We start from the raw sequence: 230,686 nt of genomic DNA, 5'->3' as shown, positions 1-230,686 counted from the left end.
AAATTATATCTACGAAACTCAATATTTTAATCATCAAAGTTAAGAAAATAGACTCTACCTTTGTTATTTCCTTCATAAGTTAAATTCATTGAGTGAAATAACCTTGTTGCGACTGGGCTTGAATCTAGTTGCAAAAAATCTCTCGCTTCTTGATTGGTAATCGCCGGACCATTCAGGAGGACATAGTCCTTTAAAGCTGCAATGTGGGCATCTTTTGATTTTTGCTGGCAAGATGGACAAATCCAGCTTCCATGGATTTTTTTCATCAGCAGGAATGAGCAGTTTGGACAATAAACACCTTTTAGAAGTTCCTTTTCGGAGATGTTGAATTGTTTAAAAATATTTGGATCAAATTCGGTGTGTTTTTTGAGTAGTAGACGGGAGAGTTTACGGAGATCTTTTTCTGATATTGCCTCATTTGGATAGCGTTTTTCGAAGGTATTTATTCTTGTTTGAAGATTTTCACTGTGAATGACCTTTTGAGAAATAGCTGGATGGTTGGAAGTGGATTTCAGTATCGTTCGAGGATTTGAAATAACGACAAGCGACTCGATGGGGATGTTCGGGAATTTGTGGTCTTTCAACCAATTTTTCAATTGTGATTGATGCCTTTCCGCTTGTAAAATTGGATTTTCAAACGCATTTTCTTTTTCATTAAGAATACGAATGAGTTGATCAAAATTTGTATCAAACAATAAGGTCCCAGACAAATTTTTAACCTCAAGTATCAAAAAGAAATCTGGAGAAAGGATAAGGATGTCTATCTGGAAATAATTTTTACCATTAAAAAGCCTGAGATCATGGAAAATGAAGTATTTTTGTTCAGAAATAAAATTTAAATAATAGCCTAAATCCCTTTCACCATAGTATCCGGCTTTCTGCCTAGCTAACTTATCCTTTATATCTAAATATTTTGGATGTTGAATGGGTAATCTTTTTAATACCGCTTCTAATTTCTTAATATGTATCGGTATTTCAAGTTTTTTTACAATCAAATCATCATCTCCTTTTACAACATATTTCAAGATAGTTGGGGAAAATTCCTTCATTTTAAAACCGTCCCCTTCCAATTTGAAAGGGGACGTTCTCTATTTTTTATCCCGCATTAACAGGCAGTAAAACCCCCACCTCAAGGTAATAAGTGTAAACGAACATTCCTAGGTGGGGGATAACTGCCCGTAAAAGCCCGATTGGTTCAACTAACAATCAGTGGGAGATGAAGCAGACAAAAGCGCGACGTCCTGTCGCATTGTCTGCACTAGTACTTCCTGTACGTCGGAAAAGCCCCACTGATTGAAGTTTCACTTTATACGCCAGCTATTTTCTTCATCACGACTCCCATACGATCCATTGCTTGCTCAATTTTCTCATAGCTTGTTGAATAAGCCATACGGATATAGCCTTCACCGTGATTTCCGAATGCTGAACCTGGAACGCATGCAATTTGTGCTTCTCTTAATAGAATGGTCGCAAGCTCCTTAGATGGAATGCCAAGCTCTTTAAAGGAAGGAAACGCGTAAAAAGCTCCTTTTGGAACAACGCAGTTTACACCAGGAATTTCGTTCAAGCGGCGAACAAGAAGCTTTCTTCTTTCGTCAAAGGCTTTAACCATTTCCTCAACCGGTGCTTGAGTTCCACGATAAGCAGCCGTGCCACCGAATTGAGCGAACGAAGTTGCACTTGATGTGTTATATTGATGCATTTTTAAAATGGGCTGGATTAACGCTGCGGGACCAGCCGCATAGCCTAATCTCCATCCGTCCATTGCATAAGCTTTGGCGAAACCATTGATTGTGATCGTTCTTTCAAACATGCCTGGCAAAGTAGCGATGCTTATATGCTTTTCTCCATCGTAGATTAGCTTTTCATAAATTTCATCGGCTACAACTAGTAAGTCATGCTTAATCGCAATGTCTGCCAATTCCTTTAAATATGACTCAGGTAAAACCGCACCCGTCGGATTATGAGGAGTATTGATCAAAATCATTTTCGTTTTTTCAGTAATGCGGTCGCTCACATCATTGGGATTTAAAATAAATTCATTTTCCTCTAATAAAGGAACAGAAACAGCGATCCCGCCTGCGAGCTCTACAATGTATTGATACTCAAGCCATGCTGGATCTGGAATGAGCACTTCATCTCCAGGATTAATAAAAGCAAAAATAAGATTAAAGATGGCTTCCTTACAGCCGACGGAAACGACGACTTCCTTTAAAGGATCAACAATGATGCCATTATCACGCTTTAATTTCTCTGCTATTGCTTCTCTAAATTCGAGGGTTCCGCTATTGGATGTATAATGAACATGCCCTTCCTGCAAAGCGGCATTTGCTGCATCTTTAATATGCTGCGGAGTGTCAAAATCTGGACGACCAATTTCCATATGAGTAATGTTAATGCCGCTTTTTTCCATTGCTGCGGCCTCTTCGAATATTTCACGTATGCTGGAAAAAGGGATTTTGGATAAGCGATTTGAAATAGAAAAATTCATTTTTATAATCTCCTTTTGGCTATAGATCTTATCTTTTAGGTATATTTTTGATTAAAATATTGGGTTTCGTAGATATAATTTGAAAATCGCAGATAAAGTTAAATATTTCCTTTGGCTATAACTCTAAATGGTGGTTCCATATTTTATCTTCATTATTTTTTAGATGTTCAAGTGTACGGATTCTTGCTTCTTCAGGATTTTTTGCTTTTAAAGCTTGTAAAATACGATTGTGCTCTTCATGGCTTTCTTTAAAGTATCGATCAGAGATTTGTTTTGATTGCTTCTTTGTAATTTTCATTGCCTCAAGAAAATAAGGGGATATAAAATCGAATATTTTCTCGTACATGCTATTGCAAGACGCTAGAATGATTAAATAATGGAAACGGTAATCTTCTTCAATACCCATTTTTCCGTTCTTATTTGCTTCAATCAATTCTAAATGAGCAGCTTCGATAGCTTGCAGCTGCTCCTCACTTGCTCTCTCTGCTGCAAGTGCTGCGGCCTCTACTTCAACTCCTCTTCTAAACTCAAGAATTTCGTTTAACGATTTTTTTTCTAGTATTAATTTATTTGTCATTTGATCGACAAGAGTGGCTCCAGTCATTTCTTTTAAAATGCTGCCGACACCCGGTTTTTTCTCGATAATCCCTCTTGCGGCAAGGACACTTAATGCTTCTCTTACAGCGGTTTTACTCACCTGAAACTGTTCGATTAATTCGTTCTCAGATGGAAGCTTTTCCCCTGGTTTAATATTTTCGTTTTGAATATAGGAAATAATCTGTGAGACAATTTCCTCATAAAGGCTTTTCCTTTTAATTGATTCAAACGCCATTTCATCTTCCCCCTTTTTTTAAAGGGCCACTATTCTATATAAATTGATGACATCCTTTAATGCTGCGGCCGCCGCTCCTCTTGGGTGAGATGCGCCTCCAGTTGCGCAAACGGCCCCCATTTCGATCGTTTCAAAAACGACACCCTTATTTGTTCCATTGACATAAGCCAAAGGATGCTCGCTCTCAAGCTCGTATGGTTTTACTTCTACGATCACTTTCTCTGCTTCTTTATAGGCACTAGCCAGAAGTTTTAACTTACGGCCATTTTGTTTAGCCACCTGAATTTCTTCTTTTGTGACTTGTTCAATCCCTTTGATTTTAACATCGTCAATTAATAAGCCACTACCGAAAAATCCGTTAGCGAGAAGGAGAATTTTACAAGCAGTGTCAAATCCTTGCACATCTAAAGCAGGGTTTGCTTCAGCAATTCCTTTTTCCTGAGCAATCTTTAGCGCCTCTTCAAAGGATAAGTTATTCTCGCTCATGCTAGCTAAAATGAAATTGGAGGTTCCATTTAAAATGCCTTCGATACGGGTAATCGTGCAGCCTGCTAAACTGTATTCTCCGATATCAAGCGTTGGCAGGGCTGCCGCGGTTGCTCCGCTGTATTTTAGTCGGCTGCCATGCTTGGCTGCTTGTGTCTTGATTTTATCGAATGCCATGACAAGCGCTCCTTTTGAAACAGAGACAATATCCATTCCAGTCGTCATAGCTTTCTGAATATAGCCAAGTGCTGGTTCCCCTGTTTCTATATTTGTCGGGGTGCATTCGATAAGGACATCTCCTTGAAAAATTGGTTCGGTAAAAGGAAGCTGGAAACATTCCGAATATCTCGAAAGTGCTTCCGAACCCGTTCCGAAATCGATCAAGCTTAAGAGCTGGATTCCTTTTTCATCGTAAATCATCCCTTTACTGCCTACAATTCCAGTTACAACTAGTTCAAAGCCGTATTTTTCTTTTATCAATGCTCCGTTGCTAGCGATCAGTTTCATTAGTTCTTTTGCAACGGTGCCATACCCGGTTAATATGATTTTCTTCTGCATAGAAATCCCCTTTGTTATGCTATACTTAATGTATTTAGAATCACGGAGGTAACCAAATGAAACAAAATGAACTATCCCCTGTTAAACGGGAACCAAGAACCTTTGAGCAAGCGGCTGCACAAATTGTTAGCTATATTCATGAAGAAAATCTGCCTTCTGGTGCTAAAATTCCTTCTGAAAGAAAGCTTTGCGAACTGCTTGAAATTAGCCGCTCATCAGTCAGAGAAGGCTTAAGAGTGCTTGAGTTCTTAGGTTACTTGGACTCTCGTCAAGGTGGAGGCACATTTGTTTCACAATCTCCCCCTTTTCTCATCCCAATACAACTCCTAAACGTTCCGCTTGACGAGCAAAAACAGATTTATTATTACGATGTATTTCTTATGTGCTCTGAAAAAATCATTTTATCTGCCATGAGTAAGCAAGCAGAGGAATACATGGCTGATGATACTTGGGATAGCTTTTGCCATTGGGTTGATAATCTTCAGCGATCCTTAGACAATCCTTATTATGGAACGCTATGGAAAAGCACTGCTCAATTATTAAAGGACAATCGATTTTTTGAGCTGCATTCTTGTGATGCGACGATGTTACAGAATTTGCAGCATGCTTATAAAAACCAAAATAAAGTAGAAATCATTGAGATTTTTGAAAAATTAGAAGATACTACTCTTCTTTAAAACTGCAATCTAGATTGTAGTTTTTTTGGTGAAAGAGGTCGCTTCTGATTTGAAAAAGATCACTTTCCTTGTGAAAGCGCCCATTTTCAGATTGAAAACGTTTATTCTCAGATTAAAATCAGCTATTTTCATTCAGATACGACTACGATTAATTTATAAAACTATACTAACTAGTCACTCTTCATATGTAATGGTAATAATATGGTCTGACCAATTTATTTACTTCTAATCATAATGTACACTATTTTGAATTTATTTCAAAACATTAAGTTAGATTTGCTGACAATGTTTTTTTTGGAAAATAAGAAGCTTTTATAACTATCTTATTTGTACTTGTGTTTGAATGAGTCTACAATTCTGGGTATAGCGCTCTTTTTCAAGGTGAAAGCAACCGCTTCTCTTATAAAAAAGCGGTTGCTTTTAACATATTACACTGCAAAGATACTATCTAGGAAGGCAACGAGTCTTGGTTGATCTTTGCTGTAGAATATTTCTTCAGGCTTTCCTTCTTTGACGATTTTTCCTTTATCCATAAAGATGACTCTGTCAGATACTTTTTCTGCAAATTTCATTTCGTGTGTAACCACAATCATCGTCATGCCACCCTCTGCTAGCTCAGTCATTAGTTTCAATACTTCTCCGACCAATTCTGGGTCAAGAGCAGAGGTAGCCTCGTCAAACAGCATGACGCTTGGGTTCATAGCTAAAGCTCTTGCAATGGCAATCCGCTGTTGCTGTCCCCCAGACAAATCGCTGGGATGATGATTAATTTTATCTGCCAAACCTACTTTTTCCAGGAGATTTTTCGCAAGCTCAATTGCTGCTTCCTTTTGCATTTTTTGTACTTTTACTGGACCTTCAATGATGTTTTCTAAAACGGTTTTATGTGTCCAGAGGTTGAAATGCTGAAACACCATTCCAACCTTCGAACGATAGGGACTGATTTTTTTTCGTGATGACAAAGTCAGCTTTCCTTCTTTATTCGCTTTATACTGAACAGATTTTCCCTCCAACCGCACTTCTCCACTATCGGGAACCTCTAAAAAATTGATACAGCGTAAAAGGGTACTTTTTCCTGATCCACTTGGTCCAATAATTGAAACGACCTCACCTTTTTTAATCGATAAATCAATATGATCTAGGACAAGGAGATGGCCAAAAGACTTTCGTAGTCCTTTAACTTCTAAGACATTCACCTTTATTCCCCCTCTCTCATTATCTATTATTTTGCGCAATATTAAGCTTCTTCTCTGACCAAGCTTGCAGCAGCATAAGCAGCGATGTCATGAATAAGTACAGAACGGCTGCAAAACCCAGTGTTTCTACTGGCGAGTATGTGCTTGCATATAAATTTTTTGCGTTCATCATTAAGTCTGGTACTGTAATAACCGACACTTGGGCTGTTTGCTTTAAAAAGCTTGTTGCGTTGCTAATATAAGGCGGGATAATGATGCGAATAACTTGTGGAATTCTAATTCTCACCATCACCTGAAAAGGTGTTAATCCTATCGCTTCTGCTGCTTCAATTTGTCCCTTCTTCACCGCAAGCATCCCAGAGCGGATATACTCTGCTTTATAAGCTGCTACATTTAAAGTTAAAGCTATTAATGCCGCTTGTATGGCTGAAAATTTAATATCAAATGGTGCTGCATAATAGAAAAGAAAAAGCAAAATTAATAACGGGATTCCTCTAAAAATCCAAATATAGATAAACGAAATGCTTGATAAAAATTTATTGTACGACATTCTCATTAAACAGAGAAAGTAGCCAAGAACTGTACCCAAAATAAGTGAAACAATCGTGATTAATAAAGTTACGGCTGCTCCTTTTATCAATAGGGGAAATCCATTGATGATAATACTAGTATCCAATTAGAGCTCCTCCCTTCTTATTTGCTTACTTCTTTGAATCGCTGAAAGTCATACCAAAATATTTTTGTGCTAATTTATCGTAAGTTCCGTCTTCTTTAAGCTCTTTAATCGCTTTATTTAAAGCCTCTACGAGCTCAGGGCTGTCCTTTTTAATCGCAATGGAAATGACGCTTGCCTCGCCTTGATCTAGCGGTTTTCCTGAAATTTCAATTTTATCTCCATCTGGAGAATTTAAAATATACGATCCTGCTGCTGCTTCTCCCATTACAACCACGTCAATTCTTTCATTCATTAAATCCGCAATGCTTTCATTAGGACCAGGATAAGTTTTCATTTCCTTGTATCCACCAATGCTCTCCACTAGCTTTTCCCAGTTAGAACCAGCGTTTACACCTACTGTAAGACCTTTAATATCCTCTGGACCTGCTAAACTTTTCGTACCTTTTTTCACAAGTGCTACTGCGCCGTCCATTGCGTATGCATCAGAGAAATCAACTGATTTTTTTCTTTCATCGTTAATGTGAACACTCGACATAACAACATCAAATCGACCTTTTGATAAGCCTGGGATTAATCCTGTAAACTCTCCCGTTTCAAACTTCGCTTTTACACCTAGCTTTTTAGCAATGGCATTTGCCCATTCAATATCATAGCCTGTTAACTTATTCTGATCATCTAAGTAAGTAAATGGACGATAATCGCCTGTTGTCCCAATAATTAATTCGCCTCTATCTTTTACTTCATCAAGTGCTGTTGCTGGTTTTTTATCTTCTGCTTTTTCAGTTTGTCCACATGCTGATAGTAACAATATAAAAGTAATCATCATGATGATGGATATAAATTTATTTTTACTTCGTTTTAACATAATTAACACCTCATCTATTTTATTTTTTCAAATTGTATAGCATATTGATTAGCAAGGCTGCAAACGGTATGCAGCATGACATTGATTCCTTTTTCAATCTCTTCCCAGCTCGTGTATTCGTCTGGATGATGACTAATGCCATGATGACTTTGGACAAAAATCATCCCTGTTTCGGTAAGGTGACTCATTGAGTTCGCATCATGATTCGCTCCGCTTAACATGTATCGATAAGAAAGTCCAAGCATTTCACAAGCTTTTTCAATATCGGTCTGTATCCTTTTTTCCATGATATTTGGTTTTTTCTCAACAATGGTGGATGTTTCTGTTTGCTTGATATTCTTTTTGATCCATTCTGTTATTTCTCGCTCGACATCCTTCATTTTTCCCCATTCACTGCCTCGAACCTCGACGAGCAATTCTGCTTCTCCCGGCACCACATTCGCCATATTTGGAAAAATAGATATTTCACCAACTGTCGCTACGATATCTTCTCCGCGGCTTTTCGCTATTTCATTTACCGCTTGAATTACTTGCGCCGCTTGTACTAATGCATCATTTCGCAAATTCATAGGTGTTGTTCCAGAGTGACTCGCTCGTCCAATAATTTTAACTTGAAAGCGAATCATCCCCGCAATAGAAGTAACAATCCCAATGCTCTGGTTATTTTTTTCAAGTACCTCTCCTTGCTCAATATGCAATTCAAGATAACAAAGAAAATCACTCTTGCTTCTTCTAGCCTCTAAAAGACTGCTTGAATCAAATCCGAATTCCTTTAGCTTATCTTCATATTCAAGTGATGGCTCAATTATCCCCGCCATTGCTCTGCTTCCAAAGGTTCCGCCAAGCGGATTCGCTTCTTCTCCAGTAAAACAAATTAATTCGATCGGAATGGGCAGCTCGATGCTTTGTTCAACTAGGGTTTCAATAATTTCTAAACCGGCAATAACTCCTAATGCCCCATCGTAAAGCCCGCCTTCAATGACCGTATCAAGATGAGAGCCAAATGCAAGGGCTGGACCTTCATCTGGTCCAAACCTTGCGATGACATTTTTAGCTGCATCAAGCTTTACTGGCACATTCAATGCTTGCAGGCGATTCATCAGCCATTCTTTTGCGGTCATTTCTTCTCTGGAGTAAGCTGCTCGTGTGTATCCTTTTGATCCACTGTTGATTTTTTTTAACTCTGCAAAATGATGCGTTACTCTCTCCAACTGGATGCTTAATGCACTCATGCAAAAGATCTCTCCTCTGTTCTAAATTGCTCTGCCCACACCGTTACATCATTTTGTTCATCGATAAGCAAGGTTGATTTGATTAAACCTTTCACTAATTCCTTATTCTGTAAAATCATTGTATACTTTTTTGTTAAATCTCGAATGGACAATGGCTCCTTAAAGCTTCCAGATGCATCCCTAACTTCTTCTGCATACACGCTTCCATCTCTTAATTGAATCGTGACTTTGGCTGCTCTTTCTTCCGGGAGTGCTTGTGTCATTTCCTTACTCTCTACAAGACTGACTCTCTCTGCCAATGCGAGAACCTCTTCGTTTGTTAGAGCGTCGATAGAAAAGCTATCGAACAAATCTTTATCTAATAGGATGCAAGCCGTTAGGTATGGAATTGAGAATTTTGCCGCCAGCTTGTTTTTTGGCTTTGGATCGGTTAATCTTGCGGCAAGCTGATATGTTTCAACCGTCACTTTATCAATTTTATCTGCATCAACCTTTGCCTTCCTTAACAATCCATATAATGCATCGATCGTTGAGTGTGTAAATCGGCAAGATGGATAGTATTTAAAAAAGCTCTTATCGATTAATGGTGGGTTCCACAGATCCTTCTCAAATAAGGAAGGGTCAACTTTGTTTGATATGAGAGAGCCCCATAAATGCTCGACAACATGTGGACTGCTTTCAAATCCGCTGCTTTGCAAAGCCGAGACTTGATAAGCGATCTGTGAGGAGATCCCAGTATACAAGTTTCGCACCGTTTTTCCTGTAGCCGCTGCTTCCCATGAGGTAGCAAGAGGGAGAGCTGCTGCAAGAAGAATGGATTCGATTAGATCCTCTTTCGATTTCTTTTGCAGTAAGCCTGTTGCTACCGTTCCGCCTATCGTTCCCCATGTGCCATGAGGATGCATATCGTCATTCATATTGCACGCATAAGCGAAACGAGTTGCTACTTCATACCCGAGAATAAAAGCTCGAATAAGTTCCTTCCCTGTTGCATTTTCTTCTATAGCTGCAAGATAAGCAGGTGCAAAAATATGTGCAGCTGGGTGGCCTTTGGCAAATTGATTTCCTTCATCAATTTCATTTGATACGATGGAAGCACCATGAATGAGTAAACTATCAGAAGGTGATGTATACCTATCTGTTCCAATAATTGGGATGCTGTAACATTCGCTTTTCTCTTTGCTTCCTGCATTATTTAAATAATTTACAATTTCAATTGAGTTCATTCCATCCCAGGCAGCCACCGTAGTATCTAAAAGGATCCATTTTGTTCTCTCAATCGTTTTTGCAGAAAAATCCTCCCACTGCTTGTCTAGAATGATCGTTAGTGATTTTAAAAACTTATTTAAAGACAACTTCGCTTTCCTCCTTCGATGCGGAGCCAGCAACAAATTTTCCAAATCCAGGTTCTACCGTTACAGCGTCTCCATCATACACTGTGCTTCCTCTAACAATCGTTTGGACAATTTTCCCTTTCCCTTTTTGGCCATGGAACGGAGAAAGCTTGGCAGTCGACTGGAATGCGTCTTCATTAATTTTGAATTCTTTCTTTGGATCAATAATCGTAAAATCCGCGTCAAAGCCTTCTTTTATTTTTCCTTTATTCGGAATTTGGAATACTTCCGCTGGATGCGTAGACATTAGCTTAGCAAATTGCACTGGTGTTAGCTTCCCTTTTGCGACGGTGCTGTTAAACATAAGCGGGACCATAATTTCAACACCTGGCATTCCAGAGGTTGCTAAGAAAATATTGTCATTTCCTCTTTCTTTTGTTTCTCTTGGCCAAGGTGCGTGGTCGGATGTGATCATTTCAATTTTTTCTGCATAAATTTGCTCCCATAGCCCTTCTCTTTCCTCTGGCTTTCTTAAAGGAGGGTTATTCTTTGCCTTCGGACCAAATTTCTCAAGATCATTTACATCCAATAGTAAGTATGGGTAGCAGGTTTCCGATGTAACCTTTACCCCAAAGCTTTTGAACATTTCTATTAACTGTATCGTACGTGGATGGCTAACGTGTACGATATGCAGCTTTGCACCAGTCCAATAAGCAAATTCAAGTAATTTTAATACAGCACTTGTTTCTGTGACTGGCGGTCTTGTTTCCATATGTGCAGCTGGATACACTTTATTTTCTTTTTGATAATCCTCGATCATTTGATTGATGATATCATCATTTTCTGAATGAAATGCTCCTAGAAGACCTGTTTCCTTTAATTCTTCCATTGCTTTGATGATTTCTGGATCCGGAATTCTCGGGAAGCGATGCTCATCTGTTTCAAAGGTAGACATTTTAAAAGCCATTGCACCTGCTTCTGCAAGGGGCTTGATTTGATCCGTTCCATTTCTCTTTGAAATTGTTGCCCAAAGTCCAATATCAACGACTGCTTCTTTTTCAAGCTTGCTTACTTTTTCTTTAAAAATGTCAGTATTATTTATTGGATTTGGAACATCGTATGGCATATCTAAAAAGGTTGTCACACCGCCAACAGCGGCCGCTCGGCTCGTTGGAATAAATCCTTCCTGTGTGTTGCTATAGCAATGGACATGAACATCAATCATACCAGGAAAAATATATTGATCTGAGAAATCTAAAACTTCTTTTCCTACTAATCTCGGTTGATCTATATTAATCTCAACAATTTTCCCATTGTTAATACCAATTTCTCCAAATGTGACTTCATTCTCTAAAACCAACTGCCCTTGAATAACTTTATCATATTGTTTACTCATTTTTACATATCCTTCCTTTTTAGAGGTACTGTTCAATTTTTTTAGCTGCCTCTTTTATTTTTTCGATAAAAAAGAACTTATCTTGCTGCAGCATTCTTTCTCTAGGACCCGCAATACTTAATGAAGCAATGATTTTTCCATTAAAATCGTGAATCGGTGTGCCGTAAGTTACGACACCCTCATCAATTTCTCCATCTGAAAATGCATATCCATTCTGCCGAATCCATTCCAAATTTTCGATCAGTTCACCTTTTTCACTTAGTGTGTTAGGCTGAAATTTTTGTACTAATCCTTTTTCAAACAAGGTATCAATAAACTTCTCATTCATTGCGGCTAGCAACACTTTTGAAGAAGCACCACAATGAAGCGGCATGATCCCGCCTTGTTCAGAGGACACTTTTATTGGATGAAGAGAAGGAATAGTATCAAGACAAACAGCATGGTAATTGGAGCGTACAGATAAAATAATCGTCTCTGTCGTCTCCTCCATCAGCTTTTCCATTTCCGGTCTTGCCACGATCATCAAACTATTATCACTTCGAACAATCTTTGCCATTTTCAAAAACTTATAGCCAAGCCGGTATTGCCCATCCTGTACTTCCAACATATAGTCCTTTTCCTTTAACACACGTAAATGTCTATATACGGAGCTTTGAGGCTGATTTAATTTTTCCGCAATTTCTGAAACCGTTAATGAACGCGTCTCAAAATCAAATAAATCTAAAATCGCTAATGTTTTTTCAGCACTCATTTCATTCCTCCTATTCTATTATCAAATATTGATAATTGATTATCAGTTACTAATTATTAATAACAATATAAATGACAAATTTCATCTTGTCCTCAAACTTGTCAGATTATTTAACATTGTTTTTATAAAATTATTAATTATCTAAAAGTTTAAGAGCGGTTTTAAAGGAGATTGAGCTATAGAAGGAAACTGGACTTCTTATGTGGTTCAGTAGTAGGACGGCATCGATTGAAATCGCTATCTTTTTTCTTGAATAGGCCTGGCCTACATTTCGAGTGAAAACTCCCATACTTGGATTGAATGCGCTCACTTTTGATCCGAATCGGGCCATTTCTCGGTTTCAGCACTCTTTTCTACTTGAGAACACTTATATCGATATTGGAAGTGCACAACCACTTTGAAATGAACCAATCTCATTTTAAATTAAAAAACCATCCTTCTACTTAATGAGAAGGATGGTTCCTGTTTGGTTAGTCAACAATAAATAATTTCGCTCCTGTTTTCGTTGAGGATCGATGAGGCTCAGCATCATCTGCTACTTGATAGCTCATGCCAGGTTTTAATAAAAAGGTTCTCCCGTCACTTAGTTCAGTCTCTAATTCTCCTTCTAAAACTAACAAGACATGTCCTCGGCTACACCAATGATCAGCAAGATATCCAGGCGTGTACTCGACCATGCGTACTCGGATATTGCCCATTTCTAATGTTCTCCACAAAGCTTTACCTGTTTCGCCTTTGTGCTCAGTCTCTTCAACAGAACTCCAATCAAGCGTATTGAATGGTACATCAAGTATCTTCATTGTCTATGCTCCCCTTTTTTTATAAGGCTGTTTTCGTATCGATTGTTACTTTTAAACGCGCAGCCTGCATACACTTCGCTTTCCGTAGGCGAGCGAGCACGCTCCTGCGGGGTCTCGCATTCCCACAGGAGTCTACGTGTATGCAGGCTGCTAAGAAACACTTTTCCAAATGTTTTTTATGTCAGAAGCAACAAACTTTGAGAAAACAGCCTTTTATAAAAATAGCAGTCCCTTTGATCAGAACCGCTACTTTCTATATAATTCTATTTTTGTAAGGCTTTCACCTTTGCTCTTTTCAATGTAAAGCCTTTCTCGTAGTAAAGATTGATCAAATGGCCATGTGATGCCGCAAGTATTTGTTGAAACAGCATACAAACAACGACTGGCAAAGCTACCTGTGGTGGGAAAAAGCTCACGGCAATAACTGCGCCAGCACTAATATTTCTCATTCCACCTGTAAAGACGAGTGCAACAATATCTTCTTTATTGCGCTTGTTGATAGCACCTAGTACCCAAATGAACAGATAACCACAAATGGCAATGAAAAGCATCGTTAACGTAATTTGAAAAAACTTAAGATCAATTTTGTTCAAGTAAGGAGCGATAACCGAGCTATTAATAATAACACAAATAGGAAGTCCCAACTTTGCGAATGGTGCTACATTTCTACTAAGCTTTTGTATGCTGGTTGGTTTACCAAACTGATTTAACGACATACCTGCTAAAGAAGGGATGACAACCATCCATAGGAGACCTTTCATGATATCCAATGTCGGCATTTCAATTGATTGACCTACAAGTAGCTCCATACTGAGTGGAGTTACGATAGGAGATAATAGTGTATCAATAAGGATGATTGATAGAGTAAGAGGGATATTTCCTTTGTACATCGTTACCCAAATCATACTTGTGATTCCTGTTGGGATAACAGCTGCAAGAATTAGCCCTGTAATTGTATGTGGATCGTTGCTGAAAAAAGCAAGTCCAATTCCTCTAGCCCATAGTGGCATGATTATATGAAGAACCGTTAATGCCAGTAAAATTGGCAAAGGGTTCGTAACGGTATGTTGAAAAGATTTAAAATTAGAGTTTAAGCTTCCGGAAAATGACATAAAAGCAAAAACCCAAGGTACTAAAAATACTAAAGAATGTAAATAAGTAGATGCCAGCACTCCAATTACTACACTAACCGGGGTAATAAATGGCATCCATTTGCCAAGAAATTTGTTCATATTTTGCAGCATTTATAAGACTCCATTCATTTCTATAATTTAGTCGTGTTTCCATTAGGTGAAATTTATCTTAAGCGTGACGCTAATAGTTTTACAGTATTCCTCCTTTTTCTACATTAGTTGCTAAATATACCGAACTACTTCAAATACCAATAGGTGTTAATATGGTCAGACCAGTTTTATATAATTATGAACCAACAAAACTACAATACTCCTTTTTTTCTATTTTGCATATACTTTATTGAGATTTTTCACAGTATTTTTAATTTTTCAGAAAGATTTTTTAAGTTGTGTGAAATTTGTATGAGATAGTTGTTTTTTCGTGAAAACGGCTATTTTTTAATTGAAATCGCCGACATTTAGTTTGAAAATGGCTACTCCTCATATAAATGAAAAGCAGCCTGTCCATTTTTTAATCAATCGAAAGAAAATAAATTCTCCTTCTTCCCTCCCCTTTATAGGGTATCTTCATCGCATGCAATACCTTTGCTGCTACCGAAGTTGATGGCAGCAGCAAGAAGCTTCTCAACTTTTGATTCGTAATTTCTGAACCGAAAAGAAGGTAATAATCCTTTAATGCATCTAAATGGGCATCTTTTGAAGTATGCCGACAAGCTAGACAACGCCATTTTCCATGTTCTCTTTTCATTGGAATGGATGAACAGTTCGGACATATTACACCTTTTTGAAGATGATTTTGAGAGATAGCATACTTCTGAAGTAGTTTTGGAAATTGTGGAGTATGTTTTTTGAGCAGTTGACGGGTTAGTTGAGTAAGCTCTCCTTCTGACATTATTTCAGTTTGATAGTTTTCGTGAAATAAATGTAATTTACCATGTAGGCTTGCACTGTGGATGACTTTTTTAGAAATCTCTTCGGGGTTGGAAGTGGTTTTTATTATGGTTTGAGGCTTTGCGATGACGACGAATGTTTCGATGGGTACTTGCGGAAGTTGATGGGTATGAAGCCATTTAATTAGCTGTAATTTTTGCCTTTCTACTTGAGAAATAGGATCAAGATAAGCTTTTTCTTCTTCATCCTTCACACGATAAAATTGTTGAAAAATCGGATCAAAAACTATGGTTCCTGACATATTTTTCACTTCAAGAATTAGTGCGAAATTTCGTGAAAGAATAAGGGCGTCTATCTGAAAAAAGTGATTTCCATCATTAAGTCTTAAATCATAAAAAATTTTATACTTTTCCTGTGAAAATAATTCCAATTGGAACGCTACTTCCTTTTCCCCCCTATAGCCTGCTCTTCTAATCGCTAAATCTTCCTCTATTTTTGATTGATTAGGATGTCCAGACAAAAGCCGTTTATTAATTGCCTCTAAAATTTGAAGATGAATAGAGGGTTTTAAGTCTTTAACAATCAATTTATCAACTCCTTCTTATTGAATACATTATTTATTTCTCTATTTATCGAACGTTTTCCTGCATTCATGAATTCTTATTTATTCGGAACCTCATTTTGAGTATTTCGGAACTCACTTTTTGTTTAAACTAGATCAGTTTCGAAAGTTTCAGAGCCTATCTACGAAAAGGTTATATTTCGTCTTGGTCGGAGCTGGATTCCGATTAGTTCGGAACACACATTATTGTAGATGGACCGATTTTGTTTTGTTTTGGACAGATTATTTTCGGTTTTGGACCGATTTCTTCCAAGTTTGGACAGATTCCCTCTTATTGTAGACGCTTTCAACCGCAAAGTAGGCGCTTTCACAATTAAGTACTACTTTTAACCTGAATGTAGACGCTTTCACATTAAAAAGGATTATGAATCAAACAACGACATACAAAAAACGGCCCACACGCGGGCCGCTTCATTATTGATTTTCAAATATATTCTTCACTTTTTTCACGACAAATGAGGAGCCGCCTCTGTCTTGGACGCCTTCGATCATCATGGCGATGAGAAGGTCCGGTTGGTCGACTTTGTAGGCGACGAAGGAGCCGTTTTCTTTACCTTTTTCTCCTTGTTTCACTTTGAGTTCAGCGGTTCCTGTTTTGCCGGCGAGCTTGATGCCGTTGATTCTGCCGGAGTGGGCAGTTCCGCTAGGGTCTTCAATGACTTGAACGAGATCGTTGTTAATTAATTGTGCTTGTTCTTCAGATAACAAATTCGGTTTCCATACCTCTTCTTTAGGTTGGTCCATTAAGAGGGTAGGTTTAATCATATTTCCTTTATTGACAAAGGTTGTGTAGGCATCTGCTAAATGCAGAATGCTCATTTCGATCTGACCTTGTCCATAGCCTGAATCAGCTAGGTGGATGTCGCTATCTAGTGCACCAGTTTGAGAGGCTTCAACCGGATACGGATAGTTCATTTCTTCTCCAAAGCCAAATTTTTTCAGTCCGTCAGAAAATTTATCTTTTCCAATGTCTAGTGCAGTTTGAGCAAAGTAAATATTATCTGAAAAGACGAGTGCTTTTTCTAAATTAACAGGACCGTTTGAACTATGGACCCTCGTAACGAAATAGCCACCCCATGATTTGTCCTTTTGCCATTTTAAACCTGAAATATTTTTCCCGCTATTAGGGTCAAGCACTCCATCCAATAATCCTACCGACGCGACGATTGGCTTCATAACTGAGCCAGGTGCGAAGGTCATTTTGAAACGATTTAAAAAAGGATCATTTGGATTGTTCTTGATTTCTTCTTGTTGTTTGTCAGATAAACCAAGAATAACTTGATTTGGATCATAAGAAGGACTGCTTACGAGAGCGAGTGTTTCCCCTGTCGTTGGGTTCATAGCTGCCGCAGTTCCTGCTTCTCCTGTCAATTGCTCATACATACTTCTTTGCAGATCCGCATCGATCGTTAATTCAATATTTTCTCCATTTTGTACTTTTTTCTCTGCAACAACTGACTTTGTGCCATCTTCCTTTTGAATCACAATTTGTACGCCGCTTTGACCTCTTAATCGCTCCTCAAAAACTTGCTCAAGGCCTCTTTTTCCAATGAGATCAGCACTTGTATAGCCTTTTCCTTTTTGTTTTTCGAGCTCTTCAGCAGTGATGGATCCGACATAGCCGATTACATGACCCGTTGCCTCTCCATATGGATAAATACGTGCTCCTGCGTCCTTCTTTTGCACGCCAGGCAATGGAACCGCTGCTTGTAAAACTTCCTGATTTTCCTTTGAAACTTTTTTAAGTGGTACAAAATATTCAGGCTTTACCCAACTTGCATTTAATTTGTTATTAATTTGCTCTGGGCTTATTTCCAAGATTCCAGCAAGCTGCTGTACCACTTGATCCTTTGCATCCCCCATATCCTTTGGTACAATCCCAATTTCATTGACAAATCCATTTATTGCAAGCGGATTTCCGTTTCGATCAATAATCTCGCCACGCTCAGCAGGTTGAGAAATCAAACGAACTTTATCCTTATCTTGCAGGTTCGGAAAAATAAAGGCAGTATTCCAATTTAAATACCAATTCTCTTTCTTATCGCGTTCCTCTTTAACTAAGGACGCTTTATGGTCAAACTGAATTTCACCAGCAATGCTATTCATTTTTGCGGTAAACGGAAGATCTATTTTCTCTTTATCCTTTTGATCTTCTTTTTTTTGATCTGTTTTTGTTAACTGAACATCAAGTTGTCCAATTTCCAGGTCTGTATAAAGCTTTTCATAACGACTGACAAAATCTTCTTTCGAAATATTTTTTTTCGTACTTGTTGATAAATATCCATACATTTTTTCAAATTTCTGTTCGTTCCATAACTTAATATATTGAGAGAACCGTTCTTCTGGCGTTGGCTCATCATTATTACAGCCTGTTAATACGATTAACAGCAGCATTATTAGAAATAAGACTCTTTTCATCGTGATCACTCTCCCTTCGCTCCATTTTACCATTTTTCTTTCGATTAACCCAAAAAATTCCCAATAACATTCACATTTTGTCGGTTTTTATATAGAGGAGTACACTTCCCGAAGTTGGAATATATATCCTTATAATTGAAAGGAGGAAATATACTTGAGATCGTTCGCCAAACTACTATTCATTGTCATTCTGTCTTCTGCTTTATTCAGCAGTGCGAGTACATACGAAATTGCGGACCTACCACCACAGCACAGTTTAAAACCCATAACCAGTTTACCATCTCAACATATTATTAGATCATACTTTCAACTTAAAGCGTAATTTGTAGCATTTTTTGAAAAAAAAAGACCGCTTCCTCAATAGAAGCGGCAAAAAAATGGAGATTGAAAAAGGTACTGTCAAAATCAGAAATACAATAGGGAAAAGGATTGGAGCCCATTCAAAGCTCCCATAAAGAATCAGTTAGAGAGAAGCTCCCACACTGACTATTCCTTATGAATATAGGTTTATTAAAACATATTTGTGAGTTTAATGTATTCGTGATAAGAGCTGATTTACGGTTGTTTTCGTGTGAAAATCTACGCTTTTTATCCTTTTTTTCGATAAAATATAATTATAAGAATATTTTTTAGGATGTGATGTCTTGGATGTTTTAGCCATTGGTGAGAAAATAAGGGAACTAAGAAAAGAAATGGGCTATTCTCAAAAGGAATTAGCAAAAGATATTTGTACACAAGCTCAAATTAGTAAGATTGAACAAGGCATTACATACCCTTTGGCCTCGACTTTATATCACATTTCTCAACGCTTAGGAGTAGATGTTAACTATTTCTTTGATATCGGTACAACTCCTCGATTAGATTATGTACAGGAAGTAACAAGACAATTAAAATATGAACGTCGAAAATCTAGGTATGATCAAATCAAGCAGATTGTTGAAACGGAAGAAAAGAATCCGCTGTTTTCTACTAATAAGAAGCATATGCAGCTTTTACTTTGGCATAAGGGGATCTATATTTACCATGTTCATCACGATTTCAAACGTGCTGTCGAACATCTTGACCAAGCCATTTTGTTAACCTTTAATAAAGTTTGGTCAGAACGTGAGATCGAAATTTCATTGAGCAAAGGTATTTTTCATTATGAAGAGAATTTAGTGAAAGAGGCGCTCTCTATATTTTTAGCAGCCGAGAAACATTTAGGAAATGTAATTTATTTACAGGATGATACAATTAAGGCAAGACTCCTTTACGATATTGCGAAAGCCTTATCGAAGCTTGGACAATATGATCAATCGATGGACTATTGTCAAAAAGCGATTGATTGGGCGATTGAAAAGGATAATCTTTATTTATTCGGCGAGCTGTATTATCATATTGGCTACAATTACGAGCTTAAGCATGATTTTGTCCTAGCAAAAAGATATATGGAAAAATCATTGCTATTTTTCGACTTATTAAAGGATGATCGCTATATTTCTTTTATTAAAACAAAAATTTCAAAATGGCTATAGATTTCGTGTCACATTCTGTTGAATACTAGTATGATTCACTATTTTTATATGTTAAAATAGGTTCATATATTAGTAAATTAAGGAAGTGACATAAGTTAATGAAGAAGCAAGTAGCTACCATTGCAACCGCTGCCTTCTTATCTACTACGATATCGACAACGGTTTCAGCGAATACATATGTAGTAAAAAAAGGCGATACACTTTCTGCCATTGCCAAACAGCATAATACAACAGTTCAAAATTTAAAAACGCTTAATCAATTAACTTCCGATCTTATTTATATTAATCAAACATTAACGATTTCGGCTCAAGCTTCGAACTCTCCTAATATCCAACCGGTCGTGTCTACTCCTGCTCAACCAAGCAAGTATACTGTTGTAAGCGGAGATTCACTGATAAAAATTGCAAACAAGCATGGCATTTCTTTAGCTGAGCTAAAATCTTGGAACAATATAGAGTCCACACTTATTTATCCTGGCCAAGTGTTTATCGTGTCTAAGTCTGATGCACCGGCTCCAAGTCCTGCACCTACACCAGCGCCTGTACCTATTCCAACACCGGTTATTTCTCCGGCACCTGGAAATGAAGGAAGCATCTACACGATTAAAAGCGGCGATACTCTAGGAGCAATTGGACATCAATATGGACTATCTGTTGCTGATTTAAAAAGCTTAAACAATTTAACGTCTGATCTTATTTTTCCAGGACAAAAGCTAAAAGTAAGCTTCGCCCAGCAGACGACTGCACCAAGCACTCCAACTCCTGTTCCTGTCAATAACCCGCAGACGGCAGCTCCAGTAGGCAATTTTGTAAGTCAGATTGTCAATATTGCCAAGAGTCTGAACGGAGTCCCTTATGCATGGGGCGGTTCATCCGTTAGTGGATTTGATTGCAGCGGCTTTATTTATTATGTGTTTAACAAGGCAGGGAAATCGATGAATCGATTATCGGCTGAAGGCTATTACGATCGCTCTTATTATATTGATTCTCCTCAGGTAGGAGATCTTGTATTCTTTGAAAATACATACAAACAAGGAATTTCTCATCTAGGGATTTATGTAGGAAACAATGAATTTATCCATGCTGACTCTAGCGGAGTCCGCATTACAAACCTAGACAACCCTTACTACAAACAGCATTTTGAAAGCTTTAAACGGTTTTACTAAGACCTTCTTTTAAAAACAAGACAAAAATCATTGCGATTTTGTCTTGTTTTTATAGGTAGATTATTCTGCTATATTTAAGCTCTCTATATCCGTTACTTCTTCTTTTATCAATTTTTCAAGTTTTCTAGCCAAGTCATCGAGCTGGCTAAATTCAGTAAGTAGATAAAAATGAGAATGTATATGGTCAGGTAGCTCTAATTTGTTATCTACATGAACTTCAATGCCGACAACACCTCTTTTATCATGGAGGAAAAATCTCATGGATAAATAATGTGTTTCGTTTTCTTTCACATCACCTGTAATCCAAGTAAATTCATTTTTTCCAAATTGATTTACAAAGGTGACAAGCCCTTGCCGAAGTTCCTCTAACAGGTGATTATCTAAATAAAAATCAATGCTCACACTACCATTCTTTGCAATCAATTTAAGGTTTACTTCAAAAAAATCAATATCCGTCCAAATTTTTTTTAATCGAAAGCTAGTTTCAGCCAATGAAAACACCTCAACTTGCGTTAATATATACTGTTAAAAATAGTACATTCCCATTACTTTATCTACCTACCTTTAACCTTAAACTTCTAAACTTTTGTTTTTTATCCGAAAATAGCTTAAACATATAATAGATCCATACACCTATTATGCCGCTAAAAGTATTCAAAATAACGTCATCTATATCCGTCGAACGAGCGGTCAAACCAATTGTTGTTTCAATGAATTGGATAAGTTCGATAAGGACTGAAACAGAACACATTACGATGATCAGCTTTATTGGATTTCTTATTATACCGAGAAACATTAGCGCAAAAGCAAAAGGTGTCATTAATAAGGCATTTCCTAATATTTGAATAACCGTAACGGGCGTAAAGGTATGTAGATTCCAGAAAAAAGTATCTGAAATGGTTTTAAAAGGAATTAAGTTTAGGTTATAAAATTGGATCGCTGGGTGACTAACCAAGTATTCAGTATGTAGATAATAAGATAACGGGACATAGGTTACAAGATGGTGCAATATGAAAAGATACACATGAAATGAAAACAGAACGACTAATTTATACAATGTGTTCACTTCAGATTTTTTGATGAAATATATAACGATTGCTGTAATAATAGCTCCGTTGAAACAAAACTCCATCAATTTTAAATATACTGCTTCGCTTTCTTTTATGATCGTAACTGATCCGATCAGAACATAAAAAAGCGGGATCAGTAGAGAGAACCATTTCATATTTTTTGGCATGAAAACAAACAACCTTTCCTTTATAAAGACATTCAATATATAGACAGTCCTTTTAAAGGAAAGGTTTCATATTGTTTACACCTATTTTATCAAAAATGGATCGAAAAGGATTTTGCAGGTAATTTGATCCCTTTTACAAAAACAAATTATGATTTTAGCTTTAAAAGATTTTCCTTAAGAACATTTTTTCTAAATAAAGCTGCCCCTAATAATAAAAAAGGAGGAATATACCAACAGTTAAAGCATAAGACACCCAGTTTTTGTCGTTTCAAATTCATACATATAGATAACATCTGTCATTAAAGGGTAGTTACAAGAATAAAAAGCGATACCCTTTGTTTAAGTATCGCAGCTGTTCGTTTAGTTTTATTTATAATGAAAGAAATCAAAATATTCGCTTATAGTTTTGCTTTTAATCGTCCTAACTTGATTGATGAAAAGCTTTCATTGCCACATCTAGTGCTGATGCAGCTCTTGGCCATCCAACGTAAAAACTAAGATGTGTGATGGCTTCAATTAATTCTTCTTCCGTCAAGCCGTTATCCTTGGCGAGATTTAAATGATAATTTAACTGATTCAGATTTTCGCTAGACACTAATGCAGATACAGTGATTAAACTACGGTCTCTTAGTGATAGATTTTCCCTTCTCCATACATCACCAAAAAGTACATCTTCCGAATACTTTACAAATGCAGGTGCTAACTCCCTTAATTCTTTCCCTATACTAGGTTTAATAAGTTTGTGCATGTTTATTCCGCCTTTCTTATTTATAAGATCATCTGGGCATATCCTTGACCAAAAGACCAATCTTCTAGTTCTGTTTCTAATAGAACGATAAAAATATTTTCTTTGGCGACTTTACAATTCAAAAACAACTTATCGTTAAGTTTCTTATATAGTGATTGTTTTTGTTCTCTCGTTCTTCCTGATCCACACGTAATTTGGATATAAAGGAGCTGCTCTGTTCGATTTTTATCAAGAAGATAATTTTTGTCGAAATAAAATTCTTCTTTTTTATGGGAGTGAAAAACCTGAAAATAATCTTTTTTTGGAACATCGAATTCCTCAATAAGGGCATCCAATATGTTTTTACTTATTAAATGTAACTTTTTCTCATTATACTGTTCCTCTTTATAGCTTACTCTGACAAATGGCATTTTTATCTCACTCCAATCCTTTTGTTACTCACATTTTACACCTCGAAAATACATCTGTATAATTGAATTATTTAAATATTATTTTCAAAAATATGAATGGAGATATTTGTAAAATGGACTTGAAGGAATTAAGAACCTTTCAAACAATCCTAAAAGAGGGGACTTTTGCGAAAGCTGCCAAAAATTTAAATTATGCGCAGTCGACCATAACGAATCAGATTCAAAGATTAGAAAATGAAATGGGGTTTAAATTATTTGAAAGAGGTTGGGAAGCGAAGCTAACCCCATCTGGGAAGATATTTGCAAAAGAAATTGATTCTCTTATTAAACATTGGGAATTTGTACTAGATCAATCTAAAGCATTACAAAAAGAAGAGGTTGGAGTATTAAATATAGGGGTAATCGAAACGATTGCTACTTCTATCTTACCGACTATTCTTTCCGAATTTCGAGCAATGAAACCAAATGTATCATGCAATTTTATTGTCGGCAATACAGATTCTCTTAGTAAGTTTTTACGTAATAACACCATTGATTTTGCAATTGGTGGAAAACCATACAAACAAGACATTTTTTCTTTTGAAAAACTCTATGAAGAAGAAATATCATTTATCATCTCAAAGCAATTTGAGTTTCTTACAAACGATATAACCTCGTTGAACGACTTATATAAACAGCCTCTTTTTATAGGCGGTGAAAATTGTTTATATCATATGAGGGTAGAAGAAGAACTTGCACAAATTGCAACAAAACCTTTCTGCTACACAGTAAGTCAGCTTTTATCGATCCCATCTTATGTGCATCAGTTCCCTTCAGTGGGAGTAGTACTATCCTCTTTAAAACTTCCAAATGATGTTGTTAATGTACCTATAAAAATGAGTGATCCTTTTATCCCAATTGGAATCATACAAAATAGAGATAACAAATTTTCATCAAGTACAAAGCAATTATTTTTGGAGATTACTAGGCAAGAATTTTTAAAATAAGCTATTTTTTTCAGCTATCATTTTTTTCGATCATATGTATCTATTTTATTCATTTTACATGATCTTCCTATTTCCCTACACTAAAAGTTAGGAGGTGGGGATGTAACATGATGAAGCAAGACGTTTTAAGCAGCCCTGCTGGTTCTTACAAATGGGTGATATTGATCATTGCGACGATTTCGCAAACCTTTGCTTCATTTGTGATGTATGGGGTTGGACCATTAGCTTCTTTATGGCAGCAGATGCACCACTTGTCACAATTTCAAACAGGTTTGCTTGTATCAGCTGTTAATATTGGACCGATCTTTTCGATGCTGGTTTTTGGAAACTTGATGGATCAATATGGAGAGCGATGGATTGTTGGGCTTGGTTCTATCCTGCTAGGGGCGAGTATGTTTCTTGTCTATACCGTCACCCATTATGCTTTTCTACTTATTATTTTAATATTTGTCGGCATATGGTATGGTCCTGCACAGCCTGGTGGAAGTAAGGCAATTGTAAAATGGTTTCCTTCTCGCCAAAGGGGACTTGCGATGGGCATTCGTCAGACAGGTATACCGTTTGGGGGAGCTTTAGCCTCCATGAGCCTCCCTCTTATCTTCAGTGAATACGGATTTTCCTCTGTTATCTTTTTACAAGCATTCGTCGCTGTCATTGGAGGGTTCATTTTTATCCTTTTTTATCGAGATGAGCATTCTTTAAGTGAAAAAGGAAAAAAAGCTACACTTTTTGTTAAATTAAAAACTGTTCAAGGAAATCATTCTCTTTATCCTGTTTTTTTCATTGGAATCACAATGGTTTCGTTACAGCTAGTTATTGTAGCCCATCTTATGAGCTACCTTTCATACGAGGTACATATTACCTTAAATCGTGCTGGGGTTTTGCTAAGTACTTCTTTAATAGGCGGAATGGTTGGAAGAATTCTGTTAGCATGGGTTAGTGATAAGCTGTTTAAAGGGAATCGTGCTACGCCCCTGCAAATTACGATTTGGATGACTGTATTCGTTGTATTATGTATGAGTTTTTTCCTCTCTTACATGCCTTTTTGGCTACTTACTGTTTCTTGTTTTTGGCTCGGTTTTTTAGGAATCGGGTGGTATAGTTTATTTATTGTCTTAGTTTCCGAGAAATCTGATCCACGCTTTATCGGATTGACTGTTAGCTTAGCATTAACGTTAAACCAGTTTGCGATCGTGCTTGCACCTGCTATTTTTGGAATTCTGGTCGATACCTTTCATAGTTATGCCATTGCCTTTAGTGCGTTGGCTATAATTATTGCATTCGGCGGAGTATGGTTTTGGATAAATGAGCAGCGTAAAGTGCTATCTTAAGTTTATCGGCGAAATTTAGCGTTTTATCGGCGAAATCTTGGGGTTTATCGGCGAAATATTTAATTTATCGGCGAATTTGAACATTTTTTCGGCGAAAATCAAAATTTATCGGCGAAACCCCATTTTTGCATACTTCTTAAAAAGTAAGAAAGTATTTTCTAGTCTTTAATTCCCCCTCGTATTGAAGGTTCATTGAATGAAAGATTCTTTTTACAACTGAACCTGATGCTACCTGCAAAAAATCTCGCGCGTCTTTGTTAGTTATCGAAGAGGAAATTAGGAAGCAATAGTCCTTTAATGCTGGGATATGAGCATTATTTGATGTGTGCTGACAAACCGGACAAAGCCATTTCCCATGGATTTTCTTCATTGGGAGAGAGGAGCATTTTGGGCAATGTACACCTTTTAGTAGTTCCTTTTCTGAAATGTTGTATTGTTGAAGTATATTTGGATCATTCGGGGTATGTTTTTTCATTAATAGACGGGTGAGTTTACGGATTTCTTTATCAGTTAGTACTTCATTTGGATAGCGATTTTCAAAGGTACTTATTCTTGTTTGAAGATTTTCACTGTGAATAACTTTCTGAGAAATAGCTGGATGATTTGAAGTAGCTTTAAGGATCGTGCGAGGATTTTGAATGACAACAAGCGCCTCGATAGGAACACTCGGTATCTTGTGAGTAATCAACCAATCTTTCAATTGTCGTTGATGTTGTTTCACTTGCAATATCGGATTCTTAAATCTCTCATCTTTCTCATTAATCGTTCGAATAAGCTGATCAAAATTGGAATCAAATAATAGAATACCAGATATATTTTTTACCTCAAGAATTAAAATAAACCGTGGAGAAAGGATTTGAATATCCATCTGAAAAAAATTCTTGCCATTGAAAAGCCTGAGATCATGGAAAATAAAGTATTTTTCATCAGGTAGAAAATTCAAATAATAGCCCAAATCCTTTTCTCCATTGTAACCGGCTATCTGCCTTGCTAAATGATCTTTTACAACTTGATAGTTTAGATGTTGTTCAGGTAATCTTTTCAACAAAGTTTCCAGCTTTTTCACGTGTAAAGGTATTTCTAGCTTTTTTACAATCAATTTATCATCTCCTTCTACAAGAAAATTCGCCATTGTTCTGAATTTTTCCTGCATAGCATCTATTGTTAACTAAATTACAAGACTTTTCCCATGGGGAATAAGAACTGCAATGTCTGGATAAGGGGTACACGGTCAAGGACGTACATCCATATAAATACCATCTTCTTTCATAATTCAAAATATCTTTTAAAAAAAATGACGCGAAATATACATTTTAATTGCGTTATTGATATGGATAGTTGACTACTCCCACTGTTAACAAAATAAAAAAGGGCTACAGCAAATACCCTGATCTTTACATTCTGAACTTTTTCAAAAAAAGAGGCCACTCTTTTGAGTGCCCCCATTTACTCTCAGTTTATTCTTTCAATTTAAGTTCTATAAATATTTTCACATTCTTTAGCTGTTGGCTGATAAAAACAGTGAGCTTTAAAACGTCCTACGTGCGGCTGATTATACCACGTAGGAGGACAAGCGCCCGGCGGTTTAAAATACCATAAACTAAACTTTGCCGGCCAGAGTCTCTCCCCTTTAACAACTCGCCGAGCTAACCGCCTTTCACTTTCTCTTGCTCCTTGATAGAAATACCCTTTTATAGTTGCTTCAAATGCATGCGGTTGAAAAACCATTTGCCGAACGGAACGGAGCCCTTTAAAATCACTACAATTAGCTCGGATTCGGTTAATACCTACATTCCCAACCATCAACATACCCTGTAATCCTTCTCCTTCAGCCTCAGCCCGAAGCAACCTTGCTAAGAGATCAATATCAGCTTGATTATGAGCTACAACTGCCATGACTTCACCCCCATTGTATATATCTTTCTATAATATTGCTGTAAGGCTATGGTCATGACAATAAAAAAATTGGACAAATAAAATAATTTTTCAAAGTAAATTTCTTTTTAGTAAATTAACTGAAAAAGTCCATTATTTTTGAAAAAATCACGTTAAAAAATCTTTTTTCGGCATATTCAAAATCTTCTTTGTGCAATTTTCTGTTTAATTTAAATTTATTGTTCTTTTAAAGGATCGATTAGTCAGGAGCTAAAAAGATAAGGTTGATTTCCCCTCTGCTTCTCTTGTTTTACCATTTAACAAACGCTTTATTTTCTGTTCTGTTTCTCCCTCTTGGCTAGGCTGGTAGATCGTTAATTTTAGTTCAGGTGCATCGTATACCTGAAGAGTAATATGGTCCATGACCATTTCGCCGACTAAAGGATGCACAATTGTTTTTTTGCCAAAAGGGGTGCCAAAAACTTCATGTTTTGGCCACCATGTGCGAAACTCTTGGCTTCTTTCAGTAAGTTCCTGAATCATTTCTTTAAACCACTCATCTCCGATAAAACGTGTATAGGCTAAACGAAATTGAGCGATTAAACGCTGCGCATGATCTTCCCAGTTAAGAAATAGTTCTCGATATTCTTTTGATGTAAAGCAGCGCCAGACTGCATTAACATCTCGCACATCCATTTTGCTAAAATCCCCAAAAACCGCTGAAGCTGCTTTATTCCAGTTTACGATGTTCAGTTTTTCATCTGTTACATAGGTAGGACAGAATTCTAGCTGACGCAATAATTGATTTACAGCGCTATTTACACTTTTAACGAGCGGTTTTCCCGCCTTTGATATGAATGGCTGATTCGCTAATAAAAATAGATGCTCTTTTTCTTCTTCCTTTAACCTGAAAACACGCGATAACGACTCCAATACATCTGACGATACTTGAATATCACGCCCCTGCTCCAACCATGTATACCACGTGATTCCGATCCCTGCTAATTGAGCGACCTCTTCTCGGCGCAGTCCTTTTGTTTTCCTGCGTGGTCCAATCGGCAACCCAAAATCTTGAGGGGATAAACGCGACCGTCTTGTTTTTAAGAAATCACCTAGTTCTTTTCTTCTTTCTTTGTCACCTAACATTGTAATCCTTCCTTCTATAAGTGGTATTTTTACTACTAGTATTCATACACTCCTATTCCTATTATAACTCTTCATCTATTCTTGTAGATAAAGGAGGTAAAAATGTGCTTACAAAAAAATTGGTGCTCGTTATGGCTGTAGTATGCGGTTTTACAGTTGCGAACGTGTATTTAAATCAGACACTTTTAGTTAGTATGGCAAATACTTTTATGTTTCTGAAGCAAGCATAGGAATTGTCGCTACGTTAACTCAGGTTGGTTATGCTTTCGGAAATCTTTTTTTAGTACCATTAGGGGATATTTTTGAACGAAGAAGATTGATCCTAAGCTTATTATCAATTGTATCAATCCTTTTAGCATCTGCTGCTTTGTCCATGAACATTACTTGGCTGATTGCCGCAAACTTACTTCTTGGATTTGTAACCATTGTTCCTCAAATTATTGTTCCGCTTGCCGCTCATTTAGCTTTAGAGAGTAATAGAGGAAAAGTGTTAGGAAATGTAGCGGTTGGCTTAGTGTGTGGGATTTTTGGAGCGAGATTCATAAGTGGTTTTGTTGATTCTCATTTCGGTTGGCGATTTATGTATTGGGTTTCTTTTGCAGGCACCATCATCGTGATCGTTTTAATTGCTATGTATCTTCCAAAAATCAAAGGAAATCATTCATTATCGTATAAAAAACTACTTGTCTCGTTAGGACCTCTATTTATGAAGGAAAAAGTTTTACAAAAAGCTTGTCTTAGTCAAGGAATGATGTTTGGAGCATTTAGTGTATTTTGGACCACCCTTATTTTTTTATTAAGCAGCCCTTCCTATTCATATGGAAGTAAAATGGCAGGTTTAATCGGCTTAGTGGGAATAGCTGGCGCGTTTGCCGCACCGATCATTGGCAGAATCATTGATCAAAAAGGGGCTGCATTTGCTAATGCATTATGTATGTCACTATCTCTTATCGCTTTTCTCATTTTAGTATTGTTAGGATATTGGTTACCAGGGTTAATGATTGGCTCCTTATTCGTTACTGTTGGAACACAGGCAAATCAAGTTGCTTGTCAGGCTAGTATTTTTCAGCTTTCTCCTGAAAAGAGAAGCAGATTAAATGGGTTATACATGGTATCTACATTCCTAGGAGGAGCTTTAGGATCATACTTAGGTGTACTTGCTTGGAGCAAATGGCATTGGTACGGTGTATGTTCAGTCGGGATCCTCATGATTGGTATTGCTTTTAGCTCCTTAATTAGTTTGTCTAAACAAAAAAGATTCGTAGAGAAAGGAAGTAATGTGTAATGAATAATGAAAATTATTATAAAGGCTTAGAAGTGCTAGCAAAAATTGATCCGGATAATTATGAAAATATAGTTGAATCCTTAAAACATTCCATATCTCCTGATTTAGGAACATTAGCAGTAGAATTTAATTACGGCCAAATCTTTTCTAGACCAGGATTAGATTTAAAATCTCGCCTTCTAGCAACCGTTGCTGGTTTAACTGCTATAGGCAATACAGAGCAATTAAAGTTTTATATTAACGGAGCGCTAAATGTTGGATGGACTGAAGAAGAAATTGTGGAAGCAATGATGCAAATGATCATTTATGCAGGCTTTCCAGTTGCATTAAATACCATTTTAACAGTAGCTACAGAGGTTTTTACTGCCCGTCGAAGTCAGGTAAGGGAAGAAAAAGGGTAAAATGGATTTTGGATTCTCAGCAGCAATTGAGCCGCTTATTCTAAAGCGGCTTGTAATTATTTGTGTTATTAAAATGGATAGGTAAGTGTTTAAAGTTATCTTTACATTCTGACCTTTTTCCCCAAAAAAAGAAAGCCATTCATATGAGTGCCCCATTTACTCTCAGTTTATTTTTTCTATTTACATTCTATAAATACCTTCACATTCTTTGGCTGTTGGCTGATAAAAACAGTGAAGTTTAAAGCGTCCTACGTGCGGCTGATTATACCACGTAGGAGGACAAGCGCCGGGCGGTTTAAAATACCATAAACTAAATTTTGCCGGCCAGAGTCTCTCCCCTTTAATAACTCGCCGAGCTAATCGTCTTTCACTTTCCCTTGCTCCTTGATAGAAATACCCTTTTGTAGTTGCTTCAAATGCATGCGGTTGGAAAACCATTTGCCGAACGGAACGGAGCCCTTTAAAATCACTACAATTAGCTCGGATTCGGTTAATACCTACATTCCCAACCATCAACATACCCTGTAATCCTTCTCCTTCAGCCTCAGCCCTAAGCAACCTTGCCAAGAGATCAATATCAGCTTGAGTATGAGCTACAGCCATGACTTCACCCTCCCATTGTATATATCTTTCTATAATATTGCTGTTAGGCTATGGTCATGACAATAAAATACTTGGACAAAGGAAACAATTTTTTAAAGTAAAATTCTTTTAAGTACAGCATGTTATATTTATTTTTTAACAGGCGAAAAGACCTATCCTCAATGAGAGGGTGAGTTGAATCGCCTTTATTTAGAGAGATTAAATAAGATGCAAATAATCCAAAATATTTTTCCCAATTAGAAATAGAGTCACAACAATAAACAATATTCTTACATATGATACTCCTTGTTTAATAGCAAAGTTTGACCCCACTAAAGCGCCTAGTATCATTGCGATTCCCATTGGAATTCCATATGAAAAATTGACCATATCAAAATATAAAAACATAATGAGTGCCGCAATATTACTACCAAAATTCAAAACCTTTGCATTGCCCGCTGATTGGATAAAATCAAAGCCAATAATGAGAAAAGAAAATAACAAAAAAGAACCTGTCCCCGCTCCAAAAAACCCATCGTAAAATCCAATCGTAAATACCACTACTGCAAAGATGATTCCCCTCTGCAGATTCATCCCTTTGTACTTAGCATCTTTTCCCCAATCCTTTTTTACGATCGTGTAAATGGCTACTGCGATTAGTAATACTAAGACTAATGGTTTTAACACCCCTGAGGAAACATGTCTTACAACATAAGCACCCAATAAGGAACCAATAACCGTTAATGGAAATAGCTTAGAAACGAGTGAAAAATTTACTTTTCCTGATTTTATAAATGATATCGTGCTGGTTAAAGAGCCCATTGAGCCAGCGAGCTTATTCGTAGCAATGGCTGTTGAGGGCGGCAATCCTAAAAACAGCAGGGCTGGAAAAGAAATAAGTCCTCCTCCCCCTACTACTGAATCGATAAATGCAGCCAAAAAACCTGCTAGTACTAAAAATCCTAATGTGTAAAGATTGAGATCTTCCATATGTACCCCTCCATTATAGTAACCCCTATAGTAGTAACTATAATGATGGTAACAAATAAATACACTTTTGCCTATCATTTTTTTGAAAATAAAGGAATTAATTTAGTGCATTTACCTCAAGAATATTTACTTGCTGTCTATTCAACGTTACTATTGTTTTAATAAATGATTAGAAGCAGGAAGGTTACGATGGATAAAATTTTACAAAAAATACAGTTGCTTGGATTTAACCAATATGAAGCAAAAGCATATGTTGCGTTAGTCTATTTAGGGACGTCAAGCGCATACCAAGTAAGCAAACAATCAGGGATTCCCCGAGCACGAATTTATGAAGTGCTGCAAGGATTAGAGGAAAAAGGGGTGGTTTTGAAGGAGGAAGTAAACGAAGCTGTCCTTTATTCTCCTTTGCCAGTTGATGTTTTTTTAGAATCAATTAAACGAAATTGGAATGAAACCTACACATTTGTAAAAAAAGAACTAACACAGCTTGAGAAGAAGGAGCCTAAGGCAGATCCTCGTGTGACAACCATTAAAGGGGAAGATAATCTTCTTTCCTTCTGTCGAATTTTAATTCGCCGGGCACAGCACAGAATCATATTATCTATGTGGGATTCGATGTACGAACGGCTTAAAGAGGACTTAGAAGAAAAACAAAAAACCTGCACCATTAAAGGAATTGTTTTTCAAGTTGAGGATCCATTACCTGAATTGATCGTTCATCGCCAAACCAAATATGTAGAAAGTGTAGGTGAAGAGAAGTGGTTTATCATTTCAATTGATGGAAAAGAATTGATTTATGGTCATCCCTTAGAGCAAAAAGGAAATGCCTTTTACACCGATGATGCTGTTCACGTATCGTTATTGGAGGATTTTATTTGGCATGACGTCCTAATCAATCGTTTGATTAAAAAAGGGAAGGACCTTTTACAGGATGGCCAATTAGAACCTTGGATTGCTAAGGAAAGGAAGAAGTTTTTTAAATTATAATCTGAACGTTAGTACAAATAGAAAGAGCCTGTTTTTTATTCGTTCCGAACAGGCTTTTTCATTAAGCTTTATGGCCAGGAAATATGAATTTCCGGTTCCATATTGATTTCTTTTGGCAACTGGGATGAGGCCTTAGGCACTTTTCGCGGCTCATATTTGATTGCTTCAGAGGAGTAAAGTGTAACCACCATACTTCCTCTACCCCCTCTAGCCCGAATCAAGATCGGTTGGTTAAATTTGTTTTGAAAGCAAAAGTCAGGTCCATACCAGCTTACCGTAGCATCCCGTCCAGGTGGGACATAAGGAACGCGCCTGCTATGGGAATAGCGCTGCACGATTCGTAAGCCCGCACGATCTACAGCATTATATAATGTTGATGACACTTGACAAATCCCTCCGCCAACTCCTTCAGAAAATTCCCCTCTAACAATAATAGGAGCTCGCTTATATCCTTTATCCAATGTCCGCATCCCTACAACTTGGTTAAATGAAAAAGTTTCATTTGGGAAAACAACGTGATTGTCAATTGCTTTTGCAGCAAGTGAGATATTGTGCGAACGACTTTTATTGTTAGCATTAAAATACGTCACGTACTGACCAATCTGTTGTACGCGAATGTAAGCAAGCAACTCACTGTCAACTTTCGGGTAAATATCCATTTCAGGTACTTCTACCTTAGAAGATCCATTCCCAAAGAAATAGGTATAAAACTTCTCCTTAAATCTCTCTCTATTAAGTCTGTAGCCTACCTGTTCTGGGACAATGCTTCCCTGTTCGTTAATCACGGCATTTATAGGAGCCCGGTAAATTTTCTGATCAAGTTTGTCGATGAAGTGTTGATATTTTTTTTCATCAATCATTGGCGTACTTGGTATGGGTACTGTAAAGTTTTCACGGTTCACTATCGCAATCGTCTGCCCTTGTTGTGTGACCGTTAAGCTGTCCGGATGCTCAACGGGTTGAGCCAATAATAACAAGAGACCAGCCATCCATATTTGTATCATTAATTGGTATACCTCCCAACAATAGTATGAACAGGAGTATTCCCTTTAATGTACTTCTTCCAACAACACTTTTTAACAAAGTCATTTAAAAATAGGATAATTTACCAGACTACCTTGTAGAGCATAATACAATGTGGTAACATAGTAGTCAAAGGGGAGATCTTATGAACATGTCAGAATGGAATTCCCAAGTTCGCCGGGGAATTTTAGAATTTTGTATTTTGCTGCTGATCAGCAAGAAGCCGCGTTACGGATACGAGTTAGTGACATTGCTGGACAAATGGGAGCCCTTTGCGATAACGGAGGGAACATTATATCCCCTTTTACGCAGGCTGCTCAAAGAAAAGTACATCGAATCCTACTGGAAAGAATCCGAATCAGGGCCGCCGCGCAAATACTACAGCTTAACTGCTGCCGGACATCACTTGTTAGAGATGATGTCTCTAGAGTGGGATAAAGTTACCTCTGCAGTAAATAAAATCCAATTTTACAAAGGAGAGGAAAGTTTATGAGCCCGAATGGGAAATTGTATTTGGATATGTTCTATCAACATTTAAGAAAATTACCAGAGGATGAACGACTGGACGCAGTTCGGGAAATTGAAAGTCATATCGAGGAAGGAGTGCGTAACGGTCAACAGGAGGATGTAATTTTAACGAAACTGGGAGATCCACGAAAACTAGCGAAAGCATATCGAAGCGAATTTATCATGCAGCGAAGCTCTACTCGTTCTGTCAGAAACGTATTCGCTATGATTGGTTTTTATTGTTCAACAGGATTGCTAAGCGTTATTGTCGTTCCAATTTTGGCAACTCTTGCGTACGGCTTCGGTTTTTGCGCAGCCCTTATATTTATTGCAGGTATTATTCGTACATTTGGGGTTACATGGATCCAAATGAACATTGGCCCCAATTTATCCGTCCCACTAGAGTGGAGCATGGTTTACGCTCTAGTTGTAGGCGGAATCATCGGAGGTATCGCTTATTTTAGTTGGAAGTATCTTCGAGTTTATTTGAATTTCCTCGCGGCCAGTTACCGTAAAGTATTACCAGTGAATAAGCAGTAATAAAAACTAAGTCCAAACTTATCGCCATTACAACCAAAACAATAAAAAACCATTTTTCATTTTAAAAATGTTTCTATAAATCATTGACCCGTCAGTCAATTAAGCATAGAATGATATTGACTACCGAGTCAATATCATTCTATGCTTATGGAGGGATTTCCAATGAATGTGGTCGAGTTGCATGGATTAACGAAGGCATATAAGAAAAATCGAGGGATTGAGGACATTACTTTTTCGATCCAACAAGGAGAAGTGTTTGGTTTTATTGGTCCAAACGGTGCTGGAAAGAGCACGACGATTCGAACGCTCCTTCATTTTATTCACCCTACTGGGGGGAGCGCCAAGATTTTTGGCAAGGATATTATTCAGCATTCAAAGGACATTCGGCAAAATGTCGGTTATTTGCCATCTGAAATTCATTATTATGATGATATGAAGGTGATTGATTTATTAAAATACTCTGCTCGATTTCATAAAAATTTTAATCAAAATCGGATGAAGAAATTAGCAGATAGGCTTGATTTAGATTTAGGCAGAAAAATTGAAGATCTTTCATTTGGAAATCGGAAAAAAGTAGGCATTGTTCAAGCGCTTTTGCACGAACCAAAGCTGCTGATTTTGGATGAACCGACTGGCGGGCTTGATCCTCTCATGCAAAACACCTTTTTCGAGCTTCTTTCAGAGGAAAGAGATAAAGGAGCGACGATCTTTTTCTCCTCACACATTTTAAGCGAGGTGCAAAAAATGTGTGACAGGGTTGCGATCATTAAGGAAGGCCGATTGGTTACCGTTGAAAAAGTGGAACAGCTTATCCGCAATAAAGTCAAAACGATTAAGCTTCTTTTCGACCAAGTACCTGGAATCGAATTTTCTATACCAGGCGTAATTCAAAAAAGCACCCACGGGAATGAAGTTACCCTCCTTTATAATGGTGATTTAAAAGTGTTGCTTGCAAAATTACAGGAATTAACGTTAAAGGATTTACTCATTGAAGAACCAAGCTTGGAGGAAGTCTTCATGCATTATTATGAAAAAAGCGGGGTGACGCAGGGATGATTTTTCAAAGAGAATGGAAACGAAATTTGAAGTCGCTCATTATTTGGAGCTTAGTACTCGCTGGTTTAATTATTTGGCTCTTAAGTATTTTCCCTCAATTTGCGAAGGAACAAGCGAATATGCAGCAGCTGTTGAAGGCTTATCCTGAATCGATGCGAAACGCATTTGGGATGAATCAGCTTGATTTTGGTACACTGATCGGCTTTTACGGAGTAGAGATCCATATGATGACGACCCTGCTTGGCAGCATTTATGCCGCACTTCTCGGCTCCAATATTGTTGCAAAGGAAGAAAGTGAAAAAACGATTGAGTTTTTATTATCAAAGCCCGTTTCAAGAACCAGCATCATTTTGCAAAAATATCTCGCTGTGATCATGAATGTGTTTTTGATCAATGCTATTTCCGTACTTGCTAGTGTGATCGGCTTTCAGTTTGGAGAAAGCCCGAACATTCCTTGGAACACGTATTTCTTGTTAGCTCTTGGAACCTTTTTACTTCATTTAACCTTTGCTTCTCTGTCTTTCTTGCTCTCAAGCATCATGCGGAAGACAAAAAATACGCTTTCGATCTCGCTTGGAATCGTATTAGTTACTTATTTTTTTAATATCATGGCTGGTATTTCAAAGAATTTAGAAAACCTCAAATATGTGAGTCCCTTTAAATATGTAGACGCTGCAACGATCGTTCCGGATAAAGCACTCGATCCGCTTTACGTCGGGATCATGATTTTTGTTATAATTATTAGTATCGCATTTTCCTTTATGATCTATCGCAGAAAGGATATTACCGTTTAAAGAGGTGTATAATTTGTATCAAGCGTTTGAAAAGCTCACGCAGGAAAAAAAGGATTTGATTATCAAGGTTGCCATCGAGGAATTTTCCCAAAATGGCTTCGAAAAAGCATCCACAGATACGATTGCGAAAAGAGCTGGAATCTCAAAGGGCAGTCTTTTTCATTATTTTAAAAGCAAGAAAAATTTGTTTGTCTACTTAGCCGAGCATGTCATGAACATGTTAATAGATACGATTATGGATGTGCTCCGCCACATGCAGGCCGATGATTTTTTCGAGCATATTATTGATATTACACTCATGAAACAGCGTATCGCCTATCAATATTCCTCTGAAACCCAGTTTCTTTTGAACGCACTTATGCATCCGCCTGTTGCAGTGAAGCCGGAAATGGAAACCATCCTGGCCAAGCAGTGGGAAACGTATCAGCAAAATTTCATGTATAAATATGTGTATCAAAAGGAGCTTCTTGATCATGAACGCTTGCGACCAGACGTAAATGAAGATACAGTTGTTGAAATGACAAGACTGCTTGTTGAGAATATTTCGAATAAATATCAAATGATGTACAGAGACCAAAATGTGAATCTGTTTGAATATCAGGATCAGATATTGAAGGAGCTGCAGGATTATTTTTCAATTATAAAGAACGGGATTTATCGGTGAAGGGACTTGGGGTTCAAGCCCTTTTTTTATCCTATAATAATAGATAAAAAACAGATTTCTAGTCTACTGGGATCGATCATGCTATGATGACGCTAATTCTATTATTCGAAGGAGTAATAATCATGACGCAAACTTTTGATGCACTCGTTGTTAATAAACAAGAAGAACAATTTTTTGTTGAAGTTCAGAAGTTAACCCTTCAGGATTTACCTGAGAGTGAAGTCCTAATCCGTGTTCACTATTCTGGAGTGAACTATAAAGATAGTCTCGCCGTCATTCCTAATGGCAATATTGTTAAGACGTATCCATTTGTACCTGGGGTTGATTTAGCAGGAGTTGTGGTTTCGTCAAGTGATCCACGCTTTCAAGAGGGGCAAGAGGTGATTGCGACTAGCTATGAGATCGGTGTTTCTCATTTTGGTGGATTTAGTGAGTTTGCTCGTATCCCAGCGGATTGGATTGTTCCTCTTCCAAAAGGGCTTTCGTTAAAGGAGTCCATGATCATTGGAACAGCAGGTTTTACTGCCGCATTGTCCGTTCAACGACTAGAAGAGCATCATGTTTCTCCTAAAAAAGGAAAGGTGCTTGTCACAGGTGCAACAGGCGGCGTTGGAAGCTTTGCAGTCTACATCCTTTCTGCTTTAGGCTATCAGGTCGAAGCAAGCACAGGTAAAGAATCTGAACACGAATATTTAAAAAAACTCGGAGCAACGACCATTGTTTCACGCGACGAGGTATATGATGGAAAAATAAAAGCATTAGGCAAGCAAAAATGGGCAGCTGCTATTGATCCAGTTGGCGGAGAACAACTTGCTGCTATCTTAAGTCAAATACAGTACGGAGGTTCCTTGGCTACAAGTGGGTTAACAGGTGGGACGAAGGTGCCAACCACCATCTTTCCATTCATCCTTCGAGGTGTAAACTTACTCGGAATTGATTCTGTCTATTGCCCAAAGGAAACACGTTTGAACATATGGAATCGTCTAGCAACTGACTTCAAGCCAGCAAACCTAGATGAGCTTATTCAACAAGAAGTCACTCTTGACCAGCTACCTGATGTGCTGCCTACCTTATTAAAAGGACAAGCACGAGGTAGAATACTTGTAAAATTGTTTTAATATGTACATCTTTCCTAAAGGAGGAATTCCCCCTTTAGGAAAGATGGTGATTTATCCAACTTTCAGTTCAATCATATCAATGATTGATTCATCCTTTACTAGTATAAAGTCAGTATGAATATAATTTGTACCAAACAAATTTCGCAGATCTTCATATTTTAAATGCGTTGCTTTTACTAAAACATCATCTTCTTTATAAACATAAATCGAAAAATAGGTTTGTAAAAATCCCAAAAAAACATCCACACTTATACCAAGTTTCTCAATATATTCACTATTAAATTCAATGAATCCTAGTAAGGATTTACTATTTTCAAATAAGTTTGTCATTCCTTGTAAAACAAATGGTTCATATCCCTCTACATCAACTTTAAACAGTACAGCTTCGGAGATCCTTTCTCTACTAAATAAAGTATCTATTTTTATAGATTTGATTGGGACCTTTTCAATTAAGTTATGAGAAGGGATGTAGGTAGCAGAAGATGTGCCTGACCAATGTTTATCTATAAAAAAAATCTTTTCTTCATCGTCCTTATCAGAAGCAATCGCGTTAATGATTGTGATTTGTGATTTATTCGGATGAACATCTTTCGAGCGGTTTATGTATTTAAGCAAATGGCTGTTTGCTTCAATACCATAAATTTTTGTATTTACAGGGTATGTGGCAGAAAAGATACACTCTCCATAATTAACCCCAACATCAATAACCAGATCTGGCTTAAATTCATTAACGGCCTTCGACCAAAAATGTGTCAGCCTTTTTTGAGTAATCCCGTTGCTAATTAGCAAAGCTCTTCCACGGTTTTCTTCGGAATCTACATAAAGGGTATTGAAACTAGGCAGCATGACTTTGTCTGGTAACTTTTTAATATTTAAAGTCTTGTACTTAAGCAATATTCCTAAATCAATTAAAAATTTCCATGTTTTCGGGTAATTTTCCCATATTCTCATTAGGAAAGGTTTTCGAATAGCAGCTTTGATCTTCAAGTAGCGCCCTCCTATAAATCAATCATCTTCTTTAGAGTATAAAATTATCAGAAAAAAATGAAAATCCTTTTTAGAGGTTCTTAATAGAAACTTTACAATTCATCCAAACTTCACACTAACGACACCCCGATTATATCTTCTAGAGAGTGCGTCTGTGCTTTAGGACCCCAAAGAATAGTACGATAAATACAATTCCATACAGAAAAATCCAGCCAAATTGCCAATAGTAGAAATCAGGTATCGATTTCATGTTATCTTTTGAACTCATCATTTCTAAAGAGAAGCGAATAGGCGGTAAAATCCAGATTAGCCCTTTTAAGAGCAAACTTTTAAACGTAGAAAGTGCTACAGAAAAAACGAGGATACTCATCACTCCCCACCATGTATTTCTCTTATTTTTCACTACGTCTCTAGTGAAGAGGGCCGATAAGGCGATGGATAAAATAGATAGACTAAAATGAGACATAAACCCAAGAATTATATGCAGTGGACGAGTCTCGCCGCCAAACATATCAAAAACAACTGGATAAGCTACTGACACGGCGCTTAGAAAAAGACCAATTAAGACACAAATAAGAAATAGAGCAAGGTGATAATCCTTTGAACTTTTGGCATGAAATAAGGTAATCTGTTTTAACCCCTCATCTTCAGCATGAAATACCGTTACGGTAAACCATCCCATGACGAAAAAGAGAACGACAGATGTATAGGAGTAGCTGTCTAATATTGGATTCGGCTCAAACGTATAGTTCACGATAAGAGATATAATAAAAATAGAAAGAGGGGGAACATATCGGTAAGACCTTAAGTAATTAATTGATTGATAGATCAATAAGCCTTTCATTTTCTTTTCCTTTCATTTAGAAGTAGTTATCGAACTCATGTATCCTATTTAATTGCCTGATCGAAGCCCCTTTTTGTAAAAGTTCAATTAATATTTTGTCTGTATGTTCTCGTTTTACAATGACCTCAACCTCATTAACCTCGTTATTCAAACGAATTTCCTGTTGAATTTTGATAAAGGGAAGTAATTCTATGAATGATTTCTGTATAGAAATTTCGAAAACAAGTCTATTATTTTTAGTTCCAAGTATGGAATCTTCTTGAACTACTTGATGATCTTTAATGAATAGAATACTTTCAACTAGATTTTCTAGTAATTTCGTTTCATGACAAGTTAAAACAATGCTTAGCCCTCTTTCTTTTAACAGCAAAAGAATTTCTTCTAGGTCTCTTTGTGCCTTAGGATCAAGTCCAGACAAAGGCTCATCTAATATTAGAAGATCAGTGTCTTCAAGCATCGCTTGCATAATGGCAACCTTCTGTTTCATTCCTTTAGAAAAATTTGCAATTCTAGTATGACGATCATCATGCAAATGAAAGGTTTCTAGCAGGTCACCCACTCTCTGACGCAATTGTTTCTTATCCATTCCCCTAATATTACCCATATGAGTAAGATATTCTTCCGGAGTAAACGGGATTTCCACGGGAGTAACTTCTGGAACATACCCAATTTTTAACTGCTGTATATAGTTGTGAATTTGACCACCATCCGGTTTTACAAGACCCCCAATTATTTTTAGTAGAGTACTTTTTCCAGAGCCGTTCTTACCAACAAGCGCTACAATTTGATTAGCACAAATTGAAAAAGATGTTTTTTCTAAAACCTTTTTGTCATGATAAGATTTGGTAATATCCTTCAATTCCATAATCGTTTTCAAGTTTACACATCTCACTTTTAGTTATTAAGTTTGTAAATAAAAGATATAATTACTAAAAATTGTAACATGATTTTTAAGTACTTACTCCTAATTCACCATTAATAACTTAAAAATTTCATATTTCTTTATCGTTTTGATTTATAGCGTGTTAATCTAAGGAAGCCGTTCGTTAATTGTATAACTATAAAAGACTGCATCCAATACTAGATGCAGCTTCATCATTATTTATGAATTTTTAGTGTACTCATCTCATATCCTTCCGCCAAAACAGGTATATTAAATTGCGCTTTTTGAGGTGAAGCTTTCACTAAAAATACGGTCCCTTCATTATTATTCACCTCGATACGATCTACGATATATCCTTTTTCGGTGTAAATATACCATTTCTTATCGTGTTGTAATATGGTTGTTTCATTTGGCTTTTGCTTTGCTTGTTCCCATTGCTCTTTTAAATCATATGGTATTTTTGCATTAATATCTCCACTTGTTATTCCAGGTGCTAGAACCTTTTGCTGTAAAAAACCTTTTATTTCTAGTTTAGGAGTAAACAATTCAGTATGAACAGGTACATTTACTTCCAAACTCAAAGGATGTAAATAGTCCACAATCTCTCCATTCGAATCATAGGTTTCATACTTCACTAATATCCCTGAATCTTTATCCACCCAAAACCGAAAAGATTGAAACCTATGCTTATTCACATTTCCTTTTAGCACGACTGTATTATGGTCTAAAAGCTCTTCATTTTGTTTTTCGATTTCCCATGTGTTTAAATCTCTCGTATAATTCGATGCAATTTCATAAGGAAACAAGGAGCTTTGTGCGACGCCAATAGGCGGGCGCTCACGATAGTTTGTTACAGGAATTCCTTCTTGATCTATCGAAAAAGCATCTTCAATTTGTAATGTACTAGAACGTTTTTCTTCGACATATTGATATTTGATATAACTACGGGTTTCATGGTCAACACCCCACAAATATCCTTTTCCATAGTAAATAAATTCATCGACACTCTTTCCGTTCTCTTCAGTTGATACTTTACTGTAGCCACCAGGTTTATGATTTAAACTCAGTTCATAATCGACAATCAGTCTGCTTCCGCTTGTTACATATTCAAATTTTCCTTTAGCCGTATCAAAATAATCAACTGAATTAATCATCTTTGTTAATATCTCTTTTTTTGTCATATCCTTTGTATATTCTTCCTGCTTCGGTGGTGTATAAATGGTACTGGATTTAAGCTTCTCTTGGGTTTCAGTTGATTGTTGATCTGTTTTTCCATTAAATAAGCCCGCTTCGATGCTTAAGTAAGAGGCGATTCCCAAAAACATGATGGTTGCAATGGCTGCACTCAGTATTGGTCTAAAACCCTTCTTAATCGGAGCTTCCTTTTGATATAAAGATCGCAATACATGTTGTTTGTGCTTTTCTTCAAATCGAATGTCATTCAAGACGGTTTCATTCATTTTATTTTTTAAATCATTTAATTTATTCACCATAAGTCCCACCTTCTTCTAAAGCTTTTTTTAATTTCATCCGTCCTCGATGCAAACGGGTCTTGATCGTATTTATATTCACCTTCAATAAATCCGAGATTTCTTCAATTTTGAATGATTCATAGTAATAGAGAATGATGGCCTCTCTTTCTTTCAATGGCAAATCCAGTACTTTTTGTGAAATAAATTCATTCTCATTTTCATGACTAGCTTGGACTTTTTTAAATGGGAGATATTCCGTGAAAACTAAGTTTTTGTAAGCCCAGCTTTTCCTTACATCCTTACATCGATTCACCGTAATTCGGATGAGCCAAGTTTTATAGGAAGAGCCTTTTCGAAAATTATCTAAATGTTGAAAAGCCTTTAAAAATACATCTTGGGCAACATCCTCCGCTAGCTGCTTATTTTTCAAAAATGTATAGGCTATTTGAATAATATCGTTCCCATACTCCTCCATCAGCCACCTTAATATTTCTTCGTGATTCATTTCATCACAAATTTCCTCTGTAAAAACACGCGCTTTTTCAATCATTTATTCCCCACCAATCTCGGAACTTTAGTAATTAGACGACTCATCGTAAAAATAGGTTCGCTTTTATAATAAAAGGTTAAATATGGTATTCTACCAATATCCTACTATGATTTGAGGTTTTATGGATGTATAGACGAAATCGATTTGCCTATGGGACCATGATTATGATTGTTATGATTTTAGGCTTATCCTCTAGAAAACTATCGTTCGTTATCCCTGATTTTTTAGATCTTTATTTGGGGGATGTATTGTGGGCGCTGATGATATTCTTTATGATTGCTTTCTTTTTGCCGACCATAAAAACAAAGTTGGTTGCGATTATCGCAGTCTTATTTTGCTTTTTTATAGAAGGAAGCCAATTGTACCATGCTGAATGGATCGACAAGATTAGACATACGACATTAGGCGGATTGGTGCTTGGATATGGATTTTTATGGAGTGATCTCGTTTCGTATGTAATAGGCATTGGAATTGGAGTCATAATCGAGTTTGTACGAGGGAAAATTCGAGATAAGGATATATGATGAAATAAAATAGAAAAGCTCCTCTCTTTTCAACATCAACCTCCATCATTTTCTCCCTCTTTTTTATTCATAATTTTTAAAATTTTAGAATATTTTAAAAAATATTTTGTTTCTTAACGTCATTTTTTGTATCTTTTTGTAGGTTGTTCATAGAATAAATCTCATACCTTTACATAAATTTAACAGATTAAACAGGACTTCAGTAAATGTGTTAAAATTTATATTCACTGTATTAAAATCTAGGGGGATGAATAATGGAGAGTTTTGTATCTAGTTTAAATGGTATTTTGTGGAGCACACCTGTCATTTATATAGTGTTAGGTGTAGGGTTAATCTTTTCTATCTTATCTCGTTTTTTGCAAATTAGGCACATTAAAGAAATGATTACACTTATGTTTAAAGGGAAAAGCTCTGAAGCAGGTGTTTCTTCTTTCCAGGCTCTTTCTATCGCATTATCTGGCCGTGTAGGAACGGGGAATATTGCTGGAGTGGCTACAGCCATCGCATTCGGTGGTCCTGGAGCAGTATTTTGGATGTGGTTTATGGCTTTTATTGGTGCATCAACAGCTTTTATTGAATCTACACTTGCACAAATTTATAAAGTGAAGCACGAAGGTCAATATCGAGGCGGTCCAGCTTATTATATTGAAAAAGGGATCGGTTCAAAATGGTTTGCGATCCTCTTTGCTTTCGCAGCACTTATTGCTATGGCTATTCTAATGCCTGGCGTTCAATCGAATTCCATTGCTACTGGAATTGAAAATGCTTTTGGAACACCTAAATATTTAACAGGTATTGTAATCATTCTTTTGTTAGGATTTATTATTTTCGGTGGGATTAAGCGTATCGCAAATGCTGCTTCACTTATCGTTCCATTTATGGCATTAGGCTATATTTTATTATCGATTGTGATTGTTGCCATGAATATTTCTGAACTGCCAGCTGTCATTTCCCTTATTTTTAAAAGTGCCTTTAACTTAGAAGCTGCTTTTAGCGGGATGATGGGGATGGCAATCGCTTGGGGTGTAAAACGTGGTATTTATTCAAACGAAGCTGGACAAGGTACAGGCCCTCATCCAGCAGCAGCAGCAGAGGTATCACATCCTGTTAAACAAGGCTTAGTACAAGCTTTTTCCGTTTATATCGATACGTTATTTGTTTGTTCCGCTACAGCGTTTATGATTTTGTTTACTGGCATGTACAATACACAAGCTCCTGATGGCACTTTTCTAATGAATAACCTAAAAGGTGTAGAAGCGGGTCCTGGCTTTACTCAAGCAGCAATCGACCAGGTCCTTCCAGGATTCGGAGCGGGCTTTGTGGCAATTGCTTTGTTCTTCTTTGCTTTTACAACGATTATGGCGTACTACTATATCGCAGAGACAAATTTATCTTATTTAGTTCGTAAAAACAATAATATTCCAATGATGCTATTAAAATTAGTTCTTTTAGCCTCGACTTTCTACGGAGCGATTAAAACGGCTAATTTAGCTTGGGCTCTAGGAGATGCGGGGTTAGGAATCATGGTTTGGTTAAACATGATTGCCATTATTATTCTAGCGAAACCAGCTCTCGTTGCCTTAAAAGACTATGAAGAACAGAAAATGCAAGGAATTGATCCTGTCTTTGACCCTAAGGCATTAGGAATTAAAAATGCTGATTTTTGGGAAAAAGAATATGTAAAAGATGAAGAAAATGCTTCATAATACTTTTCGAGACAATGGAGGTTAGATTTAATTCTAACCTCTATAAAACCTTTTATTTTTTATATCCTAAAAAAATCCTTTCCATTAACACTATCTGCATAGTAAACTAATGTCATAAATGGACGCAATTTTCTGAAAAGATGAACAATTTTCTTTTTCCAAGGGGGAATTAAAGGTGAATACAACAGAAAAACAACTATTCTCAGAGTATAGCGTTTCATCCTTCTATGATGAGATGTTTTCACCCAATAATGAAGTAAGAAAGCACTACGAACAGGTCCATCGCCAGTTACAGGATATGGGCTCTGAGGAATTGATCAAACGGCAGCAATCCACTGAAGCGCAGATGGTGAAGCAAGGAATCACCTTCACGTTATATCATGAACAGCATGCCGACCCCCTTGAACGTACGATCCCTTTTGATACCATTCCGCGTATTTTGACAGCGGAAGAATGGAGCTTCCTTGAAAAAGGATTAAAACAGAGAGTATCGGCATTGAATCGATTTATTTACGACATTTATCATGAGCAAAATATCATACATGACAAGATTATCCCTAGGAAGCTGATTGTCACCAACTGTTACTTCCGTCCAGAAATGATGAATGTCCAAGTACCAGAAAATACGTATATTACGTTATCTGGAATTGATTTAATACGAGATGACAATGGAGAGTTCTATGTTTTAGAAGACAATTTACGTACTCCTTCTGGCATCTCCTATTTATACAAGAATCGCCAGCTCATGAGCCAATGTTTACCAGAGTTATTGTTTCATAACCAAGTTCGCTACATGGATCATGGCTTGAATGACCTTTTATCTGGTCTAAGAAGCATGGCACAAAGTGGCAAGAGCGAGCCGAAAGTCGTGTTATTGACACCAGGTCGATATAATTCAGCATATTATGAGCATTGTTTCCTTGCACAAGAGATGGGAATTGAACTTGTAGAAGGCAAGGATCTTGTCGTGATCGATCATAAAGTGTATATGAAGAGCTTTCATGGTCTAGAACAGGTAGATGTCATTTATCGTAGATTGGATGACGACTATTTAGATCCTCTTGCTTTCCTGCCAGATTCCCTGTTAGGAGTCACAGGTCTTATGAATGCTTATCGAGCAGGAAATGTGACGATTACCAATGCCCCTGGTACAGGTGTGGCAGATGATAAAGCCATCTACGCCTATGTACCAGATATGATTCGCTACTATTTAAATGAGGAACCAATTTTAAAAAATGTTCCTACCTATATTCTCTCTCGTGAGGATGAACGAGAATATGTTTTGAATCATTTATCTGAGCTTGTCGTAAAAGAAACTTCACTTTCAGGCGGATATGGGATGCTAATCGGACCTCAAGCAACGGAAGAAGAGATTGCTTTGTTTGCTGAAAATATTAAGCAGGACCCAAATCGATACATTGCTCAACCAACGATTAAGCTTTCAACAGCTCCTTCACTTATTGGAGATAAAATCAAGCCACGTCACATCGACTTGCGTGCGTTTGTGATCGCTGGAAAAGAAATCAGTGTCGTTCCTGGAGGATTAACAAGGGTCGCTTTGAAAGAAGGCTCCTTAGTCGTAAACTCTTCTCAAGGCGGCGGCAGCAAGGATACTTGGGTTCTTGATTGATCGTATTTCACTTGATATTTGATAGAAGAAAGGTAGGAATATTCAATGCTTAATCGTGCTGCTGAACAATTATTTTGGATCGGTCGTTACATGGAAAGAATTCAAAACCATACTCGTTTAATTCAAGTTGGCTATCATATGCGCCATGAGTTAAATAGAAGCACTGCCCAATCCGATTTTGCTTGGGAAAGGCTTTTAGAAAGCTTTAATTGCCAAAAGGATTTTTACCAGGATTATGCTGAAGCAAATGAAAAAACAGTGCTTCATTATATTACCTTTGACTCATTAAATATCAATTCGATTTATTCTTGTATCAAACACGCTAGAACGAACGCTCATGCAGTAAGAGATAAGCTTCCGAGCGAATCTTGGGAGACCTTAAATGCACTCTACCTTTGGATGCAGGAAAAAGATATTGGTGATGTGTTAATGGAAACTCCTTACTTATTTTTTCAAAAATTGAAGGAATGGATTGCTTTATTTAATAACAGTCTGGAGTGCTCCATGCTCCGTCAAAGTGAATGGCACGTGCTGCAAATGGGAATTTCGATCGAACGTTCTGAAAATATGGTCCGTATGCTCAGATCCATTCATCAAGAGTTTCTTTATGATTCAACGTTTGTGCACAGTCATGATCAATATCACAAAATGTGTGCCTTTTTAAAATCCTTGAATGCCTATGAAGGGTTCCGGACAATATGTGCTAATGACATGCAAATTGGAAAAATTGTTGAGTTTTTAATGGGCTGTGATTTGTTCCCGAGGTCGTATTATACTTCATTGATCACGTTGGAAACGCATTTAAAGGCGTTGCAGCAGTTATTGCCTTATACTTCTTTATATTACAAAGCAGCTGGGAAGCTTGAAAAATTAATTTCTCACGTTACTTACTTGGAATGGAGTCACTTATCTATGGATTCTTTACAAGAGATGCTCAATGATTTGCTCTTGTCTTCGAATGAAATAGGTGCTCTTATTACAAGAGCATTTTCACAAGAGGAGATGGTAAGAGTATGAAAATACAAATTTCCCATATGACTCGCTATCGTTATGAAGCACCGGTTTTCAATAGTGTAAATGAAGTGCGCTTAACACCACGCACGAACGATCGCCAATCGTGTCATCATCATTCAGTCTTCATTAATCCGACAGTGCCTTTGTTTACGTACGAGGACTATTTCGGCAACCGAGTATATAGCTTTTCCATTGCTGATCCGCATGATGAAATTGTCATCAAAACACACTCGATTGTTGCTACTTATGATGAGAAGATCGAGGAGGTCCAACAATATCCGCTGGAAGAGGAACTAAGAATCCTCTCGAGTGAACAATATCAAAACGACTTTGCTGAATATTTGACAAACACAGCCTATACATTTCTAACTCCAGATATCAAAGCATTCACAGAGGATACACAAAATAGTCCAGATGTTACGAGTGTGTATCAAATTATCGAAAACATCTCTGGGGCTATCTATACACAATTTAAGTATGATCCTGAAGCAACCGATGTACACACCACTGTCGCTGACACGTTCAAGCTGAAACGAGGAGTATGCCAGGATTTTGCCCACTTGATGATTTCCATGTGTAAGAGTCTTGGCATCCCAGCTCGTTATGTGAGCGGCTATCACTTTGTCGGTGATCTCCAAGGTGGACACGCTGACTTTGAACAAGCCTCCCACGCTTGGGTAGAAGCACAAGTCCCTGGAATTGGCTGGTTAGGCTTTGACCCCACCAACAACGGCAAAGTCAACTGGCGCTATGTAAAAATCGGTCACGGACGCGACTACAAGGATATCGTCCCAATTAAAGGAAGCTACCGCGGCGTCGCCAACCAAACTCTTGAAATAGCTGTCGACGTACAAAAACTTGAAAATTAACAAGGAGAACCGGGTTGGGTGCCCGGTTCTTCATTATATATAATTTTGTAACTGGCCCAATTGTTCACGCCTCATCACAAGTAGCTTCTTAAAATTTTATTCATCCTACTTTCCGCATACTCATCCATGTGCTTCCTTTTTTTACTGTCATAAAAAGAATGGTAAGAACCGCAATAATGGTAAGTGCAACGACCGATGAACGCAGCAGCAAAAGACTGAATAATAAGCTTAATGAAACGGCGATTCCTTTCATGAGCGGACGTTTAAATAGTTTAATGGCCGCGAAGATGCCAATTAATGCGTTTGCGATGAAAAAGGCATTCGCTAAAGCGACCAATTTTTCAACTGTAACTATATGAAGCAGCACGAGTGTTGCAACGGTTAAATGGATCATGATCAGGAGGATAATTCCAGCAACCGGTGCTCCGTTCCGTGATTTTCTTGTTAGGAAATGAAGTGCCGAAACGGTTTGTGCAAGGGACGCGATCAAGCGTGATACTCCTCCAGCGATCATCAAATAAGTCGTTAAGCAAAGTCCGACTGCTACAATAGTTAATAAACCAATAGATAATCCTCCAAACAACGGGTACAAAACGCCCGTTAATTTGATCGAAAATTGGGCACCTGAAAAATCCGTCCACTGTACAGCTCCAGCAATGAGTAAATTAACAATCGTGATGACAAAGGCACTTATGAAAATGGCCTTTCGAATCGTCTGTTTCGGATTTTTCACTTCAGCTGAGTAGTTCCCAATGATTTCCCATCCAACAATGATCCAAAACAGAAGCAATAAGCTATGTCCAAACGACGGTGCATGGAACGCCTGTGATACTAATTCAGTTCGATGATGGAACAGCAAGGAAAATGCGCTTCCACTCGTTAAAATCAAAACTGCGAGTGACGAAATAACAAGTGATAGATTTCCGAGAAAGCTTAACCGAAAAAGCAAGGTCAGCCCACTCAAGATTAGAAGGACAATAGCTATCCACTCCGCTTTAATCGCAGAATCAAATAACCAAGTCGTCAAATATTCAGCCGCTGTCATCATAACAGCGATAGGTCCCATAAATGCTGCAATCATTAAAAAGATCGAAGAAAGATTTTTCATTCGTTGTCCAAATGCCTGCTCAATCGCATTTCCTATCCCAGCTTCTCCTGGAAACATTAACGTTAATTCCCCACAAAGATACGCAAAAAACAAGCCTATTATCGACATTATTAACCATGCGAAAATCGCATAATCTCCTGAAGTATCATAGATAATGGATGGCAATAATATAATTCCTGACCCTAGAAGTGGCCCAATAATTAAGCCGCTTAACGTAAGCGAGCCGATTTTTCTTTGATTCATATCTCTTCCTCTTTTCAAAATAGTGATGGTTATAAGAAAAGCTCTAGCGCCCTTGTTCAACCCTAGAGTCTTGCTTCTAACCCTTGTAAACAAATACGCGTATTTTTAACAGATATTACTTAATTCCTATTGTATTCGCTGCTTTATGTTCAGTAAAATAGATATGTATGATAGATGATATCGGATATTACGATAATTGGAGGGAATGGAGATGGAAATTCGGCATTTGCAAACGTTCAAATCGATTGTAGAGGCAGGAGGTTTTGCCAAAGCTGCCCTTCAGCTAGGCTATGCTCAATCTACGATCACTGCTCATATTCAAGCCTTGGAATTTGATCTAGAAGGTCCGTTATTTGATCGTCTTGGGAAAAGCATTGCTTTAACAGAGCTCGGCAAGTCCTTTCTCCCGTATGCAAATGAAATGCTGCGTTTGCATAAAGGAGCAAAAGAGCTGCATCAGTCTTCCATTACGAAAAAAGGGAAGATCACGATCGGAGCATCAGAGTCTTTAACCGTATATCGTTTACCGATGATCATTCAGTCTTATAAAGAGAGATATCCTGACGTGCATTTATCCGTTCGCGTTGGGACATGTGATGAGCTTCAGCATTTAGTTGAAATAGGAGATTTGGATATCGCACTGCTGCTCAATTTAGATTTTAAAAAGCATCCAGCGCTTGAAATGGAAAAAATGATTGATGAACATATGAGCATTATTTTTTCACCGAATCAACTTCAGCCAAATTCGGTTCTTTATTCAGAAAGAACGTGCCCGTATCGCTCGTTAATGGATAAATTTATAGCGGAGCAGCAAATGTCACCAACGTCCTTTCATGAATTTTGGAGCATCGAAGCCATTAAGCAGTGTGTCCAATGTGGTTTAGGCATGGCACTCGTTCCGGAAATAACGATTCAGAATGAATTGAGAGAAGGAAAACTTGCAGCTAAACGACTAAATGAAAAGCATGGTAAGGTCGCAACCTTTCTTTTTTACCATAAAAGCAGATGGGTCTCTCCTATCGTTCACTATTTTATCGAAGAAGCTAAACGATACTTCGAAGTCGAAAAGCAGAAAACAATCACCGATAAAATAGGATAACAAGTAACAAATATTAAACTGCGTACTTCGACACTTTTTTCCCATTTACTTTTTTTAAAAAAAAGATAACATAGATTTAAAGGCAAACTTGTTGAAAATCAAGGACGCAAAGCTATAGGGGTCTCTGTCTAATGATAAGCGCAAGTACCAATGTTCTAATCCGAAATGATGGAAGACGATATTTTCGGAAAACTTGATGTCGCAAAAGTTTGACTAGACTTGCCGGCTGTGTGCTCAAGCTAGACATCAGCCTTACATCAAAACTAGACAAGACCAGCCAGCTGCCATCAAATCATAAAGGAGAGTTTTGATGTCTAAATCACCATGGCTCACACCAGAGCAAGCAAGAGAAAAGAAAGAATTGAAAAAAAAGCTCATCTATATATCTTTTTTTGTTGGAATTATATTTTTTAGTGCCTTATTTACGATACTAGGACACCAATTATAATGAGCTAACGAAGACCCTGTTTGATGGGGTCTTTTCACATTTATGAATGGATTCGAAAAAAATCTACCATTTTCTTCTATATTTAGTTTGGTATCTTTATTGGTTTTTCTTCATATAACCTTACCAATGTTAATATACTGTATCGAGTCTTACATATAAGGAGGGAGTACCTTTATGGTCAGAAGAGATGGTACAAAAACACAGACACATGTTCATGAATTTTTAGGCAGTACCAAATTGGCAGAAGAAGACGAAGAGCGGTATAATCATCGTTTCGCAGGGGTTACAGGTGAAGCGATTCCAAGGGGAAGAAGTCATTTCCATGAAATAGAGACTAATACCGACTTTTTTGATCACCATCATGAGGTCGTGATAAGAACAGGCCCTGCTATCCCTGTTGGTAATGGTAAACATGTACACTTTGTGGAAGGTATGACTACTGTAGATGATGAACATGACCATGATTTTGAATTCGCCACTTTAATTGATAAGCCTCTTATATAAAGTCAATCGAGTAGGTAGAGAGAATAACTACTCCCAACCTTGGAATAGCTAAAAGTACAAATCACCTTTTTTCGGGTGATTTTTGTGTGTAGAAGTAAACGTCGATCCAACTCCTTAGAGGGTACCTGTCACCTTTGTTTAAAGGAATAGATTCGAAAAAACTCGACCATTTTGTTAAAGGTAGTCTGTGCTGATTTATCATTATAATTTGGTGAGTATGGATCACTAAATCCGTGCTTCCCTTGAAATTGGTATACTTCAAGATTCTTTTTCTTTAATGTTGGAATAAATTCTTTGAGATCAAAAGATTTCTCTTCCTGTGGAAAAAATAGCATGATCGGGCATTGCGGTGATAATTCTGCATAATTCCTAATCCGTGAACCGTAGTAGCCAACGATCCCATCTATCCATTTCTCCTCACTGCACAACCATGCAATCGTTGCTCCTACACTATATCCAACAATGAATATTTTGTTATATGTATCCTTCAGTTCTAAGATCAAATTTTTTATTTTTTTCGAAGCCATCCTAAACCCTACGTTTCCCATAAAATTTTGATAAGCCTCTTCTTCCTGGGCATATTCAAAATGAATTTCCCTTTCAAGTAAATTTGGACATACAACATCAAAACCTGACTTTGATAAAGATTGATAAATATCCTTCATATGCTGGTTTATTCCATAAATTTCGTGAATGACAATAATAACTGTGTCAGATTTTTTATGTATTTTTATCATTCTATCCCTCTTATATTTTTTCTCTTATTATACAATTAATGTTAATGCTATTTTATTTTTTAAGGCTGTTTTCGTATAGATTGTTGCTTTTAAACGCGTATCCTGCATACACTTCGCTTTCCGTGGGCGAGCGTCAAGCCTCCTCGTCGCATACGCTCCTGCGGGGTCTCGCCTTTCTCGCATTCCCACAGGAGTCTACGTGTATGCAGGCTGCTCCGAAACGTTTCTCCCAATATTTCATGTCAAAAGCAACAAACTTTGAGAAAACAGCCTTTTTTATAGAAGAAAGTGCAAACCAACACCTGTTTCAAAGGGTAGGCATATAAATAGGTACTGTCAAAATCAAATAATTGAGTTCCACCCTAACTAAGCTAAATTCCATATGTTTTATAACCAAAAATAGGATATAATACTATCTATTACAAAATCACGCTATTAAGGGAGTTATAGATTGTGAGAATAAGCTATACGAGGAATGCTGAAACACTTACCACTCTATGTAAAACTGTCCACCAATTACACTCAGCCTTAACTAAGGAGCTTTTATGATCGAGTTTGTCATTCGTAAATTAGGAACAAGTGAAAAAGCTCCGTTCCACCTATTACTATTAGCTGATCCGTCCAAAAAGCATGTGGAAGCTTATTTGAAAAGAAGTCAAAGCTACGTAGCTGATATGAATAATACGATAGTTGGTATATATGTATTGCTTCCAACGAGACCTGAAACCGTAGAAATTATCAATGTAGCAGTAGCAGAAAAACAACAGGGAAATGGAATAGGAAAATCGTTAGTGAAGCATGCTATCAAAACTGCGAAATTAAAAGGCTATAAAAAGATTGAAATTGGCACAGGCAACTCGAGCATCAGCCAGCTTGCTCTCTATCAAAAATGCGGCTTCCGTATCACTGGTGTTGATAAAGACTACTTCACTCGCCATTACACGAATGCGATCATCGAAAACGGCATCCATTGCAGAGACATGATTCGTTTGGCATTGGATTTGGTTTAATACTAGCAGTCATCCACGATTCGCGGATGCTTTTATTTTATGTACACGCTTTCATATTGATTGCAGATGGTTTAAACTAAAATGTATAACTTTCACTTGATTTCGATCGCCACTTAACGAACAAAGATTAATGAAATTTCATCTCATAAATGATAAGATCAAATATATAAGTTCATAATAAAAGTACGTACTTTTTAGTAACATAGGCACTATAAAGTTCCTATAGATTTTCGGAATAAAGCATTATAAGATTTTATATATGGAGGTCGGTTGCAAATGAAAAAATACAATATTTCTGTCGAAGCCACTCTTGAGGTAATCGGAGGAAAATGGAAATGTGTAATTCTTTGTCATTTAACCCATGGCAAAAAGCGGACGAGTGAATTAAAGAGGCTGATGCCTAACATTACACAAAAAATGCTTACCCAGCAGCTGCGTGAACTTGAGGATGATGGAGTAATTAATCGCATTATTTATAATCAAGTTCCTCCAAAGGTCGAATATGAGCTCAGTGAATATGGATGGAGCTTAAGCACTATTCTCGATTCTCTATGCGCTTGGGGAGAACAGCATATTACAAGAGTATATGGTGATAAATTCTCCGTTTTAGAAGAAAATGTTTTGAATGAGAAGCTGAAAAAAACGGAAGAAAAAGTTGGCGATTATTTAGAATTAGAGATCAATTGACACTCCCATCCTGAAATAGTGTCAGTAGGATTCTTGAATGACTTATCTTTCAAGACGAAGAATTTAAATATAAGGTAGCAGAGAAAAACCAATTTTTCTCCGCTGCCTTTTTTATATTATTGGAAATTGCAAAGTAATCTTTGTACCTATATTTACCGTTGATTCCACATAAATCTCACCGTGATGGAGCTGAGAAATCGCTTTGGCAATGCTCATACCAAGACCCGCCCCTTCTGTTTGTTCATTTGTATTTGTCCCGCGATAATAGCGATCAAATAGTTTAGCTCTCGTTTCTTCATCCATGCCGACACCGTTATCGGAAATAATGATTTTGACATACTCTTCTTCGGTTTTTGTCCGTATGTCAATATGAGTATTTGGCGGGTTATGCTTGATGGCATTGAATAATAAATTATCCAGCATACGCTCAAACCATCTTTGATCCGCTTCAATAAATGCTGCTGCAGGGTCTTGTTCAAAAGAAAACGTCACATTTTCAATCATGCGGTCATTCACAAACTTTAAAACGATGCGTTGAACGAGCTTATGAACGTTTACTTTTTCAACATTTAGCGCTAGTGCATTGTTCTTCAACTTAAAAGCTAGTGAAAAATCTTCCACTAATCCAAGCATGTATTCCCCTTTTTGGCGAATGGTTCCCCCTATTTCTTTTAGCTCTATCTCGGACCATTCATATTGACCGCTTTCAAGCAGATGGCCGTATCCTTGTATGGTAGAAAGCGGTGTACGCAAATCATGTGATATCCCCGTCATCCATTCTTCACGTGTTTTCTCTAATTGCTTACGTTCTGTTTCGGCACGGCTTAGTCGCTCCGCCATATCATAAAAGGCGTTGATGACTTCAGCATACAATCGATACTGGAACCGCACTTTCCCACTTTTCTTACGGAAAATTTTCTTGCGTTCTTTTTCCGTTAGAACTTCAGAATATTTTCCCCTCCCCATTCGCTCAAGCCAGCTTGTAAAAAAAAGCAGGGGACCACCGTAGCGAAAGGCATTCCAAACGGAAAAAAGAATCGTGATGAGCAATATGGTTGCCGCAACGATTATAGTTCCAACAAAAAATTTTTTGATAGTAGATTCTTCGGTCAAATCGCCATGCTTATTTGGTGTGTGCATGATCCATGAATAGTTCGTTTTCGTGTCATGATATACCGTTGCAGAAGTATAATTTTTTCCATGCTCCATTTTTCGAGAAATCACATCGAGCGGTTTATAATTTTCCTTTTCTTTTTCTCGACCAAATGACTCAATTAGTTTTCCATCTTGATCGATGATTTGAAGAGAAGCCTTTTTATTTTGTAATGCTGTTAAAAGGTTTGGCACATCTTCTTTTTTCACTAGTCCATTTGCACTATATTCCTTAAATAATGTATACAATTGTTGTTGCAAGCCATTTTTATATCCAAGAATATAGTAAGTTGGCTCAACCATAAAACTCTCATATTGAGATTCGACACTATAATCTAAATATTGTTTCGTTTCTTCCATTTGCAGCAATTCAGCCACATTATATTTTTTAGGCAGCTCTTTTGGTGTATTCACTGCACCTATGACTTTCCCCTGTTCATTGACAACTTGAAACCACATATTCTCTTCACGTAACTTTTTCTCTAGTCCTCTAGATATGGTGGCTTTTCCATTTTCAACGGTTGTGTCAGTGGCTAAAAAATCAAGAGCCCCTGATGTAAAGTCTCGATCCATGTCATATTTAACAATATTTAGAATCAAAACAAAAAGTAATACGACTAAAATAATAAAAATCGATATAAACATAGCGATAAATTGAAGTGAAAAATGAACAGTCAATCGGCGTTTGATTGATTTCATGCTTTTTCACCTTGAACGAATTTATAGCCAAGTCCGCGCACCGTGATTAAATAACGGGGATCGCTTGGATTTTGTTCAATGCGTTCTCGTATTCGTCTAATATGTACAGTCACTGTATTCTCATCAACAAATTGATTCATTCCCCATACTGCTTCTAACAATTGGGATTTAGATAATACCATGTTCATATTTTTACAAAAATGGAGTAAAAGGAGAAATACCTGTGCTGGACATGGAACAGCTTGCCCATCGACGATCAATTCGCCAGCATCTTCATCGACGATAAAACGATCAAATTCATAGCGCTTAGGTGATTTGACTTCTTTTATTACCGGAATAATACCCTGGCTTCTCCTAAAATACGCTTTAATTCTAGCGGCAATTTCAAGTGGATTAAAGGGCTTCGTTACATAGTCATCCCCGCCGATCGCAAAGCCTGTTAAAACATCTAAATCTGATACCTTTGCTGTTAAAAAAAGTATATAAGCGTTTGAAATTTCTCTTATTTTTGGACAAATATCAAAACCGCTTTGATCAGGCAGCATCACATCCAAAATAATTATATCGATCGAATGCTTATTTAAAACATGGAGAGCGTCATTCGCATTATGAGCTATATATATATGTTGGTAACCTTCTTTTCTAAGTACCGTTTCGATCATTTTCACAATCGCTACTTCATCATCTACTAGTAAAATTGTTTCAGTATTCAATATGTTCACCTCGATATTCATCCTATCATAGGAACATTACGAAAAGATTAACAAAATTGGAAATCGTTTATGTAATGATAATATTGAGGTTATGTGCATGAAAGGAAGCTATTATACACTGAAGCTATCTAAAAGGTAAGGAGAATGAAGTAAGATGATAAAACACACAGGACGTGTTGTCGTTATAGATAGTATGCGAGGGTTTAGCTTAGTTGGTATTTTATTAGCAAATATGCTGATTTTCCAATACGGTATCTGGGGGAAGGATACGATTGAATTTTTTTCATTATCAGCTCCAGATACAGCTGCTTATTTATTTTTAAAAATTGTTGTGGAAGGAAGCTTTATGCCCATTTTCACCTTTTTATTCGGCTACTCGATGATAAAAATGAAAGAAAGCTTAGAACGAAAGAATTTAAAGGTAAAACGATATTTTATTCGCAGGTTTTTACTACTATTTACTCTAGGTATTTTACATGGAACCTTTTTATGGGAAGGGGATATATTAACTTTTTATGGAATGATGGGATTCTTTTTATTAATCTTTCTAAATAGAAAACTTAAAACGGTGATGATTTGGACGGTTCTTTTTTTACTAATCTCAACACTAGCTGGGTACGGAGCTGCCAGTGAAGGTATGGAAGGATTTATAAACAAGCAAACATTACTAAATTATGTGAAAGATAGCGTGCAAACTTATGGAAGCGGGACGTACGAGCAAGTTAAAGATTTTCGAAATAATGCGGATCCTTTAGAGTTACCAGAGTACATGTTTCTCGTTTTCTTTCTGTTATCTCCTCTTGCAACAGCAGCTTTATTTTTACTTGGGATGTACGCGGCGAAAAAAAATTGGTTTTATGAACTAAGAAAAGAAAAACAGCTTTATCGAACAACCGCGATCATTCTTATCCCACTGAGCTTATTGCTAAAAAGCAGTTATTATCTCTTTCCCAACGCAGGATGGGCTGGTTCAGCGCATATGTTAGGAGCAAATTTGCTGTCAGTTGGCTATATTTTTGGATTTGCATGGCTCTTTACAAACTTCAAAAGAACAATCCTAATGAAAGCATTTGAATGTGTAGGAAAACTATCGCTAAGTAATTATTTACTGCAAACCGTTATTTGTACAACTATTTTCTATGGCTACGGCTTTGGCTATTTTGGTAAATTAGGCGTGATTCCAGGGATTGCATTATGTCTAGGGATTTATGGATTACAGCTGGCTGGAAGCTATGTTTATTTAAAATATTTTACTTATGGACCAGTTGAAAAAGTATTGCGAATGTGGACAAATTTTTCATGGAGTGGAAAAGCGAAAATTAAAGTGGCGTTGCCTGTTGAAGCCAAAAATACATCTGCGAGTTAAACGATAAACAAAGCCATTTGTTTGTTAAAAGTGAGGTTAAGTAAATGGAAAAATTAAAACAGAATGATTTCACAGATTCATGGTGGTTTATATTATTATTAATCGTTTTTATTCCCTTACTTTATGTAATTAAAATGTAAGCTTTCATTTTATAACGCTTCACTTAACAAGTGTCACTCTTTTTATGATCCCTTCAAAAAATGCTATACTTAGCCTTGGAGGTGTTTGGGATGCGTTTAGAAAATAAAAAGGTTATTGCGCTTGTTAGTCCTGATTTTGAGGATTTGGAGCTTTGGTATCCAGTGCTGCGTCTTCAGGAGGAAGGGGCAACGGTTCATTTAGTTGGAGAAAAAGCTAACGAAACATATATTGGAAAATATGGAGTGCCCGCTGTATCCGACTATGCTTTCTCAGATATACAAGTATCTGAATATGATGCGATTCTCGTACCTGGAGGCTGGGCGCCAGATAAATTGCGCCGCTATCCTGAAGTTTTGGACATGGTTCGTTATATTCATGAGCATAAAAAACCTATTGGACAAATTTGTCATGCTGGCTGGGTGCTTATTTCAGCCAAAATTCTTCAAGGTGTCAATGTAACGAGTACACCTGGCATTAGAGATGACATGGAAAATGCGGGCGCTATTTGGCATAATAAGCCTGTTGTAGTTGACGGCCACATCATTTCAAGCCGCCGTCCACCCGATCTTCCACCGTACGCAAAGGCTTTTGCGGATGTATTGGCGGAACGATAAAGAATGTAAAGCGAGCGTGGGGATCCATGCTCGCCTTTAATTAATAAGCGAATCAACTAGATGATCTAGCATTTTTTCTGTTTGTTCCAATCCACTGCTGATTTCTGCATATTTTTTTCTTTTATTCATCATTACTATTTTTCGTTCTTCAATCATCCGCCTTACTTCTTTCGGACTTGGTCCTCCACAAATAGAACGCCTTTGGACAAAAATCCTAGGATCAGTGATACTTTCCCATTCATCTTTGGATAATTGTATTCCATGATCCGATAAAATTTCGTTAATTTCTTCCAATGGCCATTCATATAGCTCTCTATTTTTTACTAGTGATTGTTTTGAAATTTTAGAGGCTATATGGTGAGACTGTCTAAAAGATAAGCCATGTTCACGAGTTAATACATCAGCCATTTCTGTAATGGTAATTAAATGCTTTCGTGCATCATTGGCAATATGCTCTACATTCACTTTCATCGTTCTGATCACAGCATACATAAGCTTCAACACTCGAGTACCTTTTTGATAGCTTTTATAAATATGTGGCTGCAAGTCATCTTCTGTATCAACAATATCTCCATATGGAGTATTATGCAGCATATGAATAACTGCCATTGCTTCTCCTACAGAACTACTAGCCAGTGCCCTGGAATGTTCAATGGACACAGGGTTCCTCTTTTGTGGCATGATACTTGAAATTTGTACGTATGGATCTGCAACAACTAGTAATCCAACCTCATGAGTTGAGAATCGAAGAAACTCTTGAATCCAACGACCCATATTTACCATTAAACTAACAATGGCTTGTGCACTCTCTAATAAATAATCTCCTGTTGCAATCGCATCATAAGAATTTTCAATAAGTCCATTGAAGCCTAATAATTCAGCAACACGCGAGCGATTAATTGGGAATCCTGTTGTCGTTATAGCAACTGCTCCTAATGGTGATTGGTTAACGGTATAAAAAGCATTCCATAACCGTTCTTGATCTCGTTGTAAATTATCAAAAATGGCCATTAAATAATGACCTAACGTGGTTGGCTGGGCCGGCTGGGTATGAGTATGAGCTGGCATAATCGTTTCAATATGATTTTCAGCTTGTTCAATTAATGCGTCACTTAAATCATTCACATAGTTAATAATAGTCAATATATGTTTTCTAATGATAACTCTATACATTCCCTCACCCATGTCATTACGACTACGGGCAATGTGCATCTTCCCTGCCATTTCATGCCCGACCATTTCACCTAATTTCGCTTCCACTAAAAAAAACAGATCTTCGTAATTTGGGTCATAGGTCAATTCATTCTTATTTAATTTTGTTAATCCAATTACTCCCTCTAGGATCTTTCTTGCTTCTTTTTCTTCCAAGATTCCTTGTTCAAGCAACATGATTACATGCGATTTATGTAAAGAAAACATCGCATCAAATAAAAAATCTCTTTGATCATAAAAAATAGGTTTTAATAGTTCTTGTTTAAATGTTTTTCCTGGAAAGGTCTCTCCTTCATCCTTAACAAACAAATCTTTATCAATCACTTAAACCAGACTCCTTATTATTGGCTAATAAATAATATATGTTCGTTAAGCATACCTTGTTTGCTTATTGGAAAAATCTAATACTATTATTCTACATCTTTTGCCTTCAACCCTTTTTGAATTAGATAACATGTCCAGAGCTTAATGTGATGAAATCATAAAAACATGCACCTCAATGACCCTTTTTTCGCACAACATCAAAAAAGCTGCTTCATTAAACTATAGACACACCTCCCGAATATAAAAATATATTCAAGTCGTACATCTATAGCTTAAGAAGAGCTTTCTTCAATTGCTTTTATATTGTTTTTTTATATAACAAGACAGATTTTTTTCAATCTCCACTCAATTCCACTTATCTATTCTGCTGGAAATAATGCTGTGGATAAATATCTTTCTCCTGTGTCAGGAAGTAAAACGACAATCGTTTTGCCTGCATTTTCAGGTCTCTTAGCAATTTGAACCGCTGCAAATGCTGCTGCTCCAGAGGAAATGCCTACTACAAGCCCTTCACTTCTTGCTAGCAACCTAGCTGCTTCAAAGGCTTCTTCATCTTTTACTGTAAAAATTTCGTCAACTACAGAACGATTGAAATTATCTGGCACAAAGCCAGGTCCAATCCCTTGAATTTTATGAGGGGCCTTTGTTCCACCAGAAAGTACAGGTGAGCTAAAAGGTTCTACCGCAATGATTTGAACAGAGCTTTTTCTCTCTTTTAAAACTTCTCCTACTCCACTAATGGTACCTCCCGTACCAACCCCACCTACAAAAATGTCTACCTCTCCATCTGTATCCTTCCAAATTTCTTCCGCTGTAGTTTTTTTATGTATTTCTGGATTGGCTGGATTTTTAAATTGCTGAGGTATATACGAATTTGGAGTCTTCGCAGCAAGTTCTTCAGCTTTTTTGATCGCACCAGGCATACCGTCTACAGCAGGTGTAAGAACGAGCTCTGCTCCTAATGCAATTAGAAGTTTTCTTCGCTCAATGCTAAAGCTCTCTGGAAGGGTAATAATGAGTTTGTATCCTAATGCTGCAGCTGCAAAAGCTAGAGCTACACCCGTATTTCCACTTGTAGGTTCAATAATCACTGAGTCCTTATTGATAAGTCCCTTGCTCTCTGCATCTTTTATCAGGGCAAATCCAATTCTATCTTTCACACTGCCAGCAGGGTTGAAGTACTCTAGTTTGGCTACGATTTTTGCTCCCACTTTGTTTTCTTCATTAAAGCTGACTAGCTCTAGCAATGGAGTGTTACCAATCAATTGTGTTAGATTCGTTGCGATATTTGTTACTTTATTAGTCATTTTTGTTCCTCCATTCATATTTTTAATTCCTATTTAATTTATCGGTTAAATCAACATTACTACTCTTTGGAATAAAATACAAGTATCATTTTTTAAAAATTAAATCTATTTTTTAAAGAGAAAGGATTGACTTATTGATTTTGCAGGTGTATATTAATCTCAATTTATCAAATGAAATCGATCAACTAAATATCTTATCAAGAGAGGTGGAGGGACTGGCCCTATGACACTTCGGCAACAGACTTTTCGATAAAGAACTGTGCCAAATCCAGCAGGTTCAAACCTGAAAGATAAGAGAAAACATGTACTAGTCAGTCTTTTCTCTTATTTTGAGGAAAGTTTTTTTATGATCATTAAACTAAGTTATCCGATCGGGAAGATGAAATAAAGCCACTGTATACGCTTAAAATGAAACGATATCATTCTATATTTTAGGGGGAAAATGAAAATGGAAAATGCAGCGAAACAACGTAATAGCTTAATTAATAAACTAATTCGTTTAGGCATTGATCAAGAGGATGGTCATTTATATGAATTAACGTTAGCAGAATTAGAAAAAGAATATAGAAAATCGGTTTGTAGAGTACATCCCCATAGTGGATTCGGCTCTATCAATTGGAGGAAAGGATAATTTTTTCTGGTTATCAAGACCAGTTGGTTACAACATTCTATTACCATGTGAAGAAGCTGAAACAGGCTGAAACGCCACAGCTTCTTCGCTTCCATCTCGCACGTAAACTTTGTTCTTTTAGATCGCTTTTTCCGTTTCAGCATCAAAAAAATGAGCATGATTCATATGAAAAGATAAGGAAATGGTTTGACCTGCTTTCACTTTAATATCTTCTTTTACTCTTGCGATTAACGATTGCTCTCCTTTTTTCACATATAAATTCAGCTCTGGGCCCATATTTTCTACCACTTCGATCATTACTTTAAAATGAATGGCCGTTGGGTCTTGGTTCGAGCTTAAATCGATATTTTCAGGCCGAATGCCTAGAATAACTTTCTTACCAATACCATATCCTTTTTTTAATTCTTGGCTTTTTTCTTCTGGAATCATGAATGTAAAGCCATCACTTATGAATTTAATGTGCCCGTTGATTTCTTCAATTGTGCCATCAATAAAATTCATACTTGGAGCTCCGATAAATCCAGCTACATACTTATTAGCAGGTGAATGATAAATGTCATATGGAGTTGCGACTTGCTGTATTTCTCCATCCTTCATTACCACAATTCGATCTCCCATTGTCATAGCTTCAGTTTGATCATGGGTAACATAAACAATGGTTGCTTCTAATTTTTTATGCAGCTTGATGATTTCCGTTCTCATTGAAGTTCGTAATTTTGCATCCAAATTTGATAATGGCTCGTCCATTAAAAAGACTTTTGGATTTCTAACAATCGACCTCCCAAGGGCAACTCGTTGTCTTTGACCACCTGACAGTGCCTTAGGCTTACGGTTAAGGAGATGTTCGATTTCCAAAATTCTGGCCACTTCTGTTACCCTTTGATGAATCTCATTTTTCGGTAATTTTCTTAATTTCAATCCAAATGACATGTTTTGGTATACATTCATATGAGGATAAAGGGCATAGTTTTGAAAGACCATGGCAATATCCCGATCCTTAGGGGAAACATGATTGATCAGCTTATCGCCTAAGAACAACTCCCCCTCTGAAATTTCTTCAAGCCCAGCAATCATTCGTAAAGTAGTCGATTTTCCACACCCTGAAGGGCCAACTAAGACAATAAACTCTTTATCTTTTACCTCTAAATGAAAATCCTTTACGGTCAAATCCTCTCCATAACTTTTCTTTATATGATTAAAGGTAAGTGATGCCAAAATAAATTCCCCTCTCTGTGGCTATTAAAAAAATTCGGACGCTTGTCATTCTTGTGTTTTCTTTGGGATATAATCTATTCATTTTTGATCTATTTAACATCTAATAATCTTAAAATCTATGATTTCTTCACCATAATTCTGGATTCCCAGAGGAAACTGCCACCGCCCCTGCTTCTCGGGCCAAAAACATTTCTTCCTTCGTTTTAAATAAGCCACCTGAAATGACTGGGATATTTGTTTGCTTGGTCAGCTCCTTGATCACTCTCGGAATCAAACCTGGCATCGCCTCAACTGCATCCGGGGAACTAGTATGGATACTTTTTACCCCGGAAGCTAACGCATGACTATCGATTAAAAAAAGCCTTTGAACAGTCATCAAGTCGTATTTCTTTGCATTTTGAATCACGTTTCCTCTTGTACTGATAATGCCATCAGGCTTGATCACATCTGAAACGAATTTCATTCCTGTAGAATCTGGATTTAGCCCTTTAATGAAATCGACATGTGAAAAAACTTTTTTGCCTGCATCATGAATTTTATTAACAACCTTTGCCATTGTTAATAGATCACCATTCATCAAAAATAATATTTGGACTTTCTCGTTTGAAATAGCTTTGAACAAGCCGTCCTCGTTATGTATAGAGGCAATCGTGCCGCTGTTTTGAAACACTCTTATCAGATCCCTTCCATCCATTATTTTCAGATGTTTTAGCTACCAAACTATGACAAATAGTCCATTCAGTCATCTATTAACTGAAGCCATTTCACGTCTCGTTTTCTAGATTTGACATTCCATTCTTTTCAAAGCGTGTTCTAATGTAGGCAATTCATATTTCGGCCTGATCTGTTTATTTATTCCATTAGCAAAGGATTGAACACCCGTTTTAACAAGCAGAGTATCCATATTTAGCTCTGCCCCTATTTTAATATCAGTCAACAAAGAATCACCGACAAATAAACTATCCTTAACATCATATTGAAGATGCTCCCTAATGATATGCTGCATCCAAATAGTCGGTTTTCCAACAAAAGTGCAGCATTTTCCACTTGTGAGCTCTAGACAGGAAATAATGGCGCCACTATCAGGCTTTCTGCCTCCATCTATAGGGCAAAATAAATCTGCATTCATTCCAAGTAATTCTCCACCTTGATCTAAAGCCTTCAATCCAATGACAAGATCTTGATACGTTAAAGTATCATGCATTCCAACCAACACGTGTGAGATAGGACTTAATTGATCCCATTCCGTCGGCAGAAAGCAATCAATATTATTTTTTATTAATTCTTTTACAATTAAGGGATCGGTCATCGATAAAATAGCACCGTCTCTATTCGATTTTTGTTCTAAATAATAAAGCAAACCATCTATTGGCGTTAAGATTTCCTCTTCATTCACTTTGATCCCCAATCTCTTTAGTTTGCCCCTTATTTCGGTTTTGTTTAAAAGCGGTGAATTTGTAACAAGTAAAATTTGTTTTTCTTGAGATCTTAATCTTGTGATTAATTCAATCGCACCTGGAAGTACTTTCATTCCTTCTATTAAAGTGCCATCGATATCTAGTACATAGGCTTGATAATCCATTTCTGCCTCCTGTAAAAGGTACTTTGAATTGCACTTCTTAACTTAATATATAGCATTCTCCCTTTTTCAGGAAAAAAAGCTAGGCAAACGATAATCCGAAGTTAAGATTATTAGATAATAAAGGTGATGGCTGACAAGTGCTTTGTAATTGATAGTGTTTGTTTGAAAGGGAAGACTTCTGAAAGGCATGCATGGCTTCAAGTACATGAAAAGCCCTTTCTCCGTTAGCTCTAAAAGGAGTGCCGTATAATATTGAGGACGCCATGTCAGCTACTCCAATCCCTCTGCTATTTTCCACACTCCCAGAAATTAATGGTATTTCACTCCAATTCTCCTCTCCCTTTTTACGCAGCCATACAGGTCCCTCAAATCTATTAGGATCAGGGACTCCAAGTGTCCCTTCTGTTCCATAAACTTCAATAAATGGCAGTCTTGTAGCTACAACGTCAAAGCTTGTAATCATCGTAGCAATGGCACCATTCTCAAAATCTAGTGTTCCTGCAAGATGGGTTGGGGTCTTTACATTTATCTTCTTCCCTTTTTTTTCACCGACTTGTATTATTCGTTCATTAAATGAGGTATTAACAGAAGCCGCCACACGTTTTATAGGTCCTAAAAGCTGTGTTAATACGGTTAAATAATAGGGCCCCATATCAAACAACGGCCCTCCCCCAACTTGATAAAAAAATTCAGGATTAGGGTGCCATTGTTCAGGACCTGCTTTCATCATAAAAGCAGTTGCCGCAACAGGTTCTCCAATTTCTCCATTTTGTAAAAGCCATTGACAGGTCTGGATTCCTGCACCTAAAAAAGTATCTGGCGCAGCACCAACTAATAGTCCTTTTTCTCTAGCTGTGTCCACTATTCTTTTCCCATCTTCAAGTAAGACTGCTAACGGTTTTTCCGTATAAACGTGCTTGCCGCTATTCAGTGCACATAAGCAGACTTCAGCATGGACACTAGGCGGGGTTAGATTGACTACCAAATCAATCCTTGAATCAGATAATAGTTTCTCAACAGAAAACACATTTGGAATATTGTATTTATCCGCTTTCTCCTTCGCTAGCTCCATGTTAAGATCCGCACACGTAACCATTTCCAGATGGTCAAACTTCGCACAATTTTCAAGGTAAATATCACTAATATTGCCGCAGCCAACCACGCCTACTCGAACCCTTTTCATCTAGTAAACTTCCTCTCACACATGATTTAAGATTATTAAATTAAGATGAATTTCTCTTTTAAATACTTCATACTCATAGCAATGCTTTCAATAGGTGAACGTTTTGTTTGATCTTGTTCAACAATCAACCATTCTATATTCGAATGATTTCCTTCGTTTAAAACACCCTCAAGATTCACTCCCCCAGTACCTAATTCAGCAAAAAACTTTTCCCCATCGACCGTCATATCCTTAAGATGGATAAGAGGTGTTCGGTTTTGATACCTCTTTAACCATTCAACAGGATCCTCTCCTGCCTTTGTTAGCCAATAAATGTCCAATTCTGCTTTTACCCACTCAGGATTGGTTTCTTTAAGCAGTAATTCAAGTGGTTTTTCCCCGTTATCTAGCTCTATTAATTCAAAATCATGATTATGGTAAGACAACGTGATCCCTTCTTCGGCACATTTTCTGCCTATATCATTTAATACCTTAATCAATTCATAATAATCTTGTTTACTTCTTCTTTCAGAAGGTAAAAATGGACAGACAATATGTTTATTTTCTAGTACATGCTGATCATCAATCACATTTGATAATTCATTTTCTAATAATGTAAGTTTAATGTGATTTGAAGCAGTCTGTAATCCGAGAGCATCTATTGTGCTTTTCAATTCTTTCGTTGTCAGTCCCCAATAACCAGCAAATTCAACTCCTTGAAATCCCATTTTCGCCACCATTTCTAGTGTACCAACAAAGTCTTTTTCGCTTTCATGTCGTAGTGTATACATCTGTAAACCTACTTGAGTGTCAGCCATTTTCATTCTCCTTTTATGTAAAAGTTATTTTTAAATGGAAGGATCCTGAGTAAACTCAATACTGTATTACTTAATACCCGTCATATTAAACCCTTTGACAATGTATTTTTGAAAGATCGAAAAGATGATTAAGATTGGGACAACCATATAGGTTGCGCCAGCCATTTGCAAGGCAAAGCCAGTGGAATATTGACCTTTTAAGAGTGACAAGCCAACGGACAACGTGTAGAGTGCATCATCATTTGCGATAATTAATGGCCATAAGAAGCTGTTCCAGGAACCAATAAAGGTAAAGATAATTTGCACAGCCAAAATTGGCTTTGACAATGGTAAAACCACTTTGAAGAAAATATAAAGTTCCCCTGCACCATCGAGTCGTGCTGCTTCAATTAAGTCATTCGGTATCGTTGTCATGAACTGTCGGATTAAAAAAAGGCTGAACGCCGAAACAAGCCCAGGTAAAATAATGCCAGCCAAAGTGTTCGTTAATCCCATTTCATTTACTATTAGATAGGTAGGGATCATCGTCACCTGGTCGGGAATCATTAAGGTAGAAAGCACAATGATAAACAACGCTTCCTTTCCACGAAACTGATACTTAGCAAACCCGTAACCGGCCAATGTATTCAATACCAATCCAATCATGGAGAAAAAAACAATGATTAACGTATTAATCAAATAAACATCAAAGTCCAGCTTTTGAAACAAATCTATGTAATGCTGAAAAGTAAACTTATGAGGAAACAGAGTCGGCGGAATATTAAGTGCTTCTTTTTCTGTTTTAAACGAACTGAGGATCATCCAAATAAATGGAATTGATACGAGTACGCCGCCTACTATTAGGATGAGTGTGACGAACTGCTTTTCCCATATATTTTTTGTTTTCACAATATCACCTCACATGGATTGATCTGAATTTCTAAATCTAAATTGAATAAGTGTCACAACGATGATCAATACGAACAGTACTAAAGACGCTGCAGCCGCATAACCAAATTTACTGAATTCGAAACCTTCCTGATAAATAAACAGTGCCGTGGAAAGTGTACCATTCAACGGACCACCACCCGTCATGACAAATGGTTCTCCAAAGAACTGCAGCCAGCCGATCAGCTTCGTAACCGTAACGAAAAAAATCGCATAACGCAAAGATGGAAGCGTGATGTACCATAACTGCTGCCAATGATTAGCCCCATCTATTTCTGCTGCTTCATAGTACATTTTTGGAATAGCTTGCAGAGCAGCAAGGAAAATAATCATGTCAACCCCTATGCCCTTCCAAATTGCCAACAAAAGGAGTGATAATTTTGCTATCAGTGGGTGCTCAAGCCACGGTACTGCATCAATATGAACCAAGGCAAGCAAACGATTGAATAGTCCGTAATTCTGATTGTATAAATAGCTCCAGATAACCGACACGGCGACAATATTTGTGATTGAGGGCATATAATAAACTGCTCGAAATACAGAAAATAAAGCATTCGTTGTGTAATTCAACAGCAAGGCAATGGCAAGTGAAATAATAATGACCATTGGTACACCAATTACCACATAAAATAAAGTGTTTACTATCGATTGTAGAAAAACCTTATCGGTTAACAAATCTCGAAAGTTTTCCAGTCCGATAAACTTTACTTTTGACCAGTTGGCTAGACCAGCCAGATCCATATCCGTAAAACTAATCCCAAGTGAAACGAAAATGGGAATAATAGAAAAAACAATGAGTAGTAGAACAGACGGACCAATAAAGAAAAATGGCACCATCCTATGTTTAATTTTGTACATTTCCATCCTCCTAAAACACTAGCAAATGAAGCAGAGTGCAAGTACAATCCGCTTGCACTCTCAGAAATTAATCCGTTTTACCTAGCTGCGGTTATTTAGAAAGAATGTCCTTAACTTCTGTTTGGTAGTTTGTTAAAGCTTTATCGATATCTTCTCCACCACGATTAATCTGTTCTAATGTTTTTAGCAACTCTTTGGACATATTTTCATATTCCGGAATCATTGGAAATGCTTTTGTCATTTCAATTTGTTTACCAAATGTCTTCAAAATCGGATCTTCAGCCAAAACAGGATCATCCCAAGCACTTTTAACAGGCGGCAAGGTGAAGGAAGCTTTATACCATTCCACTTGAGTTTTTGGATCGGCCATATAGTTGATAAATTCAAGTGATTCTTTCACTTGGTCCGTGTTATTGAATACAGCTAAATGTGAACCACCGGCGATAGAATTGCTTGTTTCACCCTTTGGCATCACCTTCACATCCCATTTACCTTTAATATCAGGTGCCTGCTCTTGAATGGTTTTAACCATGTAAGGTCCGCTAATAAACATCGGTTTCGTGCCATCGTTAAATGCTTGAACAGTTTCCTTACCTGCTTCTAGCTGAGCCATACCTTCTTTAAAGAAACGGTTGTATAGTTCAATCGCCTTTTTAAATTTAGGGTCTTTGAAATTATCAGCACCCTTTTTAATGTCATAGTTCCAACCTTGCTCCCAAGCGAACATCATTGGGATATGGCTGCTTTTTTGGTCAATGTCGATTCCATAAAATCCTTGCCCGCTTTTTGCTAATTTACTTGCAGCATTAACTGTGTCATCCCAAGTTTCGGGTCCTTTTGGAAAACCAACACTCGCTAATAAATCGGTGCGGTAAAATAAAACACGCGTATCGATTATATATGGAATAGCTAAAATTTTGTCTTTATACTTAGTCGTAGAAGTTGAGCTTTCAAAAAAATTATCTTGTTTAAGATTCGGGTAGTCTTTTATTTTGTCTGTTAAATCTAAAAATGTACCTGCTTCTGCCAATTCCGGAACCCACGTATTACCAATCTGCAAAACATCTGGACCTTTTCCAGAAGCTACTGCCGTAAGCAGTTTATCATGAGCATCCCCCCAAGGAATGGCTAGCACGTCCACTTCAGTACCATGTTCCTTCTCATAACCTTTTAAAAACTCTTTAAATCTTTGTCCTTCTGCACCCATAACCCACACTTGAAGAGGTTCTTTTGATTCTTTTGATTCAGCTGTACTGCTTGATTTTGATGAACATGCTCCTAGAACTAGGGAACAGCTAAGCATGATCGTTGCCATAATACCTAATTTTTTATTTCTCATATAAATACTCATCCCTTCCTATAATTAGTTACTTTCTTACACTGTTTTAGATCTTCTTGCATTAATATTGATAGAAGAGTTGAACAAAGCGCTCCAATTCATTTGTCGTACCTAATACAGACGGATAGCGCTGGACCTGTTTCATTTCCTCTTCTGTATCCACTGGCCAAATGATTAGTTGGATTCCTCTTTTTTCACATTCAATAACATACTTGTCACTTAAACAGTCTATTTTTATAGCTAAGTATTTTGCCTTTACTTCTTCAATTAATTGAAAAATAGATGGTGTTTCTACAGCTATAATCGGTCCCAATTCAATTTCGTCAGAAAGTTGCCGCATTTTCGCAATGGACGCAAAGTTAAATGAAATGACATATACTTGATTGACCATATCCAATTTTTTTATAGTTTGTAGGACGGCTTCTTCTAGACCGAAATAACCTTGACCGTCTTGCTTTAGCTCAATTGAGACAATGGCTTGATCCTTTAAAAGAGTTAGTGCTTCTTCCAGTGTTGGAATTCTTTCGCCGCCTTTGACAGTAAAACTTTTCAACTCTGCCATCGTAAAATCTTGAACAAAGCCTTTTCCATTCGTCATTCGATCGATCGTACGATCATGCATAACCACTGGAATCCCATCTTTACTTAAATGAACATCTAACTCGACAATACTAAATCCAAGTTCATAAGCTGCCTGGAACGAAGATAACGTGTTTTCAGGATACTTTACTGGATAACCTCTATGAGCAATGGCCTTTACACGCATTACTGGATCTCTCCTATCTAAATCGGCATTTTTGGTCTCAAATATAACGCTGTTCTATATTTGAAAAACTTCCGTTTTTTAGGTGTTTTTCATCTAATCAGCATGCACCTCCGCTTTTTTTCACAACAAAAAAGCCACTCCATTAAGCCATAGACATGCCTCTCCCGTACATATAAAAAATACATACGTTTCGTACATCTATAAGCTTAAGAAGGGCTTTCTCCTATGTACTCCTGCCCAAACAGAAGCAAAACTTATTCAATTTCTTTACAGTTATGATTCTATCTCTTTATTATTGAGTGATTATTAATTCAGTATTAATCCTTTGTAAAAACTGGCAAATTTTATGAGAAAAATGTTTCACAAACTCGACCCTTTCGAAATCAATTTTCTGCCATCCCATCTCCACCGATCCTCCGTAAGATTAACACCGCCAAGCCACCAGACTATTCCCACACATTCAAATCGATCAAGCTTGCCATCTAATATATTTAAGCCGCTTTCGCTTCATCAATCTGTTCAACGGTATAAGCTTACAATCCTCCTGGTAAAGCAGGATAAGCTGTTCAGATGTTAGTTGTCCTAATCCATGAAAGCATTCAATTCCTTCGTATCGATCAATACTTACCATGTGAAGCCTTGAAAATCCTTTTTCAGAAAGAACAGTTAGCAAAAAGATAAGCATGGTTTGATCGTTTCGGTCATGCTCAAACCAAAGGGCAGATTGGGTGAATAAAGCCCAAAATGGAGAATCTTTTGATGATCAGCGTGGTGCATGGAATCGAAAGAATTTTTCAAGCTTTTACAAATCAAACCTTAATTAGTTTAAACAAAATGGAGCCAAAATCTCCTTGATTCTCTAATCCAACTTTTGTATCGAAGTGTTCATTGGTTAAACGAAATCCTGCATTCATCAATTCGTCCCCATAATAGGTGCCAGAAAAGCCTTCAATTTTGTATTCAAAACTTGGGTTCAATCCAGTAAGCTTGAAATGTTGAAAGCCTGGATTTGGAACGGCAAGCACTTGGAAATAGGCTGCGATTGCTGTTTTTTGATCTTTTGAAACAACAATCCAACAGGTAATATTTCCATCGTCTTCAAATGGACTTTTAATTCGATAAAAGGATCCGAATTGAAACAGTTCTCTATTTTCCTTGTAAAAATGAATTTGCTTCTTTATTTCTTCTTTTTCCGTATTGGTTAATTTTGTTAGATCGAGCTCATATCCGAATACCCCAAAGTAGGCAGCATTTGCTCTTGTTTTTAGCGGTGTGATTCTCTTCACTTGATGATTCGGAACCACTGATACATGTGCACCCATAGAAGATAATGGGTATACAAAAGACGTTCCATATTGAATCTTCAATCTTTCTATTGCATCCGTGTTGTCACTCGTCCATGTTTGAGGTGCATATTGTAAGAGCGCTGGATCAAATCTTGCCCCTCCGCTTGCACAGGATTCAAATAGAATGTGTGGAAATCGATTCGTAAGCCGGTCATATAAATTGTATACACCCAATATATATCGATGTGCTACCTCCTGCTGTCTTTCAATTGCAAGTGTGGCTGAACCGATTTCTGTCATAAAGCGATTCATATCCCATTTCACATAGGAGATCGGTGCTTCATCTAACATATTTGCCATGACTTTATAGATAAAATTGACTACTTCTTCTCTTGAAAAATCAAGAACAAACTGATATCTTCCATGAGAAAGATGACGGTTTGGTACATGGATTAACCAATCTGAATGCTTCTTGTAGAGCTGAGATTCCTTTGAAATCATTTCTGGTTCAAACCAAAGACCAAACATGAGACCGATTTCCGTTATTTTTTTTGCTAAACCACTTATACCGTTTGGTAGCTTTTCTTCATTCACAAACCAATCACCTAGAGAAGATGTTGCATCATTTCTTTTCCCAAACCATCCGTCATCTAGTACAAAAAGCTCAACACCTAGCTCTTTTGATGCTTTTGCCAGCTCCATGATTTTGTCTTCGTTAAAATGAAAATAAGTTGCTTCCCAATTATTCATTAATATTGGTCTTTCTTTATCACGCCAATGTCCTCTTGCTAATCTTGTTCGATATAGTTGATGATAAGCTTGGCTCATTCCATTCAAACCTTGATCCGAATACACCATGACGACTTCTGGGGTTTGAAAGCTTTCATTGCCTTTTATGCACCAAGAAAAATCGAAAGGATGAATACCCATTATGACTCTTGCAACATCAAACTGGTCCACTTCTACTTGGGCGAGAAAGTTTCCGCTATAGACTAAGCTAAACCCAAATACCTCCCCTTGAAACTCTGTTGTGTGCTTTCTTTTTAATGCCAAAAAGGGATTTTGCTGCGAGCTGCTTGCTCCTCTTGTACTTGTAATACTCTGAATGCCACTTTCTAACGGGCGAATTTTCACATGTCGTTCTCTGGCCCAAGAACCAGACAAGTGAATCATCTCAAATTTTGAATCAGGAAAATCGACACTTATACTCATTGCTCGTGTCAAACGCAAATTTTGTCTTCCTTCGTTTGTGAAGGTGGCTGATCGGGTAATAATGTTGAAGTCTTCATATACGGTATAAAGCAACTGAATTTCCACTTCTAATAAATCATCATAAAGGAAAATAGCCAGACTGGTTGCTTCATGGTCATGTTCAACATAAGTGCTAGGCAGCCCCTCGAGAGACAGTTTTCCTTTAAAAATTTGATGTCCCTTATATTGAAAATCTGTTATTCTACTTCCATCTTCTTGTAAAATTTGATAGGCTGGCTCCCTGAAATCTGTCGTACCATAGGAAGGGTATTCCTGTTTAATTAGGTCAAGTGAAAATTCACGATTTCCTTCGAATACTGATGCAACAGCTCCTCTCGTTTTGATCTTCCCTAAATGAGCGAAAGACTCCCTGTGCTTAATTTTTCTTCCATAATATAAATGTCCAAGTTGATTATTTGGAAGGATATAAAAAATATAGCTAACTTCTGCACCTTGCAAATGAAATTCATTTGTCTTTTTATTAAAATAAATAGGCAAATTATTTCTCTCCTTTATCCTAGTTGTTTTTTCAAAACGAAATGATCCCATAGATAACGTTCATTTAGCAGAGTTCTTTTTCATTTAGAATTGGATTAGCAAAGGAAAGGGATGCCACCTTCATTAATATAAGGCTCATGACACTTCCAAATAAAATTGGGATTAAACCTGGGATATAGCGAAAAATGAGTAATACAGTTAGAAAACCAGCAATCATAAAAAAGGTTTGAATTGGACGGGCAATAGAGAGTATAAGGGCATATTTAAAATACTCAACAGTTTTCAAGTCATAATGAACAAAAATCGGAAATAGATACAAAGCAACAACGAAATAGATAAATAATAAAGTAAAGATAAAAAATACCATCATATGCACGAAAAAATGGGGAGATGATTGAAAAAAACGCAAGTCAACATATAAAAATAAGCCAATGCTAATCATTATCAACCCAATCAAATTGGCCTGAACAAAATCTTGCTTATACTGTTGCCAAAATGTTTTAAATACGGGAACCTCCATATCCTGCAAGATCCATTTGCGGATAATCGCAAACATCGCTGTTGTCGCAGGAAAGAACCCAAAAACAAATAAGCCCATCATCATAAATATGATCCACAATAGATTTACATACACCAATTTCATAAGCCAATCGCATAATTGATATATTTTTCCGCTAACTCCGCTCAATTTCTTTCTCCTTTCCATTTTCATTCCTTTTTCTAGCCCTAAAAGAAAGAAAGGCGGAATCGGCAAAACTCAGGTCCTTTTCCGCCTGGGGTGACAGGCACAGATGTATCTTTACACTTATTATTGTTTCATATAGCGATCATAAGCCGCTTTTTCGATATCCATGTATTCTTTAACACCCATATTTTCAACTTGTTTCACATATTTATCCCATTCATCGAAAGAAGCATCACCTGTGATAAACTTGGCTTCCATCTCAGAAACAAATGTTTCAAGATCGGCTCCTTGAGCTTGTTTGAAAACCATTTCTTCTTCTGTAAAGTTAAATGCATTCCAAATTTCATCCACATTCTTTTCAGCTTTTTCCCCAACTTCTAGTGAATTAGGCAAGGATTCCGAGCCTTTAAAATAGCTTTGTTGGACATGTCCGGGGTAGCTTCCACCAATCCATGTTACGTATTTTGTTAATGCTTGGTCTTGCGTCAAACCTTGAGGATTTTTTGTAATTTCCTCTGTAAACTGCATTTGACCATCTGATGATTTTGTATAGGACTTTCCTTCTTCACCCATGAAGTAGAATTTAGCTCCTTCTTCACTAAAGAAGTGGTCCATCCATCTAATCGTTGCTTCGGGATGCTTATTAGCACTTGTAATAGCAAATGCACCGACCCAAACCATTGGTGTTTTAACATGAGAATAGATGTGATCTCCATGAGGACCTTTTAACGCGCCTAATCCTACATATTTGTCACTTTTCATTTGAGCAAGGGGGTTAGGTATGACGGCAGATCCAATCATTCCTTCCATGCCTTTTGAATATATTTGAGTTTCTTGTTGGGTAAAAATTTCTGGATCAAGAAGACCTTCTTGGTAAAGCTTATGAACATATTCAAGCATTTCTTTATATTTTTCATCCGTACGGATAAAGCGGAGCTTATTCGTTTTTGGATCAAGATCTGCAAATTTATGTCCCAACCCTTTATTCCCCAATCCCCATGCGCCTTTTATTGAGTCTAATAGCTCATTAATTCCGGCACTGCTATAAGGAATTTCATCGTTCTTGCCGTTTCCATTTAAATCTGTTTCTTTTACAGCTTTTAAATATTTGTATAACTCATCAGTCGTTTTTGGTTCCTTCATTCCTAACTTATCAAGCCATTCTTTATTCACCCACAGCGGCTTTCCGATTAACATCGATAAGAATTCTGGATCATAAAAGGATGGAAAAGAATAGATATTGCCATCTGGCATCGTTAAACCTCTTTTTAAATCTGGGTATTTTTCCATTAATTTTTTCAAATTTGGGGCATATTGATCAATATAATCATTTAGACTAATAAACACACCTTGCTTCCCATATTTTACAAGATCAGCAGAAGGAATCCTTGCAGAATAAAAAGCATCTGGCAAATCGTTACTTGCTAGTACGAGATTTCTTTTTTCTGTTAATGTTTCAAATGGAACAAGCTCAAACTTTACGTTCATATTTGTTTTTTCTGCATACGTTTTCCATACATATGTTTCTTCAAAATTACTGCTGTTATCTGGGGCTTTCCCAGTTAAAAAAGTTAAATTAATCGGCTCATTAACAATTGGAAATCCTTTTTCGTTTACATCTTTTTCTTTCGAGGCTGTACTCGTTTTTTCATCCTTGCTGCTGTTTTGACATGCAGTCAAAAACATCATTGTTAAGACTAAAAGTAGTGCTAACCATTTTCTTATTTGCATGTTTTTCACTCCTATTATAGTAAAAATATTTTTTCCTTCTTCCTGAACTAGCCTTTGAGGGCGCCAATCATAACACCCTTTACAAAATACTTTTGTAAAAAGGGATATAAAATTAACATCGGTAAGCTTGCGATAATGACCACAGCATACTTTAACCCTTCGACTTTCATCATAAAATCGGAAATGGAAGAATCACTATAGTTGGCCATGCCAGCCATATCTTCCTGAATCAGCATTTCCCTCAAAAATAATTGAAGGGGGAATTTATCTCGATCAGTTAAATAAATAAGTGCTTCAAAGAAGCCATTCCAATGGCTTACACCATAGAATAAAATCATGACTGCAATTATAGGTTTAGATAGCGGCAACAAAATATAAAGCAAGTATTGAATATTTGAGCAACCATCCAATTCAGCAGACTCTTTAAGCTCCTCAGGAATACTTTGAAAAAAAGTACGCATTACAATGACGTTATAAACGGATACGGCTCCCGGAATTACAACTGCCCAAACTGTATTTAACATGCCTAAATTTTTCACTAATAAATAGCTAGGAATCATCCCTCCACTAAAAAACATCGTAAACACGATAAAGAACATAATCATATTTCTTCCGTAAAAATCTTTTCTCGATAGTGGATAAGCGATCATAATGGTCAATATAATATTAATAGCTGTTCCAAATACCGTATAAAAAACGGTATTACGATAACCAATCATCATTTCATGATTTTGAAATACTTTCGCATAGGATGAAAAAGTAAATTCTTTTGGAAAGAGCCAAATTTCCCCTCTCGCTATTAGTGTTGGATTACTTAACGATGCGCTTAAGACGTAGATGAGCGGGTACACAATGATAAGTGCAACCATGATCAACGACATATAAACAATAACAGTAAATATTCGATCTCCCTTGCTTTCCTTAATCATGCAATCCCCCTCGTTACCAAATACTTGAAGAACTCATTCTTTTAGCAAAAAAATTTACTAACAATAAAATACAGAAATTAATAACTGATTCAAATAAACCGATCGCCGTTGAGTAATCGTATTGTGCTCCTAAAATCCCAGCTCGATAAATATGAGTAGCAATGACATCCGAGGCTTCCATATTCAATTGATTTTGCATTAGAAATACTTTCTCAAATCCTACCCCTAATGTATGTCCACATTGAAGGATTAGTAGAATGATAATGGTGGGCAGGATTCCTGGTAAATTCACATGCAAAATTCTTTGAAATCTACTAGCACCGTCTATCTTCGCTGCATCGTGTAGCTGTGGATCAATAGTGGACAATGCAGCTAAATAAATAATGGAACTCCACCCCATTTGCTGCCATATACCAGAAAACACATAAATAGACTTAAACCAAGCTGGCTCTGTCATAAAATGGATTGGTTTCCCTCCAAAAAGTATAAGGAGCTGATTTATTAATCCATTGGTCGGGGAGAAAAAAAGGTACAGCATTCCAACCAAAACAATCACTGATAAAAAATGTGGGGCATACGTAATCGTTTGAACAAAGCCTTTAAACTTTTTATTCCTTAATTCATTAATAAAAAGTGCTAGAATAATCGGAATCGGAAAGCCAATAACTAATTCATAAATACCGATCCCAATCGTGTTTTTGATTAAACGCCAAAAATAGTGGCTGTTAAAAAATCTTTCAAAGTGCTCAAATCCTACCCATGGACTTCCAAATATTCCTTTGACTGCAATAAATTCCTTAAATGCAAGCTGGGCTCCATACATTGGGATATATTTAAATACAATGAAATAGAGGAGTACAGGCAAAATTAACAAATAGAGTCCATAGTTTTTTTGAATGGATCTTCTCCATTTCGATCTTTTCTTTTTCTTTTGTCTATTCATCTTTTGATGGATTTCTGGAGTTGAGTCTACTTGAATATTAACCTGATCCAACGTATATCACCCTCCCTCCATTAATATTGATAGAAAAACTGAGCAAAGCGCTCCAATTCATTTGTGGCACTTAATATAGACTGATAGCGCTGAACCTGTTAAACAAAGCCCATCCGTCATTCGATCGATCGTACGATCATGCATATTCACTGGAATCCCATCTTTACTTAAATGAACATCCAACTCGACAATACCAAATCCAAGTTCTTTAGCTGCCTGGAACGAAGATAATGTATTTTCAGGATACTTTACTGGATAATCTCTATGAACAATGGCCTTTACACGCATTACGGGATCTCTCCCATTTAAATCGGTATTTTGGGTCTCAAATATAGCGCTGTTCTATATTTAGGTGTTTTTAATCAGCATGCACCTCCGCTTTTTTTCACAACAAAAAAGCCACTTCATTAAGCTATAAACATGACTCTACCGTACATATAAAAAATACATACGTTTCGTACATCTATAAGCTTAAGAAGGGCTTTCTCCTATGTACTCCTGCCCAAACAGAAGCAAAAATTATTCAGTTTCTTTACAGTTATGATTCTATCTCTTTATTATTGAGTGATTATTAATTCAGTATTAAGTCTACGTAAAAACTGGAAAATTTTATAAGGAAATTTTATCGAAAAATCGATCAACTCAAAATCAATTGAATGCCATCCCATCTCCACCGATCCTCTGTAAGATGAACACCGCCAAGCCACCAGTCCATTCCTATACATTCAAATCGATCAAGTTTACTGTCTAATAAGTCAATGCCGTTTTGAGTAATCGTTAAAACAGCCGCAGGATCCGGCGAAGTAAAGCTTGGCAATGGTACATTGCTTGTTAGAAGCGGATTCTGACGTTGCATAAGTCCATTTAATATAGCTGCATAATGCAAATCGCTAAGTCCATCTAAGATTCTTTTTTTTGAGAGACTAGAAAACAGATCGACGAACGAAAGGCTTGTTTCTTTTAGCATGGATAGGGTTAAGTTCTCCACTTCATTTAAACCCGTTTTCAAAGAAGGAAAATAACTCAAATGGGATTGTAAAGCTTGTTTTAGAAAGGGCAAATTACACGACGATTGTTTCACCCATTTTTCCAAGTCAAGAGGATTAGAGGAGCAATAAGCTTTCCAAGCCGCTTTTGCTTCATCAATTTGCTCAACGGAAATAGATTTGCAATCCTCATTGTAAAGCTGGATAAGCTGCTCTGACGTTAGCTGACTCATTCCATGAAAATATTTAATTCCTTCATATCGATCAATACTTACCATGTGAAGCTTTGAAAATCCTTTTTCTGAAAGAACTGTTAATAAATAAATAAGCATCGTTTGATCGTATCGGTCATGTTCAAACCAAAGGCTTATCTCCTCATCCCTGGATAAATCATCGATTTGTTGATTCTGCTCTCTACATGTATGTATAAAAAGAGAAGCTGGTACACCTACTGTTTCTTCAAAATAAGCCGCACGTCTTGTTATACATTCTTGCTCCGACCATTGAGCTTTAAGTGGCCCAAAATCGTACATCTCATGCCAAACGATAATGGGGTCATTCAAGCGTTTTAGCTTTTTTCCAACAATATCGCCATTCACAATATGAATCAATCTCGCACCATCCTTTTTATAATAATAAATAAATCATATCTTTAAGCAATATAAAACCAAAAGCTGATTTTTTATACAATTACTTAATTTTTCTTTACAATCAGTCTCTTTTTACGATGATTCCATATGCTATAATAAACAGAGAGACTTCATTTCATGAGAAATTAATTGCACCTACTGTTTTTCACAGAAAACAAGTTTGATCACAATTCAATACTGTCACCATTTTTTTGCGTGCCAGTAATAGAAGGACGGTGACCTCTTATCAAAAATCGAGAAAAAAGGCAAAAAAAGAAACGGAATACCTTAAAGGATTACTTAAAAAATAAGCTGAAAAATTTAGAGCCTAAACCTGGTAAAGCACCTGTATCAAATAGTAAACATTCGGCATAATGGCTATATGGCCCTCGGATTGAATCCGAGGGTCTTTTTTATATTGAATACAATAAAAATCTCCTAAATAACAGATACTAACTAAATCAGATATTAAAATTAAAGGAGATCAAAGATGAAGGTATTAGCCATTTTCATTCTTTTTCTCATATTAACAACCATGTTAAGTATTGTCATGGATCTGTTATTAGGGATAAAGCTTACTCATGCTTTGTTTCATTTATTAAACCCATTTTGGGTAATGGAAACAGGTGAATATGTGATGCTCTATGGGTTATTATTATTCGTAATCGTTCAACAAATTGTACTTTCAAGAAAAGAAAAAACGAAAAAATAGAATGATTTAGTTTTGCTTCCCTTTGCTTCTTAAACGACTGCGAATGTATGCCACAATTAACATAAGCAAGGGAATGATGATATGCAGCGGGATAAAAAGATAATTAGGGACAATTTTCTGCCCTTCTTCAATATGCTCTGAAAACTCAGAAGCGATTGCCATCGAAAGAAAGGTGACAATAACTCCGAATGGAAAAAGGATACGTTGATAATTTTTTAATTGAAACAGGTCCGCAGCACCGATTGCAGCTCCATATATATAGATGGCTATTTTAAAAAACATCGTAATCAACATCGTTACTACAACAATGGAATCAAGACGTTGAATAAACTCGAAAAGATTGACAGTTCCAATCGTTGAAAGCAAAGGAAAAGTTGATTTCTCCACTTTTTCATCACCTAGTACGGCTATATTTAAAGCAGAAGTAAAACTTACGATTAGCCCACTAGAAATTAGAGCCGAGAGCCAGACTTTTTTCACTAAGTCACTTTTATTTAAATAAGGGAGCAGCATCGTAAAGATCATCATCTCTGAAAAAGGGAAAAAGGTCGTCAAAGGGAAGGCTGTTTTTAAAATTGGTTTCCATCCATTTTCAAGAAAGGGCAGCAAATTTTCAAAATTGATATTCCCTGATACAAAAACTAAAAAATTACCCACTACCCCTAAAATAATGAGAATGAGAAAAAATACTTCTGCCGTTCTCCCTAATACCTCTATTCCTAAATAAAGAACATAGCAAATGGCTACTATTATAAGAATATTTATGGCCAACAATGGGGTTTTTTGCATGGTCGAAGAAAGTAGCAAATCACCAAAGTCACGTAAATTACGAGCTGAAAGGTATAAAAAATAGACAACATACAATAAACCTATGATCCACCCTAAGTACTGACCAAATATTTTTCGTGTATAGGCAGTAAGAGGAAGATTTGGATATCGCCTAAACAAAAAATAGTAAATAAAAAAAAGAATGATTCCACCACATAACCCCAACAGTATCGCAAGCCAGGCATCTTTTTTTGCTTGACTGCCAAGACTTACGACAATAGCAGTTCCCATTTCAAATAAAAACATGAGGGCAAATAATTGAGTGACGCTGATTTTAGCTTTCTCCATGGGTAATCCCCCCTCATTCCGAAATTTGTTACGATATGGGATTTATCATTTTCTCTTTCACTCTTTTAATTCCAAGCATCTTTACTATTTAAAGTGTTTACGGATCTTTGCAACTAACAGCATACACAACGGAAGGATGATCAAAAAGTTACAATGAAGGTAATATGGCACAATATTTAGACCTTCTTCGATATGTTCTGAAAAATTGGATGCAATAATCATAGATAAAAAAAGAATGATGATTCCAATTGGGAAAACAATCTGCTGATGTTCTTTTAGCTTGAACAATTCGACGATGGCTATCAAGGCACAATAAAAGAAAATAGAAGTCTTAAAAAACATAGTAATCAAAAAGGCAAAAACAACCATCGCATCAAGTCTTTGTATAAAATCGAAAAGATTGACTTTCCCAATTGTTGAAAGTAAGGGAAAAGTAGATCTCTCTACTTCCTCTACTCCAAGAACAGCAATATTTAAACTAATCGTATAGCTTAATAATAGCCCGCTTGAAAGCAAAGCAAACAACCAAACTTTTTTTACCAGCTCCTGTTTGTTTAAATATGGAATAATCATGGAGAAAGCAAACATTTCTCCAAAAGGGAAAAGAGTTGTGGCTGGATACGCTGTCTTTAAGATGGGCTTCCATCCATTTTCAAGAAATGGTCCCAAGTTATGCATGTCAACATTACCAGATAAGTAAACAAAAAGATTACCGATAATAATAAAAAAAATTAATATCATCGTCAGTAGCTCTCCTGTTCTCCCTATTACCTCCACACCTAGATAGATTACGTAACATATAGCCACAATCATCAACATGTTAAGCACCAATAATGGCGTTTTTGGCATGCTCGATGATAGGAGTAAATCTCCAAAGTCACGCAAATTTCGTGCAGATGAGTATAACCAATATACGATGTATAACAATCCAATCACCCATCCTAAATATTTTCCAAATATTTTACTTACATAATGAATAAATGGAAGGGTAGGATAATGGCGGTATAAGGAATAATAAACGAAAAATAAGGCCACCCCGCCAAGCATGCCTAAAAGCACTGCCACCCATGCGTCTTTTTTTGCTCCAATTCCTAAGCTCACAACTAGCGCGCTTCCCATTTCAAATAAAAACATCATGACAAAGAGCTGTATGGCGCTTATTTTCGCTTTTTCCAATATTTTCCGACCCCCTTTCATATGACGGCTGACACTTATAAGGACAAATGATTTTAAAAAAAGATGTAAGCTATTATTCTTTAAAAAGCTTATTGCGCGTTTTCAATTAAATGGGAAATTCTTCAAACGCAACAAGCATATTGAACCTAATTTACCTAGAATATGTTTTTGTTCGCAGGCCCGATCTTCTAATAAATCCTTTAACGGTTACGTTCACTTTAGTCTCAGGAAAAATTTCATCATTCCATCTTTTTTCAATCTTCTTCCATAATTTCGGATCCTCACGGTTGACATATTCACCAAAACGAAAAATATCGCTTTTTTGTTTTTTTGCAGCTTCTAAGGCCATAAAAACTTCTTCTTTTATTTCTTTCTCTAGCTTTTTTTCAAGCTTTTCAAATGTTTCGTGTTTGCTGAGATCAATCGGACATTGAACCTCCGTAATATGCCCTTCTGCACGGACCCTTAAATCAATAACAGGCTTATTATTTTTTATTTTCACCTTAATTTTTGATTTGGAGCGCATCATATCAATGGCCACTCCTTTTTTCTTCTTATCACAACTTAAATCCACAACAGTCTTCGTCATTTCATTATTAATCCATGTCACACCACGTGCCGTATCTTCATCTAACCATTTTTTAAGTTTTCCATTTTTAAAAATGGCGATTCCTTTTATTTCTAAATTCGTTTTCGCTGCTATTTGTTGGATGTTCGTCAGGCGATTCCCTTTTTCTGGGTCCCCATTAATTTGTACTCCTGCTAAATTTGCCACGTTGTTTCCTAATTGCTTAATAACTTGATCCGCGCGGGTACTGGCACTGGCGTATTCTCCCCAAACCTTTTTTGTCGTTTCCAGTGCTCCAACAAGTTTTTCAGTTGGTACTTTTTCTAAAGGCGTTGTAACTTGAAGCAGCTGTTTGGCTGTATTGTCTCTAACCACTAGTACTGGAAAAAGAGTTCTAAATTGCGCATCACGTTCAATCATATCAAACAACTCTTCTATTCCTTTCTTTCTTGCTATTTCCTCTCCAATTACCATAAGACGGACATGAGGATAAAAAAGCTCATGTGGAGATTTGGAGGAAATTTTCCGAAGAGCTTCTGCAATTGTACTCCCCGTATTTGAAAAGGTGGTAACGGGAGATCGTTGTAAAACATCAGGTGTTCCTGCGGCTCCAGCTAATTGAGATTCATTTAATATTTGAACCGTGACCCTATAACGGTTTTCTACATTGTCTCCACCTTCATCAATCCCAATTGCGCTTACTAGATCAAGATCTTGTAGTTCTGCTCGATCCCAACAACCAGACAACAATATCGAAGCTATTATAATTAGGCTTAGGATAAATAATTTATGTTTCATCAGAATCCCTCTTTGTTACGTTCCCTTCCATCGTTGATGTTCTAGGTGAAGGTCCAAGATTATGCGTATTGCCTGACCTCTTAACGTTCTTTTGGCTAATTAATCGGGGACGTTTAGATAAAAAAGGCTTTGGAAAGCGAATAATGGAATCCTTCCAATCAGAAATAATGAATGGGGCATATGGAGTTAAGTAAGGAATACCAAAGGATCGAAGGCTGCACGTATGTGCGACTAGCACAATAACCCCCAGTCCAATGCCATAAATGCCAAAGGAAGCTGCTAAAATCATCATCATAAACCGAAGTAAACGTGTCGCATCCATCATAGAATAGTGGGGGATTGTAAAGCTGGCAATGGCTGTCCCTGCTACAACAATAACCATGGCGCTTGAAACAATTCCAGCTGCAACCGCTGCTTCCCCCAACACGAGTGCACCCACAATAGAGACTGCCTGACCAACGGTACGAGGCATGCGTACACCCGCTTCCCTTAATATCTCGAATGTAAATTCCATTAACAACGCCTCAATAAAAACCGGAAAAGGGATTCCCTGTCTCTGAGCAGTCAAGCTAACGAGTAACGGAGTAGGGATTAATTCCGGATGAAAGGAAATAAAAGCAATAAAAAGAGATGGCCCTAAAAGAGTAATCAAAAATGCACACATTCTTAGAAGCCGCAAAAAACTAGCTACATTCCAATGTAAATAATAATCTTCAGTGGCTTGAAAATATTGATTCCATGTAGATGGAAAAATTAAACAATCTGGTGTTCCGTCAACAAAAATAGCAACACGCCCTTCTAATATATTTCCACTAACAGAATCCGGCCGTTCCGTTGTAAAAATCATCGGCCATGGTGTCCATATATCATCATTAATCCATTCTTCTATCGTATTTGCCCCTGCTACTTCATCCACTTCTATTTTCCCTAGGCGTTCATTAACCTCGTTCAGAAGCTTCTCATTAACAAGCCCTTCTATGTACATAATAGCCACATCTGTTTGAGTGATCTTCCCTAGCTTTTTCTTTTTTATCCATAGATTTGGGCTCTTAATTCTGCGACGGACCATCGATGTATTCGTAATTAAAGCCTCAACAAAACCCTCTTTAGAGCCTCTTACAGAAGGCTCTGTCGTAGGCTCTGTAATATTTCGGAGCTCTCCTCCTTGAGCCGAGCAGCCGATGATCTGATTTGATCCATCTACTAAAAGAAGGGTCTGCCCGCTTACGAGTGATTGCAGCATCTTTTTCCAATTGTTTAAATCTTCTACTTCTCCAATCGCCAATATTTTTTCTTTGATATATGTATAAATTTGTTTTGAAGATTGAAGCTTGTCACTTTCATTTTCACTATTGTTACTCATAAGCCTTTCAATAATAAAGCTTCCTTGTATATCTTTATCTGCTAAGCCGTTAATGAATATGATCGCAAGCTTTTGCTGGGAAGGTGCTCCCATCTTGAATTCTCGGACTACCACATCCCCGCTATTCCCTAACGCCTCTTTTATGTTTTTAATATTTTCATCAAGACTTTGGCTGATTTCCTGATTGCTTGAAGGAAGCTGCTGTTGCTGATACGATGGCTTTTGATTCTTTTTTTTGATTTTTTTCGCTAATTTTTTCAATATAGGATTCATTGTCTTCAACACTCCAACATTAAAAGATGCTCGATGTGTTACTTGTTTGTTTAGATTATCTTGTCTCCTTTCCATTTTTTTATACGTATAAAGTCTTGATTGTTCAATTTTGGAACGGTGAAATGAATTCGATATAATTAAGAAAAGCCCAAGCGCCCTTGCTCATCGACGTAAAATGCTGGACTGAATCGAGTAAGATATAGGAGAGTCGAAGGACGTTAGTCGTTCGTTCTCGACTTATCGTAGATGAGGTGAGGGAAGCACTTCTAGTCGATAGGGTACTAGAGCTAGACACTCGTCGAAGTACAAATAATTTTTCTTACTTTTAAGAAAGCGCAATGCCCTTTTCAGCCCCAACATTATAAAGCACTCACTTTTTTGAAATACCTGAAAAGGATTATCTCTTAACAACATAGAATGAAAGGTATAGGGGGAATAGAGATGAAGCCAAAAATTGAAGATGTAGCAAAATTGGCAGGCGTATCACCAACTACTGTATCGCGTGTGTTAAACAACCGGGGCTACATTAGCAAGGAAACAAGAGAAAATGTTCATAAAGCGATGAATGAACTGAATTATTTTCCAAACGATGTTGCTCGTTCCTTATTTAATAAGCGTACGAATTTGATCGGATTAATATTTCCTACGACAAGTAATCCTTTTTTTGGCGAGCTTATTTTTCATATTGAAAATATATGTGCTTTATTGGGGTATAGAGTGTTGCTGTGCAACAGCTTAAATCAAATTGAAAAAGAAGAAAAATATTTAGAGATGCTAATGCGGAACCAAGTGGATGGAATAATAGTCGGCACACATAATCAAGGGATCCTCGATTATCATAAGCAAAATTTGCCTGTTGTTGCTATTGATCGATATTTATCTGAAACGGTTCCGATCGTAAGCAGTGATAATTATGCCGGAGGAAAAATAGCTACCGAATTACTCCTTTCAAAAGGTTGTCAGTCTATCATTCTTATAGACGGGTCGATTGAACTGGAAACACCGGCCAAATTAAGAAGGAAAGCATATGAAGATGTGATGAAAAAATACGGGAAAGCTCCGATTACATTTGAAGTGCGTGAAACCTTTAATCATCGAAGCCAACAAGAAGTGATGAACCAAATCCTCGATGAATACCCGGACTTGGATGGGGTGTTCGCTAGTAATGATTTATTTGCGGCAACGTTTATCACAGAAGCTAAAAAAAGGGAAAAGAAAATTCCAAGTGATATTAAAGTAATAGGCTATGATGGAACAGAAACATGCCAAATCATGATGCCAGAATTGACGACCATTCAACAACCAATCGAGCAAATTGCTAAAACAGCTACCGACATCCTTATAAAAGAAATAGAAGGTGAATTTACACAATTTCCTCGAGAAACTCGCCTTCCTATTAGATTAATAGAAGGAAGTACTACTTAGGATTATCATTTATTTGCGATTTGAAGAGAGATATTTGCGATTTCACATATTTATTAGCAAAACCTCAATAATGGATGGATATAGAAAAATCCATCCATTTATTTTTTACCTTCATATGTCAAACGGTTGACATATGAAAGCGGTTGACATATACTACTAGGTGAAAGCGCTTTTAATAAAGGATAATCTTTTAAGCCGACACCCTTAGAGTCTACCGAATAAACGGTAAGAACTTCAAGAAAAGCACAGGGAAGTAATTCTCACTTTTGAAAGCGATTACCTACAGAGTGTGATTCCCTGTCCGAAGCCTTATCTAACAAATAAAGGAGCCATTATCATGACAAGTTCAAAAAAGATGTATTGGAAGCTAAGTGCTTATTTTTTCTTCTTCTTTTTCACATGGTCTGCTAGTTTTTCTTTATTTTCTATTTGGTTAGGTCAAGAGATTAAATTAAGTGGAGCTGCCACTGGTATAATCTTTTCTGTAAACGCTATCTTCGCTTTAATTATGCAACCCATATATGGCTATATTTCTGATAAAATTGGTTTAAAGAAGAATATTTTATTTACGATCAGTTTATTACTACTCTTTGTTGGTCCGTTCTTTATTTATATTTACGGACCACTGCTACAGTACAATGTTATTGTAGGAGCGATTGTTGGGGGGATTTATTTAGGAATTACCTTTTTATCAGGAGTTGGTGCGATTGAATCCTATATAGAAAAAATCAGTCGCAAATATAATTTTGAATATGGAAAATCAAGAATGTGGGGTTCGCTCGGGTGGGCAGCCGCTACCTTCTTTGCCGGACAATTGTTTAATATCAATCCACATATTAACTTTTGGATCGCCTCTGTCTCAGCTGTCATCTTAGTATCTATTATTCTATCTATTAAGATCGAAATGACGAATCAAGAGATTGAAAGAGCTGAATCGATCCGCATAATGGATGTCAGAAACCTTTTCCTTTTAAAAGATTTTTGGTTTTTCATCGTCTATGTGCTTGGAGTATCTTGTGTTTATGGTGTGTATGATCAGCAATTTCCAATTTATTATGCCTCCTTGTTTCCAACAGAAGCATTAGGAAATCAAACATTTGGCTATTTAAACTCCTTTCAAGTATTTTTAGAGGCAGGTATGATGTTTGTTGCTCCTTTTATTGTAAATAAAATTGGAGCAAAGAAAGCGTTGCTTGTTGCAGGATATTTAATGGCCTTTAGGATTATTGGTTCAGGTATGGTAGCAGGACCCGTCGGCATTTCAGCGATGAAGCTTATACATGCACTAGAATTGCCGATTATGCTCATTGCCATTTTCAAATATTTAGCAGCCAATTTTGACACAAGACTTTCTTCTATATTATACCTTGTTGGATTCCAATTTGCCTCACAGGTAGGAACATCAATTCTCTCACCAGTTGCAGGTATTTTGTATGATGATATAGGCTTCCGCCATTCTTATTTAATCATGGGCGCCTTCGTATTCATTTTCACCTTTGCTTCAACCTTTACTTTGATTAATGGCAATAAAAGAACTACCTCAGTGCAAAAGGTATCCGTTGCACACAAAATGATATAGGGGGGAATGTAACATGTTTACGTTAAACAAAATTCAGCAAGCAGAAAAGCATTTAGAAGAAGCAAGCAAACAAATGAACCTTCGTTACCGATTAGGCTATCACATTATGCCACCAGCAAATTGGCTGAATGATCCGAATGGCTTGGTTCAGTTTAATGGAGAATTCCATGCTTTTTACCAACACCATCCTTATGATGAAAATTGGGGACCGATGCATTGGGGTCATGTAAAGAGCAAAGACCTTGTTCATTGGGAGCATTGTCCAGTTGCCCTCGCTCCTGGAGATGATTGTGATAAGGATGGGTGTTTTTCAGGAAGTGCTGTAGATAACAACGGAGAGCTTACTCTTATTTATACTGGACATCATGTGCTCGACAAAGAAAAAGATATTATCTATCAAAATCAAAATATCGCGGTTAGTACGGATGGAATTCATTTTGAAAAAGCCGGTGAGAATCCAGTCATTGCTAATGCACCTTCTGATAGCTCTATGCATTTTCGTGACCCAAAAGTATGGAAGCACGAGGATCATTGGTATATGGTGGTCGGAAATTCAACAATGGATAAAGTCGGCAGAGTTATTCTGTACAGGTCTCTTAACTTACGCAGCTGGGAATATATTGGCGTACTTGCGCAAAGTGATGGAACGGTAGGATATATGTGGGAATGTCCAGATTTCTTTGAATTGGATGGAAAGTCCGTTTTACTTTTCTCACCTCAAGGAATGGAGCCTGAAGGAGATTCCTATCAAAATCTATTCCAAACAGGTTCCTTAATCGGGGATTATGATTACGAAACAAACACATTTGCACATGGTTCCTTTACTGAATTAGATCATGGTCATGACTTTTATGCTGTCCAAACTTTATTGGATGATAAAGGGCGCCGCATTGCTATTGGCTGGATGGACATGTGGGAATCAAATATGCCTACAAAAGCGGATGGCTGGAGTGGAGCATTAACCATTCCGCGTGTATTAACATTGGGAGCCAACCAAGAATTATTAATGAATCCAGTCGAGGAGCTCAAATTATTGCGCCAAGCTGAACATATTGAATGCACAAATGAGATTATTAGTGGAAGTTATTTAGTAGAAACGAAAGAAGAGCTTCTTGAAATAAAAGCTGTCTTTAACTTAGAAAACTCTGATTCGGAAACCGTTGGGTTGAAAATTCGTGGAATTAATCAAGAAGAAACAATCATAAGCTACGATATCAAAAAGCAAACATTAACATTAGATTGTTCCAATAGCGGAAAAAAAGAAGATGGAATTCGTCGTACAGCACTGAATGCAAATGAACAGCTCCACCTTCACATCTTTCTCGATCGTTCTTCCATTGAAGTGTTTGCAAATGAAGGCCAAAAAACAATGACAAGCCGAATTTATCCGACTGAAGAAAGACTAGGCATTGAGCTTTTTTCTAATAATGGAGAAGTCCTTGTTCAAGATTTTACTTATTGGGAGCTTAAAGATATTTGGAAGTAATTAAGAAAAGCGCAAGCGCCCGTTTAGCGACGTAAGACTGGATCGGAGTTCCGAAAACCTATGCTTTTTTATACTTTTAAAAATAGGGCACTCTTTTGGAGGTGCTCTATTTTTTATGATGATTTTTATAATATAGACATATATTGGACAAAAATATCCATTTGTTAAAAATTTTTCACTACCTTAAAAGGGCAAGTTCATGTTAAAATAAAAAATGTGAATGCGAGGTATGTATAATATCGTTAAATTATGTAAACGTTTAACACCAATATTCTTTAAGGCAATATTTTTTCATACTAATGAAAACGTTTAATTCTTTTTGATATCGATTACATATGATAAGCATCAGGGTGAATTTTTCATAAGAAAGTAGGTTATTCAAAAAATGGACATACTATTAGGAATCCTTCCTTCTTTATCTTGGGGAAGTATGATTTTAGTTAGCATGAAAATGGGTGGAGGTCCTTACAATCAAACATTAGGGACGGTTTTCGGAGCATTAATACTATCATTTGTTCAATTTCTTATTGTTAAACCTGAGTTGACTCCTACTCTTATTATTGTTGGAATTGTATCTGGACTTTTTTGGTCTATCGGCCAAAGTAATCAATTTAAAAGTGTTCCTTATCTCGGTGTATCTAAATCAATGCCCATATCAACAGGAATGCAATTAGTTTCAACTGCTCTTTTTGGAGTCATTGTTTTTAAAGAATGGAGTACTTTGCAAACGTTTTTATTAGGTTCAATTGCCATTCTTTGTATTCTAGTCGGTGTTTTTCTAACGACTTTAGATGGAAAACACCAAGAAGCAGCCAATCCTGGACATTTTAAAAAAGGAGTCGTCACTTTAGCAATCTCAAGTTGTGGCTTTTTAATTTATGTCGTCGTTGCAAGAATTTTCCATATTGATGGGTGGACTGCTTTATTTCCACAAGCGATCGGAATGTTGATTGGTGGATTAATCATTACGTATAAGCACAAACCTTTTAATAAATATATGGTAAGAAATATCCTTCCTGGATTAATATGGGCGGCTGGAAATTTATTTCTATTTATGTCCCAATCACGTTTAGGGGTTGCAACGAGCTTTTCTTTATCACAAATGGGGATTATCATTTCAATCTTCGGCAGTATCATTTTCTTAGGTGAAAAGAAAACGAAACGCCAGTTAGTATATGCAACGGCTGCTAGTATATTAATTATTTCAGGCGGCATATTTATCGGAATTGCTAATTCTTAATCTTCTTATGCATTGTCATTCTATGCTCATTTATGTAATATTGTTCCAATAAATAGATAAAAAACCCTTGTGAAGTCAAATTCACAAGGGTTTTTTGGTTTTACAACATTACTTAGCTAAAAATCCTTTTCCTATTAAGATCGCTATTTGTTTTTTCGATAAGGATTTGACTGTTTTTTTATCCCATTGTTTAATCTTTAATTTTGTAAAAAACGGATGATCATCTTTCACTGAGATTGGCATTGTATGAACAATTTTTTCATCTTGTTTTACGCCTTTGGATACTTGCTGCACTTTTTTCAGTGTCATTCCTGTTTCAATCTTTCTTTTCTCCACCTTACCGCTTTTTAAAACATAAACGAGATGGTTCTTATTTTCCTTTTTCATACTTTCTGCTGGAATCGTTATCGCATCATCCACTTCATTCGTAATGATTTTGATTCCAAGATGTGTTCCTTGAACGAGATTATCCCGTTGATCCTCTAACAGTACTGTAAATGGATACTTACTTTCCTTTTTGACGTTTGGTTTTTGAACGGGAGTTTTCGAAACCTGCTCTATCGTTCCTTTTATTTGTTTGTTATTTTCATAGGTTACGAGAACATTCATTCCTTCCACAATCTTCGGTCTATTATACTCGCTTAATGTCCCCTCTAGCTTTTGTTCTTTGGATACAATTGTAATAACAGGATTATTCAAATCCTCTTTCATCTCTTGAACGATTCCAGACAATTCACTTTCAACTGCCAGATTGGATAAATCTTCATCTGCACCACTCAATAACTCTTCATATTTTGCTATTTTTGCTTCTATTTTTTCTTTTTGCTGTTCTTTTTCATAAATATCTTGTTCAATTGATACACTTAAAACCTTGCTAGACGAATCTGATGGAGTGCTTTGTGTTAGGATGGAAGATACATCTTCGCTATCTTCATCCTCGCTCAAATAAGATGAAAGGTCTTCTTCTGAATAGCTATCTGATTCGATTGTTGACTGAAGTTCGTATAAACGATCAATATTGGTTTCCATACTCGTTAACTCTTGTTCTAGCTCTGATAGATCTGCTTGCAGCTGTTTTTGTCTTTGTTCAATACTTGCAGCAGAATACTCAAATAATGGTGTGCCTTCATCCACCTCTTCCCCTTTTTGCACAAGAAAGTCTTTAAAGGCACCATTTTTTGAATCAAAATAAATGCTTTGCTTTTCTGCAGGTATTGCAACAGCCGTTGTAGGAAAAGTTTCTAACAACCGTTGCTGTTTTACCGATGTCCAACTCTTTATATAAAAGGATTGCTTGATCTTATTATTTTCTTTTATGAATAAAAAAAGATTAACGCCTAAAAATAACAAGATTACTAGACTAATTGCAATGTTTTTCCATTTCATCTACTTCTCCCCCTTATAGCAATTTTTCCAGCTGTAATAGATGGAAGAAGGTGATGACGAATATAAAAAAAAGGTTCACTAATATAACCAATAACACTGTGAGCTTTGAATTTCTATCTGACATAGCTTGTATATATTTGTACTGAATCACCATCATCCATATTTTGAATAGCGTAATCTGAGCGAGAAGCTCATGCAAAAATTCGTTTTTTGTTATAATTTGTGCGATGATTCCAAATGAAAATGGAGATGATATGTCCGGCAAACCGAGCAATAGGCTTATCGGTATTTGTGATAATTTTTCGAGAAGCAGGATCAGCAAAACAAAAAGCTGAATGACGACCATTTTTCTCCATTCTATATCGGTGAATACCCAATAGAATAATGCCGGTATGTATATACTCATTACTGACACAATCAATCCCCATAAAACTTGACCAGCAGCAAAAAGTATTTTATGTGCTTCAAACTCTTTTAGTGTGATAGAATCTAGCTCCTTTGATAAGAGCTCATTATTTATTCCAAAATAAGCACTAATTCCGTGAATTAGACCACTTAATAAAAGGAGGACGATAAATTTTTTCCAAAAACCACTCATCATCTCTGCTTTTCGTAATTGATAAGAAGAACTGTAAGGCTTAAAAAGCCCTTTTAACAGCTGAACTTGATAACTCATCCTAAAATCCTCCAATAGAACACAATTTCATCTCTCTATTTTACCGCAAATGCACAAAGTGTGACAGGCATGAGCTGATTTTGTCGATAATTTCCTGCTTTACTACTACCTATGCCTATTACAGATCAAAATAGTTACTCTTTTTACTTGCTGCTATCATCCTATTCCAAAAAAAGTGGTAGAGGAGACAGCTACAAGCTATAATAAAAGGAATGAGGTTTTTTGAAAAAAGAAGGTAATAAATTTTTGAATAGATAGGTTAGCGCTAGCTGCCAGCCGGAGGGATGTTTTCGTGATTGTGATCCCAGAAAGATATTGGGAGTCTTTAGAGTTTGTAAGTAACTCATTGAAGGAGCATTTGCAGCCTGATCAAACAAAGGATGCAAGCTTGGTTCAAAAAGGGCTTCTGTTGTATCAGCAAGGACTCGTTTCTCAAGTAAAATTTGGAGATGATCTCGTTACTGCTACAGTTCAGGACGTTACACCAGTGAAGGTATCATTGGATTTAAATTTTATTAATATGAGTGAATGCACCTGCCCAGCAGAAGGCTTTTGCCGGCATATGCTTGCTGTATTTTTTTATCTGCTCTCTTCTCAAAGAGGAAGTGTAGCTTCTTGGCTCGAAGGCTTTCGAGAACCACAAAAAGAAAAGCAAGCTGCTAGGGCATTAGGGATTCAAAAAGCAAAGGATTTATTGAAAACATCAGGTCGATTGCAGCATTCTTATGAAGCCTGGACGGACGATTTCAATCAGAGCTTTGATAAAATCATGACGGGTCACGGTGAGCCTAAGCCTCATCTAATCCCAGAGCTCTTTCGTATTTATGGAAGAAAAATTAAAGCAAATGAACCACTTAAGAAGGAATGGAAGCTGCTTTATTTACTAATCGCAAGTATATTCTCCTTTCAAAAACTTGCAGAACTAAGCATTCAATGCAGGCATGAAGAAAAAACCATTAACCATTATTACCGTCATCTATTTCAAGGACTAGCCGATGATATTAGCGATATTTTAGATCGTCTTACTGTTCACTCTCTTCCATTCGCCTTTGATCAATTTATTGATCAATTAAAAAAGGATTCCACTCATTTGCTATTGCTGGATTCGAAAATTGGGTTCGAGTGCATTGAAGTGTACCGAATATTATGGACACAGTTATTTAATCGGAATGAGTGGCGTGAAGAAGAGCTAAAAAAACTTGAAATGCTTTCGGAAAAAAGCTTGTCTGTTCAAATTGGAAAGACCCACCTACATTTCTTGCTTCAAGAGGATCGAGCAGCATTAAAACTAATTCAAACAACCGATGAAAACATGGCTGCTTTTCTTTTATACTGGTTAAATCAATTATCCTCCCATAAGGATTGGAAACGAATGGAACTTTATATTCAAGTATTCATCCAATCTTTAAAGGGTTTTTTGGCAAAGCAGCAACATTATGATTCAAGTCTTGATTTTACAAATTTAGCTTTGAAAACGATCGCTCCTTACTGTCATGAAAGAAAACGGTTGGACTTGTTTGAAAAAGCTCTTGTACAAACATTGCCTTATAGCTATGGAGAATACGAATATTTTCTTTTTAATCAAGGTATTTTTGATAAATGGTTAGAGCTTCAGACCTATATTGGCTTAGACATGGAGATGCTGCCGAACGATCGAATTAAGCATCTGCAAAATGAAGATCCCGAAATTTTGCTTCCACTATACCATCAATCTATACAAGAGCATATTAATATGAAGAATCGCGAACATTACCGTACCGCTGTAAAAGAAATGAAAAAGCTTCGTACCTTATATAAAAAATTAAAACGGCAAACAGATTGGGATCAATATATTAAAACGCTTATAGATCGTACAAAGCGCCTTCGCGCCTTTCATGAGGAATGCAAAAGAGGTAAGATCATTAAAGAAGAATAGAAAAGTGGCCGATTAAGGACGTACTAGTGCCTTATGTCTTCATCGGCACTAGTACGTCCTGTACGTCGGAGCTAGGCAATTAGAAAACCAATAACGAAGCAAGGAACAAATCTTGATTTGCGCAGTTTTTCACTGTACTTGGAGGTAAGCTTATTCATGCTTAAAAGTAGATATTTAAAAATACATGTGACAAACGTCGAACAAAATCAATATTTAATCATGGTTAAAAGAAACGATGATCACATTTTACCGCCAGATGAATGGAAATACCTCTTTTTTAATCGGCATGATGAAAGTTATTTTGGCACTATGCTTGAAACGAAAATTGTGAATGGCCTTGAAGGTGTGTTGATCGATGGCTGGCAGCTTGTCACCCTTTTTGGAAAAGAGAGATTTAACCGATTGATCGATTGGGATTGGGATGAAACCTCACAAATTTGTTTAGCGTCTGCTCATACGGTCCTTGACTCCATGCATCGCCATGAATGGGTCCCTGATTTTGCTTCTTGGGAAAATAATGAATTCCAGTGGACTTTGCCAGAACGAGTGATGAATGAATTCAATGCTGACTTTTGGGAGGAAAATCTTCAAACAAATAGCGGGAGCATAACAAATAAACAATTCGTACAAGAATGGTTCAATCATTCTGTCGAATCTTATATGAATCAAGATGAAGAAATGAAAAATAGATTTGGAGATAAGCTTGCTTCCTTAAAAAAACAAGAATTGCCTTCCAAAACACTAGCTTCCTTTTTTGACGAAGACAGTTGGCTTGAATGGATTGGATTAAAGGAGAACTCAACTCCTTTTACATTAGGCATTAAATTAGAGGAGCCTCCTGATATCGATCAGCCTTGGAGCTTAGAACTTTTCTTACGTGACAAAAATAAGCCTGATCGTTTAATTGATCATCAGGATACAGCGAGTTTTCCTTCTAAATGGCGAAGCTTTGAGCATAAAATTGACCTTGAACAGGAAAAATGGATTCAGCTATTTCCGTGGTTAAAGGGAAAAAAGGGCATTGCGAATCAACTAACAGAAGAAGAAGCATGGATCTTTTTAACCGAGGCAAGTGAAACACTATTGGCATTAGGTGTTGATATTCTTCTTCCATCCTGGTGGCAGGCGATGAAAAGTGCCAGCTTAAAAATGAAAGCTCGTGTAAAAAGCAGCAACAGTCACCGACGCTCGTTTGTCGGTCTTCAGGCAATGCTTGAATATGATTGGCGCTTTTCCATGAATGGAGTCGATCTATCAGAGGAAGAGTTCAAAAAAATGGTTGAAGAAAAAAGGCGCCTCATTCAAATTCGCGGTCGATGGATCAAGCTCGATCCTGCCTTTATCCATCAGATCCAACAATTAATGATAAAAGCGGAAAAAGAAGGCTTACATGTTCGAGACATTATCGAACAAGAGCTAATCGCTGCAGAAAATGATGAGTCAGACGCTATTGAAAACCCTAGAGCTTTTGCCAAAATTCAAATTGAATTAAATCGACAATGGAAGCAAATGATTCACAAGCTTAAAAAGGTGAATGAGCTCCCTTTAGAAACCGTTTCAACTAGCTTTCAAGGTGAGCTCAGGCCATATCAACAGCTTGGAATGAGCTGGCTCTTATTTTTACGAAATTATCGATTTGGAGCCTGCTTAGCGGATGATATGGGACTTGGAAAAACCATTCAGCTTATATCTTATCTTTTAAAGGTTAAGGAGCAGGAAAATGCTGGACCTGCTTTAATTATTTGTCCGACTTCTGTTCTTGGGAACTGGCAAAAGGAAGTGGAGCGGTTTGCACCTAATTTAACCGTGTATCTTCATTACGGAGCAAATCGATTGAAGGAAGATGCCTTTGCTGAGCAGGTTGCTAACTCTGATATCGTATTAACCTCCTATGGCCTGACACATTTAGATCTTGAAGATATGGAAAAAATAACCTGGAGTACAGTCGCAATCGATGAAGCACAAAATATTAAGAATGCTCATACAAAGCAATCCCGTGCGGTTCGTAAGTTGAAAGGGCTTCATCATATCGCGTTAACAGGAACTCCAATGGAAAATCGACTGACTGAATTATGGTCCATTTTTGATTTTACGAATCATGGTTATTTAGGAAGCCTTGGTCAATTCCAAAGACGATTTGTCCTTCCAATCGAGAAAGAGGATGAAAAAGAGCAAATTCAGAAGCTACAGACGTTAATCCGACCATTTTTGTTAAGAAGAACGAAAAAGGATGAAGATGTCTCATTAAACCTGCCGGACAAACTTGAGCAAAAGGAATACTGCCCACTAACTGCTGAACAAGCATCCTTATATGAGCAAGTCGTGCGCGATACGTTTGACTCAATTGAAAAGCTAACCACTTTTGAGCGAAAAGGACTTGTTCTGCAAATGCTAAGCAGGTTAAAGCAGCTATGCAACCATCCCTCTCTTTACTTAAAGGAAGAGAAGCCGACACATTTACTCACTCGTTCCACTAAGCTTGAAAAATTAAATGAGCTTTTGAAAGCTGTTCTTGAACAAAAAGAGAGCTGCTTAATTTTTACTCAATACATTGAGATGGGGCAAATGATTCAAAAAATGGCGAAAGATCAATTTAATATACAAGTACCCTTTCTAAATGGAAGCGTTCCGAAGCAGGAACGAGATCGAATGATTCATCGCTTTCAAAATCAAGAATTCCCTATTTTCCTCTTATCCTTAAAAGCTGGAGGAACTGGCTTGAATTTAACAGCCGCAAATCACGTCATTCATTATGACCGTTGGTGGAATCCTGCTGTGGAAAACCAAGCAACGGACCGTGCCTATCGAATCGGGCAAAAGCGATTCGTTCATGTTCATAAGCTCATTTGTACAGGGACCCTAGAGGAAAAAATCGATGCCATGCTAGAAAAAAAGCAATCTCTCAATGACCAAATTATCCAAAGTGAAAACTGGATTACCAAGCTTTCTACAGATGAGCTCCGCGATCTGGTTCATCTTTTTTAAATATCAGCCTTCTCCATTGCTATGTGGAGAAGGCTGATGGCTTTTTAATTTATTGTTGAACTTTCTCCTAACCATTTCAATGATCATAAGCAATAAGGGAATACCGATCACAAATGGCGGAAAGATATACTTTAATGCAAATCTTCCTTGCTCTAAATGCAATTGAAGATTTTTTGCAATTAATAGGGAAACGATCAAAATTAGAATACCAATAGGAATAAAAAGCTTATTCTTATTTACTTTGAATATATCACTAGCCCCAATGACTGCTGCATAAGAAAAAATGGAAATCTTAAAAAAATCATTGATAATTAAGCTTATAACAACAAATGCATCCAAACGCTGGACAATCTCTCCAATTTCAATCTTCTCCATCATATCCAAAAAAGGAAAAACGGTTTGTTCCATATTATTTATTCCAAGTACTGCTATTTCGAGTAACACGATAAAAGCTAAAGCTACTCCGCTTAATATGATGGCAAATACCCCTACTTTTAAGCCATACTTTACTTGATTTAAATAAGGAAGAATCATCGTAAAGCAGATCATTTCACCAAAAGGAAACATCGCAGTTTGCGTTAGAACACTAGAAAAGACAGGCTCCCACCCCTCCTCGAGAACTGGTTGTACATTTTCAAAATGGACTACATCTGATAAAAATAAAAAAGCAATCGATACTACACCAGTAAATAAAAAAAGCAAAAAATAGATTTCTCCTATACGTGATAACACTTCAATTCCTAAAAACAAAGCGTAGCAAACAACCATCATCATAATCAAGCTAAGAACAAAAATCGGTGTATCCCCATATGAAAGCAGTAATAATTCAACCCCATCTCTTAAATCACGCGCTGCACCATAGATGAAGAAAAAAATATATAATAAGCAAATTACAAAACCGAAATACTTCCCTATTATCCTTTTAACATAACCGGTTAATAACAATTTCGGATAGCAATGATTAAGGTATGCATAAACTGAAAAAATAAGAATCCCACCAATCATAGCAATCAAAATAGATAGCCATGCATCTTGTTTGGCATCTATACCTAATGGAATCATCATCGCTGTACCTAATTCAAACAGGACGATTAAACTAAATAATTGAAAAGTGGTTATTTTTCCTTTTTCCATTTTATTTGTAATTCCTTTCAACCTTGACATTTTGAACATTCTTTCCCCTCTACTTCAATAAATCAAATAAAAAATCACTAAACGGCTTAAATACAAATGCAATCCAATCCAAAGGGTTCGGAATTTTTGCATCCAATGCCTCTGCGATGCTCAATCCTATTCCAAAGAGGAGTAAGATAGAAAATACCCAAAGTTCCTTTTTGAAACCTTTTTTCAAAAGAGTAGGAACTTCGATAAGTACAATGACAATTGCTGCGACAAATATCCCTAATATAGCCCACATTTGAATTGGCTCCTTTTATATTTGTGAATTATTATTTTGCTATTTTTCGAATAGCCATTACAACTAGCAACAGGAAAGGAAAAAACAATCCGAACATTAACGTATAAGATGGCCATATTTTTGAACTAAAAATATAAAAATACACGACATTTGGGAGTGATAAATGTGTAAAAGCAATTAAAATAAATCCGATAGGAAAGGCTAACACTTGGTAATTCTTTAGTTCTAACCATTGCGCTGTCCCTAAAAGAGTTCCATAAAAGCATATGACTAATTTAAAAAAAATTGAAAGTAACCATATCCCGGCCAGAATGATTTCAATGCGTGTTAAAAATTTACCAATGTCTATTTTTTTTGCTAGAGCAAATGTTGTAAACAAATTTCTTGAAGTCATATCCGCACCGAGAACAGAAATCGCTAGAAATGTAATTAAAGGTGTAATTATTCCCCCAATTAGCGTACCCCAAAATAGTGCTTTCCCTGCTGCTTTTTTTTGATTAACAAAGGGGGCTAACATCAAAAAAACGGGCAGCTGCAAATAAAGAATACTCATATAATGATAATTCGCCTTTAAGATGGTCTTTATATTTGCCTCCATAATTGGCTGAATGTTAGCCCATTGCATTTGGGGAGATAAGGTAATATACAAAATAAATAACCCCAGCATGATAAAAGGAAAAAAAACTTCTGCTGAGCGTGTGAAAGTTTCAAGTCCAAGCCTTGTGCCCATGATGACAATAGCCATAAAAAGGATAAATATAGCTTCTATTGGGGTTTCCGGCATTATGGCTGTCGCCATAAAATTACCAACTTGAAATAACAAAAATGGACAAATCATAAAAAAATAGCTTATGTATAGAATCGAAACGAATTTACCTATCCATCTCCCCAGCACTTTTTCACAAATCTGTATGAGTGTTAATCCTGGAAAGAGTTTTCCTAATAAGATATAGAAGCCGACTAATAATAAACCTGCTCCGCTTCCTACTAAGCTGGCAATCCAAGCATCTTGTTTTGCTATAGAAGCTAAGGAACCTGGAGCCAGTAAAATCGTTGTACCAATATTGAATAGGATCACAAGAATCAGTAATTGACGAGATGAGATTTTCCCATTTTCCAGCATTCTGTTTCACCTATCTTTCCTATTTTTACTAGGTTTATAAAACACATTAAACAGTCGCCTCCTTTTAAAACAGAGACGACAGAATAGCCATGTCATGTATAAGGGTAATAGGCAAATATGATTTTTCGCTATTAGAAAAGCTCATATTAGGGACGAAAATAGGCATACTGTCGTATTATCTGCGCATCTTTATGTTTTATTTTCCCTCTAGGAAAGATTCACCTACTGTACCTATTCGTCTAATTTTCACATCTATTTTCATGTTTACTGGTACATCCACAAAAATCTCATCCCAATTGCCTTTTACCTTTTTCCAATATTGCGGATCAGCACGATGGATCGCTTCGCCAAATCCAAAAATATCGACCCCATATTCTTCTTGAGCTTTGTTTATAGTCTGCTTGAGCATAGATTTTATTTTTTGTTCCGATTTTTTTTCTAAATTAGCTATGGTCTTTTCATCCATTAGTTTCATCCTACATTCTACAGATCCTACATTTGCCTCTATGTCCAATTTCACATAAATTTTTGGGGTGCCTTTTATAACTTTTCCCTTCAAATCCGTCTTTGAACGTATAACTTCAAATGTTATCTTTCCGTCATTACACGGCAAAAATCCGACTGTACTTTTTACATTATCTATAAGATAATTATATCCTTTGCTTTCTATTTCATTTAGCCAACCAATAAGCTGATCGTTTTTAAAAACACCAATTCCTGAATATTGCAATTGAGAAGGAGTACCAATCTCCTCCACATTTTTCGGACTTTCACCTACTTTCTGCTCTCCTTTCACTCGAAGGCCTGTCAGAATAGGTTGTTTCCCTTTATTTACTAGGTCATTTATAAGCATATCTAATGTAACACCTGTAGTGGGCGCCCAATTTCTTTGGGACGTTTCTAGAGATGAAAAAAGTTTATTTGCAGGTATTTTTTCTAATGGAGTTAAAATTTTTAGCACCTTACCTGCACTTGTCCCTCTTGCTACAACAATAAAAAAATCTGTTCGATGCTCATGATCACGCGATAAGTAATCAAGGATTCCATTTATCCCCTCTTTCGCTAATTCTTCGCCAATGACAACCATACGAAGATGACTCGCATAGATTTTCCGAGGGCTAATCGTTGTGATTTTTCTTCTTGCTTCAAATATTGTATTCGCTTTCATTTGATAAGTAATAACGGGTGCTCGATTTCCTCCTCTCTCTCTTGCAGCCACTTCTCCCGGATCGACCACTTGTGAAGTAACTAAATATTGATTTCCTACTTTATCTACCCCCATTGCGATTTCAATCGCCAAATCATTTAATTCTCTTCGATTCCAACAGCCAGTGTTGAAAATCATTAAAACAACTAACATTCCTAGGATGGTCCATTTTCTTTTCATCATTGATCCCCTTCATTTTCCATTTCCCTATCTTTATTAGGATCTGGTTTTAATAATGAGGGTTCTTGCTGACGCTTCAGATTTTTTTGACTAATTAAGCGAGGACGTGTGAGCAGCCCCCATCTAGGAAAACGAAAAAGCGTATCCTTTTGGTCAGAGATTATAAATGGAGCAAATGGGCTCATATAAGGAATACCAAAGGACCGCAAGCTGCATAAATGAAGAACAAGAGCAATTAACCCAACGGTTATACCAAATAATCCGAAGGAAGCAGCTAACCCCATTAAAATAAAGCGTAATATTCTAACAGAAATCGCCATATTAAAGGAAGGAAAAGCAAAGCTGGCAATGGCTGTGATAGCTACAACGATTACCATTGCAGCTGAAATGATTCCTGCTTCTACTGCCGCTTGTCCAATAACTAACGCTCCAACAATGGATACTGCTTGACCAACCGTTCTCGGCATGCGAACACCGGCTTCTCGCAATATTTCAAAGGTCACTTCCATTATCATTGCTTCTATAAAAGCAGGAAAAGGCACCCCCTCTCTTTGCGCAGCTAAACTAATTAAAAGCTGATTTGGAATCATCTCTTGATGAAAAGTTGTAATCGCAACATACAAAGAAGGGCCTAGTAAGGCAATAAAAAAGCATAAATATCGAAGGAAACGAATAAGTGTTCCGAAATCAGCTCGCTGATAGTAATCTTCTGCTGATTGATAGAATTGCGAAAAAATGACAGGTGCAATAAGGACAAATGGTGTACCATCAACTATAATGGCAACACGACCTTCCAGTAGACTAGCTGCTACCACATCTGGTCGTTCAGTATTGTATATTGTAGGAAATAGAGTAAAAGTTTTGTCCTGAATCATTTCCTCTATATAACTGCTTTCCAAAATCCCATCAGTATCAATTCGATTTAACCGGGAATGTACTTCCTCCACTATTTTGTCGTTTACAATCCCTTTAATATACATAATTGCTATATCAGTTTTCGTGACTTTTCCGATTTTTTTGCTTTCCAACCATAGATGAGGATCTTTAATTTTCCGACGAATTAACGCGGTATTCATTCGTAAGGACTCAGTGAATGCTTCCCTTGGTCCTCTAATCACCGTTTGATCAGCAGGTTCGCTTACCCCTCTGTTTTCCCATTCCCTCATTCCAATAGAAAAACATTGCGAATAACCATCGAGTAACAGAATAGCATTCCCAGATAAAAGGGAATAAAAAAGCTCATCAAAGTCCGTTACATCTTGAATATCTCCTGCTGTTAGCACAATATCCTTTATAAGATGTATAGGATCCTTCTTAGAAGAGGCCTCTTGATCCAACTCCGTTTCTCGTATATCCACCATCAGTGATTCTAGGATAAAATGTTGAATGGACTTTGTGTCTGTCAATCCATCCGTATAGACAATTCCTGCTTTGATTTGTCCATCTTTTCCAATCCGAATCTCTCGAATAATAATATCTTTACTGTTTCCAAGCATTTCTTTGATATGTTGAATATTTTCCTTCAAACTATTATTAAGAGGATTTTCTATATTTGAATCCTTAGATTGCTGGCTTTGTTTTGATTTAGATATAGATTCCTGTTTTTTCTTTTTAAAAAAATCCAATGGATTCACCTCTTAATTTATTCTACTGTTACTATTTTCTACCTATAAAAGCACATTTATGTATCAAAGCTTCTAATTCGAAAAAACTACGCCCAGCTAAATAAGCAAAAAAAACCGGCACAAACGGCCGGATAAATTGGAGAAATTTAGAGGAGGTTAATTGATTTTTTATAATGAAAGATTAAATATAGGGGCACATAAGTTTAGTAGTCCATTTGTTAAGAAGTCATTTGAGTCTTACTAAGGAAGAATAGGGGGATGCGAATTAGTTCACTGCTGTAAAGAACCATTTTGAATAGCTGGATGAGCTTGTATAAGGGAGCTGGTTAACAGATGTTCAATTTGTCATACTCTCGTATGTAAGTTGATCCATTTTTCATTTGTCTTTCCTTGCATGCGAATAATTGTCTCCATTAGACTTTCAATATGAGAGGATTGTGGCAAAGAAAACTCTCTCCTTTCAAATGAATTCATTTTGGTCTTCCATTGGTTTTGAATCTAAAAACTTAACCAATTCAGCAACTACCTCTGTGACATATACTCTTTTTCCATCTTGATTGTTATAGTTTCTCGTTTGAATTCTGCCTGTAATGCCAATTAATGATCCCTTCCGGCAATATTGCACCGTATTTTCCGCTGTTTTTTTCCATAACGTACATTGAACAAAATCAGCATCGAAATCGCCATTTTGATTTCGATAATTACGATTGACTGCAACCGTTACATTTGTCACGTACGTCCCATCTGGTGTGACCTTTAAATCAGGATTCCTTGTAAGCCTCCCGACTAAAGTGACTTGATTGATCATTTATGCTCTCCTTTCTCTTTAATACCCTTATCTTACAAAGATGATACGTTCATGTAAAATGAAGGGAATGCTATTTTGAAGGGAAAATGAAAGGGAAAATATCATTTTCTATATATAAAAATGATATTTTTCCCTTTATTTTTGTAGGCTTCTTTCTTTAATACACCTTTTTTTATAAATATAAAGATTTTTTATCAACTAGGTTTTCGTGATTGAAAATGCTATAATTTTGATCAATGAAAGCTGTGATTGGAGGTACTTAAATGAAAACTTTTAAGTTAATTACGCTTCAAATCGTCGAGGATGAGCAATTAGTGGATGTAGAGCTTATAGATGGGTTAATTATTAATAAAGAGGACGATCAAGGTAGATGGTTAATTGAAGCCTATACGGATAAGGGTAATTGTGACTATTTTCAAAAAGCTATGAAAGAAAATCATCTGCTAACCGTGCAGGCAGTCATTACAAAAAAAGAAAATACGCCAGCTGCCTTTAAAACCCAGGTTCGGTCTATCAATCCATTTGATAAACATGTGAGCATTTTGCTTGAGGGTCCTTTAGTAAGATCGCGAAATAATTATGCTCAACTACTGCTTAAAGAGCTAATTCAAAAAGGAGTCTCTGGCGAGGATCTAATTGTTCAGTTTAATGAATTAATGAAACAAAAGCCTTCATTTAAAGCTATTAATTAAGAAAAAAGTGCAGGTATCTTAAGAAGCAGGACAGGTGCTGAGCCCCTGTCCTTTGCTTTATTGATCTAGGTTGTCTTTATCATTTCTGTCAACTCTATCTTCGATAACGTCTTCTTGTGGTGTATTTTGATCTTCCACAACATCGCCATTCATACCATTATTGGTATCATTTGCATCGTTTAGATCAGTATCATTCACATTATCATCTACACGATCCTCGACATCATTTTCTGGAGGAGGCTCCTGGTCGTTTACATTACAGCCTGCTACCATGACTGCTGCTAATACTGATCCACTAATTAATGCTAACAGCTTTTTCTTCATAAATTGTGTAGCTCCTTTCTAAATATATTTATCTCATTTTGACCACTACTTTATCGGTCTTCTGTTATCTTGTCCAATTCTCATCACAACTTGCATATTTTTTTCAATTTCTAGTGATCTCTAGATTTACGCAAAAAAAGAGCCCTTCAATGAAGTGGCTCCTTTTACTCTAGTGCTTTTACGCCTTTCTTATTGTCTAGCTACAGTACCTAGCCGCTCGGATCATAAGCCACAATACTACAAAAATCAGGATTTTCTGCGTATTGCGTCTTATGTCTGTCGCGGCTGATCAAGGCACTTCCGACGTAGAGGATGTACGAGTGCCGATTTGCCATAGGACGTGGCGCCCTTAATCGGCCGCTGTTCTTATTTCGCACCTAAGGCAAACATAATTTCAACTTCGCAGACGATTTCTCCATCTACTGTTGCTGTACCTTTCCCTTTTCCAATCGATCCTCTCACACGTGTCATTTCTACTTCAAGACGGAGTTGATCTCCAGGTACAACCTGTTTTTTAAATCGACAATTATCAATTCCTGTAAAAAATGCTAGACGTCCTTTATTTTCTTCTTTTTTCAGCATAGCTACAGCTCCAACTTGCGCAAGAGCTTCAACAATTAAAACGCCCGGCATAACAGGATAATCAGGAAAATGACCGTTAAAGAATTCTTCATTTGCGGTCACATTTTTAATACCTACTGCCTTTTGTCCTTCCACTACCTCTAAAATACGATCGACAAGTAAAAAAGGGTATCGATGTGGAATGATTTCTTTAATTTGTTTAATATCTAACATTGTTATTGACTCCCCTTCGTAATCAAAATAAATACCTACTATGTACGTTCAAAAAGGAAGGGATTCATACCCTTCCTGCATTTATTCTTTATCAACGAGATCGATGATATGTGTCCAAGTGGATTTATGAAAGACATCAGACGGCTTACCTTGTCCTATCACCCCATAGCCAATTACAGCTCCAGCTATAGTACTTAGGAAAATCAGTATTAAAACAATTATAACCCGAAGCCATATTGGAATCAGACGAACCCGAATACGCCGTTTTGATTGAACGTCCTTTTTGCCTTTCATATTTTGTTCTTGTTTATGCTGTTCCCTTGTTTTTTTGATTGCTTCTTGGTTATGAATGTTTACTGACATAAATAAATTCCCCTTTAACGAATCCCATTTACTAGACCCATCATTTGATCGGCTAGTGTTACGGATCTTGTTTGAAACTGATAGGCACGCTCGGTACTTATTAAATCTGTCAATTCCTTTGATAAATCCACATTTGATTGCTCTAATGATTTTTGCTCAATAGAAATTTCATTACGTAACGGACCATTTAGCTCAGTGAAAATATCGGCCGTCGTTACATTTATTTCAGGCATATTCTCAGGTAGACTGTAAAGATTTTCACCTTTTTGTTCTAGAAACTGTGGTCTTTTGACATATGTAACACCTAAATTAAAGTTTTGCTCAGTATTATTATCAAGAACCACTGTTAAACGTCCGTTTGACGAGATCGTATATTCCTTAGCTGATCGTGCATTTATCGTAATAGGTTGATTATTTTCATCTAATATGGGATAACCTTTACTTGTGACTAGCAAAGCTTCATTTTCTGAAATCAGAGATAAGGAAAAAGCGCCGTCACGTGTATATTGAATCTGTGAATTTTCACCTTGCTGTACCAATACACGGTACATCTGACCCTGTTTTGTAAAAGCTGTATCAAGACTTCGATCCGTATTTTTTATCGCCGCTTGAGAAAAAATCAACTGTGTTTGAGACAATTTTGCACCAGTACCCTGCCGAATTCCATTTGGTGTGAATCTGTTTACCTCTTTGCTTTGATGCCTTTGATTATTTACTTGTTGAAAAAGGAGATCCGAAAAAGTTGCATCTCTTTTTTTATACCCAGTTGTATCGACATTGGCAATATTTTGACTAATAGTATCGATTTGCTTTTGCATCTGGGATAAGGTATTAGTTGCTGTGATCATTGTTCTATTCATATCTCTTCCCCTTTTTCGGGATCATTTTTTAACAATTTGTTTCTCTATAGTTTACCGATTTCATTGACTGCTTTTTCCATACTTCGGTCATATGCTTGCAATACTTTTTGATTAGCTTCAAAAGCGCGGTATGAAGTCATCATATCTGTCATCGTTCTAGAAGTATCCACATTGGAGCCTTCTAAAAATCCTTGCTGAAGCTTAAACTGAACGCCCTGTGCATTAAAAGCATTAGCTAGCTGATTCCCATTTTCTGTTCGAAAGAGGCCGTCCCCTTCTTTAATTAAAGCATACGGATTATTCGTATAACCTATACCTAATCTTGCTGTTTCTCCACCAACTCCGATTACTATACCTTGGTCATTCACAGCAAATTGATCACTTGAAAGCCGAATCTGATTCCCTTGATCATCTAAGACATATAAACCGCTTGCTGTCGTTAAAAACCCTTGTGCATCTATTGTAAAATCACCATTTCGTGTATAAAGAAGCTCCCCTGACGGATGTTGAATGGTGAAAAATACAGATCCTTTTTCATTGTTATTGTTTAATGGCATATTCACATCGACTAAAGCCAAATCCGTTTTCTGCTCAGTTTCCCTTAAATCGCCTTGCATAAAGAGAGGAATGGTTTCCTGCAAGTACACCCCTGTATGAAGAGGACCAATCGTTTCTCCTACCGTTGTATTCAACTGACCTTCAACTGGAACTTTCGTTTTGTCGATTCTTTTTAATAGCATTTCAGGAAAGGCTCTTAAAACCGTTTGATCTGCTTTATATCCTGGTGTGTTAACATTCGCCATATTATTCGAAAGCATTTCCGTTCTTCTTTGCTGAGCAAGCATTCCAGAGGCAGCCGTATAAAATCCTCTAAACATAACTCCACCTCAATTTTTTGTTGAGTTTTATTCCATACTATATACTTCTATTATAAAAAAAAATCCTCGAATAAACATTATATTTTTGAAGAAAAACGTCTAGGTTTGTATCATTATGTTTTTCATGTAAAAATAACCTGCATGATATATGCTTATCACACAGGTTATGTCCGCTTAATTAGTATCATAATATGATGCTATATAGATCTGATCATCATCCAAATTTTCTTTTAGGCAGCTTATCAATGTTATCAAGCATGATACCTGTTCCTATTGCAACACAGTCCATAGGATTTTCAGCTACAAGAACAGGAACCTTCAATTCTTCTGCAAGAAGCATATCAATGCCATGAAGCAGAGCACCGCCTCCTGTTAATATCACACCACGGTCAATGATATCAGCAGATAATTCTGGTGGAGTACGCTCAAGAACGCTTTTTGCTGCATGAACAATAACATACACAGATTCTCGTAATGCTTGTTCAATCTCCTGAGAATATACCGTAATCGTTCTCGGTAGACCAGAGACCATATCGCGTCCGCGAATTTCCATGGATTCATTGCGTGAGTTAGGGAAAACCGTACCAATATTGATTTTAATATTTTCCGCCGTCCGTTCACCTATTAATAGCTTATATTCTCTTTTAATATAGTTTAGAATTTCAGTATCAAACTTATCCCCTGCCATTTTTATGGAAGAAGATGTAACGATATCCCCCATTGATAAAACGGCTACATCCGTCGTACCACCACCAATATCTACAACCATATTGCCGCTCGGCTGAAAAATATCCATGCCTGCTCCAATTGCCGCGACCTTTGGCTCTTCTTCTAAATATATTTTTTTACCGCCGCTTTTTTCAGCTGCTTCTTTAATCGCCTTTTGTTCAACGCTTGTAATATTGGTTGGGCAGCAAATTAAAATACGAAGCTTTGATAGCATTCCTTTTACACTGAGCTTATTGATAAAATGTCTAAGCATCGCTTCTGTTACGTCAAAATCAGCGATAACACCATCTTTGAGCGGACGAATAGCCACGATATTTCCTGGCGTACGTCCAACCATTTTACGAGCTTCTTCTCCTACTGCTAGAACTCTGTTTGTATTTTTATCTAAAGCTACCACCGATGGTTCATTTAATACAATCCCGCGACCTTTAACATGAATTAATACATTAGCCGTTCCTAAGTCAATCCCAATATCCCTAGCAAACATTCTCTTATTCTTCCTCCTTGAACTATTGGTCAGATGCTTCCTCTTGCATCTTTAGAGCTTATTCTTATTTTTTATTCTCATTATGTTTTATAGGATTAATTCCTAATATGTACGCATGGACAAAGCTCCTGCAATTGTTAATATAAGGTTCCTTTCTAAAACACAATTTAATGAAACTTCATATCTCTTAATTTTTTTTTCAAAGGATCCATTTTTTTATATTGATCCTTAATAAGGATAACAGTTCCATTTTTTTCTATTTAAGTAGTTCTTTATGCATTCTTCTAAGAAGCAAGTCCTATCTATCCTAATTGTATATTTTAACACATTTAAAGTAAAATAAATGATTGCATGTAAAAATTTAACCGTTTTTTCTACAAAATTTTTAAATACAAATAGGCGATCTTAAAGCATCACGCCAGGTGCTTTTGCCGCCTACTCGTATTTATTCTGATAAATATAATTTTTTTTAAGGTAGACTGGTGTCTAGTTTCATCGCTGATCAAAGCGCCTCCGACGTACAGGATGTACGAGTGCCGATGAAGACATAAGGACGTGGCGTTTTTAATCGGCCGCTTTTCTTATTGCACTGTTTCTTCTTCTAGTTCTTCTTTTTGATATTTAAGCTTTGTGGCTTCTCCTCCACGTAAATGTCGAATGGATTTATGATAATCGAGTATTTCTTTTACCTCATTTGCAAGATCCGGATTAATTTCAGGAAGCCTTTCGGTTAAGTCTTTATGGACTGTACTTTTGGATACGCCAAACTCCTTCGCTATCACGCGAACTGTTTTCCTCGTCTCCACGATATACTTTCCAATCTTGATAGTTCTCTCTTTGATGTAATCGTGCACACCACTCGCCCTCCCTAAGTTGGATGTGAGAAGTGTGAAATGAGACTCGCTTCGGTTTTTGAAATACTTCATTCCGCATTCGATTGTTTTTATGCGGCAGAAAGCCTCAGCCTTCTGAGCTTACAAAGAATAATCAAGTCCTCAACTAAATATGTGTTATCTTCAAAACGATTCCTCACCTCAAACACTCTCTTTGCAGGTTTGTAACAGTTTATTAGCTTGGATGAGGATATATGCACAAAAAACTTAATAGGGACAAGGAATCCTTCAATTTTATGTAGCTTTTTTATTCATTAGCTACTTTTTTCAAATAGAAATTAGTCATAAAAAAAAGGATACCCAAAAAGTGTCGAGTATCCATTTACTTTTCCACATATTGTCTAGCTTCAGGCGCCTAGCCCTTGTGAAAAATAACCCTTTGTCTCAAAAAGCAAAAAGCGCTTTTGAAGCCAAATGAACATTTTTCTTCAGGGCTTATCAAGGCGCTTCCGCTTTTCTTTTTATCCATTAGTGTTTTCTGTTTCAGATGTGTTATTGCTGTTATCTGAAGGAACACTATGCTCATCTAAGTTTGTATTTGAGTCAGTGCTATTATCTTCTTTTTCGACAGCTTTATCATCTGTTGTGCTGTTGTTATTAGATTTGTTTTCTTCAACAGCATCATTTCCTTGAGATTTTCCACTGTCATCAGCCACTTTATTTTCCTTTGTTACATCAGCCTCTTGTAAAGAACTTAAAGGCTTGTTAAAGTACTCAAGTGGGTTTACTGGTACATCACCTTTGCGAATTTCAAAGTGTACATGGACGCCAGCTTCCTCATTAAACAAGCTTTTTCCAGCCGTAGCAAGAGCTTGTCCTTTTTTGACTTCGTCGCCAACCTTCACTTGAATGTCCTTCACAGATTGATAAATTGTGACAACATCCTTGCCATGATCAATTTCAATAACATTTCCAAGTACAGAATCCTCACGGACGTCTGTTACTGTTCCGCTAAGTGCAGCAACTACCTCAAAATCTTTCTCATCTTTATTGGAAATATCTACTCCAGTATTTGGATGATAAGCGTTATTAAAAAATACAAGTGCTGCTTCTTGATCCTTTTTATCGCTATCATTGTCATAGAATTGCTTTTTATAGACAACTGTATCAGGATTATCGACAGGCATTGTAATTTCCTCTAACGATTTGTTTACCTCAACTGCAGGTTCATTGTACGGTTTGCCTGGAATATCTGTTGCCTTATAATCGTATTCACCAGAATCCAAAGCATTTTTTGTACTATTTTGATACCATAGACCACCTGTAATAATGATTGCTGCACTTGCAAGATAAATAGCTGGGAATGTCCAACGCTTTTTAAATAAGCGCTTAATGCTGGAATCGTGAGAAGATCGTTTCTTTTCTTCCTCTCTCATTTATCATCACCTCAGCAATCATTCTGAACACATCTAGTCAATTATATACATGATGAAAAAAATTTTTTTACTCTTATTTTTCGACAATCTCAATAAAAATATACAAAAAAGAGACATCAAATTAATGTATTAATGTCTCTAAACGAAAGAGTAACGAATTTCTTTATTTTTTTGCTACAACCTTTGATAAAAGAGAGTCAGACTGTGATACTTCGATCCCTTTATAATAATACTTGACAATATCTTCATATTTGTTTCCTTCCTTGGCCATTCCATTCGCTCCATATTGACTCATTCCAACTCCATGACCATAGCCTTTTGTGGTAATAATGATTTGATTACCTGTTTGTTTCCAATCAAAATCGGTTGATTTGAGTGCTAATTTTTCCCTTATATCCTTACCGCTTATTTCTTTTCCATTTATATTGACGATCGCAACTCTTTTTCCTGCAGTTCTAGATACTACTTTTCCAATCGTTCCCTCATCTGTAAGTTTTACTCCTAATTTCTGCTCAAATTCCGTTTTAGGAATCACTTTCTGTCCTTCGAATTTTGGAGATTTTTTATCCCATGGGCTTTCTACACTCGTTAAGTACGGCAATCCATGTGTCCAAATAGCATCAGAGTTTTCTGTATAGCCATTACTCGTTGAAAAAAAGGTAGCATCGATCGGAGCACCCTCGTAGGTTAATATTTTCCCTGCTGTCGTCTTCACTGCTGTCTCAATTTTGTCCATCTTCCATTTATAATCCGTTCCCCATTGTCTTCGTAATTCGTCTTTATTTTTGTAAACCTGATAAGCAGTCGTATCTAATACCATAGCCCCTTCAGGAAGTCCCAGCTTACTTTCCGATAGCATCTGCTTTACAATGTATGTTCTTGCAGTCAGAGCCTGTGCCTTTAGAGCCTCTTCTTCAAATTCAGCTGGCATTTCTGCAGCCACTACACCTGCTACATATTCTTCAAGTGGTACTTTTTCAAGATCCTTTTTTCCTGTTCGATAGACAACTACATCTACAGAAGGTCCTGGACTTGCTTCAGTTGTTTTTATTGGACTCTCACTAGCTTCCCCAAGCCGGCCATTTACTTTCTCCATAAAGGGGATGACTAGAAGAGAAGGAATGATTAGCGTTACGACAAAAAGGATAGCACCTAGTACCATAAAAGGTTTCCATTTCATGACGAGACCCTCCATATTCCTGAAATAAAGAGGCATTCATTTGCCTCTTCTCCTTTCATTCATATGGTTTTGGACAAGCAATTATGACCATGGATTATAAGGAAAAAGCATTGTAAAAAGGATAAAAAACATCTTCTAAAGTTATAACTTATCCATATAATGAAGTAATAAGAAAAGTGGAAGCGACTTGATCATCGACGTACAAACTGGAGGGCCTTCGCCTTAGCCGATTAGGTTTTTACGGGCAGTTTTTTATCCACTGAATAATTTTTTAGGTTATATCTTACTGCCCGTTAAAACGTGATTAAGGAAACACGATGAGCGACAGCGAATCGATGTTGACTTATCGTAGGGAGAAGACCTGAAGTTTGATAGTCGATAGGCGCTGGAGCTAGACACCAGTCTACCTTCAAAAATTTTATATACTTATCTTTTTACGAAAAAGACCGCAAATCAACTGTTATTGCTGATTGCGGTCTGGTATAAACCATATATTATGCATTTAAATCTGATACGAATGTTTTTGGAATAGAAGTAATTTCTTCTAGTTCGTTTACTCTTTCAATATCGGCACCAATTGAAGCTAATTTTTGATGAAAATTGACATAACCGCGGTCAAGATGCTTCAGCTCTGTTACCCGCGTCATTCCTTCCGCTACTAAACCAGATAGAATAAGTGCTGCTGCTGCTCTTAAATCGGTTGCAGCTACCTCTGCTCCTTGAAGATTAGATGGACCGTTTATTACAACAGAACGCCCTTCAATTTTAATATCACCATTCATACGGCGAAATTCTTCAACGTGCATAAAACGATTTTCAAATACCGTTTCCGTAATCATACTTGTGCCTTGCGCACGAAACAATAATGACATCATTTGTGACTGCATATCAGTTGGAAACCCAGGATGAGGCATTGTCTTTATATCAACTGCTTTTAAAATATCCGGACCTATAACACGAATTCCGTCATTTTCCTCTATAAACTGAACGCCCATTTCCTCCATTTTTGCAATTAAAGAAGTTAAATGTTCTGGAACAGCTCCCTGCACAAGAACATTTCCTCCTGTAATTGCAGCAGCGACCATGAACGTACCTGCTTCAATACGATCAGGAATGATATTATGTTCAGCACCGAATAATTGATCTACACCTTCTATACGAATAGAACCCGTGCCTGCTCCTCTGACCTTCGCTCCCATCTTATTTAAAAAGTTAGCTAAATCAACGATTTCTGGTTCTTTTGCTGCATTTTCAATGACTGTTGTTCCTTGAGCAAGTGTTGCAGCCATCATAATATTTTCAGTCGCACCTACACTAGGGAAATCTAAATAAATTTTTGCTCCCTGCAAACGATCTGCAACCGTTGCTTCGATAAAACCGTTCCCAACCTTCACTTCAGCACCCATTGCTTCAAATCCTTTTAAATGCTGATCAATTGGTCTTGATCCAATCGCACATCCTCCAGGCAGGGCAACACGTGCACGACCGTTCCTTGCCAATAAGGACCCCATAACAAGTACAGAAGCACGCATTTTACGAACATATTCAAACGGCGCTTCCACTTTTAACTCTCTTGATGCATCCACAATCACATGATTATTTGAAAACTCTACGTCGGCGTTTAAAAAGCGTAATACTTCATTGATCGTAAATACATCGGAGAGAGCTGGCACATCATGAATTACGCTTTTTCCGTCACTAGCTAATAATGTTGCGGCGATAACAGGTAATACAGCGTTCTTTGCACCTTCAACTTTTACAGTACCACTTAACCTTTTTCCGCCGCGGACGATGATTTTTTCCAAAATGTATTCCCCTCCGCGTCCAATTTCTCTATATTAATATTCAATCGTTATGATTGGTGTGCCAGCTACAATGGTAGTCTTAGCGCCCAATCCTTGCTTCCTAATTCCTAGTTGTAAGTTCATTGTTTTTCCTTTTGTTTCTATATTTTCAGCAAATTTTCTTGAATAAGCTGAAGTTGAAACAAAAGAATTTTCCTTTAAAGCTTCTATCTCATTTGCATCAAAAACATCAAGTAAATGCTTGGCATAATAAGGCAAAGCAACATTAATCTTATCATTAATTTCGCCTTTAATACAAGAGAAAATTGTTGTATCCTCTCGAAAAATAGCGTCTGCTTTTCGTTGGAATTCTTGTAATAAAAACTGTTCAGACTCCTTCTCCCAACCACTTCCGTTTACTTCATATATTATATACGATTCGGTAGTATTTGTTGTGTGAGCAGAAAGAATTAGAATGCTTTCATTTATTTTCTGGCTTGTTTTTAAAATCGCTTTTATTTTCGTTTTGTTTTCATCTGACTCGGTACTCCATTTTGCATTTGGGAAGCTTCGTCTCAGTTGATTTACATATGCTTCAATATTTGTTTGATTGTCCAATTTTTCTCTAGAATATAAAGACCATTCTTGTATGAAAATATTCTCGTTATGAAAAACCTCAGCTAAAGCCAGCAGGTCAAGCTCCTCTTCAGCTCCCGTCGGTTTATTTCCTACATTAAATAAAACAAAACAAATAATGAGTATCGTTGTTAAAAATCTATATTTCACCATAAACTCCTCCCCTTACTACCATTGTTTCCAAGGTACAAGGGAGCATACTTGGGAATTGTCGTCACTTTTTGACAAGTCAGATAAGAAAATACGTGTTGTATTATTGCCTTATTTTCTAATGCTATAAACCCTTGAGAAGATCATTTATCAAAGATTACATTCAAAGTGAATAATACACGGTTATGTGTATTCTCATGATCGATGGATAACCACGTATCCCTTCTTTCAACTTTTTATGTACAGCCTTTAGACATGCGGTTCACACAACAAAATGAATTGTACAGAAAATATTTCTTAAATGGAACATGTACGAAGACCTATCTTTTAAAAAATTAGAAATTTTACAAGAAGATTTTTAACTCTTTCGAAATACAAATTAGCTTTAAATTAACAGAACCTTTTTTTATACCTATGCTTGTACAATATATTGCAAAATAAGAGGCAGCTGTTGTGACCAAAGCAAATAATTCAGGAAAAAATTACTAACAGTTGATCCGATCGAAATCGTTAATAGTATATATAAAACTCTAGCTTGTAAAACCCGATTTGCGCGTATAAGCTTTTCAAAATTCAATGCTTGCAAAGCCCACCAGGTAAGCGCAATAAAACAAAGATGTGAAACAATACTAACTAACGCTTGCTGACCAAATCCTGATATCATCCCATTGCTCCTCCTTCAACCAATGCCCTGCCTTTCATTTTAACATTTTGATCTTCATTTTGATATGATTTACTTCTATATATTAGACGTTATTTATTTCATAGAAGTTTCATGCAATGCACTCTAAATATTTTCGAAAAAATAAGAGTGTTTATGAGGGTAATATTATTTATTTTATCAAAAGAATTCGTAAAAAAGGGACATGTAAATGTTGAGCATTTACATGTCCCTTTTTTTCTTGCACTTTTGTAGTTAGTATTTTTTTTCGGTAACTGAAATTCGGTTAATTGCACGTTGAAGCGCAAGTTCAGCACGTTTGAAGTCTATGTTTTCAAGCTTTTGTGCATGAATACGTTCTTCAGCACGTTCTTTCGCACGATTTGCACGCTCAACATCAATTTCCTCTGCTGTTTCAGCCGCTTGAGCTAAAATCGTTACTTGCTCTGGACGAACCTCTAAAAATCCGCCACTTACAGCAATAAACTCATAATTTCCACCTTTTTTTAAACGGACGGCTCCAATTTGTAACGGTGCAACAAGTGGGATATGCCCAGCCAAAATCCCAAGCTCACCGCTCTGAGCCTTTGTAATGACCATATCCACATCTGATTCATACACCGGGCCATCGGGAGTAACAACACTGACTTTGATCGTCTTCATTTTTTACCCTCCTGGTCCTAAATTAGACCTCTACACCCATACTTTTTGCTTTTTCAACAACTTCTTCAATTTTACCAACAAGACGGAAAGCATCTTCAGGTAAACTATCATGCTTACCATCAAGAATTTCTTTAAAGCCTTTAACTGTTTCTTTTACAGGTACGTATGATCCCGCTTGTCCTGTAAATTGCTCAGCTACGTGGAAGTTTTGAGATAAGAAGAATTGAATACGGCGCGCACGGTGAACAATTTGCTTATCTTCCTCAGAAAGCTCATCCATCCCTAGGATCGCGATAATATCCTGTAACTCTTTATATCTTTGAAGCGTTGATTGAACTTGACGTGCTACTTCGTAATGCTCTTCTCCAACAATTTCAGGTGATAGTGCACGAGAAGTTGAAGCAAGAGGATTCACTGCAGGGTAAATACCCATTTCAGATAGCTTACGTTCAAGGTTCGTAGTTGCATCTAAGTGAGCAAATGTTGTTGCTGGAGCCGGGTCAGTATAGTCATCGGCTGGTACATAAATCGCTTGGATGGATGTAACAGAACCAACATTTGTTGAAGTAATACGTTCTTGTAGTCTACCCATTTCTGTAGCAAGTGTCGGCTGATATCCAACCGCTGAAGGCATACGTCCTAATAACGCTGATACCTCTGAACCTGCTTGTGTGAAACGGAAAATATTATCGATAAAGAACAACACGTCTTGTCCTTGTTCATCACGGAAATACTCAGCCATTGTCAATCCAGTAAGGGCCACGCGCATACGAGCGCCAGGCGGCTCATTCATCTGACCAAAAACCATGGCAGTATTCTTAATAACACCAGAGTCTGTCATCTCATGGAAAAGGTCATTTCCTTCACGAGTACGTTCTCCAACACCCGCGAATACGGAAATCCCACCGTGCTCCTGAGCGATGTTATTGATTAGCTCCTGAATTAAAACGGTTTTACCTACTCCGGCACCACCAAATAGACCGATTTTACCACCTTTTATATAAGGAGCTAGAAGATCTACAACTTTAATTCCTGTTTCAAGAATTTCTACTTCTGTAGAAAGCTGTTCAAACTTTGGTGCTTCTCTATGGATTGAGTCACGACGAGCTTCTGCTGAAACTTCAGTATTTAAATCAATCGTTTCACCAAGAACATTGAACACACGACCTAATGTTACATCTCCAACTGGAACAGAAATCGGTGCTCCAGTATCTAATACTGCTATCCCACGTGTTACACCATCAGTTGAAGCCATCGCAATTGTACGAACTGTATCATCACCTAAATGAAGGGCAACTTCAAGCGTTAAGTCGATGTTCACGTTAGATTCTTCATTTGCTTTTTGAACAATTTTCAATGCGTTATAGATCTCTGGTAGCTGGCCGCTTTCGAACTTAACGTCTACTACCGGACCCATAATCTGAAGAACTCGTCCTTTGTTCATCATTTTCCCTCCTAACGTTCAATGAACGATCTGTAAAAAATCATTTCTCAATAAACCGTTTTTTGCATGTATATGTTTTTTTCGCAAAAATTTATTCTAAGGCTGCTGCACCAGCAACAATTTCCGTTAATTCTTGCGTAATAGCCGCTTGTCGGGCACGGTTATAGCTAAGACTTAATGAACTAATTAGCTCATTCGCATTATCCGTTGCATTCTTCATGGCCGTCATCCTTGCAGCATGCTCACTTGCTTTACTATCTAAAAGTGCACCATAAATTAAGCTTTCAGCATATTGTGGCAGGAGAACTTCTAATATTTCTTCCGCTGATGGTTCAAACTCATATGCTGTTAGCTTAGTTGAGGCTGCGCTAATATCCGTTAATGGAAGGAGCTTTTTCTCTGTTACATCGTACTGAATAGCACTCACATAATGGTTGTAATATAAATAAATCTCATCAAAGGTACCATCTGCAAACATATCTACTGTTTTGCTTGTAATATCCTTTATTTCAACGAAATCAGGTAAATCAGCAACGCCGACACTATCAAGGATGACGTTTATATCACGCTTTACAAAAAAGTCACGGCCAATTCGGCCGATTGCAATGACAGCATATTCATCTTTTGATTGATGTCGCTCTGTAATGGTACGGTACACTTGACGTAAAACATTGCTATTGAAGGCTCCTGCTAAACCACGTTCAGCTGTAATGACGACATACCCTGTTTTTTTAACAGGACGCGCCGTTAGCATGGGATGACCAATTCCTTTGCTTCCTATTGCGATCGAGGAAGTAACTTCTTGGATTTTCTCCATATATGGAACAAACGATCTTGCATTTAGCTCAGCACGACTCATTTTGGCAGCCGATACCATTTGCATTGCTTTTGTGATTTGACTTGATTTCTTTGTTGAATTAATACGTGCTTTTATATCGCGTAATGATGCCACAGGTTCTCACCATCCTTTCAAAGAATGTCAAGCAAAAGGCAAGCGCCTAGACCTTGTGAAAAATAACCCTTCTCCTCTAAAAGCAAAAGAACGCTTTTTGAGTCAGATGAACATTTTTCTTCAGCGCTGTTCAAGGCGCTTCCGCTTTTCTTCATTGTCCAGCTCCGGCGCCTAGCCGCTCGGATCATAAGAAACAATACTCCAAAAATCAGGATTTTCTGCGTATTGCGTCTTATGTCTGTCGCGGCTGTTCAAGGCGCTTCCGCTTTTCTTTTTTATTCAGAGATTGCAAAGATTTTTTTGAATTCGTTGATCGCAGAAGCTAAGTCTTCGTCAGCTGGAAGTTCTTTTGTTGTGACGATTTGATCTAAAAGTTCCTTACGGTTATGGTCTAACCATGTTAAGTATTCAGATTCGAATCGCTGGATGTCATGAACTGGAATATCGTCTAAGAAACCTCTTGTTAATGCGTAAAGAATAGCTACTTGTTTTTCAACCTTTAACGGTTTGTTTAGATCTTGCTTCAACACTTCAACAGTACGAGCACCACGATTTAATTTCGCCTGTGTAGCTTTATCGAGATCAGAACCAAATTGAGCAAAAGCTTCCAGCTCACGGTAAGAAGCAAGGTCAAGACGTAACGTCCCAGCTACCTTTTTCATTGCTTTAATTTGTGCAGAACCACCAACACGGGATACAGAAAGCCCTGCATTAATCGCTGGACGAACACCCGAGAAGAATAAATCAGATTGTAAGAAGATCTGTCCATCTGTAATAGAGATTACGTTAGTTGGAATATAAGCTGAAACGTCCCCAGCTTGTGTTTCAATGAATGGAAGTGCAGTAATAGAACCTCCACCTTTTGCATCACTAAGCTTTGCAGCACGCTCAAGTAAGCGAGAATGCAAGTAGAATACATCCCCTGGATAAGCTTCACGACCTGGAGGACGACGTAATAATAATGACAACTCACGGTATGCAGAAGCTTGTTTTGTTAAATCATCATACACAACAAGGACATGCTTTCCGTTATACATAAACTCTTCACCCATTGTTACACCAGCATAAGGTGCTAGATATAATAATGGTGCCGGCTGAGATGCAGACGCTGTCACAACAATTGAATATTCTAAAGCACCGTGCTTACGTAGCGTTTCAACTGCGTTACGTACAGTAGATTCTTTTTGTCCAATTGCCACATAAATACAAATCATGTCTTGATCTTTTTGATTCAAAATCGTATCAATCGCAACAGATGTTTTTCCCGTTTGACGGTCCCCAATGATTAGCTCACGTTGACCGCGACCAATTGGTACTAGAGCGTCAATCGCTTTAATACCTGTTTGCAACGGCTCATGTACAGATTTACGATCCATAACACCCGGTGCTAAAAATTCAATTGGACGAGTTTTACTCGTTTGAATCGGTCCCATTCCGTCAACTGGTTGTCCTAGTGGGTTAACAACACGACCTATTAGTTCTTCTCCAACTGGAACTTCCATGATGCGTCCAGTACGGCGCACCTCATCGCCTTCACGAATTTCTGTGAAAGGTCCCAAAATGATAATCCCGACGTTATTTTCTTCCAGGTTTTGCGCTAAACCCATAACGCCGTTTGAAAATTCAACAAGTTCCCCAGACATAACATGGTCTAGACCATGAGCACGAGCGATACCATCACCCACTTGGATAACTGTACCTACATCACTCACTTGAACTTCCGACTGATAATTTTCAATTTGTTTCTTTATCAGCGCACTGATTTCTTCAGCTTTGATGCTCATAAGTTTCACCCCTATCTATGAATCTTAGCCTAATAATTGTTTTTCTAATCGATCTAGCTTCCCTTTTAAGCTGCCATCAAAAATTCGGTTTCCAATACGAAGCTTAATGCCGCCTAATAAATTGGAGTCAACGATATTTTCAATATGTAGCGATTTTTTACCAACCTTCGCAGCAAAAACAGTGGATAAAGCTTCACGTTCTTCTTCTTTTAAAGGTCTAACAGAATATACGATGGCATCTGCAATTCCTTTTTCATCATTCGACATTTGAATATATTGATCCACTACATCGACAATAAATTCCTCACGATGTCGGTCAATAAGGATCATTAACGTATTGATTACGTAAGCATTCGCAGATGAAAAAGCTGCTTTTACAATGTCCTTCTTTTGGGCAATTGAAAGCTTCGGAGATTTTAATACTGCTTGTAAATCAGTATTGTAAATCACGACTTCTTTCACTGTACGAAGCTCTTCTTCTATTTGATTAAGAAGCTGGTTTTCTTTTGCAAGCTGAAAAAGAGCCAATGCATAACGCTTAGCAATGCCTGAGTCCATCATCGGCCTTCTCCTGCCTCTAGAATATAATCTTTAATCAATTTTTCCTGATCATCTGAATTTATATTTTTTTCAATAACCTTTGTTGCAATTAATACAGATAAAGAAGCAACTTGTTCACGAATAGCTGCAACAGCTTTTTCTTTTTGTTGTTCAATTTCAAGCGTAGCTGTATTTTTGATGCGCTCTGCTTCTGAACGTGCAACCTTAATAATTTCTTCGCGCTGTACTTCCCCTTGCTTCTTAGCATTTTCAATCAAGGTTTGAGCCTCTGTTCGTGCTTCTTTTAACAGCTTTTGTTGCTCTGCTAAAACCCCTTTAGCTTCAAGACGGCTTTTTTCAGCTGCAGCAATTTCTCCTGCGATATGCTCTTCGCGCTCTTTCATAATGCCCATTAGGGGAGCCCATGCTAATTTTTTCAATACTGCTAAAAGAATAATAAACATAAGGAGCTGGAAAATAATATCCCCGCCATTAAAACTACTGTGAGATGCTGCTTCCGCTGCACCTAAAACGAGATTACTTGCTAACACCCTCGCTTCACTCCCTTCAAGAGTCTATCTATAAAAAACGAGTTGATTTTCAAAATTGTAAAACTATAAACGAATGGCGAAGGTTCAAATCGAATAACTTCGCCAATGAATGATTTAATTATCGTCCAAGAACCATGAACGCAATTACAACTCCAATGATCGGTAATGCTTCAACTAACGCAACCCCGATAAACATTGTTGTTTGAAGTAATCCACGAGCTTCTGGCTGACGTGCAATTCCTTCTACTGTACGACCTACGATTAAACCGTTACCAATACCTGCACCTACTGCTGCTAAACCAATTGCGATTGCCGCTGCTATAAGATTCATGATAATGTTCCTCCTTAAGATTGTATGAAAAATAATATTTATTTTTATTGCTCATTAATTGAAAATGAACAGTTATATATTAATGGTCATGACTCACCTTGTGTGCCATATATACCATTGTTAACATCGTAAAGATAAATGCCTGGATAGCGCCAACAAAGATTGAGAAGCCTTGCCATACTAACATTAAAGGGGCAGCAGCAATATGACCAACTACTCCAGTTGCTAAGCTTCCTGCTAAAAGAGTTAGAAGCAGTTCTCCAGCAAAGATATTCCCATAAAGACGTAAACCAAGCGTTAAGGTATTTGCAAACTCTTCAATAATTTTCAAAGGAAATAAGAAAGGCATTGGGCTAATGAAGCCTCTTCCATATTCTTTCGCTCCTTTAAGCTTGATCCCATAAAAATGTGTAAGACCAACAATCATTACTGCCAATGTCAGTGTGATAGTTGGATCAGCGGTTGGAGATTTCCACCATAATTGATCGTTTATCACGATTGAAAAAGGGAGTCCAAGCATATTGGATACAAAAATATACATAATCAACGTAATCCCAAGTATGTGGAATCTTCCGCCATCCTTCCAATCCATTGTGCTATTAATGATGTTTCGGACAAAATCCATAATCCATTCAAAAAAGTTTTGCATTCCGGTTGGATGTAAAGCTAAACGGCGTGTTGAAACAAGTGCAATAATAAAAACAATAGCACTAGCGATGGTAATCATCAAAATATTAGCCAAATTAAAATTAAGACCTAAAAACTCAACTATAGGAGCTCCATGGTTCATCAAATTTCACCTCTTTTCTCCTTTTATTTATGTAGACGTAAAGTTTGTAGAAAATAATCTATCATAATGACAATATAAGATGTCATTAATCCCAAGACAACGCTAATTATATGAATATTTTGTGGATATTCCATGGCAATCATCACAGCGATAACTGCTACCGCCATTCTCGATAGCATCCCAAACGAACGGACTTTTTTCCCCTTTTTTACAGCTTGATCGAAATGCTCAGTTCTTCTAACTAAAAGCCATAAATTAATGAGACTAAAAGCGGTGCCAAGAATAAGACCTAAAAAAACTGGTTTATAGGGCGTAACCCCCCAGCCAATTGCGTATAAAGACATCAACAAAAGGATATTTTTGCGTTGTCTTACATAAATCTGTTTAAATTCTGGCATATTTCATTATTCTCCTGAAAAAAAGTGTCGAATCAATCTTAACATAGCATAGATCCCTGTTGCTAATCCAAGAAAAAGGCCTAAAATTAAAAACAATGGATCGCTTCCAACGACTTTATCAAGCCATCTCCCTAAAAAAATTCCTACTAAGATTGAGCCTACTAATTGTGATAATATAGCAGACATTAAAGCCATTGCTTGAAACGGATGACGGTCTTTTTGAGGCATTGCAACACATCCTCTCTTTCGCCTGAAAAGAAAAGAAATAACTATATTTTCACTATGTTTAAGTTATAAATTAAGTCGCACAAAATAACCGTTGAAAACCTTACCAATTATTATCCTTTGTAAGCATACAATAGGGGCCTGTCAATGTCAATTAGTAAAAATATAAATACTCCCTTTGAAAACGTTCAACTTTTATGAATTCACAAATATTTCAAATTATCATTAATGAACGCCATTTTGTTCCTTTTTTTCTTCTTCTCCAAGTAAGAAATAATCTTCTATCATTTCTTCTTTCCCTGCTTTTACAGCAAAAATTTTCACTAAATATAGACCTTCTTTCGGAAGATGCTCTGTACCGATTTCCTTCTGAAGCATTCCTTTCCCTATATTTTTTTTCCAATCTAAAAACTGAATAAAACGGAGGCTGTTTGGATCAAACAAGGCAATACCAAAGCTATCTGCTCCTCCCGGTAAATAGACCTCATAGCGATAGGTTCCTGGTTTATCACCTGCACCGAGCTCAAATCCCATGACTCTAGGATAATCAGGTTCCTCCAACACATATAAATAAGGAATATTCAATGATCGACCTCCAGTTAGAATGGTAAAGTGTCCTTCGTAAAGCTTAGATTTAGAAAGGGAAGGTTCAATCGATATTTTTACTTTAATCCTCTTTTTTTCCTTCGGTTGAAGCGAAAAAGAAATCGGCATCGTCCAGGTGATCCCTTTTTCTTTTTTCGGAACCGGAAATGAAATCTGTTCAGTTTGCGATCCTGTATTTTCTATTGTGAGTATTGCTTCATGCTCATGAAAACGTTCAGAACGTGCAAATTTCCCAAATTGAACGGAACCAGGGAATACAAGAATTTGCTTTTTAACCGCTTCCGTTATTTGAATTCTTCCAGCTCCTTGCTCATATGCTTTATAAAATTGATTCTTTCGATTCATAAGCTGCTTTGCTGAATTCATAAGAGCCGCTTTAATTTGCTCTGGTCTCCAATCAGGATGCGCCTGCTTAATAAGTGCACATGCACCCGCAACATGTGGAGCAGCCATGCTCGTCCCCTGTAAGGACAAGTATCCGCCTGGAACTGTGCTATTAATCGCAACACCAGGAGCCACTACATCTGGTTTAATTTGCCACGTTGAAGTAACTGGACCTCTTGAACTAAAATCAGCCATAAAATCCATTTCCTCTCTAAGCTCACTTCTTACAAACACATTTCCTTTTTTTACAGCTTTAAGAAGCTTTTCCCCATCCTTTTTCATCATTGATAAAACTGGGATAGGTAACGCGTCGGTTACATTTCCAAAGAAGGCTCCGCTCGTATTGTTGTAAATAAGCACGGCTAACGCTCCAGCTTGATAAGCGTTTTTCGCTTTTTCTGTAAAAGAAATGCCGCCTCTTTTTAATAGAACAACCTTTCCATTCACCTCTTTCAAATCCTCTTTTCTTCCTAAATAACCATCTGTCAGCAAATTTGGCCGCACCTCAGCCCAAATAATTGAACCTTGCATTGGTTCGAGCCGAATCGGATATTTCATTCCTGTGACGGTTAAATAAGGGATTTTCAGTGGTGGTGTCGAGGCACCAACGGATATAGCCTTATCCGCTGTTCCTGGTGAGCCAACTGTCCAAACCTTTGGTCCAGAATTCCCAGAAGAAGTGACAGCGGTAATTCCGTAATCGACGGCTTTATTTAAGGCAAGACTTATCGGCAAATCAGGCCCATTTACATCACTTCCTAGTGATAGATTAAGTATATCAACATGATCTTTCATGGCTTGATCAATGGCAGCAATTACCTGCTCTGTCGTTCCAGAACCACCAGGTCCAAGCGCTCGATACGCCACAATGGTTGCTTCCGGAGCAACACCCTTTATTTTTCCATTTGCAGCAATTACTCCTGCAACATGAGTCCCATGGATCGTGTCTAGAATACCCGTTTGCTTTGTTTCCATTGGATCCTGATCTCCATCAACTAAATCTAACCCACCGCCGTAATTATTTCTTAGGTCAGGATGTGTGTAATCAACCCCTGTATCAATTACACCAACCGTTACCCCTTTGCCCGTTAAACGGTGTGCTTGTTGATCGTATATTCCCCTTATTTCTTCTCCTCCAATGAGCTTGATATTTTCTTGCTGAAGCATATTCGTTTGGAAATAAGATCTTTGATTCGTTAAGGTATAGCTCTTAACCGGAGATACCATTAATATTTCACGATCTTTTGAAAATCTCTCTAAGCTTTCAACTGTGCCTTTTACAGAAAAACCGGTAACTGCGTGATGAAAAACGTATCTTCTTTTTAACGGAGGATAATTTAATAGAAGCTGATCAATTTCTTTTTCTGTCTTTTTTTGTTTTGTGATGACAATGGCAACTTTCTCACTATTTGGATGTTCTAGTGGAATAGGAGGATGATCAAGTTGTTTGGCGGAGACATTTGATGTACAAAGGAAAAAAATACTGATCAAAATACAAAAGGTGAGTTTTTTCATCTATTTATACCCTTCCATATAAAATTGCTGCACATTTCGCTTTTCTTCAGAGCTGACCAAGGCGCTTACGACGTACAGGATGTACTAGTGCCGATGTTGCCACAGGACGTGGCGTCATTAATCGGCCGCTTTTCTTTTTGTCTAGCTCCAGCGCCTAGCCCTTGTGAAAAATAACCCAGTGTCTCTAAAAAGTAAAAATCGCTTTTTGATCCATTGGAACATTTTTCTTCAGGGCTGATCAAGGCGCTTACGCTTTTCTTTTTTATCGTTTTCTTTTGTTTGAAAGAGTATACATATTGAATAGAAAAAAGGGACATAAGCAACTTGCTAAACAAGATGCTTACGTCCCTTTTCAAAACGAAGAGGATATTATTTTGTTCCGAACAATCGATCTCCAGCATCACCAAGACCTGGGACGATATAGCCTTTTTCGTTTAGCTTTTCATCAAGCGCCGCAATGTAAATATCTACATCTGGATGAGCTTCTCTCAATGCTCCTACACCTTCAGGAGCTGCAATTAAACACATAAATTTAATGCTTTTGGCACCTCGTTTTTTCAAGGCATGGATCGCTTCTACAGCTGAACCACCTGTCGCAAGCATTGGGTCAACGACAATAAAATCTCTCTCTTCTATATCACTTGGAAGCTTTACATAATATTCAATTGGTTTTAACGTAGATGGATCACGATATAACCCAATATGTCCTACTTTCGCTGCTGGTATTAGCTTCAAAATTCCGTCTACCATCCCTATACCTGCACGCAAAATCGGAATGAGACCAATTTTTTTCCCGGAAAGCACCTTTGATTTCGTTCGACGAACCGGTGTTTCGATCTCAATATCTTCAAGCGGCATATCGCGCGTAATTTCAAAAGCCATTAACGTAGCCACTTCGTCTACCAATTCTCTGAAATCCTTTGTTCCAGTATTTTTATCTCTTATGTATGTAAGCTTGTGTTGGATAAGCGGGTGATCAAATACATATACCTTTGCCATTTTAAGATTCGCTCCTTTTCTTTTATATGCAGCTGTATCTTTTAAATTACACTTCTATTAATTCTACAGAAATTAGCGGATGAGGGCAACAAAGATTGTTCGGAAATGATCATTTTCTATTTAAAACAGAAAAAAAGAGCCTACCTCTTTAGCTTCAATGGTTTGGCTCTTTCATTCGACATTACATTTTAATACTCTTTATATAAAACAAACTTGCTTGTTAATTCTTCTACACGTTTTTTCGCTTCTTCAAGCTTTTCTGCATTATCATGGTTTTTAAGTGTAAATCCGATAATAGATGCAATTTCATCCATATCTTCTAATCCAAAGCCGCGTGAAGTTACCGCAGCTGTACCGATGCGGATACCACTTGTTACAAATGGGCTTTGTGGATCGTAAGGGATTGTATTTTTATTTACAGTAATTCCTACTTCATCAAGAACATGTTCAGCTACTTTCCCAGTAAGGTTAATCGGTTGTAAATCTACTAAAAGCAAGTGATTGTCTGTTCCACCTGATACTAGGTTTAAACCTTCTTTTTTCAATCCTTCTGCTAGTCTTTGCGCATTCGCAATAATATTTTGTCCGTATTCTTTAAAGCTGTCTTGAAGAGCTTCTCCGAATGATACAGCTTTTGCTGCAATAACATGCATTAAAGGACCACCTTGAATCCCAGGGAAAATAGACTTATCAATTTTTTTGCCAAACTCTTCTTTACAAATAATCATTCCACCACGTGGACCACGAAGTGTTTTATGAGTAGTTGTTGTCACAAAATCAGCATATGGAACTGGGTTTGGATGCAATCCTGTAGCAACAAGTCCTGCAATATGAGCCATATCAACCATTAAGTAAGCTCCCACTTCATCTGCAATTTCACGGAAACGTTTGAAATCAATTTGGCGTGGATATGCACTTGCACCAGCAACGATTAATTTTGGTTTATTCTCACGAGCTTTTTGTAAAACATCCTCATAATCAATGTATTGAGTCTCTTTATCTACTCCATACTCAATAAAGTTGTATAGAACACCACTGAAGTTAACTGGGCTTCCATGAGTTAAGTGACCACCATGAGATAAATTCATTCCAAGTACTGTGTCACCTGGCTCTAGTATAGTGAAATATACAGCCATGTTTGCTTGTGCCCCTGAGTGAGGCTGAACATTTACATATTCTCCACCAAAGATTTGCTTAGCACGCTCTCTTGCAAGATCTTCGACAATATCTACGTATTCACAACCACCATAATAACGTCTGCCTGGATAACCTTCTGCATATTTATTCGTTAAAACAGAACCTTGAGCTTCCATAACCGCTTCGCTAACGAAGTTTTCAGATGCGATTAATTCAATTTTAGATCTTTGACGACCAAGTTCAAGATTAATGGCTTTTAAAACCTGCTCGTCCTGCTGTGCAAGATGCTTCATGTGAATATATCCTCCCTTTATTCCCTACTCTTGTATTTTGTCAACATGTTCATACAATATTCAAAAATCCTATTACATTCTAACATGTTTGTATTTTAAAAAGAAAGATAAAAAATACGAATCATTTAAGTTTTTATAGTATTAATGTTCGTAATTGACGAAGATCAATATTCCAATATTTAAAAAACCCTTGCTATTCACAAGGGATTCTTACTGACAAGATTTATTATCCAGATTTTTTTCATATACCGCTCTAGGACCGCCAATTAATTTCGGACGTGCTTTTGCTAAAGTAACATGCGCATCTCCTAAAGTTTTCAAGCTAGTACGTACGGGTACTGCTACATGCTTCAAATGCATTCCAATAAACGTATCTCCTATATCTATACCTGCATCCGCTTTAATAAATTCGACCATAACGGGATTTTCAAAATGTTCATATGCGAAGGTGGCCATCGCTCCTCCAGCATGTTGAATAGGCACAACAGATACTTCTTCATAGCCTTTTGCTTCAGCCGTTTTTCTTTCTACAACAAGCGCTCGATTTAAATGCTCGCAGCACTGATAAGCTAGGGAAACACCAGTCTGATTTTGAAATTCCTTAAATTGGTTATAAATAAGCTCTGCAACAGAGGTTGTCCCATTTGTCCCAATTTTCTTGCCTATAACCTCACTTGTGCTGCAGCCAATAACAAAAAGGTGTTGATCATTCAATTGAACCTGCTCTTGAAACTCTGTTAAGATCGTTTTTAACTCGTACGTCAAAGCCTTCATATCATCGTTCATAATAGCACAGCCTTTCAATTAGACAAATCTTGATTTGTTATTCATTAGCTGTTACATAAATTGTTTTCATAAACTTTAATTTTATCTAAACGTTGCTCATGTCTTCCACCTGCAAAACTAGTTGAAAGCCATGTTTGCGCGATTTCACGAGCTAAGCCTGGTCCAATCACTCGTTCACCCATTGCAATCATATTGCTATCATTGTGCTCACGTGTTAATTTAGCACTGTAAACATCATGAACAAGTGCACAGCGAATCCCTTTTACTTTATTAGCCGCGATACTCATTCCGATCCCCGTTCCACAAATGAGAATTCCTCGTTCAAACTCTCCAGCTGCAACTTTTTCTGCTACCGGCAATGCAAAATCCGGGTAATCTACGGATGCAGTGCACTCACATCCAAAATCTTCATATTCGATACCCATATCATCCATAAGGTTCATAATTTCTTTACGGATGACCATACCACCATGATCTGATGCAATTGCTACCTTCAAGGTCTATACCTCCAGCTAATACTTACTTTTTTATTCAAAATCATACTATTTTCACTTAGTTGATGGTCAGGAATCAGGCACTTTCGATTTCCTTAGAATAAAGATTTTCTGTACGCTTTCTTTATTCAAGACAGTTTATCATTAGGTACCTTGTCGCCTTTTACATCAACATTCATTTTGACACAAACTATTCAAAATTTAAAGAAGCATTCTACAAAAATTCTTGTAGCTATCACCCATTATAGAGTTCCATTTTTTGCGTGATTAATTTAATCATTTCATTAAGTTCGTTATAGGTTTCCCGATACATTTCTACTGTCCCTCCAAACGGGTCAGATACATTTCCATTTTTATTGTTAAAAGCAAATTCTTTTATTGTAAAAACCTTCTCAATTGAGCTAGGGAACTGATTCATCAACATATACTTATGACTTGTCGTCATCGTAAAAATATAATCTGCCCAATCAACAAGCTCCTTTGTCAAAAACGACGAGCTATGGTCATGCTTTATTCCTTGTTCCTCAAGAACAACCCTAGCTTGGTACGACGCTTTACTTCCATCCACTGCAGACACTCCAGCGGACTTCACTTCCATACCTTCAATTTTCATATTTTTAAGAATGGCCTCCGCCATTGGACTTCTACATGTGTTTCCAGTACAAACAAATAAAATACGGGTCATTTCCATTCCTCCCTTTAGATTTATTATAATCCAAATGGCTAAATCACAATAGAAATAAGAAAAGCAGAAGCACCTTGATCAGCACTGAAGAAAAATGTTCTAATGGCTCAAAAAGTGTTTTTTGCTTTTAGAGACATTAGGTTATTTTTCACAAGGGCTAGGCGCTGGAGCTAGACACAACGAAAAGCGGAAGTGCCTTGATCAGCACTGAAGAAAAATGTTCTAATGACTCAAAAAGTGTTTTTTGCTTTTAGAGACATTAGGTTATTTTTCACAAGGGCTAGGCGCTGGAGCTAGACACCAGTCTACCTTCAAAAAGTTATTCTTTCTTAATCTATAGGAAAATATCAGAAATAGCCCGTTCATCTTATCGATATCATTTCTGGTTCCATAAAAAAAACACCATATTTAGGTGTTCACAATAATAGCTTAACCCCAAAAACAAGTAAGATACTCCCTCCAATGGCTTCACTATAGGAGCCTAACCACTTCTGAACATTTTGTCCAAGAAGCAAGCCAAACCAGGTTAACAGCGTTGCACCAATGCAAAAGCTCGTTAATACGATAATCGTTTTAGCACCGTAGATTCCAAGTGTCAAACCAACTGAAAAACTATCCAAACTGACACTTAACGCAAAAACAAGCAGTCCTAAACCTACAGGAGTAATGAGACTATCATTATCTTGGCGAAAGCTCGACCATATCATTTGGATTCCAAGTAATACTAGCAATCCTCCTCCAATATATGCTGCGATGGAGCCAAATTGTTCAGATAAATATCTGCCTGTCATCATCCCTAATAGAGGCATCCAAACATGGAATAAACCAATTGTAACTCCTATTGTAAAAATTCGTCTTGGACGAAGCTTATACATCCCCATTCCCAAGCCGATGGAAAATGCATCCATCCCTAGTGCGAATGTCATTAGAATGAGTGTAACTAATTCTCCTATCATGTTTGACATTTCGTCGCCCCCTTGGACTTGCTAATTCAGCATATGCACGTCCAAAGGAGTTTAGACTTTCAATAGAGCGAATTTCAAAAAGAAGGAAATCAGTCATTCTTTTTGAAGTAATGCAGTCGGAATTTTAAAACAGGTTGTGTCGCCATCTAATACCGCTTAAAGTCTTCACCTGCTCTATGAGATGACTTTATGCCCAGCAGCTTTTAACAGTCGATTCATAATCGCCTGCCCTACTCCTTCACTCGGAAACATTTCACTATAAATGACCTCTACCCCAGAGTGGTTAAAGCTGCGAAGCGCCTCATAAAGCGTGCTTGCTACGGACTCAAGATTTGATCTATGCCCGCAAGCATACACAAAATCTGCTTCATAAGCATTTTTGTTTTCCTCTGTTGTTAATACCCCTACTTTTATGCCTTCCGTACGTGTTCTGGTTACAAGCTTTTGAATGGTGTTTTTGTCACCTGTTACTAAGTAAAGCGGGGCATTCGGGGCATAATGTGTATATTTCATTCCTGGTGCTTTCGGGGCATGCTTTTCATCCAGCAGGGCCTGATCTTCTTTTACAAAGCCAATGAATTCTTCAAGTTTTTCTTTTGTCACCCCACCTGGACGTAGAATGACCGGGATCTCTTCCGTACAATCAATGACTGTTGATTCTACTCCAACCCCCGTCGGACCGCCATCTACAATCCCTGCTATTTTGCCATTTAGATCCTCCTTTACATGCAGTGCTTGTGTAGGACTAGGTTTACCTGAACTATTGGCACTAGGAGCGGCAATAGGCAAACCTGCGTTCTTTAAAATGGCTAAGGCAACAGGATGATCAGGCATCCTTACTGCAACTGTGGATAAACCCGCTGTTGCTTTGTCCGAGAGCAATCCTGCCTTTTTCTTAAAGATAATCGTTAATGGCCCCGGCCAAAAAGCATCCATTAATTGGCGCGCTTTATGTGGTATCTCCTCTACAAACTGATGAAGCTGTTTCTGTTCAGCTATATGAATAATTAATGGGTTATCACTCGGTCTTCCTTTAGCTTGAAAAATTTTCGTGACCGCCGTATCATCAAGCGCATTACCTCCTAGTCCGTAAACCGTTTCCGTTGGGAATGCAACGACTTCATTCTTATTTAATAGATCAGCAGCTTCTAAGATTTGTGGATAACTATCAAGATTATCCACATTATTATCCACTGACCAAAAAAAAGTTTTCATTTTTTTCACCTTCAGCAAAATAGTATGACATTCCCTTCATTATGCCTATTTTAAAAGCTCATTGCAATTTTTATTTCTAAAAAAAAATTAAGAAATGGGTATAACTCATGTTTTATCCACAAATTGTGTATAAATAACCTTGTTTTGTGGGTAACTCTGTGGATATACCTAGAAAACTATCTTGCTTTTTATAGTTATCCACAAAAAAAATAGACAAAATTCCTCTTCTTTTTCATACACCAGAATTTATATCTGAAGTTAGATTACTGTCTAGCTCCGACGTACAGGACGTACTGGTGCCGATGTTGCCACAGGACGTGGCGTACTTAATCGGCCAGCACCCTATCGACTAGAAGTACTTCCCTCACCTCGTCTACGATAAGTCAACATCGACGCTTGCGCTCTTCGTGTTTCCGATATCTCACTCGATCCATTCCAGCACTTTACGTCGATGCCCAAGGGCGCTTGCGCTTTTCTTATTTTTTCCACATTTATTAAGCCTAGTTAGCGATTTTATCCCAAATATCCTTCACAAAAAACCTTACTTCCACCTTATCTTCAGTGTCTTGAACGTAAAGCTGCTTTTGACTAGATGCTTTCTCGCTGTTTTTCGTTTGATTCTGCTCCTCTTTGGAATGGTCACTGCTTTTATTCACAAGTTTTTCTTCCTCTACCTGTTTATGATTGTTCGCTGACGATTCTTTTGTATTTGAATTTGTACGATTATTATTTATGGCTTTAATTGCCGCTTTCTCCACTTCAGATTGGTTGTCTTTCTCATCCATTACCTTTTTTATGTTTTGTACCGCTTCGTCTACATCATCCTCGTGTTTAATAGAATCATTGTTTTCCGTAGTTTCTATTTTCCTTCCATCATTTGTTTTTTGACTTTCTGAAGCTCCTTTTTCCTCAAAGCCTTCACCTACAGCTACTCCATTTGAAAAGTCTAAAAAACATAATGGAGGGTAAAGAACACACCACCAATTGGCCCCTTTTCCATTTCCAAGAGTGATCAAAACCGCTTCATATTGACCAGAAGGATAAAGAAATTGACCGTAAAGCTTTGTAGGAAAATTAACCTTTCCATACTCTACCTTCACATTTTGGTCTAGTTTTTCTTCCCTCATAATTCTTTCTGCAATTTTATTAATTTCTGGAAGTTTATGTTTAATCACACGTCTAGATTCTTTAATCGAGGTTAAATCCTTCACCCAGCCTGTAATCTCTTTATTTACTTCATCCCTAATTCGTCTTTTTACTGCTTGATCCTCTTCTTTGTCACTATTCGCTAAAATACGCAATCGGATCGCTTCATTTGGAATAACCACTTCATTCTTCGCTGTTACTTCATTCTTCGGAATATATAAACTGAATATTGTACCTATTATTAGAGTAAGTAAATAAATGATTGCCATATGTTTAATCCTCATTTTTCTGCACCGCCCCTTCATAAAAACATTGTGGACAGAAAAATAAATTCTTAAACTATTAAATTATTTTTTTCAAATACAAGAACAGCCGCGACAGACATAAGACGCAATCCGCAGGAAATCCTGATTGACTTTCGGATTGTGGCTTATGATCCGAGCGGTTAGGCGCGCTGGCCGATAAGAACACCACATCCGCATGTCTTCATCGGCACTAGTACGTCCTGTACGTCGGAGCTGGACGTCAATATATTTCTATCGTAAATATCCACAACAAAACATTCTATCACTCCCTAAAAACAAAAACTCATCCAAGAAACCGATAATGCCTGTTCCCCAAATGAGTTATCTTCTTATTTTTTTCTAAATCTACTATTTATTTAATGCCATGGTAGATTCAACTTGATAGTTTTTTTTATTGCCTTTAGGTAAAGAAATTTGATTTTTGTAAGAGGCAATTAAAAAGCTTGTAACAGCGATCGAAAGAATAGATAGTAAGCCTTTGGTGATTCCTACTAAATAAAAGCTGATCAATACGACAATGAAATCAAAAAGAAAGTTTACGTAGCCTGGATTAAATCCGAATCTTTTTTGTAGAAAAAGGGTTAGAATTTGGGCTCCTCCAAGAGAAGATCCATTTTTAAAAAGAAAAATAACACCTATTCCTATTAATGACCCTCCCAAAATAGAACTGAGCCAAATGGAAATAGAAAACGCAGGAAGAAAATGATCGATGCTTGTCAAAAGGGTTAAGGTTGAAATGGAACAAATGGTTGCAAGGGTAAATTTCATACCCATTCTAAAAAAGGAAAAAACATAGAAAGGAATATTAATGATGAAGAAAACGAGATCAAAAGGCAAACGACTAAGATAGGCAAGACTTAAAGCTAGACCAGCTGTTCCTCCAGTAACGAGATGCCCGTGCCTTAGGAAAAGAATTCCGCTCGCAGTTAATAAACAGCCAAATAAAATAAATAATATTTTTTTCACTCTCACGACCACCTCATTCACATGAAATTGACGTTCAATCGTTCTATTATTAATCATAAAAGATTATCGTCTGTATTTAAATACCAATTTGAAGGTTTTACACATAAAAAAGATTCAAATCGAATCTTTTTATTCAAAACACAATGATAAATGCACACAAAAAGCCAGCTATGCTTTTTTAACAGCATAACTGGCTGAAAATAATCTTAAAACCCGATTTCTGCAAAAACCATACGATCCTTGCCATTTATGTCATGGACAATATCCATTTTCGCATGCGGAAAGGCTTGTTTTAATAAAGCTTCGACCTCTTCACTTTGTCCTGCTCCCACTTCAAAGCCAATCAATCCTTTTTCCTTCAATACACGAGGAAGGTCTAAACATAGCTGTCGATACATATCTAAACCATCTGCTCCAGCAAATAGAGCCCGATGAGGTTCATGCTCTGTAACGACATTCGACATTTTTTCTTTGTCACCAATTGGAATATATGGAGGGTTTGAGATAACAATATCAAGCTTTTTTCCTATTTCTAAAAACGGTTGCAGTAAATCGCCTCTTACAAACTGAATATCCGCATCAAGCTTTTTCGAATTCTCCTCTGCTACCATCAGTGATCGTTCAGAGATGTCAGTTGCGATAACGGTTAAGGTTGGTTTCTCTAATTTTAACGTAATCGCAATCGCTCCACTACCCGTTCCGATATCAGCAAGCTCTAAGGAAGCGTTAGATTCATAAAGACGGTTAATTCGCTCAATTGTACCAAGTACAAGCTCCTCTGTTTCTGGCCTAGGAATTAATACTTCATGATTGACGTTGAATTCTCTACCATAAAACTCTTCAAACCCGATCATATATTGAATCGGCTGACCAGCACCATGTAAGGTAACCTGTTCCTTAAATAGTTCAAGCTCGTTTACGGATAGATCATCTCTTAGTTGAGCCAAAAGCTGAGACCTGCTTATATTTAAAATATGACGAAGTAAAATTTCTCCCGCATTTTCATCCCGATCATGTTTTTTTAAAAAAGAAGAAGCCCATTGGAGGGCTTCATATATTTTCAATGAATTACACATTTGAAGCGGCTTCTAGCTTTCTAGATTGCTCTTCCATAATTAAGGCATCGACCACTTCATCTAATTTCCCTTGAAGAATTTGATCGAGCTTTTGAATGGTCAAACCAATACGATGATCAGTGACACGATTCTGCGGGAAGTTATACGTACGAATTCGTTCCGAGCGATCACCGGTTCCGACTGCTGATTTACGCTGCTGATCATACTCAGCTTGAGCTTCTTGCTGAAATTTGTCATATACGCGAGCACGTAGAACCTTCATTGCTTTTTCCTTATTTTTAATTTGCGATTTTTCATCCTGGCAAGAAACCACTGTTCCAGTAGGTAAATGCGTTAAACGAACAGCAGACATCGTTGTATTAACACTTTGTCCACCAGGACCACTTGATGCAAATGTATCAACACGAATATCCTTCTCATGGATTTCAATCTCCACTTCCTCTGCTTCTGGCAAGCAGGCTACAGTGGCTGTTGATGTGTGAATACGACCGCCGGATTCTGTCTCTGGAACACGCTGAACACGGTGAGCACCGTTTTCAAATTTCATCTTTGAATATGCTCCGCTTCCGTTGATCATAAAGATAATTTCTTTATAACCACCAACGCCTGTAGAGCTTGCTTCAATGACCTCTGTTTTCCAGCCCTGCGCTTCCGCAAAACGACTATACATACGATAAAGATCACCTGCGAATAAAGCTGCCTCATCTCCACCAGCCGCACCACGAATTTCCATTATTACGTTTTTGTCGTCATTAGGGTCCTTCGGTATTAATAATATTTTCAGGCGGCCTTCTAGCTCTTCCATACGTCCAGATAGCTCTGATAGTTCTTCCTTCACCATCTCACGCATTTCCGTATCAAGCTTATCCTCAAGCATCACTTTTGCATCTTGAAATTGTTCGCGAACCTCTTTATATTCTCGAAAGGCTTCAACCGTTTCTTGTATGTCAGATTGCTCCTTCGAAAATTCACGTAATTTCTTTGGATCATTTACAATATCAGGATCGCTTAACAGCTCATTCAGCCGCTCATAACGATCTTCAACTGCTTGAAGTCGATCAAACATAACTATTTCACCTCATTTTCATTCCATAAGAAAAGCGAAAACGCTGCTTTTCTGCACTAAATTTCTTTTACTTAAAAAAGAGCTAGACAATAAGCTAGCTTCTAAGTCGTTTCTTTTTATAAAAGGAGAGCCCCTTTACTTATATTATTTTCATTATAGTATAGCCCATTCTTACAGTCAAAGCTCCTCAATATGAGGTATTTCCTATCGCTATTGCCAAGCAATAGACTTTATCCTAGAGTTTTAGAGGATGTTTGTTCATCGCTTATTGGATTCGGGGATTTTGGTACCTCATGATGATGACGACATCTTGCCTCATAAGCTTCAGATGCTCCTACTAAAATAATAGGATCATCGTAGCAGGCAGGCTGTCCATTTATCAATCGTTGCGTACGACTAGCTGGAGATCCGCACACAGAACAAACAGCTTGAAGCTTTGTCACTAATTCAGCAATCGCCATTAATGCAGGCATTTCACCAAACGGTTCTCCTCGAAAATCTTGATCAAGTCCAGCTGCAATAATTCGATATCCACTATCAGCCAGGTGCTGAATAACGGTGACTATTTCTTTATCAAAAAATTGCACCTCATCGATTGCAATGACCTCTATATCAGGATTGATATGATTAAAAATATCCGTTGAGCATGTAATTGGCAAAGCGGTGACAGCGGCTCCGTTATGTGATACAACCTCTTCCTTACTGTATCGATTATCTATTTGAGGCTTAAAAACAACAACTTCTTGCTTTGCAAATTGAGTTCTGCGTACACGTCGAATGAGCTCCTCTGATTTACCAGAGAACATGCTTCCGCATATGACCTCAACCCATCCATGATGCTTCATCACATACATGACACTTCGCCCCTTTCACACAGTATATTCCAATTAATTTCATTTTCATCTATTAAAATAAAATAAAAAAACAGGCAAGTTGAAAAGCATCTTGCCTGTTTTTAAACGTTTATGATTACTTAAGGCCGTATTTTTTGTTGAATCGGTCAACACGTCCGCCAGCTTCAGCGAATTTTTGACGACCAGTATAGAATGGATGGCATTCAGAACAAGTTTCAACACGGATTTCATTTTTAACAGATCCAGTTAAAAACTCATTACCACAAGCACAAGTCACCTTAATTTCTTTATAGTTAGGATGAATTCCTGCTTTCATTCTTTTCAGCTCCTTCCGCCCTGAATCATTCGAAACAGAGTAAGATGCAACAGTTTCCACTGCTTTATTCAAAACACACTGTACTCATTATAGCAAGGACATCTTCGCTTTGCAACAGATGTTTCTTAATTATCTATTATTCTGCTCGTTTGCTCCTTGCCAATGCTGTTTTCATCTCTTCACCTAGTTGAGAAAAGAATTCTTCATTTGATTTCGTTTGTTTAAGCTTTCGCATAAATTTCTCAACAAAATCGGGAGCATCTGACATTGATTTCCGGATGGCCCATAATTTATCTAAGCGATCCTTCGGAATAAGAAGCTCTTCTTTTCGAGTTCCAGAACGGCGAATATCAATAGCTGGAAAAATTCTTCTTTCTGCAAGGGTACGATCAAGATGAAGCTCCATGTTTCCAGTTCCTTTAAATTCTTCATAAATTACATCGTCCATCCGAGAGCCCGTATCAACTAAAGCCGTTGCTAAAATTGTTAAGCTTCCGCCTTCTTCAATGTTTCTAGCAGCTCCAAAGAAGCGCTTTGGTCGATGGAAAGCTGCCGGATCAATCCCTCCAGATAAGGTTCTTCCACTTGGAGGAATCACTAGGTTATACGCTCTAGCTAACCTTGTAATACTATCCATTAAGATGATTACGTCTTTTTTATGCTCAACTAAACGCATCGCTCTTTCCAAAACTAATTCTGCGACTTTTATATGATTTTCCGGGACTTCATCAAAGGTTGAGCTGACTACATCACCCGCAACAGAGCGTTCAATATCTGTTACTTCTTCAGGGCGTTCGTCAATTAATAAAACAATAAGCTCAGCGTCTGGATGATTCGTTGTGATACTGTTCGCAATTTCTTTTAATAACATTGTTTTACCAGCCTTTGGAGGTGCGACAATTAGTCCGCGCTGACCAAATCCAACTGGGGCTAGTACATCCATAATTCTAGTGGAAAGATGCTTTGGAGTCGTTTCAAGCTTCATTTGACGATTTGGATATAAAGGAGTTAGTGCTGGAAAATGAACTCTTTCTTTTGCCGTCTCTGGATCTTCCCCATTAACCGCTTCCACTTGTAATAATCCAAAATAACGTTCATTTTCTTTTGGCGGTCGAACCTTACCAGAAACCTTATCCCCATTCCGAAGGTCAAAACGGCGAATTTGTGAAGCTGAAATATATATATCTTCTGAGCTAGGAGAATAATTGATCGGTCTTAAAAATCCAAAGCCTTCAGATTGAATTATTTCAAGGACACCTTCCATGAAGAAATATCCTTCTAACTCTGCTCGAGCTTTTAAAATAGCAAAAATTAATTCTTTTTTCGTTAATTTACTATAGTATGAAACCTTATACTCCCGAGCATGCTCATAAAGCTCTTTTAATTTCATATTTTCTAAACTAGAAATATTTAATCCCATTTTTACACCACTCTTTTTATTTTTCAGTTATTTCCTTTACATACAAATACTCGCAATGTTTTTGCTCGTTAGGAAAGATGATCTTGTTTTTGAGGCTTCATGAAGTGAAGAGAAAGAATATTTTACGGCAGAGTTAATTAAAAGTGAGATTGTACAAACGAAGGCATTGTCTATTCGCCATTTTATGTAATGTCAGGCAGATTTACAGATCGTGTACAGCATCCTTTATCTTATAAGAAAAAATAAACACTTTGTCCGACCCTGTCATGAAATAGAAGGTTCTTTACCTTCAATTCCTGAGGGACTAGACGTTGTCAAATGTAGAGCGCCACATCCTCATGTCTTCATCGGCACTAGTACATTCCAGAAAATTATCTTTCTTTTCTTATGAAACAAACGACACCCTATATTTTGTAAAAACTCTTCTGTAAAACAAGTTGGTTATTTTTCAAAAAACAATTTCTATTTTACTCCTATCTATTAAGCTTTATCAACTAGTTTTTTCTAGATGTTCAGCTCCAGGTGCCATCGACTCGAGTTCAAAAGCCAAACTGGCAGTAAAGGTAAAGAACACCTTCCTTATTAGTTCGTCTTTTGCTTGTCGCCGATAAACAGGAATCTTGCACTTTTCTTATCATTTAGATGGACAAATGTTAAATGAAGGAAGGAACCATGCTGAGGAGACTTAGCAGCTTTGTATACGTTACCAAATACTCTGTTTGATTGAAAGACTCTCTTAATCAAACTTTTAGAGAGTCTTTCCAAAAAACAGATAAAGATAAAGAGATTGTCCCATTCGTTTGAGCGATCTTCTTTACCTATCGTCTACCTCATTGATTTTGAAAACAAATAGAAATTTTTATATGGTTTTCTCTTTTCTTTCCTTGCTATAAATTGTATCTTATTTCAGTGAATAATGTAAGGGTTTCCAACAAAAATCTATTACTTTATTACAAGGTTCGGTTTCTTTTTCAGGCATGCCGCCCATCAACAAATCGAACAGTTCCTGATTTTGCTCTCATAACGAGCGATTGAGTCGAACCATAAGAACCTCCTATCGCATATCAAACTTCAGTCCTTTTCCCTACGATAAGTCAACATCGATTCGCTATCGCTCATCGTGTATCCTTTATCACGTTTTAACGGTCAGTAAGATATGACCTAAAAAAATGTACAGTGGATAAAAAACTGCCCGTAAAAACCTGATCGGCTCAGGCTAACCATCAGGATAGAACACTCTGATGGAAGGTTCACCTTATCTCAGTCGAAGTCTCTCCAGTTTGTACGTCGATGATCAAGGCGCTTGCGCTTTTGTTCATTACCTGAATTTGTTTACGCGTTTTTTAGTTGTTCTAATTCATCTCTTGATAAATCTTCTCGCCAAACGGTTGCCCCCAAGCCAGTTAATTTTTCAACTAGATGGCTGTAGCCTCTATCAATGTGCTCGAGACCTGTTATTTCAGTAATCCCTTCGGCCATCAAACCTGCAATGACAAGTGCTGCACCAGCTCTTAGATCACTTGCTTTCACTTTAGCTCCTTGCAGTTTAACTGGACCATTAACAATCGCCGACCTCCCTTCAACTTTAATATTAGCATTCATTCTTCGTAATTCATCTATATGTTTAAATCGCGCTCCGTATATGGTATCTGTGACCATGCTTGTCCCAGCTGCCTTTGTTAAAAGAGAGGTAAAAGGCTGTTGGAGATCTGTTGGAAAGCCGGGATAAACGAGTGTCTTAATATCGACAGATTTCATAACGGGATTAGACGCAATAAATATTTGATCATCACTTGTTTCCACTTGAATTCCCATCTCACGAAGCTTAGCCGTTAAAGATTCAAGATGCTGAGGAATAACATTATCAATGAGTACCCCGTCTCCTATTGCTGCACTAAGAATCATATACGTACCTGCTTCAATTCGATCTGGAATAATCGTATGTCGGCAGCCATGAAGCTGATCTACGCCATCAATACGAATCACATCTGTACCTGCACCTTTTATTTTGGCTCCCATATTAGTAAGCAACGTGGCCACATCAATAATTTCTGGTTCTTTCGCTGCATTTTCAATGACGGTTCTACCCTTTGCTCTTACGGCCGCAAGCATAATATTAATGGTAGCACCTACACTTACAACGTCTAAATAAATACGGGCTCCTCTTAACTCATCTGCTCTTAAATAGATCGCACCTTGCTCATTTGAGACTCGTGCGCCTAGTGCTTCAAAACCTTTAATATGTTGGTCTATTGGACGAGGACCCAAATGACAACCACCAGGTAATCCAATCACAGCTTTTTTAAAGCGCCCAAGCATAGCTCCCATTAAATAATAGGATGCTCTTAATTTCTTCACTTTCCCATTTGGCATAGGCATAGAAATCATGGATGATGGATCAACTGTCATATCATGGTTTGAGAAATGAACGGATCCTCCAATTTCTTCAAGCAAATCTTTTAAAATTTCAACATCCGAGATATCTGGCAAACCTTCAATTGTGACAGGGGAATCGGCCAAAATGGTTGCTGGAATCAAGGCAACTGCACTATTTTTTGCACCACTTATACGAACAGTTCCCTTTAGTGGATAGCCACCTGCAATCATAATTTTTTCCATTACTAACTCCCTTCTTAGCCGCCGAAGTATCAAGTGCAAAGAGGATATATCATTGCAAAGATAAGAATCAGGATAGGGCTTAATCTTTATTTTAATGTCAGAAAAAATCGCTCTGTAAATATATTTAACATAAAACTGGGGATGTTTACCACCAAATGACGATGGATTCCGACAATATCTTCATAATATAGTTTACACAAAAATCTAAACTTCATGTATGGAAAAGAAAAAAAATGCAAAAAAGTAGAATATTTTTGTTTTCCTATTATTCCAAAACCTGCAATATTGGTTTTATTAAGAATTAGAAAGAACAAATTTTTAAAATATGACAGATACTTAGTGAGAAAAGCGTTTGATACTGATGGTTTTACCGTATTTTTTACCATTAAGAACAATTACGGTACTTTAATATGGAGGATATTGTTTCAACAGAATTTTCGACGAATTTTTCATTCCCTTAAAATGAATGGAAACCGCCTTATATATTAAGACGGTTTCCTTTTCTTTTTATAGATTACTTAAAAACTTAAGCTTTGCCGTTAGAACCGAATTCACGAATTTTGCCGATTACAGTAGCTTTAATCGCATCACGAGCTGGTCCTAAGTATTTACGTGGATCGTACTCTTCAGGTTTTGCAGCTAACACTTCACGAACCGTTTTTGCAGATGCAATTTGGTTTTCAGTGTTTACGTTGATTTTCGCTGTACCTAAAGAAACAGATTTTTGAATATCTTTTGTAGGGATTCCAGTTCCTCCATGAAGAACTAATGGAAGGCCAGTTGCAGCACCAATTTCTTCCATTTCTTTAAAACCTAAGTTCGGCTCACCTTTGTAAGGTCCATGAACAGAACCTAACGCTGGAGCTAAACAGTCAATATTAGTACGTTCTACTAGAGCTTTACACTCTTCAGGATCTGCATAGATAACGCCTTCAGCAACAACATCATCTTCTTGTCCACCAACAGTTCCAAGTTCTGCTTCAACTGAAACACCTTTTGAATGTGCATACTCAACTACTTTAGAAGTAGTTTCTACGTTCTCTTCGAAAGGATGGTGAGAAGCGTCGATCATTACAGAAGTGAAACCAGCATCAATTGCTTCTTTACATTTATCAAAACTAGAACCATGGTCTAAATGAATAGCAACTGGAACAGTTACTTTGTAATCAACTAGTAATCCTTCTACCATTTTTACTACTGTTGTGAAGCCACCCATGTAACGTGCAGCACCTTCAGAAACACCAAGAATTACTGGTGAATTTTCTTCTTGTGCAGCTTGAAGAATTGCTTGAGTAAACTCAAGATTATTTAAATTAAATTGACCAACTGCGTAGCCTTCTGATTTTGCTTTTTTAAGCATCTCAGTCATAGAAACTAATGGCATTTTTCTTCCTCCTTATGCAAGAATCGCTTTCATTTCTCAAGGTTCTCTATTAAAATTCCCTCTAACAGGTATGATTATGTACCTATATCTCCCCAATCCACGAAAACAACCCTCTTTTGAATTCACTTGTATCATACCAAAATGAGAAGAGAATTGCCATTGTTCAGACAAGATTTTATAAACTTTCATAATTTGGCTATAAAGAAAGCGTTGTCATTCCAGGACAAAAACTGCAGCTTAGAGTGAATTTGCTGCAGTTATATATTTTCTAACAGCTGCCCTTATCTCATCGATATCAAATGGCTTCGCAAAATGTGTGATGGCTCCTAAATTCTTAGCCTCCTGAATCATATCTAACTCCCCATATGCGGTCATAATGATCACCTGAAGGTTTTTATCTTTTACTTTCATTCGCTTTAAAATTTCAATTCCATCCATTCCTGGGATTTTCATATCAAGGAGCATAAGATCCGGAGAGTGCTCTTCTACAATTTGTAGAGCTTGTAAACCATTGGCAGCCTGAAATGTTTCATACCCTTCTTTTTGAAGAACTTCATTTAATAGTATTCTGATTCCGAATTGATCATCAACAATTAATATTTTCCCTTGCACATAAAACACTCCTTTTATTCATTATGTCACTTGGACTTTTTTGTATGTCTATCAGAGGAAATATATGCAAATATTTTCCTAAATAATGCTTTCTATTTTACTTAGTAAAATTCCTTCTTTTTTTTAAAAATACGATTCGACAATTTTACCATTTCTGATCAAATCGATATACTAAAAAGGAAATCTATTTAATTTAGGAGGAAGCCTTCATTGTTAAAAATGTTTTCAACTCAATTAACAGGACTATTTAATAGGGTTTTAAATAAAAACGAGTATGGTTTTGAAGATGGCGCCCGGCTTTTGGCACAAGCTTCTATTAGTTCTAGTACAATCTATTTATTTGCTTCAAAGGAAACGTATGGGGTAATTAGTGAAGCATTACATAGCTTGGAGCCTCTCAAACATGCGAAGGAATGGAACGAAGAGCTCCATTTTGATGAAATAACCGAAGGAGATCGATTTCTTCTCCTTTCACGATATTCCACAGATACAGAAGTTGTTGAGCTCGCGAAAAAATTATGTAAGCATAACATTCCATTTGTCGGGATTTCAACGACACTTGATTCCGATGTAGAAGATTTATCTAAACTTGCTGATGTTCATATTGAATTAGGCTTAACAAAAGGACTATTACCAGATGAAGAAGGAAATCGATTCGGGTATCCCGCTTCCTTAGCAGCATTATTTGCCTACTATGGCCTTCGATTCACAATGGAAGAAATTTTAGAAGAATATTAGAAAAGCGGAAGCGCCTTGATCATCGACGTACAAACTAGAGGGGCTTCGACTGAGATAAGGTGAACCTTCCATCAGGGTGTTCTTCCCTGATGGTTAGCCTGAGCCGATCAGGTTTTTACGGGCAGTTTTTTATCCACTGTACATTTTTTAGGTCATATCTTACTGACCGTTAAAACGTGATAAAGGATACACGATGAGCGACAGCGAATCGATGTTGACTTATCGTAGGGAGAAGGCCTGAAGTTTGATAGTCGATAGGCGCTGAAGCTAGAAACCAGTCTACCTTTAAGAAACTTACTTACCTTTTAAAAAAAGATTCGGCTTAAATGGCCGAATCTTTTTTTAAAAATTATTTTTCACTTAGTTCGATTGAAGCTCCAACAAATTCACGGAACAATGGTTGAGGTCTTGTCGGTCTTGAAATAAACTCAGGATGGAACTGACAAGCGACAAACCAAGGATGGTCCTTAAGTTCAATTATTTCAACAAGACGGCCATCTGGACTTGTACCTGAGAAGATAAATCCTTCATTTTCCATTTGTTGTCGATATTCATTATTAAATTCATAACGATGACGATGACGCTCATAAACCACTTCATCTTTATATGCATCAAACGTTTTCGTATCTTCTTTCAACTTACATGGAAATAGACCTAAGCGCAATGTACCGCCCAAATCTTCAATATCCTTTTGTTCTGGAAGCAAATCAATAATTGGATAAGTCGTTTCTGAATTAAATTCGGAAGAATGCGCATCTTTCCAATTAAGAACATTTCTTGCGAATTCTACAGAAGCAAGCTGCATGCCTAGGCATATTCCAAAGAAAGGCTTTTTCTCTTCACGCGCATATTGTATCGCTTGAATTTTCCCTTCAATTCCACGATCTCCAAATCCGCCTGGAACAAGAATTCCATCTACATCTCCTAATAATTCAGCAACATTTTCCTTTGATACATTTTCTGAATTAATCCATTTTACTTCAACGTCCGCATCAAAATAATAACCTGCATGCTTTAATGATTCTACAACTGAAATGTAGGCATCTTGCAGCTCAACATACTTACCAACAAGTGCAATTTTTGTTTTCTTAGATAAATGACATACCTTGTCAAGTAATTGGTACCATTCTGTCATATCTGCTTCACGACAATTAAGCTTTAAATGCTCACATGTGATTTGATCTAGGCCTTGTTCCTGTAAAGCGATCGGAATAGAGTATAAAGTATCCGCGTCTCGACACTCTATGACTGCTTTTGTATCAATATCACAGAAAAGAGCAATTTTATCCTTCATATCTTGAGAGATTGGCATTTCAGTACGGACTACAATGACATTTGGCTGAATTCCTAAACTGCGAAGTTCTTTAACACTATGCTGAGTCGGCTTTGTTTTCATTTCACCTGCTGCTTTAATATAAGGCACAAGTGTACAATGAATGTACATAACATTTTCACGGCCAATATCGCTTTTAATTTGACGAATAGCTTCTAGGAATGGCAATGATTCAATATCTCCTACCGTTCCTCCAATCTCTGTTATAACCACATCTGCATTCGTTTCTTTTCCAGCGCGAAAAACTCTGTCTTTAATTTCGTTTGTAATATGCGGAATAACCTGAACGGTACCACCTAGATAATCTCCACGGCGTTCTTTCTTTAATACAGTAGAGTAAATTTTCCCAGTCGTAACATTGCTATATTTTGATAGGTTAATATCAATAAAGCGTTCATAGTGACCTAAGTCTAAATCTGTTTCAGCCCCATCATCAGTTACAAATACTTCTCCATGCTGATACGGACTCATTGTTCCTGGATCTAAGTTAATGTATGGATCAAATTTTTGAATCGTTACACTTACACCGCGATTTTTAAGTAAGCGACCTAATGATGCTGCTGTAATTCCTTTTCCTAGTGATGATACAACACCACCAGTTACAAAAATATATTTTGTCATTCTAATGTTCCCCCTTATCAACAGTTTGTGCATATTTGCCTTTATTTAAGACTTAAAATAAGTTTATTTTTTTGAGGGGATTGAAACGATCATTTGTATTTTAAAAAACTAAAATGCCTTAACAGACCTAAATGATAGATCAAATAGGTTAACTATTCGAGGCAATTTTTTAGTCTTATTAAATGTTGCTTGCTTTTTATGATAAGGAACAATGCTGGTAGAAAAGCGGATCCACCGACCATTTTTTAAGCTTCCTTTCAAAAAAATAAAAAACGCTCCCACTTACTTAAAAGTAAGGGAGCGCTGTTAGCGTTCATGAATCGTTCCTTTTTAGGAGCCCAAAAATGATTTTACAAGTACGAGCTATAAAAGTCAAGATGATTATTGATCCTTCTCTTCATCATCGTTTAATTCGTCAAAATCCTCTTCTTCATCTAGATCGTCTTCCTCATCGATTTCAAATTCTTCATCAATCACATCTTCTTCGATTTCATCATCTGTATCATCTAAATCGTCTTCTAAGACATCATCCACTTCTATATCGCTTTCATCCTCAAGATCTTCTTCATCCTCGTTATCGTCAAATTCGTCAAGGTCATCAAAGTCTTCTTCAAGATCATAGTCTTCTTCTTCAAGATCTTTCTTCTTGCCTTTTTTCCTCTTAGGTTTAGAGATAGCAACGACCTCTTCTTCAATCTGATCAATTGGATACCATACACGTAAACCCCAAGTGTTTTCACCTAAAGCAAGAAAACGCCCATCCAAGTTTAGATCAGTATAAAATTGTGATATTTTAGCACGAACTTCTTCCTCAGAAAGACCAAGAATTTTTGTCAATTCATCTAATATTTCTTTAAAAGGAATCCCCTGCTTTTTGCTTTCTAGTAATTCAAATGCTAATTCAATTAAAGACATTTCCTGCAATTCTGTTTGTGAGTATTGTTCTAAACTCAATTCTCGCACTTCCCTTCTCTATGTAACACTCCCATCGGAGTGAATAAATCCAATAACATCTTCCTGTAAACACATATTCTTCATTATAAACAAATTCTAGGTGTTTATGCTAGTTCAATCTGTTGATTCATCTACTTTTATTCATCTTTTAGAACGTTTTGTACATTTTTCATTTCATCCTTTATTAGATAAGAAGATGGTTTTAATTCCCAAAATAAAAAAATATAAAGAAAGGATCAAAAAAGGTACTGCTCCGAGCTGATTCTTGTATAAATAAATCGTTACAATCAATGTTGCTACTATACCCATGAAAATAGAAATTCTTTTCAATCTTTTCACATCCTCTGTCATTCTAATGAGGGAAATATACATTTTTTGTGATTTCACTTTATCATTTGATTGTGAAGATTTAGCACAATACATGTAAATTCCAAGTTCATTTTTTAGAAGACATGTCCTCATAACTAATATATGTTCGTCCAAATAAGGTTAGAATGATGCGAAGGCGGATGGAAGATGGAAAAGTAAGCGATTTCATTTAATTTTTGTTTAATTTAAATAAAATGAAGTACTTCTTAAACTTTAAGAGCATAATAGGAAAAGGTATCCTTTCGATGATGGATACCTTTCAGTTATGCTACATTTTTTCTGGAGCTGAAACGCCAATTAGTGTAAGGGCATTTCTAAGCGTTATTTGAACTGCTTTAATTAAGCAAAGTCGTGCTTTCGTTTTTTCAACATTATCTAAATCAAGTACTTTTTCAGCATTATAAAAGCTGTGGAAAGTAGAAGCTAAATCAAAAATATAGTTGGTAATTCGATGCGGCATTCTTTTTAAAGCCGCTTCTGCAACAGCTTGGGGGAACTCGCCAAGCTTTTTCAATAAATCCAGTTCTTTTTCAGATTGAATCAACGTAAAGTTGCTATTTGGGTCAAAGGTAAAGCCTTGCTCTTCCCCTTGTCTTAAAATACTTGAGATACGTGCGTGTGCATATTGTGCATAGAATACTGGATTTTCATTAGATTGGGAAACAGCTAAATCTAAATCAAAGTCTAGATGTGTATCTCCGCTTCTCATTGCAAAGAAATAACGAGTTGCATCTAATCCTACCTCTTCAACAAGATCACGCATCGTCACAGCTTTTCCTGTCCTTTTGCTCATTTTCATCTTTTCTCCGTTTTTATAAAGATGAACGAGTTGAATAATTTCAACCTCAAGAGCTTCTTTATCATAGCCTAATGCTTGGATAGCAGCTTTCATTCTTGGAATATATCCATGATGGTCTGCACCCCAAATATTGATCAGCTTCTCAAAACCTCGTTCCAGCTTATCTTTGTGATATGCGATATCTGGTGTTAAGTAAGTAAAGGATCCATCCTGTTTTTTGAGTACACGGTCTTTATCATCGCCAAATTCAGTTGAATGAAACCAGGTTGCCCCATCCTTTTCATAAATATGCCCTTTTTCTTTTAACGTTTCGAGGGCCGTTTCAATTTTGCCATTATGATAAAGAGACGTTTCAGAATACCATACATCAAAGGAGACACGGAAATCCTCGAGATCCTTTTTTAGTTTAGCCATTTCATATTTCAAGCCATATTCACGGAAAAAGTCAAAACGAACTTGTTCATCCTTTTGAACATATTGATCGCCATATTCTTCTGCAAGCTTTTTACCAATTCCAACAATATCTGCACCATGATAGCCATCCTGTGGCATCTCTTTGTCCAAACCTAATGCTTGAAAATAACGAGCTTCTACGGATAAAGCTAAATTATTGATTTGATTCCCCGCATCATTAATATAATACTCACGTGATACATCGTAGCCAGCCTTAGCTAGTATATTACAAAGAGAGTCACCTACGGCAGCCCCTCGAGCATGTCCTAAATGAAGATCTCCAGTTGGATTGGCAGATACAAATTCCACTTGCAGCTTTTCATTGTTTCCAACTTTTGTTTCCCCATATGCATCTCCTGCTGTTAGAATAGCAGGAATTAATTCCGTTAAATAGCTGTTATCCATATAAAAATTAATAAATCCTGGGCCAGCAATTTCAACCTTTTCTATTGAAGCCTTTGTCCGATCAAAATTTGCAATCAATTCCTCTGCAATAATCCTCGGGGCTTTTTTAGCTAGTCTTGTTAATTGCATAGCCATATTTGTCGAATAATCGCCATGTGTTTTATCTTTTGGCAGTTCTAAAATGACTTCTGGCAATTGCTCTTCTGTCACAAGATTTGCTTTCAACACAGCGTCTTTTATTTCTGATTTAAGCTTTTGTTGAACCTGTTCAACGATGTTCATTCTTTTCCTCCTCAAACGTAATTTTCATCTGATAAATCCCCGATAGAGATCCATTCATGTATAATTCGTATAATATTTCCATTAATCCTATATTGGTAGAAGTTTGGAATTGGGATTGCAATTTTCTAGTGAATGTATTCAATTGTAAAGTTCCATAGGGAGATTCATAGATGCCATTAAGTTTTTGATTAAGCTTAAAGGAAAGCTTCATTTTTACAGCACCGTTTCTTATGATAACCCCTTCTGCTTGCGACATTTTCACTGTTGTTTTAATAACTCCCTCTTCCATAACCTCATCATATTGAAGATAAACAGCGCTTCCTTTTTGATAATATCGACCGAATGTGGTAAATTCATAAGTTTCTTTTTCTAATCCATTTTGGATATCCGTCTTCACATGGACCTTCACCGGTATTTGTTCCGCACGTCGATTCGACAACGTCACACATCCTTTTTCATTAATAAAAAAGTATAAACTTTTTGAGGTTATACTGATGTTTAGCTTCAGGTGCTTACGCTTTTCTTTTTATAACTACTTCTTATAACTTTATAAGTATAAATTCTTTATATGGGAAGTGCAAGATGATGAGTATTTTCTTAATCCACAAGGCTGTTTTCGTATAGATTGTTGCTTTTAAACGCGCAGCCTGCATACACTTCGCTTTCCGTGGGAGAGCGTCAAGCCTCCTCGTCGCATACGCTCCTGCAAGGCCTCGCCTTTCTCGCATTCCCACAGGAGTCTACGTGTATGCAGGCTGCTCCGAAACGTTTCTCCTAATGTTTTTTATGTCAAAATCAACAAATTTTGAGAAAACAGCCATCCACAAAAAATGGAGACGACCGTCTCCGTTTTAAATTAAGTCCTTTACAAATTTCGGCAGCACAAAAGCTGCATTGTGAAGCTCTTTTGTATAATATTTCGTTTCGATATTGTGGAATCGTTCTTCACTAACCTCTAGTGGGTCATATTTTTTCGAACCTATTGTAAAAGCCCACATGCCGCTTGGATAGGTTGGAATGTTTGCTGTATATAATCTCGTTATCGGGAAAATTCCCTTAACATCCTTTTGTACCTGACGAATTAAATCCGCTTTGAACCAAGGATTATCAGATTGAGCAACAAAAAGACCATCTTCCTTCAATGCCTTTGATATTCCGGCATAAAAGCCTTTTGTAAATAAATGAACAGCTGGACCTACAGGCTCTGTAGAGTCAACCATAATGACATCATATTCATTTTCACTTTCAGCAATGTGCATAAAGCCATCGCCTACTTTCACTTCCACACGCTCATCCTCAAGCATCCCTGCAATTTCAGGCAAGTACTTTTTCGAATACTCGATCACTTTACCATCAATATCAACAAGCGTCGCTTTCTTCACACTTGGATGCTTTAATACTTCACGAATAACTCCACCATCTCCACCACCCACAACTAATATATTTTCTGGATTAGGGTGGGTAAATAAAGGCACGTGAGCAACCATTTCATGGTAAACGAATTCATCTTTTACAGAAGTCATTACCATATCATCTAGTAAAAGCATATTCCCCCATTCTTCTGTTTCTACCATATCAAGCTTTTGAAATTCTGTTTTTTCCGTATGTAAAGTTCGCTTAATTTTCATTGTAATCCCAAAGTTTTCAGTTTGCTTTTCTGTAAACCAAATACTCAATATGCATTCCTCCTTGTTTATCATTCCATAATCCTCTATAAATAGTGAGGAACTGTCATTATAATAATAGAACTTTCTTATTTCTCTTATAAAATCAGTGCTGTATAAGCTGCTGTTTATGCAGAATAAAACTACTCTTTTATCGTACCCAAAATATTAAATGTAAACACGAACAAAGTCTAGATGAATCTAGCAAAAAACCAAGAAAAATTTCTTTAAAATCAATTATCACTGTTTAAAACCCTCTCGTTTTTCCAATACTGAAATTATACTTTTGGACATGGGAGGGGAACTTTGTGGAATTAATGACCGATCCGAGATTTAAAAACGCAATAAAATATGTACGGGCCTTCCTATTCGTGAGTTTAATAGGTATGTCCCTCGTGCTCATACTATTTATCAGCGTTCTCATCTATGCCAAAGTTCAAGGACCTCCTCCTTTAGCAGTCCCACAATCAACCCTTTTCTACTCTGATGATGGGACCATAATCGGAGAAAGTCATACTGGTGAAAAACGATACTGGATGTCGCTTGAGAAAATGAGTCCTTCGATTATTGATGCTACGATTTCGATTGAAGATAAAAGCTTCTATGAGCATCATGGATTTGATTATAAAAGAATTGCAGGAGCTGTTATAGCAGATATTAAAGCAATGGCAAAGGTACAAGGGGCTAGTACGATCAGCCAGCAATTTGCAAGGAACGTATTTCTTGAGCATGAAAAAACGTGGAAGCGAAAGCTGTTAGAAGCCTATTACACGTTGCGCCTAGAAATGAATTACTCAAAAAGAGAGATATTAGAAGGTTATCTAAATACCATTTATTATGGAAATGGTGCTTATGGAGTACAAGCCGCAAGCCAATATTATTTTGGCAAGGACGCAACGGAGCTATCACTTGCCGAAGCATCCATGCTTGCAGGAATTCCAAAAGGGCCAAACATTTATTCTCCTCTTCAATCTCTTGAAAAAGCAAAAATAAGACAGAGCATTATCTTAAACTCAATGCAAAAGGATGGCTACATTACAAAAGCAGATGCAAAGAAAGCCTTAAACGAAAAGCTTATTTTTATTGGAAAATATCCACATGCAAGAGTCGAGATTGCTCCTTACTTTCAAGATGCCGTAAAGTATACTTTGAAAACGAAGCTCGGTCTTGATGAACGTTTAATTACTTTAGGCGGTCTAAAGGTCTATACGACCTTAAACATACCCCAACAGAAAATTGCAGAAAAAACCGTTGCCAATACCGTTTCAAAGGATTCAGATATACAGGTTGGACTTGTTTCCATGAATCCTAAAAATGGTGAAGTGAAGGCCATGATTGGAGGCACCAATTACGAAGAAAGCTCCTTTAACCGAGCCGTGCAAGCTGTTCGCCAGCCAGGCTCCACTATTAAGCCATTGCTTTATTATGCTGCCTTAGAGCAAGGCTTCACGCCTGCCACCTTAATGAGAAGCGAGCTTACAACTTTTCGTTTTGATGACGGCCATGCAAATTATACTCCGCATAACTTTAATAATCATTATGCGAATGGAGAAATAACGATGGCTCAAGCGCTCGCTCTTTCCGATAATATTTATGCGGTGAAAACACATTTATTTTTAGGAGAAGAAACGCTTGTCAATTCGATTAAACGGTTTGGTATTACAACCAAAATGGCTCAGGTTCCATCTCTTGCGTTAGGAACATCAGGAGTAAGAGTTATTGAAATGGCTAATGCCTATAGTATGTTTGCTAATGGAGGGAAAAAAGTTTCACCTGTTCTTATTAAACGAGTGGAAAATAGCAAAGGTGAAGTCATTTACGAGCAACAATCGGAAGATGAAGAAGTTTTAAAACCAAATCTTGCTTTTGTAATGACACAAATGATGACCGGGATGTTTGATAAAAAGTTAAACGGGTACACAAGTGTAACGGGAAGCACTCTTATGAATCAAATGTCGAGAGCCTATGCTGGGAAATCAGGAACGACTGAATCTGATAGCTGGATGATTGGATTCACCCCTCAGCTCGTTACATCTGTTTGGACTGGCTTTGATCAAGGAAAGCCGATTGATCTCGTAGCTGAAAAAAGCTATGCGAAAAACATATGGATTCACTTTATGGAAGACGCCCTAAAAAAAGAGCCGAAAAAAAAATTTAAAGCTCCAAAGGGAGTTGTAGGGGTAAAAATAAATCCAGCCAATGGAAAAATTGCTACGAAAAACTGTCCTGTTTCACGACTTACCTATTTCGCTTCAGGTACAGAGCCAACTGAATACTGTACGGAGCACCTTTTCCATGAAAAGCAACCTCCAAAAGAAAAGAGCCAGAAGAACCGTAAACACGATTCGCATAAAACTTGGTACAAAAAAATACTTGAATGGTCTTAGTCAGATATAAAAACCCATTTTCTTTTATCGAGGAATGAAAAGAAAATGGGGTTTTTATTGTTAGCATTCATTTTTTACGTATTCAAACGTATCTTATGTTACTTTTGCATAACTCTTTTCTTTAGCCTGCCAACCATTCCAATCTCCATTGCGTTTTTCTGCACGCCCACTGTGAAAAAGAAAAATAATACGAGCGTTATACATAATGCAATTATAAATGGACCCGAGCTATTAAATAAAAATATCCAGCCTGCAAGGAGCGGTCCAATACTTCGGCCCAAGCTATCCATGGACTGTTGAAATCCCATTACCAAACCTTGTCCGATTGAATCTTTTTTAGCTAATAAGGTAAGAAGAGAAGGTCTAGACAAGGCTTGGCCCATTCCGACCAATATACAGCCTAAAAAAATCATCCATAAAGAAAAAGCCATTCCAACACATGAATAGCCTGCTGCTTCAATAAGCAGACCCGTTTTTGCAATTCCTTCTTCTTTATATTTTTCATAAATATGCTTCATGATAAATAATTGAATCACGACAGCAGCCATTGATTGGATACTAAAGGCTAAGCCGGTTTGGCTTGCTTTTGAACCGAAATTCTCCATCATGTAGTATCCAAGCATGGAAAATAAACTGGAGGCAGCGATTGCTAAACCAAAAGTAATGATTAACAGCTCTCGATAGCCAGACTTGCTTACGATTTTTAAAGAACTAAAAAAGGATGGCGTTTTTTTGGGTTGATTTTTCTGAACGGGTTCCTTTAAATAGATCCAGGCTAAAGGGACGGCTAGAAGGCTAAACATGCCTGCGACGATAAAGGGAACTTCTATTCCAAAAGGGGAAAAAACAGCACCTACAACAGGACCACAAAGAAATCCAAGAGCATTGGCAGCAGCCATTTTTGCTAAGGCGGCGCTTCTTTCCTTCTTATCGAAGGAGTCAATAACGATCGCATACGCTGCTGGTTGAGTACCTGAGGATAAAATTGCTCCAATAATCCGAATAATAAGAAGATGCAAGTAGCTTTTTGCAAAAATTAACAGGAGAAAGGCCAGACCAAAACCAAATAGTCCGAATAATAAAACAGGTTTCCTTCCAATACGGTCAATCATTCTCCCCCAAAAAGGCACAATTAAAAATTGAGCAAATGCCCAACCTGTAATTAAACTCCCCATTTGAAAGGAGCTCAGTCCAATACTTCTTGCTAAATACGGCAAAGCAGGCAAAACCACCCCATAACCTGTCATCGATAAAAACATAATACAAGCTAATAAAACAAAGGACTTTCTAGACATTGATGAGCATTCCTTCCAATTATATAAAGTGAACTTCCATCAACGATTGCAATAACCATATGATGGAAGTTGATCGATTACTTCGCTAAATCATCTTTCAACTGCTGTGAGGCTCGATCCCACATGCCTTTATCATGATTTTTCAAAAAGGCAGCTAAAATTCCTTTCGACTTATCATCCATATGGTCAACGATGATTTTTCGCTTCAAGGATTTATCCATTTTGTTAACATGCTCAGGAAGAGATTTATATCCTCTTCGTATATCTCTGTCCACTGTCATTTCACAGGCCGTAACCCCTGCATAAAAGGGACCTTCCTGCTTCCGATCAATCGTTACCCAAACGAGCCAATATGGCTTCCCATTTGGTACATCATCTTTATTTGGAAGAAACTTGATTCCTTTTTCCACAGTGCTTCTTGCATGCATAGCTCCAATGTCCACCACAGCCTCACCCGCTTCGACATCAATGATCACTGGTGATACATTTTCTAGGCTCAAGCTTCCAACACCATAGCCTCCATGACCGTCTGTTGGGTCATTTTTAATAATATTAAAGCCAAGCTTTTTCTTTTTTTCTTCCAATTTATAATCCTCCCTATTCATTTCGATTAATTTTTTTCACAAAAGCCTACAACAATAATTGGGAAAAAAACTGACTTAATCCATCTGCAATAAATGGAATAACCGTTTGAAAGATAGGCTGTATCGTATATTGATCCAGCGGTGTGATCACAAGAATAAGAAAAATAACGACCCCGTATGTTTCATATTGAGTAAGCTTTGGTCTTATCCTTTCAGGTGCTAAATCTTCGACTATGCGATAACCATCTAAAGGCGGCAATGGCAATAAATTAAACACAAACAAAACTAAATTTAATTGAATAAATATGTTTAAAAAAGTCTGTACAAATGGCATATTGAGCCCTATATTTAAGCTAGCCAAAAGATACAATATGAAAAACCCTATGATAGCCAACAATAAATTGCTGACAGGGCCGGCCACCGAAACAAGTATGCCTGCTATTCTAGGATTTTTAAAGTAAAAGCGATTGACAGGAACTGGGCGAGCCCATCCGAACCCGGCAATTAATAAAAGGATCGTACCAAAAGGATCCAGATGCTGGATCGGATTAAGCGTTAACCGTCCTTGCTTTTTCGCGGTAGAATCCCCGAACAGATACGCTACATATGCATGAGCAAATTCATGAACCGTAAACGCCACAATAAGTGTAATCACGACGAATGGAAGCAGCTCCAATGGAAATGCCAAAAATCTTTCTAAAAATGAAAAAGGCGAATTTTGATCCAATTTCTTAAAAACTCCTTTATACTAAATTTCTTATACTACACAATTAAGTAAAGTATACATGATTCTTATTAAAAGTGAAAAAGAACTAGCTGATTGCCTGAATGAATCCTGCTTTCTTTTGCGAAAGTTACAAGAATCGTACAATCAAGCTGTTGCTATTGAACAAATTCAAAAAGTGTGAAAAAATATGAAAAATACATAGCCAATAAAAAATGGAGGAATCATCATGCCATACGTAACAGTAAAAATGCTTGAAGGACGTTCCGAAGAACAAAAAAAGAACTTAGCTGAAAAAGTAACTGAAGCAGTAAGTGAAACAACTGGAGCCCCAAAAGAAAAAATCGTCGTGTTCATTGAAGAAATGTCCAAAAACCATTATGCTGTAGGCGGAAAAAGACTAAGCGACGAATAAGAAATGCGGAATTTTGTGTATGTCTTAGTCTTTATCAGCGAAAATTTTGTTTTATCGGCGAAATTCTCATATTTATCGGCGATATTTTGAATTTATCGGCGAATTTCTCATATTTATCAGCGATATTTTAAATTTATCGGCGAAACCTTTAAATAAAGCAGAAAATAATGCCTTTGAAAAAAAGCTAAACGCCTATTGGTGTTTAGCTTTTTCTTGTAAACGTTCAATATATTGATAAGCCGCTTCGACTTCTTCATCTGTATAACGCTGCTTGCTTTTTAACGTAAAGACCTTTTCCTTTACTTCTTCTTTCGGCAAATTATCAAAAAAGAGAACCGTTGAAACAAGCTCAAGGAATCTAGCATTTTGACCATTCATATCAGTCAAACATGCTGGCAATTGTGGCATCGGAACGGCATTTAACTCTAAAAATTCTCTACCATTATCCGTTAATGTGTAGCGATATTGAAAATAGCCGCCCTTTTTCTCTTTCACTTCATTCAAAAAGCCCATATTACTAAGCTCTTCTACCCGTAAGGTCAGTTCCTCTGAATAAGGACCGTAAAAATGAAATTGAAATTTCTCTTGAAATGGAAAATCCATTTTTTTTGCGATAAAAATCATTTTTTGAAGCTTTTTTCTTCCAATAATTTCACCAGAAGCTGCAATAGCATGCATTAATTTTGCGTGATCTTTTAACAAACCCAGTCATCTCCTACTTCAAATATTCCGATCATTCTATATCCAACAGCTTTCGTATCTTTTCTTTAATCTCTCGATTTATCGAGTCATCCTTGAGAAAATCAGCTGGGTAATAAAGCTTATGATCCGTTCTTCTTTTACCCGAAATCGCATCGACAATTTCCGACTCTCGTGACAATTCTCTTATATCATTATTCTTCATTAATAGATGAATTGGGAGGCGCTCTTCTTCCTCACCAGGACGATAAAAATCATACGGAAGATCAGAAGAAGAATCGACCACTAAATAATACTCTGGATCCATTCCTGCTTGTTCAAAAAGATGAGTGAGCTTTGCCAGCGTTTTATATTCCTTTGCTGGATCAACTTCGACATATTTAAATAAATTCCGATTCATAAAACGACAGCAAAGATCCCTTAAAATAGGGTCCGTTTCCTCCTGCCACATTTGAAAATAATAGAGAATAATCGATTCATCTAATTTCACATAATCTTCTAAAGTAACTTTTTCTTCAAATAATGAGTAAAAATGAATGGGATGAGATTTAAAGGCATACGATTGTTGATGCAAGTGCTTGGCTCTATGTAGAATTTGTGTAAGTATGACTTCAGCACTACGTGTAACAGGATGAAAGTAAACCTGCCAATACATTTGATAACGGCTCATGATGTAATCCTCTACAGCATGCATGCCACTTTGTTTAATGACGACTTGATCTTCTCTTGGACGCATAACTCGCAAGATTCTTTCCATATCGAAATGCCCATAGCTGACACCCGTAAAATACGCATCCCTTTGCAAATAATCCATACGATCTGCATCAATTTGGCTTGATATGAGACTCACAACAAGCTTATTTTTATACGTTTTAGCAATGACTTCTGCTACTTTCTTCGGAAAATCTTGTCCCACCTTTTGCAGAACTTGATTTACCTCTGTTTGACCTAAAATAATTTCTTGAGTAAAATTCTCATGGTCTAGATCAAATACTTTTTCAAAGGAGTGCGAAAAAGGACCATGTCCTAAATCATGGAGCAGGGCTGCACAAAGAGACAATAAGCGCTCATCCTTGTCCCATTCTGATCTTCCGTCAAAAACATCGTCTATAATCCTTCTAATAATTTCATATACTCCGAGAGAATGGTTAAACCGACTGTGTTCGGCTCCATGAAAAGTTAAATAGGTGGTTCCGAGCTGTTTGATTCTTCGTAAGCGCTGGAATTCCTTTGTTCCGATTAAATCCCAAATCACACGATCACGCACGTGGATGTAGCGGTGAACAGGATCTTTAAATACTTTTTCTTCAGCTAGTTTTTCCAACGCATACGTCATAGCTACCCTTCTTCCTTTTTCTCTTCCTTCTATTATATCGGTTTTTTTTCTGTAAAAAAGATCCATAGAAAAAATAAAAATAAAAATCACCTTATCGTTGTCGTGAAAGGTGATCTTATTTTTTCAGTTTTTTTTGTATTTTATCCATTAATTCTTCTTCCGATAAAGCAGCAACTGGCCGATTATTAACAAAAGCAAAAGTCTTTTTTCTACCTGGGCCGCAATAAGATTGACACCCAATCTCTATTTTTGCTTCTGGATCTATTTTCTTTAAAAGAGGGATTAATGTTTTAAGATTAACGGCTTGACAGTCGTCGCAAACTCGAAATTCGGTTGCCATTCCATGCCCATCCCTTTCTATTTATATCATAAACATAACATGATAATTATTTTCTAACACTAAAGGGTATTCTACAATTTCTCTCTTCTCAATGCAAGCTGTAAAATTGAAAAAAGCACAAGAAGCTTGGGGCTGATCGATAAAATTTGTCACGCTTTATGTTTTCATGTCACTAGTACATTGCCCACTTACCTTCACAGATATCTATTTTGATCTTATAAAAAAATCTACTATCCTTTTAATCCATTTGAATAATGTTTATCAAAATTGGACAACATGAAAATATCATGATGATTTACATCAATAAAATGATAGGGAGTTGAGTATATGAAAGTGCGCCAAGATGCTTGGACAGACGAGGATGATTTTTTATTAGCGGAAACCGTCTTAAGACATGTTAGAGAAGGAAGCACACAGTTAAATGCTTTTGAGGAGGTTGGTGATAAACTGAATCGAACCTCAGCAGCATGTGGATTTCGTTGGAATGCAGTAGTAAGACACAACTATGAAAAAGCTCTACAGTTAGCGAAAAAACAACGAAAACAAAGAAATAGAATGCTTGGGAAGGAACAAGGAGGAAAGAAAAAACTCTTATATTCTCCACCTGTAGCATCAGTGGAAAATTTAGATGTTTTCACACCATCTCTACAAGCGGAAACAGAAGGTTTTCATGTTGAATTTGCCGAAGAGGAAGAAATAAAACTTCCGCTATCCTACTCGGATCCTTCCGGTATAAATCTCGATATGGTTATCTCCTATTTACAAAGTCTAGGTCATTCCTATCTACAAGTAGAAGGATTAAAAAACGAGAATGAAAGATTAAAACGTGAGCTAAACGAGGTTTCAAATCGCAATAAGGTATTAGAAGATAAGCTCGCACATCTAGAAACAAATTCTGAAACCATTCAAGAGGATTATGAGACTATCATGAAAATTATGAACCGTGCCAGAAAGCTTGTTTTACTAGAAGAAGAGGAACGACCATCAACCAAATTTAAAATGGACCGAAACGGAAATTTAGAAAAGGTCGCAGAATAAAAAAAGCGAAAACATAAAAAAATTGGATCCATATCAAAAAAGGGCGGCCCAAAGCATGGGAACCACCCTTTTTTATGGCTGCATATTCAAATAGCTTCTAGTACTTTTTCGTTTCTTTCAACAACCCGTTGATAGTAAGCTTCAAATAACGGCAGTTCTTCTTCATTTAGTTGCCCAGCAAATAAATAGTTCGTTTGTTTTTGTAATGCTTGTAATAATCGAAGCATCACATCTTGCATCATTAGCTCTGTATGAAGTAATTCAGATAAGGATGCCATAACTCCAGGCTTAATGATGGGGTAATCGAATTTTGTACTTACTTCTTTTTTTCCAATGTCATAAAACTCTTTTATTAGACCTGCTCTTTTTTCACCGCTTCCATTTACACAAAGATAGATTTGCACTGCCACCCCTTTTCGTAAACGGCGTTGTGAAATACCGGCAAATTTTTTCCCATTTATGCTAAGATCATAGCTTCCCGGACAATAAGATCCAACAATTTCTTTCGCTTCTATCTCCTTATGAAAATCAGAAAACATAAGCTTGATTAACTTCCACATTGCATCATAACCACGATTGATGTCAATTCCTCGCTCATTTTCGGGTAATATTAGTGATAGATTAAGAACACCTTCATCTAACACTACCGCCAAACCTCCTGAATTTCGTACGATCACTTGATATCCTTTTTTTTCTAGATTCTTAATTCCTTCTCTTAAAAAAGGAAGCTTCGTATCTTGAATTCCTAATACAATGGTATCTCGGTGAACCCAAGACCTAGCAGTGGGAGGCACAAGCTTGGACCCTACTGAAGTACAGAGGGTATCGTCCATTCCAAAGGAATAAAGAGCGTTTACATGTATACCTGTAACCGATTGATCGATTACTCGCCATTGTTCTTGACATAATAAATCTAAGGTCTCGCTCATTTGGTACTCCTTTTGCATAAAAATCTCTTGATATTATACCATTTTAGCTAAAAAAAGAGGACCCAACTTGCTTAGCAGCTGTTATGGATCACTCTTTTTTTGCTTCTATTTATTTTAGTGATTGTGCAGCTGTAATAAGCGCCAACTTATACACATCTTCTTCGTTGCAGCCTCTCGAGAGGTCATTTACTGGCTTGTTTAAGCCTTGTAAAATAGGACCCACTGCTTCAAAATTACCAAGACGCTGAGCAATTTTATAGCCGATATTTCCCGCTTCTAGACTTGGGAAAATAAATACATTCGCATCTCCTTGAAGAGTTGAATCAGGTGCTTTTTGCTTCGCTACAGATGGAACAAACGCAGCATCAAATTGGAATTCTCCATCTATCACGAGCGACGGTTCACGTAATTTAGCTTCTTTAACCGCTTCCTCTACTTTTTCGGTTTCAGGAGATTTAGCTGAGCCTTTTGTTGAAAAGCTGAGCATCGCAACACGTGGTTTGATACTAAACATATCCGCTGTTTTCGAACTTTCAATCGCTATTTCTGCTAAATCCTTACTGTCAGGTGCAATATTGATCGCACAATCTGCAAAGACATATTTTTCGTCCTCTCGAACCATGATAAAGACACCAGAGGTTTTTGAGACGCCTTCTTTTGTCTTAATAATTTGTAAGGCTGGGCGAACGGTATCAGCTGTTGAATGAATAGCTCCGCTCACAAGTCCATCTGCTTTATTAGTATAGACGAGCATCGTCCCAAAATAATTTTCATCTAATAAAATTTTACGCGCTTGTTCCTCTGTCGCTTTTCCTTTTCTTCTTTCCACAAACTTTGCAATTAGTGTATCCATTTCAGGATAATCATTCGGATTCACAATTTCTGCAGACTCTAATGAGATGTTTAATTCGCTTGCTTTCTTATGTATGTCATTTGGATTCCCGATAATAACTGGGATTAAAATATTCTCATTCCCTAAACGTGCAGCAGCCTTTAATATTCGCTCATCTGACCCTTCTGGAAAAACAATCTTAATCTTTTTTCCACTTACCTTTTCCTTTAATCCAATAAATAAATCGCTCATAAATTTCCTCCTTTGATATTTTCACTATAAGGTAACGAACTATTATTGTATGTCTTATGATGATCATCCATTAAAACTACTTACAATTACATTCTTTTTTAGAAACACATGCTACATGATTCCCTATTTTTTGCGCTGTATTCCTTCACTCCTATTTTATCAACAAGTTTGTCATCCTTCCAAGTTTTATTCACACGTTGCATGGCTAAACTATGATATAGTTGTGTTGGGTTTATAAGTACATATATAGGAGTGATTTAATTGAGTGAAGCAGCAAAAACGCTAGAAGGCTGGTATTCTCTGCATGATTTCCGTTCAATGGATTGGACAGCATGGAAACGACTATCAAGCGATGAGCGTCAGGCAGCCATTCATGAATTTTTAGCGCTGATTGAAAAGTGGAACCACACACAAAATCAAAAAGAAGGCAGCCATGCTTTATATACAATCGTTGGGCAGAAAGCCGATTTAATGTTCATGCTTTTACGTCCAACACTTGAAGAGCTAAACGACCTTGAAAATGAGTTTAACAAAACGACGCTAGCTGAATATATGATACCGGTTCATTCCTATGTATCTGTGGTTGAGCTGAGCAACTATCTTCCATCCAACCAAGATCCATATCAAAATCCAGAAATTTTAGCGAGGTTATATCCAATTTTACCAAAAGCGAATCATGTATGCTTTTATCCAATGGATAAACGACGCCAAGGTGAAGATAATTGGTACATGCTTCCGATGGAAGAACGACGCAGTTTAATGAGAAGCCATGGTATGATCGGAAGAAAATATGCAGGTTTAGTCAAACAAGTGATTACAGGATCAGTTGGATTTGATGATTATGAATGGGGAGTAACCCTTTTTGCCGATGATGCTTTGCAGTTTAAAAAGCTTGTTTATGAAATGCGTTTTGATGAAGTAAGTGCACGGTATGGTGAATTTGGCGCTTTTTATGTAGGAAATCTTCTACAAGAAGAACAAATTAGTCCATTTTTAGCTTTATAATAACGACATAGAGGACGATCCCAATACGTTTGGATCGTCCTCTTTTTCTGCTCTCAAAAGTCATATTCAAATTGCCTCCTTCATAAAAATGGAATAGTGAGTATGTTCATTTCTATTTACAATTACGATCTATCGTTATTAAGGAGGAAAACAAATTGAGTCAATCAAATTATAAACCAGCTGTAGATTACTATAGTACCTATCCTTATTACTACGGTTATCAGCCTTATTATGGAGTGGATGCCAGGCAAGCTCCTACTTATGGAACTCAGCCTGGATACCCTCAACCGACGCCTGCTGCTCCTGCAGCCCCAGGTGCTCCAGGTGCTCCAGCTGCCCCTGCTGCAGCTCCAGAAATACCAGGAATGCTTCCGCTTGAGCAGTCCTATGTTGAGAACATTTTAAGATTAAATAAAGGAAAGCTTGCTACTGTATATTGCACCTTTGAAAATAATCCAGAATGGAACGCAAAAATATTCAAAGGAATCATCGAAGCGGCCGGAAGAGATCATTTAATATTGAGCGATCCTCAAACAGGCATGCGTTATTTAATTCTGATGGTCTACTTAAATTATGTTACGTTTGAAGAGGAAATCGAATATGAGTACCCATTTGGTTCAGCACCTGGAATGGCTTCATATTCTCCGAGGTAAAAAGAAAAGCGGAAGCGCCTTGATCAGCCCTGAAGAAAAATGTTCTCATGAATCAAAAAGTGTTTTTTACTTTTAGAGGCATGAGGTTATTTTTCACAAGGGCTAGGCGCTGGAGCTAGACAATTAGAAAAGCGGGCGATTAAAAACGCCACGTCCTGTGGCAACATCGGCACTAGTATCCTGTACGTCGGAAGCGCCTTAAAATGTTTATTTGACGCTAACTGAATAAGAATTTTATGAGGGATATCTACGAAACTGGGAACAATATCTGCGAAAATTTATTTTTATCGGTAAAATCCTCATCTGCACACTAAAAAATGGAACGAGGCAAACTGCCTTCGTTCCATTTTTTATAATCCTTTCATAGCTGCAATAATCAGTAAAATCCATGCTGCTAAAAAAGAAAGTCCTCCTAATGGGGTGATCGCCCCTAGTATTCCAATTTTCGTTAAGCTTAATACGTAAAGGCTTCCTGAAAATAATATAATTCCAATGAGCATAAGCCATCCGGACCAAGTCAATAAACTACTCGCAGGCAGTTTCCCAAGAAGCACACCAATAATGAGCAAACCGGTAGCATGAAACATTTGATACGTGACACCCGTTTTCCAAATATCGATATACTTTTGTTCTAGCTTTCCCTCTAAACCATGAGCACCAAAAGCCCCTAACGCTACGGATAAAAAGGCATTGATTGCTCCTATGATAATGAACGTTTTCATTTACTCTCTCCCCTTTGAACTAGAAATCTAATAAGGAGTCACCATTTACACCCTTTTCAATTTCTATTTTCTTTGGCTGCAGCATCTGAGAAGTCGCAGCAGGATTCGGAACAGCACTCGAGGTCGTCCATTCACTAGCTTTTTCAATTAAAACAGCCTGATCTTCAAGAATAAGTTCACATAGAGACTTAATTGTATGCACTCTCTCACGAATCACATTTTCTGAGTGACTGTTCTTTGCCTCAGCTACTTGTTCTTCTATTTTTAAAAGAAGCTTTTGAATCGAAATATTCATTGTTTCACCTCTTTTCAGGAAAAGCGCAAGCGCCTTGATCAGCCCCGCATGATTGGCTAAATATTTTCTATTTGCCAATCGATCTCCTTTTCCCCCCATTTGTTTAACTGAGCATTTACTTTCGAAAACGGCTTGCTTCCAAAAAATCCTCGATAAGCAGATAGAGGGCTCGGATGAGGAGAGGTGATAATGCAATGTTTACGTTGATCAATGAGCTTTCTTTTTTCTCCTGCAGGACGTCCCCATAATAGAAAAATGACCGGCTTTTCTCTTTCATTGATTTTTTCAATGACTTTGTCGGTAAACATTTCCCAGCCAGCACCTTGGTGAGAATGGGCTTGGCCTCTACGAACAGTAAGGACGGTGTTTAATAGAAGCACACCTTGCTTTGCCCATTTAATAAGGCTGCCATTATTTGGAACATTAAAGCCAAGATCATCATGCAGCTCTTTAAAAATGTTACGTAAAGAAGGGGGTAAATCAACACCTGGTTGAACAGAAAAGCTTAATCCATGCGCTTGACCTGGTCCATGGTAAGGATCCTGCCCTAATATGACCACCTTAACATCCTGATAGGACGTATAATGAATCGCATTAAAAATATCGTAAGCATCTGGATATATGGTTTGTTCCGTATATTCTTTCTTCAAAAACTCTCTTAATCCAAGATAATAGTCCTTCTTAAATTCTTCCCCTAAAACCGTGCTCCAATCATTATGGAGTATCTCCCTCATGATGAATTCCTCTTTCTTCGTATAATCAGAAATTTATAGCTGAAGTTAGATTACTGTCTAGCTCTAGCGCCTAGCCTCTCGAGGTCAAAAGCCGCTTCTAAATTGAAGGCAAAAAACCCCTTCTATTCAAAAGCATCTTTTGCTTGTCGGGGCTGACCAAGGCACCTCCGCTTTTCTTATCTTAGCCTAGTATTTTCTGATAAATTGATTTTGCTTGTGTTAAATCCTTTGTTCCGTGAATTAAGGCTCGTCCATCGTTAAAAATGACAAGTCGTTGTTGATCTATTTTAGCTGATATTAAAAAAGGATTTCCCTTTACTTCAAAGCCCAGCTGCTTCAGCTGACCTGATAAATCCTCTAGCCTAACAGACAACGTTTTGGGCGGGCGTATTTGGACAGTCTCCCTTCCACATAGTACCGTAGACTTTGTTCGGTTCTCAATATCCAAATAAGGGTAGGTGCGATGACTGCCGCATGATAAGCAATTTGGATCCTTTGCTCGTGATACTTTCATGCTAGTATATTGGTTCTGCCATAAATCAAAGCTAACAAAGGATGTACGAATGGCGTCGTAATCTTCAGCTAAAATTTTCAAGGCTTCAGCCCCTTGATGGGCCACCACCATTTGAACGGCTGGTGCAATAATCCCCCCGGTATCACATGTCATCCCTTGAATGGGAATAGCTTTCAATAAGCAATGGAGGCATGGGGTTTTGCCTGGAATGATGGTAAAGCTCATTCCATAGCTTCCGACACATGCCCCATAGATCCAAGGGATACCTTGTTTTTGAGATAGATCATTGATTGCCATTCTCGTTTCGAAATTATCCGTTCCATCCAAAATCAGGTCGACATCTTTAGCAAGCTCTTCTAAATTTTCCAGAGAAGCATCCCCGACGATTGCTTTTATATGAACATCCGAATTAATTGTTTTTAACCGCTTTTCAGCCGCTATTGCTTTCGGCAGCTGCTCCTTTGCATCCTGCTCCGAATATAGCTGCTGCCTTTGCAAATTGCTCTCTTCCACATAATCCCGATCGACAATCGTCAGCTTTCCAACTCCCGATCTCACTAGCATCTCAGCACTTCCTGACCCGAGAGCTCCTGCTCCAATAATGAGCACATGTTTTTCTCGAAGCTTCTGCTGCCCTTGTGGGCCGATGGGAGCAAATAACTCCTGCCTTGAATAACGCTCAGACACGATGTCACCTCTATTTTTTATTTTGGCTGTTTTCGTATAGATTTTTGCTTTTAAACGCGCAGCCTGCATACACTTCGCTTTCCGTGGGCGAGCGTCAAGCCTCCTCGTCGCATACGCTCCTGTGGGGTCTTGCCTTTCTCGCATTCCCACAGGAGTCTACGTGTATGCAGGCCGCTCCGAAACGTTTCTCCCAATGTTTTTCTGTCAAAAGCAACAAACTTTGAGAAAACGGCCTTTATTTTTACTAACATGACGAAAGGGAAATCAACCGCCACTTACTGGAGGAATAAACGCAATTTCATCACTCTCTTGAATCACATCTTGATCCATGGCAAATTCCTCATTAATAGCGGTCATCGCTGAATTAAGCTGAATAGAAGGATAGGTTTCAATCAAAATCTTTTTTACTTCCGAAACGGTTTTACCTTGTACATCCATCACTAGCTTTTCTTCTCCGACAGTTTCCTTTAAATGGGCGAAAAATAAGATCTTATTCATGCAAATCCTCCTCTTTTGGTTTCCCCTTTGGATAAGCTACGGTTTCAAGCTGATTGCCGATCCATTCCTCTCCGTCCTCCCAATGTTCTTTTTTCCATATAGGGACGATTTCTTTAATACGTTCAATCGCATATCGGTTCGCTTCATAAGCGTCGGCACGATGTGAGGTGGATACGGCGATCACTACAGCTACATCCGTAATTTCAAGCTTCCCCACTCTATGCGTAATGGCGACCTCAGCTCCTGACCAACGTTCCTTTATTTCTTTACCGATTTCTTCAAGCTTATGAACTGCCATTGATTCATAAGCTTCATAAACAAGAAATAATGTTTTCTTCCCCTTTGTAAGTTCGCGGACTGTACCGATAAAAGTGGTAATGGCACCCGCATTGCGCTGAACGACCTTATCGATCACTGTTTGAATTTGGATCGGTTCCTTTGATATGGTAAAATTCATTGCTTCACCTCATTTACGACATTCTAGCATAATCGAAGCATGTGTTAAACCGGTTAGGACTGCTCATCGTCAGAGCTTATCTATCGACAAAGCATTTTGATAATCAGTTGGATTGTTCATATTAAAAAAGTATTTTTCGATCCGTTGAATTCCCAACCTTTCAAGCTCTGTTTCCGTCACTAGTTTATGCTGAATTTTCTGCAGCAGCTGCTTCATACTTCGCTTATTCTCTTTTACAACTTCCTCTATAACACTTAGTATATCCTTTCTGTAAGCAGCAAATAAAGGATGAGTGTACTCGTTTATTTGAGGTACAGCGGCTTGTACATGATCGAGCTGAAGCAATAAATATTTTCCAATTTCAGCAGATGGAAAAGGCATATCACAAGCAACAATCAGATTTCGACTGGTTGGCGACTCTCGCAGCCCTGCATGAATGCCTCCGAGCGGTCCTATTTCTGACCAAGTATCCTTAATCAAAGGAAGCTGCAAAAAACGATACTCCTCTGGTTGGTTTGTCACAATCACAACATGTTCTGATAAGCTCGAAAGCTCTTCAATAATGCTTTCAATAACGGTCATACCATTTCTTAATTCCAAAAGAGCTTTATTCTTCCCCATCCTGCTCGATTTTCCACCCGCTAAAATGATGACTGATCCAATCAAAAGTCATTCCCCTTCCAACCCTTTGCCTATATACATTGAACTTATCATATTTTTAGGTGTTAATAAAAGGAGATTATTTGTCCAAATTTTGAGAATTTTAAAAGAAAAGTAGAAGTAAATATTCTTCATTTATTGTGAAAGCGGCATCTTTCTTTTCGAAACCGCCTACATACTGATTGAAAGCGGCTACTTTATGTAAATAAGTAAACTTGTATTATGAAAACGGCTACCTTTTCCTTGAAATCGGATACATATCATTTGTAATCGCCTTCATTTAATTTGAAAACTGCTGTACCCAAGTTGGAACTTCATACCGACCTGATAACTACAAAAAAACATCCTCCAAATGGAAGATGCTAAATTTCTTTTCTTTGAAAATACACAAGTCCAGATAGAAAAAATAAAAGGAAGCCGCCAATAATCACGATAAAAAGCGTTTCAGAAGATACATTAAAATTCATGATACCCTCTCCTCCGCTACTTGGGGTCATCGCAAGAAAAGGCTGTGCCCAAGGGTAAAATGGAGCGTATTTTTCTGAATTTACAATCAGTATATTTGGCAGGGTAAAAATCACATTCACTGCGAGCGGCGCGGCAAAGCTTGACCAAGCAACGGAAACATACAATTGCAGTGCAGCAAGAGGCATGCAGGCAATCCACCCTCCAATTAGACCTTTTAATATCATCTCCCATGGAATATCTCCGCTATAATGTCTAACATGGCCGACCAACATTAAACCAAGCAAAAATAAGATTTGAGTAATCGCTAATAATCCAAATACGATCAATAGTTTAACGATATAAACATTCCTTCTTGAAACAGGCAAGGCGAGCAGCTGCTTCCACCCTCCGCCTATATGCTCAAATCTGCAAACAAAGGCAGAAAAAACACCTGTTAATAATGGTAAAAAAAGGACCGCATGAACTAAGGTCATGATGGCATACGCGTAACTCCAATCTTCCTGATCCCCAAATGCAATCGTTAATGATGCAAGTATGGGACTGATAAATATTAATAACCAAATTGTTGATTTTTTCATTTTTAAAAATTCAGAACGAAAGATCTTGACCATCTATTTTACATCCTTTCTAACAAAGTCCATTAAACCGAGCAAATAAACAGCCAAACCTGTTACAAGTCCTGCTATTACAGAATAGATTGGACCACCCCAGTCATTAATAAGCGTTGGCCATTTATATGGCATCCAGTCAGGCATTACTGTTGAATAAAGTGACAATACAGTTCCTACTATTCCAATCGTTAAAGAAATGGCTTGGTTTTTCATGATAATGGAAAGCCAAATTTGCAAAGCAATAAAAGGCATGATCGCTAAAAATGGATAGTAAGATATTTTTAACAATAGAATGATTGGAAAGTCAGTTCCAAATTTTAATGCAATCCCTAAAATGATTGTTCCCAACAGAAGCAAAGTAGAAGAAGCAAACAATAATAGGGCAGCTAAAGAAAACTTTCCTGTGAAAATCATCTTTTTTGAAATAGGTAATGCAATCAGCTGCTTCCATGCATTGGTTTGATGCTCTATATTCGCAATCATAGATGCCACAATCGTTAATCCGAGCATTAATGCAGGCATAGCCATAGCTTGAACGTTTTCAAGAAGCCCCTTCCATAAGTCATCTTTATAAAACTGCGTTAAATAATCGTATCGTATTCCAAAGTTGAGTGCTTCCAAACCAATAACGCCAAATGGACCAAAAAAGACAAGAAACCAGATCATTTTTTTACGGATTTTAATCAAATCAGAAACTAAAATACGTCCCATTACAAGCTGTTCTCCTCTCCAACGAAATCAAGGAAAATGTCCTCTAATGATTTTTTCTCTTCCTCTACACGGTAAATCGAGATTTGATGTTGAACCAATTTTTCAATAATTGAAGCAATCACTTGATTCTCAACCGTATTAAACATCAATTGATCATCCATTCGTTCTGCTTGAATCCCTTTTGACAATAGCATTCTCCATGCTTCTTCAGGGTCATTGACAGTGATGCTGATTTTTTCCTTTGATTGATGTCTTAGCTTTTCAATCGAATCTTGAAATATCAGCTGACCCTTCGAAATAATTCCGACATCCGTTGCCATTTGATCGATTTCAGAAAGCAAATGACTGGAAACAACAATTGTCATCCCATATTCCTTTGGCATGCTTTTGATCAATTCTCGAATTTCTAAAATTCCTGATGGGTCGAGTCCATTGGTCGGCTCATCTAAAATCAATAGCTCAGGGTTGCCTAATAGAGCAGCGGCAATCCCTAAGCGCTGCTTCATCCCTAAAGAAAATCCTTTGACAGGACGTTTCGCTTCCTTCGTTAAACGAACAATTGAAAGTACTTCCTCAATCCTTGATTTCGGAGCATTTAATAGCACTCGGATAGCTTCTAAATTTTCATAAGCCGTTAAATGCCCATAATAGGAAGGATATTCGACTAAAGAACCTACCTTTTTTAATACAGAAAGCTTTTCCTTTTTCATATCCTTGCCAAAAATATGAATCGAACCCTTTGTCGGCTTCGCAAGTCCAAGAAGCATACGAATCGTCGTTGTTTTCCCCGCTCCGTTTGGACCTAAAAAACCATAAATTTCTCCTTTTTTAATTTTCAAATTAACGTTTTCCACCGCTTTTCTTAATCCAAATGACTTCGTTAACTGATTTGTTTCAATAATATATTCACTCATTTCCTTCACCTCGTTTTCAATATTAAAAGATAAAGGTTAAATGTAAGGGTAAAGGAAGTTTAAATTTGGGTTAAATTAAGAAAAGCGGAAGTGCCTTTCAGCCCTGAAGAAAAATGTTCTCATGACTCAAAAAGTGTTTTTTACTTTTTAGAGGCATGAGAACATTTTTCACAAGGGGTAGGCGCTGGAGCTGGACAGTAATCTAACTTCAGATATAAATTCTAAAAATCATAAAAAAGAACCGAAACAAGTCGGTTCTCAATCTTCTCCCTTTGAAATTTGTATAGTTGTTCCGGACTCACTCGTCTTAATTTCCCAATCGAGTTTCATTTCCTTGATCATAAGAGCGGCAATGGTAAGCCCGATCCCTGCTCCTTTATCTTTAGATGCTTGGTTCATCCCAGGACCTCGATCTTTGATGGTGAGGGTCTTCCCATCTTCAATTAAGTAGACAGCGATATATTTTCCTTCCTTGGCATGGCGAGCGATATTTTGAAAAAAATTATCGAGGATTCGATTCATCCATTGAGGATCAATATGCCAAACATAGGATTTGTCTGGAATCCCCAGTTCTATTTCAAACCCCAGATTTTCATAGACTGGATACCAAGCAGCAAACGATGCTCGAATAAAACGGACGATATCTGTTTTTTCTGGATGAAATGGATATTTACGTGCTGATAATAGTGTATAGGAGAGGAGATTTTCGATAAGCTCCCCAAGGTAATGAATTTTTTTATCGATTAATTCTAATGATTCTGCCCCTTTTGAACTTATAGGCTCTTTTTTTAAACTAAAGGCATGGCTTCTTATAGTGGTTAGCGGCGTCCTTAAATCATGAGAAAGGTTAGCGATCAGCTGCCTTCTTAAGTTTTCTTCTTCTTTTTCTCTCTTTCTGCTTGTTTCTAATTGATGAATCATCTCATTAAAGGACTTTTCTAGTTGACCAATTTCATCCTTTTTCCCAACTGATATCGGTAACGGAATCCCATTATCTGCTGGAATCGCCATAGCCTTTATTAATGAAATAAGCCTTTTTCGAATTCTATAGAAAAACAGCCAAGAAATAAACATAAATAACGTTAACATGATCAACACGACTATCATATATCCATACGACCAATATTTTTCTTGAATTATTTTCCCCGTGCTTATCATGAATGAACGTGGCACTTGAAAAACGATAAAGCCTTCTGTTTTCTCCTCATCAATAAAAGCAACCGTGGTAAAAGGATCTGCGCCATAGCTTTTTTTCATAAATTCAACTGTGTAGGAGGTATTCCACTTTTGTGGGATATCAATATCTTTTGGAAGCTTCAGTTTCGTTATGCCTTCTTTATCCACCCAGAACATGTTTGCTTTGCTGTATTTCTTATGGAGCTGATTTAGTTTTTGACTAACCTCGTCATCAGATGCACCCGCTAAGCCTTTAGCTTCCTTATGCCACATTTCCTCTAAATCTTCTCCATTGTTATAAATATTTGGATTTTCTTTAAAAATGGTTTCAACTGGCATAAAAAATAAGAACGATATTAATGGAAAGGTAAAAGGGAGCAATAAAAGAGCACAAATAATAATAAGCAAATATTTGTATAGTAATGATTTTTGAAACTTCATTGCCTCACCCTGTAGCCAATTCCTCTAATCGTTTCAACAATGGCTGGCGATCCTGGATTTACTTCTATTTTTTCTCTTAAATGGCGAATGTGAACCATTAACGATTTATCGCCCTCGATATAAGACTCTCCCCATACGGCTTCGTAAATTTGTTCTTTTGTTAAAATTTGATTCGGATGACGAAGAAGGTACATAAAGATTTGGTGCTGTTTGCCGGTTAAAATAATTTCTTCTCCTGTTCGTTTATCTGTCATTCGATTTTCATTCATATATACATGAATATGTCCTAGCATGATTTCATTCGACAGAATATGAGTAAACCTTCTTAGTAATACTTCAATCCGTGCTGCGAGCTCATCTGGATGAAAAGGCTTTATGACATAATCATCCGCAAATTCTAATCCTTGCAGCTTGTCATCAACAGCTGTTCTGGCAGACAGCATTAAGATTGGCACCTCTGGGGATTCTTTTTTCAACCGTTGTCCAATTGTAAATCCATCTAAACCAGGAAGCATCACATCTAATATCACTAAATGTGATTCACGAATGTCAGCAAGTGCTTTTTCCCCCGATTTGTGCCAAACCACTTCGTATCCCCTTTGCTCCAGATCCTCTTTTACCCAACTGCCGATTTCAAGATCATCTTCTATATACAAAATTCGTTTCATTTTTATCACCTTCTTCCATCATAGGGAAAAATGTTCTTTTTTGGAAGATGAAAATTCAGATTCATTGAAAGAACTTCTTTTATTGATATAATCAATTTATAGAAGAAAAAATTGATTGTTTTTTTCAAGGAGGAGCTTCAAAGTGAAAAAAGTTTTAACCATTGCAGGTTCTGATACAAGTGGAGGCGCTGGCATCCAGGCAGATTTAAAAACGTTTCAAGAGCTCGGTGTTTATGGAATGACAGCTTTAACAACCATTGTGACAATGGATCCAAAGGAGCATTGGCACCACAATGTCTTTCCTATCGAGCTTAACACGTTAAAAGCTCAGCTCGAAACGATTTTATCCGTTGGGGTTGATGCAATGAAAACGGGGATGCTTGGTTCGGTTGAAATCATTGAGCTTGCCGTTAAAACGATCGTCGATAATCACATAGACACAGTGGTTATAGATCCAGTTATGGTATGTAAAGGAGAAGATGAAGTCCTTCACCCAGAAACAGCTGATGCTTTGAGAGAGCTGCTTGTTCCTCATGCAACTGTAGTAACCCCAAACCTTTTTGAGGCAGGACAACTTGCAAAAACAGGTGCTATTACAACGGTTGATGAAATGAAACAAGCGGCTGTAAATATACACAAGCTAGGGGCGAAATTTGTCATGATCAAGGGTGGAAGCAAGCTGCAGCATGAAAAAGCAGTTGATCTTCTTTATGATGGAGAAGAGTTCACGCTTTTTGAAAGCGAGCTAATTGATACAACTTATACGCATGGGGCCGGCTGTACATTCTCTGCAGCTATTACAGCTGAGCTTGCAAAAGGGAAATCTGTCATTGAGGCTGTTGAAATAGCAAAAGAATTTATTACAGGGGCGATCAAACATGGATTTAAATTAAATGAGCACGTTGGTCCGACCATGCATGGTGCTTATAGAACGTTTGGAGCCAACCGATTAGTTACAATAAAATAAGAGAAAGAGCAGACAAGATTTCGCATACATTGTTTTACAGCTGGCCAAATACAATAGGCCGCTTCTTTTTTGTTCTTTTCTTTTTTTTTCGTTTTCTAGTAAGATGAATATATCTTTTTAATTGCATATCAAGAAATACCGCATAATATGTGGAAAGGGGGAAAATAGATGGAATTAGTGAATGTGGAAAATGTACAAAAAAAGCTGGATCAGCTTGCTAATAAAGATGTGTATATCCACCTTGAAACGACAAATGGCGCTTATGCTGCGCATAAGGATGAGTCTTTTTTCTCTTCAGGCGCTTATATTCGAAATGCGTTGGTTCGCTATGAATATGGAAAAATCACTGGAAATGGACCTTTTCGCGTTGGACTGAAAATGGAGATAGGCTGGATCTATGCAGAAGGCATTACACATTTTGAGGTGGACGAGTTCGACCGACTGCTTTTAGCAGGACATGATTATGAAGGAAAGCTTGCTGTTGCGCTTCAAATTAGCCCAACGCCATTTAATATATAAGTATTAGAAAGGGGAAATGGTATGGAAAAGGAAAAACAGCTATTGGTCATTTTTCCTCATCCTGATGATGAGGCGTTCGGTGTTTCTGGTACAATTGCCTTTCACGTTGAGAAAGGAACCCCTGTTACTTACGCCTGCTTAACACTTGGCGAAATGGGCCGCAATCTGGGAAACCCACCATTCGCAACGAGAGAGTCACTGCCTAATATTCGAAAAAAAGAACTTCAGGATGCGGCGGCTGCTTTAGGAATAAACGATTTAAGAATGCTTGGATACCGTGATAAAACGATTGAATTTATTGACGAAGAGGTTCTTATTAATCATTTCTCTTCTCTTATAGATGAACTGCAGCCATCTTTAGTCATCACATTTTATCCAGGATATGCGGTCCATCCCGACCACGATGCTTGCGGTGCAGCGGTAGTTAAGGCTGTGAAACGAATTCCAAAGGAGGATCGGCCAAAGCTTCACTGCGTTGCTTTTTCCAACAACTGCGTGGAGGCATTAGGTGAACCTGATATTATCAATGACATTGCTCCTTATGCTCAAAAGAAATTTGCAGCGATCAGTGCTCATCGTTCACAAACACAATTAATGATCCCTGATTTAGACGAAAAGTTACAAAGTGAAGAACCGAGTGTACTTGCTAGATTCTATACTGAGCGTTTTTGGACCTATAACTTAGATTGAAAAGAGCCGGTATGGCTCTTTTCCTACTTTTCAAGCGCTTCCTTCACATATTGAAGATGGTTCCCATCTTCTTTTCTAATGATATTAACAATAAACGGTTTTGTTAACTTCATGAATAAGCCCGTTGTATGAATATTTGCTTCAAATTCGACATGCGTCCCTTCCTCTACTTCATGAAATTGATAATAGTATGTAACTTCTAATCCGTTTACTTCACTGCTGGCTGTATAAGATTGATTCTCTTCAAATTGTGTATACTCAATCTCTGCTTTTGCCTTCTTTCCACGGATACTTCTCGTCTCCAAATATTTCGTTCCAGCACCGATTGGTCCTTCTGTTATCTTTTCAACTTCAACAACATTTACCATGACTTCAGTAGCATTCTCCATGTCTACCATGTATTGAAATACTTCTTGTAACGGTTTTTTTATAATAATGCTTGATCGAAAATCAGCCATTGAACACCTCTCCATTTTTGTTTGACCCATAGAGAAAAGAACATTTCCCCTATTATCTACTAAAGGTCCTAGTTTTCATAGATTCTATCAAATAGTATAGCGGAAATCCTTTTTTCATAAAATGTCGAAAAATATTCTTTGTTAATGAGTGATTACTCACTTTACATCTTTTAGACTTTTCATTATGATCATAATATGAGTGATTACTCACTCCTAAAACGAAAGGAGTATTTAGATGGAAACTCAACAACCTATTGTTTTTATTGACAATGTTTCAAAGTCTTTTGGCGATCAGCAAGTTTTGACAAACATTCAGTTAGCTATTCAAGAAGGTGAAATCTTTGGCCTCCTTGGACCTTCAGGTGCAGGAAAAACAACTCTTGTGAAGCAAATGATTGGTCTTGATCTTCCTTCATCTGGTGAAATTTATCTTTATGATCAAAAAATGCCTTCCTTACAGTTGATTGAAGAAATTGGCTATATGGCACAATCAGATGCTCTTTATGGAGAACTGACGGCTAAGGAAAACTTAGAATTTTTCGCTTCTCTATACGGACTTAAAGGCGCGCAAAGAAAGAAGCGCATTTATGAGGTCATGGAGATTGTCCAATTAACTGAACATCTTCAAAAGCTTGTTCACAATTATTCTGGCGGAATGAAAAGAAGACTTTCTTTAGCCATCGCATTGCTGCATAAACCAAAGCTACTAATTTTGGATGAACCGACTGTAGGGATTGATCCTGTATTAAGAAAAAATATATGGACTTCCTTTTATGAATTAAAAAAACAAGGATCAACCATCATTGTTACCACTCATGTTATGGATGAAGCTGAAAAGTGTGATCGCCTCGGGATGATTCGCGATGGAAAATTAATTGCGACCGGCACACCAAAAGAGCTGATCGCAAAGACCAAGTCAGCAACTATTGAAGAAGCATTCTTAGTTTATGGAGGTGCTAATGATGAGAATTAGTGCTTTAGTGATTAGAATTTTACGCCAGTTTTTCCGAGATAAACGAACAATGGGGTTAATGATCTTTGCTCCTATATTAGTTTTAACGATGTTAAACCTTGTCTTTAATGGCGATGACTATATTCCAAATGTTGGATTTGTTGATGTACCTGATGCTGTATATAACCAACTGCAATTAGAAGATGCAAAGGTTACAACATATAAAAATCTAGATACAGCTAAAGATGATTTGTCCGATAAAGTATTAGACGGTTATATTGTTTTTGATAATGCTTCTCCAAAAATTGTCTTAGAAGGCAGCGATCCGAGTGTTAATGGAGAAACCATTCAATGGATTCAAAAGGCTTTAGCTCCTCTTCAACAAAATCTAGCTCCTATTAAATTAGATATTCAATACTTGCATGGCTCCAGCGATATGGGACAGTTTGATTATTTCGGACCTGTTCTACTTGGATTTTTTGTTTTCTTTTTCGTCTTTTTAATAGCTGGGGTTTCTTTTCTTAGGGAACGAACGACTGGTACATTAGAACGTTTATTATCAAGCCCTTTAAGAAGATGGGAAATTGTTATTGGCTATATTATCGGGTTTGGGATTTTTACAATGTTTCAGGCAGCCATTATTGCCTCCTATGCGATTTATGTATTAAATATGCTGATGGAAGGCTCCTTCTGGTATGTGCTATTGATTACGTTAATGCTGTCCCTTACTGCTTTAACACTCGGCATTTTACTATCAGCTTTTGCGAATAATGAGCTGCAAATGATCCAGTTTATTCCGATTGTGGTTGTCCCGCAAATTTTCTTTTCTGGCTTATTCAATCTTGATACCATTTCTGAATATTTAAGCTGGATTGGGCCCTTAACCCCGCTTTATTATGCAGCTGATGCTCTTCGAAATGTTATGGTTAGGGGATATGGCTGGGGGGAAATTTATGTCGACATAATAGTCTTACTAGGGTTTTCTCTATTGTTTATGTGCTTGAATATCTTTGCTTTAAGAAAATACCGGAAGCTTTGATATAATAACGGAAATGACATAATTGAAGGAGTTTGAGATGTCTGAGCAAGATTCTTACCTTGAAGAGCTGTTTAATCAAAATAGAGATTTTACGGAGAAGCAAAAAAAGATCATGATGGCTGCCATCGAATCTTTTTCTGAGAAAGGCTACGCAGCCACATCAACAAGTGAAATAGCTAAAAAAGCTGGGGTAGCGGAAGGAACGATTTTCCGTCATTATAAAACGAAGAAAGATCTATTAATATCCATTGTCGCACCAATGCTTAGCCACTTTATCGCACCATTTGTCATCCGAGACCTAAACAAAGTACTTGATCATCAATACGGTCAGTTTGAAGATTTTTTAAGAGCGATGATTGAGAACCGCCGAGCTTTTTTAAAGCACAATATGTCCTTATTTAGAATATTAATCCAAGAAATTCCTTTTCATCCTGAATTGAAGGAGCAGTTTAAAGAACACATTGCCTTAAAAGTATTTGAGCGCTTAACTAATATCGTTAATTATTATCAAGAGAAAGGGCAAATTATAGAAATGCCAGCATTCAGTGCAATTCGAATGACCTTTTCAGCGGTTTTTGGTTATTTTATTGCTCGTTTTATCCTTCTCCCTGAAGCCGACTGGGACGATGAAGCTGAAATTGAGAGAACGATTCAATTTATTTTATATGGTTTGTCACCAAGAAAATAATATAGTTTCAAACAAGGGGGCTTCTAATCATTGAGATCCCCCTTGCACTTATTAATCAGTCGCTACCAGAGCACTTTTAAGGGAGATTTGATACAACTTATCATCTTTAGGATCCGGGTTACCACGGCCATCTGTATTGTTGCTAATGAAGTAGAGTCTGTCTCCATCAATGTATACATCACGAATGCGCCCCAACCCTGTAACGATTTTCTCTGATGACTTTTGCTTAAGATCAAATTCGATAATGCTGGTTCCTCTTAAGGCAGCTACATAAAGCTTCCCCTCTTTATAGGCCATGCCAGAAGGGGCCCAGGTTTCGTTATCTCCAGAGTGAAAAAGGGGACTTTCCATTCCGACTTTCGTTTCATTTCCTTGAATAACAAGCCATCCATAATTTTTTCCCGCTTCTATCAAATTGATTTCATCATGAGCTGATTGACCGTGCTCGCTTTCGTAAAGGGTCCCCTCTTCAGTCCACGTTAAGCCTTGAGGGTTCCGATGTCCGTAACTAAATACGTAAGATTTTGGAAATGGATTATCGGAAGGCACCGAGCCATCCAAATTCATTCGTAATATTTTTCCACCTAGAGACTCTGTATCTTGAGCGATCTCTCGAATCGTAGCATCACCCGTGCTGGCATAGAGCTTGCCGTCTGTTCCAATTTTTAATCTTCCTCCATGATGAAATGCTCCGCTTGGAATTCGATCGACTAAAGTCCTTTTTTCCTTCCATGTGTCGTTCTCTAAAGTAAGGATAACAATACGGTTAAATTGTCCTCCTTCCGATTCATAGGTGTAATAAGCATACGCTTCATTTGTATCTAGAAATTCCGGGGAAAGGACAAAGCCTAATAATCCTGCCTCTGCTGCATTTGAGAGAGGCTTGTCTAATAATACCTTTTGACGTACTGTCTGCCCGTTCTCTATTTTTACGATGCTTCCTACCCTTTCACTTACAAAAATCGTTTCTCCTATTTTATCGATCGACCAAGGAATCTTAAGCTGATCTGCTATGACCTCATATTTGTTAGCTAAAGTCTCTGTGTGATGATTATCTTGTATATTTTCCTTTTGTCCCTCTCGACCGACTGTACATCCAGTTAAAAAGACAAAACTAATTATTACAATGGATAAACATCTTTTCATCTTTTGGCCTCCAGGTTTTGAGATCTTATTCTGCTTAAGTTTCTCAAGGATGTTTTCTCTATTTTTTTATTAGTATTTCATCTTGCAGAACTTTCATGATAGCCTTGCCTACACCGCTTTCTTCATTGGTTTCCGTGACAAAATGGCATTGTTTTTTTATCTCGTCTGGTGCATTACCCATAGCAACCGCTCTTCCCACTCTAATAAACATCGAAAGATCATTATAATTATCTCCAATTGCCATCACATCCGATAAAGCAATCCCTTTTCCTTTCACAAAAGCTTCCAAAGCGACTCCTTTCTGAGCTTTTTCACTTGTTAATTCTAAATTTTCTTCTCCTGAAGCACTAATAACTAGCCCTTCAATTTTTTCTAGCTTCCTTTTTGCAAGAGAAAGTTTCTCTAAGTCAAAAGAAAAAGCCAATAATTTGTAAATTTTGTATTCATCCTTATCAAATAACACTTCATAGCTATCTACTTTGTGAACTTGACCTTTATGAAATCGTTCTTCTGCCGCTTCTCTTATTTTATCTATATCTTTTTCTTGCCTTATATTCACAAGAATATCCATAATGATTGCTATCCCTTTTTCTACATCTACTGTAAAAGTTCCTCTATTTGTATATACTTCAAAATAAACATCATTTTGGAATAAAGCTTGAGCAGCTTGCCTTGCGATCGATTTTTCAAGTGGATTATCATCCACAATCTCATGTGACATCGATCTGATTTCCGCTCCATTTACACAAATGATCGGGCATTGAATGCCAGCCTCTTTTAAGACAAAGCTCGCCTCCTCGTACGATCGCCCTGTTGCAACAACCACTTCGATTCCTTCTTTTTGTGCTTTCTTTATAGCCATTTCATTTTCCTGTGTTATTTCTTCTGTTGGGGTTAATAGAGTTCCATCCATATCAATTGCAATACATTTGATCATAATTTCACCTTCTATTTTTTATTGGACTCCCTTTTTGCATTTTACCATGAGCTTCCTACGATTTTATATATTTACTCCCCTCTCTTATGCTAAGTTTTGGTAAAGATTGTTTCTCGATGAATTCCTTAACAGACTGTGGGTTTGTTTTGGAATACTCTCTTAATGCCCAGCCAATCGCTTTTTGGATAAAAAATTCCTTACTGTCTGTATTTTGAATCATATAGCGATAAAGGAGTTCTTCATTTGTTTTCACTTTATATTTTAGCTGAAAAATAATAGAGGCTCTTTGAAGCCATAGTTGATCTCCATAAGCCCAATCATTAATCGCTTCAGAAATAACCTCTGGATATTTTGCTCCAATGGTCCCTACCGCATTCGATGCAATCCCATCTACCGTATCCCACCACGATTTTGTTAAAATAAGCTTTTCCATAAAAGGCAAATCACTTGGACGTAACTTTTTTAAATATTTCCCTATGTAATCAAGTGCTGTGTACTGGTACTCCCTTTCTGGCTCATTCCAAAGTGCCCAAACAAAATCTTGCTGAAAATCGCTTTTTAAAATCCCGCTTTCTTGGAAAAATTGCTTAACAAACTGACTTCTTTCTGTCTTTTTAATACCTAAAAAAGGAAAGTGATTTTTCATATAATTTTGCATCGGAATGGCTTTTTCTTCATTTCGATGCGGTTCGAAGATTTCTTTTAATAGCTCGACAGGATTCATATTTTTTCTCCTTATCTTTTTTTTGTATTATATTTCAAATGGAAAACATGTACCCGTTTAGCAGCTTGAAGAATGGGTATTTATTATGAGCTTTCTTGGCAAAATGCATTAATTTATGTTAATTATTGACTATATATGAATAAAAATATAAAATATTCATATGTTCATATTAGGGGGAGTTTTTTGATGAGAGGCTTTACAGAGCAAGAAAAAGCAACGATTCACTTACAGCTGCTTGAAAAAGGAAGAGAACTTTTCTCGAGCCTTGGCTTAAAGAAAACAAGTATAAAAGATTTGACAGAAGGTGTCGGAATTGCACAAGGATCGTTTTATTTATTTTTTCAATCGAAAGAAGAGCTGTATTTTCGAATTTTAGAAGCGGAGGAAGAAGCAATTAAAGAAAGTCTCCTTAATTATCTGTCTGCTTCCATGACTGTAGAAGATATAAAAGTCTTCTTAATCAAAGGAATTCAATTAATTAAAGAAAACAGCTTAATTCAAAGGCTTTATTTTGAGGGCGAATACGAAAAAATGGTTCGCAAGCTTCCAAAAGAGATAGTCGAAGCCCATATTCAACAGGATAACGATCTTCTTGAACCGCTTTTGGAGCATTGGGGCATTCAAAAAAAAGAAAATCGTTTAGTCATTAGCGGGGCCATCAGAGCCTACTTTACCATGTCCATCCATGAGAAAGAAATTGGGAAAGAGCAATACAATCAAGTTCTGGAATTTATGGCAGAGGCGATTGCTGTTCAACTGATTAAGGAAAAGGAGTTGGAAAAATGATTGATGTTCAAAGTCTTACTTACACATACCCCCATCATAAGGATAGAACAATTAAAGGGATTGGTTTTTCAATTAAAAAAGGAGAGATTTTTGGATTTTTAGGTCCCTCTGGTGCAGGTAAAAGCACCACACAAAAAATATTAATCGGTTTATTAAAGGGTTATTCTGGATCAGTAAAGGTTTTAGGAGAAGAAATTCGTACAACGAACAGTGAGTTCTATGAAAAAATAGGTGTTGCCTTTGAATTCCCGAATTTTTATAGTAAATTTACTGCTTTGGAAAATCTTAAGCACTTTCAGCGATTTTACTCCGTTGAAACGATAGATCCACTTGAACTATTAAGTTCAGTTGGTTTAGAAAAGGATGCAAATACAAAGGTTGGTTCTTTTTCAAAAGGGATGAAAATGAGGTTGAATTTTATCAGAGCTTTTATGAACAAGCCAGAGGTTATTTTCCTTGATGAACCTACGTCTGGACTTGATCCTGTAAACGCTCGATTGATGAAGGAAAAGATTCTGCAATTAAAATCGGATGGAAAAACAATCATCATTACCACTCACCATATGATGCTTGCTCAAGAAATTTGTGACCGAGTCGCCTTTATCGTCGATGGTCAAATTAGCTTAATTGACTCCCCTAAAAAACTTATGCTTCAAAAAAGCAAGAAATCAGTCAAAATTGAATACGAAAAAGAAGGAGCGATAAGAACATCCGAATTTTTATTAAATGAGTTAAAAACAAATCGATCTTTTCAAGATATTCTTCAAAATGAGTATATTTTGAGCATTCATACAGAAGAAGCGTCATTAGAGGATATTTTTATTGAAATAACCGGAAGGAGCTTATCATGAGATTGACAGCAGCCTTACAAGCAGATATTCGTTTTCAATTTCGTTATTTTTTATACTATGCCTATATTATTATCAGCTTTCTATACATTCTCCTTTTGCATTGGATACCTAATCATCTAACAGAAAAAACAGCGATGTTTCTTTTATTTTCTGATTGCTCATTCCTTGGCGCTTTTTTCATCGGAGGCATCGTTCTTCTTGAAAAAGAACAAGGCATTTATGATCATTTGTTTATAACACCTATGAAACTTAATGAATTTATTTGGGCGAAGGTGTTCTCCCTTGGGGTTTTATCGTTAGCTTCTAGTCTATTTATTTTTCTCTTATCCTTTGGACTGTCTATGAAAATGATTCCTTTACTTATCGGTATTGCTTTTAATTCTATTTTTGCCAGCCTGCTTGGACTTATTTTTGCGGCACGAGTAAAATCAATTAATCAATATTTAATGATCTCCCCTTTATTTGTAACGATATTTTTCTTGCCGATATTAAGCTCTTTACACTTATTCCACTCGCCACTCTTTTACTTACTGCCAAGCCAAGCTGGTTTATTGCTTATGGAAGGAGCTTTCACTTCTTTGTCTAAACTTGAGTGGCTCTATGCCATTGGGACTTTGTTATTGTATATCGGAATCGCATATAAGCTCGCTTCTCATTCTTTTTATAAACATATCATTTTAAAAATCGGGGGATAAGGAAAGTGAAAAAATTAACCTCACTCATGCTATTTGATTTGAAATACATTTGGAAGGATTTTTTGCTTATCGTTGCTGTTTTCGCACCACTTCTTATGGCGATCATTTTTCGCTTTGGGATCCCGCTTATCATTGATTTATTGGAAGGGCGTATAAATATCGAACTTGAAAAATATACAGAGCTTCTTTCGATCGTCTTGCTGATGACCGTACCTGTAATGATAGGGATGTTTGCCGCTTTTATCATCCTTGATGAAAAGGATGAACACATTATACCCTTCCTTGCAGTTACGCCTCTTTCGAAAAAAGGCTATCTTTTTTACCGATTAAGTGCACCTGTCTTCATCAGCACGGTTCTTTCTTTCGTAGCTCTTTTTATTGCCGGCTACAGAAACTTCATTCAGCCTTCAACCTTGCCTGTGATAGTTCTTGTTGGAATAGAAGCTCCACTTGTTGCATTATTTATTGCTGGTTTCGCCAAAAATAAGGTAGAAGGCTTAGCCGTTGCAAAAGTCGCCAGTATTTTATTGCTAGTTCCACTTTCTTTTTACTTGATTTCAGATGGATGGAAGTATATTGGAGGAATCCTGCCGCCATTTTGGATTGCAGCAAGCTATCATTTTGCCTTACACTCTTCGATTCTTCTATTTGTGCTTCACTTTTTCATCGCTTTAGTGATGCATATTGGAGGAGTTGTCCTTTTGTACAGAAAATTTGTTCTTAGTCATTAGAAATATGCTGGAAACAGTTTTTTTCGAGGAATGAAGGAGGGTATCGGCGAATCCTTAAAAAAAGTATCCACCAAAAAATCAGTGGATACTCTAAAACTCAGTCAGTTATAAGCTTTTCCAGTGCTTGATTTGCTAGTAGTGCAAAGAATTCTGCACTTGGGAGCAAAGCTTCATCACCTACTGTAAATTTTGGATGATGAAGCGGGTATGGCTGTGCTGTACCAATATTGACGAAGGTTCCTGGAATCTGCTGTTGATAGAATGAAAAATCTTCTCCTCCAGCTGATGGTTCAAGTTCAACAACATCAAAGCCAAATGTTTTGGCAGCATCAACCGTATATGAGGTCCAGGCTTCATCGTTTACAACGGATGCTGGTCCAGGATGCCACTTTAGTTCAGCCTTTGCACCAAAAGCAGCAGCTACTCCTTGAATAATAGTCTCTATTTTTTGGGGGATATTCTCACGAATGTCTGCATCAAATGTACGGACTGTACCTTCTAAGTAAGCTGTAGCTGGAATGACGTTCCATGTGCTTCCGCTATGGATTTGTGTGACGCTGACAACAGCACTTTGCCTAGAGTCAATATTTCGGCTAACAATAGATTGTAAGGCAGTTAATATATGACCAGCAACTAGTATAGTGTCCACGCCACTATCAGGATGAGCTGCATGTGTCCCTACGCCTTCAACATTAATTTCAAAGCGATCCACACCTGCCGTTGACACCCCAGCTCTTGTACCTAATTGGCCTAACTTTAGCCAAGGATTATTATGCAGCCCGAATATCGCTTGAACGTCTTCAAGAGCGCCAGACGCGACCACTTCTTTTGCACCATGGCCTGTTTCTTCAGCAGGCTGGAATATAATCCGAACAGTCCCTTTTAGTTCATTTTCCTTTTGCTTTAGCAAATAAGCAGCTCCTAACATGGCAGTTGTGTGATAGTCATGTCCACATGCGTGCATTTTCCCATCGAATTTTGATTTATAGGATAAATCCGTTTCTTCATGAATCGGAAGTGCATCAATGTCGCCGCGAATCGCTACAACCGGCCCTGTTTTATCCCCATTTACTTCAGCAACTAAACCAGTTTTTAAAGGTAGATCAAGTACTTTAATTCCTGCATTTGTTAACCACACTTTTAATTTCTTCGTCGTTTCGAACTCTTCATTTGACAACTCCGGCTCTTGATGAAGATTATGACGAACCTCAATTAAATGCTCTTTCAACTGTTCCAGACTGCTTGTTAATATACTTTGTGACATTTCTTAATCACTCCTTATTTATAAACATATTATGTTTTAAATAATTCTATCATTTTTCTCCACCTAATATAAAAATCCCACCTTCGCAACATTGCGAGGTGGGTATAAAATATTTAGAATTTCCCAATCTAGCTTCTACTATTTTGGTTACCTTCCAACCACTGCTCCATCACTTCTAGGATCCACTCCACCATGTAAAAAGCCTTGGTCATCAATTAAAATCGCATTCGCATGACCCATAATGCCATCAATTTCTGCCACTCGATTTACGACATGGCCCGCTTTTGCCAGTTGATCTGTTACTTCAACTGGTACACGGCTTTCTATTTTTAATTCCTGCGTAGGATTCCCCCATGTTCTTCCCCAAACAAATCTCGGATCACTAATCGCTTGCTGCGGATTCATGCCATAATCTAGCATCCTTGTAATCATAACCGTTTGCGTTTGCGGCTGACCTTCTCCGCCCTGTGTACCGTATAAAACATGCGGCTTTCCGTCTTTGAAAGCCATCGCCGGCATCAACGTATGGAAGGTTCTTTTTCGTGGTTCTAAGCAATTGACGTTTGTTGGATCAAGCGAAAAGAAAGAGCCTCTATTTTGCATAATGACTCCTGTATTCCCCGCAACAATTCCTGACCCAAATTCAAAATAAAGACTTTGAATAAAGGAAACCGCATTCCCTTCTTCGTCCACTACCGCTGCATGCGCTGTATCACTTCCAACGGATTGCGTTGAAATATCCTTTGCAGCCTGAAAACTAATCCCTTCTGCCATTTCTACAGCATAGGATTTACTGATCAATTTATCGATTGGAATGGTATGAAAATCTGGATCCGTTAAAAATTGATTACGATCTTGGAAGCTTCTTTTCAATGATTCTACTAATAAATGATAGTATTCATACGACCCATGAGGGATTGAAGCCAAATCAAAGTTTTCCAATATATTCAAAGCCATCAATCCGGTAAAACCTTGTGAATTAGGCGGAACCTGGTACATCTTATATCCTCGGTACGTAGTTGATAAAGGTTCAGACCAGTTGCCTTTATGGTCAGCAAAATCCTCTTTTGTCAATAACCCACCCTTCTCTTGCAGGCTTGACACAATTAGATCAGCTAATTCACCTTTGTAAAACTCATCTCTGCCTTTTAATGCAAGCGTCTTTAAGGTATTCGCTAAATTTTCTTGAACAAATTTTTCATCCTTCTTTAGCACTTGATTATTTGGCAGGAAAACGGCTCTAGTATCAGCGTCTTCACGTAATAAATCCGCGCATTTTACTGTATTTTCATGCTGATCGTTTGAAAAAGGAAAACCTGATTGCGCATATTCAATCGCAGGCTCTAATACTTCCGCTAATGTTAATTTCCCGTGTTTTTTCAAGACAGCGTCCCAGCTATCCACCATTCCAGGAACAGTAATGACACTTTCAATCCCACGGAAAGGAATTGAATCGCGCCCTTGATAATGATCACGGTTTACTTTTGAACCTGTTCGGCCGCTCCCATTATAAGCTTGTACCTCTTGATCCTTCGTATTATAGGTTAACCAAAAGGAGTCTCCTCCTAACCCGGTCATATGAGGATACACAACTGCAAGACAAGCACTAACAGCCACAGCTGCATCAAAGGCATTTCCTCCTCTTTCTAAAATCGTATTTCCAGCTGCAGAAGCTAAATAATGAGGGCTGACTACCATTGATTTTGTCCCAACAATTGCTTTATTCATACCCATTCCCCTTTTTGTATAAATCTATTAGTCTAACAATAAAATTTTTCACTTCAATAATTTCTAGTATTTTTAATTATTATAACAATTAATTTCAACTTTGAAATTATTTTTTTTCGTTTTTTTATAAGAAGTTTTTACCTTTCGTAAAAAATTAGTCTTTTTTTTATTCATAAAGGATGGTAATATAATTTATAGATTACGAAACGAAATCAAAAAGAATTGGAGTTGAAGCTGATATGGCATCCAATTACAGTATTCCAGACTTATCAATTGATGAGATTGATAAAAAGATTCTTTCTATTCTTCATGAAAACAGCCGTATATCGTATACAGAAATCGGGAAGCAATTAGATTTGTCTCGTGTTGCTATCCAGATACGAATTAATAATCTAATTGAACAAGGTGTTATAGAAAAATTTACAACTGTCATTAATCCTACAAAAGTTGGCATCCATGTATCGGCCTTTTTCAACGTAGAGGTTGACCCTCAATATTTAGAACATGTAGCAGAGCAATTAGCAGGTGATCCAGCTGTTACGAGCCTTTACTTAATGACTGGCCCAAGCAAGCTTCACATGCATGGAATTTTTACAGACAACCAAGAAATGGAAAAGTTTTTAACAAAAAAGATCTACCCACTTCAAGGTGTTGTCAGTGTTGACTGTCAAATGTTAATCAAACGTTATAAGAGTCGAATGGGAATGAAATTGTAACAAGAAAAGCGCAAGCGACTTGATCATCGACGTACAAACTGGAGGGGCTTCGACTGAGATAAAGGAAACACGATGAGCGACAGCGAATCGATGTTGACTTATCGTAGGGAGAAGATCTGAAGTTTGATAGTCGATAGTCGCTGGAGCTAGACACCAGTCTACTTACAAAAAGTAGTACTTTCTTATTTTTTATAGAAAATTACAAGTTTCATAAATGATTAGTTTCGTAGAATTATTATGATTTTAACGGTAAAAATGTTAGGAGGAAAAAAGTTGAAAGCGACATATAAAGAATTAATTATCGCCATGGGTCGTACAGGGATCTTGGGTTTCGGAGGAGGTCCATCCGTTATTCCGTTAATCCGATATGAGGCTGTTACACGTTTCAAATGGATCAATGACGAAGAATTTGGAGAAATTTTAGCCATTGCCAATGCTTTACCAGGTCCAATTGCCACAAAAATGGCTGCATACTTAGGTTATCGAGATAAAGGGACCCTTGGAGCTATTGTTAGTGTTCTTGCACATATCTTGCCAAGCTGTATTGCTATGGTATTCCTGTTAACTCTTGTGAACGTACTTAGTTATTCTACAGTGGTAAAAGGAATGATTGAAGCTGTTATGCCGGTTATTGCTGTTATGCTTGGGTTAATGGCTTATGAATTTGCTGCAAAAGCAGTGAAAGGATTGGGCAAATGGCTAGGTTGCATCCTATTTGTTATTTGCTTTATCCTTCTGCAAACTATTTCAGTTCATCCTGCTATTGTCATTGTTTTATTCTTAGCATATGGAGCTTTCCACTTTAAGCTAAAGAACCGATTAAAGAGTAATTCAAACAAAGATAAAGGAGTGTCTGCATAATGGTTTCGGTTTATCTCTTTTTAGGCTTCTTTATTTCTAATCTTCTAGGTTATGGTGGAGGACCTGCCTCTATTCCATTAATGTACGAAGAAATTGTTACTCATTACCATTGGTTAACAAATTCAGATTTCTCAAAAATGCTTGCCTTAGGAAATGCACTTCCAGGTCCGATTGCAACAAAAATCGCTGCGTATGTTGGTTATGACATTTTAGGTTGGTGGGGATTTTTCATTGCCTTATTTGCGACAGTTTTCCCATCAGCAATCGCTCTTATCGTACTACTTAAAATCATCCAACGTCATCGCCAATCTTTAGTGGTAAAAGGAATGACTTTATTAGTTCAACCTGTTGTTGCTATTATGATGCTCCTTCTAACTTGGGGCTTAGTCAAGGATTCTTTCGGTTCACTTGGAATCATCCAATCCGTCGTGATCGGCTTGATTACACTCGTTGCACTAACAAAATTCAAACTTCATCCTGCTTTTATGATTGTAGCTGCGTTTATTTACGGAGGATTTATTATCCCTTATTTTAGCTAATAAATTGTTTTAGTGTAAAAACTATCATTTTAAAACCCACGGTGATAAAGAGATTTCACCGTGGGTTTTTATCTGTATTAGCCTTTAACAGGACGATGATTTAAAAAGTTTCGATACGCAAATCCTTTTACCTCTTCTTCTTTATAATGCTTTAAAAGTTCATTAATGAGACTTTGCGATTGAGAGGCGTCTGCTAAATCTTGAACAACAGAAGGGATTCCATCAAAATCCGAGCCTAAGCAAATGTGGTGAACGCCACCTAAGCTGCAAAAATGATCAATATGTTTCATTAAGTCGGATATCGTTGCTCCTCCATCATTTTTAATAAAATCGGGGCAATAGACAACACCAATGAATCCTTCTTTTTCGAATAAAGCTTGAGCTTGTTGATCCGTCAGATTTCTTCGGTGATTACAGATCGTCTTTGAATTAGAATGGCTCGCTATAGGGAAATCTGCCAATTCCATTACATCCCAAAACCCTTTTTCACTTAGGTGGGAAACATCTGTAAAGACAAGATGATCATTGTTTAATTGGACAACTTCCTTCCCTAACTCGGTCAGTCCAGCACCTCTTAGTTCACCTACCCCATCTGCACAAAGATTTGCCTGATTCCATGTAAGCCCCAGTGACTTTACACCTAATTGATATAGTGTCCTTAATTTGTTGATATCATTTCCGAAAACATCAGCTCCTTCTAATGTAAGAATAGCTCCGATTTCTCCTTTATTTAATTGATCAATCTCTTCCCAGAAACTAATCTTTTTCATAGCAGGATTTTTAGCGAGAACTTCTGTATGAAAAAGGCTGATCTGATCTAAAGCTACATTGAATTTCTCATCCGACTTGACCTCAGGATCCACAAAGACAGCAAATAGCTGTATATATACTTCCCCTGTTATTAGTTTCTTAAGATTTGTTTGCAGTTCTTCAGAATCAGCGAATCTTAGCTTTTGATTTTGATGCAAACGATATAAAGCATCACAATGCGCGTCTATAATTTTCATGAATCCACACTCCTTATGTAAGTTTATGTATTTTTCTCCCTGTATATAAGTTAACTGTAAAAGCTCAATTGGTGAAATAAGACTTTTCTTTGGACTTCAGCCCTTAGAAAAGTCAATCAGGCTCTACGTGACTAACAATCAGTTAGGGATGCTGTCATTTTAAACGATAAACGTTAGAAAAAAGGAGAATGATTTCATCTTTTTTTCTCTGCTTCTAAATGTACAAAATTCAAAACAAAAGAGCCAGAACTCAGCACATTCAGGCATAAGTGTTCTGGCTCCTTATTCATACCATTTTGAAAAATCTTTTTTAAGAACATAAATTTTCCATCTTATTTTTTTATATTAACATCATAAAATAGCGGATAACCTTGTGAATCGAATTTTAATCCTTGTACAGATTGCGTTGTCGCTACTATATTAGGATAAACATAGATTGGAATAATAGCTGCTTGATCTATTAATTTCTTCTGTATATTTTTATAAAGATTCTCGCGCTTTTGAGGATCACTTTCCTCATATGCTTGATCTATCCAGCTGTCAATTTCCTGATCGTTTAAACGACCAATATTTGATCCGCCTTTATCAGGCTCTTTACCAGAATGGAAAAATTTATTGATAACATCTGGATCACCAGAAACAATGCTATTCCCAAAGATGTTATAAGCGTTTTAATTTTTAGTTAATACAAAAGCTTCAGCGGATGTTTTTATCTCAACATTTACACCGATTTTTTTTAGCTGCTGCTTTACCATCAAGTCAATATCATGTCTTTTTTCACGGTTTACAGCATGATCTAACAAATTGGAATGTAAGCTCTTGTCCATCTTTTTGCCGGTAGCCGTTATTTCCTATTTTCCAACCGAGTTCATCTAATAGTTGATTTGCCTTTTTAGGATTATAGAAGTCTTTGTTTTCTAAACTCTTATCATATCCGAGAATTCCTGGTGTGACAGCAGACCAAGCTCTTTCGTATACACCAAGATATAATGTTTTAACAATATTATTCACATCAATCCCTGCTTGTAAAGCTTGTCTTGCTTTCAACTGATCCCAAGGAGCTTGTGTTTGATTAATAAAGAATACAAATGGCATGCCTGTTGTTTTATGCTCAATTAATTTTAAGTTATTGCTATTTTTGATCGAAATAACATTTTGAGAAGGAACGGTTTCAGCTGCATCAACCTGCCCACTTTCAACGCTGCCAATCCGGGTAGCTTCCTCGGGTGTAATCTTAAATACTAGTTTATCAACATAGCCTGGACCTTTATTATCAGCAATAGGCGGTCCCCATTTATAGTCCTCGTTTCGCTCTAAAACAATTTGATCATTTTCAGCCCATTCGACAAATTTGTATGGGCCTGATCCTACTGGATTTGTTGAAAATTGATCCCCTAATTTTTTCGCCGATGTTGGTGATACAATCGCTAAGTTACTTTGACTTACATTATTTAAAAATGGAGCTGACGGTTTTGACAAATTAATTTTAACTGTGTACTCATCAAGTACTTCTGCGGATACATAGTTTAATATCGCAGCATGCGAATTTGCCCCAGCTTTTGTTTTAGGATCAAGGATACGATCAAAAGTAAATTTTACAGCTTCTGCATTAAATTTTGTTCCATCCTGAAATGTAACATCCTTTCTTAGCGTAAAAGTATAGGATTTCCTATCATCTGAAACCTCCCACTTTGTTGCTAACCAGGGCTTAAATTGACCTGATTCCGTTTTATAAATTAGATTATCATAAATATTGCGATTAACACGGGTAGAAACAGCCAGCCCACTTACCTGTGGATCTAATGCATCAGGGTTTGTTGCAAGGGCAAACGTAAAGGTTCCCCCGCGAACGGGTTTGGATTCTGATGGTTTTGCTTGTGAAGACGCACTGCTTTTCTCATTCGAACTCGAGCATGCAGATAATATAAATAGAAGACCCACTAACAAAGCTAGTACGACTTGAATTAGTGTTCGTTTTTTCATTTTCATCATCCCTTCAATTGCTACATAATCATTTAAAGATAATGACAAGCTGCGTAATGACCAGGTGCGATTTGATTTAATTCAGGTTCCTCTTGAGCACAACGCTCAGTAGCCAGTGGACACCTCGTACGAAATCTGCATCCCGTTGGTGGATTTGCCGGTGAGGGAATTTCCCCATTTATCGTTGTTTTCATTCTGTTTTTTAGTGGATCTGGTTCTAAATTAGATTCAATAAGTGCTTGAGTATAAGGATGTGCTGGATAAGAAAATAGTTCATTCGCTGGTGCAATTTCCATCAGCTTGCCTAAATACATGACACCGACTCGATCTGATATGTATCGAACCGTACTAAGACCATGTCCAATAAACAAAAAGGTTAAATTCATTGATTGTTGAAGGTCTTTTATTAAATTAATGATCTGAGCTTGGATGGAAACATCTAGTGCTGACACAGGTTCATCTGCTACGATAAATGACGGATGAAGAGCAATAGCTCTGGCAATGCCAATGCGCTGTCTTTGACCACCAGAAAATTCATGGGGATAACGATTCATCCATTCTTTTTTCAATCCCACTTTAATCATGAGTTCCTGAACATGTTCATAAACCAGCTTCTTCTCTATTTTGCGGTGTGCAATGAGTGGCTCTGCAATAATATCCTTGATTTTCCAACGCGGGTTAATAGACCCGTGTGGATCTTGAAATATCATCTGCATCTCCTGTCTTGTCTTCCGTAAACCCGCTCTATTCATATTGTGCAACTCTTCTTTTTGAAGCTTAACTGTTCCAGATGTAGCTTTTTCTAGTTGAAGCAGCACTCTCCCTAGAGTTGATTTGCCACTTCCAGATTCTCCAATAAGTCCAAAAACTTCCCCTTTATTGATTGAAAATGTAACGTCATCAACAGCCTTTATTGAGTGATTTCCAAACCCTCTCGTCAAAGGATAATATTTTTTTAAATGTTTAACTTCCATGAGAACTTCTTCTTTTGGTGCTGTAACGGGCAAATTTTCAGCTTCATTTACAATCAGATTGTCATCTGGTTTAAGCCAATCGGAGCGTTTTACTAATTCCTCTGCAAATATACATGCCGTTAAACGACCATTCACTTTTTGCAGGGATGGATTCTTCTTTTTACACTCATCTGTTGCAAAAGGACATCGCGGATGAAAAGAACAGCCTCCAGGCAAATCGGACAAATTGGGAATTGAGCCTGAAATGGAGTACAAATTTTTCTCTTTCGGGCTGTCTAGTTTTGTAACAGAATGCAGCAGCCCTCGTGTATAAGGATGATGCGGTTTTGTAAATATTTCATGAACCGCTGCTTCCTCAACGATATCCCCTGCATACATCACAATGATCCGATCCGCAATATTTGCTGCAACACCCATATCATGAGTCACAAGCAGGAGCGACATATTAAACTCTTCTTTTATTTCATTTAACAATTCAATGATTTATGACTGAATGGTCACATCTAGCGCTGTTGTCGGTTCATCGGCAATTAATAGTTTAGGTTCACACGCAAGAGCCATCGCAATCATTGCCCGTTGCAGCATTCCTCCAGATAATTCATTCGGGTATTGATTCATTCGAAATTCAGGATCCGAAATACCTACTCTTTTTAATAAATATATCGCTTTCTGTTTGGCTTCTTTTTTGGATATATGTTGGTGTTGCCTTATGAATTCAATGATTTGCGATCCAATTGTAAATAATGGGTCAAAAGCTGCCATTGGCTCTTGAAAAACCATTGCTATCTCTTTTCCTCTAATCGTTTGCATCTTTTTTTGCGGCAATTGCACTAAATCTTCTCCGTGGAAATGAATCTTACCGTTTGTAATGAATCCATTTTCATAATCCATTAACCGCATGATCGTTTTTGCTGTAACCGTTTTTCCACTACCGGATTCTCCCACCAAACAGACTGTTTCCTTTGGATGGATATGAAAAGAGAGATTAGATATAGCAGTAAGCATTGTTTTTTTAGTTTTTATATTTACCGTTAAATCGGTTACCTCTAATAATGTGTTCAATGTCCCCCCTCCTTTTATTTACTTTTCTTTGGATCAAAGTAGTCTCGCAATCGGTCACCTAACACATTGATTGACAAGACGAATAGCGTGATCGCAAGACCAGGGAATGTTGCAATCCACCAAGCAACTGTTAAATAGCCTCTTCCTTGTGATAAAAACGTGCCCCAATCGGGATTTTCCTTTAAAGCACTCAAGCCTAAAAAACTAAGACCTGCTCCTGTTAATATTGAAGTTCCTAAACCGACCGTTGCCATTACTAATATAGGCGACCAAGCATTCGGCAAAATATGCTTAAAAAAAATGAAAAAATGAGATGACCCGATGGATCGTGAAGCGGTCACAAACCCTCGATTCTTAAGAGAAACCATCTGCCCTCTCATCACCCTTGCATACCCGGGCAATGCAGCGATAGACACCGCAATAATGGTATTCACTAAATTCGGACCTAAAGCGGCTACCAGCGCTAAAGCAAGTAAAATACTTGGAATCGTCATTAAAATTTCAATGATTCTCATAACAATAGAGTCTACGATTCCACCCACATAACCTGCGATCCCTCCAATTAAACAACCAACAATCCCTGCTAACAAAACAGAAGCATAGCCAATAAGCAGTGAGTAACGAGTACCATGTACGACGACACTAAATACATCACGGCCAAAATAATCTGAACCAAACCAATGACGGCCACTCGGAGGCTGCAGCACTTGATTGCTTAACATTTGTGTTGGCGAATAAGGTGCGATCCACTGTGGAAACAAGGCACAAATGTTAAGGAACATAATGACCAAAGCCGAAATAGTAATAAAAAAAAAGCCTAAATTAAATCTTTTAAACTTTATACTTCGAAAAAAGGGCATTCTTTTTATGTGAGTTTGACGTTTAAAAATAACCTCATTTCTCAAATTTTCGCCCCTCCTTGTTGAACTCGTCTAATTCGGGGATCAATAAACGTATAAGAAATATCAATCATAAGATTCATCAATACATAGATAAGAGCTGTAAAAAAAACAACACCTTGAATAACGGGTAAATCTTTTGCTACAATAGCATCCGCTACGAGTCTTCCAATGCCTTGCCTTGAAAATACCGATTCTGTTATAACAGCACCTCCCAATAGTTCGCCAATAATGACACCGATCATCGTAATCGCTGGTATAAGTGCATTTCGTAATGCATGACGATACATGACGAACCGCTCTGGCAATCCTTTGGAACGTAAAGTCAAAATAAACGGTTCGTTTATAACCTCTAGCGTACTATTGCGAACCATTCTGATGATGTATCCAGCACCATATAAGCCTAACGTAATAGCAGGCAAAACGAGCGTTTTCCATCCATTAGAGCCCATGGATGGAAACCATTTTAAATGTACAGAAAAAATCAGAATCAATAAGATTCCTGACCAAAATGTCGGCATTGATGTACCAATCAAACTAAGTATTCTAGCCAAATGATCAAAAAGGGTATTATGGTGAATAGCTGACAATACACCTATGAAAATACCGATTAACAAAGCAATCCCCGCACTCGATAAGGTTAATTGGATCGTAGCCGGCAACTGAGTTAAAATTTTATCGATGACAGGTTCATGAGAAATAATGGATTGGCCAAAATCTCCATGAATTAAATTCGTTAGATAGTTCATAAATTGAGTATGAAAAGGCAAATCTAACCCCAACTCTTGCCTTAGCATTTTAGCAGCTTCAGGCGAAGCATCATTGCCTGCCATCATTTGATCCACTGCATCTCCCGGCAAAAAATAATTCATAGAAAAGACAATAAATAAAGAGCCGAAAATGACAATAAACGTTGAAGCCACACGTTGACTGATTTGTTTCATTTCAAACTTTGCCCTTCAGTCATGCGTGGTGGCAAAGCAGGGTCATGATCCATTAGTTGGTCCACAACATCACCTGGTAATTCATAATGTAGAGAAACTGAACCAAAATAAGCGCTATTCGATCCTATATAAGAAAAGATACGAAAAAGAATTCTCTTCATACCCATCCACCGCCTTATCATTCATATTTACTTTCTTTCTGGTATTTTACTGTACCGATTAATCGGAACCGGTAAACCTAAGTTACCTCTTAATGTGTCATGATCATAGGCTTCTGGATAAATCCCGCGCTCTTGTAAAATAGGAACTACTTGTTCAACAAAATCGGTTAAATCATTAGGAAGAAGAGTGTGAATGATAAAGCCATCTGCAGCTTCTTCCTCCAGCCATTCTTGAATCAGGTTTGCAATATGTTCAGGTGTACCTAAAAAATTACTTCTTGGAACTGCTACCTGATGTGCTACTTCTCTTAACGTCAAATTGTTTTCTTTTGCTAGTCTCTTAATTTCATCTGTTGTGCTTTGGAATGCTTCTTTTCCAACATCACCGATATCAGGAAACGGTTCATCAAGCGGAAATTTGCTGAAATCAAAGTGATCAAAGAATCTTCCTAAATATTTAAGTGCATGTTCAATCGGTACGAGACTGGTAAAATCGTGATATTTACGCTCTGCTTCTTCAATCGTACGTCCAATAATTGGAGTAATCCCTGGAAAAATCTTCACACTTTCAGCTGATCTTCTCTTTTGAATCGCCTGTTGCTTAATGTCTTTGTAGAACTCCTTGGCTTTCGTAATATCGCTTTGATTCGTAAAGACCGCATCCGCTGAATCTGCCGCAAATGCCCTGCCCCTTTCAGAAGAACCTGCTTGGAAAACCACAGGATGTCCTTGTTTTGAGCGGGCAATATTTAATGGTCCTTTTACTGAAAAATGCTTTCCAGAATAATTCAATTCATGCAGTTTATCGGGATCAAAAAATACACCTGTTTGCTCATCTCGGATGAAGGCATCATCTTCCCAAGAATCCCATAGTCCTCGAACAATGTCTAAATGCTCCTCTGCAATTTCATAGCGGAGTGAATGAGATGGAAGACCACTTTTACTGAAATTTGCAGCGGCTCCACCAAGTGGTGTCGTAACCACATTCCAGCCTGCTCTTCCGCCGCTAATATGATCAAGGGAGAGAAATTGCCTTGCTACAGTGAATGGTTCACTGTACGTTGAAGAAACAGTTCCGACTAAACCAATATTTTTTGTCGCTGCACCTAAAGCCGATAATATGGTAATCGGTTCAAATCGGTTAAGAAAATGCGGCAGCGATTCTTTATTAATGTGAACACCATCTGCAATAAAAACAAAGCTAAATAATCCTTTTTCCGCTGTCTTTGCTTGATTGATATAAAAATCCAAATTAACACTAGCATCGGAAGGGATATCCGGATGTCTCCAACCGTCTGTCGACCCACCAACACCATGAATAATCAACCCAAATTTTACATGTTTCTTTTGAACCATCGAAATCCCCTCCGTAAAGTATTCTTATAAGTTTAGTCGGTTTTTGCTTAAAAGCAATCCTTTTTTTAGATTCATAGCATGATCTGAACTTACACGAGAGCCTTCTTCAAAAAATCAATTCCAACTTGTACGACTGCTTCATATTGATTGTCTTGTCTTTCTATTTCAACCACCGGAACATAACGGACGCCATATTTTGCCTCCAGCACATCTCTTAATCCATCATTTTCAGTTACATCAATGGTTTTAAAAGGTATATGCCGCTCATTTAAATATGATTTTACTTCATTGCAGTAATGGCATCCTTGTTTACTCCACACAACCACGTTTTTATTAAATCCCATTTTAATCACTCCATTTTATTATTGATTTTGTATTGTTGTATGCTCTGAAACCGCTTCTTTTAATAAGAAGTAAGATTTTAATTTTTTATGAAAATCTTCGATTGGTGTTAACGCAATCACTTCAGAAATATCATAGACATTAACTAGTCTTTCTAAGTTCTCTCGAACAGTTTCTTTCGTGCCAGCAATGATCCCTGCCTTTTGAACTTTAATTTCGTAGGGTTCGTTAATCTTTTTAATAAATTCGTTTACTTGTTCAAGAGTTCCTACATTAACTGATTTCCCACTAGCCAGTAATATTTTAAAGACTTCTCTTGATTTAATATTCTCTTCCGCTTCTTCCGTACTGTCAGCAACTACGATAACAGCAGCAAGTATGAACGTAGCGCTCGAACCTTCTGGAAGGTTCTTACGAAATGCCTCTCTTGCAGCATTCAAAGCATCCTCTTCTCCGTTAATGAAATAGGCAAACACGAAAGAAATACCTAGCTTAGCAGCTTTGATCGCACTTTCTACACTGCCGCCAAGAAGAAACACATCAGGCGCTATTGATGGAACTGGAAAAGCTTTCAGTTCAGCGTAAGGTTCATCCTCCTGAAAGTGATTATGTAGAAAACGAGTTAATACTTCCAGTTTTTCATAAAAGGGCTGCTGATTTTCAACCTTATCCTGCTGGAGAGCACTGGTGGACAATTGAAAACCACCAGGCGCTTTTCCAACGCCGAGGTTCACTCTGCCTGGTTCTAGAGAAGACAAAACATGAAAAACTTCTGCCACTTTATACGGGCTATAATGCTGGAGCATAACCCCTCCGGAACCAATTTTAATCGTTGATGTTTTCGCTAACAAATATCCAATCAATGCTTCTGGAGCAGATCCTGCCAGTGTCCCTGTATTGTGATGCTCAGCCACCCAAAAACGATGATACCCCAGTTTCTCTACTTCTTGAGCCAATTTTACTGTTTTTGCTAATGCTTGCTCGCCTGATTCATTTTCAGCGACTGGACTTTGATCAAGAACACTAATAGACACAACCAATTTGCTTCAACTCCTTTCTATTTTGTACTTTGCATTTTTTATCTAATTTTCGGAAATTGATTTTCTACGAATCTCCTGATCAATTATTCTTTCACAGGTTGCTGAATCTGACTTAATACTTCGTCAAAAGTGTTTATTAATCTCTCCTTTACCGCTTCTTCTAGTTCAAAACGATTCCCTTCTAGCTTCGTAATTTGTGTATCAACTGTATACACGCCTTTTAAAGTATTTGTTGCACCTAATGCGGATAGAACAGGCTTTAGGGCGTAATCAATCACCAATAAGTGACCAAAAGACCCACCAAGAACTAATGGGACAATGATTTTATTGCTTAGACCATTTTGAGGAAGCAAATCAAGATATGTTTTTAAAATCCCTGTAATAGAGGCTTTATAAACCGGTGTTGCAATTACAATAACTTCACTTTCTTCTACGATTTGATTAATTTCCTTAATCTTATCGTTGTTGTAGTCAGCAGTTATTAACGCTTCGCTTGGTAATTGATGAATTTGAATCACCTCTGAATCAATTCCATGTTCTCCTAAATAATTTGTGCTAAAATCGATCAAACCTGTTAGCCGGGAATAAACGGAATTACCCCCCGCTAAAAATGCCACTTTTGTCATTAGCAAACCTCTCCTTATTTTTCTTTTTATTCCGATAGGATTAATAAAGTATGTTTAGTATAAGGGATTACGACTATAATGTATATTTTGTATTTATGAAGTGATACTTTAATAATCCTGAATGTACTAAATATATCTGTATCGTATTCAGCTGTAGTACACTTACCACTTCAAATCTCATAAAGATCGTTTGAAGAGTTCTAATTTATAAATCAAGCCGAAAGCATTTTACTAAAATATCATGATTTTGAAACTCTTTCGTCTTCTCTCGTTTGAAACCTAACCATTCATATAGTTGTATAGCCTTATACATCTTATCACTCGAATGCAAATACAAATTGACAGCTCCTTGAGCTTTTGCATAGCCTATGCCAGCCTTTATTAATTCTTGCGCTACTCCGCGCCCTCTTGCTTGAGGCAGTACAGCAAGCAAACGAATGATAGGTGAAAAGATTTGCAGTTCTGGACGCCCATATGCATTTTCAGATGATTGAAAAAGCTGCAATGTACCAAGGATATCCTCTCCGTTTTTTGCAACTAAAATCTTATCTACAAGTGGATTATCTACAGAATGATAAATATTTTTCAAATACTCTTTCCATACCAAAGGATTTGTATATTCATGCTCATATTGTTTATAGCTCTCAATTAAAACACTTCGAACCGTTTCTTTTTCATCTTCTTTCATTTCATCAACAAATATACTTTGAAACATGATCTACAATCCCTCCTTGTGGTTTTGACAATTACTGAATGTTATTTATGATGGCTCGAGGTTTTTTATTCCATATTGAACTTGGGATCTCTCGTCTTAGTATTGGGGCAACCTCAGTGGCGAATCGCTCGATTTGCTCTAGCTGCTCTGCTTCAGTTAATCCATCTACACTAATGCTTAATACTTGATTTCCAAAGGCAGCATGATAGTTTAGTATCTTCTCAATTACCCGTTCTGCACTGCCAACTAAAACAGGGCCATTCTCGATGTTGTCTTCAAGACTCTTAAAAGGCGATTGATTATGCTTCGCAGCATCCGTACTATGAAATGCATCATAATATGGGCGAAAACGCTTGATCGCCTCCTCCGTTGTATCCGCCAAATACAAGCCGCCCGCACCAGAACCGACGACTGCGTCCTTTGGATCATGACCATAATAGACCCACCGTTCGCGGTAGTGATCAATCAAGGCTTTGTACTTAGCCTGAGGATGAAAGGTATTGGATGAGAATATTGGGTCTCCGTATTTTGCAGCAAGCTCAACAGAGAGCACGCTTGATGCACTTCCATGCCATACTGGAATAGACTGCTGAAAGGGTCTGGGCTGAGTCGTTATATTATTCAGTGCAGGACGATAACGCCCCTGCCAGGTGACATTTTCCTCTGTCCACAATCGCTTTAGAAGGTCATATCTCTCCGCAAGGGATTCCCATTGCTCCTCTTCAGTAATACCAAAAAGAGGATAGTGGCGCGGATCGTTGCCTTTACCGATGATTAATTCTAGCCGCCCGCCTGAAAGATGATCTAGGGTGGCATAATCCTCAGCCACACGCACTGGATCTAATACGCTAAGAACAGTAACGGTGGTTAACAGACGTATTTTCGAAGTTCTAGCAGCAATGGCGGTGAGGATGACATGCGGGGAGGAAGATAAGAATGGTTCACCATGTCTCTCTCCAACTCCGAATGCATCAAAGCCATGTATTTCAGCTAGCACTGCCTGTTTTAATATATTTTGAAATTTTTGCTGTGTCGTCAGCTTTTCCCCAGTTACAGCATTTGGGAGATTCTGCATTAGGCTAAATAAAGCAAATTTCATCTGACGTAAACCCCCGATTCCCTTTTATGTGAAAAAGATGAGATTTTCACCTAAATACACATATATTTTTTTTATTGCAAAAATGCCTCAACCGAATTAAACTATTAAATATTCCTTGTAAACAGGTATGTTTAATCAGTTATAGTCATTATAATTTATGGAAACGCTTCTGTATAATTAAAAAATATAAACTGACAGATTAATATTTTTGAATTCGAATTGGGAGGAGAGAAGAATGTTGGAGTTAAGAACAATCAAAACATTTCATACGATTATCAAATTCGGAAGCTTTCAAAAAGCAGCTGAAGAGCTTAGTTACTCACAGCCTACTGTAACCATGCATATTAAGCAGTTAGAATCTGATCTCGGCATCAAATTACTTGAAAGAGGAAAAACATTAAAAATGACGGAAGCTGGAAGAGTTTTTTATGAGCGGGCCAATACACTTCTAGCCGAGTATTCTTTCTTAGACCATACAATCTTAGATTTAAAAAAGGGAGAAGCAGGATTAATACGTGTTGGTGTATCCGAACCAACAGCTAGCTTAGTTTTCCCAACGATTTTATCTGACTTTTTAGCGTTATACCCAAAAGTTACAACCGATGTAATCGTAGCTGATGCCAACACATTAAATACAAAACTCCTGCACGATCAGATCGATTTTGCAGTATGTGGTGCCCCAGAAGTTACACTAGAGACATATTTCCAACCTCTGTTTATGGATAAATTCTATTTGTTAGTCCCTGACAACCACCCTTTAGCAGATCGAAATCAAGTTGAACTATCAGAGTTAAAAAATGAACGCTTTATCTTCACTCCTGAAAATTGCCCGATTCGTATAAAAATTGAGCAAGCACTATTAAAGGAAATAGGCAGCAACTATAGACGAATGGAAGTCTCTAGCAGCATGTCACATAAATATTATGTTAAATCGGGTATCGGAGTATCTATTTTCACAAAGACTGCCCATTCAGTACCATTTAGCGGAACAAAAGCAATTCCAATTTCAAACTTGGAGATTTCTCCTCCTATTGGCTTATTAACAAAAGAACGAAGTGCACCGTTAAGTATGGCTGCTGAACGTCTAATCTTAAATACTGTCCAGAGGTTAAAAGAGATGGAGCATAGTTAATAAAAAAGGAAAACACCGCTCTTATTTGAACGATGTTTTCCTTTTATAATGGTTCTGGAATGAATTAAATTGATGTTACTTTTCTTCAAAAAGTTCGAGCAAAGCTCTCACTATTTATTTAAACTAATTTCTCTTCAACTTTCTCTTTTTTTCTAGAATGTATTCTCAACTGCTCTCTTCCCATTAAAAAGATAAATAGAAACGCAAGCCCTGCGGGTACAAGCCCCCACATAAACGTCTGAACGATCGATTCTGATAATGCCGTTGTAATTTTATTTAATATATTAGGCGGGATTAACGCACGAGCTGATTCAGATAGAATAGCATTTGAATCTCCCATAGCTCCATTTTTCGGCATTTGTTCTGTTCCAGCAAATACCTCCTCTAGCTGATTGGCTAATCCGTTCTTTTGAATCATTCCAAAAACCGTAATACCAATTGTCATCCCTAATGAACGAACAAAATTGTTTGTTGATGTAGCCGAGCCTCTTTGCGTAAAATCATAGTGATGAATCGCTGCCATGTTTAAGACAGAAAAGGAAAACCCAACTCCAAGCCCAACAATAATCATATAAAGTGTAAGCAAACCTCTAGCTGTATCTTGCGTAATTGTACTTAACAACAAAAAGCCTGTAATAAAGATTATTCCTGATAAAATCATGACATTTCGATAGCTCATTTTTGTCGATAAAAAACCACCCATTTGAGCAGATACAACAGATCCGAGCATCATCGGAAGAAGGATTAAACCTGAATTTGTTGCCGTCCCTCCATATACACCTTGAACAAAGATAGGAATATAGACCGTTGTTGACATAAAAGCTGCTCCGTAGAAAAAAGCAACAATAGTACTCCCTGCAAATAAGCGGTTTTTAAACATTTGAAATGAAATAATTGGATCCTTTGCCTTAGTTTCAGCAAAAAGAAAAAGCAGAAACAACAGAGTAAATCCTGTAAATAAACCGATGATTACTGATGAATTCCAAGCATACTTTTGGCCGCCAAGCTCAAGGGCAAACATCAAGCAAACAACCGCTCCAACAAGCAAGGATGCTCCAAGCCAATCGATTTTTTGCTCTTTATGAACTCTAGATTCCTTATAAAACATAACGATAAAAATAAAAGCCAAAATGCCTAAAGGGAGATTAATATAAAACACCCATTCCCAGCTAATATAGTCTGTTATATACGCTCCTAATAATGGTCCAAAAATGCTTGATAAACCAAAAACAGCACCAAACAGCCCTCCAACTTTCCCTCTTTTTTCCGGTGGAAAAATATCAAACACAATCGTAAAGGCGATCGGGACAAGTGCTCCTCCTCCAATCCCTTGAATCGCACGATAAATGCTTAGCTGTATAATGCTATCTGCTGTCCCACACAAAATAGACCCGATCATAAATACAATGATTCCGAAAATAAAAAAGCGTTTTCTTCCATACATGTCGGATAGCTTGCCGAAGATAGGCATACCTGCCATTTCTGCTACCATATAGGCTGAAACCACCCAAACAAAGTTTTCGAGTCCTTCTAATTCCCCAATAATGGTTCCCATTGCGGTCACGACAATCGTATTATCCATTGAAGCCATTAAGATCCCAAGCATTAATCCAGCAACAACAAAGCCCAGATTTTTTTGATTCGCTTCCATTTTTATACTCCTTTTGGGTGATATTTATTAATGATAGTTTACCGAACATACGTTTCTTTTTCAAGTCGAAAAATTTTTTCACCAAAATATCTACTTCGTTCATTACACTTTTCGAAATTCTTTTACCGCCGAATCCGCTGAGGCTTTATACGTATTTTTGTATTCGACTAAACCTATCACACAGCCTGCTCCAATTTGAACATGATTCCCTCTCACCGTATCTGCATGTGTATTTTCTAAATAAATATCGTCACCTTCAATGATTTTTGCTTCTAGACTTCCTTCCATTCTTTTCGATGCAAAGAACGGATTTTTTTTACGGACTTTTATGCGTTCTCCACCTATTTCTTGTGCTTTACTTGTGCCAAAACGAAGGCCAATATCTATCGTATCTGCACTTAATAAACCAGCTACTTCAAAGCCACCACTAAGCATAAGGGTTTCTAGCTCCGCATCCCCATTGACAGATAAAGTCCCTTTAATGTCAGCTTGTTCTCCTGTAAATCCATTATGGATATCGATTGTACCGAACACTTTTGTTTTTCCAATAGAAGCCTTCCCGCCAATTAAGATCGTACCTAGTATGCTTATTTTCTCTGCTTTTAAACTCTTTCCAATTTCCGTTTCACCAAATACACTTAAAAAATCAGCTGATACATCTTTATGCATATCACCAGTTCCATATATTTTACATACTTTACATTCAACGTGATCCGTAATAGTTCCTTCTCCTCTAATTATCACTTTATTGTAGGAGCCCCCTGCATAGCTTCCAGAACCATTTATCGTAAGATGATTATTTTCACTCATGCACACACCTCTTTTTCGTTAAATTTGAATATGCTTCTTTACTGATGAATTTTTGTCCTGCTTAAAAATTTCTTTATACTCCACTAATTCTATCTCGCAATTTTTCCCGATCACGACATGATTACCTCTTACGATTTTCGCTTTCGTATTCACTATTTCAATATAATCTCCTTCAATTAGCTCCGACTCCAACCTCGCTTGAAAAACACTTTTAAACAAATCAAAAAAACCATTTCCTTTTTGCTTCACCTTAATTGTCTGACCACCGATTTCCTTTGCTTTAGACTCCCCATAAAGATCAATTTCAATTTGATCGGCATTTAGTAATCCTCCAACTGTAAACTGTCCCTCTACATAAAAGTTTTCAGCCTCCAAATTACCGCCTGTTACTACTTTTCCTTGAACCCTCACTTCTTCTCCCATTACGCTGCCACCAAAAGAAGCTTTTCCAGAGATTCTTAAATTTGTTGTATTCGCATCTCCCGTCACTGATGCCCTGCCTTCAACAATAAGCTCTGAGTGATGGACATTGCCTGTCACTTTGACATTTCCACTAATCTTTGCTTTGTCTGCCTTTATATCTCCATTCACTAAGCCCGTTCCATTACAACCAAAATCATGACATTTCAAGTCACCGTTAATGGTGCCTTTTCCATTAATCGTTACTTGGTAAAATTCACCACCATTGGAAGAACCAAATCCGTTAATCATTAAATTTTTCATTTGATCCATGATAACTCACGCCCCCACTACAGTAATTTCGTTTTTAATTCCTCCATACAATCCATAATGGACATTTTTACAACAACTTTTGTACCATGATCAAAAAATAAGCCATCTGTATTTGAAACGAGCAGGCATGAAGAAACACCTAATTTTCGAATAAATAAGACCATGCTGTTTTTTTGCTTTACTTGCTGGTAGTAATCCATTAGTACTTGTAAAAGTAATTTTCCTTCCGAAAGGTTGATATCACCAGACTGTAAAAGCTTTTCTAATATATATACATGTAGAATTTTTTCAAAGGATAATTCTTCAGTTTGCGGGAAATTCTCTAGAAAAAAATCCAGAGCAGTTTCCGAAACAATGTTTCGTTCTATTAATTCTTTCTGACTTAATTGAAGCTCTGAAACACTCGGGGAGAACATGCCAGCTAATTCATCAAGCGACAGATTTTCTTTCATTGCTTGAATTTTTTCAATTCTATCGAATATTTTTTCTTTTGGAAAAAACGTCTCCTGACCAGTAAAAGTAGATTTACGAATAAACCACTCCTCAGGAATTAAGTTTTTCCTCTTCCATCTATATAATTGGCCATAAGAAATCCCAGTAAGATCCAATAAATCTTTTTTTGATATAAGCTCACCACTCATTCAATCTCTCCTTTCATTTCCATCAATGTAACATAACACTGTTACGTTGTAAAGATGGAATCATCCTATTTATGGAAAGATCTCTCCGATTTTTCAAACCCCTTTACAGTTTTTGGCTTTGTTTTAAGATGAATTTTTTCATTGTTGTTTCAACTTCATTCTTTTTTGAATTCGCTTTCATTTAACTGAAAATAAAATTTTTTAAATTTTTTTATGACAGCGATTCCATTACTATTATACAGATGGTTTGCATTGTTACATTTTATTACATATCCAGCCCATTTTCTTGTATCTTCCTTGAACACTTCGTCACTAAATGTTACGGTTATATATGAGATTCACATTTTTTACTGAATTTCAAGCAAAATTTTATTTAACTCTGTCATATAGCATGACAAATATTCTATCTGAAGGGAGAAATGAAATTTACATGATTAAAGCGATTATTTTTGATTTTGACGGTACCATTATTGACACAGAGACGGCATGGTATGTTGCTTTTCGAGATGCCTATAAGGAACATGGCGTTGAATTAACACTTGAAAAATATTCGGAATGCCTCGGCACTAGCCTCCACTCCTTCAATCCTTACACTTATTTAAGTACACATCACAATATTCCGATCGACCTTGATGAATTCAGAAAGGCAATCCAAGCAAGACATACTGAATTAATGGAACAAGAGTCTATTAGACCCGGGGTTCTCAATTATTTGAAGGAAGCGAAGGCTGCAGGATTTAAAATTGGTTTAGCAACAAGCTCCCATATGGATTGGGTTGAAAAATATGTAAATCAGCTAGGTATTGAAGAATATTTCGACTGCTACCGAACAGCAGATCATGTTGAAAATGTAAAACCAGATCCTACCCTTTATTTGCAAGCTTTAGAGCATTTAGGCGTTGAAGCAAACGAGGCAATTGCCATCGAGGATTCACCGAATGGCTCACGTGCTGCTGTTGCTGCCGGTATTCATACTGTCGTAATTAAAAACACCATTACGAAGCAACTGCCATTTGGCACAGGCCATCATACGATTAATTCATTAGAAGACCACAAATTAAATGACTTAATTGAAAGCTTATTACAGAAAATAGGATCATAGATTGTAAGTTTTCCACATAAATGTGAGTTTCCTTGCCGATTCCTTCGGCAAGGTCACTGCATATCTGTATATATCAGAATTTTCAAACAATCACAAAAAGGAGTGATAGCCTATGAATAGGCCGCACAATGAAAGTAGTGATTTAAATATACGTGAGTTAACTCACAAAAAAAGGCCACATGCTGTACATTTTGGAGCAGGAAATATTGGTAGAGGTTTTATTGGATTACTTTTATCAGAGTCAGGATATGATGTTTGCTTTGTTACACGTAACAAAAAGAAAATCTCACTTCTCAAGCAAAGAAAAGAATACTCCGTCTATATCGCCAACCAAACAAACGACGAAATATTGGTTAAAAACGTCACATGCATTTCTTCACAGGATAAAGGTTCCGTAGCTAAACGCATTGTTGAAACTGATCTGATCACCACTGCTGTAGGTGTATCAAATTTACAAAACATCGCAGAGAAAATTGCAAAAGGAATCGAGCTTAGATTGCAGACTAATACTCACCCCCTTCATATTATTGCCTGTGAAAATGCAATTGGGGCTAGTTCTAAGCTAAAGAAATGGGTTTATGAGCATATCCCAGAAGACCTACATGAAAAAGTAGATCGCTATGTAGCGTTTCCGAATGCAGCTGTCGATCGAATCGTACCCGCACAGCACCACGAAGATCCACTTGAAGTAACCGTTGAGCCTTACTTCGAATGGGTAATTGACCGTTCTGCGATGCTTGGAGGATTGCCAGACATAAAGGATGTCAAATTAGTAGATTCCCTCGAAGCCTTTATTGAACGAAAACTATTCACTGTCAATACCGGCCATTGCTGTGCAGCTTATTATGGTTATCTAGAAGGATATTCTACAATCCAAGAAGTGATGGCTGATCCAAAATTAAAATTAGAAATTAAAAAGGTCATGCAGGAAACAGGAAATATGTTAACCGAAAAATACAGTCTAGATGAAGAAAAGCATGAAAAATATATTCATAAGATCCTTAATCGCTTCACGAACCCTGATTTGACTGATAAGATCATTCGTGTTGGACGCTCCCCGATTCGCAAGCTTTCGATTAGTGACCGCTTAGTTCGCCCAGCTCTGCAGACGTATGATCTTGGCATGGATGTATCCAATCTTACAAAAGCAATGGCTGCCGCACTATTATTTGATTACGACAAAGACCCAGAAGCCGTTAAATTGAAGCAAGCTATACGAAAAAACGGAATCAATCAGGTCATCACAAAATATTTAGGCATTCCAAGCTCCCATCCTGTCCATCACAAAGTCGCCAATAAATATAAAGAATTTAAGCAAAAATATCGACTCGTAAAAGAAGCTTAATTACGACCAGTAAGTGCATAAAATAGTAAGAACCAGCTCATTCCCTCGATTGAGCTGGTTCTTTTTTTGATTAAATCCGTAAATCTCCTTTATACAATATGTTTGAAAGGGATGCAATACTGTTCAATATCCATGTGGCATATAAGTGTGAAATTATGAACATTTTATTAACTTTTCCCATTTTTCACCTATTTTTTACTTTTTTTCATTATGATAAAAGACATAAACAAACAAAGGGGAGACGCCCTACAAGCGATAACATAATATTTATTCTTCATAAAATGTTTGATCTGCTATCAACGACTTTTGTCACTTTAACTCACATTTTGTCACAGGCCTTCTACGGTTGAATGAAAAAAAAGAAAGCGAGGAATAAACAAGATGGATATGGTATTTTTATCCCGGCTTCAATTCGCTTCCACCACGATTTTTCACTTTATTTTTGTACCTATTTCGATTGGACTTGTATTTTTAATTGCCTTAATGGAAACGATGTATGTGGTAAAAGGGAACGAAGAGTATAAAAAAATGGCTAAGTTTTGGGGAAAGTTTTTTCTTATCAACTTTGCTGTTGGAGTCGTAACAGGGATTTTGCAGGAATTCCAGTTTGGCATGAACTGGTCTAATTATTCTCGGTTTGTCGGAGATGTTTTCGGTGCTCCATTGGCAGTTGAAGCACTATTGGCCTTCTTCATGGAATCCACCTTTATTGGCTTATGGATATTCGGCTGGGAGAGATTATCGAAAAAAGTTCACTTAGTCTGCATTTGGCTTGTCGCTCTCGGTACAACAATATCTGCCTTTTGGATTTTAGTTGCAAACTCCTTTATGCAGCATCCAGTGGGTATCGCAATCAATAACGGCCGTGCCGAAATGAATGATTTCTTTGCACTTATCACAAACGGACAGGTACTGGTGGAGTTTCCCCATACTGTACTAGGCGCATTAGCAACAGGAGCTTTTCTCGTTACAGGAATTAGTGCTTGGAAGCTTATGAAAAAGCAGGACGTTTCCTTTTTTAAGAAATCCTTTAACATTGCGATTGTTGTAGCCTTAATCTCATCCTTTTTAACAGCTGTGTTTGGACATAGCCAAGCACAATATTTGGTTGAAACGCAGCCGATGAAAATGGCAGCTAGTGAAGCACTATGGAAAACAAGTCCTGACCCAGCTCCTTGGACTGTAACAGCTTCCATTGATTCAGAAAACCAGGAAAATAAAGCAGAAATTCAAATCCCCTATCTTCTAAGCTTTCTATCCTACAGCAAGTTTTCTGGCTCTGTAAAAGGAATGCAGGAGCTGCAAGCTGAATACACAGAAAAATACGGTGAGGCAAATTATATTCCACCTGTACGTACGACCTTCTGGAGCTTCCGTATTATGGTGGCAGCTGGATCTCTTATGATTTTATTAAGTTTATACGGCGCTTATCTTGCTTTTAGAAAAAAATTAGAAAAAGCGAGAAAATGGTATTTCCGCTTTATGCTTTTCGCTATTTCACTTCCTTTTATTGCAAATACCTCTGGTTGGATTATGACTGAAATTGGCCGTCAGCCCTGGACTGTATTTGGATTAATGCGGGTAGAGGATAGTATTTCACCTAGCGTAAGCGCTGGACAAGTGCTCTTCTCACTTATTTCTTTTTCTGGTATATACGCCATTCTTGCGGGTGTCTTGGTTTATCTCTTTGTTGGAATTGCAAAAAAAGGACCTTATGCAACGGAAGCAGCACCAAAAGTTACAAATGATCCTTTTCAAAAGGAGGGTTACAACGTTGGCTCTTAATGAAGTTTGGTTTTTATTAGTTGCTGTCTTATTTATCGGATTCTTTTTCTTAGAGGGCTTCGATTTTGGAGTCGGGATCTCAACAGGACTCATCGCCAAAACAGAAGGGGAAAGACGTGTTTTAATTAATTCTATTGGTCCTTTTTGGGATGCGAATGAAGTTTGGCTTCTTACCGCTGGAGGGGCGATGTTTGCCGCCTTTCCAAATTGGTATGCAACCTTATTCAGCGGTTTTTACACTCCTCTTGTTGTCGTCCTTTTAGCCTTAATCGGCCGAGGCGTGTCCTTTGAATTTAGGGGTAAGGTTCAGGATCCTACTTGGAAGAAAACATGGGATGTCGTTATTTTTCTAGGCAGCCTTTTACCTCCATTATTATTCGGTGTCGTGTTTGCGTGCTTAGTAAAAGGACTTCCGATTGATAAAAATATGGAAATGAATGCAGGCTTTTTTGACATTGTTAATGGTTATACTCTTCTTGGCGGCATCACCGTTGTCATGCTTTGCCTTGTACATGGACTAACCTTTACAACGCTTAGAACGATTGGGGAATTACAGGAAAGAGCGAGAAAAACTGCTCACAAGCTCCTTCTTCCACTCGGCCTGCTGCTTGCACTTTTTGCGATCTTAACATATTTCATGACTGATTTATTTGAAGCTCGCGGAGTCATTCTTTCCATTATTGCTGTACTTGGGATTGCTGCCTTTTTACTTATTGGCTACTTTATCTCTAAGAAAAAGGATGGATGGGCATTCGGAATGACTGGAGCGGTTATCGTTTTATCGTTTGCTTCAATCTTTATCGGCATGTTCCCGCGTGTCATGATTAGCTCTTTAGGCAAAACCTTTGATTTAACTGTACAGAATGCGGCATCTGGGACTTATTCTTTAAAAGTTATGACCATTGTAGCTGTCACTCTCCTTCCGTTTGTATTAGGCTATCAAATTTGGAGCTATTTTGTTTTTCATAAACGGGTTCATGAGAAACAGCATTTGGATTACTAATGGGACGAAATTTATTTCAATACAAAGGGATTAAGCCGATTCTCCTTTTGTTAACGGTACTCACTTTTATTCAAGGTATTTGCATTATTTTACAAGCGAAGTGGCTGGCGGAAGTCATCTCTTCGCTTTTTTCTGGTCAATCGCTGCAGTCCCAACTACCTAAAACTATTTTCTTTCTGATTGCCTTTAGCTTGCGGCATTTTATCGGGATGCTTCAACAAAAAATAGCCTTTCAATTTGCTGAAAAAACAAGCAAAGATCTACGGCAGCAATTCGTAACAAAGCTTTTTGAGCTTGGACCGAGGTTTACAAAGCATCACGGAACAGGTAATCTTGTGACACTTGTATTAGAAGGCATCAATCATTTTCGAACGTATTTAGAGTTGATTTTACCGAGAATGATTTCCATGGGTGTTGTTCCTGCTCTCGTCTTGGTCTACATCTTTTGGAAGGATTTCATCTCTGGCATTATTTTAACCGTAACTCTTCCTATATTAATAGCCTTTTTAATCCTTGTCGGTTTAACAGCCAAAAAGCAAATGGATCAGCAATGGGCGTCCTATCGTGTTCTTTCTAACCATTTTTTAGATTCGTTACGAGGTTTAGAGACGTTAAAGTTTTTAGGAAAAAGCAAAGCTCACAGCAGCAGTATTGAAAGGGTCAGTCACAAGTATCGGAAGGCGACGATGGGGACGTTAAAGGTTGCCTTTTTGTCTTCCTTTTCTCTCGATTTTTTCTCGATGCTTTCCATTGCATCCGTTGCAGTAGGACTTGGAATGAGGCTGATTGATGGAGATTTAATGCTTGTCACAGCACTATCCGTTCTGATTCTTGCACCAGAATATTTTCTTCCCGTTCGGATGGTCGGAGCCGATTATCACGCCACTTTAAATGGAAAAGAAGCCGGAGAAGCAATTCAAGCAATTTTAAAAGAACCAAGCATAGAGAAAATGGTTGATTTAAAAGACCTTTCAGAAGAACTTCAGTCTCCAACTAAGCAAAATGCTCTAACCCTTTCTTCTATTTCTGTTTTTCAAGAAGAAGGAAGCCCTCCTACCCTGGATGACATATCTTTTTCCTTAAATGGAAGAAAGAAAGTTGGGATTATCGGCGAAAGTGGTGCTGGAAAATCAACTTTGATTGATGTACTAAGTGGGTTTTTATCCCCCTCAAGCGGGGAAATACGTCTAAATGGACAGATAATTCCCTTAACGAGCCAGGCTTGGCGCAATCAAACAACATATATTCCGCAAAAGCCTTACATTTTTAGCGCTTCTGTTACAGATAACATTCGATTTTATACACCTGAAGCGACCGAAGAAGAAATTAATCAGGCGATTAAAGCAGCAGGTTTATCGGAAATGGTCCAAAGCCTTCCGAATCGTATGAATGAACAAATCGGAGGAGGAGGGCGGTCTTTAAGCGGCGGACAGGAGCAAAGAGTAGCCCTTGCTCGTGCTTTTCTAAGCAAGCGTCCGCTTATGTTTTTAGATGAACCGACCTCTCACCTCGATATAGAAACCGAGTATGAATTAAAGAAAACGATGCTTTCATTATTCAAAGACAAGCTTGTCTTTTTAGCCACCCATCGTCTTCATTGGATGCAGGAAATGGATATGATTATTGTGCTCCATCAAGGGAGAATAGCAGAAATCGGAACTCATGACGAGCTTGTTGCCCAAAAAGGAGCGTATTATCGATTATTAACTACTTAGGATCGGAGGGATTTTTTTGAAACAGGAAAAATGGCTGAGTCCATTTACGAAAGGAAACAAGAGACGCTTTAGCCTAATCATCGTTCTAAGCATTCTGACTCTTATGTCAGCTGCTATGCTCACGTTTACATCAGGATTCCTTATTTCCAAATCGGCCCTCCGCCCCGAGAATGTATTAATGGTTTATGTTCCGATTGTTGGGGTCCGTACGTTCGGAATTAGTCGCGCAGTCCTTCATTATGTAGAACGATTAATAAGCCATGATACCATTTTGCGAATTTTATCTAAAATGAGGGTAAGGCTTTACCAAATTTTAGAGCCTCAAGCCCTTTTTATTCGTTCACGTTACCGCTTAGGAGATATGCTTGGCCTTCTTGCTGAGGATATTGAACAGCTTCAAAACGTGTACTTGCGAACGATTTTCCCTAGCATCGCCGTGCTTTTGATGTATGGGATCGTTATTGGTACACTCGGATTATTTGATTTCACATTTTCGCTTTTGATGGCTTTTTATATTTTTATTCTTGTCATCATCATTCCTTTTCTTTCTTATCTGATCACAAAGAGGAAGCATATCCAATTGAAGAAGGAGAGAAGCGGACTTTATCAAAAGCTGACAGATTCTATTCTTGGAATTGGTGACTGGATGATCAGCGGAAGAGCGAACGATTTTGTTTTAGATTATGAAAAGGATGAAAAGAAGGTTGCTCATATTCATCAGACCTTGCATCGCTTTGTTCGCTGGAGAGGATTTTTTAGTCAACTGGTGATCGGCCTTGTTGTCATCTCTCTTATCTATTGGTCAGCACAGCTATATACAGAGCAAAGGATCTCGGTAACATTGATCGCTGCTATTATTTTAGTTGCTTTTCCCATTATGGAATCCTTTCTTGCCGTTTCAAATGCGATAGAGAAAATTCCACAGTATCAGGATTCACTTTCACGTTTAAGAATGGTGAGTCTAAAAGAGCCATCCTTACATACAGGTCTTTTAATAGAGAACACGGTACAAAACGCTCTCATTTCGGTAGAAAATGTTAGCTTTCGTTATGATGAAGGAGATGATTATGCTGTAAATGATATTTCTATCGAAATCCCGCAAGGAAGACGAATCGCCATTATCGGGAAGAGTGGTTCAGGAAAATCGACGTTATTGAAGCTGTTACACGGGGCTCTTATTCCTACCAGTGGAGCTGTTACCATTAATGGAGCGTCTGCAGCTGCTTATGGTCACCAAATTTCGAAGATGATTTCTGTTTTAAATCAGAACCCTCATTTATTTGATACCACACTTGAAAATAATATTCGATTAGGAAATGAAAAAGCATCAGATGAGGAGCTAAACAAGGCTATTAAGCTTTCGCAATTGGAGCCATTAATTGCTGCACTTCCACAAGGATATCAAACTCCAATGCATGAGATGGGGCAACGATTTTCAGGGGGAGAACGACAGCGCATTGCACTTAGTCGAATCTTACTGCAAAATACCCCGATCGTCCTTTTAGACGAGCCTAATGCCGGCCTTGACCCACGGACTGAAAAGGAGCTGCTCTCCACGATTTTTTCAAGTCTGCAAGGGAAAACGATCATTTGGATCACTCATCACCTCGTTGGCGTTGAGGACATGGACGAGATCCTTTTTATGGAGAATGGGAAAATCTTGATGAAAGGGACACACGAGGAATTGATGGAGAAATCACTTCGATATCAGAAATTATATCAGCTTGATTTTCCAAAAAGTCTAGTGAAAATATGAAAGTGCAGGGTCTTGATCAGGTTTAAAGAAAAATGTTAAAAGAGGTGTCTAATTGAACACCTCTTTTTTTTTGAAATTCCTCTCAACTTAAGAGCATTGGAAGGAACGAATTCGATCCGCGTCTGTTCCATAGTACATCCAACGATTGCCTCTCCAACGGTAACCAGCAACGGAAGTTCTTCCAATGTATGTCGGATAAAACCAAAAGCTTCGTCCGTTCCGAAGCCAAACATATGTGAAGCGATATAAGCATCTTCTCATTGATCCTGGATCAACGGCATAAAGAGAGGGTGATTCTAGGAGCTGCGGTGTATAGGATGGCGGTGGTGATGTTGGTGCTCCTCCCCCTCCTGGCGCCCCTCCAGGAGATGACGGTCCCCCAGGAAAGCCTGGCGGAAAAGGCGGCGGGCTTCCAGGTTGTTGACGAAATTCATATTGATCATCATACGGTAGCGGATAGTAATAAAACGGCGGTACAAACATCATTTAATCCCCTTTCAAAGCATCTTCTATGTAATGTATGCAATCCGCCTATTTTGGTGATTTGAAAGGGTGATTCAGAGCATATCATTTAGGTTTAACCGCTTTTATTGTTACTCTTTTCACAAATTTGCTGATCGTTTATACATTAATGATCTTTAATGATATCTTCTATCTTTGCATTCGTCACTTCTTTTAAATGATCGACTGCCAGCTCAATTTGAACACCAATCTTCCCACCGCTAACCACTATTGAAGGATTTTCTTCTGCATGGCTGTCAATAAAGGTTGGATACTGCTTTTTCATCCCGACAGGAGAACAGCCGCCTCTAATATAGCCTGTATGCTTTTGAATATCCTTGACATGAATCATCTCAACCTTTTTTTCACCTGCTGCCTTCGCTGCTTTTTTTAAATCAAGCTCTTCTGCAACAGGAATAACAAAAACATAAATCTCTTTACTATGCCCTTGCGCTACTAGTGTTTTAAAAACTTCACTCGGATCTTTCTGAATTTTTTCTGCAACCGATACCCCATCAATTTTCCCATCTTTGTTATCATAGGTAATGAAATGGTAATCAACCTTTTTTGAATCAAGTATCCGCATTGCATTTGTTTTCACTTGTGCCATTTTTACTAATTCATCCTTACATTTTTAAGATAGATATCCTAGTTAACTTATTCTCTTTTTCTATTATAAATTCCTTTTTCTTGGATATATAAATATAAGGATAAGTGATTAAGTGTAACTTTAAACAGTCGGGGATTTTTCGACATATAGGAAGAGTTAGTGCAGACAATGTGACAGGACGTCGTACTTTTGTCTGCACCCCACTGATGGTTAGTTCCCCCAAATGCTTTTCAAATGAGATCCTATTGCATTTGAAATTTGCACTTCCCCATTACTTGCAAAAAATGATAGGTTTTTCGTATCACTTGGGTTTTCTGGATTTGGGTACACAATTTGAGTTAAAGTTTTCTCGCCATCATTGACGAATACCTCAATGGAAGATGAGTCTATATAAACAGTAAGCTTAATATTTTTAGGGTTTCCTTCAAGCTTTACTTTCGTCTGATCACGATTTATATTCTCACCATCTGTAGAACGTTTAATATAAGCTTCCTGACTTTTCGGATTATAGCCTACACTTATATATTTCGAGCCATCTTCTGATTGTCTTAGTTTGAAACCAACGTTATCTGGAGTTAGATCATCTTTCCAAGAAAAATTTGCACTCACTTTATATTGTGTTCCTTGGAAGTTTGTAATTTGAGATGTTTTTTCTGTTTCGATCGCTTTTATTTTCCGATCACCTAATTGAATGTTCCCTTGACTGATTTGATCAATTTCTTTAACAGGTTTTTGGATAATTTTATAATCATTCTCTCCATTTTTTACCAGTGTCAGTTCACGAGGCAGCGTCATCTCACCCTTCCATGGCGTCGTTTTTTGCTCACCAACATACGCCCAATTCGACATCCATCCTAGCATGATAGTTCGATCTGGTACATTGCTAAATGTCATTCCCGCATATAAATCTTCACCAAAATCTAACCATTTAGGATTTTTCAACGTATCGTTCGTTAATGGATGAAATAGCTTTCCATCAAAGTCTCCTACAAAATACTGCATGCCAGAGCCGCCCGCAGGTGCACCCGCTTGTACACTAAGCGATAGCACCCATTTTAATTCATCTGTTCCTTTTACTCGCATCGGAATCAGTTCAGGACATTCCCAAACGCCGACCCCTCTGTCATGTTCACGAATAATACTAGATTCATAGGTCCAGTCTTTTAGATTAGTAGATGAAAAAATGGTGACTTCCTGCCCCGCAACAAGTGGCATTAACCATTTTTTATGCTGGTCATCATATACGACTTTCGGGTCACGGAAATTCCCCGTTTGTCCATTCGGTACTGCCGTTACAGGCAAGACAGGCGTTGAGCCTTGATACTTTGTAAAGGTCTTACCTCCATCTGTGCTGTAGGCCAGACATTGCTCTTGGATTTCACGCAATCCCAAATAATTTCCTAATGGATCTATGCTTGTATCATCGTCTCTTACTGCAACTTGATAGGTGCTTGTATAATAGGCGAGTAAAGCGTTTTCACCAAAGCCTGCGACGTTCTCTTTATCAACAATAATAGAGCCGCTAAAAATATATTTCTTCCCATTTGGATGACCGCCATCCCAGTTGGTAGTTGGTGTTCCAATATAATGAACGGGTTTTTCATCTGCGTCTGTTTTAAACCAAAAATCGACCCAAGGGCTATTCTCTGCTTGAGGGATCGCAACCTCCTGTTCCTCCCAATGAACAAGATCGGTACTTGTTGCATGACCCCAAGACATATTCCCCCACTCATTCCCTTCAGGATTGTGCTGGTAAAACATATGATAGACCCCATCAAAATAAACTAAACCATTCGGATCGTTTAACCAGTTTTTCTTTGCAGAATAATGATACTGATTACGATATGTTTCTTGATATAAATCAGATTCCAAAGCTTTTCCACTAATAGGCAATACGACCATCGATAACAATAAAACAATCATCAGCTTCTTTACATATTGGTTCAATTTCATTTCCCCCGAATACTATTTTTTGTGAAACTAAAATGATTTTCATTCGTTAACATGACCCTTACGCTTTTCCTTAGAGTGGATTCAACACACATACTCATTTTTTATTTTCAATTCGTACTTACGAATTATTTGTTTATTAAACATTTCACATATTCAATTATGCAAGCGGTTTCAAAATTGCAATCACCCGTCATTTTCACCTCCTGCTTACATTCCAATCACAATCATTCTTAAAGTGATTGTCTCTTGTAAAACAATGTTTTTGAATTCGCTTACATTTGCTATTTTGACAACTTTTTACTCTAAAGTCAAACAATTTCGTTCTTTTCTGCGAACGTTTAGATATTCCCTTCTTCTACTCTTTCGTTCAAAAGATTCTTCGGCATCTTCCTATTAACTCAATGAAGATTTAAATATTAAACTTATGTTTATCGTCTTACCGTTCCTTGATATATGGACTTAAGTGTTCTGTCCATTTTTTATATCCTTTAGCATTTAAGTGTAGACCGTCAACTGTTAAATCGCCTGGTAACTCATCTTTTTCTTGTAAAACATTATTTACATCAATATAGTTTATATTTTTCCTTGTATTACTTAAACGTTCAATTTCTTTATTTAAATCTTGTACTTTCTTATTCAGTTTATTGGCATTTTTTTTAAAATACATTGGAAATTTATTTCTATTAACATATAAAACGCTCTGTGTATATAATTTAACATCTGGATTATCACGTATTATTACGTTAATAATTTCTTTATAATAATCCGATACTTGCTGAACAGATAACCCTTTTTTCAAATCATTTATGCCTATCATCAAAAATATTTTTTTAGGTGTAACAGCTTTAACCTGATTTAAACGTTCTAATAATTTTTTTGATGTATCACCAGCAATCCCTTGATTAGAAACAGTTATTCCTAAAAAATATTCTCCCCATTCGAAGTATTCCGTATGACTATCGCCTAAAAAAACAACATCATGGTGTTTTGTACTACTTATCGTCTTTGCCTCCTCTTTTACTAGTGAAATACTGTTTTTATGAAGCGTTGATGTATTTCCTAACATATTTTTTAAGTGTGAAAGTCCTCCTTTTTGATGAATAAAAACGAATGCCATTGTAATCAAAACAATATTTAGAATTAAAGAGCAAAACAAAAATTCTCTTTTTTTCAAATTATTTGTCCCCCCTTTTAAAATCCAATATTTAATATATTTAACTAACTTAGCTCAGAAGCCCCCTTCTTCCAGCAACGATTTATGTATCCAAATGGCAGCCTGAGATCCTTCTCCCATCGCAATGGTTACTTGTTCGGAGTGAGCGGCTACATCCCCTGCAGCCCAAACATAAGGAATGTTGGTCATTTTCGTTCTAGGGTTAATAACAATATGCTTGTTTTCAAGCAGTTCTACCCCTAATTGCTTTGCCAACTCCGATCTCACTTCATTTCCGCCAAAAGCAATAAAGGCGTGCTCTCCAGCTATTTTTTGACCATTTGATAAGACCAAGGCTTTCAATTTAGATCTATCAGCCACTACTTCCTTAACAGCACATTCAATGTATTGAATATGTTTATCTTTTAGCTTGATTAGTAAATCCTCACTTACCTTTGTTTCCGCATGATTAATAAAAATAAGTTCGTTTGTCCAATATGTAAGCGTCAATGCCATATTCGCTCCAACATCGCCAGATCCAATGACAATTGTTGGCATATCTTTTACTTCATAGCCATCACAATCCGGACAAACATAAATGCTTATTCCCAGGCAAGGAAGCAAATAGGGAATTCGGGGAATGCGGTCCATTATACCTGTTGCGATTAGTACTCTCTTTCCTAAAACCACATCACCAGATTCAGTCGTTATTTCAAAGTTGTCATTTCTTTTTGCTTTTACAGCCTTGTCATATAAAAATTCTACCCCTAAGCTTTTCGCTTGCCCTGTCCCAATATTTCGTAATATTTGACCACTGATTCCATCTGGATACCCTAAAACATTATGATAACTTCTACATAAGTTCGATCTTCCATTATTAGAATCGACGACGATTACTCGATGTTTATATCTCCCTAATTGGATAGCAGCCTGTAAGCCTGCAATTCCCCCTCCAATGATGATGCAATCATAAATCATTGATTAACCCCTTATCTTATTTTTTTGCATGAAAAAAAGCATGCTATTTTTAAGCATGCACACATTCCTACCCATATATGTTTAAATAAAAGAAAACTTCATCCTTTTCCTCTCGAAACGAGCTTTGACTTTCGAATCATTTGGTTGATCACTTCTGAAACAATTAGCCCAATCGCAATCGCACCTGAAACCATAAAAGCTTTTGCAGCGATGCTAATCGCTTCAATATAGTAATTTTCTACAAATCTTCTCATCGCATGATAAGCCATACCCCCGGGCACTAAAGGAATAATCCCTGAAACAGTAAAAACGATGATAGGAATTTTATATTTTTTGGCTATTATTTGGCTAATAATGGATACAAACGAAGCAGCCGCTACGGTGGCTGGAATCATATCTATCCCTTTATGCTCAAGCTCATAATAGATGAGCCAGCCAGCCATGCCTACGAATCCACACAATAACAGGGAACGCTTCGGGACATGGAAGAGGACACCAAAGGCAGCTGAGGCTATAAAGCTTGTGACAAGCTGTTCAAATACGTCCACATCTTATTCTCCTTCCTTATAACAATAGAAATACAATCGCCACCCCTGTCCCAATCGCAAAAGCAGTTAAAAAAGCTTCCGCTCCTTTTGACAATCCTGACACTAAATCTCCGGCCATTAAATCTCTTACCGCATTCGTAATTAAAACGCCGGGCACTAACGGCATAACAGAACCAATAATAATTTTATCAATTTCATCTCCAAAGCCCATTTTTACAAAAAAATAAGCTACAATTCCAATAATAAAGGAGGCTAAACACTCTGAGAAAAATTTAATTGGAACTAAATAGTGAAAATAGGTTAAGCAGAGGAAGCCTATACCTCCTGCTAATAAAGCAGGGAGGAAGTCACTCCATGTTCCTTGAAACATAATGACAAAGCAGCCGCTTGATAGGGCAGCCGCTCCAATTTGAACACTTAGCGGATATGTAGCCTTAGCTGCATTTACTTCTTTTAATAAACGTTGAGCCTCTTGGACCGAAACCTCTCCATTGCTAATATCTCGAGATATACTATTGACCTTCGTTACCTTTTCTAAATTGGTGGTTCGATCATTAATTCGAATCATTTTTGTTTTTACTTCTCCTGATTTTTCAAGAGAAAAAATTAAGCCCGTTGGTGTAACAAAGCTATTTGATTCCAAGATCCCATAGGAGGCTGCAATTCTTTTCATCGTATCTTCTACTCGATAAGTTTCCGCTCCATTTTGAAGCATAATTTTACCGGCGAGCGTACATACTTCAAATATTTCATACATTTTTAATGATTGATTTTCCATTTACATCTCTCCATGAATCCTCATACTGTTGCAAACTACAGTTTAATGGATTCACTATATAAGAATCAATAGTTGATATCTCCAAATTAGAAGGGGGCTTTTTAGAAAAAATGCTCAAACAAAAATACCCAGTAACCAATATGATGAATATAGCGTTCCTGATCATTCAGGTTAACTATAAAGAAGCATAAGGTTACTAGGTACTTTCTGAGCGGTGTAATGATTATCCTTTTTTGGATTAATCGTTTTGAATCCCAAATCGCGCATTAATTTGGCCTCGCAGCATTTGCTTGCGGACTTTCCTTTCTTCCTCCTCTCGATTCTTTCTAATGATTTCTTGCCTAATTTCGTGAGTTCGTACACCTTCTTCTCTTTTGTTAGCAATTTCAATTAACCGCTCAACATCTGAAAAAGAATATTTCCGGTTCCCTTTTTCTGATCTTTCAGGGAAAATAAGCTTCCGTTGCTCATAGTATCTAATTTGCCTTTCTGTTAATCCTGTTAATTCACTCACAACACCGATCGTTATCACTTTTCGTTTTTTGTAGGATGGTTCGTTTTCCATTTTTTCTCACTCCATGAAGTTAAGATTTCTAATTAATAATTATCATTATACCTGTTTTTTCAATAAATGTTCATACTATTTGTAAGAAAATATTACATTTCCAAATAAAATATGTCAGTTATTCTTACAGTTTAGATGATTTTTTCTCTATTTTCGAATAAAATAGCCATAGCAATAGAAAAATACTTGATTTAGATTGTTTCATTGATGCATTTGACAATGTTTCTGGTGATTATTTTTTAGCGAATATTTACAAAAGTTTAATTTTATTTTTCAAACGAGGGAGATATCACAATGATTGACAAAGAAGCCATTGAGCTTGCGAAAAAAATAGTTGAATTAGATCTGCTTAGAGATCAAATATGGGAAACACTCGCTGAAAAAGCAGGTGACCGTGCGTTCGAACTGTTAAGATTTGTCCAAAATAACTAAACCATTTTACAGCTAAAAATCTTTCATTATATAGACACCGTGAATCAAGAAGTTTATGAGCGTTGCTTCGACTAACGCTCATTTTTACTTTATCCTGTATGAACAAAGCTACAATTTTTCCTTATCAAGCTCCTCTAGCAAAAACAGCAAATCAGCACGAAAGCTTTTGGATAATTAAGCTTTAGTCCTTTTTTCTTCCTCTTTTCCGCTAGTTTACCTGCCAAGAAAATAAATAGCTTCTCCGTTTCAACCGGCTTCATTTCTTCTACAAACCGCTTTCCACCTGTTCATTTATACACAACTTAACAATCAATAATAGGTAAAAACTCTTACTCTATTTCTTAACTCCGCATGACCTTTGGGACTTCAATTTCCAAATTTGCGTTAAAAAATCTAACATCATTTTAAATTAATGTCACAAATTCTTCAAGTGTCTTCGTGAAAAAGAGTCTTAATTACTAGAATAGTTTCAATATTCATTGTTTGTTTATTTAGAAATTCACTGTTTTGATGTTAAAATATATTTAACGTTAATTTTATACATTGATATGTGCTGAACAATTTTAAGGGAGTGGCTAATTTCGTGAACGAATACAAGTGGATAGATCAATTTATTGAAAAAACAAAAGATAAGTGGACAAATATAAGTGATTATGTTTGGGCAAATCCAGAAACAAGATTCGAAGAGTTCAAGTCTTCTTCCTTCTTAATAGAAGCATTAGAAAAGGAAGGCTTTACCGTAAAAAAGAATGCCGCCAATATTGAAACAGCTTTTATCGGCGAATTTGGAAGTGGAAAACCTGTTATTGGATTTTTGGGAGAATATGACGCATTAGCTGGGCTAAGCCAAAAAGAGGGAATTTCTTTTGAAGAACCGATCATAAAAAATGGAAATGGACACGGCTGCGGCCACAATTTACTAGGAACAGGAGCCTTAGCAGCGGCAACCGCTTTAAAAGAATATGTAACAGCACATGATATTCCTTGTACGATTCGATTTTATGGATGCCCTGGAGAAGAAGGCGGCTCAGGGAAAACCTTTATGGCAAGAGAAGGGGTTTTTGACGATGTAGATGTCGCCCTTACTTGGCATCCTGGAGCGATCTCCTATGCAATGGGAGCAAGCAGTCTTGCAAATATTCAAGTTTATTTTCAGTTTAAAGGAAAGACTTCCCACGCAGCCGCATCCCCTCATTTAGGACGAAGCGCTTTAGACGCCGTTGAGCTTATGAATATTGGTGTGAACTATTTACGTGAGCATATCATCGATCAAGCAAGAGTCCACTACGCAATCACAAATTCTGGAGGCATCTCACCGAACGTCGTACAAGGATACGCAGAGGTCCTTTATCTAGTTCGCGCCCCTCATATGACTCAAGTACAGGAAATTTTCGAACGAGTGAAAAAGATTGCTCACGGCGCCTGTTTAATGACAGAGACTGAGGTCGAAATCGTCATTGATAAAGCTTGTTCAAACTATATCCCGAACGATGTGATTAGTGAAGTCATGTCTGACACAATCGCAGAGTTCGGCCTTCCTTCCTATACAGAAAAAGAACTGCAATTTGCAGGAAACATCCAATCCACCTTGTCTACCGAGGATATGAGAACCGCTTTTCGAGAATTAACCGGAAGCTCCATATCACGAAACAAACCACTTGCTGACGGAGTAAAGCCATATATAAAAGGAGTTGGCATTCTTCCAGGATCAACAGATGTCGGAGATGTGAGCTGGATCACCCCAACAGCCCAGTGCCACTTCACAACTTGCGCGATTGGCACCCCCTTTCATACTTGGCAGGTCGTAGCACAAGGAAAAACCTCCTATGCGCACAAAGGGATGCTGCAGGTGGCAAAGGTACTTTCAATGACAGCACTTAAATTATTACAAAAGCCTGAACTTATTGCAGAGGCAAAGGCAGAGCTCGCTCAAACCATCGGGGAAGACGGCTATATATGTCCGATTCCAGCAGATGTATACCCTTCAGCGATTGGGAAGTAAGCAGGAACTCAATTTTTGCCACAAATAAAAATCCGACCATATACAAAAGAGGTTTTGTATATGGTCGGTTATTTAAAGAATATCCTGTAAAAAAGCCCCCTTCACAAGAAAGGAGGCTTTACCATTCATAAAAGTTATTAGCAGGGCGGCAATCCTGATCTCTGGTAACTACCCAATAGCAGCGCGTGGGGAACCTTTCCCACCTCAAATAACTTTTACTGTTATTAATATTTACTACTTATCTATATAATAACCAAATATGCTAATTTTGTAAACTCTACGCTACATTTTGTAGTGTTTAAATTACATTTTTTAACATTTATGCAGCTTTATAAAATAAGAAAAAGGATGAATACGACCAACACGTAAACGCTTTTTAATTTTTTCTTTTCCACTATCTAGCGTGTAAAAGGATCCCAAGAATAACCTTTTATCTGGATTCATTTTAATGGCAATTAGTACATAATTTCTCATTACTTTGTATAATTCTACCGTCCCAGGCTCTCTAGGATTTTGGCCAACATAATCTGGATTTGCAATTGCAGATGGGATCTCCTCGTAATATTTTAGAAAATCCTTCCAATGCCCTCTTCTTTGTAAATGCTTCAAAAACCCAGGTAGCATATATACTTCATAACTAGAACACTCAATACAATAGTGATCCATAATAACCTTTGGAATAATGCCAACTAGCTGCGTCTCTTTAGTGTATGGATTAATAGTAATTTTCATCAACAAACAACCTTTTTCTAGTCTCCTGTCCTAGTATAAAATATATTTTCAGAAATGAATATGAAAATAGTTTCCACCAAAGGTTATTGGTTGTTTCAATCAAAATAATCCTAAAAAATAAGCTTTTTGAAAAATGAAGGCCCTTTGTTTAACTCAACCTCTATCTACCCTTTAATCCCTTTTATCAACCGAAAAATCTGACTTGCACTTCCTTTTAAATTAGCAAATGCCACATCATGATCCATTGCGGTTCCGAGATTCATAGGTTCGTTCACGATCGAGAAAAAAGCAGTTATTCCTTCTTCATGTAATGAACCTGCTTCTTGCGTAACGCTGCCTGCAAGGGCGATGACTGGAATCTCATATTTTTTTGCAAGCTTCGCCACTCCTAATGGGGTTTTTCCCATGGAAGTTTGCCCGTCGAGCTTTCCTTCTCCTGTTATGACAAAATCAGCATCCTTTAGCTCTTCTTCAAAGTGAATTAAGCTTAAAACAAGCTCAATTCCTGATTGAAGTTTTCCATTTAAAAAGCCTGCAAATGCAGCGCCCAAGCCTCCTGCGGCCCCAGCTCCTTCAATTTTTTGTACGTCTATATGCAGTGAAGAAGAGACTTTTTCAGCAAAATGCCTTAATCCTTCGTCAAGCTCTGATACCATTTCCTTTGCGGCACCCTTTTGAGGAGCAAAAACATAAGCAGCTCCATTTGTCCCATGCAGCGGATTCTTCACATCGCAAGCAACTCGGAAGGTACATTCCTTTACAGCGGTACGTACCTTTTGATCATGAATCGAGAAAATTTTTTGGAGTTCTCCTCCTCCAAAGCCAATTTCCTCACCATTCTTATCTAAAAATTGAAACCCAAGTGCCTGAAGCATCCCTACTCCAGCATCGTTTGTTCCACTGCCGCCTAATCCAATGACAATATCCCGACAGCCTTTTTCGATCGCATCAAGGATCAATTCTCCCACACCGTACGTGGTCGTTATAAGTGGATTACGCCGCTCTGTTGCAAGAAGAGGCAATCCGCACGCTGCCGCAACCTCAATGACCGCTGTATTCCCATCCCCTGCGATCCCATACATCGCATGTGTTGGATCACCTAATGGTCCGGTGACGGTTTTATATACCACTTGTCCATTTGTTGCCGCTACTAACGCTTCTACTGTTCCTTCTCCTCCATCCGCTAATGGAAACGAAATAACAAGCGCTTTTGGAAAAATCTCCTTTATTCCTAAAGTAATAGCCTGGCTTACTTCCATTGAAAATAAGCTCCCTTTAAATGAATCACTCGCAATTATGACCTTCATGCAATCTCCCTCCATTTCGTTAACCTTATTATAAAATCCCATGATCAAGATTGATATTAAGAAGGGAAAAATGCCTTATTCTTATCACATTTAGATTTTTACTTAAAAAACAAATGGAAAAATTATCTTTTTATAAACAAAGTTTGTAAAAAGGGAAGGTCTTTTTCCTTTTATATAGTAAAATATGTTATGAGGTGATCAATGAATGAAGGAGCCAATCTTTTTTTCTCCTATTTTTCAAGAAAGAATCTGGGGCGGACAGCAATTAAAAACAGTGTTTCATTACGATATCCCCCAAAAACCTATTGGTGAATGCTGGGCAATTTCTGCTCATCCAAATGGACAATCCATTGTAAGAAATGGAGTGTATAAAGGCGAGACGCTCGGATCTCTATGGGAAAATCATCGTGAATTATTTGGAAATCTTGAAGGTGAGAAATTTCCACTTCTTATTAAAATATTAGATGCAAATGATGACTTATCTGTTCAAGTGCATCCAAACGATACCTATGCCAAGGAATACGAAAATGGCGAGCTAGGGAAAACAGAATGCTGGTATATCATTGACTGTGATGAAGAAGCCGAGCTCATTTTTGGACATACTGCTAAAACAAAAGCTGAGCTTGTTGACATGATGGACAGTGGCAAGTGGGACCATTTACTCCGACGAGTGAAAGTTAAAAAAGGAGATTTCTTCTTCGTACCAAGCGGAACGATCCATGCACTTTGCAAAGGAACACTTATCTTAGAAACGCAACAAAATTCTGACACGACGTATCGATTATATGACTATGATCGAAAGGACGCACAAGGAAATCTTAGAGAGCTTCATTTAGAACAATCTAAAGATGTGGTAGCAGTTCCGCACGCATCTCAATCTCTCAACTTTGAAACCCTTGAAAAAGAGAATGCCAAAGTCACAAAATTTGTAGAGGGAGAGTATTTCACTGTCTATAAATGGGAAATAAATGGAGAAGCTAGCTTCGAACAATCCTATCCATTTCTTTTATGCAGCGTGATTGAAGGGGAAGGTACTCTATTAAAAGACGGCGAGAAGT

The 230,686-nt window shown here is 37.3% G+C and carries 229 protein-coding genes, 2 pseudogenes and 2 riboswitches (1 of these 233 running past the window's edge); of the genes and pseudogenes, 64 read left to right on the top strand and 167 right to left on the bottom strand.

Features of this window, described 5'->3' with window-relative positions:
• Positions 1 to 26: 26 nt before the first annotated feature.
• From FDO66_RS03865 to FDO66_RS03850, 4 genes are all read right to left on the bottom strand, one after another.
• Positions 27 to 1,049 carry an NERD domain-containing protein gene (locus tag FDO66_RS03865; protein WP_258535563.1) on the bottom strand — a complete coding sequence of 341 codons (1,023 nt, stop codon included), beginning with the start codon at positions 1,047 to 1,049 and terminating at the stop codon, positions 27 to 29.
• A 257-nt stretch (positions 1,050 to 1,306) separates the two neighbouring features.
• Positions 1,307 to 2,491, bottom strand: a complete 1,185-nt coding sequence (locus tag FDO66_RS03860) for a pyridoxal phosphate-dependent aminotransferase (protein ID WP_141431074.1) — start codon at positions 2,489 to 2,491, stop codon at positions 1,307 to 1,309.
• Positions 2,492 to 2,606: 115 nt separating this feature from the next.
• Entirely contained in the window at positions 2,607 to 3,323 is a 717-nt protein-coding gene (locus tag FDO66_RS03855) for a FadR/GntR family transcriptional regulator (protein WP_141431073.1), read from the bottom strand.
• Positions 3,324 to 3,341: 18 nt separating this feature from the next.
• On the bottom strand, positions 3,342 to 4,367 hold the full coding sequence (locus tag FDO66_RS03850) for a homoserine dehydrogenase (protein WP_141431072.1): 1,026 nt from the start codon (positions 4,365 to 4,367) through the stop codon (positions 3,342 to 3,344).
• A gap of 56 nt (positions 4,368 to 4,423) precedes the next feature.
• On the opposite strand from FDO66_RS03850, the gene FDO66_RS03845 reads away from it, so the two are divergent.
• The gene (locus FDO66_RS03845; RefSeq protein ID WP_141431071.1) at positions 4,424 to 5,044 is read left to right on the top strand and encodes a FadR/GntR family transcriptional regulator; all 621 of its coding nucleotides are present in this window, start codon (positions 4,424 to 4,426) and stop codon (positions 5,042 to 5,044) included.
• A gap of 428 nt (positions 5,045 to 5,472) precedes the next feature.
• On the opposite strand, the gene FDO66_RS03840 is transcribed toward FDO66_RS03845, so the two are convergent.
• The 11 genes from FDO66_RS03840 to FDO66_RS03790 all read right to left on the bottom strand — a co-directional run bounded on the left by FDO66_RS03840 (position 5,473) and on the right by FDO66_RS03790 (position 18,358).
• Positions 5,473 to 6,240 (bottom strand): amino acid ABC transporter ATP-binding protein, encoded by a 768-nt coding sequence (locus tag FDO66_RS03840; RefSeq protein ID WP_141431070.1) that lies wholly within the window; start codon positions 6,238 to 6,240, stop codon positions 5,473 to 5,475.
• Between the two features lie 19 nt (positions 6,241 to 6,259).
• Entirely contained in the window at positions 6,260 to 6,916 is a 657-nt protein-coding gene (locus FDO66_RS03835; RefSeq protein WP_141431069.1) for an amino acid ABC transporter permease, read from the bottom strand.
• Positions 6,917 to 6,941: 25 nt separating this feature from the next.
• Positions 6,942 to 7,781: a substrate-binding periplasmic protein gene (locus FDO66_RS03830; RefSeq protein WP_141431068.1), complete on the bottom strand. Its 840-nt coding sequence runs from the start codon at positions 7,779 to 7,781 to the stop codon at positions 6,942 to 6,944.
• A 14-nt stretch (positions 7,782 to 7,795) separates the two neighbouring features.
• On the bottom strand, positions 7,796 to 9,013 hold the full coding sequence (locus tag FDO66_RS03825; RefSeq protein WP_141431067.1) for a Zn-dependent hydrolase: 1,218 nt from the start codon (positions 9,011 to 9,013) through the stop codon (positions 7,796 to 7,798).
• Positions 9,010 to 10,368: an MmgE/PrpD family protein gene (locus FDO66_RS03820; RefSeq protein WP_181444436.1), complete on the bottom strand. Its 1,359-nt coding sequence runs from the start codon at positions 10,366 to 10,368 to the stop codon at positions 9,010 to 9,012. The genes FDO66_RS03825 and FDO66_RS03820 overlap by 4 nt, the downstream gene beginning before the upstream one ends.
• On the bottom strand, positions 10,355 to 11,743 hold the full coding sequence (locus FDO66_RS03815; RefSeq protein WP_141431065.1) for a dihydroorotase: 1,389 nt from the start codon (positions 11,741 to 11,743) through the stop codon (positions 10,355 to 10,357). The genes FDO66_RS03820 and FDO66_RS03815 overlap by 14 nt, the downstream gene beginning before the upstream one ends.
• Positions 11,744 to 11,762: 19 nt before the next feature.
• Positions 11,763 to 12,494, bottom strand: coding sequence for an IclR family transcriptional regulator (locus FDO66_RS03810; RefSeq protein WP_141431064.1), 732 nt, complete (start codon positions 12,492 to 12,494; stop codon positions 11,763 to 11,765).
• A 470-nt stretch (positions 12,495 to 12,964) separates the two neighbouring features.
• Positions 12,965 to 13,294: a DHCW motif cupin fold protein gene (locus FDO66_RS03805; protein ID WP_141431063.1), complete on the bottom strand. Its 330-nt coding sequence runs from the start codon at positions 13,292 to 13,294 to the stop codon at positions 12,965 to 12,967.
• 263 nt (positions 13,295 to 13,557) lie between these two features.
• Complete coding sequence (locus tag FDO66_RS03800; protein WP_141431062.1) at positions 13,558 to 14,538, bottom strand: bile acid:sodium symporter family protein; 981 nt, start codon at positions 14,536 to 14,538, stop codon at positions 13,558 to 13,560.
• A gap of 400 nt (positions 14,539 to 14,938) precedes the next feature.
• On the bottom strand, positions 14,939 to 15,904 hold the full coding sequence (locus FDO66_RS03795; RefSeq protein WP_141431061.1) for a nuclease-related domain-containing protein: 966 nt from the start codon (positions 15,902 to 15,904) through the stop codon (positions 14,939 to 14,941).
• 450 nt (positions 15,905 to 16,354) lie between these two features.
• A complete protein-coding gene (locus FDO66_RS03790; RefSeq protein ID WP_141431060.1) occupies positions 16,355 to 18,358 on the bottom strand; it encodes a penicillin-binding transpeptidase domain-containing protein in 2,004 nt (667 codons plus the stop codon).
• A 644-nt stretch (positions 18,359 to 19,002) separates the two neighbouring features.
• On the opposite strand from FDO66_RS03790, the gene FDO66_RS03785 reads away from it, so the two are divergent.
• Together FDO66_RS03785 and FDO66_RS03780 are read left to right on the top strand one after the other, a co-directional pair.
• Positions 19,003 to 19,872: a helix-turn-helix domain-containing protein gene (locus tag FDO66_RS03785; protein WP_141431059.1), complete on the top strand. Its 870-nt coding sequence runs from the start codon at positions 19,003 to 19,005 to the stop codon at positions 19,870 to 19,872.
• A gap of 98 nt (positions 19,873 to 19,970) precedes the next feature.
• The gene (locus FDO66_RS03780) at positions 19,971 to 21,038 is read left to right on the top strand and encodes a C40 family peptidase (RefSeq protein WP_141431058.1); all 1,068 of its coding nucleotides are present in this window, start codon (positions 19,971 to 19,973) and stop codon (positions 21,036 to 21,038) included.
• 60 nt (positions 21,039 to 21,098) lie between these two features.
• Here the strand turns inward: FDO66_RS03780 and FDO66_RS21170 are convergent, their stop codons facing one another.
• The 4 genes from FDO66_RS21170 to FDO66_RS03760 form a co-directional block, all read right to left on the bottom strand.
• On the bottom strand, positions 21,099 to 21,530 hold the full coding sequence (locus FDO66_RS21170) for a hypothetical protein (RefSeq protein ID WP_258535562.1): 432 nt from the start codon (positions 21,528 to 21,530) through the stop codon (positions 21,099 to 21,101).
• Positions 21,531 to 21,588: 58 nt separating this feature from the next.
• Positions 21,589 to 22,275 carry a VanZ family protein gene (locus FDO66_RS03770; RefSeq protein ID WP_141431057.1) on the bottom strand — a complete coding sequence of 229 codons (687 nt, stop codon included), beginning with the start codon at positions 22,273 to 22,275 and terminating at the stop codon, positions 21,589 to 21,591.
• 421 nt (positions 22,276 to 22,696) lie between these two features.
• The gene (locus tag FDO66_RS03765; protein ID WP_141431056.1) at positions 22,697 to 23,023 is read right to left on the bottom strand and encodes a carboxymuconolactone decarboxylase family protein; all 327 of its coding nucleotides are present in this window, start codon (positions 23,021 to 23,023) and stop codon (positions 22,697 to 22,699) included.
• Between the two features lie 20 nt (positions 23,024 to 23,043).
• Positions 23,044 to 23,433, bottom strand: coding sequence for a tautomerase family protein (locus FDO66_RS03760; RefSeq protein WP_141431055.1), 390 nt, complete (start codon positions 23,431 to 23,433; stop codon positions 23,044 to 23,046).
• A 113-nt stretch (positions 23,434 to 23,546) separates the two neighbouring features.
• Here FDO66_RS03760 and FDO66_RS03755 point away from each other — a divergent pair, with 113 nt between their 5' ends.
• Positions 23,547 to 24,419, top strand: coding sequence for a LysR family transcriptional regulator (locus tag FDO66_RS03755; protein ID WP_141431054.1), 873 nt, complete (start codon positions 23,547 to 23,549; stop codon positions 24,417 to 24,419).
• A 107-nt stretch (positions 24,420 to 24,526) separates the two neighbouring features.
• Complete coding sequence (locus FDO66_RS03750; protein WP_258535561.1) at positions 24,527 to 25,750, top strand: MFS transporter; 1,224 nt, start codon at positions 24,527 to 24,529, stop codon at positions 25,748 to 25,750.
• 136 nt (positions 25,751 to 25,886) lie between these two features.
• Here the strand turns inward: FDO66_RS03750 and FDO66_RS03745 are convergent, their stop codons facing one another.
• From FDO66_RS03745 to FDO66_RS03735, 3 genes are all read right to left on the bottom strand, one after another.
• Positions 25,887 to 26,903, bottom strand: a complete 1,017-nt coding sequence (locus FDO66_RS03745; protein ID WP_141431053.1) for an NERD domain-containing protein — start codon at positions 26,901 to 26,903, stop codon at positions 25,887 to 25,889.
• Between the two features lie 317 nt (positions 26,904 to 27,220).
• The gene (locus tag FDO66_RS03740) at positions 27,221 to 27,646 is read right to left on the bottom strand and encodes a cell wall hydrolase (protein ID WP_141431052.1); all 426 of its coding nucleotides are present in this window, start codon (positions 27,644 to 27,646) and stop codon (positions 27,221 to 27,223) included.
• 249 nt (positions 27,647 to 27,895) lie between these two features.
• The gene (locus FDO66_RS03735) at positions 27,896 to 28,771 is read right to left on the bottom strand and encodes a helix-turn-helix transcriptional regulator (RefSeq protein ID WP_141431051.1); all 876 of its coding nucleotides are present in this window, start codon (positions 28,769 to 28,771) and stop codon (positions 27,896 to 27,898) included.
• A gap of 131 nt (positions 28,772 to 28,902) precedes the next feature.
• Between FDO66_RS03735 and FDO66_RS03730 the strand changes: the two are divergent.
• A pseudogene (locus FDO66_RS03730) lies at positions 28,903 to 30,056 on the top strand (MFS transporter).
• Positions 30,056 to 30,457 (top strand): carboxymuconolactone decarboxylase family protein, encoded by a 402-nt coding sequence (locus tag FDO66_RS03725; protein WP_141431050.1) that lies wholly within the window; start codon positions 30,056 to 30,058, stop codon positions 30,455 to 30,457. The pseudogene FDO66_RS03730 and the gene FDO66_RS03725 overlap by 1 nt, the downstream one beginning before the upstream one ends.
• A 180-nt stretch (positions 30,458 to 30,637) precedes the next feature.
• Here the strand turns inward: FDO66_RS03725 and FDO66_RS03720 are convergent, their stop codons facing one another.
• Complete coding sequence (locus tag FDO66_RS03720) at positions 30,638 to 31,060, bottom strand: cell wall hydrolase (RefSeq protein ID WP_141431049.1); 423 nt, start codon at positions 31,058 to 31,060, stop codon at positions 30,638 to 30,640.
• A gap of 198 nt (positions 31,061 to 31,258) precedes the next feature.
• A complete protein-coding gene (locus FDO66_RS03715; protein WP_141431048.1) occupies positions 31,259 to 32,029 on the bottom strand; it encodes a TSUP family transporter in 771 nt (256 codons plus the stop codon).
• A 189-nt stretch (positions 32,030 to 32,218) separates the two neighbouring features.
• On the opposite strand from FDO66_RS03715, the gene FDO66_RS03710 reads away from it, so the two are divergent.
• Positions 32,219 to 33,016: a TrmB family transcriptional regulator gene (locus FDO66_RS03710; protein ID WP_141431047.1), complete on the top strand. Its 798-nt coding sequence runs from the start codon at positions 32,219 to 32,221 to the stop codon at positions 33,014 to 33,016.
• 68 nt (positions 33,017 to 33,084) lie between these two features.
• Here the strand turns inward: FDO66_RS03710 and FDO66_RS03705 are convergent, their stop codons facing one another.
• Complete coding sequence (locus FDO66_RS03705; protein WP_141431046.1) at positions 33,085 to 34,020, bottom strand: VanW family protein; 936 nt, start codon at positions 34,018 to 34,020, stop codon at positions 33,085 to 33,087.
• A 170-nt stretch (positions 34,021 to 34,190) separates the two neighbouring features.
• Between FDO66_RS03705 and FDO66_RS03700 the strand changes: the two genes are divergently transcribed.
• The 6 genes from FDO66_RS03700 to FDO66_RS03675 all read left to right on the top strand — a co-directional run bounded on the left by FDO66_RS03700 (position 34,191) and on the right by FDO66_RS03675 (position 38,718).
• Positions 34,191 to 34,532 carry a PadR family transcriptional regulator gene (locus FDO66_RS03700; RefSeq protein WP_309475256.1) on the top strand — a complete coding sequence of 114 codons (342 nt, stop codon included), beginning with the start codon at positions 34,191 to 34,193 and terminating at the stop codon, positions 34,530 to 34,532.
• Positions 34,529 to 35,086, top strand: coding sequence for a DUF1700 domain-containing protein (locus FDO66_RS03695; protein WP_141431044.1), 558 nt, complete (start codon positions 34,529 to 34,531; stop codon positions 35,084 to 35,086). The genes FDO66_RS03700 and FDO66_RS03695 overlap by 4 nt, the downstream gene beginning before the upstream one ends.
• A gap of 162 nt (positions 35,087 to 35,248) precedes the next feature.
• Positions 35,249 to 36,142: an ABC transporter ATP-binding protein gene (locus FDO66_RS03690; protein WP_141431043.1), complete on the top strand. Its 894-nt coding sequence runs from the start codon at positions 35,249 to 35,251 to the stop codon at positions 36,140 to 36,142.
• Positions 36,139 to 36,936 carry an ABC transporter permease subunit gene (locus FDO66_RS03685; protein WP_141431042.1) on the top strand — a complete coding sequence of 266 codons (798 nt, stop codon included), beginning with the start codon at positions 36,139 to 36,141 and terminating at the stop codon, positions 36,934 to 36,936. The genes FDO66_RS03690 and FDO66_RS03685 overlap by 4 nt, the downstream gene beginning before the upstream one ends.
• A gap of 4 nt (positions 36,937 to 36,940) precedes the next feature.
• Complete coding sequence (locus tag FDO66_RS03680) at positions 36,941 to 37,600, top strand: TetR/AcrR family transcriptional regulator (protein WP_258535560.1); 660 nt, start codon at positions 36,941 to 36,943, stop codon at positions 37,598 to 37,600.
• 122 nt (positions 37,601 to 37,722) lie between these two features.
• Positions 37,723 to 38,718, top strand: a complete 996-nt coding sequence (locus FDO66_RS03675; RefSeq protein WP_141431040.1) for an NADPH:quinone oxidoreductase family protein — start codon at positions 37,723 to 37,725, stop codon at positions 38,716 to 38,718.
• A 51-nt stretch (positions 38,719 to 38,769) separates the two neighbouring features.
• Here the strand turns inward: FDO66_RS03675 and FDO66_RS03670 are convergent, their stop codons facing one another.
• The 5 genes from FDO66_RS03670 to FDO66_RS03650 all read right to left on the bottom strand — a co-directional run bounded on the left by FDO66_RS03670 (position 38,770) and on the right by FDO66_RS03650 (position 43,454).
• Entirely contained in the window at positions 38,770 to 39,705 is a 936-nt protein-coding gene (locus tag FDO66_RS03670; RefSeq protein WP_141431039.1) for an FkbM family methyltransferase, read from the bottom strand.
• A gap of 139 nt (positions 39,706 to 39,844) precedes the next feature.
• Positions 39,845 to 40,549, bottom strand: coding sequence for an ABC transporter permease (locus tag FDO66_RS03665; protein WP_141431038.1), 705 nt, complete (start codon positions 40,547 to 40,549; stop codon positions 39,845 to 39,847).
• Between the two features lie 16 nt (positions 40,550 to 40,565).
• Positions 40,566 to 41,426, bottom strand: a complete 861-nt coding sequence (locus FDO66_RS03660; RefSeq protein ID WP_141431037.1) for an ABC transporter ATP-binding protein — start codon at positions 41,424 to 41,426, stop codon at positions 40,566 to 40,568.
• A 221-nt stretch (positions 41,427 to 41,647) separates the two neighbouring features.
• Positions 41,648 to 42,925, bottom strand: a complete 1,278-nt coding sequence (locus FDO66_RS03655) for a sigma-E factor regulatory protein RseB domain-containing protein (RefSeq protein WP_181444435.1) — start codon at positions 42,923 to 42,925, stop codon at positions 41,648 to 41,650.
• Positions 42,915 to 43,454 carry a sigma-70 family RNA polymerase sigma factor gene (locus tag FDO66_RS03650; RefSeq protein WP_141431036.1) on the bottom strand — a complete coding sequence of 180 codons (540 nt, stop codon included), beginning with the start codon at positions 43,452 to 43,454 and terminating at the stop codon, positions 42,915 to 42,917. Before FDO66_RS03650 ends, FDO66_RS03655 begins: the two co-directional genes overlap by 11 nt.
• A gap of 125 nt (positions 43,455 to 43,579) precedes the next feature.
• Between FDO66_RS03650 and FDO66_RS03645 the strand changes: the two genes are divergently transcribed.
• The 5 genes from FDO66_RS03645 (at position 43,580) to FDO66_RS03625 (ending at position 49,197) form a co-directional block, all read left to right on the top strand.
• Entirely contained in the window at positions 43,580 to 43,978 is a 399-nt protein-coding gene (locus tag FDO66_RS03645) for a ribosomal maturation YjgA family protein (protein WP_141431035.1), read from the top strand.
• Positions 43,979 to 44,232: 254 nt separating this feature from the next.
• Positions 44,233 to 45,684, top strand: coding sequence for an alanine/glycine:cation symporter family protein (locus FDO66_RS03640; protein ID WP_141431034.1), 1,452 nt, complete (start codon positions 44,233 to 44,235; stop codon positions 45,682 to 45,684).
• A 175-nt stretch (positions 45,685 to 45,859) separates the two neighbouring features.
• Positions 45,860 to 47,314, top strand: a complete 1,455-nt coding sequence (locus FDO66_RS03635; RefSeq protein WP_395939742.1) for a circularly permuted type 2 ATP-grasp protein — start codon at positions 45,860 to 45,862, stop codon at positions 47,312 to 47,314.
• A 45-nt stretch (positions 47,315 to 47,359) separates the two neighbouring features.
• Positions 47,360 to 48,331 (top strand): alpha-E domain-containing protein, encoded by a 972-nt coding sequence (locus tag FDO66_RS03630; RefSeq protein WP_141431033.1) that lies wholly within the window; start codon positions 47,360 to 47,362, stop codon positions 48,329 to 48,331.
• On the top strand, positions 48,328 to 49,197 hold the full coding sequence (locus FDO66_RS03625; protein ID WP_141431032.1) for a transglutaminase family protein: 870 nt from the start codon (positions 48,328 to 48,330) through the stop codon (positions 49,195 to 49,197). The genes FDO66_RS03630 and FDO66_RS03625 overlap by 4 nt, the downstream gene beginning before the upstream one ends.
• A gap of 100 nt (positions 49,198 to 49,297) precedes the next feature.
• Here FDO66_RS03625 and FDO66_RS03620 read toward each other — a convergent pair whose 3' ends face one another.
• Positions 49,298 to 50,548, bottom strand: coding sequence for an APC family permease (locus FDO66_RS03620; RefSeq protein WP_141431031.1), 1,251 nt, complete (start codon positions 50,546 to 50,548; stop codon positions 49,298 to 49,300).
• A 211-nt stretch (positions 50,549 to 50,759) separates the two neighbouring features.
• Between FDO66_RS03620 and FDO66_RS03615 the strand changes: the two genes are divergently transcribed.
• The 3 genes from FDO66_RS03615 (at position 50,760) to FDO66_RS03610 (ending at position 52,599) form a co-directional block, all read left to right on the top strand.
• Positions 50,760 to 51,647, top strand: coding sequence for a LysR family transcriptional regulator (locus FDO66_RS03615; protein WP_181444434.1), 888 nt, complete (start codon positions 50,760 to 50,762; stop codon positions 51,645 to 51,647).
• Between the two features lie 71 nt (positions 51,648 to 51,718).
• Positions 51,719 to 51,799: riboswitch (cyclic di-GMP riboswitch) on the top strand.
• Positions 51,800 to 51,957: 158 nt separating this feature from the next.
• Positions 51,958 to 52,095: a hypothetical protein gene (locus tag FDO66_RS20710; protein WP_181444433.1), complete on the top strand. Its 138-nt coding sequence runs from the start codon at positions 51,958 to 51,960 to the stop codon at positions 52,093 to 52,095.
• 174 nt (positions 52,096 to 52,269) lie between these two features.
• Complete coding sequence (locus tag FDO66_RS03610) at positions 52,270 to 52,599, top strand: YmaF family protein (protein ID WP_141431029.1); 330 nt, start codon at positions 52,270 to 52,272, stop codon at positions 52,597 to 52,599.
• A 128-nt stretch (positions 52,600 to 52,727) separates the two neighbouring features.
• Here the strand turns inward: FDO66_RS03610 and FDO66_RS03605 are convergent, their stop codons facing one another.
• Positions 52,728 to 53,336, bottom strand: a complete 609-nt coding sequence (locus FDO66_RS03605) for a dienelactone hydrolase family protein (protein WP_141431028.1) — start codon at positions 53,334 to 53,336, stop codon at positions 52,728 to 52,730.
• A 545-nt stretch (positions 53,337 to 53,881) separates the two neighbouring features.
• On the opposite strand from FDO66_RS03605, the gene FDO66_RS03600 reads away from it, so the two are divergent.
• Entirely contained in the window at positions 53,882 to 54,346 is a 465-nt protein-coding gene (locus FDO66_RS03600) for a GNAT family N-acetyltransferase (protein WP_141431027.1), read from the top strand.
• 270 nt (positions 54,347 to 54,616) lie between these two features.
• Complete coding sequence (locus FDO66_RS03595) at positions 54,617 to 55,033, top strand: winged helix-turn-helix transcriptional regulator (protein ID WP_141431026.1); 417 nt, start codon at positions 54,617 to 54,619, stop codon at positions 55,031 to 55,033.
• Positions 55,034 to 55,144: 111 nt separating this feature from the next.
• Here FDO66_RS03595 and FDO66_RS03590 read toward each other — a convergent pair whose 3' ends face one another.
• Both FDO66_RS03590 and FDO66_RS03585 read right to left on the bottom strand, forming a co-directional pair.
• Positions 55,145 to 56,884: a sensor histidine kinase gene (locus FDO66_RS03590; RefSeq protein ID WP_141431025.1), complete on the bottom strand. Its 1,740-nt coding sequence runs from the start codon at positions 56,882 to 56,884 to the stop codon at positions 55,145 to 55,147.
• The gene (locus FDO66_RS03585) at positions 56,881 to 57,597 is read right to left on the bottom strand and encodes a response regulator transcription factor (protein WP_141431024.1); all 717 of its coding nucleotides are present in this window, start codon (positions 57,595 to 57,597) and stop codon (positions 56,881 to 56,883) included. Before FDO66_RS03585 ends, FDO66_RS03590 begins: the two co-directional genes overlap by 4 nt.
• A 154-nt stretch (positions 57,598 to 57,751) precedes the next feature.
• Between FDO66_RS03585 and FDO66_RS03580 the strand changes: the two genes are divergently transcribed.
• Both FDO66_RS03580 and FDO66_RS03575 read left to right on the top strand, forming a co-directional pair.
• Positions 57,752 to 58,963, top strand: coding sequence for a DUF418 domain-containing protein (locus FDO66_RS03580; RefSeq protein WP_141431023.1), 1,212 nt, complete (start codon positions 57,752 to 57,754; stop codon positions 58,961 to 58,963).
• A gap of 230 nt (positions 58,964 to 59,193) precedes the next feature.
• Positions 59,194 to 59,718, top strand: coding sequence for a type 1 glutamine amidotransferase domain-containing protein (locus FDO66_RS03575; RefSeq protein WP_141431022.1), 525 nt, complete (start codon positions 59,194 to 59,196; stop codon positions 59,716 to 59,718).
• Between the two features lie 36 nt (positions 59,719 to 59,754).
• Here FDO66_RS03575 and argH read toward each other — a convergent pair whose 3' ends face one another.
• Both argH and cysK read right to left on the bottom strand, forming a co-directional pair.
• On the bottom strand, positions 59,755 to 61,254 hold the full coding sequence (gene argH / locus FDO66_RS03570) for an argininosuccinate lyase (protein ID WP_258535559.1): 1,500 nt from the start codon (positions 61,252 to 61,254) through the stop codon (positions 59,755 to 59,757).
• Positions 61,255 to 61,613: 359 nt separating this feature from the next.
• Positions 61,614 to 62,561: a cysteine synthase A gene (gene cysK / locus FDO66_RS03565; RefSeq protein ID WP_141431021.1), complete on the bottom strand. Its 948-nt coding sequence runs from the start codon at positions 62,559 to 62,561 to the stop codon at positions 61,614 to 61,616.
• 191 nt (positions 62,562 to 62,752) lie between these two features.
• A riboswitch (SAM riboswitch) is annotated at positions 62,753 to 62,858 on the top strand.
• A 151-nt stretch (positions 62,859 to 63,009) separates the two neighbouring features.
• Here cysK and FDO66_RS03560 point away from each other — a divergent pair.
• Positions 63,010 to 63,192, top strand: coding sequence for a Fur-regulated basic protein FbpA (locus FDO66_RS03560; protein WP_258535557.1), 183 nt, complete (start codon positions 63,010 to 63,012; stop codon positions 63,190 to 63,192).
• A 117-nt stretch (positions 63,193 to 63,309) separates the two neighbouring features.
• Here the strand turns inward: FDO66_RS03560 and FDO66_RS03555 are convergent, their stop codons facing one another.
• The 17 genes from FDO66_RS03555 to FDO66_RS03480 all read right to left on the bottom strand — a co-directional run bounded on the left by FDO66_RS03555 (position 63,310) and on the right by FDO66_RS03480 (position 80,830).
• Positions 63,310 to 64,407, bottom strand: coding sequence for an ABC transporter ATP-binding protein (locus tag FDO66_RS03555; RefSeq protein WP_141431019.1), 1,098 nt, complete (start codon positions 64,405 to 64,407; stop codon positions 63,310 to 63,312).
• Positions 64,408 to 64,534: 127 nt separating this feature from the next.
• Entirely contained in the window at positions 64,535 to 65,077 is a 543-nt protein-coding gene (locus FDO66_RS03550; RefSeq protein ID WP_181444432.1) for a glycerol-3-phosphate responsive antiterminator, read from the bottom strand.
• Between the two features lie 108 nt (positions 65,078 to 65,185).
• The gene (locus FDO66_RS03545) at positions 65,186 to 65,989 is read right to left on the bottom strand and encodes an HAD-IIA family hydrolase (protein ID WP_141431017.1); all 804 of its coding nucleotides are present in this window, start codon (positions 65,987 to 65,989) and stop codon (positions 65,186 to 65,188) included.
• Positions 65,990 to 66,068: 79 nt separating this feature from the next.
• Positions 66,069 to 67,172, bottom strand: coding sequence for a Gfo/Idh/MocA family protein (locus FDO66_RS03540; protein ID WP_141431016.1), 1,104 nt, complete (start codon positions 67,170 to 67,172; stop codon positions 66,069 to 66,071).
• 35 nt (positions 67,173 to 67,207) lie between these two features.
• A complete protein-coding gene (locus FDO66_RS03535; protein WP_141431015.1) occupies positions 67,208 to 67,969 on the bottom strand; it encodes a sugar phosphate isomerase/epimerase family protein in 762 nt (253 codons plus the stop codon).
• A gap of 66 nt (positions 67,970 to 68,035) precedes the next feature.
• Complete coding sequence (locus FDO66_RS03530) at positions 68,036 to 68,857, bottom strand: carbohydrate ABC transporter permease (protein WP_258535555.1); 822 nt, start codon at positions 68,855 to 68,857, stop codon at positions 68,036 to 68,038.
• A gap of 9 nt (positions 68,858 to 68,866) precedes the next feature.
• The gene (locus FDO66_RS03525; RefSeq protein WP_141431014.1) at positions 68,867 to 69,754 is read right to left on the bottom strand and encodes a carbohydrate ABC transporter permease; all 888 of its coding nucleotides are present in this window, start codon (positions 69,752 to 69,754) and stop codon (positions 68,867 to 68,869) included.
• A gap of 91 nt (positions 69,755 to 69,845) precedes the next feature.
• Positions 69,846 to 71,093, bottom strand: a complete 1,248-nt coding sequence (locus FDO66_RS03520) for a sugar ABC transporter substrate-binding protein (protein WP_141431013.1) — start codon at positions 71,091 to 71,093, stop codon at positions 69,846 to 69,848.
• 61 nt (positions 71,094 to 71,154) lie between these two features.
• On the bottom strand, positions 71,155 to 71,859 hold the full coding sequence (locus tag FDO66_RS03515; RefSeq protein WP_141431012.1) for a glycerophosphodiester phosphodiesterase: 705 nt from the start codon (positions 71,857 to 71,859) through the stop codon (positions 71,155 to 71,157).
• Positions 71,860 to 72,328: 469 nt separating this feature from the next.
• Positions 72,329 to 72,544: a hypothetical protein gene (locus FDO66_RS20705; protein WP_181444431.1), complete on the bottom strand. Its 216-nt coding sequence runs from the start codon at positions 72,542 to 72,544 to the stop codon at positions 72,329 to 72,331.
• Between the two features lie 124 nt (positions 72,545 to 72,668).
• The gene (locus FDO66_RS03510; RefSeq protein WP_141431011.1) at positions 72,669 to 74,894 is read right to left on the bottom strand and encodes an alpha-galactosidase; all 2,226 of its coding nucleotides are present in this window, start codon (positions 74,892 to 74,894) and stop codon (positions 72,669 to 72,671) included.
• Between the two features lie 64 nt (positions 74,895 to 74,958).
• On the bottom strand, positions 74,959 to 75,582 hold the full coding sequence (locus tag FDO66_RS03505) for a YesL family protein (protein ID WP_181444430.1): 624 nt from the start codon (positions 75,580 to 75,582) through the stop codon (positions 74,959 to 74,961).
• Positions 75,583 to 75,702: 120 nt separating this feature from the next.
• Entirely contained in the window at positions 75,703 to 77,310 is a 1,608-nt protein-coding gene (locus FDO66_RS03500) for a type 2 periplasmic-binding domain-containing protein (protein WP_141431009.1), read from the bottom strand.
• Between the two features lie 47 nt (positions 77,311 to 77,357).
• Positions 77,358 to 78,239 carry a carbohydrate ABC transporter permease gene (locus FDO66_RS03495; RefSeq protein ID WP_141431008.1) on the bottom strand — a complete coding sequence of 294 codons (882 nt, stop codon included), beginning with the start codon at positions 78,237 to 78,239 and terminating at the stop codon, positions 77,358 to 77,360.
• A 13-nt stretch (positions 78,240 to 78,252) separates the two neighbouring features.
• The gene (locus tag FDO66_RS03490) at positions 78,253 to 79,182 is read right to left on the bottom strand and encodes an ABC transporter permease (RefSeq protein WP_141431162.1); all 930 of its coding nucleotides are present in this window, start codon (positions 79,180 to 79,182) and stop codon (positions 78,253 to 78,255) included.
• A 108-nt stretch (positions 79,183 to 79,290) separates the two neighbouring features.
• A complete protein-coding gene (locus FDO66_RS03485) occupies positions 79,291 to 79,521 on the bottom strand; it encodes a glycerophosphodiester phosphodiesterase (protein ID WP_141431007.1) in 231 nt (76 codons plus the stop codon).
• A 349-nt stretch (positions 79,522 to 79,870) separates the two neighbouring features.
• Positions 79,871 to 80,830, bottom strand: a complete 960-nt coding sequence (locus FDO66_RS03480) for a DUF1835 domain-containing protein (RefSeq protein WP_181444429.1) — start codon at positions 80,828 to 80,830, stop codon at positions 79,871 to 79,873.
• Positions 80,831 to 81,338: 508 nt separating this feature from the next.
• Here FDO66_RS03480 and FDO66_RS03475 point away from each other — a divergent pair.
• Positions 81,339 to 81,560, top strand: coding sequence for a YczF family membrane protein (locus FDO66_RS03475; RefSeq protein ID WP_141431005.1), 222 nt, complete (start codon positions 81,339 to 81,341; stop codon positions 81,558 to 81,560).
• Positions 81,561 to 81,566: 6 nt separating this feature from the next.
• Here the strand turns inward: FDO66_RS03475 and FDO66_RS03470 are convergent, their stop codons facing one another.
• From FDO66_RS03470 to FDO66_RS03455, 4 genes are all read right to left on the bottom strand, one after another.
• A complete protein-coding gene (locus FDO66_RS03470) occupies positions 81,567 to 82,676 on the bottom strand; it encodes a GerAB/ArcD/ProY family transporter (RefSeq protein ID WP_141431004.1) in 1,110 nt (369 codons plus the stop codon).
• 84 nt (positions 82,677 to 82,760) lie between these two features.
• Positions 82,761 to 83,852, bottom strand: coding sequence for a GerAB/ArcD/ProY family transporter (locus tag FDO66_RS03465; protein ID WP_141431003.1), 1,092 nt, complete (start codon positions 83,850 to 83,852; stop codon positions 82,761 to 82,763).
• 151 nt (positions 83,853 to 84,003) lie between these two features.
• A complete protein-coding gene (locus tag FDO66_RS03460) occupies positions 84,004 to 85,218 on the bottom strand; it encodes a Ger(x)C family spore germination protein (RefSeq protein ID WP_141431002.1) in 1,215 nt (404 codons plus the stop codon).
• Entirely contained in the window at positions 85,208 to 86,929 is a 1,722-nt protein-coding gene (locus tag FDO66_RS03455) for a spore germination protein (protein ID WP_258535554.1), read from the bottom strand. The genes FDO66_RS03460 and FDO66_RS03455 overlap by 11 nt, the downstream gene beginning before the upstream one ends.
• A 366-nt stretch (positions 86,930 to 87,295) precedes the next feature.
• Between FDO66_RS03455 and FDO66_RS03450 the strand changes: the two genes are divergently transcribed.
• The 4 genes from FDO66_RS03450 (at position 87,296) to FDO66_RS03435 (ending at position 92,584) form a co-directional block, all read left to right on the top strand.
• The gene (locus tag FDO66_RS03450) at positions 87,296 to 88,279 is read left to right on the top strand and encodes a LacI family DNA-binding transcriptional regulator (RefSeq protein ID WP_141431000.1); all 984 of its coding nucleotides are present in this window, start codon (positions 87,296 to 87,298) and stop codon (positions 88,277 to 88,279) included.
• A gap of 337 nt (positions 88,280 to 88,616) precedes the next feature.
• A complete protein-coding gene (locus FDO66_RS03445) occupies positions 88,617 to 89,858 on the top strand; it encodes an MFS transporter (RefSeq protein ID WP_141430999.1) in 1,242 nt (413 codons plus the stop codon).
• Between the two features lie 13 nt (positions 89,859 to 89,871).
• Complete coding sequence (locus FDO66_RS03440) at positions 89,872 to 91,344, top strand: glycoside hydrolase family 32 protein (protein WP_141430998.1); 1,473 nt, start codon at positions 89,872 to 89,874, stop codon at positions 91,342 to 91,344.
• Between the two features lie 385 nt (positions 91,345 to 91,729).
• Positions 91,730 to 92,584 (top strand): GRP family sugar transporter, encoded by an 855-nt coding sequence (locus FDO66_RS03435; RefSeq protein ID WP_141430997.1) that lies wholly within the window; start codon positions 91,730 to 91,732, stop codon positions 92,582 to 92,584.
• A gap of 108 nt (positions 92,585 to 92,692) precedes the next feature.
• Here the strand turns inward: FDO66_RS03435 and FDO66_RS03430 are convergent, their stop codons facing one another.
• A complete protein-coding gene (locus tag FDO66_RS03430) occupies positions 92,693 to 93,970 on the bottom strand; it encodes an efflux RND transporter periplasmic adaptor subunit (protein WP_141430996.1) in 1,278 nt (425 codons plus the stop codon).
• Between the two features lie 13 nt (positions 93,971 to 93,983).
• Positions 93,984 to 94,646, bottom strand: a complete 663-nt coding sequence (locus tag FDO66_RS03425; RefSeq protein WP_141430995.1) for a hypothetical protein — start codon at positions 94,644 to 94,646, stop codon at positions 93,984 to 93,986.
• 292 nt (positions 94,647 to 94,938) lie between these two features.
• On the opposite strand from FDO66_RS03425, the gene FDO66_RS03420 reads away from it, so the two are divergent.
• The gene (locus FDO66_RS03420) at positions 94,939 to 96,561 is read left to right on the top strand and encodes an SWIM zinc finger family protein (protein ID WP_258535553.1); all 1,623 of its coding nucleotides are present in this window, start codon (positions 94,939 to 94,941) and stop codon (positions 96,559 to 96,561) included.
• Positions 96,562 to 96,717: 156 nt separating this feature from the next.
• Positions 96,718 to 99,546: a DEAD/DEAH box helicase gene (locus tag FDO66_RS03415; protein ID WP_141430994.1), complete on the top strand. Its 2,829-nt coding sequence runs from the start codon at positions 96,718 to 96,720 to the stop codon at positions 99,544 to 99,546.
• A gap of 3 nt (positions 99,547 to 99,549) precedes the next feature.
• On the opposite strand, the gene FDO66_RS03410 is transcribed toward FDO66_RS03415, so the two are convergent.
• From FDO66_RS03410 to ssb, 6 genes are all read right to left on the bottom strand, one after another.
• A complete protein-coding gene (locus FDO66_RS03410) occupies positions 99,550 to 100,710 on the bottom strand; it encodes a GerAB/ArcD/ProY family transporter (protein WP_181444428.1) in 1,161 nt (386 codons plus the stop codon).
• 19 nt (positions 100,711 to 100,729) lie between these two features.
• Positions 100,730 to 100,963 carry a hypothetical protein gene (locus FDO66_RS03405; protein WP_141430992.1) on the bottom strand — a complete coding sequence of 78 codons (234 nt, stop codon included), beginning with the start codon at positions 100,961 to 100,963 and terminating at the stop codon, positions 100,730 to 100,732.
• A gap of 31 nt (positions 100,964 to 100,994) precedes the next feature.
• Complete coding sequence (locus tag FDO66_RS03400) at positions 100,995 to 102,086, bottom strand: GerAB/ArcD/ProY family transporter (protein WP_141430991.1); 1,092 nt, start codon at positions 102,084 to 102,086, stop codon at positions 100,995 to 100,997.
• A gap of 196 nt (positions 102,087 to 102,282) precedes the next feature.
• Positions 102,283 to 103,473, bottom strand: a complete 1,191-nt coding sequence (locus FDO66_RS03395; protein WP_141430990.1) for a Ger(x)C family spore germination protein — start codon at positions 103,471 to 103,473, stop codon at positions 102,283 to 102,285.
• The gene (locus FDO66_RS03390; protein WP_181444427.1) at positions 103,473 to 105,098 is read right to left on the bottom strand and encodes a spore germination protein; all 1,626 of its coding nucleotides are present in this window, start codon (positions 105,096 to 105,098) and stop codon (positions 103,473 to 103,475) included. Before FDO66_RS03390 ends, FDO66_RS03395 begins: the two co-directional genes overlap by 1 nt.
• Positions 105,099 to 105,558: 460 nt before the next feature.
• On the bottom strand, positions 105,559 to 105,906 hold the full coding sequence (gene ssb / locus FDO66_RS03385) for a single-stranded DNA-binding protein (RefSeq protein WP_141430989.1): 348 nt from the start codon (positions 105,904 to 105,906) through the stop codon (positions 105,559 to 105,561).
• 263 nt (positions 105,907 to 106,169) lie between these two features.
• Between ssb and FDO66_RS03380 the strand changes: the two genes are divergently transcribed.
• Positions 106,170 to 106,598 (top strand): YwpF-like family protein, encoded by a 429-nt coding sequence (locus FDO66_RS03380; RefSeq protein ID WP_141430988.1) that lies wholly within the window; start codon positions 106,170 to 106,172, stop codon positions 106,596 to 106,598.
• A 57-nt stretch (positions 106,599 to 106,655) separates the two neighbouring features.
• On the opposite strand, the gene FDO66_RS03375 is transcribed toward FDO66_RS03380, so the two are convergent.
• The 41 genes and pseudogenes from FDO66_RS03375 to FDO66_RS03175 form a co-directional block, all read right to left on the bottom strand.
• The gene (locus FDO66_RS03375) at positions 106,656 to 106,922 is read right to left on the bottom strand and encodes a hypothetical protein (RefSeq protein ID WP_141430987.1); all 267 of its coding nucleotides are present in this window, start codon (positions 106,920 to 106,922) and stop codon (positions 106,656 to 106,658) included.
• 366 nt (positions 106,923 to 107,288) lie between these two features.
• The gene (fabZ, locus tag FDO66_RS03370; RefSeq protein WP_141430986.1) at positions 107,289 to 107,717 is read right to left on the bottom strand and encodes a 3-hydroxyacyl-ACP dehydratase FabZ; all 429 of its coding nucleotides are present in this window, start codon (positions 107,715 to 107,717) and stop codon (positions 107,289 to 107,291) included.
• 81 nt (positions 107,718 to 107,798) lie between these two features.
• Positions 107,799 to 108,080: a DNA-directed RNA polymerase subunit beta gene (locus tag FDO66_RS03365; RefSeq protein ID WP_141430985.1), complete on the bottom strand. Its 282-nt coding sequence runs from the start codon at positions 108,078 to 108,080 to the stop codon at positions 107,799 to 107,801.
• Between the two features lie 14 nt (positions 108,081 to 108,094).
• Complete coding sequence (locus FDO66_RS03360; protein ID WP_141430984.1) at positions 108,095 to 108,940, bottom strand: flagellar hook-basal body protein; 846 nt, start codon at positions 108,938 to 108,940, stop codon at positions 108,095 to 108,097.
• A 44-nt stretch (positions 108,941 to 108,984) separates the two neighbouring features.
• A complete protein-coding gene (locus FDO66_RS03355) occupies positions 108,985 to 109,818 on the bottom strand; it encodes a flagellar hook-basal body protein (RefSeq protein ID WP_141430983.1) in 834 nt (277 codons plus the stop codon).
• Positions 109,819 to 110,032: 214 nt separating this feature from the next.
• Positions 110,033 to 111,034 (bottom strand): rod shape-determining protein, encoded by a 1,002-nt coding sequence (mreB, locus tag FDO66_RS03350; protein ID WP_141430982.1) that lies wholly within the window; start codon positions 111,032 to 111,034, stop codon positions 110,033 to 110,035.
• Positions 111,035 to 111,615: 581 nt separating this feature from the next.
• A complete protein-coding gene (spoIIID, locus tag FDO66_RS03345) occupies positions 111,616 to 111,888 on the bottom strand; it encodes a sporulation transcriptional regulator SpoIIID (protein WP_141430981.1) in 273 nt (90 codons plus the stop codon).
• Positions 111,889 to 112,388: 500 nt separating this feature from the next.
• Positions 112,389 to 113,303 (bottom strand): stage II sporulation protein SpoIIQ, encoded by a 915-nt coding sequence (gene spoIIQ, locus FDO66_RS03340; protein ID WP_141430980.1) that lies wholly within the window; start codon positions 113,301 to 113,303, stop codon positions 112,389 to 112,391.
• A gap of 163 nt (positions 113,304 to 113,466) precedes the next feature.
• Entirely contained in the window at positions 113,467 to 114,483 is a 1,017-nt protein-coding gene (gene spoIID, locus FDO66_RS03335) for a stage II sporulation protein D (protein WP_258535552.1), read from the bottom strand.
• A 494-nt stretch (positions 114,484 to 114,977) separates the two neighbouring features.
• Positions 114,978 to 116,288, bottom strand: coding sequence for a UDP-N-acetylglucosamine 1-carboxyvinyltransferase (gene murA / locus FDO66_RS03330; protein WP_141430979.1), 1,311 nt, complete (start codon positions 116,286 to 116,288; stop codon positions 114,978 to 114,980).
• Positions 116,289 to 116,321: 33 nt separating this feature from the next.
• On the bottom strand, positions 116,322 to 117,056 hold the full coding sequence (locus FDO66_RS03325; protein WP_141430978.1) for a YwmB family TATA-box binding protein: 735 nt from the start codon (positions 117,054 to 117,056) through the stop codon (positions 116,322 to 116,324).
• A 409-nt stretch (positions 117,057 to 117,465) separates the two neighbouring features.
• The gene (locus tag FDO66_RS03320) at positions 117,466 to 117,717 is read right to left on the bottom strand and encodes a DUF1146 family protein (RefSeq protein WP_141430977.1); all 252 of its coding nucleotides are present in this window, start codon (positions 117,715 to 117,717) and stop codon (positions 117,466 to 117,468) included.
• A 252-nt stretch (positions 117,718 to 117,969) separates the two neighbouring features.
• Positions 117,970 to 118,377, bottom strand: a complete 408-nt coding sequence (locus FDO66_RS03315) for a F0F1 ATP synthase subunit epsilon (protein WP_141430976.1) — start codon at positions 118,375 to 118,377, stop codon at positions 117,970 to 117,972.
• Positions 118,378 to 118,399: 22 nt separating this feature from the next.
• Positions 118,400 to 119,821, bottom strand: coding sequence for a F0F1 ATP synthase subunit beta (gene atpD, locus FDO66_RS03310; protein WP_141430975.1), 1,422 nt, complete (start codon positions 119,819 to 119,821; stop codon positions 118,400 to 118,402).
• Between the two features lie 91 nt (positions 119,822 to 119,912).
• Entirely contained in the window at positions 119,913 to 120,773 is an 861-nt protein-coding gene (gene atpG / locus FDO66_RS03305; RefSeq protein ID WP_141430974.1) for an ATP synthase F1 subunit gamma, read from the bottom strand.
• Between the two features lie 275 nt (positions 120,774 to 121,048).
• Positions 121,049 to 122,557: a F0F1 ATP synthase subunit alpha gene (atpA, locus tag FDO66_RS03300; RefSeq protein WP_141430973.1), complete on the bottom strand. Its 1,509-nt coding sequence runs from the start codon at positions 122,555 to 122,557 to the stop codon at positions 121,049 to 121,051.
• Positions 122,558 to 122,581: 24 nt separating this feature from the next.
• Positions 122,582 to 123,118 (bottom strand): F0F1 ATP synthase subunit delta, encoded by a 537-nt coding sequence (locus FDO66_RS03295; RefSeq protein WP_141430972.1) that lies wholly within the window; start codon positions 123,116 to 123,118, stop codon positions 122,582 to 122,584.
• The gene (gene atpF, locus FDO66_RS03290; RefSeq protein WP_141430971.1) at positions 123,115 to 123,648 is read right to left on the bottom strand and encodes a F0F1 ATP synthase subunit B; all 534 of its coding nucleotides are present in this window, start codon (positions 123,646 to 123,648) and stop codon (positions 123,115 to 123,117) included. Before atpF ends, FDO66_RS03295 begins: the two co-directional genes overlap by 4 nt.
• 118 nt (positions 123,649 to 123,766) lie before the next feature.
• Complete coding sequence (atpE, locus tag FDO66_RS03285; RefSeq protein ID WP_026572680.1) at positions 123,767 to 123,979, bottom strand: F0F1 ATP synthase subunit C; 213 nt, start codon at positions 123,977 to 123,979, stop codon at positions 123,767 to 123,769.
• 79 nt (positions 123,980 to 124,058) lie between these two features.
• A complete protein-coding gene (gene atpB, locus FDO66_RS03280; protein WP_141430970.1) occupies positions 124,059 to 124,769 on the bottom strand; it encodes a F0F1 ATP synthase subunit A in 711 nt (236 codons plus the stop codon).
• A 23-nt stretch (positions 124,770 to 124,792) separates the two neighbouring features.
• The gene (locus FDO66_RS03275; RefSeq protein WP_141430969.1) at positions 124,793 to 125,167 is read right to left on the bottom strand and encodes an ATP synthase subunit I; all 375 of its coding nucleotides are present in this window, start codon (positions 125,165 to 125,167) and stop codon (positions 124,793 to 124,795) included.
• A 6-nt stretch (positions 125,168 to 125,173) separates the two neighbouring features.
• Positions 125,174 to 125,395, bottom strand: coding sequence for an AtpZ/AtpI family protein (locus FDO66_RS03270; RefSeq protein ID WP_141430968.1), 222 nt, complete (start codon positions 125,393 to 125,395; stop codon positions 125,174 to 125,176).
• A gap of 222 nt (positions 125,396 to 125,617) precedes the next feature.
• The gene (locus FDO66_RS03265) at positions 125,618 to 127,897 is read right to left on the bottom strand and encodes a S8 family serine peptidase (RefSeq protein WP_141430967.1); all 2,280 of its coding nucleotides are present in this window, start codon (positions 127,895 to 127,897) and stop codon (positions 125,618 to 125,620) included.
• Positions 127,898 to 128,266: 369 nt separating this feature from the next.
• Positions 128,267 to 128,896, bottom strand: coding sequence for a uracil phosphoribosyltransferase (upp, locus tag FDO66_RS03260; RefSeq protein WP_141430966.1), 630 nt, complete (start codon positions 128,894 to 128,896; stop codon positions 128,267 to 128,269).
• Positions 128,897 to 129,084: 188 nt separating this feature from the next.
• On the bottom strand, positions 129,085 to 130,326 hold the full coding sequence (gene glyA, locus FDO66_RS03255) for a serine hydroxymethyltransferase (RefSeq protein ID WP_141430965.1): 1,242 nt from the start codon (positions 130,324 to 130,326) through the stop codon (positions 129,085 to 129,087).
• A 210-nt stretch (positions 130,327 to 130,536) separates the two neighbouring features.
• The gene (locus FDO66_RS03250; protein WP_141430964.1) at positions 130,537 to 131,112 is read right to left on the bottom strand and encodes a TIGR01440 family protein; all 576 of its coding nucleotides are present in this window, start codon (positions 131,110 to 131,112) and stop codon (positions 130,537 to 130,539) included.
• 44 nt (positions 131,113 to 131,156) lie between these two features.
• Positions 131,157 to 131,609, bottom strand: coding sequence for a ribose 5-phosphate isomerase B (gene rpiB / locus FDO66_RS03245; protein ID WP_141430963.1), 453 nt, complete (start codon positions 131,607 to 131,609; stop codon positions 131,157 to 131,159).
• A gap of 232 nt (positions 131,610 to 131,841) precedes the next feature.
• Positions 131,842 to 132,291 (bottom strand): low molecular weight protein arginine phosphatase, encoded by a 450-nt coding sequence (locus FDO66_RS03240; protein WP_141430962.1) that lies wholly within the window; start codon positions 132,289 to 132,291, stop codon positions 131,842 to 131,844.
• A gap of 416 nt (positions 132,292 to 132,707) precedes the next feature.
• On the bottom strand, positions 132,708 to 133,256 hold the full coding sequence (locus FDO66_RS03235; RefSeq protein ID WP_141430961.1) for a manganese efflux pump MntP: 549 nt from the start codon (positions 133,254 to 133,256) through the stop codon (positions 132,708 to 132,710).
• A gap of 174 nt (positions 133,257 to 133,430) precedes the next feature.
• Entirely contained in the window at positions 133,431 to 134,471 is a 1,041-nt protein-coding gene (locus FDO66_RS03230; RefSeq protein ID WP_141430960.1) for an L-threonylcarbamoyladenylate synthase, read from the bottom strand.
• Between the two features lie 500 nt (positions 134,472 to 134,971).
• On the bottom strand, positions 134,972 to 135,901 hold the full coding sequence (gene spoIIR, locus FDO66_RS03225; protein WP_141430959.1) for a stage II sporulation protein R: 930 nt from the start codon (positions 135,899 to 135,901) through the stop codon (positions 134,972 to 134,974).
• Between the two features lie 369 nt (positions 135,902 to 136,270).
• Positions 136,271 to 136,888, bottom strand: coding sequence for a YitT family protein (locus FDO66_RS03220; RefSeq protein WP_141430958.1), 618 nt, complete (start codon positions 136,886 to 136,888; stop codon positions 136,271 to 136,273).
• Positions 136,889 to 137,094: 206 nt separating this feature from the next.
• Complete coding sequence (gene prmC, locus FDO66_RS03215) at positions 137,095 to 137,952, bottom strand: peptide chain release factor N(5)-glutamine methyltransferase (RefSeq protein WP_141430957.1); 858 nt, start codon at positions 137,950 to 137,952, stop codon at positions 137,095 to 137,097.
• A 4-nt stretch (positions 137,953 to 137,956) separates the two neighbouring features.
• Complete coding sequence (prfA, locus tag FDO66_RS03210) at positions 137,957 to 139,030, bottom strand: peptide chain release factor 1 (RefSeq protein ID WP_141430956.1); 1,074 nt, start codon at positions 139,028 to 139,030, stop codon at positions 137,957 to 137,959.
• 230 nt (positions 139,031 to 139,260) lie between these two features.
• Positions 139,261 to 139,884 carry a thymidine kinase gene (locus tag FDO66_RS03205; protein WP_141430955.1) on the bottom strand — a complete coding sequence of 208 codons (624 nt, stop codon included), beginning with the start codon at positions 139,882 to 139,884 and terminating at the stop codon, positions 139,261 to 139,263.
• 115 nt (positions 139,885 to 139,999) lie between these two features.
• The gene (gene rpmE, locus FDO66_RS03200) at positions 140,000 to 140,200 is read right to left on the bottom strand and encodes a 50S ribosomal protein L31 (protein WP_141431158.1); all 201 of its coding nucleotides are present in this window, start codon (positions 140,198 to 140,200) and stop codon (positions 140,000 to 140,002) included.
• A 136-nt stretch (positions 140,201 to 140,336) separates the two neighbouring features.
• On the bottom strand, positions 140,337 to 141,620 hold the full coding sequence (gene rho, locus FDO66_RS03195) for a transcription termination factor Rho (RefSeq protein ID WP_141430954.1): 1,284 nt from the start codon (positions 141,618 to 141,620) through the stop codon (positions 140,337 to 140,339).
• Between the two features lie 942 nt (positions 141,621 to 142,562).
• Positions 142,563 to 142,672, bottom strand: a pseudogene (gene glpX, locus FDO66_RS03190) (fructose-bisphosphatase class II); the annotation flags it as partial.
• Between the two features lie 280 nt (positions 142,673 to 142,952).
• On the bottom strand, positions 142,953 to 144,239 hold the full coding sequence (locus FDO66_RS03185; protein ID WP_141430953.1) for a UDP-N-acetylglucosamine 1-carboxyvinyltransferase: 1,287 nt from the start codon (positions 144,237 to 144,239) through the stop codon (positions 142,953 to 142,955).
• Positions 144,240 to 144,765: 526 nt separating this feature from the next.
• Positions 144,766 to 145,623, bottom strand: a complete 858-nt coding sequence (locus tag FDO66_RS03180; protein ID WP_141430952.1) for a class II fructose-bisphosphate aldolase — start codon at positions 145,621 to 145,623, stop codon at positions 144,766 to 144,768.
• 237 nt (positions 145,624 to 145,860) lie between these two features.
• Complete coding sequence (locus FDO66_RS03175) at positions 145,861 to 146,235, bottom strand: response regulator (RefSeq protein ID WP_141430951.1); 375 nt, start codon at positions 146,233 to 146,235, stop codon at positions 145,861 to 145,863.
• Positions 146,236 to 146,454: 219 nt separating this feature from the next.
• Between FDO66_RS03175 and FDO66_RS03170 the strand changes: the two genes are divergently transcribed.
• Entirely contained in the window at positions 146,455 to 146,973 is a 519-nt protein-coding gene (locus FDO66_RS03170) for a DUF2529 family protein (protein ID WP_309475257.1), read from the top strand.
• A 349-nt stretch (positions 146,974 to 147,322) separates the two neighbouring features.
• Here FDO66_RS03170 and FDO66_RS03165 read toward each other — a convergent pair whose 3' ends face one another.
• The 6 genes from FDO66_RS03165 to speE form a co-directional block, all read right to left on the bottom strand.
• On the bottom strand, positions 147,323 to 148,927 hold the full coding sequence (locus FDO66_RS03165; RefSeq protein ID WP_141430949.1) for a CTP synthase: 1,605 nt from the start codon (positions 148,925 to 148,927) through the stop codon (positions 147,323 to 147,325).
• A gap of 381 nt (positions 148,928 to 149,308) precedes the next feature.
• Positions 149,309 to 149,890: a DNA-directed RNA polymerase subunit delta gene (rpoE, locus tag FDO66_RS03160; RefSeq protein WP_309475255.1), complete on the bottom strand. Its 582-nt coding sequence runs from the start codon at positions 149,888 to 149,890 to the stop codon at positions 149,309 to 149,311.
• 165 nt (positions 149,891 to 150,055) lie between these two features.
• Positions 150,056 to 150,304: a hypothetical protein gene (locus FDO66_RS20700; protein ID WP_181444444.1), complete on the bottom strand. Its 249-nt coding sequence runs from the start codon at positions 150,302 to 150,304 to the stop codon at positions 150,056 to 150,058.
• 214 nt (positions 150,305 to 150,518) lie between these two features.
• Complete coding sequence (gene argS, locus FDO66_RS03155; protein WP_141430947.1) at positions 150,519 to 152,189, bottom strand: arginine--tRNA ligase; 1,671 nt, start codon at positions 152,187 to 152,189, stop codon at positions 150,519 to 150,521.
• Positions 152,176 to 152,628 (bottom strand): YwiB family protein, encoded by a 453-nt coding sequence (locus FDO66_RS03150; protein WP_141430946.1) that lies wholly within the window; start codon positions 152,626 to 152,628, stop codon positions 152,176 to 152,178. The genes argS and FDO66_RS03150 overlap by 14 nt, the downstream gene beginning before the upstream one ends.
• Positions 152,629 to 153,040: 412 nt before the next feature.
• Positions 153,041 to 153,865: a spermidine synthase gene (gene speE / locus FDO66_RS03145; RefSeq protein WP_141430945.1), complete on the bottom strand. Its 825-nt coding sequence runs from the start codon at positions 153,863 to 153,865 to the stop codon at positions 153,041 to 153,043.
• Between the two features lie 296 nt (positions 153,866 to 154,161).
• Between speE and FDO66_RS03140 the strand changes: the two genes are divergently transcribed.
• The gene (locus FDO66_RS03140) at positions 154,162 to 156,240 is read left to right on the top strand and encodes a transglycosylase domain-containing protein (RefSeq protein ID WP_141430944.1); all 2,079 of its coding nucleotides are present in this window, start codon (positions 154,162 to 154,164) and stop codon (positions 156,238 to 156,240) included.
• A gap of 98 nt (positions 156,241 to 156,338) precedes the next feature.
• Here FDO66_RS03140 and FDO66_RS03135 read toward each other — a convergent pair whose 3' ends face one another.
• From FDO66_RS03135 to FDO66_RS03125, 3 genes are all read right to left on the bottom strand, one after another.
• Positions 156,339 to 157,535: an MFS transporter gene (locus FDO66_RS03135; protein ID WP_141430943.1), complete on the bottom strand. Its 1,197-nt coding sequence runs from the start codon at positions 157,533 to 157,535 to the stop codon at positions 156,339 to 156,341.
• Positions 157,536 to 157,612: 77 nt separating this feature from the next.
• On the bottom strand, positions 157,613 to 158,119 hold the full coding sequence (locus FDO66_RS03130; RefSeq protein ID WP_141430942.1) for a YwhD family protein: 507 nt from the start codon (positions 158,117 to 158,119) through the stop codon (positions 157,613 to 157,615).
• Between the two features lie 46 nt (positions 158,120 to 158,165).
• Entirely contained in the window at positions 158,166 to 158,846 is a 681-nt protein-coding gene (locus FDO66_RS03125) for a site-2 protease family protein (protein ID WP_141430941.1), read from the bottom strand.
• Positions 158,847 to 159,072: 226 nt separating this feature from the next.
• Here FDO66_RS03125 and FDO66_RS03120 point away from each other — a divergent pair, with 226 nt between their 5' ends.
• Positions 159,073 to 159,258: a 2-hydroxymuconate tautomerase gene (locus tag FDO66_RS03120; RefSeq protein WP_141430940.1), complete on the top strand. Its 186-nt coding sequence runs from the start codon at positions 159,073 to 159,075 to the stop codon at positions 159,256 to 159,258.
• A 192-nt stretch (positions 159,259 to 159,450) separates the two neighbouring features.
• On the opposite strand, the gene FDO66_RS03115 is transcribed toward FDO66_RS03120, so the two are convergent.
• The 3 genes from FDO66_RS03115 to FDO66_RS03105 all read right to left on the bottom strand — a co-directional run bounded on the left by FDO66_RS03115 (position 159,451) and on the right by FDO66_RS03105 (position 161,633).
• The gene (locus tag FDO66_RS03115) at positions 159,451 to 159,960 is read right to left on the bottom strand and encodes a YwgA family protein (protein WP_141430939.1); all 510 of its coding nucleotides are present in this window, start codon (positions 159,958 to 159,960) and stop codon (positions 159,451 to 159,453) included.
• Positions 159,961 to 159,991: 31 nt separating this feature from the next.
• On the bottom strand, positions 159,992 to 161,293 hold the full coding sequence (locus FDO66_RS03110; RefSeq protein WP_141430938.1) for an HD domain-containing protein: 1,302 nt from the start codon (positions 161,291 to 161,293) through the stop codon (positions 159,992 to 159,994).
• 115 nt (positions 161,294 to 161,408) lie between these two features.
• Complete coding sequence (locus FDO66_RS03105) at positions 161,409 to 161,633, bottom strand: YuzB family protein (RefSeq protein ID WP_141430937.1); 225 nt, start codon at positions 161,631 to 161,633, stop codon at positions 161,409 to 161,411.
• Positions 161,634 to 161,960: 327 nt separating this feature from the next.
• On the opposite strand from FDO66_RS03105, the gene FDO66_RS03100 reads away from it, so the two are divergent.
• Entirely contained in the window at positions 161,961 to 162,671 is a 711-nt protein-coding gene (locus tag FDO66_RS03100) for an RsfA family transcriptional regulator (protein WP_141430936.1), read from the top strand.
• 86 nt (positions 162,672 to 162,757) lie between these two features.
• Here FDO66_RS03100 and lipL read toward each other — a convergent pair whose 3' ends face one another.
• Complete coding sequence (lipL, locus tag FDO66_RS03095) at positions 162,758 to 163,600, bottom strand: octanoyl-[GcvH]:protein N-octanoyltransferase (protein WP_141430935.1); 843 nt, start codon at positions 163,598 to 163,600, stop codon at positions 162,758 to 162,760.
• Positions 163,601 to 163,709: 109 nt separating this feature from the next.
• The gene (gene pta / locus FDO66_RS03090) at positions 163,710 to 164,684 is read right to left on the bottom strand and encodes a phosphate acetyltransferase (protein ID WP_141430934.1); all 975 of its coding nucleotides are present in this window, start codon (positions 164,682 to 164,684) and stop codon (positions 163,710 to 163,712) included.
• A 261-nt stretch (positions 164,685 to 164,945) separates the two neighbouring features.
• Between pta and hemQ the strand changes: the two genes are divergently transcribed.
• Entirely contained in the window at positions 164,946 to 165,689 is a 744-nt protein-coding gene (hemQ, locus tag FDO66_RS03085) for a hydrogen peroxide-dependent heme synthase (protein ID WP_141430933.1), read from the top strand.
• Between the two features lie 155 nt (positions 165,690 to 165,844).
• Positions 165,845 to 166,342: a spore coat protein GerQ gene (gerQ, locus tag FDO66_RS03080; protein WP_141430932.1), complete on the top strand. Its 498-nt coding sequence runs from the start codon at positions 165,845 to 165,847 to the stop codon at positions 166,340 to 166,342.
• 350 nt (positions 166,343 to 166,692) lie between these two features.
• Here gerQ and FDO66_RS03075 read toward each other — a convergent pair whose 3' ends face one another.
• From FDO66_RS03075 to FDO66_RS03015, 12 genes are all read right to left on the bottom strand, one after another.
• A complete protein-coding gene (locus FDO66_RS03075; RefSeq protein ID WP_141430931.1) occupies positions 166,693 to 167,064 on the bottom strand; it encodes a DUF423 domain-containing protein in 372 nt (123 codons plus the stop codon).
• Positions 167,065 to 167,083: 19 nt separating this feature from the next.
• Entirely contained in the window at positions 167,084 to 167,437 is a 354-nt protein-coding gene (locus tag FDO66_RS03070) for a YwdI family protein (RefSeq protein ID WP_258535551.1), read from the bottom strand.
• The gene (locus tag FDO66_RS03065) at positions 167,416 to 168,093 is read right to left on the bottom strand and encodes a uracil-DNA glycosylase (RefSeq protein WP_141430930.1); all 678 of its coding nucleotides are present in this window, start codon (positions 168,091 to 168,093) and stop codon (positions 167,416 to 167,418) included. The genes FDO66_RS03070 and FDO66_RS03065 overlap by 22 nt, the downstream gene beginning before the upstream one ends.
• 181 nt (positions 168,094 to 168,274) lie before the next feature.
• Entirely contained in the window at positions 168,275 to 169,294 is a 1,020-nt protein-coding gene (locus FDO66_RS03060; RefSeq protein WP_141430929.1) for a thiazole biosynthesis adenylyltransferase ThiF, read from the bottom strand.
• A gap of 264 nt (positions 169,295 to 169,558) precedes the next feature.
• On the bottom strand, positions 169,559 to 169,792 hold the full coding sequence (moaD, locus tag FDO66_RS03050) for a molybdopterin converting factor subunit 1 (protein ID WP_141430927.1): 234 nt from the start codon (positions 169,790 to 169,792) through the stop codon (positions 169,559 to 169,561).
• On the bottom strand, positions 169,785 to 170,249 hold the full coding sequence (locus FDO66_RS03045) for a molybdenum cofactor biosynthesis protein MoaE (RefSeq protein ID WP_141430926.1): 465 nt from the start codon (positions 170,247 to 170,249) through the stop codon (positions 169,785 to 169,787). Before FDO66_RS03045 ends, moaD begins: the two co-directional genes overlap by 8 nt.
• Before the next feature lie 69 nt (positions 170,250 to 170,318).
• Positions 170,319 to 170,915, bottom strand: a complete 597-nt coding sequence (mobA, locus tag FDO66_RS03040; RefSeq protein WP_141430925.1) for a molybdenum cofactor guanylyltransferase — start codon at positions 170,913 to 170,915, stop codon at positions 170,319 to 170,321.
• A 356-nt stretch (positions 170,916 to 171,271) separates the two neighbouring features.
• The gene (locus FDO66_RS03035) at positions 171,272 to 171,988 is read right to left on the bottom strand and encodes an ABC transporter permease (protein ID WP_141430924.1); all 717 of its coding nucleotides are present in this window, start codon (positions 171,986 to 171,988) and stop codon (positions 171,272 to 171,274) included.
• Positions 171,989 to 172,699: an ABC transporter permease gene (locus tag FDO66_RS03030; RefSeq protein WP_141430923.1), complete on the bottom strand. Its 711-nt coding sequence runs from the start codon at positions 172,697 to 172,699 to the stop codon at positions 171,989 to 171,991.
• The gene (locus FDO66_RS03025; RefSeq protein WP_141430922.1) at positions 172,699 to 173,613 is read right to left on the bottom strand and encodes an ABC transporter ATP-binding protein; all 915 of its coding nucleotides are present in this window, start codon (positions 173,611 to 173,613) and stop codon (positions 172,699 to 172,701) included. Before FDO66_RS03025 ends, FDO66_RS03030 begins: the two co-directional genes overlap by 1 nt.
• A 258-nt stretch (positions 173,614 to 173,871) precedes the next feature.
• Positions 173,872 to 175,230 carry a sensor histidine kinase gene (locus tag FDO66_RS03020; RefSeq protein ID WP_141430921.1) on the bottom strand — a complete coding sequence of 453 codons (1,359 nt, stop codon included), beginning with the start codon at positions 175,228 to 175,230 and terminating at the stop codon, positions 173,872 to 173,874.
• The gene (locus FDO66_RS03015) at positions 175,227 to 175,898 is read right to left on the bottom strand and encodes a response regulator transcription factor (protein WP_181444426.1); all 672 of its coding nucleotides are present in this window, start codon (positions 175,896 to 175,898) and stop codon (positions 175,227 to 175,229) included. Before FDO66_RS03015 ends, FDO66_RS03020 begins: the two co-directional genes overlap by 4 nt.
• Positions 175,899 to 176,040: 142 nt before the next feature.
• Between FDO66_RS03015 and pdxK the strand changes: the two genes are divergently transcribed.
• The 3 genes from pdxK (at position 176,041) to bshB2 (ending at position 178,074) form a co-directional block, all read left to right on the top strand.
• A complete protein-coding gene (gene pdxK, locus FDO66_RS03010) occupies positions 176,041 to 176,865 on the top strand; it encodes a pyridoxine/pyridoxal/pyridoxamine kinase (RefSeq protein ID WP_141430920.1) in 825 nt (274 codons plus the stop codon).
• Positions 176,866 to 177,033: 168 nt separating this feature from the next.
• Positions 177,034 to 177,384 (top strand): YojF family protein, encoded by a 351-nt coding sequence (locus FDO66_RS03005; protein ID WP_141430919.1) that lies wholly within the window; start codon positions 177,034 to 177,036, stop codon positions 177,382 to 177,384.
• 21 nt (positions 177,385 to 177,405) lie between these two features.
• Positions 177,406 to 178,074 (top strand): bacillithiol biosynthesis deacetylase BshB2, encoded by a 669-nt coding sequence (bshB2, locus tag FDO66_RS03000; RefSeq protein ID WP_141430918.1) that lies wholly within the window; start codon positions 177,406 to 177,408, stop codon positions 178,072 to 178,074.
• A 23-nt stretch (positions 178,075 to 178,097) separates the two neighbouring features.
• Here bshB2 and FDO66_RS02995 read toward each other — a convergent pair whose 3' ends face one another.
• Positions 178,098 to 178,532, bottom strand: coding sequence for an SRPBCC family protein (locus FDO66_RS02995; RefSeq protein WP_141430917.1), 435 nt, complete (start codon positions 178,530 to 178,532; stop codon positions 178,098 to 178,100).
• Positions 178,533 to 178,767: 235 nt separating this feature from the next.
• Here FDO66_RS02995 and FDO66_RS02990 point away from each other — a divergent pair, with 235 nt between their 5' ends.
• Genes FDO66_RS02990 through FDO66_RS02980 form a run of 3 tightly spaced genes read left to right on the top strand, consistent with a single transcriptional unit; the run spans position 178,768 to position 181,211 of the window.
• Positions 178,768 to 179,505, top strand: coding sequence for an ABC transporter ATP-binding protein (locus tag FDO66_RS02990; RefSeq protein ID WP_141430916.1), 738 nt, complete (start codon positions 178,768 to 178,770; stop codon positions 179,503 to 179,505).
• The gene (locus FDO66_RS02985) at positions 179,495 to 180,523 is read left to right on the top strand and encodes an ABC transporter permease (protein ID WP_141431155.1); all 1,029 of its coding nucleotides are present in this window, start codon (positions 179,495 to 179,497) and stop codon (positions 180,521 to 180,523) included. Before FDO66_RS02990 ends, FDO66_RS02985 begins: the two co-directional genes overlap by 11 nt.
• Before the next feature lie 37 nt (positions 180,524 to 180,560).
• The gene (locus tag FDO66_RS02980; protein ID WP_141430915.1) at positions 180,561 to 181,211 is read left to right on the top strand and encodes a TetR/AcrR family transcriptional regulator; all 651 of its coding nucleotides are present in this window, start codon (positions 180,561 to 180,563) and stop codon (positions 181,209 to 181,211) included.
• Positions 181,212 to 181,262: 51 nt separating this feature from the next.
• Here the strand turns inward: FDO66_RS02980 and FDO66_RS02975 are convergent, their stop codons facing one another.
• The 3 genes from FDO66_RS02975 to FDO66_RS02965 are packed head-to-tail and all read right to left on the bottom strand — an operon-like array spanning position 181,263 to position 184,018.
• Positions 181,263 to 182,357, bottom strand: a complete 1,095-nt coding sequence (locus FDO66_RS02975) for a PQQ-dependent sugar dehydrogenase (protein WP_141430914.1) — start codon at positions 182,355 to 182,357, stop codon at positions 181,263 to 181,265.
• A gap of 58 nt (positions 182,358 to 182,415) precedes the next feature.
• The gene (locus FDO66_RS02970) at positions 182,416 to 183,294 is read right to left on the bottom strand and encodes an HAD family hydrolase (protein WP_141430913.1); all 879 of its coding nucleotides are present in this window, start codon (positions 183,292 to 183,294) and stop codon (positions 182,416 to 182,418) included.
• Between the two features lie 55 nt (positions 183,295 to 183,349).
• On the bottom strand, positions 183,350 to 184,018 hold the full coding sequence (locus tag FDO66_RS02965) for a DNA alkylation repair protein (protein WP_141430912.1): 669 nt from the start codon (positions 184,016 to 184,018) through the stop codon (positions 183,350 to 183,352).
• A gap of 186 nt (positions 184,019 to 184,204) precedes the next feature.
• Between FDO66_RS02965 and FDO66_RS02960 the strand changes: the two genes are divergently transcribed.
• The 4 genes from FDO66_RS02960 to FDO66_RS02945 are packed head-to-tail and all read left to right on the top strand — an operon-like array spanning position 184,205 to position 187,081.
• Entirely contained in the window at positions 184,205 to 184,804 is a 600-nt protein-coding gene (locus tag FDO66_RS02960; protein WP_181444425.1) for a TetR/AcrR family transcriptional regulator, read from the top strand.
• Positions 184,801 to 185,655: an ABC transporter ATP-binding protein gene (locus FDO66_RS02955; RefSeq protein WP_141430910.1), complete on the top strand. Its 855-nt coding sequence runs from the start codon at positions 184,801 to 184,803 to the stop codon at positions 185,653 to 185,655. Before FDO66_RS02960 ends, FDO66_RS02955 begins: the two co-directional genes overlap by 4 nt.
• The gene (locus FDO66_RS02950; RefSeq protein WP_141430909.1) at positions 185,652 to 186,350 is read left to right on the top strand and encodes a fluoroquinolone export ABC transporter permease subunit; all 699 of its coding nucleotides are present in this window, start codon (positions 185,652 to 185,654) and stop codon (positions 186,348 to 186,350) included. Before FDO66_RS02955 ends, FDO66_RS02950 begins: the two co-directional genes overlap by 4 nt.
• Positions 186,351 to 186,355: 5 nt before the next feature.
• On the top strand, positions 186,356 to 187,081 hold the full coding sequence (locus FDO66_RS02945) for a hypothetical protein (RefSeq protein WP_141430908.1): 726 nt from the start codon (positions 186,356 to 186,358) through the stop codon (positions 187,079 to 187,081).
• Between the two features lie 97 nt (positions 187,082 to 187,178).
• Here the strand turns inward: FDO66_RS02945 and FDO66_RS02940 are convergent, their stop codons facing one another.
• Together FDO66_RS02940 and ggt are read right to left on the bottom strand one after the other, a co-directional pair.
• Positions 187,179 to 188,345: an amidohydrolase gene (locus FDO66_RS02940; RefSeq protein WP_141430907.1), complete on the bottom strand. Its 1,167-nt coding sequence runs from the start codon at positions 188,343 to 188,345 to the stop codon at positions 187,179 to 187,181.
• Positions 188,346 to 188,492: 147 nt separating this feature from the next.
• Positions 188,493 to 190,073 carry a gamma-glutamyltransferase gene (ggt, locus tag FDO66_RS02935; protein WP_141430906.1) on the bottom strand — a complete coding sequence of 527 codons (1,581 nt, stop codon included), beginning with the start codon at positions 190,071 to 190,073 and terminating at the stop codon, positions 188,493 to 188,495.
• A gap of 239 nt (positions 190,074 to 190,312) precedes the next feature.
• Between ggt and chrS the strand changes: the two genes are divergently transcribed.
• The 3 genes from chrS to chrA all read left to right on the top strand — a co-directional run bounded on the left by chrS (position 190,313) and on the right by chrA (position 192,189).
• Positions 190,313 to 190,789, top strand: a complete 477-nt coding sequence (gene chrS, locus FDO66_RS02930; protein ID WP_141430905.1) for a chromate efflux transcriptional regulator ChrS — start codon at positions 190,313 to 190,315, stop codon at positions 190,787 to 190,789.
• A 255-nt stretch (positions 190,790 to 191,044) separates the two neighbouring features.
• The gene (gene chrB / locus FDO66_RS02925) at positions 191,045 to 191,650 is read left to right on the top strand and encodes a chromate efflux transporter ChrB (protein WP_141431154.1); all 606 of its coding nucleotides are present in this window, start codon (positions 191,045 to 191,047) and stop codon (positions 191,648 to 191,650) included.
• Positions 191,650 to 192,189 (top strand): chromate efflux transporter ChrA, encoded by a 540-nt coding sequence (gene chrA, locus FDO66_RS02920; protein ID WP_141430904.1) that lies wholly within the window; start codon positions 191,650 to 191,652, stop codon positions 192,187 to 192,189. The genes chrB and chrA overlap by 1 nt, the downstream gene beginning before the upstream one ends.
• Before the next feature lie 77 nt (positions 192,190 to 192,266).
• Here the strand turns inward: chrA and FDO66_RS02915 are convergent, their stop codons facing one another.
• The 14 genes from FDO66_RS02915 to FDO66_RS02865 form a co-directional block, all read right to left on the bottom strand.
• Positions 192,267 to 193,196, bottom strand: coding sequence for a dipeptidase (locus FDO66_RS02915; RefSeq protein WP_141430903.1), 930 nt, complete (start codon positions 193,194 to 193,196; stop codon positions 192,267 to 192,269).
• 671 nt (positions 193,197 to 193,867) lie between these two features.
• Positions 193,868 to 193,999 carry a hypothetical protein gene (locus FDO66_RS21165; RefSeq protein ID WP_258535549.1) on the bottom strand — a complete coding sequence of 44 codons (132 nt, stop codon included), beginning with the start codon at positions 193,997 to 193,999 and terminating at the stop codon, positions 193,868 to 193,870.
• Positions 193,974 to 195,179: an ABC transporter substrate-binding protein gene (locus FDO66_RS02910; RefSeq protein ID WP_258535548.1), complete on the bottom strand. Its 1,206-nt coding sequence runs from the start codon at positions 195,177 to 195,179 to the stop codon at positions 193,974 to 193,976. Before FDO66_RS02910 ends, FDO66_RS21165 begins: the two co-directional genes overlap by 26 nt.
• Before the next feature lie 32 nt (positions 195,180 to 195,211).
• A complete protein-coding gene (locus FDO66_RS20695) occupies positions 195,212 to 196,627 on the bottom strand; it encodes a dipeptide ABC transporter ATP-binding protein (protein WP_258535547.1) in 1,416 nt (471 codons plus the stop codon).
• Between the two features lie 9 nt (positions 196,628 to 196,636).
• Positions 196,637 to 197,215, bottom strand: a complete 579-nt coding sequence (locus FDO66_RS20690; protein ID WP_181444424.1) for an ABC transporter ATP-binding protein — start codon at positions 197,213 to 197,215, stop codon at positions 196,637 to 196,639.
• Positions 197,216 to 197,229: 14 nt separating this feature from the next.
• On the bottom strand, positions 197,230 to 198,075 hold the full coding sequence (locus FDO66_RS02900) for an ABC transporter permease (protein WP_141431153.1): 846 nt from the start codon (positions 198,073 to 198,075) through the stop codon (positions 197,230 to 197,232).
• A 41-nt stretch (positions 198,076 to 198,116) separates the two neighbouring features.
• Complete coding sequence (locus FDO66_RS02895; RefSeq protein ID WP_141430902.1) at positions 198,117 to 199,058, bottom strand: ABC transporter permease; 942 nt, start codon at positions 199,056 to 199,058, stop codon at positions 198,117 to 198,119.
• Positions 199,055 to 199,219: a hypothetical protein gene (locus FDO66_RS20685; protein WP_181444423.1), complete on the bottom strand. Its 165-nt coding sequence runs from the start codon at positions 199,217 to 199,219 to the stop codon at positions 199,055 to 199,057. Before FDO66_RS20685 ends, FDO66_RS02895 begins: the two co-directional genes overlap by 4 nt.
• A 27-nt stretch (positions 199,220 to 199,246) precedes the next feature.
• Complete coding sequence (locus FDO66_RS02890; protein ID WP_141430901.1) at positions 199,247 to 200,575, bottom strand: LLM class flavin-dependent oxidoreductase; 1,329 nt, start codon at positions 200,573 to 200,575, stop codon at positions 199,247 to 199,249.
• Positions 200,576 to 200,664: 89 nt separating this feature from the next.
• Positions 200,665 to 200,919, bottom strand: coding sequence for a glutaredoxin family protein (locus FDO66_RS02885; protein WP_141430900.1), 255 nt, complete (start codon positions 200,917 to 200,919; stop codon positions 200,665 to 200,667).
• Between the two features lie 18 nt (positions 200,920 to 200,937).
• Positions 200,938 to 201,957, bottom strand: coding sequence for an LLM class flavin-dependent oxidoreductase (locus FDO66_RS02880; protein WP_141430899.1), 1,020 nt, complete (start codon positions 201,955 to 201,957; stop codon positions 200,938 to 200,940).
• An 83-nt stretch (positions 201,958 to 202,040) separates the two neighbouring features.
• Complete coding sequence (ssuE, locus tag FDO66_RS02875; protein ID WP_141430898.1) at positions 202,041 to 202,583, bottom strand: NADPH-dependent FMN reductase; 543 nt, start codon at positions 202,581 to 202,583, stop codon at positions 202,041 to 202,043.
• Between the two features lie 205 nt (positions 202,584 to 202,788).
• The gene (locus tag FDO66_RS02870; RefSeq protein ID WP_141430897.1) at positions 202,789 to 203,298 is read right to left on the bottom strand and encodes a GNAT family N-acetyltransferase; all 510 of its coding nucleotides are present in this window, start codon (positions 203,296 to 203,298) and stop codon (positions 202,789 to 202,791) included.
• Positions 203,299 to 203,329: 31 nt separating this feature from the next.
• Positions 203,330 to 204,397 carry an LLM class flavin-dependent oxidoreductase gene (locus tag FDO66_RS02865; RefSeq protein WP_141430896.1) on the bottom strand — a complete coding sequence of 356 codons (1,068 nt, stop codon included), beginning with the start codon at positions 204,395 to 204,397 and terminating at the stop codon, positions 203,330 to 203,332.
• 238 nt (positions 204,398 to 204,635) lie between these two features.
• On the opposite strand from FDO66_RS02865, the gene FDO66_RS02860 reads away from it, so the two are divergent.
• Positions 204,636 to 205,529 carry a LysR family transcriptional regulator gene (locus tag FDO66_RS02860; RefSeq protein ID WP_141431152.1) on the top strand — a complete coding sequence of 298 codons (894 nt, stop codon included), beginning with the start codon at positions 204,636 to 204,638 and terminating at the stop codon, positions 205,527 to 205,529.
• 118 nt (positions 205,530 to 205,647) lie between these two features.
• Here the strand turns inward: FDO66_RS02860 and FDO66_RS02855 are convergent, their stop codons facing one another.
• The 4 genes from FDO66_RS02855 to FDO66_RS02840 form a co-directional block, all read right to left on the bottom strand.
• Positions 205,648 to 207,180 (bottom strand): MDR family MFS transporter, encoded by a 1,533-nt coding sequence (locus FDO66_RS02855; RefSeq protein WP_141430895.1) that lies wholly within the window; start codon positions 207,178 to 207,180, stop codon positions 205,648 to 205,650.
• A gap of 102 nt (positions 207,181 to 207,282) precedes the next feature.
• Positions 207,283 to 207,990 (bottom strand): cytoplasmic protein, encoded by a 708-nt coding sequence (locus tag FDO66_RS02850; protein WP_141430894.1) that lies wholly within the window; start codon positions 207,988 to 207,990, stop codon positions 207,283 to 207,285.
• 18 nt (positions 207,991 to 208,008) lie between these two features.
• Positions 208,009 to 208,722 carry a polymer-forming cytoskeletal protein gene (locus FDO66_RS02845; protein ID WP_258535545.1) on the bottom strand — a complete coding sequence of 238 codons (714 nt, stop codon included), beginning with the start codon at positions 208,720 to 208,722 and terminating at the stop codon, positions 208,009 to 208,011.
• Positions 208,723 to 208,739: 17 nt separating this feature from the next.
• On the bottom strand, positions 208,740 to 209,363 hold the full coding sequence (locus FDO66_RS02840) for a YhbD family protein (protein ID WP_141430893.1): 624 nt from the start codon (positions 209,361 to 209,363) through the stop codon (positions 208,740 to 208,742).
• A gap of 430 nt (positions 209,364 to 209,793) precedes the next feature.
• Here FDO66_RS02840 and FDO66_RS02835 point away from each other — a divergent pair, with 430 nt between their 5' ends.
• The 6 genes from FDO66_RS02835 (at position 209,794) to cydC (ending at position 218,069) form a co-directional block, all read left to right on the top strand.
• Positions 209,794 to 210,465, top strand: coding sequence for an HAD family hydrolase (locus FDO66_RS02835; RefSeq protein WP_141430892.1), 672 nt, complete (start codon positions 209,794 to 209,796; stop codon positions 210,463 to 210,465).
• 112 nt (positions 210,466 to 210,577) lie between these two features.
• Positions 210,578 to 211,810, top strand: coding sequence for a mannitol-1-phosphate 5-dehydrogenase (locus tag FDO66_RS02830; protein WP_141430891.1), 1,233 nt, complete (start codon positions 210,578 to 210,580; stop codon positions 211,808 to 211,810).
• 381 nt (positions 211,811 to 212,191) lie between these two features.
• The gene (locus FDO66_RS02825) at positions 212,192 to 213,595 is read left to right on the top strand and encodes a cytochrome ubiquinol oxidase subunit I (protein ID WP_141430890.1); all 1,404 of its coding nucleotides are present in this window, start codon (positions 212,192 to 212,194) and stop codon (positions 213,593 to 213,595) included.
• Positions 213,585 to 214,598, top strand: a complete 1,014-nt coding sequence (cydB, locus tag FDO66_RS02820; protein ID WP_258535544.1) for a cytochrome d ubiquinol oxidase subunit II — start codon at positions 213,585 to 213,587, stop codon at positions 214,596 to 214,598. Before FDO66_RS02825 ends, cydB begins: the two co-directional genes overlap by 11 nt.
• The gene (gene cydD / locus FDO66_RS02815) at positions 214,598 to 216,313 is read left to right on the top strand and encodes a thiol reductant ABC exporter subunit CydD (protein ID WP_141430889.1); all 1,716 of its coding nucleotides are present in this window, start codon (positions 214,598 to 214,600) and stop codon (positions 216,311 to 216,313) included. Before cydB ends, cydD begins: the two co-directional genes overlap by 1 nt.
• Before the next feature lie 16 nt (positions 216,314 to 216,329).
• A complete protein-coding gene (gene cydC, locus FDO66_RS02810) occupies positions 216,330 to 218,069 on the top strand; it encodes a thiol reductant ABC exporter subunit CydC (RefSeq protein WP_141430888.1) in 1,740 nt (579 codons plus the stop codon).
• Between the two features lie 87 nt (positions 218,070 to 218,156).
• Here the strand turns inward: cydC and FDO66_RS02805 are convergent, their stop codons facing one another.
• The 8 genes from FDO66_RS02805 to FDO66_RS02770 form a co-directional block, all read right to left on the bottom strand.
• Entirely contained in the window at positions 218,157 to 218,552 is a 396-nt protein-coding gene (locus FDO66_RS02805) for a hypothetical protein (RefSeq protein WP_181444422.1), read from the bottom strand.
• A gap of 145 nt (positions 218,553 to 218,697) precedes the next feature.
• Positions 218,698 to 219,180 carry a Cys-tRNA(Pro) deacylase gene (gene ybaK, locus FDO66_RS02800; protein WP_141430886.1) on the bottom strand — a complete coding sequence of 161 codons (483 nt, stop codon included), beginning with the start codon at positions 219,178 to 219,180 and terminating at the stop codon, positions 218,698 to 218,700.
• A 210-nt stretch (positions 219,181 to 219,390) separates the two neighbouring features.
• Positions 219,391 to 221,127, bottom strand: a complete 1,737-nt coding sequence (locus FDO66_RS02795) for a glycoside hydrolase family 32 protein (protein WP_181444421.1) — start codon at positions 221,125 to 221,127, stop codon at positions 219,391 to 219,393.
• Positions 221,128 to 221,569: 442 nt separating this feature from the next.
• The gene (locus FDO66_RS02790; protein WP_141430884.1) at positions 221,570 to 222,307 is read right to left on the bottom strand and encodes a GDSL-type esterase/lipase family protein; all 738 of its coding nucleotides are present in this window, start codon (positions 222,305 to 222,307) and stop codon (positions 221,570 to 221,572) included.
• 54 nt (positions 222,308 to 222,361) lie between these two features.
• A complete protein-coding gene (locus FDO66_RS02785) occupies positions 222,362 to 223,264 on the bottom strand; it encodes an NAD(P)/FAD-dependent oxidoreductase (RefSeq protein ID WP_141430883.1) in 903 nt (300 codons plus the stop codon).
• A gap of 98 nt (positions 223,265 to 223,362) precedes the next feature.
• Positions 223,363 to 223,812, bottom strand: a complete 450-nt coding sequence (locus tag FDO66_RS02780) for a threonine/serine exporter family protein (protein ID WP_141430882.1) — start codon at positions 223,810 to 223,812, stop codon at positions 223,363 to 223,365.
• Between the two features lie 16 nt (positions 223,813 to 223,828).
• A complete protein-coding gene (locus tag FDO66_RS02775) occupies positions 223,829 to 224,590 on the bottom strand; it encodes a threonine/serine exporter family protein (RefSeq protein WP_141430881.1) in 762 nt (253 codons plus the stop codon).
• Between the two features lie 238 nt (positions 224,591 to 224,828).
• On the bottom strand, positions 224,829 to 225,155 hold the full coding sequence (locus tag FDO66_RS02770) for a MerR family transcriptional regulator (RefSeq protein ID WP_141430880.1): 327 nt from the start codon (positions 225,153 to 225,155) through the stop codon (positions 224,829 to 224,831).
• Between the two features lie 294 nt (positions 225,156 to 225,449).
• Here FDO66_RS02770 and FDO66_RS20680 point away from each other — a divergent pair, with 294 nt between their 5' ends.
• Positions 225,450 to 225,587 (top strand): hypothetical protein, encoded by a 138-nt coding sequence (locus tag FDO66_RS20680; RefSeq protein ID WP_181444420.1) that lies wholly within the window; start codon positions 225,450 to 225,452, stop codon positions 225,585 to 225,587.
• 134 nt (positions 225,588 to 225,721) lie between these two features.
• Here FDO66_RS20680 and FDO66_RS02765 read toward each other — a convergent pair whose 3' ends face one another.
• Positions 225,722 to 225,847 (bottom strand): urease subunit gamma, encoded by a 126-nt coding sequence (locus tag FDO66_RS02765; protein WP_141430879.1) that lies wholly within the window; start codon positions 225,845 to 225,847, stop codon positions 225,722 to 225,724.
• Positions 225,848 to 226,170: 323 nt separating this feature from the next.
• Here FDO66_RS02765 and FDO66_RS02760 point away from each other — a divergent pair, with 323 nt between their 5' ends.
• Complete coding sequence (locus FDO66_RS02760; protein WP_141430878.1) at positions 226,171 to 227,589, top strand: M20 family metallopeptidase; 1,419 nt, start codon at positions 226,171 to 226,173, stop codon at positions 227,587 to 227,589.
• Positions 227,590 to 227,901: 312 nt separating this feature from the next.
• Here FDO66_RS02760 and FDO66_RS02755 read toward each other — a convergent pair whose 3' ends face one another.
• Together FDO66_RS02755 and FDO66_RS02750 are read right to left on the bottom strand one after the other, a co-directional pair.
• Positions 227,902 to 228,321 (bottom strand): PBECR3 domain-containing polyvalent protein, encoded by a 420-nt coding sequence (locus FDO66_RS02755; protein WP_141430877.1) that lies wholly within the window; start codon positions 228,319 to 228,321, stop codon positions 227,902 to 227,904.
• A 164-nt stretch (positions 228,322 to 228,485) separates the two neighbouring features.
• Positions 228,486 to 229,628, bottom strand: a complete 1,143-nt coding sequence (locus FDO66_RS02750; RefSeq protein ID WP_141430876.1) for a glycerate kinase family protein — start codon at positions 229,626 to 229,628, stop codon at positions 228,486 to 228,488.
• 205 nt (positions 229,629 to 229,833) lie between these two features.
• Here FDO66_RS02750 and manA point away from each other — a divergent pair, with 205 nt between their 5' ends.
• Positions 229,834 to 230,686, top strand: the 5' portion of a protein-coding gene (gene manA, locus FDO66_RS02745) for a mannose-6-phosphate isomerase, class I (RefSeq protein ID WP_141430875.1). 95 nt of this gene lie beyond the right edge of the window; only the first 853 of its 948 coding nucleotides appear in the window; its start codon is at positions 229,834 to 229,836; its stop codon lies off the right edge, out of view.

This window comes from Bacillus sp. 03113, assembly GCF_006546985.1.
Lineage (GTDB): Bacteria > Bacillota > Bacilli > Bacillales > Cytobacillaceae > VATK01.
This window is presented reverse-complemented; position numbering and strand designations above follow the sequence as displayed.

Bases quoted from the DNA above. Each gene is read 5' to 3' on its own strand.
- FDO66_RS03865 (WP_258535563.1), bottom strand. From the start codon at position 1,049: ATGAAGGAATTTTCCCCAACTATCTTGAAATATGTTGTAAAAGGAGAT.
- FDO66_RS03860 (WP_141431074.1), bottom strand. From the start codon at position 2,491: ATGAATTTTTCTATTTCAAATCGCTTATCCAAAATCCCTTTTTCCAGC.
- FDO66_RS03855 (WP_141431073.1), bottom strand. From the start codon at position 3,323: ATGGCGTTTGAATCAATTAAAAGGAAAAGCCTTTATGAGGAAATTGTC.
- FDO66_RS03850 (WP_141431072.1), bottom strand. From the start codon at position 4,367: ATGCAGAAGAAAATCATATTAACCGGGTATGGCACCGTTGCAAAAGAA.
- FDO66_RS03845 (WP_141431071.1), top strand. From the start codon at position 4,424: ATGAAACAAAATGAACTATCCCCTGTTAAACGGGAACCAAGAACCTTT.
- FDO66_RS03830 (WP_141431068.1), bottom strand. From the start codon at position 7,781: ATGTTAAAACGAAGTAAAAATAAATTTATATCCATCATCATGATGATT.
- FDO66_RS03825 (WP_141431067.1), bottom strand. From the start codon at position 9,013: ATGAGTGCATTAAGCATCCAGTTGGAGAGAGTAACGCATCATTTTGCA.
- FDO66_RS03815 (WP_141431065.1), bottom strand. From the start codon at position 11,743: ATGAGTAAACAATATGATAAAGTTATTCAAGGGCAGTTGGTTTTAGAG.
- FDO66_RS03810 (WP_141431064.1), bottom strand. From the start codon at position 12,494: ATGAGTGCTGAAAAAACATTAGCGATTTTAGATTTATTTGATTTTGAG.
- FDO66_RS03805 (WP_141431063.1), bottom strand. From the start codon at position 13,294: ATGAAGATACTTGATGTACCATTCAATACGCTTGATTGGAGTTCTGTT.
- FDO66_RS03800 (WP_141431062.1), bottom strand. From the start codon at position 14,538: ATGCTGCAAAATATGAACAAATTTCTTGGCAAATGGATGCCATTTATT.
- FDO66_RS03790 (WP_141431060.1), bottom strand. From the start codon at position 18,358: ATGAAAAGAGTCTTATTTCTAATAATGCTGCTGTTAATCGTATTAACA.
- FDO66_RS03780 (WP_141431058.1), top strand. From the start codon at position 19,971: ATGAAGAAGCAAGTAGCTACCATTGCAACCGCTGCCTTCTTATCTACT.
- FDO66_RS03770 (WP_141431057.1), bottom strand. From the start codon at position 22,275: ATGCCAAAAAATATGAAATGGTTCTCTCTACTGATCCCGCTTTTTTAT.
- FDO66_RS03765 (WP_141431056.1), bottom strand. From the start codon at position 23,023: ATGCACAAACTTATTAAACCTAGTATAGGGAAAGAATTAAGGGAGTTA.
- FDO66_RS03760 (WP_141431055.1), bottom strand. From the start codon at position 23,433: ATGCCATTTGTCAGAGTAAGCTATAAAGAGGAACAGTATAATGAGAAA.
- FDO66_RS03755 (WP_141431054.1), top strand. From the start codon at position 23,547: ATGGACTTGAAGGAATTAAGAACCTTTCAAACAATCCTAAAAGAGGGG.
- FDO66_RS03750 (WP_258535561.1), top strand. From the start codon at position 24,527: ATGATGAAGCAAGACGTTTTAAGCAGCCCTGCTGGTTCTTACAAATGG.
- FDO66_RS03745 (WP_141431053.1), bottom strand. From the start codon at position 26,903: ATGCAGGAAAAATTCAGAACAATGGCGAATTTTCTTGTAGAAGGAGAT.
- FDO66_RS03740 (WP_141431052.1), bottom strand. From the start codon at position 27,646: ATGGCAGTTGTAGCTCATAATCAAGCTGATATTGATCTCTTAGCAAGG.
- FDO66_RS03735 (WP_141431051.1), bottom strand. From the start codon at position 28,771: ATGTTAGGTGACAAAGAAAGAAGAAAAGAACTAGGTGATTTCTTAAAA.
- FDO66_RS03725 (WP_141431050.1), top strand. From the start codon at position 30,056: ATGAATAATGAAAATTATTATAAAGGCTTAGAAGTGCTAGCAAAAATT.
- FDO66_RS03720 (WP_141431049.1), bottom strand. From the start codon at position 31,060: ATGGCTGTAGCTCATACTCAAGCTGATATTGATCTCTTGGCAAGGTTG.
- FDO66_RS03715 (WP_141431048.1), bottom strand. From the start codon at position 32,029: ATGGAAGATCTCAATCTTTACACATTAGGATTTTTAGTACTAGCAGGT.
- FDO66_RS03710 (WP_141431047.1), top strand. From the start codon at position 32,219: ATGGATAAAATTTTACAAAAAATACAGTTGCTTGGATTTAACCAATAT.
- FDO66_RS03705 (WP_141431046.1), bottom strand. From the start codon at position 34,020: ATGATACAAATATGGATGGCTGGTCTCTTGTTATTATTGGCTCAACCC.
- FDO66_RS03700 (WP_309475256.1), top strand. From the start codon at position 34,191: ATGTCAGAATGGAATTCCCAAGTTCGCCGGGGAATTTTAGAATTTTGT.
- FDO66_RS03695 (WP_141431044.1), top strand. From the start codon at position 34,529: ATGAGCCCGAATGGGAAATTGTATTTGGATATGTTCTATCAACATTTA.
- FDO66_RS03690 (WP_141431043.1), top strand. From the start codon at position 35,249: ATGAATGTGGTCGAGTTGCATGGATTAACGAAGGCATATAAGAAAAAT.
- FDO66_RS03685 (WP_141431042.1), top strand. From the start codon at position 36,139: ATGATTTTTCAAAGAGAATGGAAACGAAATTTGAAGTCGCTCATTATT.
- FDO66_RS03675 (WP_141431040.1), top strand. From the start codon at position 37,723: ATGACGCAAACTTTTGATGCACTCGTTGTTAATAAACAAGAAGAACAA.
- FDO66_RS03665 (WP_141431038.1), bottom strand. From the start codon at position 40,549: ATGAAAGGCTTATTGATCTATCAATCAATTAATTACTTAAGGTCTTAC.
- FDO66_RS03655 (WP_181444435.1), bottom strand. From the start codon at position 42,925: ATGGTGAATAAATTAAATGATTTAAAAAATAAAATGAATGAAACCGTC.
- FDO66_RS03650 (WP_141431036.1), bottom strand. From the start codon at position 43,454: ATGATTGAAAAAGCGCGTGTTTTTACAGAGGAAATTTGTGATGAAATG.
- FDO66_RS03645 (WP_141431035.1), top strand. From the start codon at position 43,580: ATGTATAGACGAAATCGATTTGCCTATGGGACCATGATTATGATTGTT.
- FDO66_RS03640 (WP_141431034.1), top strand. From the start codon at position 44,233: ATGGAGAGTTTTGTATCTAGTTTAAATGGTATTTTGTGGAGCACACCT.
- FDO66_RS03630 (WP_141431033.1), top strand. From the start codon at position 47,360: ATGCTTAATCGTGCTGCTGAACAATTATTTTGGATCGGTCGTTACATG.
- FDO66_RS03625 (WP_141431032.1), top strand. From the start codon at position 48,328: ATGAAAATACAAATTTCCCATATGACTCGCTATCGTTATGAAGCACCG.
- FDO66_RS03620 (WP_141431031.1), bottom strand. From the start codon at position 50,548: ATGAATCAAAGAAAAATCGGCTCGCTTACGTTAAGCGGCTTAATTATT.
- FDO66_RS03615 (WP_181444434.1), top strand. From the start codon at position 50,760: ATGGAAATTCGGCATTTGCAAACGTTCAAATCGATTGTAGAGGCAGGA.
- FDO66_RS20710 (WP_181444433.1), top strand. From the start codon at position 51,958: ATGTCTAAATCACCATGGCTCACACCAGAGCAAGCAAGAGAAAAGAAA.
- FDO66_RS03610 (WP_141431029.1), top strand. From the start codon at position 52,270: ATGGTCAGAAGAGATGGTACAAAAACACAGACACATGTTCATGAATTT.
- FDO66_RS03605 (WP_141431028.1), bottom strand. From the start codon at position 53,336: ATGATAAAAATACATAAAAAATCTGACACAGTTATTATTGTCATTCAC.
- FDO66_RS03600 (WP_141431027.1), top strand. From the start codon at position 53,882: ATGATCGAGTTTGTCATTCGTAAATTAGGAACAAGTGAAAAAGCTCCG.
- FDO66_RS03590 (WP_141431025.1), bottom strand. From the start codon at position 56,884: ATGAAATCAATCAAACGCCGATTGACTGTTCATTTTTCACTTCAATTT.
- FDO66_RS03580 (WP_141431023.1), top strand. From the start codon at position 57,752: ATGATAAAACACACAGGACGTGTTGTCGTTATAGATAGTATGCGAGGG.
- FDO66_RS03575 (WP_141431022.1), top strand. From the start codon at position 59,194: ATGCGTTTAGAAAATAAAAAGGTTATTGCGCTTGTTAGTCCTGATTTT.
- cysK (WP_141431021.1), bottom strand. From the start codon at position 62,561: ATGACTAATAAAGTAACAAATATCGCAACGAATCTAACACAATTGATT.
- FDO66_RS03560 (WP_258535557.1), top strand. From the start codon at position 63,010: ATGGAAAATGCAGCGAAACAACGTAATAGCTTAATTAATAAACTAATT.
- FDO66_RS03545 (WP_141431017.1), bottom strand. From the start codon at position 65,989: ATGGATTATCAAGCCTATGTACTAGATATCGATGGCACTTTAATAGAA.
- FDO66_RS03540 (WP_141431016.1), bottom strand. From the start codon at position 67,172: ATGAAAAGGGTTCGAGTAGGCGTGGTTGGCTGCGGCAATATTAGTGAT.
- FDO66_RS03535 (WP_141431015.1), bottom strand. From the start codon at position 67,969: ATGGCTGACACTCAAGTAGGTTTACAGATGTATACACTACGACATGAA.
- FDO66_RS03525 (WP_141431014.1), bottom strand. From the start codon at position 69,754: ATGTACAAAATTAAACATAGGATGGTGCCATTTTTCTTTATTGGTCCG.
- FDO66_RS03520 (WP_141431013.1), bottom strand. From the start codon at position 71,093: ATGAGAAATAAAAAATTAGGTATTATGGCAACGATCATGCTTAGCTGT.
- FDO66_RS03515 (WP_141431012.1), bottom strand. From the start codon at position 71,859: ATGCGTGTAAAGGCCATTGCTCATAGAGGTTATCCAGTAAAGTATCCT.
- FDO66_RS20705 (WP_181444431.1), bottom strand. From the start codon at position 72,544: ATGCTTATCTTTTTGCTAACTGTTCTTTCTGAAAAAGGATTTTCAAGG.
- FDO66_RS03500 (WP_141431009.1), bottom strand. From the start codon at position 77,310: ATGCAAATAAGAAAATGGTTAGCACTACTTTTAGTCTTAACAATGATG.
- FDO66_RS03495 (WP_141431008.1), bottom strand. From the start codon at position 78,239: ATGATTAAGGAAAGCAAGGGAGATCGAATATTTACTGTTATTGTTTAT.
- FDO66_RS03490 (WP_141431162.1), bottom strand. From the start codon at position 79,182: ATGAATAGACAAAAGAAAAAGAAAAGATCGAAATGGAGAAGATCCATT.
- FDO66_RS03485 (WP_141431007.1), bottom strand. From the start codon at position 79,521: ATGCGTGTAAAGGCCATTGTTCATAGAGATTATCCAGTAAAGTATCCT.
- FDO66_RS03475 (WP_141431005.1), top strand. From the start codon at position 81,339: ATGAAGGTATTAGCCATTTTCATTCTTTTTCTCATATTAACAACCATG.
- FDO66_RS03470 (WP_141431004.1), bottom strand. From the start codon at position 82,676: ATGGAGAAAGCTAAAATCAGCGTCACTCAATTATTTGCCCTCATGTTT.
- FDO66_RS03460 (WP_141431002.1), bottom strand. From the start codon at position 85,218: ATGAAACATAAATTATTTATCCTAAGCCTAATTATAATAGCTTCGATA.
- FDO66_RS03455 (WP_258535554.1), bottom strand. From the start codon at position 86,929: ATGGAAAGGAGACAAGATAATCTAAACAAACAAGTAACACATCGAGCA.
- FDO66_RS03450 (WP_141431000.1), top strand. From the start codon at position 87,296: ATGAAGCCAAAAATTGAAGATGTAGCAAAATTGGCAGGCGTATCACCA.
- FDO66_RS03445 (WP_141430999.1), top strand. From the start codon at position 88,617: ATGACAAGTTCAAAAAAGATGTATTGGAAGCTAAGTGCTTATTTTTTC.
- FDO66_RS03440 (WP_141430998.1), top strand. From the start codon at position 89,872: ATGTTTACGTTAAACAAAATTCAGCAAGCAGAAAAGCATTTAGAAGAA.
- FDO66_RS03435 (WP_141430997.1), top strand. From the start codon at position 91,730: ATGGACATACTATTAGGAATCCTTCCTTCTTTATCTTGGGGAAGTATG.
- FDO66_RS03430 (WP_141430996.1), bottom strand. From the start codon at position 93,970: ATGAAATGGAAAAACATTGCAATTAGTCTAGTAATCTTGTTATTTTTA.
- FDO66_RS03425 (WP_141430995.1), bottom strand. From the start codon at position 94,646: ATGAGTTATCAAGTTCAGCTGTTAAAAGGGCTTTTTAAGCCTTACAGT.
- FDO66_RS03415 (WP_141430994.1), top strand. From the start codon at position 96,718: ATGCTTAAAAGTAGATATTTAAAAATACATGTGACAAACGTCGAACAA.
- FDO66_RS03410 (WP_181444428.1), bottom strand. From the start codon at position 100,710: ATGTCAAGGTTGAAAGGAATTACAAATAAAATGGAAAAAGGAAAAATA.
- FDO66_RS03405 (WP_141430992.1), bottom strand. From the start codon at position 100,963: ATGTGGGCTATATTAGGGATATTTGTCGCAGCAATTGTCATTGTACTT.
- FDO66_RS03400 (WP_141430991.1), bottom strand. From the start codon at position 102,086: ATGCTGGAAAATGGGAAAATCTCATCTCGTCAATTACTGATTCTTGTG.
- FDO66_RS03395 (WP_141430990.1), bottom strand. From the start codon at position 103,473: ATGAAAAGAAAATGGACCATCCTAGGAATGTTAGTTGTTTTAATGATT.
- ssb (WP_141430989.1), bottom strand. From the start codon at position 105,906: ATGATCAATCAAGTCACTTTAGTCGGGAGGCTTACAAGGAATCCTGAT.
- FDO66_RS03380 (WP_141430988.1), top strand. From the start codon at position 106,170: ATGAAAACTTTTAAGTTAATTACGCTTCAAATCGTCGAGGATGAGCAA.
- FDO66_RS03375 (WP_141430987.1), bottom strand. From the start codon at position 106,922: ATGAAGAAAAAGCTGTTAGCATTAATTAGTGGATCAGTATTAGCAGCA.
- fabZ (WP_141430986.1), bottom strand. From the start codon at position 107,717: ATGTTAGATATTAAACAAATTAAAGAAATCATTCCACATCGATACCCT.
- FDO66_RS03365 (WP_141430985.1), bottom strand. From the start codon at position 108,080: ATGTCAGTAAACATTCATAACCAAGAAGCAATCAAAAAAACAAGGGAA.
- FDO66_RS03360 (WP_141430984.1), bottom strand. From the start codon at position 108,940: ATGAATAGAACAATGATCACAGCAACTAATACCTTATCCCAGATGCAA.
- FDO66_RS03355 (WP_141430983.1), bottom strand. From the start codon at position 109,818: ATGTTTAGAGGATTTTATACGGCTGCCTCTGGAATGCTTGCTCAGCAA.
- mreB (WP_141430982.1), bottom strand. From the start codon at position 111,034: ATGTTTGCTAGGGATATTGGGATTGACTTAGGAACGGCTAATGTATTA.
- spoIIQ (WP_141430980.1), bottom strand. From the start codon at position 113,303: ATGAGAGAGGAAGAAAAGAAACGATCTTCTCACGATTCCAGCATTAAG.
- spoIID (WP_258535552.1), bottom strand. From the start codon at position 114,483: ATGAAATGGAAACCTTTTATGGTACTAGGTGCTATCCTTTTTGTCGTA.
- FDO66_RS03325 (WP_141430978.1), bottom strand. From the start codon at position 117,056: ATGGTGAAATATAGATTTTTAACAACGATACTCATTATTTGTTTTGTT.
- FDO66_RS03320 (WP_141430977.1), bottom strand. From the start codon at position 117,717: ATGATATCAGGATTTGGTCAGCAAGCGTTAGTTAGTATTGTTTCACAT.
- FDO66_RS03315 (WP_141430976.1), bottom strand. From the start codon at position 118,377: ATGAAGACGATCAAAGTCAGTGTTGTTACTCCCGATGGCCCGGTGTAT.
- atpD (WP_141430975.1), bottom strand. From the start codon at position 119,821: ATGAACAAAGGACGAGTTCTTCAGATTATGGGTCCGGTAGTAGACGTT.
- atpA (WP_141430973.1), bottom strand. From the start codon at position 122,557: ATGAGCATCAAAGCTGAAGAAATCAGTGCGCTGATAAAGAAACAAATT.
- FDO66_RS03295 (WP_141430972.1), bottom strand. From the start codon at position 123,118: ATGATGGACTCAGGCATTGCTAAGCGTTATGCATTGGCTCTTTTTCAG.
- atpE (WP_026572680.1), bottom strand. From the start codon at position 123,979: ATGAATCTTATAGCAGCGGCAATCGCAATTGGTTTAGCAGCAGTAGGT.
- atpB (WP_141430970.1), bottom strand. From the start codon at position 124,769: ATGAACCATGGAGCTCCTATAGTTGAGTTTTTAGGTCTTAATTTTAAT.
- FDO66_RS03275 (WP_141430969.1), bottom strand. From the start codon at position 125,167: ATGCCAGAATTTAAACAGATTTATGTAAGACAACGCAAAAATATCCTT.
- FDO66_RS03270 (WP_141430968.1), bottom strand. From the start codon at position 125,395: ATGCCTCAAAAAGACCGTCATCCGTTTCAAGCAATGGCTTTAATGTCT.
- FDO66_RS03265 (WP_141430967.1), bottom strand. From the start codon at position 127,897: ATGAAAAAACTCACCTTTTGTATTTTGATCAGTATTTTTTTCCTTTGT.
- upp (WP_141430966.1), bottom strand. From the start codon at position 128,896: ATGGCAAAGGTATATGTATTTGATCACCCGCTTATCCAACACAAGCTT.
- glyA (WP_141430965.1), bottom strand. From the start codon at position 130,326: ATGAAGCATCTTGCACAGCAGGACGAGCAGGTTTTAAAAGCCATTAAT.
- FDO66_RS03250 (WP_141430964.1), bottom strand. From the start codon at position 131,112: ATGAACGATGATATGAAGGCTTTGACGTACGAGTTAAAAACGATCTTA.
- FDO66_RS03240 (WP_141430962.1), bottom strand. From the start codon at position 132,291: ATGACCCGTATTTTATTTGTTTGTACTGGAAACACATGTAGAAGTCCA.
- FDO66_RS03235 (WP_141430961.1), bottom strand. From the start codon at position 133,256: ATGTCAAACATGATAGGAGAATTAGTTACACTCATTCTAATGACATTC.
- FDO66_RS03230 (WP_141430960.1), bottom strand. From the start codon at position 134,471: ATGAAAACTTTTTTTTGGTCAGTGGATAATAATGTGGATAATCTTGAT.
- spoIIR (WP_141430959.1), bottom strand. From the start codon at position 135,901: ATGAGGATTAAACATATGGCAATCATTTATTTACTTACTCTAATAATA.
- prfA (WP_141430956.1), bottom strand. From the start codon at position 139,030: ATGTTTGATCGACTTCAAGCAGTTGAAGATCGTTATGAGCGGCTGAAT.
- FDO66_RS03205 (WP_141430955.1), bottom strand. From the start codon at position 139,884: ATGTATGTGATGAAGCATCATGGATGGGTTGAGGTCATATGCGGAAGC.
- rpmE (WP_141431158.1), bottom strand. From the start codon at position 140,200: ATGAAAGCAGGAATTCATCCTAACTATAAAGAAATTAAGGTGACTTGT.
- rho (WP_141430954.1), bottom strand. From the start codon at position 141,620: ATGGGATTAAATATTTCTAGTTTAGAAAATATGAAATTAAAAGAGCTT.
- FDO66_RS03185 (WP_141430953.1), bottom strand. From the start codon at position 144,239: ATGGAAAAAATTATGATTGCAGGTGGCTATCCACTAAAGGGAACTGTT.
- FDO66_RS03180 (WP_141430952.1), bottom strand. From the start codon at position 145,623: ATGCCATTAGTTTCTATGACTGAGATGCTTAAAAAAGCAAAATCAGAA.
- FDO66_RS03170 (WP_309475257.1), top strand. From the start codon at position 146,455: ATGTTTTCAACTCAATTAACAGGACTATTTAATAGGGTTTTAAATAAA.
- FDO66_RS03165 (WP_141430949.1), bottom strand. From the start codon at position 148,927: ATGACAAAATATATTTTTGTAACTGGTGGTGTTGTATCATCACTAGGA.
- FDO66_RS20700 (WP_181444444.1), bottom strand. From the start codon at position 150,304: ATGTATTGTGCTAAATCTTCACAATCAAATGATAAAGTGAAATCACAA.
- argS (WP_141430947.1), bottom strand. From the start codon at position 152,189: ATGAACATCGTTGAACAGGTTCAACAAAAGCTTAAATCAGAAATAAAA.
- FDO66_RS03135 (WP_141430943.1), bottom strand. From the start codon at position 157,535: ATGTCTAGAAAGTCCTTTGTTTTATTAGCTTGTATTATGTTTTTATCG.
- FDO66_RS03120 (WP_141430940.1), top strand. From the start codon at position 159,073: ATGCCATACGTAACAGTAAAAATGCTTGAAGGACGTTCCGAAGAACAA.
- FDO66_RS03110 (WP_141430938.1), bottom strand. From the start codon at position 161,293: ATGACGTATGCGTTGGAAAAACTAGCTGAAGAAAAAGTATTTAAAGAT.
- FDO66_RS03105 (WP_141430937.1), bottom strand. From the start codon at position 161,633: ATGGCAACCGAATTTCGAGTTTGCGACGACTGTCAAGCCGTTAATCTT.
- FDO66_RS03100 (WP_141430936.1), top strand. From the start codon at position 161,961: ATGAAAGTGCGCCAAGATGCTTGGACAGACGAGGATGATTTTTTATTA.
- lipL (WP_141430935.1), bottom strand. From the start codon at position 163,600: ATGAGCGAGACCTTAGATTTATTATGTCAAGAACAATGGCGAGTAATC.
- pta (WP_141430934.1), bottom strand. From the start codon at position 164,684: ATGAGCGATTTATTTATTGGATTAAAGGAAAAGGTAAGTGGAAAAAAG.
- FDO66_RS03075 (WP_141430931.1), bottom strand. From the start codon at position 167,064: ATGAAAACGTTCATTATCATAGGAGCAATCAATGCCTTTTTATCCGTA.
- FDO66_RS03065 (WP_141430930.1), bottom strand. From the start codon at position 168,093: ATGAGGGAGATACTCCATAATGATTGGAGCACGGTTTTAGGGGAAGAA.
- moaD (WP_141430927.1), bottom strand. From the start codon at position 169,792: ATGAATAAGATCTTATTTTTCGCCCATTTAAAGGAAACTGTCGGAGAA.
- FDO66_RS03045 (WP_141430926.1), bottom strand. From the start codon at position 170,249: ATGAATTTTACCATATCAAAGGAACCGATCCAAATTCAAACAGTGATC.
- FDO66_RS03035 (WP_141430924.1), bottom strand. From the start codon at position 171,988: ATGGTCAAGATCTTTCGTTCTGAATTTTTAAAAATGAAAAAATCAACA.
- FDO66_RS03030 (WP_141430923.1), bottom strand. From the start codon at position 172,699: ATGGGACGTATTTTAGTTTCTGATTTGATTAAAATCCGTAAAAAAATG.
- FDO66_RS03025 (WP_141430922.1), bottom strand. From the start codon at position 173,613: ATGAGTGAATATATTATTGAAACAAATCAGTTAACGAAGTCATTTGGA.
- FDO66_RS03020 (WP_141430921.1), bottom strand. From the start codon at position 175,230: ATGAAGTTTCAAAAATCATTACTATACAAATATTTGCTTATTATTATT.
- FDO66_RS03015 (WP_181444426.1), bottom strand. From the start codon at position 175,898: ATGAAACGAATTTTGTATATAGAAGATGATCTTGAAATCGGCAGTTGG.
- FDO66_RS03005 (WP_141430919.1), top strand. From the start codon at position 177,034: ATGGAATTAGTGAATGTGGAAAATGTACAAAAAAAGCTGGATCAGCTT.
- bshB2 (WP_141430918.1), top strand. From the start codon at position 177,406: ATGGAAAAGGAAAAACAGCTATTGGTCATTTTTCCTCATCCTGATGAT.
- FDO66_RS02995 (WP_141430917.1), bottom strand. From the start codon at position 178,532: ATGGCTGATTTTCGATCAAGCATTATTATAAAAAAACCGTTACAAGAA.
- FDO66_RS02990 (WP_141430916.1), top strand. From the start codon at position 178,768: ATGGAAACTCAACAACCTATTGTTTTTATTGACAATGTTTCAAAGTCT.
- FDO66_RS02985 (WP_141431155.1), top strand. From the start codon at position 179,495: ATGAGAATTAGTGCTTTAGTGATTAGAATTTTACGCCAGTTTTTCCGA.
- FDO66_RS02980 (WP_141430915.1), top strand. From the start codon at position 180,561: ATGTCTGAGCAAGATTCTTACCTTGAAGAGCTGTTTAATCAAAATAGA.
- FDO66_RS02975 (WP_141430914.1), bottom strand. From the start codon at position 182,357: ATGAAAAGATGTTTATCCATTGTAATAATTAGTTTTGTCTTTTTAACT.
- FDO66_RS02970 (WP_141430913.1), bottom strand. From the start codon at position 183,294: ATGATCAAATGTATTGCAATTGATATGGATGGAACTCTATTAACCCCA.
- FDO66_RS02965 (WP_141430912.1), bottom strand. From the start codon at position 184,018: ATGAATCCTGTCGAGCTATTAAAAGAAATCTTCGAACCGCATCGAAAT.
- FDO66_RS02960 (WP_181444425.1), top strand. From the start codon at position 184,205: ATGAGAGGCTTTACAGAGCAAGAAAAAGCAACGATTCACTTACAGCTG.
- FDO66_RS02955 (WP_141430910.1), top strand. From the start codon at position 184,801: ATGATTGATGTTCAAAGTCTTACTTACACATACCCCCATCATAAGGAT.
- FDO66_RS02950 (WP_141430909.1), top strand. From the start codon at position 185,652: ATGAGATTGACAGCAGCCTTACAAGCAGATATTCGTTTTCAATTTCGT.
- FDO66_RS02940 (WP_141430907.1), bottom strand. From the start codon at position 188,345: ATGTCACAAAGTATATTAACAAGCAGTCTGGAACAGTTGAAAGAGCAT.
- ggt (WP_141430906.1), bottom strand. From the start codon at position 190,073: ATGAATAAAGCAATTGTTGGGACAAAATCAATGGTAGTCAGCCCTCAT.
- chrS (WP_141430905.1), top strand. From the start codon at position 190,313: ATGGCATCCAATTACAGTATTCCAGACTTATCAATTGATGAGATTGAT.
- chrB (WP_141431154.1), top strand. From the start codon at position 191,045: ATGTTAGGAGGAAAAAAGTTGAAAGCGACATATAAAGAATTAATTATC.
- chrA (WP_141430904.1), top strand. From the start codon at position 191,650: ATGGTTTCGGTTTATCTCTTTTTAGGCTTCTTTATTTCTAATCTTCTA.
- FDO66_RS02915 (WP_141430903.1), bottom strand. From the start codon at position 193,196: ATGAAAATTATAGACGCGCATTGTGATGCTTTATATCGTTTGCATCAA.
- FDO66_RS02910 (WP_258535548.1), bottom strand. From the start codon at position 195,179: ATGAAAAAACGAACACTAATTCAAGTCGTACTAGCTTTGTTAGTGGGT.
- FDO66_RS02900 (WP_141431153.1), bottom strand. From the start codon at position 198,075: ATGCCCTTTTTTCGAAGTATAAAGTTTAAAAGATTTAATTTAGGCTTT.
- FDO66_RS02895 (WP_141430902.1), bottom strand. From the start codon at position 199,058: ATGAAACAAATCAGTCAACGTGTGGCTTCAACGTTTATTGTCATTTTC.
- FDO66_RS20685 (WP_181444423.1), bottom strand. From the start codon at position 199,219: ATGAAGAGAATTCTTTTTCGTATCTTTTCTTATATAGGATCGAATAGC.
- FDO66_RS02890 (WP_141430901.1), bottom strand. From the start codon at position 200,575: ATGGTTCAAAAGAAACATGTAAAATTTGGGTTGATTATTCATGGTGTT.
- FDO66_RS02885 (WP_141430900.1), bottom strand. From the start codon at position 200,919: ATGGGATTTAATAAAAACGTGGTTGTGTGGAGTAAACAAGGATGCCAT.
- ssuE (WP_141430898.1), bottom strand. From the start codon at position 202,583: ATGACAAAAGTGGCATTTTTAGCGGGGGGTAATTCCGTTTATTCCCGG.
- FDO66_RS02870 (WP_141430897.1), bottom strand. From the start codon at position 203,298: ATGTTTCAAAGTATATTTGTTGATGAAATGAAAGAAGATGAAAAAGAA.
- FDO66_RS02865 (WP_141430896.1), bottom strand. From the start codon at position 204,397: ATGAAATTTGCTTTATTTAGCCTAATGCAGAATCTCCCAAATGCTGTA.
- FDO66_RS02855 (WP_141430895.1), bottom strand. From the start codon at position 207,180: ATGGAAGCGAATCAAAAAAATCTGGGCTTTGTTGTTGCTGGATTAATG.
- FDO66_RS02850 (WP_141430894.1), bottom strand. From the start codon at position 207,990: ATGAGTGAAAATAATCATCTTACGATAAATGGTTCTGGAAGCTATGCA.
- FDO66_RS02845 (WP_258535545.1), bottom strand. From the start codon at position 208,722: ATGGATCAAATGAAAAATTTAATGATTAACGGATTTGGTTCTTCCAAT.
- FDO66_RS02840 (WP_141430893.1), bottom strand. From the start codon at position 209,363: ATGAGTGGTGAGCTTATATCAAAAAAAGATTTATTGGATCTTACTGGG.
- FDO66_RS02835 (WP_141430892.1), top strand. From the start codon at position 209,794: ATGATTAAAGCGATTATTTTTGATTTTGACGGTACCATTATTGACACA.
- FDO66_RS02830 (WP_141430891.1), top strand. From the start codon at position 210,578: ATGAATAGGCCGCACAATGAAAGTAGTGATTTAAATATACGTGAGTTA.
- FDO66_RS02825 (WP_141430890.1), top strand. From the start codon at position 212,192: ATGGATATGGTATTTTTATCCCGGCTTCAATTCGCTTCCACCACGATT.
- cydD (WP_141430889.1), top strand. From the start codon at position 214,598: ATGGGACGAAATTTATTTCAATACAAAGGGATTAAGCCGATTCTCCTT.
- FDO66_RS02805 (WP_181444422.1), bottom strand. From the start codon at position 218,552: ATGTTTGTACCGCCGTTTTATTACTATCCGCTACCGTATGATGATCAA.
- ybaK (WP_141430886.1), bottom strand. From the start codon at position 219,180: ATGGCACAAGTGAAAACAAATGCAATGCGGATACTTGATTCAAAAAAG.
- FDO66_RS02785 (WP_141430883.1), bottom strand. From the start codon at position 223,264: ATGATTTATGATTGCATCATCATTGGAGGGGGAATTGCAGGCTTACAG.
- FDO66_RS02775 (WP_141430881.1), bottom strand. From the start codon at position 224,590: ATGGAAAATCAATCATTAAAAATGTATGAAATATTTGAAGTATGTACG.
- FDO66_RS02770 (WP_141430880.1), bottom strand. From the start codon at position 225,155: ATGGAAAACGAACCATCCTACAAAAAACGAAAAGTGATAACGATCGGT.
- FDO66_RS20680 (WP_181444420.1), top strand. From the start codon at position 225,450: ATGATTGACAAAGAAGCCATTGAGCTTGCGAAAAAAATAGTTGAATTA.
- FDO66_RS02765 (WP_141430879.1), bottom strand. From the start codon at position 225,847: ATGAAGCCGGTTGAAACGGAGAAGCTATTTATTTTCTTGGCAGGTAAA.
- FDO66_RS02755 (WP_141430877.1), bottom strand. From the start codon at position 228,321: ATGAAAATTACTATTAATCCATACACTAAAGAGACGCAGCTAGTTGGC.
- FDO66_RS02750 (WP_141430876.1), bottom strand. From the start codon at position 229,628: ATGAAGGTCATAATTGCGAGTGATTCATTTAAAGGGAGCTTATTTTCA.